Here is a 166560-nt window from a genome sequence, read left to right as displayed (position 1 = left end):
CTTCTTCCATCACCATGCTCATCTCGGGTCACTCCTTCAAGGTTAACACCTGAGCAGGTTTTTACTGGGTCAATACAGCAGCATGAATGGTCAATACCTAAAAGGCATCTTGGCAATTGCCATACTTATAGTTGGGCTGGGGTTGGCAGGCTGTGAGAAATATGCGCTTGACCGCCAGATGGAAGAACTATGTAAGAACGATGGTGGCGTCAAAGTGTATGAGACGGTGACGCTGTCCCCAGAAATGTTCGACCGTTGGGGCGACCCGTTTCCCGGATGGCGAGAGCGGAAACCAGAAGATCGCTTGGGGCCAGACTATCTCTATGTAATGGAGATAGTTGATATCAAACATGGCGATGCCTTCAAAGGAGAAGGTGAATTGCGTCGTTTCTCAACGCGCATTTATCGCCGCTTTGATAGCAAATTGATGGGCGAAGCAATTTCCTATGGGAGATCAGGTGGTGACTTCATCGTCATTGATCACCCAACTAGCAAGCGTTGCCCAATTTACAAAACTGATGACGAGTGGGTAATTAAGTCCGTATTCCTTAAAAGAGGAGAATAGCCATGCCAAGTATCGCTGATTATCTGAAATATGCTGAAACGGCTTTTGCAGCATATGCCGAAAATTTGAAACTTGGAACGGATGTAAATGTAGATGCGTACATAGTCGCTAAAATGTCTTCAGTCCAAGCAAAGCGCTTTGATGCAGCTTGGAAGGTCCTCGCCCAGAAAGATTAATTGAGTGGCTTTTCAGTCGTATTGCTGCAGCCACTCGATTCACTCGCGTCCTATTCGAATTTTTCTTTAGTTCCCCGTATTCAAAATTTGGAGGTGGCGTAAATGGGCGGATTGCTGGTGCTGGCATTGATCGGTGGCTACATCTGGGGAGTCACCAAAATCTTCATCTGTATCGACACATATTGGGGGAAGACGCTCATCGTCGTTGCCGCCATCCTGATCCCGAGCGCCGACGCCATCTACGGCCGGATCAAGCTCACACAGATGTGCGAGGCGGAGGGTGGGCTACATATCTATCGCGTTGTCGAGGGAGTGGAGGGGTTTGATGATCCGAGCGGTCCTCCATACGAGGAATGGATTACGAAATATGGGTATCGAGTTGTAGAGGGAACCGAGTTAGGGGGGGAACCCTCCCGCTTGGTTCGTCAACCTGATGGCAGAGTTATCCGAGAAATGGGAATAACGCCGATGACCAAATATATCTACGAAATGGACAAGGGTGATTCACAAGATATCTATATCCGCAGTGGATCGCATATCCGCGTTAGACGCACCGGAGAGGTGCTTAGCCGCGACGTCAACATCAACTATGCCGGTGGTTGGTTCGAACGCTTCGTCAATGGACTCTATGCAGCGCGAGGAACGGCGGGTACGTGCGGACCGATAGTTTCAATACACGAATTGATTTTCAAGACACTCAAGCCTATCAAGCAGGAGCAAGCAAAATGATTTTCGATTTGACTAAAGCAACGAACTATTCGTGGATGCTTCAGGCTTCCTATTTGGATTTGACGTCTGTGATTCTTGATAGCGCTGTAAGTTTGCGTACTTACTTGAAGGCGAGAACGATCAACGAGGGAAATATCTTTGCAGATCAGCAAGCCATAGCCTTTACCGACCCCGCCACTGGCTACAGCTTCATCAATCAACTCGCCAATACCTCAAACGGCACCTCCGCAACGGTTTTCAAGAGCAATAAGGACGGCAGCGACACCATTGCTATACGCGGAACAGAGCTGCCACATTGCGGATAGACATGAAAAAGCCCCTGTCGCGCTCATGCGGCAGGGGCTTTTGTTTGCCGGGTGCGGGGCGTCCCGCCTGAATCAGCCGCAGCTGTTGGGGCGGATGGTGCCGAGGTTCAGCGTCACGCCTTTTTTCATCTTGCCGATGACGTGCATTTCGCAGGCCTGGCAGTCGAACTTGAGGACCAGTTTCTCGTTCCCGTTGATCAGCGTCATCGGGTCCGGCTTGATGTATTTCACTTCCTTCGGGCACAGGTTGAAGCTGTAGCGCAGGCAATGGCGCGTGATCATCAGCGAGACCATGCCTTTCTCGTTGCCGGCTTCGTAGGCTTCCTCGATCAGCTTGACGCCGTGCTTCTCGTAGAAGGCGCGGGCCTTCGCATTGAAGACGTTGCCAAGATAGGTGAGTTCGTCCTGCGGGTAGGGCACCGGATTGGCAGCGGGTTGGTCACGCTGCGGGCGCGGGTGGTTGGCCAGGCGGGCGGCGATCAGGCGCTCGGTGGCCTCGCGGCGCAGCGCATTGATGGCGCCGACCGGCAGGAACCACGGCTGTTCAAGCGCAAGCTCGACGCCGGTACAGGTGAAGATCGTGTTGCCGAATTTGCCCAGGTTTTCTTTCAGTTTGCCGAGCGCAGCTTCCGGGTTTTGCGCGAGGTCGCGCCCGATTTTGTCGTCCTTGGGCAGGTCGACCGTCGCCGAGACCTGATCTTCATCGGTCAGGGTGAGCTGGAAGGCAGTTTCGGTTTCCGCAAGGCGGGCCTGCAGCGCAACGCGGCGGTCGGCGGAGTCTTTTTCCAGTGCACGTTCAAAGGCCTGGTCGCGGTTACGGAAGAGGCTGGCCCCTTCGCTCAGATCGGCCGGCATTTCCGCCGGGAACAGCTTCTGACCCCGGGCGCAGTGCTCGACCGTGTTGATGCGCATGCCCTGAACGTCGCCGTGTGCGTCATGGAAGCAGACGCCGTCGCCGTTATGGAAATCCTGATCGGTGTGCACGATGAGCCAGCCATCGCCAATCTCCGTGACTTCGCCGATCAGTTCGCCAACAAAAGCGGGGGAGTCGAAGGCGCCGATATCATCCTGACGGCCGCCGGCAAAATAGTCGGTGTAGCCGCGATTGAAAGTCTTGTCCGGCTGCGGCGTGAAGGTGAAGGTCGAGCGGCCGCTGGAGGCGCGGGCGTACTGCGGATGGGCATCAATGATCTCGTCGAGCAGCGTGCGGTAATGCGCGGTGATGTTCTTGACGTAGGAGAGGTCCTTGAGGCGACCTTCGATCTTGAAGGAATTGACGCCAGCCTCGATCAGCGCGAGCAGGTTGTCGGACTGGTTGTTGTCCTTCATCGACAGCAGGTGCTGGTTTTCGGTGATCACCTTGCCTTTGTCGTCGACCAGCGTGTAGGGCAGGCGGCAGGCTTGCGAACATTCGCCGCGATTGGCGCTGCGCCCGGTGTGGGCGTGGCTGATGTAGCACTGGCCGGAATAGGCGACGCAGAGCGCGCCATGCACGAAATATTCGAGCGACAGCGTGGTGTCCGCAGCGACCTTCCGGATTTCCTCGATGCTCATCTCGCGCGCCAGTACCAGCTGCGAGAAACCGGCGTCTTCAAGGAACTTGGCCTTGGCCGGGTTGCGGATGTCGGTCTGGGTCGATGCGTGCAACTGGATCGGCGGCAGGTCCATTTCCAGCAGGCCCATGTCCTGGATGATCAGGGCATCGGTACCGGCATTGTAGAGGTCCCAGCACAGCTGACGGCCGGCTTCGAGCTCCGCGTCGTGGAGGATGGTATTGACCGCGACGAAGACCTTGGCACGGTAGTGATGCGCAAAGTCGCACAGGCGGGCGATGTCGGCCAATTCGTTGCCGGCGCCGTAGCGGGCGCCGAAAGAGGGCCCGCCGATATAGACGGCATCGGCGCCGTGCTTGATGGCTTCAATGCCGAAATCGGCATTCTTGGCCGGTGCGAGGAGTTCGATAGGGTGTTGGGGGCGGGTCATGCTGTCCAATGAGGGGGTGCGGCGAGTGCTGGTCTGTCTTAGTAAATGAAACGCGGCGTAAGTTCGTCGAGATTGAACTCACGCAGGATGGCTTCGGCGCGTTCACGGGCGTTCTTGCGCGGCTTGCCGCCATTCGGGCGCTTGGAGGCGATGATCAGTTCGTTTTTCATCGAGTGCTCCCAGCCGACGAGTTCGGTCACGGTCACTTCGTAACCATGCGATTCCAGCAGCAGGCAGCGCAGCACGTTGGTCAGGTGGCTGCCCAGTTCGCGCGTATGGATCGGGTGGCGCCAGAGTTCGGAGAGCGGGGTTTTCGAGAGCGAGTCGTTCTTGCGGGCCCGCATGGCGGCGGCCACCTCGGCCTGGCAGCAGGGTACGAGCACAACGTGGCGGGCGTTGCGGGCCAAAGCAAAGCGGATGGCGTCATCGGTCGCGGTGTTGCAGGCGTGCAGCGCGGTGACCACGTCGACTGTGGCCGGCAGTTCGGTCGAGGTGAAGGAATCCTCCACCGTGCAGGCGAGAAAACGCATGCGCGGAAAGTTCAGGCGTGCTGCGAGTTCGCGTGACTTCTCGACGAGTTCCGTGCGGGTTTCGATGCCGACGATTTCGCCGGCGTCGAGTGCCTTGAAATACAGGTCGTACAGGATGAAGCCGAGGTAAGACTTGCCGGCACCGTGGTCGACCAGGGTCTGTGCGCCATCGAGCAAGGGCTCGATGAACTGGTACAGGTGATAGACCTGTTTCAACTTGCGGCGGGTGTCCTGATTCAGTTTGCCATCGCGCGTCAGGATATGTAATTCCTTCAGCAAATCAATGGACTGGCCGGGACGGATCTCCGGAATGTCGGCGGGGGTGTTCTGCTTTTTCATGGGGCGCCATTATCGCATTGTCGGGGGGCGGACGGGGTGACGCGCTGTGCCTGAAACAGGGTGAAAAATTTTTATCACTTTCGTGTCAACCGAGCGAAATGCCCCGCGTTATTCGGCTCATGGTGATCAACACCGCACATCAAACGGAGAGATAGAAATGGGTAGTCTGAGCAACGAATCCTTCGAGCACTTCCTGGATTCCCTGAAAAAGGCTGGCATTACGATTTCCAACGAGGTAGAACTGCGTGAGCGCCTCGCCGAAGCACAGCGTTGGCGTTATGCCTTCCAGACGCTGGCTGCCAACGGCAAGACGATCGGCATCTGCTTCGAGGATCACTCCAACGGTTCGAACGAAGCCGACATCCAGCGCGCTTTCAACGAATTCCACGTGTCCGACAAGGCTCGCGCTGTGTTCGCAGCGAATCTGAAGCACTAAGTCACCGTACGCATATCTCGCCAGCCCCCAGCGGGCTGGCCGCAAGGGCACCCAGCGCGGTGCCCTTTGTTTTGGCGGGGGGCGGCACGCTTGTACCGCAGGGATGCCCGTTGTCCATTTTGTGCCTTCCTGACGGTCGACCATCGGAAATACCTAAAAACCGGATTCGTGCGCTGACTGCACCATGAAAAACGCCTCAGTCGGTCAAGCCGCTGAGGCGTTTTGTCTTGGCGCACCGCGATGCGCCGCCGGCCAATGATCAGGCGTTCGGCAGCGGGTCGGCGTTGCCCAGGGCGGTGGTGTTCATGCCGCCATCGACGTAGGTGATTTCGCCGGTGATGCCGCTGGCCAGGTCGGACAGCATGAAGGCGGCGGCATTGCCGACTTCTTCAATGGTCACGTTGCGACGCAGCGGGGCATTGTGCGAGTTGTAGGCGAGCAGCTTGCCGAAGTTGCCGATACCGGAAGCAGCCAAGGTCTTGATCGGGCCGGCCGAAATGGCGTTGGCACGAATCCCTTCAGGGCCGAGGCAGAAAGCCAGGTAACGCGTGGCAGCTTCCAGGCTGGCCTTGGCCAGGCCCATGGTGTTGTAGTTCGGCATGGTGCGTTCTGCGCCCAGGTAAGACAGAGCGAGCAGGGCGGCCTTGCGGCCTTGCATCATCGGACGGGCACCTTTGGCCAGTGCAGCGTAGCTGTAGGAGGAGACATCGTGCGCGATGCGGAAGGCTTCGCGGGAAATGCCTTCGAGGAAGTCACCTTCGATGGCTTCGGTCGGTGCGTAGGCGATGGAATGGACCAGACCGTCCAGACCGTCCCAGCGCTTGCCGAGTTCAACGAAGAGGGCGTCGATTTGTTCGTCGCTGCTGACGTCGACCGGGATGGTGATGTCGCTGCCGAATTCGGCAGCAAACTTCTTGATACGGTCTTCGAAGCGCTCGTTCTGGTAGGTGAAGGCGAGTTGGGCACCTTCGCGATGGCAGGCCTTGGCGATACCGTAGGCGATGGAATGCTTGGACAGCAGACCGGTAATCAGAATCTTCTTGTCGGCGAGAAAGCCCATTTCGATGTTCTCCCTGTGGGGTTAAGCCCCGGGATTATAAACCGATAAACGGCAGTTGGCCGCCAACTGCCGTTCATCAGAGGGTTACATGTTCGGATAAGTCGGTCCTTCGCTCCCTTGCGGGACAACCCAGTTGATGTTCTGGGTCGGGTCCTTGATGTCGCAGGTCTTGCAATGCACGCAGTTCTGGGCATTGATCTGGAGGCGCGGATTGCCTTCTTCCTGACCGAGGATTTCATACACACCGGCCGGACAGAAACGCTGCTCCGGCGCATCGTAGCGTGCCAGGTTGACCGATATGGGGACGCTGGCATCCTTGAGTTGCAGGTGGCAGGGCTGATCTTCCTCGTGATTGGTCGAGGACAGGAACACCGAGGAGAGGCGGTCGAAAGTAAGGACGCCGTCCGGCTTGGGGTAGTCGATCTTCGGGCACTCGCTGGCCGGCTTCAGCTTGGCGTGGTCGGGCGTCGTGTTGTGCAGCGTCCATGGGGCCTTGCCGCCGAAAACGATCTGATCGATGCCGAACATGATCGAGCCGAGTTTCAGGCCTTTGTTCATCCAGGGTTTGAAGTTGCGTGCCTGATGGAGTTCTTCGTAGAGCCAGCTGTTCTTGAAGGCTTCCGGATAGGCATCCAGCCGGTCGCGCTGACGCTCGGTGCTCAGCGCGGCGAAACAGGCCTCTGCGGCGAGTGCCCCGGTCTTGATGGCGCAGTGCGACCCCTTGATGCGGGCCGCATTGAGGAAACCGGCATCGTCGCCGATCAGTGCACCGCCCGGGAAGACGAGTTCTGGCAGCGATTGCAGGCCGCCGGCCGTGAGGGCGCGGGCGCCGTAGGCGATGCGCTTGCCGCCTTCGAGGAACTTGCGGATTTCCGGATGCGTCTTGTAGCGCTGGAATTCTTCAAAAGGAGAGAGGTGCGGGTTGCTGTAGCCGAGGCCGACCACGAAACCGACTGCTACCTGATTATTTTCCAGGTGGTAGAGGAAGCCGCCCCCGTAGGTATCGGATTGCATCGGCCAGCCGCCGCTGTGCACGACCAGACCAAGCTGATGCTTCTCGGGCTGGATTTCCCAGAGTTCCTTGATGCCGATGCCGTAGGTTTGCGGGTCGGCGTTGCGGTTCAGGTCGAACTGCTCGATCAGTTGTTTGCCGAGATGGCCGCGGCAGCCTTCGGCAAAGAAGGTGTATTTGCCATGCAGTTCCATGCCCAGCTGAAAGTTCGGGCCTTCCGAACCATCGTGCAAACGGCCCATGTCACCGGTGGCCACGCCCTTGACGGCGCCGTTCTCGTCAAACAGCACTTCGGCACCGGCAAAGCCGGGGTAGATTTCGACACCGAGGGCTTCGGCCTGCTCACCCAGCCAGCGGCAGACGTTGCCTAGCGAGATCACATAATTGCCTTCGTTGTGAAAGCATTTGGGCAACAAGGCGTTCGGCACCTTGGTGGCACCGGTTTCGGACAAAATGAAGAAGCGGTCTTCGGAGACCGGCGCCAGAAGGGGAGCACCATCGGCTTGCCAGTTTGGGAGCAGCTCGGTCAGGGCGCGCGGGTCCATCACGGCGCCGGAAAGAATATGGGCCCCGATTTCGGCCCCTTTTTCGATCAGGCAAACGGAAAGGTCGCTGTTCTGTTCCTGTGCAAGCTGTTTGAGTCGGATCGCAGATGCCAGCCCGGCCGGGCCGCCACCGACGATCACTACATCAAATTCCATCGCTTCGCGTTCCATGATGTCTCCTTGTTGTCGCATTGTTGTCAATTTATGTTCACAATACGGTACAGTATGGAAAAACATAGATCAAGCATTTGTTTGAAAAGGAGAGCAGGCTCGTGGAACACCGCAAGAAACTGATTCATGTGACAAAAATGCCCATTCGCTGGGGCGACATGGATGCCTATGGTCACGTCAATAACACGGTGTATTTCCGCTTTATGGAACAGGCCCGGGTCGAGTGGCTGGAGGATTTGAAGGTGGAAGTGCGTCCTGGCGGTGACGGCCCGGTGATCATCAATGCCAGCTGCACTTTCCTGATCCCGATGAATTATCCGGGGCAGGTCGAAGTCCGGACATTTGTCGGGGCGGTGGGGCGGTCCAGTTGCCAGACCTATGTCGAGATGCGGATCGAGGGGGATGATCGGCTCTATGCTGAAGGGGCGGCCAAGGTTGTGTGGATGGATACCTTGACGGGCAAGTCCGTGCCGTTGCCGGAGCATGTGCGGGCGGTGCTCGAAGCGGAGTAAACTGCCTGTCCATCAATTTGGAATGGATGAGGCATGGGTAAGCGCAAAATCTGGGACAAGCTTCTTTCGGCAGACCGCATCGGTGCGGGCAAGGCACCGGGTACGCCGGAGCGGACTGCTTTTCAGCAGGACTACGACCGGATTGTCTTTACCTCGGCGTTTCGGCGCCTGAAAGACAAAACCCAGGTTTTTCCGCTTTCCAAAAGTGATTACGTCCGTACCCGCCTGACCCACAGCCTGGAGGCGAGTTGCGTCGGCCGTTCGCTCGGTGCGGTGGTCGGGCGCGAAATCATTGCCCGGCATGGCCTCAAGGAGGTCGAGTCGGGCGATTTTGGCGCCATCGTGGCCGCAGCCTGCCTGGCGCACGATATCGGTAATCCGCCCTTCGGTCATGCCGGCGAAGATGCTATCCGCGAATGGTTTCGTACGTCCGGTTTGCTCGAACGTCACGACTTTACCCCGGCACAGCGGGCGGATTTCGAACGTTATGAAGGCAATGCGCAGGGCTTCCGGATTGTCAGTCGCCTGCAAAGCCCGGCCAATCCGGGCGGTTTGCAACTGACCAATGCGGTGCTGGCCACCTTCACAAAATATCCCCGCCCCTCGTATTTGCCAGAGACGCTTGAGGGTAAAAGCAGCAAGAAATTCGGCTTCTTTCAGCAGGATGCCGAGAATTTTGCCCAGGTCGCACGGTCGACCGGCCTGATCGAGCGAATTCCCGGCACGGCCTGGCGACGTCATCCGCTGGCCTTTCTGGTGGAGGTGGCAGACGATACCTGCTACCTGATCGTCGACCTGGAAGACGCGGCACGCTTGGGCTTTGTTCCTTACAAAGACGCCGAATGCCTGCTCGCGGATCTGGCCGGGAGCAGCGTCAATGGGCAGCGCCTGGACCGCCTGCATGATCCCAAGGAGCGCCTGGAGTATCTGCGGGCCAAGGCCATCGGGCGCTTGCTGGAAAGTGCGGCCGCGGTGTTCCTGGAGAACGAAGAGGCCATTCTGTCCGGCGATTTCGATGACGAACTGCTCGAGCAGTCCCCGATTGCCGTGCCTTTGCAAGCAGTCTTGAAACTGGCCAAGGACACGATTTATACCGCGCGTCCCGCACTCGAGATTGAAACGGCCGGTTTCGAGGTGCTGGGCGCCTTGCTGGGCTTGTTTACCCAGGCGGTTGAGGCGCGGGCAGGGCACGGGCGTTTTACGACACGTGAGCGCATGTTGCTCAAGCTGTTGCCGACTCAGTTTCTCGACCATGATGGCGAGCCTTCCGCCGATCCTTATATCCGTTTGCTGCAAATCGCCGACTTTGTCGCGGGGATGACGGATTCCTATGCTGTCGATATGTATCGCAAGTTGAAAGGTTTCGATTTGCCGGCCTGACAGAAGGCTGGGCTGATCTCTCGAAAGGGACACTGCGGTGTCCCTTTCTGCTTTTCAGGGGGGGGCTGTTCGATCTGGTCAGAACTTGTCAGAAGTCGTCAGAGACATTGACCGTAGTTCGTCCTAGCATGAATGCATGGTGAAGTGTGCATGCATTGTGCCGGGCAAAAGCAAGCCGGCGTGAATTGATGCATGCAATTTGAAGCGGTCTCGGTAACCCTACCGGGATCACAGTAGCAGGAGAGAAGAGCATGTCCGCCAATCTGCAAATTCTGGTTGATAGCATCGAAGACGGGCTGATGATTGTCGGTAAGGACGGGATCGTCAAATTGACCAACCGCATGGCCACGGCGCAATTGAAGGCCCTGGTCGGCAAGCCGCTTGCCTCCGATGAAATCCGTGTTCAGCTGGCCGCCCTGATCCGTGGCTATGCCCGACCGCCGGTTAATTTCACCATTCAGGCCGGGCCTGACCATGATGAAATTCTCCAGATCAAGATTTCAGAATCGCCTGTGGGCGGGGGTTATCTGGTCAATATCCGCAATCTGGGTGAGGTGCAGCGTTACCAAACCGTGATTTCGAATCTGGCGACCCTGTTGCAGGCAGAGCTGGGCGACAGCCTGAAGACATTTGGCCTGAGTGCACACGACTGCATGCGCGGCGCCGTGGCGGATGCCGAAGGGCGCCAGGTGGCCCGGGACAAAATTGAAAACATGCTGCGCGAAGGCGAGAAGCTGGTTGGCCAGATGGCCCAGATGGCCGCGTTTGCCGAATCGTTTGCCAACAAGCCAGTGGTGGCGAGTGACCGGATCGAGTTGTTGCCACTGCTGAAAAAGCTGCTGGGTCGAGCCCAGCGTTTGCTGGATGGCCGCAAGCTCAAGCTGCATCTGAATATTCCGGGCAATGTCGAACTGCCGGTGGTCTATGGCAGCCAGGACTGGCTCGTGGAGGCGCTGTACGGCTATGTCGAGTATCTGGTCATGCATTGCAATGTGAAATCCGATCTGGAAATCGTGGTGCGGCCGCACGGCAATTTCGTCAGCATGCAAATACAGAACCATGGCAAGGGGCTCTCCAAGGCAACGGAGTCGCGCAGCGCCATGCCGTTTGGTCAATCCACCCATAACCGTGAAGGTGCGCCACATCAGGCACCGCGTACGTTGGGTCTGGGCATGGCCTTGTGTAAAAAAATCGTTGAACTGCACCGGGGTGGTGTCCGGCTGGACGAAGAGGACAGCGTCGTGACATCGCTCTTCATCGAACTGCCCGCCGGTGCGCCCCCCGAAGACGTCAATCCGGATCTCGGGGCCGAGCAGGCCAAGCGTTATGCCGAAGATTTGACCCGCCTGATGCTGCGTCAGCGTCAAGCGGCCAGCAACTGAGAAGGGAGTCATCCATCATGAGCAAACGTAGCGTTATTTTGATCATTGAAGATCAAGCCGATATCCGTTCCCTGATCCGCATGACCCTGGAAATGGGTAACAACGAAATCCACGAAGCGGAAAATGGTGACAGTGGCTGGCACATGGTGCGTGCCCTGCGCCCTGATCTGGTCCTGCTCGATGTCATGATGCCGGGGACGCTGGATGGGTATCAGGTCTGCCAGAAAATCCGCAACGAACCCTCGATCAAGGAAACACCTGTCATCATGCTGACCGCGCGCGGCCAGCAGTCTGACTTCGAAATGGGACGACAAGCGGGCGCAAGCGCCTACCTGACCAAACCTTTCAGTCCGCTGGAGCTGATCGATACGGTCGACAGCCATTTGGCACAAAAATCATGAGACGCCGTTTTTTGCGTGCCGCATGCGCAACCGTCTGTCTCTTCGCCAGCGGTTGGTTGCAGGCCGACCCTGCGGCATCGCCGGTCTATCTCGGACTGGATCTGGAAATTGCCGATCTGACGAGTACCTCGGACGATGCCATCCGTCTGGGCGCCAGCATTGCACTGGAAGAAATCAATCTTGCCGGCGGTGTGCTGCCCGGGCGTCCCTTGTCTCTGGTGGTGCTCGACAATCGCTCCATGCCCGCGCGTGGGGCCGACAATCTGCGCAAATTTGCTGCCCAGCCCGGTCTGGTCGCGATGATGACCGGCAAGTTCAGTCCGGTTGCCTTGGAGCAGGTCAAGCTGTTGCCCTCGCTTGAGATGATCATGCTGGATCCCTGGGCTGCGGCAGATGGCATTGTTGATAACGGGCAGAAGCCAAACTGGGCATTCCGGCTTTCCTTGTCGGACACGCTCGCAGTGAAGGCAATGTTGCTGCAAGTGAAAAAGCGCGGCTTCAAGCGTTTTGGCATGTTGCTGCCCAATATTGCCTGGGGGCGAAGCAATCATGATGCCGTCGAGAAAGCGTTGAACGGTCGTCAGGATGTCCAGTTGGTGGGGACTGAGTGGTACAACTGGGGGACGATCGCTGGCGAAAATCTGCTGGCCCGTTACAACGCCTTGCGTACCGCCGGGGCAGAGGCGATTTTTCTGGTTGCCAACGAGCGTGAGGGCGAACAGATGGTCAAAATCATCGCCGGCCTGCCCGAGGCTGAACGCCTGCCGATTTTGAGTCACTGGGGCATCACCGGGGGCGATTTTTATCGGATGGCCGGAGAGGCGCTGAAGAAGGTCGATTTCTCGGTGGTGCAGACCTACTCCTTCGGCGAGGCCCGCAATCCACCTGCCAAGCGTCTTGCCCAGCGAGCGATGGATCATTTCAAGGTGAAGACACCGGAGCAGATTCCCTCTGCGGTCGGTGTGGCGCATGCCTATGATCTGGTGCATCTGTTGGCGATGGCCATTCGTCAGGCAGGAACCGATGATCGGCGTGCTGTTCGGGCCGCACTGGAAAATCTTGCCCCGTTTGATGGGGTGATGAAGCGCTACGCCCCGCCGTTCACGGCGGAGCGCCACGAAGCGTTGGGCGAGCGGGATCTGTATTTTGCCCGCTTCCGCGAGGATGGCGCCTTGGTCAGGGTAGGGCGGTAATCACAAGGAGAGGCATCATGACAGCGCTTTGGCATGATCTGAAAGCACGCCTGCAAGTCTGGTATGAAACCAGTATGGCGAACCGCGTGGCCCTGCGCAGCCAGGGCGTGGCTGCCGGTGCCTTGCTGGTGGCAACGGTGATTTTCTATCCGCTGACGGCCCGTTACATCACCGAAACGGCTGAATTGCGCGTCCGTCTGGCCACCACCCTCCTGGCCGAGCGCCTTGAATCCGAGCTGGAGCGAGCCTTGGGCGAGATGGACCGACTGTCTCATTTGTCCCTGGTCGGAAATGCGCTGGCCGATGCTTCGGGTAATCAAGGGCACCTACGTCCATTCCTGGCCGAATATGGTCGCAATGTGCCGGAAATGAGCGTTCCTGCCCTGGTCGATGCCAATGGGACGGTACTGGCAGGCGATCTGAATGCGGAGGAGTTGGCGGAGTTCAGGAGTGTCCGCCCCCTGGATGAAATGCCGCATCTGCATTTTATTCCCGCGATCAGTGAAGCCCGCCTCTACATGCATTTCCCCGTACGGTATGTGGCGACGGGAACGGTCGAAGGCGTGCTGGTGACCCATCTGGATTTGGACATGTTGCTGAAGCGCCTGGTCGCGGAGGCAGCATTGCCGGGGAAACTGCCGTTGAATATCAGCCTTCGGGATGGTAGCGGCATGTTGAAGCTGCGCCAGGCCAGTTTCAGTGGCCCGAGTGCCAGCCCGGTCGTCTTGGACTTGAACGGCCCGTTTGCCAAACGGTATCACCTGAGTATCCAGGTTGAAGCGACGACAGATCCGGAGGTGGCGTATCGCCCCTTGATTCTGGTGACGGTCGTCTTGCTGGTGGTGATCGTGGTGCTCTTGTGGGTTGTCATGTTGATTGCCCGCCGTTTTTCAGCGCGCGATGTAGAGCCGTTGCGGGAAATGGGCAGCCGCGCCATGGAAATCGCCAGTGCCGGCCCCGGAGGACTGCGCGAACTCGAAGTCGTCCGCAGCGACGAAGTCGGCTGGATGGGGACGGCCTTCAATGAGATGGTCTATTCCTTACGCTGTGTCTATGACCGCCAGGAGGAGGTCGTGGCAAAGCGCACGCGTGAATTGGATGCGGCGCGCGAGCATCTTCGTTCCGTCCTCGACGGGGTGGATGATGTGGTCTATGCGCTCAGCCGGGATGGGGGCGCGGTGGATTACATCAGTGCTTCGGCGGCACGCGTTTTCGGATACGCCCCAAAGGCTTTTCTGCAGGACCCCGCGCTGTTTTCCCGAATCATCCTGGAGGAGGATCGGGCGCTCTTCACGCAGGGCTTGTCGGCACTGGAAGGGGGGCATCTGCAGGAGGTGCGTTATCGGATTCGTCATGCCGACGGCAGTATCCGTCTGGTCATCAACCGAATGAATCTGATCCTCGACAATGAGGGATTGATGAACCGGATCGGCGGTCTCGTGCGCGATATTACCGATGCGGTCGAAGCAGAAAACCAGTTGCATCTGCAGGAGCGGGCGCTGGCCTCGAGTTCGTGCGGGGTGGTCATTTCGGACATGAAGCAGCCGGGGCAGCCCGTCATCTACGTCAATGAGTCGTTTGAACGGATTACCGGCTACTCGTCGGCCGAAGTGCTTGGGCACAACTGCAACCTTCTGCAGCACGAGGGCGATGATCTGGCTGCGCTCGGAGAAATCCGCAATGCCATTCGGGCCGGCCGCTCGTGCAAGGTCGTCTTGAAAAACTGGCGCAAGGATGGCCAGCCTTTCTGGAATGAACTCTCCTTGTCGCCCCTTTTCAATGACGCAGGTGAGATTACCCACTATATCGGCATTCAGAATGACATCACGGCCAGCATGGCAGCCACGCAGGCGCTGGTGGAAAGCGAGCATCGGCTGGCGTTGACCGTCGAAGCCTTGCACGAAGGAATCTGGGACTGGAATGTGGTGACCAATACCCTTGTGACCAGCCCGAGCTGGGCGCGGGTGCTGGGTTTGGACCCGGATCAGGTGAAAGGATCGCATACCCTCGATACCTTCCTGGCACGACTCTCTCCGATGTGGCGCGAGCGTTTGATGGATGCGCTGGCACAACATTTTGCTTCCGGTAACGAAGATTTCTATTTCGAGCACCAGTGTGAGTTGCCGGACGGGCGTCAGATCTGGGCTGCCAATCATGGTCGTGTGGTCGAGATGACGCCGGAAGGCAAGCCGCTGCGGATGGTCGGGAGCATTGTCGATATCTCTGATCGCATCCAGTCGACCGAGCGCATCATCCGTTTGATGTCACAGCTCGACGTGATCCTCACCCTGAGCCCGGACGGCATCATTTATTTCGATGAGCAAGGGAAGATTTCCTTCGTCAATCGCGCATTTGAACGGATGACGGGGATTCAGGCAGGCGAAGCAACTGGCCTGGGTCGATTGGAGCTCGATGCCCTGCTGCGTGGGCGAGCCGACCCTGCTCAGACTTTCCCGGACTGTTTTGCCAAGGAGGTCTGCGGGTGCAGCGATGATAAATCGGCAGGCAGTTGCCTGATGTACATGCAGAAGCCCAGGCACAGCGTGCTGCAGGTCAGCGTGCATGAGCCGACCTCCGGGAACAGCATCGTGGTGTACCTGCGCGATGTCACCCGTGAAACCGAGGTCGACCGCATGAAGAGCGAATTCCTCTCCACCGCCGCCCACGAACTGCGTACGCCGATGACCAGCATCATGGGCTATGTCGAGTTGATGCGCATGCGCGAATTCGATCGTGAGAGCTCGCTCAAGATTTTTGACACCATTCACCGTCAGGCCCGGCGCCTGACCGACCTGATCAATGAATTGCTCGATCTCGCCCGGATCGAGGCGCGCGGCGGCAAGGTCTTCAACATGCAGGATGTCCAGCCTGGATTGGTTCTGCAAGAAGCCATCGGTGCCATGAAGGCCATGAACGGCGAGTCAGGGGCAGCACGCATGCAGGTTCAGATCGACGATAACCTGCCCTCGATCGAGGGCGATCCGGCCAAATTGCAGCAGGCTTTCCTGAACATCATCTCCAATGCCTACAAATACTCGCCGGATGGCGGCGCGATAGAAATTCAGGCGGTGCAGTCAGCGAATGGTGAGCGCTTGGGGGTCGATGTCTCGGTCCGCGATCACGGGATCGGCATGACGCCTGCGGACCTGTCGCGTGTCTTTGAACGATTTTTCCGGGCGGATGGCTCCGGCAATATCCCGGGGACCGGCCTCGGCATGTCCCTGGTCAAGGAAATCGTGACGGCCCATCACGGTGAAATCCAGGTGGATAGCGAGTTGGGTGAGGGGACGGTTGTCCGTATCTGGCTGCCGACCAAGGTGGTGGCAGTGGCCTCGGAAGAGATGGTTGAAAACCCGTCACTGACAGCCTCTCATCTTGGTGAACTCACCTTGTGGCTGGATGAGGGCGCCGCGCAGACAGCGAATACCGAAGGAGTGGCATCATGAACGAACGTCTTGAGCACCTGTTCCCGGAGATCGATTTCGAACTTGATCTCGATGAGCGCACCTTGCCCAGTATTGACCACTTAGCGCCTGCCCAGAGCGATCAGGCTGCCCGTATCCGCGAATTGACCGCCGAGCGCACGGCAGCTTATGGCCAGATGCAGCGCATGATGGCCGACATCAATCGCCTGCGGGAAAGCGAACAACGATTGACGGCGTCGCGGCAGGGCATGATGACCGACATGCTGTACCGGATGGCCTTGTTGTCCGAGTACCGCAAGGGGGGCAGCACGGAAAGCGTGGTGCGGATTGGGACGCTGGCGGCACTGCTGGCACATGCCATCGGCCAGCCCGATGCCTTTTGTGATGTACTGCAGTTGGCTGCACCGCTGCATGACATCGGTGAAATCTGTTTGCCGGATGCCTTGCTGGGCGTGGATGAATTCGATGCGTCCCTGCATCATGAAATGCAAATTCATTGTCTGCTGGGGGCGCGCTTGCTTGCTTCGGCGAATGATCCTGTCCTGGCGACAGCCTCGGTGATTGCCGAATCGCATCACGAACGCTTCGATGGGAGCGGTTACCCGCGTGCGCTGCGCGGTGAGGATATTCCGCTGGCGGCGAGAATTGTGGCCTGCGTGGATGTGTTCGATGCGCTGACCTGTGATCGTCCGCAACGTGCCAAGATTCCCGCCCCTGCCGCGATTGATCAGGTGCTGGCCATGCAAGGCTGCTTTGATCCGGACATTCTGTCGGCATTGGGTCGCATGCGGGACAAGATCATGCTGGTGCGCTGGCCCCTTGATTCAGCGAATGTAACCGATGAATTGCGTCATGCGATCGAACAGCAATTGCGCCCGGATTTCTGGCGGCGTTTTGTGGATTGATCTCTCCATCCGGATGAAATCGTCAATTTTCACAAAAGTATTATTTGTGTAGATTCTGTCAAATATTGACAATGCTGCCGACTCGGGTATTAATCTCGGGTTTATGCACAATGAAACAATAAAAACGCACGCGCTCCTGCTGGTTGCCATCGCGGACGAGTCGCTAAGGCTGCAATTGCTGGAAGGACTGCCGAACCATGGCTGGCGGGTATTGACTGCCGCCTCTTCGGCGGAAGTGCCGGCCTTGTTGCTGCAGCATCATCCCGCTGCGCTGATGGTGGATCCCGGGATTGAATTGCCGGAGATGATTCTCGAGTCTTTCCGGATTCCTTGCGTGGCCTTGTTGCCTCAGCAGGAGGAGGCCGCAGCCGTGGGGCTGATGCGTGACCGGCTGATCACCATGTGTTTCACGCCGCCGTTCAATCTGGATTGGTTGGCGGCATCCTTGAGTGCGCTGGTGCGTTTGTGTCGTGGCGAAAACTCCCGGGAGGGGCGCTGGTTTTATCCCCGCACGGACGAGGCGCCCGATGCCTGGATCCTGTTTGCCGGAACATGGACGTTGCAGGCGCCGGGCGGAGAGTCGATCCGTCTGAGCCAGACGGAAACCACCTTCATTGCCGCGTTGGCTCACAAACCGGGGCAGGCGGTTTCGCGGCGTGAGATGGTGGAAGCCCTGGGGCACGATATGGAGTATTTCGATCTGCGCCGCCTCGATACCCTGGTCAGCCGGTTGCGGGTCAAGGTCAATAATGTTTCTTCGATCACATTGCCGGTACGCAGCATTCATGCCGTTGGCTATGCCTTTGTTGCGCCGATTCATCTCGAGGATTGAGCGTTCATGGTGATCGAAGGAGCAGGAGCTTTTTGATGTCGATTTCACGCATGCGTCGCCGGCTCATTCAGGCCTTGCCACTGTCTGCGGGCTTGGCTTTTTTACCGGCCTGCGGCACACCGCCGCTCCGCCTGGGGGTTCATCCCTGGATCGGGTATGAATCTTTTTTCCTGGCACGCAGCATGGGGGCCTTATCCAGCCAGATTCAGCTGACGGAAACCCGCAGCGCGAGCGAATCAATTGCGGCAATACAAAGTGGCGCAGTGGATGCGGCATGCCTGACCCTGGACGAAGTACTCCATGTTCGAGGGAGCGGTACGCCGCTCTCCATCATCGCCGTGCTCGATATGTCGGCCGGTGCCGACGTCGTGATGGCCAGGTCGACGATCACGGCATGGTCGGATATCGCTGGCAAGCGCATTGCACTTGAGGCGTCGGCGGTGGGCGAGTTAATGCTGGTCAAGCTGCTGGAGGTCGCGAATGTGGCACGTAGCGAGGTCACACTCGTCGATCTGCCTCCGGAAAAACTGCAGGATGCCTGGGCAGCACAGGAGATCGATCTGGCGATCACCTATGAGCCAACGGCCAGCCGTCTGGCGACCTTGGGGGCGGAACGCTTGTTCGACAGTCGACGTCTTCCGGAAACCATTTTTGATGTCCTGGCAGTGCGCACCGATCAGCGGGATCGTTTGCATCCGACCCTGCGGGCGCTCTTGCGGGCGCATTTCGCCGGGATTGGACATCTGCGGGTCAATCGTCCGGATGCCTTGCATCGGATTGCATCCCGTCAGCAGATTTCGCTGGAAAGCGCACAAAAAGCGCTGGGAGGGGTTGTCATCCCTGATCTGGAACGCAACCGTATTCTGCTGCAACCCGGAAGTAGTCTGCAGCGTGCAGCCGCCGCACTCAGTGAATTGATGTCGGGGCGTGCCATGCTGGCCCGTCCCGATGCCCTGGAGGACCTGCTGGACGGGCGCTATTTGCCAGAGCAGGGGGGGGCATGATCTGGCAGCGGCTGTCTGTTCAATGCTTCCTAGCCTGTCTCATGGGGTGTTTTTTATTACCGGCGCATGCCATGGAAACACTCAATCTGGCGGTGTTTGCCTACCGCGAAAAGCCCTTGCTGGCACAACGCTTTCAGCCTTTGGCCACGTATCTGGGTGATAGTTTGCCGGGGGTGCAGGTCAATCTGCTGGTTCTGGATCAGGGCGAAATTGAAACGGCATTGTCCAATAACGGGATCGACCTGTTATTGACCAATCCCGGTCATTACCTTGTTGTCCGCAGCCGTAACAGCATGGCCGGGGTGCTGGCGACACTGACCTCGATGCGCAATGGAGTGGCTACGGCGAGCCTGGGCGGGGTGATTGTGGTGCGCAATGACAATCCGACTGTGCACTCGCTCGCGCATCTGGGCGGGAAACGGATTGCGGCCCCGGGTTTCGGGTTTTTCGGTGGCTATCAGGCGGTCCTTCATGAGTTGCTGGCTGCGGGTTTAGCTCAGCCCGAACCCGGCGATCTTCGCTTCGTGGGGGGGCACGAGGCCGCCATCGCCAGTGTTCTGGCAGGAGATGCCGATGCTGCCTTTATCCGGACCGGCATCCTTGAGGACATGCAGGCGCAGGGGCGTCTGGCTCCGGAGGCCTTGAAGGTGATCAATCGGCAGGCGCTACCGAGCTTCCCCTATGCGGTGTCGACCCGTCTTTACCCGGAATGGCCGCTGATTGTCATGCCGCATCTGGACAGTGTCATGACGCGCCGAATTGCCTCCGCCATTTTTGCGTTGGAGCCGACGCATCCGGCCAGTCGGGCGGCGGGCATTGCCGGATTTTTACCGCCTGCGGATTACCTGCCGGTTGAAAATCTCGCGCGCGCCTTGCGCTTGCCGCCATTCGATCAGCCGGTGCCGTTTTCGTGGCATGACGCCTGGACCCGTTACTGGCCCTATCTGATTTTCTTCCTGAGCGGCTTTGTCGTGATCCTGCTGGTTTCGCTGCGTCTGGCGGCCAGTAATCGGAAGCTGTCGCTCGCCAAAGTCGCGCTCGAGCAGAGTACGCAGGCCCTGGCGGTGGAACGTCTGCATTTGAGTACCCTGGTCCGGACCTTGCCCGATCTGGTTTGGCTGAAAGATCCCGAAGGCGTCTATCTCGACTGCAATCCGCGCTTTGAAGCCTTCTTTGGCAAATCGCGCGAGGAGATCGTTGGCAAGACGGATTACGACTTTGTAGACGCGGCCTTGGCGGATGCTTTTCGTGCCCATGATCTGGCCGCGATTGAAGCCGGGACTCCCCGCGTCAACGAGGAATGGGTGACCTTTGCCAGCGATGGGCATCGCGAGTTGCTCGAAACGACCAAGACGCCGATGTATGGCCCGGAGGGGGGACTGATCGGCGTACTCGGCATTTCGCACGACATTACCGAGCGCAAGCGTTTGCAGGCGGACCTTGAAGAGTATGGAAGGACGCTGGCGCAGCGTGTCGAGGAACGCAGCCAGGCGCTGCTGGGTATGGAGCAGCGTGCTTCGTTGATCCTCCAGACCAGCGCAGCCGGTTTGTACGGGGTCAATCTCTCGGGTGAGATCATCTTCATCAATCCGGCGGCGTGCCAGATGCTGGGGGTGAGCGTTGAGGACGCCATCGGTCAGAATGCCCATCATCTCTTCCATCACCATTACCCGGATGGGCGGCCGTATCCGGCTGAAGACTGCACGAGCCTGCAGTTTGTCCGCGAGGGGCGGCAGATTTTCCTTGAAGAAGAAACCTACTGGCGCCGGGATGGGACGCCCTTGCCGGTGATGCTCTGGATTCACCCCATGCACCAGAGCGGGGAGAACGTGGGAGCGGTGGTCAGCTTCGTCGATATCAGTGCGCAGCGTCAGGCGCAGCAGGCCAAGGATCGGGCGCTGGCGGCGGCGGAGCATCTCGCCCGCATGCGCAGCGAGTTTGTGGCCAACATGAGTCACGAAATCCGCACGCCCTTGAATGGCATCCTGGGGTTTGCCGATCTCGGCCTGCGCTATCTCGATCAGCCGGACAAGATCAGGAACGCCTTGACCAAGGTGTCGATGGCCGGCAAGCATTTGCTGGGGGTCATCAATGACATCCTCGATTTTTCCAAGATCGAGGCGGGCAAAATGCATATCGAACAGGCACCGATCCACCTCCCGGGGGTGCTGGATGAAGCGGTGGATACGGTTCAGGAACTGGCGCGCAAAAAGGGCTTGTCCTTGCGCCTGGAGCGTTCCCCGAATTTGCCGGTCCGCTGCTTGGGGGATGATCTGCGCTTGCGTCAGGTTTTGCTCAACCTGTTGTCGAACGCGGTCAAATTCACGGAAAACGGTTTTGTCAGCCTGCGTGCCTGGTGTGAAGACGAGGTCCTCCATCTGGAGGTTGAGGACAGCGGGATTGGCATGAGCGCGGCACAGTGCGCCCTGATTTTTGATCCTTTCGTGCAGGTCGATACCTCCTCGACCCGACGTTACGGCGGCACCGGTCTGGGGCTGTCGATCACCCGTCGCCTGGTCGAATTGATGGGCGGCCAGATTCAGGTGCGCAGTACGCCGGAACAAGGCACCTGTTTCATGGTGTCGCTGCCTTATCTGCCCTTGCCGGAACATGCCGTGGCCTCGTCGGCGAGCCAGGATGCCTTGTTCCCCTTATCCGGTTATGCCGTGCTCATTGCCGAGGACAATCCGGTCAATCGGGAACTCCTGCTCGAAAATCTGCACTTGGCCGGTGCCCGGGTAACGGCTGTGGAGAACGGTCGGGCGGCCTGCGATGCGGTGGCGGAAGAGGGCGGCGCGGCCTTCGATGTGGTCCTGATGGATTTGCAGATGCCTGTCATGGGCGGCTATGAGGCCACCGAACGCATTCTGGCCATGGCGCCGGATCTGCCGATCATCGGCCAGACGGCGCATGCTTATGGCGAAGAGCGGGATCGCTGCTTTGCCGTCGGGATGGTGGCGCATATTGCCAAGCCCATCGATCTGGGCGAGTTGATGCGCCTGATTCAGGTGCATGGCGGTGCACGTCATGCGGCCCGCCATGCGGCCGGGGTTAGGCCTTCAGCGCAGTGAAAAAACGGTCGCGGGCGGCTTCGAGTGCTGCCTGCTCGCTCTCCGGCACCAGGCGGCTGCAGGTCCGGTAAAACGTGTCGAAGGCGGCACGTACGCCGGCTTCGGTGAGGCGGCCCCGGGCTGCGGTTTTGGGGGCGGCATCTGCGGTCTCGATGGGTCTGAGAACAGCATAGCGGGGAATGATCTGCTGCCCGCCTTCTTCCGAAGAGGCAGTCAGCGGGCCGGTCTTCACGAAGACCTTGCCTTCGTATTCAAAGCGGGCGCCCAGGGGCAGGTGTTGCAGTTTCATGATCGGTACTCTGACGGTCGACGCCGGATATTAGCCGATTTTGCCGCTTGCTTCCGCTTGCCAAAAATCGATAACTGTACAAAAATACAGTCATTGGTTTTTGCGTGGAGCCCCTCATGAAACTGACCCCGCGACAGCAGGAAATCCTCGATTTCATCCGCAATACGGTTGAAGTCCTTGGCGCGCCGCCCACCCGGGCCGAAATCGCCACGGCCTTCGGCTTTGCCTCGCCCAATGCGGCGGAGGATCATCTCAAGGCCCTCGCCAAAAAAGGGGCCATCAATCTGGAACCGGGCTCGGCCCGGGGTATCCGTCTGGTCGAACAACTGGGTTTGCCCCTCATCGGTAGCGTGGCGGCCGGTTCGCCCATTCTGGCTGTCGAGAACGTGCAGGGACGCTATGCCCTGGATGCCGGACTGTTCAATCCCCGTGCCGACTTTCTGCTCAAGGTGCGCGGCCTTTCCATGATCGATGCCGGGATTTTCGATGGCGACCTGCTTGCCATACACAAGACCACGCAAGCGCGTGACGGGCAGATCGTCGTTGCCCGGCTGGATGAAGAGGTCACGGTCAAGCGCCTGCAACGCATGAACGGCCTGATCAAGCTGATCGCCGAAAACCCGGATTACGAGCCCATCATCGTCAATCCGGCCCAGGTCGATTTCGCCATCGAAGGGGTGGCCGTCGGCCTGATTCGCGGAGCGGTCAGCACCTTCTCATGAGCGCCATGCCGCAGACAGTCGCGCTGGCCGATGTGCTGGCCCGGGGCGATGTCTGGCGCGGCGATGCGCTGGCCCGCCTGCCGGTGGACGCATTGGCCACCGGCTATCCGGAACTCGATGCCGAATTGCCCGGAGGCGGCTGGCCGCAGGGGCAATTGACCGAGTGTCTGAGCGACCAGGCGGGCATCGGCGAACTTTCCCTGATCATGCCGACGCTGGCGCGGCTGTCTGCCGGAGATGGCTGGCTCGCCCTGGTGGCACCGCCTTATGTGCCGCATGCTCCCGCCTGGCTGGCCGCCGGGGTGGCGTTGCAGCGTTTGGTCATCCTTTATCCCGGCCGCGAACTGGCCTGGTGTGTCGAGCAGTTGCTGGCGAGCGGCGGTTTTTCGGCCGTGCTGGTGTGGCCCGAGCAGCATCGGGCGAATGCACCGCTGAGTCGGCAGGCGCCCTATTTTTTACAAACCGCGTTCGACGGCGTGGGGAGTTGCCTGCCAGAGGGCGCGATGCCGGTGAATGCACCGATGCCGGCTCGGGATGGGGGTCTGTCCGCTGCCCTGGCTGGGCGTGCGAGCAAGTTGGCCGGCCAGCGGCATACGCGAGGCAGCACCGCCGCGCTGGACGCACGCACCTTGCGGCGGTGGCAGGTAGCGGCTGAACAGCACCCGGTTTTTGCCTGTGTGTGGCGGTCGACCGCCGCCGCCCGTGAGACCTCGCCGGCGGCCTTGCGCGTTTCCCTGCAGCCGGCCGCGCAGGGCCTCTCGGTGCATATCCTGAAGCGGCGCGGCATGCCGGCAGCCCGACCGCTGACCCTGGCCTTGCCGCATGCCCCGCGTCCTCATCATGCTCTGGCTCGCCCTGTATTTTCCCCAACTGCCACGCGAAGCCCTGGCCTCAGTATCGTCGCCTAGTGCGGTGACTGCCCGGGGACGGGTTGTCGTGGCCGATCCGGCGGCGCAGACGGCAGGGATTGAAGCGGGCTTGTCGCTGGCTGCGGCGCTCGGCCGCGTGCCGAGTCTTGCCTTGCTGGCGCGCGACCCTTTGCGGGAGGAGGCCGCACGCGTCGACCGGGCCATCTGGGCCGGGCGCTTTACCCCGCATGTCAGCCTTGATGCCGGCGGCTTGCGACTGGAGGTGGGCGGCTGCCTGCGCCTGTTTGGCGGGCGGGATGCCTTGCTTTCGGCGCTGCAAGCCAGCCTGCTTGAACAAGGCTGGGAGACGCATTGGGCGCTGGCACCAACGCCGCTGGGGGCAGCCTGGCTGGCCCGTAGCGCTGAGTCGGGGGGCAGCGGCGTGATCTGTGATCGTCCGGATGCGATGTATGCAGCCCTGGATGCCTTGCCCTGGCGTGTCGCAGATTGGCCTGCCGCCGTGACGGACCAACTCGATGCGTTCGGTTTGCCGACGCTGGGGGCGTTGCGCAGCGTGCCGAGCGCCGGCCTGCGCCAGCGGCTGGGGGAAGCCGTGGTGAATGCGCTCTGGCGGGCGTATGGCGAGTTGCCTGATCCGCAGGCGCCGTTTACCTTTCCCGAACACTTCGAGGCCCGCTTGGAACTGCCCGGCCGGGTCGAGCAGGCGAGCGCCTTGCTGTTTGCCGCCCAGCGTCTGCTGGCGCGTCTGAGCGGCTGGCTGACGGTGCGGCAGCAACGCGCCCGCCAATTGAACCTGACCCTGCTGTACAGCGATCACACGGCCAGCGACCTCCCCTTGCTCTTGAGCGAAGCCTCCGCCGATGAAGCCCGCTGGCGACGGGTCTTGCAGGCACGTCTGGAACGCCTGGAACTCGCTGCCCCGGTAGAAAGATTGCAGCTTTCGGTGACGACCTGCGAATCGGCGCAGCACGAAGCACGCTCGCTTTTTTCCGGCAGCGCCAGCGGCGAGGGGGCGGCGGCCTGTCTGGAGCGCCTGCAGGCCCGCTTGGGCGAGGGCGCGGTGCACGTGCTCGATGCGGTGGCGGATTACCGGCCCGAATGCGCCAGTCGCCTCACCCCCTTGCAGGCGGTCAGGCCGGAAAACAGCCCATCCGGACGGTCGACCGTCGGGGCGCGGCCATTTTGGCTTCTGCCGGCCCCTTTGCCCTTGGATGAGCGCAAGGGGGCACCGTACTGGCAGGGGCCTTTGCAGCGATTGAGCCGTGCCGAACGTCTGGAGAGCGGCTGGTGGGATGAGGGCGAGGCCGGGGCGGTGGGCGACTTGCGGCGCGACTATTGCGTGGCCCGCAGCACGACGGGGGCGCTGCTGTGGATTTTTCGCGATGCGGACGGCTGGTTCCTGCATGGCTTTTTTGCCTGAGAGGGGCTGCCATGTCGTTACCGGCCTACGCCGAACTGCATTGCCTGTCCAATTTCAGCTTCCTGCGCGGGGCCTCGCACCCGGACGAACTGGTCGAGCGGGCGGCCGCGCTGGGATATGCCGCCCTCGCGCTGACCGATGAAGCCTCGCTGGCCGGGGTGGTGCGTGCCCATCTGGCGGCCCGGCAGCATGGGCTGAAACTGATCGTCGGGAGCGAGATGACCACGGTCGACGGCCTGAAACTGGTGTTTTTGGCGTGCAACCGGGAAGGGTACGGCAATCTGTCGGCGTTGATCTCCTTGGCGCGGCGGCGTTCGGACAAGGGGCGCTATTGCCTGCAACGCCATGACCTGGGCGGCGCTTCACCGAGCGGCGCGCTGCCGGATTGCCTGGTTCTCTGGGTTGCCTCTCCGGATGCCACGGAGGCCGATGCCCGCTGGCTGGCCGAGCGTTTTTCCGGACGCCTCTGGCTGGCGGCCGAGTGCCATGCCGGCCCGGACGATGCGGCCTATCTCGCGCATCTGGCGGGGCTGGGTGCGGCATGCGGGCTGCCGCTGGTGGCCTGTGGCGATGTGCATATGCACGAACGGTCACGGCGTCCGGTGCAGGATGTGCTGACCGCGCTGCGCCTCAAAACCACCGTCTTTGCGGCAGGCGGTGCCCTGTTTCCAAATGGCGAGCGGCATTTGCGCACGCGCCTGCGTCTTTCCCGCCTCTATCCGCCCGCCTGGCTCGCGGAAAGTGTGCGCATCGCCGAACGCTGTCAGTTTTCGCTCGACAGCCTGCGCTACGAATACCCGGAAGAAATCGTCCCGCCCGGGGAAACGCCGGCCAGCTGGCTGCGGGTGGAGACCGAGCGCGGCCTGGGGCAACGTTATCCGGGCGGCGTGCCGGCGCCGGTGCGCGCGCGCATCGAGCATGAGCTGACCCTGATCGGTCAACTGGGGTACGAGGCCTATTTCCTGACGGTCTACGACATTGTCTGTTTTGCCCGCGCTCAAGGCATTCTTTGCCAGGGGCGGGGGTCGGCGGCCAACTCCACGGTTTGCTTTGCGCTCGGTATCACCGAGGTCGATCCGGCCCGTTCCGCTCTGCTGTTCGAGCGCTTCATCTCGAAAGAGCGGGGCGAACCGCCCGATATCGATGTCGATTTCGAACACGAGCGGCGCGAAGAGGTCATCCAGTACATCTATGGCAAATATGGGCGCGAGCGGGCGGCGCTGGCGGCTGCTTTGATCACCTACCGGACCAAGGGTGCCCTGCGCGATGTCGGGCGTGCGCTGGGTTTCGAGCGGGTGCAGATCGATGCCTTGACGGCGTCCCTGGCCTGGTGGGACCAGCGAGCCCAGTTGCCGGTCCGTTTTGCCGAGATGGGGCTCGACCCGGAGAGTCCGCGTGTGGCCAAGTGGCTGGCGCTGGCCGAGGCGCTGCGCGGCTTTCCGCGTCATTTGACCCAGCATGTCGGCGGCTTCGTCATCTCGCGCGGGCCGCTGGCCCGTCTGGTGCCGGTCGAAAATGCCGCCATGCCGGCGCGCACGGTGATCCAGTGGGACAAGGATGACCTCGACGCCATGGGCCTGATGAAGGTCGATGTACTCGCCCTCGGCATGTTGTCCGCACTGCGCCGGATGCTGGCACTGATTGGGCAGGCCGACGGTCAACCACGTTTTTTGCATCAAATTCCGGAAGGCGATGCCGCGACGTACGCCATGCTCTGCCGGGCTGACAGCATGGGGGTTTTTCAGGTCGAGTCGCGGGCCCAGATGGCCATGCTGCCGCGCCTGCGCCCACGCAACTACTACGATCTCGTGGTTGAAGTGGCCCTGGTTCGGCCCGGCCCGATCCAGGGTGACATGGTGCATCCCTATCTCAAGCGCCGGCGCGATCCGGCCTTGATCGAGCGCATTTCGCCGGCGGTCGACGCGGTGCTGGCGCGCACCCTGGGCGTGCCCATCTTCCAGGAGCAGGTCATGCAACTGGCTATTGTCGCGGCGGGCTTCACGCCGGGCGAGGCGGATGATCTGCGGCGGGCCATGGCCGCCTGGCGGCGCAAGGGCAATCTGGAACGCCATGAGGATAAATTGCGTCAGGGGATGGCCGAGCGAGGGCTGCCACCGGCGTTTGCCGAACGTATCGTGGCCCAGATCCGGGGGTTTGGCGAATACGGCTTTCCCGAGTCGCATGCGGCCAGTTTCGCTTTGCTGGTCTATGCCTCGGCCTGGATCAAATGCCATCACCCGGCGGCATTTTTGTGCGGCTTGCTCAACAGCCAGCCGATGGGCTTTTACGCGCCCTCGATGCTGATTCAGGATGCACGCCGTCATGGGGTGCGGGTGTTGCCGGTGGATGTGACGGCCAGTGCATGGGAGAGCACCCTGGACGCAGAAGGCTGCGTGCGGCTGGGCATGCGTGAAATCAAGGGGCTCTCGCCGACGGTCGCGCAACGGATTGTGACCGCACGGATGTGCGCTCCCTTTGATTCCGTGGCCGATCTGGCGACCCGGGCCGATCTGGCGCGGCGCGATTTGACCGTGCTGGCGGCGGCGGATGCGCTCAAGGCGCTGGCCGGTCATCGCCATCAGGCTGCCTGGCAAAGCAGTGTGGCGGTGGTGCATCAGGGTGACTTGTTTGCCGGAAGTCTGCCGCCGGAAGCCGTCACGGCCTTGCCTTCGCCCAGTCTGGGGGAAAATCTGGTGGCCGATTACCGCCAGCTGGGCCACAGCTTGCGGGTGCACCCACTCTCCTTGCTGCGCGCGCGTTTGAGCGCGCGCCGTTTTCTCTCTGCGGGCGAACTGGCTCAATTGGGCGATTGCGCCCTGGTGCGCGTGGCCGGGATCGTGGTCGGGCGTCAGCGTCCGGGGACGGCCAGCGGGGTGGTCTTCGTGACACTCGAAGATGAAAGCGGCTGGACCAATGTCGTGGTTCAGGCCGGGCTCGTCGAGCGTCAACGCAAGGAACTGCTGTCGGCGCGCCTGCTCGGGGTGTATGGTCAGTTGCAACGGGCCGACTCGGTGCTGCATCTGGTGGCCAAGCGCTTTATCGATCTGAGTCCCTGGTTGGGTGATCTGGCGACGCGCAGCCGCGATTTTCACTGAGTTCCGGCTTTAATCGTCGGCTTCGTTCAGCGGGTAAGGGTCGGCGACATACGCCGGTCCTTTCATGACCATCACGATGAACGACCCGATCCCGACGGTCAACATCACCGTCCAGTGCAAAATCACCAGCCCGATTACATAAATATCGATCAGCCCGCTCTGTGCGGGGTCAATCAGCAGCAGGTCCAGCCCGACCAGGACCCGGCTCAACAGGGCGGGGGCACTCAGCAGCAGGCTGCCGATCACGGTCAGGCGCGGTAGCGCGCGCAGCAGGCGGCGTTCGATGCCGGCGGGCGAGCGCTGAAAGCCGGGCAGGCGATTGAAAAAACCGGCCATGATCAGCGATACCCCAGCCAGAAACCGACCCCCAGCGCGAGGCAGGCGACCGTCGTCAGCCGCAGACGCAGCGGCAGATACCAATCCGGCAAGTCGGCAATATGGACCAGGCGTCTGTCCTGAACAAGATGCAGGACGAAGCCGATGATCAGCAGCAGGCAGGCCGCGGTGGGGATGAGCATCAGGCTCGGCCAGGCGATCAGGGCGGGCAGCGTGCTCCAGATGTACAGCGCGGTGCGTCGCGAAGGCGGCAACTCGGGTAGGGTCATGGCAAAGGCCCAGTGCAGGGCGCCGACGAAGGTCAGAATCACGGCACCGTAAGCGCGCAGCGCATCAAGCCACCAGAGCGCATGATGCGGGTCGAGCCAGGCGACGGCGGGCAGCATCAGGAAAGGCAGTAGACCGCCGTAGCCAAGCCAGGCGGTGCTTTTGGGATATGGGGCGGCGAGTGGCGTCATCATGGTCGGCTTGCGTGGTTTGATCAGATGTTGTGGACAAGATTTCTAATCCGGCCTGTTTTTCCTTAATATTAGGTTTTTGATGTTATTTGTCCAGGACAAAAATGAATAATTTAAAAACGGTTTGCGTCATCGGTGCCGGTCTGTCCGGCCTGGCCTGCGCGCGTGCCTTGCAGGCGGCAGGCTGGCAGGTGACGGTGCTTGATAAAAGCCGGGGGCCGGCCGGGCGCATGAGTACGCGGCGCGGCGATGACTGGCAGTGTGATCACGGGGCGCGCTATTTCACGGCGAGCGATCCGCGCTTTATGGCTGAAGTCAGCGCGTGGCAACGTGCCGGCGTGGCCGCATCCTGGACGCCCCGCCTGGCAGTGATCGGTGGAGAGCAGAGCGAATCGTCCGGGGCGCAGCCCGTGCGCTATGTCGGCGTTCCCCGCATGACTGCCCCCGCCCGTTACCTGGCGGATGCCTTGTCCTTGCAGTTACAGCAAACGGTGCATGCGCTCGAACCCTCGCCGGCTGGATGGTACGTGCATACCCTGGAGTCTGGTGCGCTGGCCCAGCCGTTTCGCGCCGTGGTGCTGGCCGTGCCGGCACCCCAGGCACAGCCGCTGCTCGCCGATGTGGCACCTGAGCTGGCCGGGTTGGCGGCGAAAGCACGCATGACGGGGACGTGGACCCTGATGGTGCGTTATGCGACGCCACTGGCGCTTCCCTTTGATGCCGCCTTCGTCAATCGCGGCGCCTTGCGCTGGGTGGCTCGCGAAACCAGCAAGCCGGGGCGCCCATCGTGCGAAACCTGGCTGCTACAGGCGTCGACCGTCTGGAGCGAGGCGCATATCGAGGCCGAACCCGAGCGGGTGGCCGAGGCCTTGCTGGCGGCCTTTCGTGATCTGGGGGCACCTGCGCCGGCAGCATGGACCGCGCATCGCTGGCGTTATGCCGATACGGCGACGCCGCTTGCTTGCGCTTACCAGTGGTCTGCCGGGCAGGGCATCGGCCTGTGTGGCGATTGGCTGGCGGACGGGCGTGTCGAAGGCGCCTGGTTGAGCGGTGTCCGCCTGGCTGAAGCGATGGGTTCGCCTTGAACCCGTCTTGAACCCGCCTTGTACCCCGTGTGATGCAGGGACTGTGCAGCCTCTGCATCAGGGCATGCTGTCTGCCTTGATGCGGGCAAAGCCATGCCAGATGGCGTGCTTGCACAGCGTCACCACGCCCAATGGCATGCGATGCGCACCTGCGCTAAAGCGCGGAGACGGTAAAAATCGAAAGCAACAAAACAGGAGAATGGTGCGTCCTGACGGAATCGAACCGCCGACCTCCACGATGTCAACGTGGCGCTCTAACCAGCTGAGCTAAGGACGCAGGCTTTATGCTTGCAGGGACTGTTGCAGTCCGGCCATCCCGACAAGGGGGGGATGGAGCGGGAGACGAGTCTCGAACTCGCGACCTCAACCTTGGCAAGGTTGCGCTCTACCAACTGAGCTACTCCCGCATTTCGATGCCAAATTTTTGGTGCCCAGGAGAGGACTCGAACCTCCACGCCGTTAAGCGCTAGTACCTGAAACTAGTGCGTCTACCAATTCCGCCACCTGGGCAGGCGTCGAAAGAGCGCGCATTATAGGGAGGGGTTCCGGGGATGGCAAGTATTTTTCAAAAATTTTTTGCTATTGCCAGGAATGCTCTGGCTTTCCGGCGGTCCACGGCGATGTCGGGTGAAAAATAGCTGACAAATTTACTCGATTATTTTAGAATTACCCCTTTGGTTTTTGTGGAGATCAGGCTTCATGTTCCGGCACCTGCGTGAGGATATTCGGGCGGTTTTCGACCGCGACCCGGCTGCTCGCTCGTTCTGGGAAGTGCTGACCTGTTATCCCGGTATCCACGCCCTGATCTTTCATCGCATTGCGCATTGGTTGTGGGGGCATCGCCTGCGCTGGCTGGCCCGCTTTACGGCCCATCTGTCGCGCATGCTGACCGGCATCGAAATTCACCCGGGTGCGACCATCGGTCGTCGCTTCTTCATCGATCACGGCATGGGTGTCGTGATCGGCGAGACAGCCGAGATCGGGGACGATGTCACCCTGTATCACGGCGTCACGCTGGGTGGGACCTCCTGGAATAAAGGGAAACGCCATCCGACCCTGGAAGATGGTGTGGTGGTCGGTGCGGGCGCCAAGGTGCTGGGGCCGATCACGATCAGTGCGGGCGCTAAGGTCGGTTCCAATGCGGTGGTGACCAAGGCGGTGCCGCCGGGGGCGACAGCGGTGGGTAATCCGGCGCGCATCATTGATCGCGAGAGCCGTGAGCGCGAGGCGCAGGCCGAGAAGATGGGGTTTTCCGCCTATGCCGTGGCGCGCGATCAGGATGATCCGCTGGCCAAGGCCATCCATGGTCTGCTTGATCATGCGGCGGAAACCGATCGGCGTCTGGCCAGCCTGCTGCGCGAACTGGCGGAGCAGGGCGTGAAATGCGATCAAGAGGTGCAGGCGGCGGATCGGTTTGATCCGCAATACCTGAGTAAAATAGTTGACTAATTTTGTCTGGCTTCTGTATAGTTGACAGAAATAGTACGGTATTTTCTGGAGAGCGAAGATGCGTTTGACGACCAAAGGGCGTTTTGCAGTGACGGCGATGATGGACCTGGCCTTGCGCGGGCAGGATGGTCCGGTGTCGCTGGCCAGCATCAGCGAGCGTCAGAAGATTTCCCTCTCGTACCTCGAGCAGCTGTTCGGCAAATTGCGTCGTTACAAGCTGGTCGATAGCGTGCGTGGGCCGGGGGGCGGTTATTGCATTGCCCGCCCGCTCAATCAGCTGACCATTGCAGAGATCATTCGCGCCGTGGATGAGCAGCTTGATGCGACCCAGTGCGGTGGCCGTGAAAACTGCCACGACGAGCATCGCTGCATGACGCACGACCTCTGGAGCACCTTGAACCGCAAGATGTACGAATACCTCTCGTCGGTCACCATGGCGGAGTTGGTCGAGCGCGAGTTGGCCAAGCAGGGTGGTCGTGAAGCGGTGCTGGAGGATCTGCGTCTGGCAGGGCCGCACCCGAAGCCGCGCGAAAAGGCAGCGGCCACGGTCTGATCATCATGTTTCGCCCCGTCTACCTCGATCACAACGCGACGACCCCGCTCGATCCGGCGGTGCTGTCGGCCATGCTGCCCTGGCTGGAAAGCCAGTTCGGCAATGCCTCCAGTCGTCACGAATATGGCCGGCAAGCGCGTCAGGCCATTGATGAGGCGCGTCAGCGGGTGGCGGCGGCGGTCAATGCGCATGCAACCGAAGTGGTGTTCACCAGCGGTGGCAGCGAAGCCAATAATCTGTTTCTCAAAGGTGCGGCTGCGACCATGAAGCCCTCGGCTTTGGCGGTCAGTGCGGTCGAGCATCCCTGTATTCTGAAACCGGCTGCTCAATTGGCGCGTCAAGGCTGGACCTGTCACATGCTGGCGGTCGACGCGGCTGGGCGGGTCGAATCCGCCGGCTTTGCCGAAGTCATGCAGGCGCGCCCGCGTCTGGTCTCGGTCATGGCCGCCAATAACGAAACCGGTGTCCTGCAGGATATTGTGTCCCTGGCGCCGCTTGCCAAGGCTGCCGGTGCCTGGTTCCACAGCGATGCGGTGCAGATGCTGGGCAAGCACGCCATCGATTTCCGTGCGCTCAATGCGGCGGGTCTGAATGCGTTGACCGTGTCGGCCCATAAGGCCTGCGGCCCGAAGGGCGTCGCCGCCCTGATTCTGGATAAACGTGTTGAACTGCAGCCCCTGATTGCCGGTGGCGGTCATGAGCGCGGCTTGCGCTCCGGGACTGAAAATGTGGCCGCCATCGTGGGTTTTGGCGTCGCAGCGGAACTTGCGGCCCGACGCGCTGCCGAATTGCCGCAACGCCTGCGTCAGTTGCAAATGCAATTGGAAACCGGGTTGGCTGCGCTGGGTGCAACGATTTTTGCGCAGCAGGCGCCGCGTTTGCCGAATACCGCGTATTTCGCCTTTCCCGATATCGATGGCGAAACCCTGGTCGGCAAGCTCGATCGCGACGGCTTTGCGGTGGCGAGCGGTGCGGCCTGTTCCAGCGCCAACCCGGAGCCCTCTCATGTGCTGCGTGCCATGGGGGTGGCGCCTGAAATTGCCCGCGGTGCGGTGCGCGTCAGCCTGGGTGCGACGACCACGGCCGACGAGATTGAACGATTCATCCATACCCTGCAGCAGACGGTCGGTCGACTGCAGGGGCTGACAGCCTTGTTAAACTAGCCTGTTTGGACATAGACCGACCTAGCGAGAAGCGAGAACATAACGATGAAAACCCCCATCTATCTGGATTACTCGGCAACCACCCCGGTCGACCCGCGCGTCGCCGAGAAAATGATTCCGTATCTGGTCGAGAAGTTCGGCAATCCGGCTTCGCGTTCCCATGCGTTCGGCTGGGAAGCGGACGAGGCGGTCGAAGCGGCGCGCGCCGAGGTGGCGGCCCTGGTCAATGCCGATCCGAAGGAAATCGTCTGGACCTCCGGGGCAACTGAGTCGAACAATCTCGCCATCAAGGGCGCCGCTAATTTTTACGCCGGTACCAAGGGCAAGCACGTGATCACGGTCAAGACCGAGCACAAGGCTGTGCTGGATACCGTGCGCGAACTTGAGCGCCAGGGTTTTGAAGCTACGTATCTCGATGTCCAGGAAAACGGTCTGGTCGATCTCGATGTCTTCAAGGCGGCGATTCGTCCGGATACCGTGCTGGCTTCCGTGATGTTTGTGAACAACGAAGTCGGCGTGGTTCAGCCGATCGAACAGATGGGCGAAATCTGCCGCGAGAAGGGCGTGATTTTCCACGTCGATGCTGCCCAGGCGACCGGTAAGGTCGAGATTGACCTCGCCAAGCTGAAGGTTGATCTGATGAGCTTCTCCGCGCACAAGACCTACGGCCCGAAAGGAATCGGTGCCCTGTACGTCCGCCGCAAGCCGCGTATTCGCCTGGAAGCCCAGATGCACGGTGGTGGCCACGAGCGCGGTTTCCGCTCCGGCACCCTGGCGACCCACCAGATCGTCGGCATGGGTGAAGCTTTCCGTCTGGCGCGTGAAGAGATGGCCGAGGAAAATGCCCGCGTCCGCCGTCTGCGTGACAAGCTCCTGAACGGCCTGAAGGAAATCGAGTGCACCTACGTCAATGGCGATCTCGAGCAGCGCGTGCCGCACAACCTGAACATGAGCTTTGCCTACATCGAAGGTGAGTCCATGATCATGGCCATCAAGGACCTCGCTGTGTCCTCCGGTTCGGCCTGTACCTCGGCCAGCCTGGAGCCGTCCTATGTGTTGCGCGCCCTGGGGCGTGATGACGAACTGGCGCACAGTTCCATTCGTTTCTCCATCGGTCGCTTCACGACGGATGAGGAAATTGACTATGCAATCAACCTCTTGAAGTCGAAAGTTGGCAAGTTGCGCGAACTTTCGCCGCTGTGGGAAATGGTTCAGGACGGTGTCGACCTGAGCACGGTGCAGTGGGCTGCGCACTGATCGAACGCCACGACGAAAACCCCCTGAGATAACGGAGAAATAACATGAGCTATAGCGTCAAAGTCATTGATCACTATGAGAATCCGCGTAACGTTGGTTCTTTCGGCAAGGAAGACGACGGGGTCGGTACCGGCATGGTCGGCGCACCGGCTTGCGGCGACGTCATGAAGCTGCAGATCAAGGTAAACAAGGCCGGTGTGATCGAGGATGCCAAGTTCAAGACCTACGGTTGCGGCTCGGCCATCGCCTCGTCCTCGCTGGTGACCGAATGGGTCAAGGGCAAGACGGTTGAGCAGGCCCTCGAGATCAAAAACACCGAAATCGCTGAAGAATTGGCCCTGCCGCCGGTTAAAATCCACTGTTCGATTCTGGCCGAGGATGCCATCAAGGCAGCCGTGGCCGATTACAAGAAGAAGCACGGAGAGTAAGCATGGCCATCACCTTGAGCGAAAAGGCGGCAACGCACGTCACCAATTTCCTGGCCAAGCGCGGCAAGGGTATCGGTCTGCGTCTCGGGGTGCGTACCAGCGGCTGCTCGGGCATGGCTTACAAGCTTGAGTTCGTTGATACGGTCAGCGAGGAAGACCAGGTTTTCGAGAGCAATGGCGTCAAGGTGTTTGTTGATGCGAAAAGCCTGCCTTACCTGGATGGGATGGAACTCGATTACACCCGCGAAGGCCTGAACGAAGGGTTCAAGTTCAACAACCCGAACGTCAAGGACCAGTGCGGCTGCGGCGAGTCCTTCAACGTCTGAGTGCCGGTGTGACGGGGCGCGGTTTGCCCCGTCTGGCGGATGCTGCGTGTTTTCCCGGTGGTTAATCTCTTGCCGGTGCGGTGTGCGGGGCTGGCCTGGCCCCGCTTTCGTTTTGAATGGATGGCTTGCTGATGCGCCACTGTCGTGAGGCCCCAGGTGGATCTGACTGCTGATTTTTTTACGCTCTTTGCCTTGCCGAAGGCGTTCCGTATCGACCTTGCCACGCTGGATGCGCGCTACCGCGACATTCAGGCGCAGGTGCACCCGGACCGTTTTGCCCATGCCGGCGAAGCGGAGCGGCGTGTCTCCATGCAGTGGGCGACACGCGCCAATGAGGCGTATCAGACTCTGAAGCGACCGCTGGCGCGGGCCCAATACCTGCTGACCCTGGCTGGGCACGATGTCCAGGCGGAAAGCAATACGGCGATGCCGGCCGATTTCCTGATGGAACAGATGGAATGGCGTGAGGCAGTGATGGAGGCGCGCGATGGCGGCGACCATCACGAACTGGAGCATCTCTACCATCGGCTGGAAGATGATCTGCGCACGCGCTACGCCGAACTGGGCGAGCTGCTCGATGATCGGCAGGATGCGGTGCAGGCCACGGATCGCGTGCGCCGTCTGATGTTCCTGGAAAAACTATTGCGTGAAATCGACGATGCCATCGCATCGTTGGAAGACTGAAAGAGACGACTCATGGCCCTGTTCCAGATCGCCGAGCCCGGCGAATCCGCAGCCCCGCACGAACACAAGCTGGCGGTTGGCATTGACCTCGGTACCACCAACTCCCTCGTCGCCACCGTGCGCAGCGGCATGTCGGTCTGCCTGAATGATGAGCAGGGCCGTCCTTTGCTGCCTTCCATCGTGCGCTATCACCCGGATGGGACCATCGAGACCGGCTACAACGCCCAGAAGCATCAGGCGGTCGACCCCAAAAACACCATCGTTTCCGTCAAGCGTTTCATGGGCCGGGGCCTGAAGGACATCGCCCATCTGGAATCCATGCCTTACGACTTCGTCGAAGCACCGGGCATGGTCAAGCTGAAGACGGTGGCCGGGGTTAAAAGCCCGGTCGAAGTCTCCGCCGACATCCTGAAAAGTCTCAAGCTGCGCGCTGAGGCCGCGCTGGGCGGTGAACTGGTCGGTGCCGTGATCACCGTGCCGGCCTATTTTGACGACGCCCAACGTCAGGCGACCAAGGACGCAGCCCGTCTGGCCGGCCTGAATGTCCTGCGCCTCCTGAACGAACCGACGGCCGCGGCCATCGCCTATGGCCTCGATAACGCGGCCGAGGGCGTGTATGCCGTCTACGACCTGGGTGGTGGGACCTTCGATATTTCCATCCTGAAGCTGACCAAGGGCGTGTTCGAGGTCATGGCGACGGGTGGCGACTCTGCGCTGGGGGGCGATGATTTCGATCACCGCATCTTCTGCTGGGTCATCGAACAGGCCCGCCTGCAGCCCTTGTCGCCGGAAGATGCGCGTCTGCTCATGATGCGCTGCCGCGAAGCCAAGGAATTCCTGACCCTGAATCCGGAAGCGCCGATCACGGCCCGCCTCAATTCCGGCGAAATGGTCGATGTGAAGCTCGATGTCGCCACCTTTGCCGAGATCACCCAGACCCTGATTTCCAAGACCCTGCAGCCGGTCAAGAAGGCGCTGCGCGATGCCGGTTTGCGCGTCGATGACGTCAAGGGCGTGGTTATGGTCGGCGGTGCCACCCGCATGCCGCAGGTACAGAAAGCGGTGGGCGATTTCTTCCGCCAGGAACCGCTGACCAACCTTGATCCGGACAAGGTGGTCGCGCTGGGTGCCGCCACCCAGGCCAACCTGCTGGCCGGCAACAAGACCGGCAAGGATGACTGGCTGCTCCTCGACGTGATTCCGCTTTCCCTGGGCCTGGAAACCATGGGTGGTCTGGTCGAAAAGGTGATTCCGCGTAACTCGACCATTCCGACGGCGCGTGCGCAGGAATTCACGACCTACAAGGACGGTCAGACCGCGATGGCCATTCACGTAGTGCAAGGCGAGCGCGAGATGGTGGCGGACTGCCGTTCGCTGGCCCGCTTCGAATTGCGCGGCATCCCGCCGATGGTGGCGGGTGCCCCCCGTATCCGCGTGACCTTCCAGGTCGATGCCGATGGTCTCTTGTCGGTCACGGCCCGCGAGCAGACCACGGGCGTGGAGTCGAGCATCACGGTGAAGCCGTCCTACGGCCTTTCCGATGACGAAATCGCCGACATGCTCAAGACCTCCCTGGCGCATGCCAAGGATGATGCGATGGCGCGCGCCTTGCGCGAAGCGCAGGTCGAGGCGGAGCGCATGATCGAAGCCACCGAGGCAGCGCTGGCCGAAGACCCGCATCTGCTCTCCGAAGCGGAAATCGCAAAAATTCGCGCCACCATTGCCAAGCTGCAAGACACCATCACCGGCGACAATCGCCGCCTGATCAATATCGCGATGGACGATCTGGGTTACGAGACCCAGGAGTTCGCCCATCGCCGCATGGACCAGAGCATCAAGCGTGCACTGGCCGGCCGCAAGGTCGATGAACTGCCGACGGGAGAAGAAAAATGACCCAGATGATCGTATTGCCGCATGTTGAACTCTGCCCGGACGGTGCCGTGATCGAGGCGGAAGAGGGCAAGTCCATCTGCGAAAACCTGATTGCCAACGATATCGAGTTGGAGCATGCCTGCGAGATGTCCTGCGCCTGCACCACCTGTCACGTCATCGTGCGCGAAGGCATTGCCTCGCTCGAGGACGCTGAGGAACTGGAAGAGGACATGCTGGACAAGGCCTGGGGCCTGGAACCGAATTCCCGCCTGGCCTGTCAGGCCATCGTACGGTCGACCCCGCTGGTGGTCGAAATTCCGAAATACAGCATCAACATGGCGAAGGAAGGGCATCGCAAATGAAATGGACCGATATCAACGACATCGCCATTGAACTGACCGACACCCATCCGGATGTCGATCCGCTCAAGATCAATTTTGTCGATCTGCGTGACTGGGTCATGGCCTTGCCGGGCTTTGACGATGACCCCAAGCGCTGCGGCGAAAAGATCCTTGAGGCCATCCAGCAGGCCTGGATCGACGAAGTCGCCTGATCGGCCGTTGGCCTCTATCGTGCGGGCCCCGGGGGCCGCAACCGCACCTTGCACGTCCGGCTGCGCCGGATTCGCTGCCGGGGGTAGCGGTGCTTGATCTGCCACAGCGGCTGGCGCCAATTTTCTTGAGCTCGCCCCCAAGGTGCCGTCTCGCCGCTCGATCCGGCGTCGCTGGTCGCGAACCCGATTAGACGCATTGCCGGGAAGGATGTTTTCCTGGGGAGCTTGCCCGGACCTCCCGTCTGCTCCCGGATGGTGTGCATTTCGGGCTTTCTTTCGCTTTGATTGAAATGCGCGCAACCTGAGTATTTGGGCGGCGTGGCGAGCCTGCCTGTTGCCATGAGTTGGTATTTCAGCAGCGAATTTGCGTATTCGAATCTGCTTGTTTTTGCTCTGTTGTCACATTTGTGTATCAGTGTGTAATAGATGATGCAATTAAATGAGAGTGGTTCTCAACATGTGACATGATCTGCGCTTTGTTCCTGCAAGGAAAAAGCGATGCCCAAAACCTTCTCGGTGCGCGGTGGTTTGATCGGTCTGGTGGCCGTTGCCCTGTGTGCGCTGGTCTTGATCGGCTCTGTTGGCCTGAATGCCGTGCGCAGTCTGCAGACGCTGCTGAGTGAAGTGAATCAGGTGGTGGTGCCCTCTATTCGCAGTCTGGGTGTGATTGTCGAGGGGCAGACGGCGATTCGCTCTGCGAACCGCTACATGGCCGCCATGCTGGACCAGGAGGTCGAACTCAAGGACATTCAGACTGTGTATGAGCGCAAGCAGGCAATCTGGGCGCGGATCGATGCTGCCTGGAAAGTGTATGAGCCTTTGCCTCGTTCTGCCGAGGAGGAGGTGGCCTGGAAAGCCTTCATGGCCGAGTGGGCGGCTTGGCGCGGGGTCGAGAAAAATCTCTCCGACTTCATCGCGCGTGCAGCAGAAGGCAAGCAGGCGCTGCGAGGCGAAGGTGTGCGGCGCGACTATTTGCAGATGCTGAACAACACGAGCAAGGCCTTTGTCGAGGCGGAGCGCACCTTAAATCAACTGATCGAAATCAACGCGGGTATTGCCCGCGAGACTCAGCGTCAGTCGGCAGAAAAAGGGGCCGCTGCAGAAGTCAGGGTGCTGACTTTCAGTGCCCTGGCCATGCTGATTCTGGTGGTGTTGGGGAGCCTCATTGTTCGGCGTATTCTGGGGACGCTGGGGGCAGAGCCTGCTGTGGCGAAACAGATGGTGGAGCAGATTGCCAAGGGGGATCTCAGGGCCCGCGTCAGCCTTCGGGAAGATGATCGCGACAGCCTGATGGCGTATCAGCACCAGATGCAGCAAGGTTTGCGCACCCTGGTTGGCGAGATGGTCGATGGGGTGTCGCGTGCGGAGAGTGCCGCACATCAATTGGCCAGTGCAGCAGAGCAGGTGGCCATCGCTTCTGAAACTTCGTCCGAATCGGCCTCTTCGATGGCCGCGTCGGTGGAGGAAATGGCCGTCAGTATCCAGTTGGTTGCCGATCACACGGAAGATGCCCTGCGTACGGCCCGTGATGCCGGCCGGATGTCTACGGAAGGCGGCAATATCATTGAATCGGCCATTGGTGAAATCAACGCGATCGCGACGGCGGTTCAGTCGACCGCCAGCGACATTCATTCCCTGAGCGAGAGTTCGGCCCGGATTTCGAGCATTGTTCAGGTGATCCGCGAGGTGGCGGAGCAGACCAATCTGCTGGCGCTGAATGCGGCGATTGAAGCAGCGCGCGCCGGTGAAAGCGGGCGGGGATTTGCCGTGGTAGCAGATGAAGTCCGCAAACTCGCCGAACGGACCTCAGGGGCGACGGCCGAAATCGCGCAGATGATCGATCGCATTCAGGCCGATACCCATTCTTCCGTGACCACGACGGAAAAGGCCATTGCGCAGGTGGATCGTGGCGTTGCGCTGGCCAGCCAGGCCGGGCAGGCCATTCAGCAGATCCGCCAGAGCGTCGATCAGGTGGTGAATGTGGTGGCCGACATCGAGCTGGCGATTGCCGAGCAGCGTAGTGCGAGCCAGCAGATTGCCCAGCGTGTCGAACAGGTGGCGCAGGTTTCTGAAGAAAACGGCGTCGCGGCGCGTCAGACGGCGGATACGGCGCGCGAGATGAGTGCCCTGGCCAGTCAGTTGCAAGCGACTGCGGGCAGTTTCACGCTTTGATTTTGTGTTGGGACAAGCAGGCAGGCCGGTTGCGGCCTGGACTGCTTGCGGATGGGCCGGGGATGGTTCACCCGGCGCGACGAACCGTGTTCAGGTTCTGGAGAAGTGCGGGCGCTGCATTTGCCTCAAGCCCGCTTCGGAGAGGCCGGCGATTTCGCCGGTCACTTGGTTGATGCTGTCGCCCAGTAGCCACCAGGCATTCCCGTAAGGGAGGACAGTGATGTCCAGTTTGCTGCAGAGTTGTTGTGCTGCGTTTCTTTTTTGTTCCAGATTCATTCAGTCTTTCAGTCGTGCCCGACCGACTTAGCGTCGGACGCGCGGGGCGGCAGTACGACCTTCAATTTGACGGAAGGTGATACGGCCTTTGGAGAGGTCGTACGGAGAAAGCTCCAGCGTGACCTTGTCACCCGCGATGATGCGGATGTGGTGCTTGCGCATTTTGCCGGCGGTGTACGCGACCAGCGAGTGCCCGTTATCCAGCGATACGAGGAAACGGGAGTCCGGGAGGACTTCCATGACGACGCCTTGCATTTCCAGCAATTCTTCTTTAGCCATGATGGGCTCCAGTCAGTCAGGGAGGAGGAAGGGGCAAGCCCTTCCTGGAAGCCCCCGGCGCCAGGCTCGGGGGCTGGGTAGCCAGGGTGATTAGGCGACCTGGATGTTGCTAGCTTGCTTGCCCTTCGGGCCGGTCGTCACGTCGAAGGAAACGCGCTGACCTTCAGCCAGGGTGCGGAAACCCTTGGACTGAATTGCCGAGAAGTGGGCGAAGAGGTCTTCACCGCCGCCGTCCGGGGTGATGAAGCCGAAACCCTTGGAATCATTGAACCATTTGACGATGCCAGTAGCCATGTCTTGAAACTCCGTAAAAAAATATCTGTAACGGGGCGGAGCCCCAGAGTGGGGCGAAATCAAGACGGCGAGGTACGAATGGGGGATTGGAACCTGAGAACTACGGGCACTAAACCGACTAAACAACGACACTACTTAAATTCGCTGCGGTGCACAATACAGGGTGCGGCGAACAATAGCAAACATTAATTCAATATTTCTATGTAAAACCCTGTTTTTTCGTTAATTTTGCAACATGAGGGGCGCCTCAAAGGTTCATGGATTACAGCGTTCGCAGTTGGCTGGATCGGCGAGCGGCAACAGTGGGCGGTCGCGTAGTGCTTCATGGTGGCAGCAGGGGCAGCGCCAGCGTTCAGCGCGGGCTTCTGACGTAGCGCTCCCGCAGGCACGGCACGGCTTGCCCTTGACCGTGCCGCTGATCCAGAAATCGACAGCACCGCAGGCGGGGCAGATTGATTGCAGTCGCGCGATCAGATTTTCCGCCGCCTTCACGATGATCTGCTGGCGGCTGGGGTTGCAGTGAGCGCGCAGGTCGCTTTCGACAAATACCTGTTGCTGACGGCTTTGGGCCAAGGCCGCCGCAAAAGCAGCGCGCAGTGTGGCCAGCGAATCGATGCCTTTGACGACGGCAGGATGCTCGGCGTGATCCGGGCGCAGAGCCAGGTGATGACTGGGAAATTCGGCCTGGGCGGCAAATCGTTGCAGGCTGGGCCAATCGCGCACGACCTGCTGGAAGCAGGTGGCCGGCCCCTGGGCCATGCCGATGATTTCTTGTCCGGTTTTTGCATCGAGCAGCAGCACCATTTCGATGTTCCAGGGCAGGATGCCGCTCCAGGGATCCTGCACAAAGGCCCCTTCGCTGGCCAGGGCGAACGCGCTGCCTGATCGTTCGATACCCAGGGCTGCTTTTTGTCTTGCGGCCTCGCGCTGACTTCCCCTGCGCGAGATTTCCCGGGTAAACGTACCCAGCGCATCGGTATCGACGCTATCAATATGCAGAAGATGGCAGCCCAACGCCGGTTCGAGCAGCGGCGCCAAGAGTTTCTCCTTGCCGTGCCGGGTGACCAGCGCCAGGTTGCTGTTTGTCAGGCGTGCCAAGAGCGGGCTGCTGCTTGCTGTCATGTCTTGATCGTTGCTCATCTCGGGGCGAGGAGGTTAAGCAGGTTGATGCGTGTCTGATTCATAGGCGATGCATTTGGGCTGCGTTTATTCGGAGTGATTTTCTAGGTGTTATTACTTTTGCGATATTTTATTTTTTCTGGATTGGCCTAAAATCCATAGATAAGGAGGCGTCGTTCATGCCGGGGTTGCTGCGAGTAAGACCTGTTTTCATCCCGCTGGTTCTCTTGTGGATGCTGGCTTTGCTGATGCTTGCGCATCAGTTGATGCGTGCAGAACTGATCCATCGTGAACACGAGTTCATCGCTCAGGCCCAAGGCTTGGCGGAGCGTATCGAGCAGCGTTTGAGCACGAATGATGTGGTGATTACGGCGTTTTCTGCATTTTTGCGCGCGGTTGATCAGAGTGACGGATTCCTGGCTGACTCTTTTGCTGCGCCGGTTGTCGGGGCTTACCCCCACATTTACATGCTGGAAGTGGCGCGACGGGTAGCACCGCTTGAAGAACCCACGCTTGCGCGCCAGATGCAGGCACTGCTTCAGTCAGACTTCTCTTTCAAGCGTTTTTCGGACATCGCGCCCACGCAAGGCGGGCAAGTTGACGGGCTGGAGGGGGCGTCTTGGCCGATCCTGTTTCTCTTTCCGCGTAGCAGCCAGACTGAGCCGATCTATGGCGTGCGGCTCGAGTCTGTGAAATATCTTGCCGGCACGATGCAGACTGCGCTGGCAAAACAGGATGCCATCGCATCGCCGGTGTTTGAATTGTATGAAGGTGGCAGTGCTTACATTCTGTTGCGATCGGTTGAACGGCGGGCTGCCCTGGCGCCGACAGGGAAGCTGAATCTGTTTGGCGATCAGATGCTCGCCTTGATGGTGGTTAAAGTCGATCGCCTGTTCGAGGGCGCTACCGGACTGACGGGGATCGGGATCGAAGCCCGTTTGGCGGCTTCCGGCGTGGTGTCTGGGCCTGTCTGGCAACAGGCAGAAGCGGCGGCATCGTCTCTGGACAGGCTGACGCTCCCCCGGTTTTCCTATGTTTTTTCAAGCAAAAGCACATCTCAACCGCTCTCCATTCAGTTTTCACAACAGGTTGTCTGGAGCGATCTGATGACTGCCAATACGCTTTCCATGGCCCTGTTGCTCGTGCTCTCCCTTTTCATGGTGCCGATGCTCGCTTATCGCCACCTGCATGCCTTGAATCGTGCAGAACTGGATCACCAGCGCGCGGCTTATCTGGCGACCCATGATGTCCTGACCCATTTGCCGAATCGCCAGCTGGTTTCCGATCGTTATGAGCAGTTGGCGTTGCGTGCGGCACGCAGCGGTCAGCGCTTTGCCTTGCTGTTGATCGATCTGGATCATTTCAAGGAAATCAATGATCGGTTCGGCCACACGGTGGGGGATCAGGTGCTGCTTGAGGTGGCGCACCGCATGGTGGCAACGTTGCGGGCGAGTGATACGGTCGGGCGTATGGGTGGGGATGAATTCATTGCCTTGATCGATCATCTGGCCTCCCCTGACGATGTTCAGAAGGTGGCAGAAAAGGTGCTGGAGGCCGTTGCCGTGCCGATTGATACTGAAGCCGGCCCCCTTTCTGTTTCATGCAGTATCGGGATCGCCTTTTATCCTGAGGATGGGGTTTCAATGAACATCCTTTGCAAATCGGCTGATTTGGCGATGTATTCGGTCAAGCATGCCGGGCGCAATGGTGTTGCCGTTGCGGCGGGATCGGCCATGACGCAGCCCGTCTGAGGGGGCGTGGAGAATCAGGGGGCTTGAATTTCGGCTGCGGCCCTCCATATCAGCCTTGAACCTCATAAGGAAACGTTGATGTCTGCTGATACCCCTTCGCTCCATCTGGTCTGCCCGCATTGTCATGCGGTGAATCGTCTGCCGTCGGCACGTCTGCCGGAGGGGCCTGCGTGCGGTCAATGCCATCAGGCCTTGCTCACCGGGAAACCGCTCGATCTGACGGTCGACATCGCTGAAAAGCATATTTCCAGAAACGAACTGCCGGTGGTGGTTGATTTCTGGGCGCCCTGGTGTGGACCATGTCGCATGATGACGCCGGCCTTTGCGCAGGCGGCGGCGGAGATGCCGGGCATCCGCTTTGCCAAGATCAACACCCAGGTTGAAACGACGCTTGGGCAGCGCTTTGGCATTCGTAGCATCCCAACCCTGATTCTGTTTGTGGGTGGGCGGGAAATTCAGCGTCAGGCGGGCGCGATGGACGCCGTGAGCATTCAGCGCTGGATTGCGCAGGGGCTGAGTCAGGCAGGCCTCTGACGGGTCCTCTGTGCGCTGCTGAGTGGGCGCCGCAGAAAATAAAACGGCCTGCGCGCAGGCAGGCCGTTCTGGTGTTGGCCGGGTGTTGGCCGGGTATTGGCCAGGTGCGGGCTCAGTCGAACAGATTGAGCAGGGCGTCGAGGCCGCCGAAATTGATGGCGACATCGGCCTTGGCACGGGTTGCCGGCTTGGCGCGGAAAGCCACGGAGAGACCCGCTTCGGCCATCATCAGCAAGTCATTGGCGCCATCGCCGCAGGCGATCACCTGATCCTTCGTGAGCCCCAGCTCGTCGCGCAGGCGCAGGAGGTGATGGGCCTTGGCACTGGCATCGACAATGTCACCGACGACGCGGCCACTTAATTTTCCGCCAACGATTTCCAGTTCGTTCGAGGTGGCGAAGTCGAGCCCCAGTTCGATGCGCAGGCGCTCGGTGAAGTAGGTGAAGCCGCCAGACAGGATCGCGGTGCGCAGGCCGGCATTCTTGCAGGCTTCGAGCAGTTCGCGGGCGCCGTCGGAAAGCAGCAGGCGTTCGCCGAAAACCCGCGCCAGGACGCGGGCATCCAGCCCGGCCATCAGTGCCAGGCGACGGCGCAGGCTTTCGCGGTAGTCGATCTCGCCGCGCATGGCGGCTTCCGTGACTTCCGAAACCTCGGCCTTCTTGCCGGCGAAGTCGGCCAGTTCGTCGATGCACTCGATGGTGATCAGCGTCGAGTCCATGTCGAAGCAGATCAGGCCGAAGTCGGCCAGCTTCTTGCCGGCCGGCACGAAGGCCCAGTCCAGCTTTTCGGCTTCGATCAGCGGGATCAGTTCGTCGAAAGCCGGGGTGCGGCTGGCATTGAGCAGGCGGACCACTTGCGGCGGACGCGGCTCGACGGTCGACGCCCCGGTGGCGGCCAAAATGCGGTCAAGCAGGAAGGTCGGCAGGGCGCCGCCCTGGATGATGAGGTTCATCGCCATCTCAGCCCAGACGCTCCGGCAGCACGTCGCGCAGCATCACGGCGGCGTCGCGGATCATCTGTTCGGTGGTGTCCCAGCCGACGCAGCCGTCGGTCACCGAGCAGCCGTACTTGAGCTGGCTGAGGTCGGCCGGGATCGACTGGTTGCCGGCTTCGATGTTCGATTCGACCATGACGCCGAGGATGGACTTGTTGCCGGCACGGATCTGATTGACCACATCGGCCAGGACCAGCGGTTGCAGTTCCGGCTTTTTCGAGCTGTTGGCGTGCGAGCAGTCGACCACCAGATTGGCCGGCAGCTTGGCCTTGGCCAGGGCCTGTTCGGCCACGGCGACCGACACGGTGTCGTAGTTCGGCTTGCCGTCGCCGCCGCGCAGCACGACGTGGCCGTAGGGGTTGCCGGTAGTGCGCACGATGGCCACACGGCCGTCGTTGTTGAGGCCGAGGAAGGAGTGCGGGCGGGAGGCCGAGAGGATGGCGTTGGTGGCCACGGTCAGGTCGCCGCTGGTGGCGTTCTTGAAGCCGACCGGGGTGGACAGGCCGGAGGACATTTCGCGGTGCGTCTGCGATTCGGTCGTGCGGGCGCCGATGGCCGTCCAGGCGATGAGGTCGCCGTAGTACTGCGGGCCGTAGGGGTCGAGCGCCTCGGTACCGGCGCAGAGGCCGATTTCATTGACGGCGAGCAGGAATTCGCGGGCTTTTTCCATGCCGACATTGACCTGGAAGGAGTCGTCCATGAACGGGTCGTTGATGTAGCCCTTCCAGCCCACGGTGGTGCGCGGCTTCTCGAAATAGACGCGCATGACGATGTGCAGCGTGTCGGAGACTTCGTCCGCCAGCGCCTTCAGGCGGCGGGCGTAGTCCAGGCCGGCCACCGGGTCATGGATCGAGCAGGGGCCGACCACGACGAAGAGGCGGTGATCCTTGCGGTCCAGAATGTCGCGCAGGATGGCGCGGCCCTGACCGACGGATTGGGCAGCAGCGTCGCTGATCGGCAGCTTGGCGTGGATCTCGGCCGGCGTCGGCATGGCGTCGAAGGCGGAGACGTTTACGTTTTCGAGAAGTTGGGTCGTCATTTGGTCAGCTCGCGAATCATGTCCTTGATGGCCACGACCTTGTCATTGAGGCTTGGGCAGTGGCGCAAGAGCGAAATTTTATCCTGTCCGGCCAGCTTATAGCTGCGATTCTTCTGGATCAAATTGATGATCTTGATCGGTTCGATAGGCGGATTCTGAGTGAAAGCCGGGCTGAACTGGATGGTGATCTGGTCGGCGCTGGCGTCCAGCTTCTGGATCAGCAGCGGTTTGACCAGAAGGCGCAGGCGGTGCGTCGCCATCAGCGACTGGCCTTGCAGCGGCAGTTCACCAAAGCGGTCGACCAGCTCTTCCTGCATGGCATCGAGGTCTTCTGCCGTGTCGCAGTTGGCCAGGCGCTTGTAGAGCGTGAGGCGCTCATGCACATCCGGACAGTAGGCGTCGGGCAGCAGCGCCGGGGTACGCAGGTTGATTTCGGTGCTGATGCCGAGCGGCTGGGTGAGGTCGATGCTTTCGGCCGACTTGCCTTGCTTGAGATGCGCCACGGCGCGGTTGAGCATGTCGGTGAAGACATTGAAGCCGACTTCCTGCATTTCGCCCGACTGGTTATCGCCCAGCACCTCGCCGGCGCCGCGGATTTCCAGGTCGTGCATGGCGAGGAAGAAACCGGAGCCGAGTTCCTCGGACATCTGGATGGCTTCCAGGCGCTGCTTGGCCTGCTTGGTCATCGCCTTTTCATCCTGCACCAGCAGGTAGGCATAAGCCTGGTGATGCGAACGCCCGACGCGGCCGCGCAACTGGTGCAGCTGGGCGAGGCCGAATTTTTCCGAGCGGTTGATCAGGATGGTGTTGGCGTGCGGGTTGTCGATCCCGGTTTCGATGATGGTCGTACACAGCAAGAGGTTGGCGCGCTGGCTGGTGAAGTCGCGCATCACGCGCTCCAGCTCGCGCTCGTTCATCTGGCCGTGGCCGATCACGATGCGCGCTTCCGGCACCAGCTTTTCCAGCTTCTCGCGCATGTTTTCGATGGTGTCGACCTCGTTGTGCAGGAAGTACACCTGGCCGCCACGCTTCAGTTCGCGCAGCACGGCTTCGCGGATGATGCCGTCGGAAAACTTGGAGACGAAGGTCTTGATGGCCAGACGCTTCTGCGGCGCGGTGGCGATCACCGAAAAATCGCGCAGGCCTTCCATGCTCATCGCCAGGGTGCGCGGGATGGGCGTTGCGGTCAGCGTCAGCACATCGACTTCAGCGCGCAGCGATTTCAGTGTTTCCTTCTGGCGCACGCCGAATCGGTGTTCCTCATCGATGATGACGAGGCCCAGACGGTCGAATTTGACGTCCTTGCCGATCAGCTTGTGCGTGCCGATGATGATGTCGATCTTGCCCTCGGAGAGCTCCTTCAAGGCCTGGGCCGATTCCTTGGCGGTCTTGAAGCGGGAAATCTCGGCGACCTTGACAGGCCAGTCGGCAAAGCGGTCGGCGAAGGTCTGGTAATGCTGCTCGCAGAGGAGCGTCGTCGGGCAGAGTACGGCCACCTGCTTGCCGCCGGCGACGGCGCAGAAGGCGGCGCGCAGCGCGACTTCGGTCTTGCCGAAGCCGACGTCGCCGCAGACCAGGCGGTCCATCGGCTTGCCGGACTTCATGTCCTCGATCACGGCGGCGATGGCGGCGGCCTGGTCGGCGGTTTCTTCAAAGCCGAAACCGTCGGCAAAGGCCTCGTAGTCGTTTTCTTCAAAGGCGAAGGCATGGCCCTGGCGCGCGGCGCGGGCGGCGTAGAGCGCGAGCAGCTCGGCGGCGGTGTCGCGCGCCTGCTCGGCGGCCTTGCGCTTGGCTTTTTCCCACTGCCCGGAACCGAGCGTGTGCAGCGGCGCGGCATCCGGCTCGGCGCCGGAATAGCGCGAGATCACGTGCAGCTGGGCGACCGGGACGAAAAGCTTGGCCGCATTGGCGTAGTGCAGTTCGAGGAATTCCTGCTCGCCGTTGCCGAGATCCATGCGGATCAGGCCCTGATAGCGGCCGATGCCGTGACTTTCATGCACCACCGGATCGCCGACCTTGAGTTCGGTGAGGTCTTTCAGCCAGTTGTCGAAGCTCGCCTTGCGCGCCGCTTCGCGGCGGGTGCGGCGCGGGCTGCCGGCGTAGAGCTCGCTTTCGGTGACAAAGGCCAGACCGTTGGCCATGAAACCGGTATGCAGCGGGGCAACGCCGAGCGCGAGCTGGGCATCGCCCGCCAGAAAACCGGCGTAGTCGGCGCTGGCTGATGGTTTCAGACCGTGCTCGGTGAGCATGGCGGCGAGGGTTTCGCGGCGGCCGGCCGATTCGGCCAAGAGCAGGACGCGGCCCGGCTGGGTGGCGAGCCAGGTTTTCAGTTTGCCGAGCGGATCGTCGGCGCGGCGATCCACGGCGAGATCGGGCAACCCGACGGTCAACGCGCCGTCAAAGGCTTTTTTGCTCTCCAGGGCGAGTCGACCGTAGGTCTTGGCGGCGGCAAAGAAGGCTTCATCGCTCAGGAACAGCAGATCGGGCGGCAGCAGCGGGCGCGCCTTGTCGCCTTGCAGCAGGTCATAGCGCGAACGCGTGTCTTTCCAGAAGGCCGCCATGGCGCTGGAGGCATCGCCCTGGGTGACGAACAGGGCGTCACTCGGCAGGTAGTCGAAGAGCGTGGCCATCTCTTCAAAGAAGAGCGGCAGGTAATACTCGATCCCGGCGCTGGCGATGCCTTGGGAGACATCCTTGTAGACGCCGGACTTGGCCGGATCGCCTTCGAAGGCTTCGCGGAATTTCTGGCGGAAGCGCGTGCGGCCGCGCTCGTCCATCGGATATTCGTGCGCCGGCAGCAGGCGGACTTCCGGGACCGGATAGATCGTGCGCTGCGTATCGACGTCGAAAGTCTTGATGCTCTCGATCTCGTCATCGAAGAGATCGAGACGGTACGGCACGGTCGAGCCCATCGGAAAGAGGTCGATCAGGCCGCCACGAATCGAGTATTCACCCGGCGACACCACCTGCGTCACATGCGCGTAACCGGCCAGGGTGACCTGGGCGCGGAATTTTTCGGCATCGATGGTTTCGCCCTTCTTGAAGGCGAAGGTGTAGCCCGCCATGAATTCGGGCGGGGCCAGACGGTAGACCGCCGTCGAAGCCGGGACGAGCAGGATGTCCAGTTCGCCCTGCATGGCGGCCCAGAGGGTGGCCAGGCGCTCGGAAACCAGGTCCTGGTGCGGCGAGAACGTGTCGTAGGGCAGCGTTTCCCAATCCGGCAGCAGGCGTACGCGCACGTTGGGCGCAAACCAGGGAATCTCGTCGAGCAGGCGCTGGGCATCGGCCGCATTTTCCGTCACGACGGCGAGCAGGCGGCCTGGATGGGCGGCAGCCAGTTCGGCCAGCGCGAGCGCATCCGAAGCACCGGCAAGCGGCGGCAGGTCGAGTCGTTGCCCCGGTTTGGGCAGGGCGGGCAAGGCAAGCAGGGAGCGGGACACGTTGAGTCAGACGGGCAGCGCAGCGGACTGCGGGGTGCGCATTATACCGGCTGGGCCTGGCCGTCTGGTGCGGCGCTGCATCGGTGCGTGCCGCGAGCGCGTCAGCGTGGCCTCACGCACAGCGGGCAAGCACGCCGTCAGCGTGGCGCGCGTTTGAGGACGACCAGCGCAATGCCGCCCAGGATGGCGATCGAGGCGAGCACAAGACGCAAGCTGAGGGCTTCGCCGAGGAAGAGGACACCGCCGATGGCCGTGATGACGGGAACACTGAGCTGGAGGGTGGCCGCCTGCGTTGCGGCAAGGGCGGGCAGCGCGGCGTACCAGAGGGCGTAGCCGATGCCGGAGGCCAGGGCGCCCGAGGCTACGGCGAGCAGGATGCCGCGGGTGTCGGGCATGCCCGGTAGCGGGGCAAGGAGCAGCAGGAGCAACACCCAGGGCAGCGTGCGGACGAAATTCCCGGCGGTGGCCTGGGTCGGGTCGCCCTGACCGCGACCGCGCAGCGAATACATGCCCCAGGCGATGCCGGCCAGGACCATGAGCGCGGCTGCACCCGGCGGCGGTGCCGCCACGCCCGGCAACAACAGGCCGGCCAGGCCGCCGATGGCGAGCAGGAAACCCAGCAACTGCGCCTTTTGAAAACGTTCGCCCGACCAGAGGCCAACGCTGATCATCGTCGTCTGTACCGCACCAAACAGCAGCAGAGCACCGGTGGCTGCGGACAGTTCCAGGTACGCGAAGGAAAAAGCGGCGGCATAGGCGAACAGTGCAGCCGCCGAGGACCAGCTGCCGCGCACGGGCTGCAGGCGACGTTGCGGCCAGGCCACGATCAGGGTGAGCACCAGGGCGCCGCTGGCCAGCCGGATGGCCGTGAAGCTGGCGGCATCGATGCCGGTGCCGCGCAGGGCCAGCCTGCAGAGCAGCGAATTGGCGGCAAAGGCCAACATGGCCAGGGCGACCAGCAGGAGGGTGCGGCGCATGGCCGGGGCAGTCCTTGTGTCCATCATCGTGTTGTCAGGCGGGCGGTGGCAAACGGAGAAGGGCAAACGGGGAAGGGCTAACGGTGAACGGGCAGCGGCAGGGCCGCCGGCGGCTGGCCGGATCATCGGGGGTGCAGACCCGGCGCGTCAATCCCCGGCGTTGGCGTCGGGCGCCGTGATCGTGTGCAGGATCTGGTCGTGCCGCATTTTCAGGGCCTGCTGCTGGGCATCGTCCAGAGTTTCCAGCGTGAGCCGCCGGGCGAAGACGTCATCGGGAGAGAGTTCGTCCAGGGTTTCCTGGGCGACGCTGTCGATCCGTGCCGCGCTGGCGCGCGTACGCCGCAGACGCAGGACCTCGACCGGCCAGCCTTCGCAGACCGCCTGCACCCGGGCCGGCAGGTCGGCCAGGTAATCGTCTTCGACCAGGGTGATTTCCAGCCAGGCAGGGGTGTCGCGCGAGCCTTCCGCTGCGGCTTTGCCGATGGCGGCGGGCAGGTCGGCCAGGTTGCTGCGCAGGGCGATCAATGGCTGGAAGCGCGGCACCGGCAGCGCCGTCACGGCCTGCAAGCCGCCGGGATCGAGATCGATCAGCAGCATTTCCTTGCTTTGCGCTGCTTCATCGAAACTGAGCGGAATCGGCGAGCCGCTGTAGCGGATATGCTCATGGCCGCCGACGCGCTGGGGACGGTGGATGTGGCCGAGGGCGATGTAGTCGGCCGGCGGGAAATCGGCGGTCGGAAAGGCATCGAGACTGCCGACGTAAATTTCGCGGACCGAATCGCTGGTACTGGCGCCGACCGTGGTCAGATGGCCGGTCAGGATGCGGGGCAAGGGCTGGCCGAGCTCGCTGATTTTGGCCTCGCAGGCGGCGTTGACCGCCGCGTAGTGCTCCCGCAAGGCATCGCGCAGGCTGCGCTGCTTGTCCTCGGCGCTTTGGCCGGCTTCGCTGCTGATCAGATCACGCGGCCGCAGGTAGGGCACGGCACCGATCACGGCGCCCAGCGTGCCGTCGCGGCGGGGCAAAACATGAACATGCGCGGCCGGTTCGGCCGCACCCGGCACGACCAGCGTGCCGAGACGGGCCAGCAGATTTTTGCTTTCTCCGAGTACCGCCACCGAGTCGTGGTTGCCGCCGAGCAGGATCAGCCGCACCTTGGCGTCGTGCAGGCGCTCGACCAGCTGGTTGTACAACTCGCGGGCGTAAGAAGGCGGCGTGCCCGTGTCGAAAATGTCACCTGCGATGAGCACGGCATCGACGGCCTGGGAGGCCACGGTATCGAGCAGCCAGTCGATCAGGGCCTGATGCTCGGCCTGGCGTGTCTTGCCCATGAAATGCTGACCGAGATGCCAGTCGGAGGTGTGAAGGAGGCGCATGGTGGGAGACGGGATTTTGCGTGAATGCGGCGTAGGGTAAGGCCGCGATTCTAGCCGGTCTGCTGGCGGACTGTGTGGGGACGCCGACGATGCAAAGGGGCGCTGAAGCCGCCTCGACAAGCAGCGCGGGCGGTCGCTGCCGGCACTATTCAGCGCAAGGCGTCGGTCTTGCGGATCAGCTCCAGCACGGAGCTCACATCCATCTTCTGAAAGATCGCGGCCCGGTGCGTCTTGACCGTATTCACAGTGATACCGAGCTCCTCCGCGATTTCACGGTTCTTGCGACCGCCGACGACAAGCCAGAAAACAGCCCGTTGCGCCGGTGAGAGCTGCTCAAAGCGTCCCCGGATTTCCAGGCGAGCCTTGTCGGCAGCGCTCTTGCCTTGGCGGGCGCGCGGTGCGGTGGGGCGGTTCGGGAAAACATGGCGGTCGAGCATGGCAACCAGTTCGTTGTCGAAATTCACCGCCGGTGAAACGGCTTGCTGGGTCATGCTCACCAGGCGGTTGTCGAACAGCCAGGTGTGGTCGCCCAGCCAGCTGCGGATCATTACCCAGACTTCCTGGCTGGCTTCGAGCGGCATGGCTGTACGGACCGTCCCTTCGAGTTTGCGCAATTGCCGCGCCACGCCCTGATGCGCCGCCTTGTGTGCCTTGATGTGGGCCTGGCAGGTCGGCGTGTCGGGCAGCAGCTCCATCATCCGTTCCTCGTAGGTGGCATGCCCGACCAGAAAGGCGCCCAGTTCTCCGACGGTCTCCTGCAAGGTTTGACGGCAGGTGTTTTGCCGCGCCTGAGGGCAGGTTTGGCAGACAGCTTGCGGCGAGACTGCGTGTTCCGGACAAAAACGGGTCAGCTCGGCCACCAGCGTGTCGAGGATCTCATGCTGGTGATCGATTTCTGCGTGCCCGGTGGAAGTGATGCCCATACCTGTCCGAAAGAGGGTTTTTGCCAATTATCTGAATTTTATGCATCTACAGGGTGAAAAGTATCACCCCGTCGGGTGATGACGCGCGGATTTGTCAAAATTAGACTGAGTTCAACGCGTCGGCATGATGTCTCCAGTTCGGAAACCTGGCCGGCAACGTCTAGAGTTGAACCGGAGGCCCGTACCATGTCAGCGCCCCTTGAAATCCAGCATCATGATTTGCTCGATGCCCTGAACAAGAAGACCAGCGTCTCGGACAAGATCGCCTTTCTGCATCGTGTCGTCCGCCAGCATTGCGCGTTCATCCACCGGATTGGCGTGGCAGTCTACGACCAGCGGACCGACACCCTGAAGACCTTTGCCCACAGCACCGAGGGCGAAAATCCCCTGGGCAACTACCAGTGCAAGCTGCGCGAAGCGCGGGCCTTGTATCAGATCTTCCTGGATGGCCAGCCGCGCGTCGTCAATGACATTGCCGCCATGCCGAGCGCCCGCGAGCACACGCGCCGTCTGCAGGCTTTCGGCTTTCGCGCCAGCTACACCATCCCGACCTATCTCGATGACAGCCTGACCGGGTTTGTGTTCTTCAACTCCCGTTTTCCGGATGTGTTCGACGAGTCTTCCTTGCCGTATTTCGACATGATCGCTCGCCTGATTTCCCTGCTGGTGAGCGTGGAACTGCAGCAGGTGCGCACCTTGTACGGGGCGCTCAAGATGGCGACCAGTTTTTCCGGCCACAAGGATCCGGAAACCGGCGAGCATCTCGACCGGATGGCGCATTTCTCGCGCCTGATCGCCAATGAGGTCGCGCCGCACTACGGTCTGAGCGATGAGTTCGTTGAATCGATCTACTGGTTTGCGCCGATGCACGATGTGGGCAAGATTGCCATTCCCGATCACATCATCCGCAAGCCTGCCAAGCTGAGTACGGATGAGTTCGAGGTCATGAAGACCCACGCCACCCGGGGGCGGGAGATCATCAACAGCATGCTGGGTAACTTCAATCTGGATCGTTCGGGCATGGCCCGGATGATCGGCAACATTGCCGAATATCACCATGAAAACATGGATGGGAGCGGTTATCCCTGCGGGCTCCGGGGTGACGACATCCCCATCGAAGCCCGGATCGTTGCGGTGGCCGATGTTTTCGATGCGCTCACGTCGACGCGTTGTTACAAACCGGCCTGGTCGAACGAGGAGGCATTCGAGGCCTTGCGCGGCATGGCTGCCTGGAAGCTGGACCGGCTCTGCGTCGATGCCTTGTGCCGCCATGCCGGGAAGGTGCAGGAAATCCAGGATCTCTTCCAGGACAGTCATGAGCCGCCTGAACGCGATGCCTTCGTCCTGCGTCGCGGGTGCGGGGCCGCCGCGCCGTCGGCCTCGGTGCTGGACAGCGTCCGCTGATTTTTCGCTGCCGGGATGAAACCAATGGCATGCGGGCCGGTCTGTCCTTGCAGGAGCGGCTGGCGCCGTCGATGTAAAAGATGTAACCGGGGCTCAACCCAAAGGCGCCATGGCCGTTAAGGAAGCATGGGCCAAGCCCGGCCCGGTGCGAAGAGAAGGAGTGATGCCATGTCCTATGAGCTCGGTCCCCACAGCCTGAAGGCCTTCGAGTCCACTGCCGTGGTTGCGGCAGCCTATCTGGACGCCTGCGATGCCGGCATTACCCATATTCATCTGGATCCCGACCATTACCGGGATTGCGCCACCTTGCTCAGCCGGATGTTTGCCCTCTTCGATCCGGCGCACCACTTTCCCACACTGCTGGAGCACTCCCCGGCGGCCCGTGAAATTGCCGAGGGCATCGTGATGGGCGGTCGGCTGGATACCAGTTGCCTGATCTATTACCCGCAACTGGCGGCCTTGCTCGGGCGTGTTGCGACGCGCAACTACCCGGTCTGAGCCTGCATGTGCGCTACCGTGATCGGACTGCAGGGCGCATGCAGTCCGACGGTCGACACTGCCAGCAGGCCATTTTTCGTCAATCGAGCTTGCGCAGCGCCAGGGCGTTGATGCAGTAGCGCAGGCCGCTTGGTGCAGGGCCATCCGGGAAAACATGGCCGAGGTGCGCATCGCACACATTGCAGGTCGTTTCGACCCGCGTCATGCCATGGCTGTGGTCGGCGTGATAGGCCACCACGTCGGGCGTCAGGGCTTGCGTAAAGCTGGGCCAGCCGCTGCCGCTGTCGAACTTGGTGTCGGCATCGAAAAGGGGGGTGCCGCAGCAGGCGCAGGCATAGCGGCCCGGCTCGAATCGGCTGCACATCGACGAACTGAAGGCGCGCTCCGTACCTTTCTGGCGGGTCACGTGGAAGGCCTCCGGTGAGAGCAGGGCTTGCCATGCGGCCTCGCTGCGTTCATCCCGCCGGGGTGGCGCTGCGTTGCCATCGCGGGCCAGACGCAGGACCCCGCCCCAGGTGAGCAGGCCGGCGGCGGCTTGGCCCGGATCATTGGCTGCTGCCTCCTGAAGAAAGGCAATCAGGCGGTCGGCATCGATCGAAAAATGGTTGAAAGCGACTACGCCATTCGGGTCGATGACGATGAACCAGGGCGTGCCACCGCAGGCGTAGCGCTGCATCAGGGTCGAAAAGCGGCCATCCGGCCCGGCATCGTGGGCAAAGGGGATGGCCAGGCCATAGCGGGCCTGGTTGGCGAAGCCGCGTTCACGCGTGTTGTCGGCGTGTTCCTCGAAAACGGTTTGAATGGCGGCCAGGCTGACGAAGTCGCTGCCCTCAAAGGCCTCGGCCAGCCGTTGCAGGGTCGGAAAACCGCGTTGGTGACAGCCGGGGCAGTTGTCCTGGAAGCAGAACAGGATCTTGTAGCGGCCGGGCATGACATCCAGCCCGTAGTAGTCGAGCGGCTGGCCATGGGCGTCGCGCCAGTCGGTGACGCCGAGTTCGGGGGCCAGTTGTTCAAGGATGCCGCGGGGGGCTTGGCGCATGGGAAGACTCCGGTTCAGGTGCCGCAGAAGGTTCGGTAAGCCGCCGTGACCTCGGCGGGCGCCGGTTCGGCATAGCGCGCCAGGGCCGGGTCGAGGGTGAAGGGGGCGCGCAGGGCCGCCACCAGACGCTCGGTCGGCGCCAGGTCAAAGCGCTCGGTGGCAGCTTCCAGGGCGGCTTCGACTTGGTGATTGCGGGCGATCAGCCAGGGATTGGCGCGGCGCATCGCATCCAGCAGGGCGGGATCGCGCTGGCCTTCCCAGGCGGTACGCCAGGCGGCCGCTTCGGCATCGTTGGCTGCAAACACCCGGCTGAAAGCATGCGGGTTGCCGGCGGCGGTTTCGGTCAATGCGTGAAAGGCGAGCGTGAGGTCGCATTGATGGCGGTGCAACAAATCCAGGAAATCGTCGATCAGCCGACGGTCGACCGTCGCCGAGGCCGTATTTTCAGGGAGCCCCAGTTTCTGGCGCATGACGCGCAACCAGGCAGCATCGAGTTCGGCCGGGAAGGCCACGATGCGGGCGGTGGCGCGCTCGACGGCCTGCTTTTGATCGGGATCGATCAAGGGCAGCAGGGTTTCGGCAAAGCGGGCCAGGTTCCATTGCGCAATGTCGGCCTGATTGCCGTACGCGTAACGGCCATGGGTGTCGATCGAACTGAAGACGGTAGCCGGGTCGTAGGCCTCCATGAAGGCACAGGGGCCGTAATCGATGGTTTCGCCGGAGAGCGTCATGTTGTCGGTATTCATCACGCCGTGAATGAAGCCGACGCCCAGCCAGCGGGCAACAAGCTCAGCCTGGCGCCGGCAGACTGCGTCGAGCAGGCCGGCATAGCGGTCATCCTGGTCGATCAGCGCCGGATCGTGGCGGGCAATCGCGTAGTCGGCCAGTTTCTTGACCCAGTCCGGTCCGCGATGGGCGGCAAAGAATTCGAAGGTGCCGACGCGCAGGTGGCTGGCGGCCACACGGGTCAGCACCGCGCCGGGCAAGGCCCGTTCGCGCCGCACCATGTCGCCGGTGGCGACCACGGCCAGGACGCGTGTCGTCGGGATGCCCAGCGCGTGCATGGCCTCGCCGATGATGTATTCGCGCAAGGCCGGACCCAGTGCACATTTGCCATCACCGTTGCGCGAGAAGGGCGTGCGGCCCGAACCTTTGAACGCCAGGTCGCGCCGCTGGCCGGCCCGGTCGATGACCTCGCCCAGCAACACGGCCCGGCCATCGCCCAGCCGCGGTGAAAACCCGCCGAACTGATGCCCGGCATAGGCCTGGGCGAAGGGCTCGGCACCCGGCGGGACGACTTGCCCTGAAAACACGGCCAGCCCTTCATCGCCGGCCAGGCGTTCCTCATCCAGGCCGAGTGCGTGGGCCAGGGAGCGATTCAGTGCCGCGAAGCGCGGCTTGCTTGCCGCCTCGGGCTGCCAGCGCGCGCCGTAATCGGGCAGGTCGCGGACGTAGGTGTTGTCGAAGGCAAACAAGGGGGCGGGGGAAGATGATCGTGGCAGCATGCAGGCGTCGACCGTGCGTGAGCGAAGAAGGTTCCGGTTCCGCGGATTCGGCGGGGTGGTGCGGGTATGATGCCTGATTCATTCAGACGGTCATTGATAGGACAAGGAGCATTGCATGAAAGAGAACAGCCTGCATTCACAGCCGGGCATCCCGATGCTGTTGCTGGCCGCGGCCATGATCGGGGCGGCGGGTTATCTGTTTTTCGTTGCGCCCGCCTTGCTGGTGGTCACCCCAAAATTGGTGTGGCTCGCCCTATTGATGCTCTTGGGAGGGTTTGCGCTGTTGCCGGGGTTGTACATGGTTGAGCCTAACCAGTCCGCCGTGCTGAGTCTTTTCGGGCGTTATGTCGGTACGACGCGTGAAGACGGCTTGCGCTGGAATAATCCGTTTTTGCAGAAGCACAAGCTCAGTTTGCGGATTCGCAATTTTGAAAGCGGCAAGCTCAAGGTCAATGATCTGGAAGGCAGCCCCATCGAAATTGCCGCGGTGATCGTGTGGCAGGTGGCCGATTCGGCGGAGGCGGTTTACAACGTCGACGATTACGAGAGCTTTGTGCACATTCAATCTGAGTCCGCCTTGCGGGCCATGGCGACCAGTTATCCCTATGATGCGGTTGAAACGGGGGAAGTGGCCTTGCGCAGCCATCCGCAGGAAATCTCTCAGCACCTCCAGGAACAGCTTGCCGAGCGCCTGGCCAAGGCCGGGGTGCGTGTGATTGAAGCGCGTATCAGCCATCTGGCCTATGCCCCGGAAATCGCGCAGGCCATGTTGCAGCGCCAGCAGGCCAATGCCGTGATTGCGGCCCGTTCGCGGATCGTCAGCGGTGCGGTGGGCATGGTCGAAATGGCCTTGGCCGAACTGGAGAAAAACGGCTGTGCCCAATTTGACGAGGCACGCAAGGCGCAGTTGGTCAGCAACCTGCTGGTGGTGCTGTGCAGCGAGCGCGGCTCGCAGCCGATCGTCAATGCCGGGAGTCTGTAATCCCGTCTGCCGCTGTGAGTTTCAGCCCTTGGCCAGGGCCAGGCAGGCGGCGCCGATCAGCATGCAGGCTGTGCCGAGCAGTCGGCTGAGGCTCAGGCGTTCGGCGAGGACGCGGGCGCCCGCATAAACGCCGATCAGCATCGACAGCTCGCGCAGCGGGGCGACATAGCTCAGCGGGGCGCGGGTCAGGGCGATCAGGATCAGGGTGTAGGCCAGGGGGGAGAGGAGGCCGACCAGCACGATGGCACGCCACTTGGCCTGCCATTCCGCGATCAGCAGATCGTGCCGGCGCAGGGCTTGCGGCAGCAGCATCAGATTGCGGACGAGCAGGCTGAGGCCGTAGTAGAGCACGGGGGCGAGACCGAGCACCTTGATTGCCCAGCCATCGAGCACGGTGTAGGCGGCGATGCTGAGGCCGGTCAGAGAGCCCCAGAAAATCCCGGCCTGCAGGGTGGTCGACCGTCGGGCTTCGGCTAGACCGGCAATGAGCAGGATGCCGGCAAGGATGGCGGCAATGCCGATCAGACCCAGGGTGGTCGGTAATTCCCCGAGCAGCAGCACGGCCCCGAAAACCGCAAAAAGCGGCCCGGTGCCCCGGGCCAGCGGATAGACCAGCGAAAAATCGGCGGCCCGATAGCCTTTTTGCAATATCAGGGAATACACCGCATGGATCAGCGCACTGCCCACAATGGCAGCCCACGCCAGGCTGCTGAGCGGTGCGCTCAGGTGTGACCAGGCATGCAGGGCGAATGGCAGCATCAACAGGCTGCTGACCAGCCCATAGAGCGTGACGAAGTACAGGCCGCCACCGACGCGCTTGGAAATCAGGTTCCAGCTGGCGTGGCAGAGCGCGCCTGTCAAAACCAGGGCGAGGGCAATCAGGTCCATGCTGATCCCGTGGCCGCGCTCAGTGCCGGTAGTGCTCGGGCACGATGCCGTGGCGGGTGAGCTTGTCGTAGAGGGTCTTGCGCGGCGTATGCAGGGCTTCGGCCGTGGCGACGACGTTGCCGCCGGTGCGCTGGAGCGCGGCGATGATCAGGGCGCGCTCGGCGGCATCGACCTGCTCGGCCAGCGAGTCGCCCGTTGGGTCAGGCCCGCTCGCGCCGGGCAGGCCGTCCGGCAGGCCGAGTGCCCAGCGGTCGGCGACGTTTTTCAGTTCACGCACGTTGCCGGGCCAGGGGTATTGCTGCCAGCGCGCCAGATCGGTCGGTGTCCAGTCAGCGACCGGGCGCTGGTAGCGCTGCGCTGCATCGGCCAGAAAATGCGCCATGAGCAGTGGAATGTCGGCGCTGCGCGCCCGCAGGGGCGGCAGGTCGAGGCTGACCACGTTGAGCCGGTAATAGAGGTCGGCCCGGAACTGGCCTGCATCGGCGGCCGCTTTCAGGTCGGCCTTGCTGGCTGCCACCAGGCGCAGGTCCACCGGCACGCCGGCATTGCTGCCCAGGCGCTCTACGCTGCGTTCCTGCAGGACGCGCAAGAGCTTGACCTGCAGGTTGAGCGGCATGCTTTCGATTTCGTCGAGGAAGAGCGTGCCGCCGCTGGCGTGTTCGATGCGCCCGATGCGGCGCTTGCCCGCGCCGGTAAAGGCGCCGGCTTCATGCCCGAAGAGCTCGCTTTCGAACACGCTCTCCGGCAGCGCACCGCAGTTGATGGCGACAAAGGCGCCGCGCCGTCCGCTTGCTTCGTGGATGGCACGGGCGATGACTTCCTTGCCGGCACCGGTTTCGCCATTGATCAGCAGATCGACGCCGGTTGGCGCCAGGCTGCCGACCAGCTGGCGGATGTGCTGCATGGCCGGGGTCTGACCGATGATGCGCTGGATGCCTGACTCACCCAGCTGCGCCTTGAGACGCCGGTTTTCGATGAGCAGGGCGCGTTTTTCCAGCGCGCTGCGGACGGCGGCGATCAGGCGTTCCGAGGGGAAGGGCTTTTCGATGAAGTCGTGCGCGCCTTCGCGCATGGCTTCGACGGCCATCGCGACATCGCCGTGGCCGGTCATCAGCAGGACGGGCAGTTCGCGGTCGAGCAGGCGCAGTTCGCGCAGCAGGCTCATGCCGTCACGCCCGGGCAGGCGGACATCGGTCACGACCAGGGCCGGACGCTGTTCGTGCATGGCCTTGAGCAGGGTCTCGGCACTGGCAAAGCCACGCACCGGGATGTCGGCAATCGAGAGCGCCTGCTCGCAGCCCTTGCGGACCGCCGCATCGTCCTCGACGAGAAAAACGATTGCCTCAGGCATGGACTGTCGCCTTGGCGTAGCTGGCACGGTCGAGGTCGGCGGTTTCTACGCTGAACTGGATTTCCATGCCCGGGGGGCGGTTGACCGTCGGGATCAGCGCGGCGAGCACCTGTTCGGCCAGCGCCTGACGGACTTCGGGCGGGCGGCCGCTGAGCAGGGCGATGCGCACATGGAGGAAGGCGCGGGGCGTTTCGGCGACGCCGACGCGCCACTGATTGAGACAGAAGGCGCGGCTCTTGATGTCGTTTTCGCCAAACAGGCCGCTGTCGAGGGCCGCCTGATTGATCGTGCGCAGCGCCGCGGCGCAGTCAAAGGCCGGGAGGTTGTCGGTGTATTCAAGTGTCAGGTGCGGCATGGGGATCTCCGGCCACGGGCAGGGTGAGCACGAATTCGGCGCCGCCTCCGGGCGCATTGCGTGCGCTCAGGGTGCCGCCGTAGCTTTCGGCAATGGTACGGGAAATGGCCAGGCCCAGGCCCAGCCCTTCGCCCGCCGGCTTGGTCGTGAAAAAGGGTTCGAACAGATGCGCGTGCGCGTCGTCGCTCAGGCCGGCGCCGTGATCGAGCACGCCGATCTGGCGCTGGCCATCCCGGGTCTGACAGGTGATGACGAGGCGCGGTTCGGGCTGGCCGGCCATGGCATCGAGGCCATTGCGCAGCAGGTTGATCAGGATCTGCTCGACGCGCCCGGCTTCGGCCAGCACGCAACAGCCTGGATCGGGCGGCGGGGTGTCAATGGTGGCGCCGATTTCGCGGCGGCGCGCTTCGACGATGAGGAGCGCGTGTTCGATGGCACTGTCTATGCTCACCGCCTGCGGCGTGGCGGCTTCCTTGCGGGCAAAACTTTTGAGCTGGCGCACGATGCGGCCGGTACGGGCGACCAGATCGGAAATCATCGCCAGGTTTTCGGCTGCTTCCGGCAGTCGACCGCGGTCGAGCAGGGCGCGGGCATTGTCGGCGAAGGTTTGCAGGGCGGCGAGCGGCTGATTCAGCTCGTGGCTGATGCCGGCGGACATCTGGCCGAGGGTGGCCAGCTTGCCGGCCTGGACGGCGGCATCGCGCGTGGCGCGCAGGATGCTCTCCGTTTTTTCGAGTTCGGCAATCTGGGCGGTCAGGTCGGCGGTGCGGGCGGCAATGCGTTCTTCCAGACTGGCATGGACGCGGCGGAGTTCCTCGCGGCGGCGGCGGCGATGGCGCAGGTGGGCGATCAGGCCGAGGGCAAAGGCGAGCAGCAGCGCCAGGGCAGCGGCCTGGGTGGTCGCGGTCGTGCGGGCTTCGTCGGGATTACCCAGTTGCACCAGTTGCCAGCCTTGCAGGCCGACCGGGCGGGCATGCACGAGGCGTTCGCGTGCCGCCTCACCGGGCAAGGCCAGGCGCTGTGGGCCGGGTTGAGCGGTGGCGATCGGCCGGTCGGCAATCAGGGGAATGGCTTGGGCGCCGTATTGGCGCGTATCGCCCAGACGTGCTGCCACCGTCTCGCCCAAGGGCGCGAGGCTGCGGTAGCGCAGGGCGCGGGCCGAGGCGAGGAAGGCGATGCCGTCGCCATCGACCAGCATGAGCGGCTCGCTGCTGTTGGCCAGGGCTTGCTCCAGGGCATCGAGTTGCTGTTTGACGACGATGACGCCGAGCAACTGCTGCTGACGGCGCAAGGGGGCGGCGAGGAAGTAGCCCGGCTCGCCGGTGGTGACGCCGACACCGTAGAAGCGGCCCAGGCCCTTGCTGACGGCATCGCGGAAATAGGGGCGGAAGTTGTAGTCGTGACCGACAAAGCTGTGCGGCTGCCGCCAGTTGCTGGCGGCCACCGTCAGCCCCTCGGCATTGATCAGGAAGGCCGCCGACAGATGGGCGCCTTGCTGGACTGCCTCGAGATAGGCGTTGGCAGCGGCCTGCCGGGTGGCATCCTGCGGGGCATCGAGCAGGGCGGTCAGGCTGGGGTCAAGGGCGAGCAGGCCGGGCAGGGTTTCGTGCCGGGCCAGCGCGGCTTCCAGCGAGAGGGCGAGCGCGTCGAGGCGGTGCTGTGCTTCGCGCCGGGCATGGTCGAGGTGGTGGGCGAACAGGCTTTGAAAGGCCAGCCAGCCGACGAGCAGGCAAAGCGCCAACGCCGCCCCGGCCAGAAAGGCGGGGCGGCGCAGGGGAGAAAAATCGGGGAGAAAGCGGTTCACCCCGACATCCTACCGATTTTGGCCATTTTTCTCAGTCGACCGCCGCCAGCTTCATTTCGGCATCGGCATGGCGCTGCTGCTCTTCCATGACCAGACGGCCCAGTTCGCGCTTCAGGTCATTGAAGGCAGGCGAGGCCGGATCGCGCGGACGCGGCATGTCGACGACCTGATCGCGCTTGACCGTACCCGGCCGGTAGGTCATGACCACGATGCGGTCGGCCAGGTAGATCGACTCCTCGATCGAGTGGGTGACGAAGAGGATGGTCTTGCCCAGCTTTTCCCAGATGCGCAGCAGCTCGTCCTGCAGATTGCGGCGGGTGAGCGCGTCGAGCGCGCCGAAGGGCTCGTCCATCAGCATGATCGGCGAATCGAGCGCGAGCACGCGGGCAATCGCCACACGCTGGCGCATGCCGCCGGAGAGGTCCTTCGGGTAGCGATCGCAGAAGTCCTTCAGGTGCAGGAGGTCGAGCAGTTGATTGACCGTAAGGTCGATCTCCGCCTTTTCCTTCTTCTGCACTTCGAGGCCGAAGGCGATGTTCTGGGCCACCGTCATCCACGGAAAGAGCGCGTATTCCTGGAAAACCATGCCGCGATCCGGACCGGGCGAACGGATGGTCTTCTGGTCGATAATGATCTGCCCGTCGGAGGGCGGCTGGAAACCGGCCACGGCGTTGAGCAGCGTCGATTTGCCGCAGCCCGAGGGGCCGAGCAGGCAGACGAATTCGCCGGGCTGGATGGTGAGGTTGATGTCTTTCAGGGCCACGACATCGCCGCCGGGCGTCTTGAAGACCTTCTGCACGTTGTTGATCAGGATGGGGCTGCTCATGATTAGTGCTCCAGGCCGCGGTGCCAGCGCAGCAGATGGTTGTTGAGGCGGCTGACAGCCGTATCGATGGCCAGGCCGAGGAGACCGATGGTGATCATGCCGGCGATGATCTTGTCTGACCACATGAACTCGCGGGCTTCGAGGATGCGGAAGCCGAGCCCGTCATTGACCGCTATCATCTCGGAGACGATCACCACGATGAAGGCGGTGCCGATGCCGATGCGCACGCCGGCCAGGATGTAAGGCGTGGCGGCGGGCAGGATGACGCGGGTGAACATCGTCCATTGGCCGACCCCGAGGTTGCGCGCGGCACGCAGGTAGATGCCGTCGACCTGGCGCACGCCCGCGATGGTGTTCATCAGCACCGGGAAAAAGGCGCCGATGGCGATCAGGAAGAAGGACGGCGGATTGCCCAGACCAAACCACAGGATGGCGAGCGGGATGTAGGCGATGGGCGGGATCGGACGCAGGATCTGCACGAGCGGGTTGAACAGCGCGTAGATGCGCGTGTTGGCACCCATCAGCAGGCCCAGCGGCAGGGCCAGACCGGCACCGATGACAAAGCCGGCAATGACGCGATAGAGGCTTGAGTACGCGTCATGCAGCAGTTCGCCGGAGAGCAGCCAGGCCAGATAGGACTGACCGGCTTCCTGTTCCTGGGCCGGCAACAGATAGGCCCACCACTTGGCGGCGACCGCCGAGGGGGCCGGCATCACGACGGCCGAGAAGAGGCCGGCGCGGGAGCAGGCTTCCCAGAGGATGAGCACGAGGACCGGCACCAGGGCGCCGTGGGCGAAATCTTTGAGTTTCTGCATCATGACCTCACTTCACCTTCAGGTCGGCCTTGGCCTTCTGCAGCAGATCGAGCTTGACCCACTCGGATGCCTTGGGCGGCTTCTGCATGCGGCCGACGCCGTACTTGTTCATGAATTCGGTGGTGATGTCGATGTGCTCGGGCGACACGTCGTAGGTGTAGTCGGCGTTGTCCATCGCATCCTTGAAGTCCTGCGGGGTGATCTGGCCCTTGAACATCTGTTCGCGCACATACTTCTCGGCCAGCGCCGTGTCCTTGTTGAAGAGGGCAGTGGTTTCGACAAAGCACTTCATCAGGCGCTGGGCGACGTCCTTCTTCTCGGTGTACATCTTTTCCGTCATGACCAGCAGCCGCACCGGCTCACCCATCTTGGTGTTGTACGGTTTCATGATCTCGACGCCGAATTTCTTGTTGATTGCCTGCGACGACTGCGGCTCGGACTGGCACATGGCGTCGATCTGCTTGGCGGCCAGGGCCTGATTGAGGTCAGCAAAAGCGAGGAAGACAATCTGCACATCCTTGCCCGGCTTGTCGGACCAGGTCAGCCCGGCTTTTTCCAGCTCGGCGTAGAGCAGCAGTTCATGCGCGCCGCCACGGGTCACGCCGACCTTCTTGCCCTTCAGACCCTGAATGTCCTTGATCCCGGTTTCGGCACCGGCCACCAGGCGCGCACCGCCCTTGGCAAAACCGGCCACGGTGACAATCGGCACGCCATTGGCGCGACCGGCAATGGCGCCGTCCGAAGCCAGCGCGGCGATGTCGATCTCGCCCGCGACGATGGCCGGCATGATGTCCGGCCCCTTCGGGAACATGCGCTCCTCAACCTTCAGGTTGTACTTGCCGCAGGCTTCCTTCATGTAGGACACGGCGCCGTAATGGGCAAACTTCAGATTGCCCAGACGCACCACATCCGGCGTCTGCGCCACGGCGACTTGCGTCAGCGAGCAGGCTGCCAGCACGGCACCGGCAATCAGGGCCGGGCGAAAAGAAAAACGGGATTGCATGATGGACTCCTCCAGTGGGTTGTTGTCTTCCCCATAGTGCAGGAGCCGTGCCAGGCAGAGGATTTTGGTCTAGTGATCTGAATTCATGGTGTTTTTACGCGTTGACCGTCGGGATGTAATGCAGCGGCGTGTGCGGTGATCCGGAATCAAAGGGCAGGGTGTGTGCGGGAAATCGCACAGTTTTTTTCCGGGTTGCGCCGAGTGCGCCGGAACGGCAAAGTCTTTGTCATAGTCAGGTTTCATGTTGGTTCCCGCATGGCATAATCTGGGTTTTGCCTTGCCAGCAGATGCGGCATGCGCATCGACTCAAGCGATCCCTGCGATGAAAAAACTCATTCTGCTTGCCCTGCTGGTCTATCTCGGTTGGCAATACAAGCATCCCCAGATTGACGAAACCCGTTTGGCGACCAATGCAGCCATGACCCAGTCTGATCAAAAGGCGACACCGCCCGTCGGACTGCTCGCGACGGCTGCAGATTCGTCTCCAGCGCGACCGGTCGGACAACTCACCCAGACCAGCCAAACCTTCCGCTGCGACGGCCGCACCCACTGCTCACAGATGACCTCCTGCGCAGAAGCCACCTATTTCCTGAAAAACTGCCCCAACACCCAGATGGATGGCGATGGGGATGGCGTGCCGTGCGAGCGGCAGTGGTGTGGGGGGCGGTAAAGCTGATCAGGCTTCGGCATGAAACGGAGCATATGACTGAAGAGTCCCGGTATTTCGCAGTCTTTGCGGGATTGTTGGAATAGGCTATCCGACGGTCGGCATCCCGGAAAGCCTATGTTTTAAGGATGTAAATCGAATGAATTGGATATGTTTTGTGGCCCTTGGGGCATTTTTGATGGTGCCGGCTGGCCATGCCAGCGCAGAGGTTCGTCCGGAGTGGGTGGATCAATGCTTGATGAGTGTGACCTCCACCCCAAATTTGCGGCCCCAGGATGAAGCTCATCGTAAGGTGCGATGCTACGAAAATACGCGAGGTCTGGCAGATTGGTGTGAGCAGAGCGTAACAGCTACGTCGCGGCTGGATTCAGACGCTGAGCGCCATTATCGTGGGCAGTGTCGGCGTGTTTCACCGAGTTGAGATGAATATGAGCCAGCAAGATGGTGTGTTGGTAAATTGGGATGATGCCCGTGGCTTTGGGTTTATTGAGCCGGACTTGGGCGGGCCGCAGGTGTTTGTGCATGCCAAGGCGTTTGTCGCTATGGCCGGTCGTAAGCAGGCAGCAGGGCGCCCCGAGGTGGGGATGCGTTTACGTTTTACGGTGGAAACAACGGATGCCGGCAAAAAACGGGCGCAGCAGGTGGCGGTTCTGAAAGCGGTGCGCCAGCGCTCGAAAGCGGGGGATACCGGTTCGGCCCAATGGGGGACGGCCAGCTACTTTGCCTTGTTCGGCTTTGTCCTGGTTTATCTGCTTGTCGGTGCCCTGTGGCAGGTGCCGCACTGGGTGGCAGGCTGGTACGCGGGCTGGAGTCTGCTCTGTTTTGTGGCTTATGCCTGGGACAAGGCGGCGGCGCGGGCGGATCGGCGTCGGACGCCGGAGGATACCTTGCATGGGCTGGCCTTGATGGGGGGCTGGCCAGGGGCGCTGGTGGCGCAACAAGTGCTGCGGCACAAGTCGGCCAAGACGTCATTTCGCCGGATGTTCTGGCTGACGGTGCTGCTCAATGTGGCCGCCTTTGTGGGCCTCAATTGGCCTGCGGCGCGGGCCTATCTGCCGGTTTGAACTCGCTTGCCTGCAGCGGCCTCTGCTCAGCCATCGGTTTCCAGCCTATCATCGCTGTTTTCGCCATGAAGGTTGCCTGATGTCGCCAAGCTACTGGATCCTCCGCCATGAACACCGCCTGCTGACGCTGGCGGATGCTGCCGTGTTTCCGATGCTGGATGTGTCGCCGTGTCCGGAGGCTGGGGAGGGGGTGCTGGTCGGGGAATGGCAGGGCACGCCTTGCCGGGCGCTGGATCTGGCGGCGTTGCCGGATTACGGTTCGCCCTTGCTGGGTTTGCCCCTCTCCCTGACGCCGCTGCGCGAGTTGTACAGCCTCGGTGGCGAGGCGGCTTTTGCGCTGGCCGGGCGGGCGGTGCAGTTGCTGGATTGGCAGAAGCAGCACCGCTTTTGTGGCCAGTGTGGGACGTCGACCGTCGGCCTGCCCGGCGAGTCGGCCATGCAGTGCCCGGCGTGCGGTCTTGTGGCGTATCCGCGCATTTCGCCGGCCATCATGGTGCTGGTGCGGGATGGTGAGCGTTTGTTGCTGGCGCGCAGCCCGCGCTTCAAGCCGGGGGTCTATAGCGCGCTGGCCGGTTTTGTCGAGGCGGGCGAGTCGCTTGAGCAGTGCGCCGCCCGCGAGGTACGCGAGGAGGTGGGGATTGAGATTGCCAACCTGCGCTATTTCAGCAGCCAGTCCTGGCCGTTCCCGAATTCGCTGATGGTTGCCTTCTTTGCCGATTACGCTGGCGGTGAATTACAGCTTGATCCGGTTGAAATCGAAGATGCGCGCTGGTGCACGGTCGATGACCTGCCCCTGCTGCCGGACCGCCTGAGCATCTCGCGCCGCTTGATTGAGGCAGCGCTGGCCGACCTGCGCGGCTGACGGCTGTTTGAGTTGGCTTCCCGCAGAAAAAGCGGGAACAAGCAGGAACAGCCTCATTCACTCAGCCAGGCATGAATCGTCTGATAGAGCGTCTCCGGCAGGAAGGGCTTGGCAATGTGGGCGTTCATGCCGGCAGCCATGGCTGCCTGGCGATCTTCGTCGAAGGCATTGGCGGTCACGGCGATGATCGGGGTACTTCGGTTGAGCGAGTCCTGACGGATGGCACGCGTGGCATCGTAGCCATTGAGGCCGGGCATCTGGATGTCCATCAGGATCAGGTCGTAAGCAGATTGGCGCGCTGCGATGACCGCAGCGGCACCGTCCGCAGCGTGCTCAACGTTCAGGCCGGTATCGCCCAGGAGCGTGAGGACAATGTCGGCGGTGAGTGGGTCGTCTTCGACCATGAGCAGGCGCTTGTCGGCGTGCAGGCGATGGAGCGCGCGTTCGGCTTCATCGTGTAGTTTGCCGCCTAGATTCGATGCCGACGGGGCGGTATTTTTGCTCAGCGGCAGGCTGAACCAGAAACAGGCGCCGTGGCCTTCCGTGCTGTTGACGCCAATTTCTCCGCCCATCAGTTCGACCAGGCGTTTGCAAATGGCCAGCCCCAGGCCGGTGCCGCCAAATCGACGGGTCGTCGAGTTGTCCCCTTGTTCAAAGGGGCTGAATAGTCTGTGCTGGATTTCGTGGGGAATCCCGATGCCGGTGTCACGGACCTCAAAGCGGATACGGGCATGCTGTGCATCTTCCGTTTCAGCACGCACCAGCAGGGTCACGCGGCCCTGATGGGTAAATTTGATGGCATTGCCCACCAGATTGAGGAGGATCTGATTCAGGCGCAGGGCATCGCCCAGGAGTGGCAGGTCGGCCAGGCCGGGCGGGAGGTCGATGGCAAAAATCAGCCCCTTGTCACGGGCCAGTCCGACCTGCAGGTGCGCCATGTTTTCCAGGAGGGGGCCCAGTTGGAGCGGGTGCGACTCGAAGGCCATGCATTCGGCTTCGATTTTTGAGATGTCGAGAATGTCGTTCAGGATGGTCAGCAGGTGCTTTGCCGCGCTGGTTGCTTTGTCCAGCTGGCTGCGTCCATTCGGGTCTGCCATGCGCCTTTGGGCAAGACCGATCATGCCCAGCACGCCATTCATCGGGGTGCGCAATTCGTGGCTCATGTTGGCCAGGAAGGCACTCTTGGCCCGGTTGGCGGCCTCGGCGGCATCCTTGGCCTGTTGCAGTTCCTGGGTGCGTGCTTCGACCAGCGATTCCAGGTGCTGCTGATAACGTTCCAGTTCCTGCTGTGCCTGCTTCCGCGCATTGATGTCGGCAATGACGCCGATCAGCTGGAACTCCCCGGTGCTTTCATCCCGGAGCTGAATGCCGTTCAGATGTCCCCAGAACAGGCTGCCGTCCGGTCGCCAGTAATGACGGTCGACATCAACGCTGCCGATTTCACTGCGCATCAGTTGCAGCATTTTTGCCCGCCCGCTGTCGCGTTCCTCCGGTGCGATCAGGGAAACGTACTCGCTCCCGATCAGTTCGTCCTGAGGGCGGCCGAAGAGTTCGCTCATGTAGCGGTTGGCATGGGTAATACGCCCATCGGCATCGACCATGAAGATGCAGACATGTGCCGTATCGAGCAGCGCCCGCATGCGCTGTTCGCTGCGTTGCAGGGAACGGGTGCGTTCGCTGACGGTGTGCTCCAGTTGATTGCTTTGCTCGGCCAGTTGCGCCAGGGCAAGCCGCCGTTCGCGCATGCTGCGCAGCAGCCAGAAGATGAGCAGGCTTTGCAGGACGATCAGGGCCACCGCAGAGAGAATGCCTTCCTTGTATTTGTGCCAGACCGAATCCGGCTCGCCAACGATTTTTGCGTTGGGGGGCAAGCTGCTTTTCGCGATGCCAAAGCGGGTCAGGTCGGCATAGCTGAACATCGGGGTGGTGGGTGAAATCATCTGGAGCGGGATGTCATCCGCCGGCGTGCCGTCGAGAATGCGTTTAACCATGTCCGCCGCCGCATGCCCCTGGTCATAGCCATTCAGGACATGGCCGCCGACGATCCCGGTGCCGATGTAAAAATCCCAGAAGCTGTAGGCCGGTACGTGACCCGCCGTGGCAATCAGCCGACCGTTTTCCAGCGGTGTGAGCATGCGTCCATTGGCCTGCTCTCGGACCTGGCCCGCAATGAAGAGCAAGCTGTCCGGCGGCAAGGTCTCCAGATCGCGCTTCAGCGCTGCCAGCGTCACATCCTTGAAGACCTTGACCTGAAAACGTTCGCGCAAACCGGGCAGGACGTTGTCTTCAAAGGTTTCGCCGATTCGCTGATTGGTGCTGTCATTGCTGGAAAGCAGGAAGGCCAGGGTGCGGGTTTTGGGGTGCATGCCGAGGGCCATGTCGATGGTCCCCGTGAAGTTGGCGACCTCGTTGACGCCGGTAATCTGCCGCAATTGCTGCCGGAATTCCGGGCGATAGTTGTTGTAACCGCAGAAGACGATGGGGATGCCCGGAAACAGGCGATCCCGCTCCTGAACAATGAAGTCGTAAGCGGCGTTGTCTGAAACGACCACGACCTTGGGCGGATAGTTGGCGTATTTACTGCTCAGCAAATTCCGCAGCAAGGGCTGTTGCCGGGGTAGCGGGAAGCGCTTGGTATCGAGGTATTCAATGGAGAGCTCGACCCGTTTGCCGCTGCGATCCAGTTCTTCCTTGAGCCCGCGTTCGAGTTCGTCACTCCAAGCATAGCCGGGGTGGTACGAATTGATCAGGAGGACATGCACCTCGGGCAGTTCGGCGCTGTGTGCCGTAATCGGGATGCATAAAATCAGGCTGGCGAGATAAATACAAATAAATCGCAGGCTGTGCAGCGCTTGTATGTATTTGGTATTTTTCGTGAAATGCTTCATTGCCGCTCACACGCACAGGTTCCCTGATGAAACAGAGAATAGGGGTGTCGGGCCAAAAATGCACGCGATCCGGGGTACTTCTGGTGGACTATTGACAGTAAAACCGCTGCATTGCACGAGAGGCGTGCGTGTCGGGACTGCGGGGCGATGTGCCGCTCCAACTCAGGTTTGTTTGTCTGCCGCCTTCCATTTTTTCCAGTTCTGGCGGAATTTGCTGAGGGCGCTACCGCTCAGGTAGCTGCTTTGCAGATTGATTTTGGCGATGGCCGGATTGATGACCAGTTCGTCCCCCTGCCCAAAGACAGCGAGAACGGCAGACTTGGGCACGCGGGCGTGCAGCACCCCGGGGATGTCGTCCAGCTTTCGCGTGTTCTGAGCGGCAAACTGCTTGGCTTTGTTCGGGTCGGTGGTCCAGCACAGGCCGTTTTCGTGGTGCTTCATCGCGGCGGTGATGCCACGGAACAGCGGTATCTCGTCCGGCAGGCCGGCCAGGTGAGCGGCCCAGTCTTCCTTGCTGGCGCTGACGCGATACAGGCTTTCCGCATCGGCGGCTTCAAACATGCGGACAATCAGGCTGGTGCTCAGCGGAATATGGTCCAGCATGGCGCGTTCGCCGCATTCCCAGGCGGTGGCAAGGACTGCTCCCCAGGATTCGGCGGAGAATGTGCCGGCCTGAACGGCTTCCCAGCAATGCATGGCGAACTGGAAGACGGCGGTCGGTTCCTGGGTGCAGAAAATCTCGTCGATCTGGTTGGCGATGGCGCCGGCAACCAGCGGGTTTTCATTGGGCAGGGCCGCCAGCGAGGCGGTCACGAATTCATGCAGGTTGCCGTAGCGATCGGTATGCGCTTGCAGGTAGTCGAGCCAGGTAGCGGCGTCGATCTGCTCCTTGTCGGTGGTGACGCGGCCATCGTGTTCGATAACAAGGTACTGGTAGGTGTAACGCATGGACGATCCTGGCGCGGCGCGCGGAAAAGGCAGAACGAAGGGGGGGCGCCATTATAGCCAGCCCATCGCTCTCGCCCGGCTCGGATTGCGCGGCAGTGCGCCGGTAGTCCGCAGCGGCGCACCTTGCAAAACGGCGAGCCTACCCGTGCCGGGTGGGCTCGCCGTTGCCGGAGACCGGCGGGCTTACAGCCGGAAACGTTCGGTGGCGGCTTTGAGCGATTGGGCCGTGTTTTGCAGGGATTGCGCTGCCGATGCCGTGATCTGCATGCTGTGTCCCGTGTGTTCGACCTGGTTGGCAATGCGCTCCACTTGCTGGGCGAGCGCCGTGCTCGCCTCGCTCTGTTCACGGGTGGAGGCGGCCACGTCGCGCACGAGGTCTTCGGCGGCACGGGAACCCTCGGCGATGCGATGCAGCAGTTCGGTGGTCTGGCTGGCGGTGGCGCGGGCCTGTTCGGCCTCCGGTAAGGCGGCATCCATGACTTTGGCGGTGGTCTCCGTTTCGTTCTGGATACGATCGACCACGTTGGAAATCTCGACAGTGGCTTTTTCCGTTCGCTCGGCCAGGACACGCACTTCGTCGGCCACGACGGCAAAGCCGCGCCCCTGCTCACCGGCACGGGCGGCTTCGATGGCGGCATTCAGGGCCAGCAGGTTGGTCTGGCCGGCAATATCCTTGATCACCGAGGCCATGCGCGCGACTTCCTGCGTATTGCTGGCGAGCAAGCGGACCTTTTCTGCTGCGTTGGCGACGGTACCGGCCATGGTCGAGATGTTGGCGGCGACGGTCTCGACGCTTTGCTCACCCTGATGGGCGAGTTCTGCCGCCGTGCTGGCGTGGCGCTGAGTGTCTTCTGCATTGCCCGAGACATGATTGATCGAGACGGTGAGTTCCTCCATGGCTGCCGCCATGGCTTGGGTGGATTCGGTTTCCACATCGGCCGCTTCGGCCACCTCGCTTGACGTGCTGGCAATCTGGCGAGCCGACTCGGCCACCTGATTGGCCCCTTGGGTGATTTCACCCATCATCATGCGCAGGGACTGCACCAGATTGTCCAGTTCGCCGAGCAGGCTGTCGCGGCGGGCTGCACCCAGGGTGGCGGTCAGATCGCCTGCCGCTACGCGTGCCATGGTGGCTTGCGCCAGCGCCGGCTCCCCGCCGATCTGCTGCAGGATCGCCCGCGCCATCGACCAGGCAACGCCGCCGACGACGAGCAGGATCAGGGCGATCACGATGGCGGCATTGCGCAGTTGCTCATAAAACAGGGCATCGAGATCGTCGATGTAGAGGCCGGTGCCGATGACCCAGTCCCAGGCCGCGAAATGCTGCAGGTAATGCAGTTTCGGGATCTGGACGTCGCTGCCGGGGCGCGGGGTCTGTGTTTCGACGTACGCCGTTTTATCGAGCGCGACGCCGATCATGTTGCGAACCGTGTAAGCCCCCGATTTGTCCTTGCGATCCCAGTGCGATTTCCCGACATATTCAGGGCGGATCGGGTGCATGACCCCGATGCCCTTGCTGTCGTAGATATAAAAATATTCCGCGCCTTGATAGCGCATGCTGCGCAGCACATCCTTGGCGATTTTTTGGGCTTCATCCTGGCTCAGTTCGCCCCGCCCGGCCCGAGCATGAAGGTCCGTAACGGTACTCAAGGCAATCTCGACGGCGGCTTGCAGCGTGGCCTTGCGGTCTGCAAGCAGCTGGGTCCGCAAGTGAAGGATTTCGAAGGCCCCGAGGGCCACCAGGCCGATCAGGGCAACGAGCACCGAGAGGGTCAGCCGCCCCTTCAGGCTGCGGAAATGAAATGCGCCCATGTTTGTCTCTCCATCTTGTTTGAGGCCGTCTGTGGTGGCCTGTGGTGCCCTTGTTATGCGGGGATGCCCCTGAGGTGTGCGTGGCCCACCCATGCAGGCTAGTGCTTTCGCCTGCCGATGTCTACGGATTGAGGGTTTGTGCCGGGTTTCAGGTGGCTTTCCTGGCTGTTCGCGGCTTTTTGTCGGCGTGTTTGCTGCCGGGGGCTTTGCTTGGGTCCGCCTGCTCCAGCCAGATCAGGGTGTCGATGTAGGACATGAAGCCTTGCAGGTAATCCGGCGCGATGTCGCGCATGATCTGCAGGCTGCGCAGGACCAGATGCTGCGAGTTCATCGGGCCGGCATTCTCCGGGGCCTGGGCCAGGGTTTGCGTCAGTTGCTGCTCCGTACTCAGGCGTGACCAGGCATCGCGGAAATACGCGACGGCTTTCAGTTCGGGCGCAGCCTCGCCGATGCGTGGTGTGGATTTGGCGGGTTTTTCGGCGTCGACCGTCGGCAAGCTGGGGCTCGATGCCGGTGCGGCCGCCAGGTTGGGGCCGAGTGGTGTTTCACCCTGCTCACGCAGATAGGCGAGCAGGGTGCTCAGCGGGGAACTGCCGGTCGCGGCACAGGGAACGGGCTTGGCGGGGCTTGTGGCCAGATCTGCAGCAAAACGGGCGATGTCCGCCGTCAGCTTTTGCTGCAGCGGGGCGCGGATGGCAGCCGGTTGTGCCGAGATGCGTCGAGCCAGGGCGCTCAGGTAGGCAAGGCGTACCGGATCATGTTCGGCCGCTCCCAGCGCGTGCAGCGCATCCAGTTCGGGTGTGGGCGCCGCAATGGGGGTGGGTGTCCCCGTGGCCATCGGAGCGTGCTCGGTGGGCAAGGTCGCCGATGGCGTGGGCTGCCTTTCAGCCATTGCCTTCCTTGGCCGCCTGGCTCGATTTCGGCACGGGGGCCATCTCGACGCGGCGGTTGCGGGCACGGCCTTCGGCATCGCTGTTGGCGGCCACCGGCTGTTGCGCACCGAAGGCAGCGGCAAAAATGGCATCAGCCGGCACGCCTTCTTCGATCAGGGTGCGGGTGACGGTCAACGCCCGCTGGGCCGACAATTCCCAGTTGTCGGCAAACTGGCGGTTGCTGCCGCGTACCGGCATGTCGTCGGTGAAACCGCTGACCATCAGCATCTGTCCGGTGGCGCCGAGGTAGGCGGCGATGGGTGGAGCCAAGCCTTTCAGCACTTGCCGGCCTTCGGCTTGCAGATGATCGGAATTGAGGGCAAAGAGCACATTGCCGCTGATCCCGATCTTGCCGTTGTTGAGGGTGACGCGCCCGGAGGCCAGCGGGCCGGCCAGGGCTTTTTCCAGGGCCTGGCGGCGCTGTTCTTCCTGCTGGCGTTTGGCGATTTCGGCTTCCAGGCTGCTGACCAGCTCCAGCTGCACGCCAAGGACACCCACCAGAATGAGGACGAAGGCCCCGAGCAGGCCGGACATCAGGTCGCCAAAGACAGCCCAGATGGGCGTGCCGTGTTCGCCGCCGGCGTCGTGCTCTTCCATGCTCACGCCTCGTTGACCGTGCCGGCCACACGTTGCAGGTCATCGACCATCTTCTTCTGCGAGAGGATGGAGAGGTCGATGATCTCGCGGGCCTGAGCGACGTAGTAGGCGAGTTGTTCATCGCTGCGCGTGAGCGACTTGGCGAGCGCGCCTTCGATGCGCTGCAGGGCGCCCATCATCTTCTCGCTGGATTCGGCAAACAGATTCACGGCCGTGCCGAAGGCCTCGCCCAGGCTGGCCACTTCCAGCGCCCCGCCCGCCACGCCGGCGCTGACCTCGATCAGCTTGCCGGTTTCGCCCTCCACCTTGCTGGCGAAGTTGTCCCCGATGCGCGCCAGCAGATCGGCCGAGGAGGCGACCAGCGCGTCGATGGCGCCGCGTTGTTCGGTCGAGGCGTGGTTGATCGCATCGAGCAGGGTGCTCAGCGTCGCCATGATGCGGCTGCGTTCTTCGAGCAGGCTGTTGTCGCGCGCCATGCTGGCCGAGAGTTCCTGGCGCAGCTGGCCGATCACCTCGGCGGCGGCCTTGGGGGCTTCGGCGGCGGTCTGCATCAGGCGGGTGACTTCGGCAATGGTGGTCTCGGCCTGCTGCTGGGTGGCGGCCACCAGATCGCGCGCCGTATTGCTCAGGGTTTCCGTGAGTGCCTGCTGTTGGGCGAGGGCGGCGTCGCCGTGGCCTTGCCATTGCGTTTCCAGCTTGCCGGCCATGGCCGTGAGGGCAGCGGTGAACTGGTCCTGGCGGGCCTGTTCGCCGCTTGCCCAGTCGCGCTGCCAGTCCGCTTGCGTGGCGCGCAGGTCGGCGAGCAGGGCGGCGGTGCGTTGGGCGAAGGTGTCGGCCAGCGCGGTCTGGGTCTGGTCGAGTGCCTGGGTCAGGCGCTCACTGGCTTGCTCGTGCTTGCTCAGGGCGGCTTGCCAGGTCTCGGCCACGGTGTTCACGGCCACGTCGAAACGCTGGGCAATGCCGTCGAGCTGGCTGGCCACCTGGCCGGCGATGGCGCGCTGTTGCGCGTCGCCCTGCTCGGTCTGGCGGGCATGCTGGAGGGCGAGTTCGGCCTTGAGTGCCGCGTGCGCTTCGGCCACCGAATCGAGCAGTGCCTGGGAACGGCTGCCGAAGGTGTCGGCAAAGCCGTTCAGCGTGCTGTTGAGTGCGGCGTTGAGGGCGCTGCCTTCTGCCTGATGCGTGGCGAGCGCCTGCTGCCAGGTCTCGGCCACCGCGCTCACCGCCCGATCGAGGCGCCGGGTGATGGTGTCGATCTGCGCCGTCACGGTGCCGGCAAGGTGCGCTTGCTGGGTTTCAGCGGTACGGGTGACGGCGACATGGGTGTCGGCGACGGTCGACAGCAGGATTTGCGTCTTTTCGTCGAAGCTGCCGGCAATCCGGCTGACCGAGCTGTCGAGACGGGTGCTCAGGTCGTCAAAGCGGGCAGCCAGTGTGTCGACCAAGGTCTGTTGCTGCTGCCGGGTGGTGGTGGTCAAGGCCTGCTGGCGCTCGACAGCCTCGCTGTGCAGATGGGCCTGGCGGGTTTCGATGGCGTCGAGCAAGGTGTTCGAACGCTGCGTGAAGGTCTCGGCGTAGCGGTCGAGGGTGTCGGCCAGCAGGGCGCGCTGGGCTTCGCTGGCCTGCTCGTGCCGATGCAGGGCGTCCGTCCAGTGGCTGCTGACTGCGCTGACCGTTTGCGTGAACTGCCCGGTCAGGCCTTCCAGTTGTCCTTGCAGGCTGCCGGAAAGCGTTTCGTTCAGCTTGCGGCTCTCGTCGGCGATCTGCTGCATCGTCGCCGTGACGACCGGCTGAATGGTGTTGGCCGCGACGCTGGCACTGTCTTTCAGCGTGGTTTTCAGGGATTGGTCGACCGATTGGGCAAGCTGGGTGTACAGCGTGCTCGTCTCGCTGTGGAAGCGTGCCTGACCGGCCAGCAACTGTTCGCTCAACTGGCGCTGCTGCGCCGCCATCTGCTGCATCATCGTATCCAGCTTGCCGACGAGGTCCGGCAGCGACTGGGCCTGCGCTTGCAGGGCCTTGAAGGTTTCCTGGCGCTGGTGGGTGAGCGAGAAATCACGCAATACGCCGGCAATCCGGCTGTCGAGCTGTTGGCCGACTTTCAGGCGGTCACGCCGGCACAGGGCGGAAATCAGGCCGAGCATGGCCGAGGTGGCGACCCCGGCGACCGAGGTGCCGAAGGCGACGCCGAGGCCTTTGACCGGCGCGGCCAGGGCGGCGCGGATGGTCTGCAGGTCGGTGGTGCTTTCCAGCGCCAGCACGGCGCCATTCAGCGTGACGACCATGCCGAGAAAGGTGCCGAGCATGCCCAGCAGCACGAGCAGGCCGACCAGATAGGGCGTGATGTGCGGGCCGGGCAGCGCCACGCGTTCGCCCTCGATGCGCTGGCGCACGGTGTTGCGCAGCGCACCCGGAACCTGCTGCAACCACTCGCCCAGATGGCCGAGATCATCCGGAATGTTGGCCAGCGCAGCGGCAAGGCTTTCGGTATTGCGCTGGAAACGGCGCATTTCGAGGGCCCCGACGAGGTAGACCGTTGTGATGACCAGCGTGACGGCGAGGGCCAGCAGGCTGCCGTCGAGATAGCCCAGCGCTACCCAGAGGCAGGCAATGAGACCGAGGACAAAGGCGAAGAGGGCGTAGTTACGGTTCATGGGGCGGGTCTTCCGGCGTGTCGGCAGTCTTTCCCAAGGCGGCGATGAGGCCGGCCACGGGTTTCAGGCGAAGATCGAGTTCGGCCAGCAGGACGGCCTGGGTGTCCTGACAAAAGGCGGCCAGCCAGCTGTCGGGGTCGGTCCAGCGGGCGGGATCGTCCGCTTCGCCCGGCGGTAGCTGGGCGCGATGGGCGGCGAGCCGTTCGGAAAAGCGTTTGGCCAGCAGCATCGGGATCAGGGAGAGCAGATGGCGCTCCCGGCTGAACAGGGCTTTTTCGAATGCGGCATCGAGTTCGGCCAGTTGCCGGTGCGCGGGGGCAAGGCTGCTCAGTGCCTTGCGCGCATGGGTACGCAGGGCACTGATCGCGCTGCTCATGTCGCGCTGGTGGGCGAGATAAAAGCGATGGTAGGGCGAAAAATCGGCAGCGCTTTCGGCAGTGGCCTCGGGCAGTGGCGTGGGAAAACGCAGCTTGGCTGGTTCGCTGGTGAACACCCCGTCGTTGGCGATCGATTGGGCGAGTTGCCGGCGGGTGCGTGTCAGTTGTTCCTGCAGGGCATGGGCGCGCGGGTGCGTCGGCGCAGGCGCGGCGTTTCCGGTGCCGGTATTGAGCACCGAAAAGAGGGCGAGTGCGTCCGTGAAGTCCAGCCATTGCCCCAGGCGCTCGCCGAAGTCGTAGTGCAAAGCGTTGGCGTGGGGGACGGTTTCGGAGAGGATCCGAACCAGGCCGGCACGATTGAATGTGGCGCGTTGCAAGGCACCAGCCATGTTCAATACCCGTGTCGTCAATCGGAAAAGGCCGCAAGGCTACTACAACTTGCCGTATCGGTCAGCGGGTATGACGTCAGGCTGTCCGGCGCATGGCGGGAAAACGCATCTTGCCGGTAGCGGCTTCTCCGCCGGTGAGGGTGTGTCGCCTTGCCTGGGGGTTCGGGCGTTGGATTTGACGCGACGATGCGTCGAAAGGGCGAGGAAAAGCGTGTGCGCGGGCGGCGGGGGGCGCGTGCCTCGGTTATAATTCCGCCTTTCGCGAAACCCCTGATTTTTCCTCATGGCCGACATCCTTTGCCTCAAGGGCGACACCGCTCTTTCCGCTTTCCGTCTGCAACGCCTGCAAGCCCGCCTGACTGCGGCTGTCTCCGATATCGAGTCGGTGAGCGCCGATTACTGGCATGTCGTGGCGCAGAAGCGTCCGCTGACTGCCGACGAGCGCGCCAAGCTGGCGCAACTCCTTGAAGAGCAGCCGGCCACCGAGGACAAGGGCCAGCTCTTCCTGGTCTCGCCGCGCATCGGCACGATTTCCCCGTGGTCCTCGAAGGCCACCGACATCGCCTTCAACTGCGATCTGGAACCGGCCCTCGAGCGTATCGAGCGTGTCGTGGCCTACCACGTGGTGCTCAAGGGCGGCCGCGTGCTGACTGCCGACGAGCAGAAAATCGTTGTCGGCCTGCTGCATGACCGCATGACCGAATCGGTGCTGGCCGGTTTTGCCGAAGCCGGCGAACTGTTCCGTCATTTCGAGCCGAAGCCGCTGGCGACGGTCGACGTGCTGGGCGGTGGCAAATCCGCGCTGGTCGAGGCCAACGGCGCCCTGGGTCTGGCCCTCTCCGATGACGAAATCGACTACCTGCTCGACATCTTCACCAAGGCCAAGCGCAACCCGACCGACGTCGAACTGATGATGTTCGCGCAGGCCAACTCCGAGCACTGCCGCCACAAGATTTTCAACGCCTCCTGGGTGATCGACGGCGAGCAGAAGGACAAGACCCTGTTCGGCATGATCCGCGAAACCCACGCCGCCCACCCGCAGGGCACGGTGATGGCCTATGCCGATAACGCCTCGATCATCGAGGGCGCGACGATCAACCGTTTCTACCCGGATGCGGATCGTGGCTATTCCTACAAGGAAGAGCTGACCCACATCCTGACCAAGGTCGAGACGCACAATCACCCGACCGCCATTTCGCCCTTCCCGGGCGCGTCGACCGGCAGCGGCGGTGAAATCCGCGACGAAGGCGCGACCGGCAAAGGCTCCAAGCCCAAGGCCGGCCTGTGCGGCTTCTCGGTCTCCAACCTGAACATCCCGGATGCGCCGCAACCGTGGGAAAAAGCCTACGGCCGCCCGTCGCGCATCGCCTCCGCCCTCGACATCATGATCGAAGGCCCGATCGGCGCCGCCGCCTTCAACAACGAATTCGGCCGTCCGAACCTGACCGGCTATTTCCGCACCTACGAGCAGGATGTCGCCGGTGTGGTCCGTGGCTACCACAAGCCGATCATGATCGCCGGTGGTCTGGGCTCGATCCAGGCCGAGCAGTCCTTCAAGGAAGAAACCTTCCCGGTCGGCACGCTGTTCGTGCAGCTGGGTGGCCCGGGCATGTTGATTGGTCTGGGCGGCGGTGCCGCCTCGTCGATGACGGCTGGCGTCAATGCCGAAGACCTCGATTTCGCCTCGGTGCAACGCGGCAACCCGGAAATCCAGCGCCGCGCGCAGGAAGTCATCGACCGTTGCTGGCAGATGGGCAAGGACAACCCGATTCTCTCCGTGCATGACGTCGGCGCCGGTGGCGTCTCCAACGCCCTGCCGGAACTCGCCCACTCGGGCGGCGTCGGCGCCAAATTCGATCTGCGCAAGGTGCCGATTCTCGAGCCGGGCATGTCGCCGGCTGAAATCTGGTCGAACGAATCGCAGGAACGTTACGTGCTGGCCATCCCGCCGGCCCGCATCGCCGAGTTCCAGGCCATGTGCGAGCGCGAGCGCTGCCCGTTTGCCGTGGTCGGTGAAGCCACCGGCGACGGCCACCTGACCGTCACCGACGCGCATTTCGGCGTCAACCCGGTCGATATGGAAATGGAAGCGCTGCTCGGCAAGCCGCCGCGCATGACCCGCGACGTGACCAGCCAGCCGTCCAGCTTCGTGGCCTTCGACGCCGTCTCGCTGGAGCTGAAGGACGCCGCCTACCGCCTGATGAAGCTGCCGGCGATTGCCGACAAGACCTTCCTGATCTCCATCGGCGACCGCTCGGTCGGCGGCATGACGGCGCGCGACCAGATGGTCGGCCCGTGGCAGGTGCCGGTGGCCGATGTGGCGGTGACCACGATGGGTTACCAGGGCTACCTCGGCGAAGCCTTCGCGATGGGCGAGCGCACCCCGGTTGCGGTGCTTGACGCGCCGGCTTCGGGGCGCATGGCGATTGCCGAATCGCTGACCAACCTGGCTGCTGCCGATGTCGGCGACCTCTCCAAGGTCAAGCTCTCCGCTAACTGGATGGCCCCGTGCGGCGTGCCGGGCGAAGATGCCCGCCTGTACGCCACCGTTGAAGGCATTTCGCAGCTGTGCAAGCAGGTCGGCGTCTCGATTCCGGTCGGCAAGGATTCGCTCTCCATGCGCACCGCCTGGGATGAGAACGGCGAGAAGAAGCAGGTGGTTTCGCCGCTCTCGCTGATCATCACCGCCTTCTCCGCCGTCGACGACGTGCGCAAGACGCTGACCCCGGTGTTGAACCGTGACTGCGGCGACAGCGACCTGATCCTGATCGACCTCGGCCAGAAGCGCCTCGGCGGCTCCTGTCTGGCGCAGGTGTACAACGCCACCGGCAGCGATGCGCCGGATGTCGATGAACCGCAGCAACTCAAGGCGCTGTTCAACACCGTCCAGAACCTCAACCGTGCCGGCCTGATCCAGGCTTACCACGACCGTTCCGACGGCGGTCTGCTTGCCGCTGCCGCCGAAATGGCCTTTGCCAGCCGCTGTGGCGTGACCCTGGACCTCGATGGCATCTGCTTCGACGCCCAGGCGCTGGATGTCGATGGCGCTGAAAAGCGCCCGGACCTGATGGCTGGCCGCGATTTCGAACATGTCGTGCGCGCCCTGTTCAACGAAGAGGTCGGTGCGCTGATCCAGGTCAAGCGCGACGACCGTGCCACCGTCACCCAGCAACTGCGTGAGGCCGGTCTGCCGTACCACTTCGTCGGCTATCCGAACATGAGCGACGAAATCCGCGTCGTGCGTAACGCCAAGAAGCTGCTGCGCGAAAAGCGCGTCGATCTGCAGCGTGCCTGGTCCGAGACCAGCTACCAGATGCAGACCCTGCGCGATAACCCGAGCTGCGCCCAGCAGGAATTCGACCGCATTCTGGATACCAGCGATCCGGGCCTGTCGCCGAAGGTGACCTTCGATCCGCAGGACGATTTCACCCAGGTCTATCTGCAGCTCGGCGCCAAGCCGCGCATGGCCATCCTGCGTGAGCAGGGCGTCAACAGCCATTACGAAATGGCCGCTGCGTTCGATCGCGCCGGCTTCGCGACGGTCGACGTGCATATGAGCGACATTTTGGCCGGCCGCGTCAGCCTCAAGGACTTCAAGGGCCTGGTTGCCTGCGGCGGCTTCTCCTACGGCGACGTGCTCGGCGCCGGCCAGGGCTGGGCCAAGACCATCCTGATGCACGAAGGCTGTCGCGACGAGTTCGCTGCCTTCTTCAACCGCCAGGACACCTTTGCGCTGGGCGTGTGTAATGGCTGCCAGATGATGAGCGCCCTCAAGTCGATCATCCCTGGTGCCGAACACTGGCCGGCCTTCCGCCGCAACAAGGTCGAGCAGTTCGAAGCCCGCTTCGTGATGACCGAAGTGACCGACTCCCCGTCGCTCTTCTTCAACGGCATGGAAGGCTCGCTGATCCCCATCGTCGTCTCGCACGGCGAAGGCCGAGCCGTGTTCGACAATGCCGACGACGAAGCCAAGGTGCTGCGTGCGCTGCGCTATGTCGACAACAAGGGCGAGGCCACCGAGGTCTATCCGTACAACCCGAATGGTTCGAAGGGCGGCCTGACCGCCGTGACGACCGACGATGGTCGCTTCACGATCATGATGCCGCATCCGGAACGCGTTTTCCGTAGCGTGCAGATGTCGTGGCATCCGGAAAACTGGGGTGAAGATAGCCCGTGGATGCGCATGTTCCGCAACGCCCGTCGCTGGGTGGGCTAAGCCGCAGCAGGCAAGCGACAATCGAAAACGGCGCCTCAGGCGCCGTTTTTTTATGCCTGCGCGCATGGGGCCATGCCGCATTGCCCTCCTGACGCGGATGGTGCTTTTAATCAGAGGCGCTTGCTGGGATGATGCACTGTGCTTATTTGAGAGGAATACGGATCATGGCCCTGCGTCCTTTGCTTCTGGCCGGTATGGTGTGCAGCAGCCTCCTGCTCGGAACGATGTCTGCCCCGGCGGCTGCCACGACATCCGGAGCATTTCCGGATGCGCAAGCCAGCGACCCGGCACGCTTGGGCTGGATGGTGGGGGCCCCCCCTCCGGCAGATCGGCAGATTCGTTTTGAAGACGGGAGTTATTTTCGTTTTCCGCAATGGCGCTGGAGCGTTGCGAATTTCCGCCAGCTGATGCCGACGGTGAACGTATCGCGCGGGCTGACGCCAGCGGTGCCGCTCAAAGCCCGTCAGCGCAACGATATCGATGTGCTGACTTTCGTGCCGCTCGGCCGCGAGCAGCCCATGACCTGGGCGCAGTCGCTCCAGGAAAACTACACCGACGGGATTGTCATCCTGCATCGCGGCGAACTAGTGTATGAGCGCTATTTCGGTGTGTTGAAGCCGGAAGGGCAGCATGGTGCCATGTCGGTGACCAAGACTTTCGTCGGCACGCTGGCAGCACTCTTGGTGGCGGAAGGGACGCTGGACCCGGGACGCAAGGTTGCCGACTATGTGCCGGAGCTGGCTCAATCGGCATTTGGCAGTGCCACGGTCAGGCAGCTGATGGACATGACCACTGCAATCCGTTTTAGCGAAGATTATGCCGATCCGAAAGCCGAGGTCTGGGCGCATGCGGCGGCTGGCAACCCGCTGCCCAAGCCGGCCGATTATCAGGGGCCGCGGACTTACTATGAGTTTCTCGCAACGGTGCAACAGGCGGGGCAGCATGGCGAGGCTTTCCACTATCGCACGGCCAACTCCGATGCCCTGGGTTGGGTGCTGGCGCGGGTCAGTGGCCGTTCGGTGGCGCAATTGCTGTCCGAGCGGATCTGGCAGAAATTGGGGGCCGAGCAGGATGCGTATATGTCGGTCGACTCAATCGGAACCCCTTTTGCGGGCGGCGGACTCAATCTGGGCTTGCGCGATCTGGCCCGTTTTGGCGAGATGCTCCGGAATCAGGGGCGCTATAACGGTCAGCAAATCCTGCCGGAAAGCGTGGTGGCCGATATTCGCCGGGGCGGCAGCACGGCGGATTTCGCGCAAGCCGGTTACACGCAGCTTTCCGGCTGGAGTTATCGCAATATGTGGTGGGTGACCCATAATCCGCACGGCGCTTTCATGGCGCGCGGTGTGCACGGTCAGGCGCTGTACGTCGATCCGGTCGCCGAGATGGTCATTGCCCGCTTTGCTAGTCATCCCGTTGCGGGGAATACCGCCATCGATCCCACTTCCTTGCCAGCTTACGAGGCCGTTGCAAAACACCTGATGAGGCGCAATTAAGGGCGCAGAGCGGGCGGCCGGTTGGTGGCGTACAGGGTTAGCCCTGCGGGCGAATACCGATGCAGAGCATCGCGGCATTGTGAAATTCGGGCATACCAATCCCCGGCAAGGGGGCAATCTCGCCGAGGGAGAGGGCGCCAAGCAAGGTTTGTCCGCTGTGTTCGGCCAGGGTCGATAGTTCCTGCTCGGTGTGTGCGCCCATGTGCATGCGGCGCCCTGCGCAATAGAACAGCAGGTTGAGTGAGTCCGGCTGGGCGTGCTGCCGCAGGCGCTGGCCCAGGCCGGCTGCGGCGGCGTGCTGCGTGGGGTCGGGGGCCTGGATCAGGCGCAACAGGGAGTTGGGTGGGATTTCGCCGACACAGACAATGTTGCCCGCATCGTCAAAGCCGACCGGAATGCGAACCAGCACATCGCTGGCCATGATCACCCCGAAGGGATAATGCACGGCATAGTCGTAGAAGTTCTCCGGTGTCAGCTGGACGCCGAAGTCCGCCAAGATAACCTCGCGATACACCGTCATGGCCGGGCGGCCATCAATGCTGAGGATGCGGTTGCCATCCGTAGATACTGCACGCATCAGGGTTTTTGCGACCGGATAGCCGTGAGCGAGATCGACCTGTGTTTGTTCGAAGCGCAGGCCGAGTACGCCACGTTCGATGCATTGGGTTTCATCGAAAAGGCAGGGCATGGGCGAGAAGGTTTCGCTCCCGGCATTGGCCCCGACATAGTGCACGTAGCCGTGCTGACGTTTGTAGAGCGCCGCCATGGTTGAACTGATTTTTGGCAGCATGGCATCAAAAATCAGCAGCAAGCTCTGTTCGGCGCCCTCGGCAGGGCGATGTGCCGCTGCGTGATGCGCGATCGTCTCCGCCGCCAGCACCGGATCGTCAGGGAGCGGTGTCACGAAGGCAGGCGGCATTGGGTCCAGCCGGATGGCGATCAGTCGGTCGGCGATCAGGGCGTGCGCGTGAATCAGCACCGGGAACATCGCCCCCACGAGCCGGATGTCGTGGGCCCGGCAAGCCGATTGCAAAGGCGCAATCAGGGCGCGGGCCTGTTCCGGTACCAGCACCAGCAGGCCGGCCGAGGGCGATGCTTCCCATCGCTCAAAAAAGGCATGGAGCGCGTCTGGACTGGCGTCGATCAGGGTGATCCGGGGGCGCATGGTCTGTGTGATGAAGGGCGTGATCAGAAGGAGGGCTCGGCGTGCGCGGGTGTGCGTCCCCGCGTGTATTGCCTCAGTGCCGACCGTACTGTTGCTTGATCTCGTCAATCAGGCCCAGCGAGGCGTCTTCCACCATGTCGAGGACGAGGTCGAAACCGTGGCCCAGGCCGTAGTACGGGTCCGGTACTTCCTTGTCATCAAAGTTGCGCGCGTAGTCCATGAACAGCCTGATGCGCTTGCGCTGCTCGGGATCGGCCATGCGCATCAGGTTGTCGAGATTGCTTTTGTCCATGGCCAGGATCAGGTCGAAGTAATCGAGATCCTGGCGTGCCACTTTGCGGGCGCGCAGTTGTGACAGGTCGTAGCCGCGCGCGGCCGCCGCACGCTGGGTGCGCGAATCGGGGGCTTCACCGACGTGATAGCCATGCGTGCCGGCAGAGTCCACTTCGACCTTGTCACCAAGGCCGTGCTGGCGGATGAACTGTCTCAACACACCTTCTGCTGTCGGGGATCGACAGATGTTGCCCATGCATACCAAGAGAATTCTCATCATTGGTCTTGTTTTACCTTGCGGGAAAGGGAGGGTTGGCCCTGCAATCCGGCCCGCTTGTGCGGGCTCTTTGATCTCTCTCAAGGGGGATAATGCCCTGAAATTCCAATGCAGAACAAGTACTGCATTTTGTATTATGCGAAAAGTAACATATTTGACATCTTTTGTCTGCAAGGGCGAGGCAAAACAGCGGTATCATGGCGCTTGTTTGAACTGGAAGGCTGCCATGAATCCCACTCCCCTGACTGAAACCGAACTTGATCGTCTTGAAGAACTCCTCGAAGCCGAGGTTTTTGGCGAAGAAGCCATGCGTCTCGACGAAATCCAGGCCATGCTCTGCGCCGTGGTCAGTGGGCCGGTCCCGGTTGAGCCGGCGGTCTGGCTGAGCGAAGCGCTGGGTGAGGGGGCAAAATCCGATGATCCGGCGGTGGCCGAGACCGTCGAATTGCTCATGCGACTGAATAACGATGTGGCGCGCTCCCTGATGGAGAACGACACGGTCGAGATCCTGCTCTATCCGGTCGAGGAGAATTCCGAGGAATACGATTACGAGGCCTGGGCGGATGCCTATGTCTATGGCGCCGGTTTGGCCGGTGACTGGTACGAGTTGGCCGGCAAGCATGCCGAAGACCTGACCGAGCTGATCGAGCCGATGTTCTTCCTGAACGGCATGCTCAAGGAAGATGCCGAAGAATCCGGCGAGCGCTGGTTCCTGCCGGCCGAAGAAGCCCGCATCATCGGCGATATCCAGGAAAACCTGCCGGTCATCGTGCAGACCCTGTACAACTTCTGGCGCAACAAGCGCGCCGGCGGCACCGTGCAGCGCGAGGAGCCGAAGGTGGGCCGCAACGATCCCTGCCCGTGCGGCAGCGGCAAGAAATTCAAGCAGTGCTGCGGCAGCCCTGAAAAGCTGAACTGAGCCCCTGCGCTGAGCCTCATTTCCGGGATGGCGTGGCTGTCCCGGAGGCAAGATGCAATTTGGCCCGTTTCCGACGGTCGACCGTCTGAACGGGCCAAATTACATTCAGGGTGGGCTGGGTGAGTGTGCGCCAGCGCGGCCCGGCGCCGTACCGGCGTTCAGCGTGCGGGCGTGACCGCCGGGGCGGCGGCGGCCCAAGGCTGGATCGGCACGGTGGAAATGGCGTTGGCGGGTGCGCCATCGATCAGCTTGCGGCTGATCGCCAGATAGACCAGCACATTGCGCCGCTTATCGACAAAGCGGTGAATCTTGGTTTCCTTGAAAAGCAGGGAGGTGTCTTCGCTGAACACCACTTCTTCCTGCGGCAGCTTTTCCGGCAGTGTGATCGGCCCGATCTGGCGGCAGGCCAGCGAGAATTGCGAGGGGTCTTCGGCCAGGCCGAAACTGCCTTTGACGCCCCCGGTGCGGGCCTGGCTGACGTGGCAGGTGACGCCCGGGATCTTGGGGTCGTCGTAGGCCGAAATGCAGACCCGGTGATTGGCGCCGATCAGCTTCCAGGCCGTGGTCACGCAACCGACTTCCTCGGCTTGGGCCGGGCCGGCCAGGCCGACGGTCAACGCGGCGAGCAGGCCCAAAATGCGCTGTGTGCCGGTTGCGTGGGGAAGGGCGTGTGACGTGGTCTGCATGGCGGTGCTCCGGTCAGGTCTTGCGGGGCTTGCGGTTATAGGCGGGCTGCAATTGGCGCAACAGGGCGTTTTCGCGAAATTGCGCTTCGGTGTTGTCGGGAATCTCGTGCCATTCGATGCGGCGCACGGCCCGGGCCAGCTTGGCCTTGCGCTCGCTGCTCGGGCGTGAAACGAAATGGGCCAGGATGTGCTGGCGCAGGTCGCGGCAACGGCCCACGAAGAGCGGTTGTTCCTCCCGGCCGAGATGCTCGCCGAAAAAGAGGTAGATGCCGGCCACTTCGGGCAGTTGATCGACGATGCCGGGATCGAGTTCCGGCGGCAGGCTCGGCGTCACCTGCTGGGCATCGAGCGCACCGAGAATGCTGTCCTGATCGAGCGAGGCGTGAATCTTGTCCCAGAACTGATGGATCAGCTGGGCGTCGGCCAGGGCGCGGTGGCGGGCTTCGGCATTCAGGCCGTGGCGCTCGATCAGGCTGTCCAGATTGTGCCGCGTGTAGTCAGGGTAGAGGTGCCGGGAAAGCTTCACCGTACACACCACCGGCGCCCGGAAATCGAGCCCGAGACGCTTGAACTCCGCCTTCAGGAAACGGTAGTCGAACTGCGCGTTGTGCGCGATGAACAAGCGTCCGCTCAGGCGGGCCAGGGCCTCGGCGGCCACGGCAGAAAACGGCGGGGCAGTCGCCACCATGGCATTGCTGATGCCGGTGAGCTGCTCGATGAAGGGGGGGATGGGCTGGCCCGGATTGACCAGTTGTTGCCACTCGCGGACGCTGCCGTCCGGATCGACTTCAACAATTCCGATTTCGGTGATCCGATCTTCGCCGGCGGTGGCGCCGGTGGTTTCCAGGTCGACAAAGGCTAGGGGTCGCATGGGCGCTATTGTCGCATGGGCCGGCGCTGGCTGTTGCGCGGCAGGCCGATTTTGCGCCGGCATCGGGGCGGCGACGGGCCTGCCGCCCGTCGTTCAACCTGCGTCGCCGACGGTCGACTTCGCTTTCAGGGCTTTTTTCGGATAGATGTCGAAGCGGCTGGATTTGCCCTCCAGCGCATAGGCCGGCGCCGGGCCGTCGATGATCGGCGCTTTGCGCGGGCGCTTGACGACCACGCGGTGCGTCGCCAGATCGAGTGCCGCGGCGAGCAGGGCCGGGGCATCGTTGTCATCGCCGACCAGCGGTCGGAAGACGCGCATTTCCTTTTTTACCAGTGCGCTTTTGTCGCGATGCGGGAACATCGGATCGACGTAGATGACCTGCGGTGCCTCGCCGGACCAGGCGCGCATCTGCGTGATCGCATCGCCGGGCAGAAAGCGCATCAGGCTGACAATGGGCGCGACATCCGGGTCCTGCGCCGCCCGTGCCAGACCATCGGCGAGCAGGGCGCCGATCAGCGGCTGGCGCTCGGTCATCCAGACCGGGCAGCCCAGGCAGGCAAAGACAAAACTGTCCCGGCCCAGGCCGGCCGTCGCATCGAGCAAGCTCGGCCGGACGCCGGGCTGGACGCCGATCGCCTTGGCAATCATCTGCCCGCTGCCGCCGCCTTGCTGCCGACGATGGGCCAGCGCGCCCTCGACAAAATCGACCCGCACCGGCCCACCGGCCCCCTTGGCCAGATCCTGCAACTGCAGGCCGTCGACCGTCAGCTGCAAGGCAAACTCGGCCTCGCCCTCGGTGGGAAGCGAGAGGGCGTGGGCCAGTTCGGCCAGACGCGGGGCCGCCTGACCGGTCAGGTCTTCCAGGCGGATACGAAGCGGGGTGTCGGTGGGGCTTGAGGTCATGCCAGGGTCGATGCAAAGGGTGCGTTCAGATCGGGTGAGGCCTTATAGCCGGAATGGAGAATTTTGCCAAACAGACGCCTTACAGCGGCGCATCCTCGCCCTGCCACTCGGCCAGAAAGCGGTCGACGAAGGCGTGCATGAACTGGTGGCGTGCTTCGGCCAGACGGCGGCCGGTGGCGGTGTTCATCCGGTCTTTGAGGAGGAAGAGTTTTTCGTGGAAGTGATTGAGGCTGGTGCCACGGGCAGCTTTGTAGGCCTCGGCGCTGGCGTGCAGGACGGGGCTGTCCTCGGGGTCGTAGAGGGGACGTCCGGCATGGCCGCCATAAGCGAAGCAGCGGGCGATGCCGATGGCGCCCAGGGCATCGAGGCGGTCGGCATCCTGCACGCAGGCACCGGCCAGGCTTGCCATGGGCGTGGCGACGCCAGCCCCTTTGAAGGAAATGCTGGCCACGATGTCGACCACGCTGTCGATCAGGGCCGGCGCTGCCCCGGCCTGTTCGAGCAGGGTGCGTGCGGTACGGGGGCCGATGCTGTCGTCACCGGCATGGAATTTCCAGTCGGCAATGTCGTGCAGCAGGGCGCCGAGTTCGGCGACTTCTAGCGGCGCACCTTCGGCTTCGGCGATCCGGCGGGCGAGGCGCCAGACGCGCTCGATGTGGAACCAGTCGTGGCCGGAGCCTTCGCCCATGAAGCGCTGGCGGACATGCGCGGCAATATGGGCAACGAGGGGCGTGGTCGGGATCGGGGATATGGGCTTGAGGGGCATGGGGTTTGACGGCGTTTCCGGCGGTCGACCGTCAGGGAGCGCCGGAAATGGCGTGCGGGATGAAAAACGGAATCGGGAACCGGGGCTGCGTAGCGGTGACCGCCGTGTCGCGATGCCGGTGCGGGGCTTAGAAGTCGGCATTGGCCATGCGTTCCGCGAGAAAGTCGAGCAGGCTGCGGTGGGCGGCGGGCTGGTAGCGGCGCGAGGTGTACAGGGCGTGGAAGCCCAGCGTGGGTACCGACCATTCGGGGAGGACGGGAACCAGTTCGCCGCGGGCCAGGGCATGAGTGGCAAGGTAGCGGGGTTGCATGCTGATGCCCATGCCGGCCAGGGTTGCGTCGAGCAGGCAACTGACCTCATTCCCGCTCAGGTTGCCGCCGACCTGCACGGGCAGCGTCTGGTTGCCGCGCGACAAGCGCCATTCGCTGCGCGAGATGTAGGTGTAGGTCAGGCAATTGTGCCGGCTCAGGTCTTCGGGCCGCGTTGGCATGCCGTGTCGGGCCAGATAGTCCGGGCTGGCGCAGAGCAGGGAGTGGCAGGTGCCGAGCTGGCGGGCAATCAGGGTCGGGTCGAGTACGTTGGTGATGCGCAGGGCGATATCGATGCGCTCTTCGACCAGATTGACGCCCCGGTCGGAAAACTGGAGATCGACCTGAACCTTGGGATAGCGCGCGAGAAAGTCGACCATCGCCGGCATCAGGAAAACCCGCCCGATGGAGGGCGCGCAGGTGATGCGCACCGGCCCGCTCGGTTCGGCATGGCGGGCATCGGCGATGGCTTCCAGTTCGTCGACTTCGGCGAGCACGTGCTGGCAGCGCAGCAGGCAGGCCTGGCCGGCATCGGTCAGGCTCAGGCGGCGGGTGGTCCGGTGCAGCAGGCGTTCGCCGAGCCAGGCTTCGAGTTCGGCGAGATAGCGCGTGACCATGGCGCGCGACATGTCTAGGCGGTCTGCCGCTGCTGTCTGGCTGCCGGCCTGAACGACCTCGACGAAGACGCGCATGGCGGTGAGTCGATCCATGATTTGCTCGATCTGTGCAACAAATATGGACGTAATACCCGGTTTTTTGCACTCAGGCAAGCCAGCATACTGCGCTGCATCGCAAACCTGACATCCCGAACCGGAGGATCACCATGAATATCGCTTTGATTGGCAGCACCGGCCAGATTGGCCGTGAAATCACCCAACAGTTGCTCGCGCATCCGCATGCCGTGACCGCGCTGCTGCGCCCGGGGCGTGTCTTGCCGGGCGAACTGGCCGCAGCCCTCCCGCTGGCGGTCAACCTGCAGGATGAGGCCGAACTCGCCCGCGCACTGACCGGGCACGATGTTCTGGTCAGCGCTTATGCGCCGCCGCCGGATCAAGCCGATGCCCTGCCGTTGATGACGGCCCGCCTGGTCCGCGCCGCCCGTCAGGCGGGTGTCCGTCGCGTCATGGTGGTCGGCGGCGCCGGCAGCCTCTATCTGGCCCCGGGGCAGCAACTGGTGGACTCCCCCATGTTCCCGGCTGCCTACAAGGCCATTGCCCTGGCGCATCGCGAGGCCCTGGCCGTACTCCAGGCTGCCGATGATCTGGACTGGACCTTCTTTGCGCCGGCCGCCCTGATCGAGCCGGGCGCGCGGCGGGGCGGCTATCGGGTTGGCCGCGATCGTTTGATTGCCGATGCGGACGGCCAGAGCCGAATCAGCTACGGCGACTATGCCGAGGCCTTTGCCCGCGAAGTGACGCAAGGCGAACATCTCCGCGCCGTGGTCACGGCGGCCTATGCATGAGCGGGGTGAGCATGCGTTTGCATTACATTTTTGATCCGTATTGCGGCTGGTGCTACGCCATCTCGCCCTTGATCGCTGCGGCACGCGCCGCCGGGCTCGAGGTCGTGCTCCATGGCGGCGGGATGTTGTCCGGGCAGGCTCGGCTCGCCGTCAGCCCGGCATTGCGGGATTACGTACTGAGTCACGATGAGCGCATTGCCAGCCTGACCGGCTTGCCCTTTAGCGAGGCGTACCGGGATGGCTTGCTCAAGGATCAGTCGGTGATCTTTGATTCGACCCCGCCCATTGCCGCAATCCTCGCAGTCGAGGCCATGCAAGGCGATCCGGTCGCCTACCTGGGGGTACTGCAGCGGGCGCATTATGTCCGGGGAGCGTCGATAAGCGCGTTGTCGACGCTGACGGACCTGGCCGTGCGTGCCGGGCTGGCACCGGCAGCGTTCGAACGGGCGCACGCGGAAGCCATGCTCGGCCCGGTCGCGCAGCATGTGGCCGAAAGCCGGGCGTACCTGCAGGCCGTCGGTGGTCAGGGCTTTCCATGCCTTGTGCTGAGCCAGGGCGATACCGCGCAACGCTTCGATCCCATGCCATGGCTGGGTAATCCGGATGGCTTTGTCGCAGCGCTTGTCGAGCTTGCACCGGAGGCTGCCCCAACCAGCACCGTGTGTGATCTGAGTGGCGCCTGTCCCTGAGGGCGCTCAGTTCAGGGGCCGCATGCCTTGACAGCACAACGGCGGCGCGTCAAAGTGGAATCCTTCCTGTTTGGCCTCCTGACAAGGCTTCCGCATGACGCCCACTTCCTCGCAACGCGATGGTCATGCCCGATTTCTCTTCCTGGGTGATCGGGCCGGGCGGCTGTTTCCGGCGGATTGCCTGCCACCCGATGCCAGCTGCTGCGAGATGGATTCGTTCTCCGCACTTGTGGCTGAGGCCGCGCGTGCGCGGCCAGACCTGATCCTGCTTGCCGATGGCCAGGATACCCTTGAATGGGTAACGGGCATCCGCCGTCTGACCTCGCTGTCGGGCGTGCCCGTCTTGGTGCTGGCGGAGTCCGAGTGTGATCATCAGGCCGCTTATCTGGACGCCGGCGCGGATGATGTCTGTACGGCATCGGGCGGCCTGGCCTTGCTCGCTGCCCGCCTGAACCGCCACCTGATGCGTCGGCAGCAGCAGGTCGCAGCCCAGGGAAGTGCCGACTCGCCCGACCTCTCGGCCATGGCCCGCATTCTCGATCACTTGCCCTTGCCGGTGCTGGTGGTCGATACCACCGGCCGTTGCACTTATTTCAACGCAGCCAGTGAGCAGGTCTTTGGCATTCGGGCAGCGGACTATATCGGCCGCACCGATCTCTGGCGCATGTTCTACAAAGAGCCGACCGATCTCCTGGCGCAGCAGATTGCCAAAGGGCAATTCTCGCGTGATGCGTCGATTTATCGTGACGAACTGAGCATGCTGGCGGGGCAGGAGGTCTATGTCCTGGAGCATTATTTCCCGATCATCGGTCGTCACCTTTCGGTGACAGCCTCCCCCCTGCGTGATGAGCAGGGGCGGTTGATCGGCGCGATCGAAACGGTCTCGGATGTGACCGGTCTCAAGCAGCGTGAAGACGAGGCCTTGTCGCTTCAGCGCAAAGCGCAGGCAGCCACCGAGACCAAGAGCCGGTTTCTGGCCAACATGAGCCATGAGATCCGGACACCGATGAATGCCATCATCGGGATGGTCGAACTCTGTCAGCGGACCCGCCTCAACGAGCGCCAGCGGCATTACCTCTCCAAAATTCGTCTGGCGTCGGAGTCCTTGCTGCACATCATCAACGAGATCCTCGATTTTTCGAAAATCGAAGCCGGACGGCTTGAACTGGAAGAAGCGCCCTTTGTACTCGAGAGCGTCTTCGAGCAATTGTCGGCTGTCGTGGCCTTGCGTGCAGAGCAGCAGGGGATCGAGCTCAATTACGACATTCAGGACGACAGCCGGGTGTTGGGGGGCGATGCAATGCGCCTCGGGCAGGTGCTGACCAATCTGCTCTCGAACGCGATCAAGTTTTCAGCCGGCGGGCGTGTCCTCGTCAAAGTCCAGGATGGCGAAGTCACGCCGGAGTTGGTGGAACTGCATTTCTCCGTCCAGGATAACGGCATCGGGATCGCGCCCGAGGAACAGGATCGTCTCTTCCAGCCTTTCTCCCAGGCCGATGCGTCGACAACCCGCAAATATGGCGGGACGGGTTTGGGGTTGGCCATTTCCAGCTTCCTGGTCCAGCGCATGGGCGGAAAAATCTGGGTTGAAAGCGAACTGGGCAAGGGCAGTACCTTTCACTTTACCGCCCGTTTCCGCCATATCCGCAAGGATCGCCGTTCAGGCATCGCGGCACTGGCGGCCAAATTGGCAATCCATGCCGAGCAGCCGGTGTTGGTGGTCGATGATAGCCTGACCGCGCGGGAAATCCTGTCACGTATCCTGGGGCATCTGGGCTTGCAAACGCTGACAGCGGCGACCGGTGAAGAAGCGCTGGAAATGGTCGCGCGGCACAAAGGCCCCCCATTTTTGGCGGCCTTCATCGACTGGAAGATGCCGGGCATGTCCGGCCTGGAACTGATCGACCGCTTGCGCGATGCGCTTGCCCGGGATGGCGGCAAGGTGCCGCCGATGATTCTGGTGTCCGCCTACAGCCACCACGAAGAGTTGCGCGATCTGGTGGGACGGATCGACAGCCTGCTCGGCAAGCCGATTTCGGCGCGTCAGCTCTATGTCGAACTGGCCAATTGCCTTGGCTTGTCCGATCCGGTCGACCTGCGCCGCGACCGCCGGGGTGGCGGCAATCAGAATTGGGCGCCGTTCCGTCATCTGGATGTGCTGGTGGTGGAAGATATCGAGGTCAATCGCGAGGTGATCGGCGAATTGCTGATGTCGGTCGGCATCAATCCGCGCTTTGCCGAAGACGGCGTTCAGGCCATCGATGCCGTGACCCGCAAGCGTCCGGATGTGGTCTTGATGGATTGTCAGATGCCGGTCATGGATGGCTACGAAGCCACCCGTCGCCTGCGCAGCACCCCGGATGGCGAATGCCTGCCGATCATCGCACTGACGGCGAATGCGTCTTTTGAAGACAAGGCCCGCTGTCATTTTGTCGGCATGAACGGACATATCGCCAAGCCGGTTCGGCTGGATGATGTGTACAGCCAGTTCCTGGTTCATTTCCCGCCGCAGGGCAATCCCGTGCCGGCCGATGCGGCGGAGGCCGGACGCCCGCCGCCGCTGACGGCGGAAACGCTGGATTTGCCGGGGGTTGAAGTGGCACTTGGCCTGTCGCAGACGGGCGGAAAATTACCGCTTTACCTGCGGGTCCTGAAAAAATACCGCGAAACGCAGGTGCGCAACTTTGAGCAGGAATTCCGCGATGCGGTCGCCAAAGCCGAGCGCATGACCCAGATCCGGCTCGCCCATTCCCTGAAAGGGGTGTCGCTGATGCTCGGCGTCATGGAAACCGGTGAGGCGGCTGCGGCGCTGGAGCGTGCCTTGCGGGACGATCATGCAGACCTTGCGGAGCGCATTTTCACCCGTCTGATTGCGGAACTGGGTCGGGTCGGCCAAGGCCTGCTCCAGCTCGACCTGCACGTCCCCGACGAGTAACGCGGCCTGGGCCGGCGCTCAGCCGGCGCTCAGACGGTACTTAGCCGGTGCGGATCGTGAGGCGCGAGTGGCCGATGCCACCGCCTTTATCAACGCAGATCTGGACCGGAATGCGTTCCTTCAGGCTCTCCACATGGCTGATCACGCCAATGGTCTTGCCGCTGGCGTTGAGCGTATCGAGCGCTGTGAGCGCGATTTCCAGCGTCTCGCCATCGAGTGTGCCGAAGCCTTCGTCGAGGAAGAGCGAGTCGATCGAGGTCTTGTGACTGACCAGATCGGAGAGGGCGAGGGCCAGCGCGAGGCTGACGAGAAAGCTCTCGCCGCCGGAGAGGGTCCGGGTATCGCGGCTGACGTCGCCCTGCCAGGTATCGACAATTTCCAGTTCCAGTTCGCCCACCGCCTTGCGGCGCAGGGTATAGCGGGCATGGAGCCGCAGCAGGTGGCGGTTGGCGAGGCGCAGCAGGTGATCGAGGGTGAGGCCCTGGGCGAACTTCCGGTATTTGTCGCCGCGCGCGGAGCCGATCAGCCCATCGAGGCGCTGCCAGAGATCGCTGTCGGCGGTTTTTTCTGAAATCTCCGCAAACAGGGCCTGGCGGCTGGTTCGCAGGCTATCGTCCTGCAACAATTCGGCACGCAGCCGCCCCAGGGATTCGGCCAGTTGCTGGCGGGCGGCGTCGAGTGCGTGCAGATGAGCCTGGAGTTCGTTCAGCGGGGCGATCTCGGCCGACGGGCTGCCATCCGGCGTGGCCGGCGGGTGATCGAGGCACTGTTGTCGCTTGGCTTCGGCAGCGGCCAGCAGTGCGCTCGCCTGCTGTACGGCCTGCTCAAGGGTGCGCTGGCGTTGCTCAAGGGCCTGCTGTGCCTCGGGCGAGAGCTGTGCGGCGGCATGGGCTGCCGCATCCGCAAAGGGGCTGGCAGCCAGGGCCTGCTGCCAGGCCGTGTCGGCCATGTTGGCAGCGTGCGCCTGCGCTGCCAGCTGACGGGCCAGCTCTTCCTGGCGCCCATGGCTGGCAGCCAAGGCTTGCCGGGCGGCGGTATAGGCGGTGCTCAGTTGGTCGAGCCGGGTCCGCGCCGCAGTGATCGCATCCGGGCCGTCCGGGAGACAGATCGGGTCGCCGGCGGTCAACTCGGTTTCAGGGGCCAATTCGCTCGGTGCGGGGTCGGTGACCGCTGCTTCGCGTGTGCTTTGCCAGTGGCGGGCGAGGGCGGCGTCTTCCTTGCACTGATGCGTCTGTTCGATCAGGGTTGCCCCCAGCGCCTGACGGCGTTGTTGGCAGGCTTGCCAGTCCTGCCAGCGCGCGTGCTGCTCGGCCAGCCAGGTTTCGCACCATTCGGCGCTCCATGCGTTGGCTTCGGGAACATCCTGGCCGGCTGCGCGGAGGTTGTCTGCGAGTGCGTTTTCCTGAGCGTGCAGCGCCGTGAGCGTCGCGGCCTGGGCTTGCGTGAATTCGGTCTGGCGGGAGAGCAGGGCCTGGCCATCCCGTTCCAGCAGGGCGAGCCCGTTTTGTGCCGTTTGCCAGGCCTGGGTGGCTTGGCTGGCCTGTTGCCGGGCCTGGGTCAGGGCCTGCTCCGCCGCATCGATGGCTTGCAGGGCGGTGGCTTGTCGGGCTGCCGCCGCCGCTGCATCGCGCACGGCATGGGCCAGCATTTCCGGTGCCTGCCAGACGTCGACCGTCGGCTCGGCATCACCGAGTGCAGTCAGGCGCGCGGTCCAGAGCGTCTGCCAGGCCGCAATCTGCCGGTCCATCTGGGCACGTTGTTCCTGCCAGCTTTTCTGTTCGGCTTCCTGGGCGGCCAGGCTCGCCTTGGCCTGGCTGCCGGCCTCATGAATCTGGGCCAGGGCGTCTTCGGCGGCCTTGAGAGCGAGCCGGCTCTGGTCGATATCGAGCGCGGCATAATCGGCCACGGCCGGGTGCGACGACGACCCGCAGAGCGGGCACGGGGTGTCCGGCTGGAGTTCGCGGCGCAGGGCATCGAGGCCCTTGATGCGCTGTTCCTGTTCGAGCAGTTTTTTCTTGTCGGCGACGCTGTCCGATTGCTGTTTATAGCGTTGGCGCAAGGCGGCGAGGGCGGTCTGGCCATTGGCCATCGCCAGTTGCCCGCGCTCGATCCGCGTTGCCAGCGCTTGTGCTTGCTCAGCCAGGGCTTGCCGCTGCGTGGCGAGTTCTGCGAGGGCCTGCCAATGGGCCAGAGCCTGCTGTGCGGCCTGGGTGCCCTCGCGCCAAAGCGTCAGCGGGCGTCCGTCCAGGCGGGCGTGCTGGGCCTGCTCGAGCGTGGCCAGCGTGGCATCCGCCGCGATTTTGGCCTGTTGGGTACGGTCGACCGTCGCCGTTTGCTCGATCCGGTTTTTTTCCAGTGCGCTCAGTTGGCTGCCGATTTGGGCCAGGGTGTGCTGCTGGCTGGCGAGCTGGGTCCGGAGGGTGCGGATTTCGGTGAAATCACGTGTCCAGGCAACCAGCGCTTCGCCCAGGCGTGCGGTTTGGGGCGCGGCGGCAAACTGGGTGTCCAGTTCGTGGCAGGCGGCCTGGATGCGGGACAGGGTCCGCTGGCTGGCGGTGTCGAGCGCGGCCGCCAGTTGAGCCGCCTGCAGGCCCTGTTGCTGCGCTGCTTGCTGCCATTGCCGGTGTGTGGCGGCCTGGGCCGCAGCTTGTTCGCGCGTGGTTTGTAACGCGGCCTGGGCTGCCCGGTGCCGTTCAAGGATGGCTTGCAGTGCACGTGCCGGTTCGGCCAGAGCGAGGCGGGCGAGTTCGGGTGCGGCTTCCGCCTGCGCTTGCCGGGCCGCGTGCAGGCGCTCTCGGGCCTCGGCGGCGGCCTGTTCTGCCTGCGCCAGGTCGAGACGCCATTGGTGTTGCTGGGTCAGGGCTTGGGCTGCCTGCTGTTGCTGCTGTTGTTGGGCCGACAGGGCCTGAATCTCGTTGTTGAGATGGGTCCGGGCGTCCTCGCTGAGCAGTTGCATGCCATCGGCGCGGGCGGTCAGCTGGGCAAGCTGTTCGCGCGCTGCCCGGGCCTGTTCGAAAACGCCTTTGGAAATCTCGCCGTAGATGTCGCTGCCGGTGAGCTCTTCCAGCAGTTCGGCCCGATCATTGGCATTGGCATTGAGAAAGGCGGCAAAGCCGCCCTGGGCGAGCAGGATGGATTTCGTGAAGCGGGGAAAGTCGAGGCCGGTGATGCGGGCGATGTGGTCTAGCTTGTCCTTGGCCTGGCTGGCGAGAATCTCGCCATCGCCACGGGCCAGTTCGACCTTGGGGGCCTGCAGGGCGCCGTCTGTCTTGTCCCGTGCCCGGCGCTGGCTCCAGAAGGCGACGTAGGCGGTGCCTTTGACCTCGAAGGTGACCTCGGCCAGACAGTCCGCCGTGTGCCGGGTCATGATGTCGTTGTCGCTGGCCGAAATACGGTCGAGACGCGGCGTCTGATGGTAGAGCGCGAGACAGATGGCATCGAGCAAGGTCGATTTGCCGGCCCCGGTCGGCCCGGTGATCGCGAACAACCCGTTATCGGCAAAGGGCGGCTGGCTGAAATCGATCAGCCATTCGCCTTTCAGCGAATTGAGGTTTTTCAGGCGCAGGCGAAGGATTTTCATGGTCCGGGCAGGGAGGGTGACAGCCGGCGGATTTTAGACTGCTTTTGCAGCGCGGGGCAGCGCGTTGTCTCGCCGTTTGTCCGTCGTGAGCCCGCCCTGAGCAATGTGATTCACATCAACGCCATGGCCGGGGTGGAAACGTTAGGCTCGCTTCCCGGAAGGCACGCGCGTCCGCGGTGGGCGCTGCCTGAACGGGTGGAGACAAGAATGCGTATACGTGACCGGTTGCTGTGGTTGATCCTGATTCCCTTGGTGTGCATGCTGGGGTTCGCTTTTTCATCGGCGGCTTCGCGCTGGCAATAGGTCAGGGAAATGACGGCCCTGCAGTCGCTCTCGCATGTATCGGTGGCGATTGGCCGCCTGGTGCATGAGATGCAGAAGGAACGCGGCATGAGTGCCGGGTTCATTGGCAGCAAGGGGGCGCGCTTCCAGGCTGAACTGCACGCCCAGCGTCAGGTGGTGGATGGTGCCCAGCAAGCACTCGAGGCGCAGTTGCTCGATTTTGATGCGGCCGCTTACGGTGATGAATTGGTCGCCCAGATCGGGTCGTTCCGAAATGGCATGGCGCAGCTGGATGGCAAGCGGCAGGCGGTGAGTGCATTGCAGATTTCCGGCGGCGATGCTGTGGCTTATTACACCGGGACGATTTCAGGCTTGCTGCGGGTTGTGGCGACCTCATCGGTGCTCTCGCGGGATGCCGAGGTAACCCGTCTGGCCACGGCTTATGGCGCCTTCCTGCAAGCCAAGGAGTTTGCCGGGATCGAGCGGGCCACGATGGCCAACATCATCGGGGCCGATCGCTTCAGCTCTGAGAGCCTGCGCCGCCTGCTCACGGTGATGGCGACGCAGGATGCCTGGTTCTCCGCTTTTTCCAGCTATGCCAGCCCGCAACAGCTGAGCCTGCTCAATACGGCCCAAGCGACACCGGTGTTTGCCGAGGTCAAGGCCCTGCGGGAATCGGCGCTCGCCCAGGTGCAGTCCGTTTCGCTCGGGATGGATGCCTTGCACTGGTTTGCCAAGGCCACCCAGCGCATCGATCAACTGAAGGATATCGAGGAGCAGCTGGCGGGTGAACTGCTGGCCGTGGCCACGGCGCACCAGGTGGCGGCCCAACGCTGGTTGCTGGTGATCGCGGGCACCATGGTGCTCGCCGTGTCGCTGACCGTGTGGGTCGCGCATCGTCTGATCATCGGCATCCTGGCCCAGTTGGGCGGCGAACCGGCCGCCGCCGTTGCGCTGGCGCAGGCCATTGCCGAGGGCAAACTCGATAATGCGGTGGATTTACGGCCGGGCGATGAAGGGAGCCTGTTTGCCAACATGAAGCGCATGCAGCAGGACCTGCGGCAACGCATCGAAACCGAGCGTGCCGTTGCCTCGGCCAATCAGCGTATCCGGGTGGCGCTCGACAATGTGAGTACCGGGGTCATGATCGCGGATGCCGAGCGCAAGATCATTTACGTGAATAAATCCGTGCATCGCCTGCTCAAGGGGGCTGAGGCGGGCATTCGCAGGCAATTGCCGGATTTCGATGCGGATGCCTTGCTCGGCCAGAATATTGACCGTTTCCACCGCGTGCCGGCGCATCAGGCAGACCTGCTGGCAGGGTTGCAGGCGCCCCATACGGCACATCTGCAGGTCGGAGATTGCGCCTTGAGCGTGACAGCCAACCCGGTGCTCAGCGAAACCGGCGAGCGTCTCGGGACAATCGCCGAGTGGGTGGACCGGACGGCTGAAGTGCGGGTCGAAGCGGAGGTCGGCGAGATCGTCAGTGCAGCCGCAGAGGGCGATCTCGCCAAACGGATTGATCTGGCCGGGAAGCAGGGGTTCTTTGCCATGCTGGGTGAGCGGACCAACCGCCTGCTCGACACCACGCAGGAGGCGCTGGACGCCACGCTGGACATCCTCGACCGGCTGGCCCAGGGCGATCTGACGCAAACCATCGAGCGGGATTATGCCGGGGTCTTCGGTGCCTTGAAGTCCGATGCGAACCAGACGGTGCTGAATCTGCGCGAGGTCGTCGGGCAGATCAAGCAGGCGTCGGCGGCCATTCATACGGCCGCGCAGGAAATCGCCGCCGGCAACCAGGATCTGTCGACCCGGACAGAGGCGCAGGCGGCGAGCCTGGAACAAACGGCCAGTTCGATGACCCAACTGAGCGAAACCGTACGTCAGAACGCTGAGACGGCCCAGGAAGCAGCCCGTCTGGCCACGCACTCGAATAGCGTCGCCAGTGAAGGCGGGGCGTTGGTGGGCGCGGTGATCCAGCGGATGGGCGCGATTGAGCAGAGTTCGCGCAAGATCGGTGACATCATCGGCGTGATTGACGGCATCGCCTTCCAGACCAATATCCTGGCGCTGAATGCCGCAGTGGAAGCGGCACGGGCGGGCGAACAGGGGCGCGGCTTCGCGGTGGTGGCGACCGAGGTTCGTAATCTTGCGCAGCGCAGTGCGGTGGCTGCACGCGAAATCAAGGGCTTGATCGAGGCGTCCGTGGCGGAGGTGGCCGAAGGCAATCGATTGGTGAGCCAGGCCGGGAATACCATGGAAAACATTGTCACCAGCGTCAGCCAGGTTGCCGGCATGCTGGCAGAGATCAGCCTCGCCAGCCAGCAGCAGCGTACGGGCATTGAGCAGGTAACGGTTGCGGTGAGCCGCATGGATGAAGTGACGCAGCAAAATGCAGCACTGGTCGAAGAAGCGGCTGCCGCAGCGGAAAGTCTGGAGGAACAGTCGCTTGAGTTGATGCAGGCGGTCGACAGCTTCCGGCTGCCGAATACGGCGGTGTTGGCGGCGCGCTTACCAGCGAGCTTGCCGACCCGCCCATTGCCGGCGCCGGTACCACGTTTAAAGTAAAAGACCGCGTCATCCATGGCCCCGCGTGTCGTGAGCGGGGCCATTTTTTTGCCTTTACGGCATCCAGAATTTCGATTTTTCGGTCGCGGACAGGCTGGCATCCTGCGGGTCGCTAACCTTGAAATCAATCCGGTTCGGCCCTTGCGGCAGGCTGCCGGGCTCGGCGCGGACGCTCAAGGTCAGGGCGCCGTATTCGCCTGCCGGGATGGTCAGGGCTGTTTCGCCGGCGAGTTGCAGGCCTTGATCCTGAAGCAGACTCACCTGCAGGCGACGCGGGGCGTGGCCGGCGTTCAGGATGCGCAGGCGGAAGGTGTTTTCGATCTGGCCGTCGTCGGCTTCGCGGGCGAGCGCCGTGCGGTCATCCTTCTGGATTTCGACGCGCAGGACCGGGCGCGTGGCGAGCGACCAGGCAGTGCCGATGGCGAGCGCGCCGAGGAGCAGGGCGTAGATCAGCACGCGCGGCCGGATGGCCCGGCGGATGACCGTGTCCAGGGTATAGCGCTGGGCAATGGCGTTTTCCGTCGAATAGCGGATCAGGCCGCGCGGGTAGTTGAGTTTGTCCATCACCTGATCGCAGGCATCGATACAGGCGGCACAGCCGATACACTCGTTCTGCAGGCCTTCGCGGATGTCGATGCCGGTCGGGCAGACCTGCACGCAGATGCCGCAATCGACGCAGTCGCCGAGGCCGGCGGCCTTGGGATCGGTGCCTTTGGGGCGGGCACCGCGCGGATCGCCGCGCTGCGTGTCGTAGGCGATGATCAGCGTGTCCGGATCGAGCATCACGAACTGGAAGCGGGCGTAGGGACAGATCTGGCGGCACATCTGCTCGCGCAGGAAACCGGCATTGCCGTAGGTCATGCCGCCGTAGAACAGGACCCAGAAGACGGACCAGGCGCCGGCCGAAAAAGCGAGCAATTCGCCCAGCAACTCACGGATGGGCACAAAGTAACCGACGAAGGTGATCCCGGTCCACAGCGCAAAGAGCGACCACGCCAGGTGCTTGGCGCCTTTGATGGCCAGTTTGCGGGCATGCCAGGGCTGCGCATCGAGCTTGATGCGCTGGGCGCGGTCGCCTTCGATCTTCTTTTCCATCCACAGGAAAATCTCCGTGTAGACGGTTTGCGGGCAGCTGTAGCCGCACCACAGGCGCCCGGCAACGGCGGTGAATAAAAACAGGGCGAGGGCGCCGATGATCATCAGCATGACCAGATAGATCGTGTCCTGCGGCCAGAGCACGAGGTCAAACAGATAGAACTTGCGGGCATCCAGATCAAAGAGCACGGCCTGGCGGCCCTCCCAGGGAATCCAGCAGATGCCGTAGAAGACGATCTGGGTCAGCCAGACGAAAAACCAGCGCCAGCGTGTGAACGGGCCGTCGACCGAACGGGGATAGACCTTGGCCTCGGGGTCGCCGGCGGGTTTGATGTCGATGATTTTGCGCGGGGGTTTGGCTGAAGACATGAGGCGATCCGTGAGGCAGTCCCGCTGCGGCGGGGCGGCAAAGGCGGGTGATTAAACCGGAATTTGAAATTCCAGTTTATGCTAAAGCCTCGGCTTTCTATAATCAACATTTCGAATGCCACTTTTGATGCCCTTTATCGCATGCACCTGAGCCGCTTTTCCGATTACAGCCTGCGCGTCTTGCTGTACCTAGGCGCGCACGACGGTCGACTGGTCAATATTGGCGAAATTGCCGAGCGGCACGCCGTCTCGGAGAGCCATTTGATGAAAGTCGCCCTGCATCTGGGGCACGGCGGTTATGTCCAGACCGTCCGCGGCAAGGGCGGTGGCATGCGTCTGGCCAAGCCGCCGGCCGAGATTGGCCTGGGGGCGGTGCTGCGTCACACCGAGCGCGACTTTGCGCTGGTCGAGTGCATGGGGGCGGATGCCAGCTGCCGGATTACCGGCGGCTGTGCCTTGCGCGGCGTCTTTGGCGAAGCGCTGGCGGCGATGTGGGCGGTGCTGGACCGGCATACCCTGGCCGATCTCCTGCGTGATCCGCAGGCGGTGGTGCCGGTCATCCGGCTGCAAACGGCATGAGCGGCGAACCGCATCTGCGCGCGCTGGCGGGCTATCCGCCTGCGATCATCGATCAGGTCCGTCAGGCAATCGCAGCCGACCGGATGGGGGCTTGGCTGCGTGGCAAGTATCCGCGTTTGCACGACATCCGCACCGACAAGGCCTTGTTCAACTATGTCGATGCGCTGCGTGCGCGCTATCTGCGCAATGCCCCGCCGCTGGCGCGCGTTTGCTACGACGGGAAGTTGCAGCAGGTGCAGCAGGCATTGGGTACGCATGCCCGGATTGCCCGGGTTCAGGGCGGACGGCTGTCGACGCGCCGGGAAATCCGCATTGCCAGCCTGTTCCGCAGTGCGCCCGAGCCGTTTCTCGAAATGATCGTGGTGCACGAACTCGCGCATCTCAAGGAAGCCGATCACGACAAGGCGTTCTACCAGCTTTGCAATCACATGCTGGCCGATTACCACCAGCTGGAGTTCGAAGTGCGTGCCTGGTTATGCCATCAGGCGGCAGGTGGCGCGCCGGTCTGGGATGCAGCCGTCACGGCGGCTTAGCCGTCACATTGTTCTTACCGTTCAGAACGAGATGTAGCGGCCGCGTTTGTGGTTCATCGTGATGGTGAGGTTGAGCGCAAGCACGCCGATCAGCGAGGCAGCTACGCGCTCGGGCGGGACAGCGAAAAAAGCACCGAGCAGCACAGCGGCATCAATGGCGAGCAAGACCTTGCCCGCCGGCCAGCCGAGTTTGTCCTGAAGATAGAGCGCCAGGACGTTGAAGCCGCCCAGGCTGGCGCGGTGACGAAACAGGATCAGAAAGCCCACGCCCATCGTAAATCCGCCCAGAATGGCCGCGACCAGCGGGTGCAGGACATCGAAATGCAGAACCTGCGGCGCGCCTTCCGTCATCACCGCCAGCAGGCCGATTGCCACGAAGGTCTTGAGCGTGAAAGCGCCCCCCATGCGGCGCAGGGCCAGCCAGAAGAAAGGCAGGTTGGCGAGCACGAAGAGCAGGCCGAACGGACGCTGGGTCAGATAGTGCAGGAGGAAGGTCAGGCCGGCCGTGCCGCCGGTGAGCAGGCCGGCGGTCTTGAACATGACGACGCCGGAGGCGACCAGCAGGGTGCCGATGAAGAGGGCTTGCGCATCTTCGAGCAGGGTGTGGGGGTTGGCGGGCGGGACAGCGGTCATGAGCAGGCGGCCTGAGCAGCAATGAAAAAGGCCGCGATGGTAGCAGCGCGGCCTCGATTTACGGTCTGTTTTGCGGTCGACCGCAGGAAAACCCTTACATCCCGAGCGATTTCAGCAATTCGTCGTGATCGTTGCTGTCGGCGACGGTCGACGCGGCCGGGGCCGGGTTTTTGCCGGCAACCACCTGGGCGAGCAGTTCGTCCGGGTCCGGCGCATCGCTGGCCTCGAACTCGTTCATCTTGATGAACTCGGTGCGATCCATCGCCAGCTCGAGATAGAAGATGTTGTTGCGCCCCGTGAAGAAGGTGACGCGGCGGGCTTCCGGCTGGTCCAGATTGGCATCCACGCTGAGCATGACCTGCTTGTTCAGGGCCACCATCTTGGGCTGGTTCTGGGTGATGTGGGTTTGCAGATCACGGGCGATCTTGCCGGTGAAGTCGCCGACAATCTGGTTCATCAGTTCGCCCATCACATTACCGACTTCATCGGAGGTGTGGCTGGTGGCCAGTTCTTCCTTGGCCATGCCCATGCTGAGCAGGTAGCGCTCGTAGAGCTCCATCGCGGCGGCAGCGGAAAAGTTGATCACGACCAGACCGGAAAAACCGCCGTCGAACAGCACAAAACAGCCGATATCCGGCTTCAGACCGGTTTTGGTGATGCGCTGGACCATCCCGGAATAGCGCACTTCGCTCTGCGTACCGACGGAAAGGACGTGGGTGACCGCGTTGCACAGGGTGCGCAGGATGTCTTCGGTGCCGAAGGTGACGGGCGTGTTCTTGTCAGTCATGGTGTCTCGCTCTTGTTATGCGTGATGAAGGTATGGCGTCACTCTAGCGCATGCCCTGGCTCCGCGCACCTTTAGCGTGCGTTGCTGGCCCAGACACGACGGCAGGTGGCAATCTCCTGATCGGTCATCACGCCTTTGATCTGGCATTGCGCTTCACGCGTTGCCGCCTCGGCCAGACGGGTCTGGCGGGCGTTTTCCTGCGCCTGGGCGCGATCTTCGGCCGCTTTGCGCTGGCGTGCTTCTTCAGCGAGCCGGGCGTGCTCGGCGGCCTGCTCGCGGCGCCGGGCTTCATCAGCCTGCTGGGCATCGCGCATCGCCAGCTTGGCGTCGGCCTGTGCCTTGGCCTTGGCTTCATCCTGAGCCGGGGCTGGCGCATTGCCGGCGGGCGAAGCCGCCGCCTGGCCGCCAGTACCGGACGAGTCACGCTCACCATCGCGATGCGTGCGTACGGTCTGATGCAGGTTCAAGCCACCGCTTGAGGTATGGCTGTCGTGGCTGGTGTGGCTGCTGCTGTGGTGACCCCCGCCTTTACCGCGTGCCTCCGCAGGCGGGTTCAGACAGAGGAGCAGGGTGGCGAGGGCCAGGAAAACAGGACGGGACATGTGAGGCTCAACAGAAAAATACCGTCGGAATGTAACCGCCTCGCGTGCCCGCGTCCAGCGCTGCAGTCGTTTTCAGGCCTTGATCATGGCTTGCAGCGCCCACAGGACGGCCATGCCGATCAGGAAGGGAAGCCAGGGATTACGCCAGCGCGCGGCGACCCAGACGGCGGCGAAGCCGGCGGCCAGCTTGGGATTGAGTGGCGTGACGCTGCCGCTCACCACCAGCAGATCCGGTATGACGATGGCGGCGAGCGCGGCAGCCGGGGCATAGCGCAGGGCACGTTGCAGGCGTGACGGCAAGGCCACCTTGTTGCCGAGCACGATGAAACTGGCGCGCGGCAGCGTGGTGGCCAGGCCCAGCAGCAGGAAAATCAGCCAGAGGGAGAGGTCGTTCATGCTTTCTCCTGGGCGTCTTGCCAGTTTTCTGCTGCAAAGCCGGCGGCAATGCCGAGGCAGATCGCCGTCACCACGCCCAGGCGCAGCGGCATGCCGCGCAGCAGCGTGGCACTGGTGCCGCCGACCAGGGCGGCGACCAACATGGGGCGGGATTTCGCCATCGGGACCAGCAAGACGATCAACGCGATGGTGGCCATGAATTCCAGCGACCAGGTTTTCGGGATGACGCCGGCAGCAAAAATGCCGGCCAGGGCAAAGCTCTGCCAGAGCAGCCAGGACCAGAGCCCCGGTGCGACAAAATAGCCGAAGCGCCAGCGGGCATCGTCCACCTGCATCATCTTGTCGTAGCACACGGCAAAGGTGCCATCCGTGAGCAGGTGGCCGCACAGCCAGCGGGCGGAGCGGTTCATGCCACGAAAGCCCGGTGCAATCCCTGCGCTGAAGATGACGAAGCGCAAGTTGAGGGCCAGTGCAGTGGCCACGATCAGCCACAGGGGCGCATGGTCGGCAATCAGCGGCAGGGTACCCAGTTGCGCCGTGCCGGCGAAGACGATGATGTTCATGCCCATCGCTTCCAGCGGCGTGAAGCCGGCGCTGATCATGGCCATGCCGACGACGAGCGCCCACGGGATGAGCCCGACGGAGGCCGGCATGAACGCGGTGAGACCGGCGCGGGCGCCGGCCAGGAAGCCCGTGGGCGAAGAAACAGGTGACATCGATGGAAAACAGGGTTGGGTGACGGTCGACCGTCGGACCATGCCAAAAATCAAAGGGTCATGAAAGACGGGTTTTCCCAGGGAAGGTTCCCGTCTTCTTGGCGGCGACGTGGCGCATCGGGCAAATCGGCTCAGTCCGCCTGGGCGACGCGCAGGGCCGTAAAGATCGCGAGCGCCTGAAAGACGGCAATCCCGACGAGAACCTGGCTGAACTGTCCGGCATCCATCCAGTGCCCGAAAATCAGCGGGGCCGTGGCCAGCCCGAGATCGAGACCGGAATAAACAAAACCGTAAATCCGCCCGAATGCCGCCTTGCCGAAGCGGGCCGTGGCCGCCTTGCGCACGAGCAGGTCGCGCGAGGGGCCGGCCAGGCCGGTGCAGAAGCCGATACCGGCCATCAGCGGCAGGATCAGCGGCGGCGGCGTGACCCCGGCGGCCAGCAGCATGGCCAGCGCGGCGGCCAGCCCGAGCGCCCCGGCGATCAGGCGGTCATGCGCCTGTTTCTGAGCCAGAAAACCACCGAGGATGATGCCGGCTGCACTGCCCAGCAGGTAGATGGTCAGGGCCAGCGCGCCCAGCGTGAGCGACAGGCCATACAGCGCTTGCAGCACGGGGCTGGCAAAGTTCTGGATGGCCCCGAAAGCAGCCGTGATCAGGAAGAAGAACAGGAAACACAACCAGACGGCGCGCACCGACAGAAAGGCAAACGTCGACGTGGGCGAACCGTCGGCAATACTGTCCTGCCGGACGTCGGAGTCGTGCAGCGCATGCCGGTGCCAGTAGAGCAGGCCCAAAGCCAGGCAGGCCACCGCACTGGCCCCCAGCCCGGCGATACGCCAATCAAAGGCGGTGGCCAATCCGGTCATGAAGAGGGGCGCCAGCGCCCAGCCGATATTCCCGGACAGACCATGGACGGAGAAAGCATGCCCCAGGCGTGCCTGGCTCACCTTGCGGTTGAGGACCGTGAAGTCGGCCGGGTGAAAAATGCTGTTGCCCAGGCCAGCCAAGGCGGCCACCAGCAGGAGACTGGCCAGTCCACTGGCGACATAAAGCGCGATGCCGGCGAGAACGAAGCAGGCGATACCGCCGGCCAGCACCCGGGTCGGACCAAAACGATCGACGAGAAAGCCGGCCATGGCCTGTCCGATTCCGGAGACCACGAAGAACAGGGTCATGGTGACCCCGATGCCCGTGAAATTCAGGCCAAATTCCGGCATCAGCCAGGGAAAGAGGGGCGGCAGAAGCAGGTGGAAAAAATGGGAAACCCCGTGCACGAAGCCGATCAGGCTGATCGTTTCCAGGTCATTTTTGCGTGCGGAATGCGGATGAGGCAGGCTGTCAGTCGTCATCGTTCAACATCGTGTACGGTCATTGGAGGGGCAGTTTAGAGGCGGTTCGGGCTTGCGGTATTTCAATAATCAGTCAAAAATTATCGAGATGCTGACACACCTCGATTTCGATCCGGTCCCCCGCCGGGCCCCGACGCCTGATGAGCCGATTACGGTCAATTTGCGCCGTCCGCCGCCGGATGTGTGCGTGCCCTGGCATCGCCATGACTGGGCTCAGCTGGCCTATCCCCTGCGCGGCACGATTCAGGTGGCGGCAGCCGGCATGAGCTGGCTGGCGCCCGCCTTGCGGGCGGTCTGGATTCCTCCGGGGATCGAACACGAGGTGCGGATGCTGGGCGCGGTCGAATTGCGCACGGTCTATGTGGCACGCGAAGCCGCGCCGCTGCCGCTCGACGCGTGCACCGTCATCGAAGTCTCCGATCTGATGTCGGCGCTGATCGAAGCGCTGAGTCAGGCAGCGCAAGGGACAGCGACGGAAGGCGCTCGCCGGCAGCTGATGATGCAGTTGCTGCTCGGCGAAATGGCGCGCGCCCCCGCCTTGTCCCTCGGCTTGCCGCTACCGGCAGATCGCCGCCTGCAACAGGTGTGCACCGCCCTGATGGCCGATCCGGCCTGCGCCTGGACCTTGGCCGAATGGGCCGCGCAGAGCGCGGCCAGCGAGCGGACCCTGGCGCGCCTGTTCAAAGAGGAACTGGGTATGGGCTTTGGCGCCTGGCGCCAGCGTTTGCGCCTGGCCCACGCGCTCGAACGGATTGGTCGCGGACAGCCGCTGGGCAAGGTTGCGGCCGATCTCGGCTATGCCAGCCAGGCTGCCTTTTCCGCCATGTTCAAGCGGACGTTCGGCTTGCCGCCGGGACGTTTCCTGCAGGCGCGGCGCCATGTCGATCCGGGGCAAGTGGTAGAATAATCGCCGTTTGCCATGTTCCACCATGGCCCGAATGACTGATTACCAAGGAAAACATCCCATGCAGGTCGCAAAAAACAGTGTTATCACCATCGATTACCACGTCACGGACACCGACGGCGAAGTGGTCGATGAGGGCCGCGAGCCCATCGTCTATCTGCATGGCGGTTACGACGACATCTTCCCGAAAATTGAAGAAGCCCTGCAAGGCAAGGCCGTGGGCGAATCCGTCCAGGTCAAGCTGCAGCCGGACGAAGCCTTCGGTGACTACGATGCCAGCCTCGTCCAGATCGAGCCGCGCAAGGATTTCCCGAAAGAACTCCAGGTCGGCATGCAGTTCGAAGGCGGCCCGGAAGACGGTGGTGAAGACGATTTCGTGATCTACCGCGTGACCGACATCGCCGACGACAAGGTCGTGCTCGATGGCAACCACCCGCTGGCCGGCATGGCCCTGATCTTCACCTGCACCGTGACGGCCGTCCGCGCCGCCAGCGCAGAGGAAGTCGAGCACGGTCATGTGCATCATCCGGATGACGAGGATGCCTGCCACTGAGCAGCCTGACCCGGATAAAAAAACGCCCGCCTGATGCGGGCGTTTTATTTTTGGGTTACGGGCTCGCGGGCGATTCGATACGACCCGTTGCGCTCACGACCTGATTGCGCCCCCGGGCCTTGGCCTGATAGAGCGCATGATCGGCCTGTCCCAGCAGGGCTTCCTGGGAGAGCGGCAGGGCGTCCATGACGGCGACGCCGAGGCTGACAGTGAGGTGTCCGGTGGGCATTCCGTCGTGCGGGATGCCCAGTGCGGCAATGCTGGTGCGGAGTTGCTCCGCCAACTTGACGGCCCCCCGCAAGGGCGTATCGGCCGCGACGATCACGAATTCCTCGCCGCCGTAGCGTGCGACCAGATCGCCGGGGCGGCGCGCCATCCCGGCAAGATGCGCGGCAATCCGGCGCAGGATGGCATCCCCGGCCGGATGCCCGTAGCGGTCGTTGTACTGCTTGAAATGATCGACATCCAGCAGGATCAGCGCCAGTGGCTGACGGGTGCGTTGATGGCGGGACCATTCCGCGGCAAAGAATTCGTCAAACCGGCGGCGGTTAGCGATGCCGGTCAGCGGGTCGGTGGCCGACAAATGGGCATAGCGGGCGCGGGCCTGCTCCAGCGCATGCTGCATCCGGCTCATCAGCAAAATCGGGAAGGCCACGTTCAGGGTCATGAAGACGACAATCAAGGTGATGAATGCGGTGGGCTGAAGCCATTGGTTGGCGACCAGAAAGTCCGGCGAGAGGGTGCTGCCGGGCGTTAGCAGGGCGCGGATCAGCATCATGCTGGCCGCCAGCATCAGAATGGTGCCGGTGGCCCGTGCCGGCAGGAGCGCCATGCCGGGCTGCCGGGGGCCTTCGATCAGGTAGAGCCAGCCGTGGTGCAGGAACAGGACGGCCAGGACGCTGGAGACAATGACGATGCGCGCGGCCAGATTGGGCGCGCCGTAGGTAAACGGGATGAATCCGGCCAGGACGATCAGCCCCAGGGCCAGATCGAGGCGTCGCAGCGGCGGCTGGTTCAGGAATTCCCGGGAGCCGAGATAGACGCGAGACAGACCCCAGACAATCAGGAAATTGGCGAGCAGGATGCTGACCGCATCCGGCAACTGCCCCCTGAGGGCAACCAGAAGACAGCCCAGCGCCGCGACATGCGCCCCCTGCGCCCATTTGCGCGTACAGGCATGGTCTGTGCCGATCCGCTTCAGTGCCGCCATGCTGAGGGCAAAAACGCTGCCGGCCAGTACTGAAACCAGAATTAGGGTGCGGATATCAATCAGGGGCATGGGCGGTGACCAAGGTCTCTTTGGGTTTGATCTTACGCCTGTGGCACCGCGGGGTGTGTGAAGAATCCTGAAGCCCTGCCGGGGAAAATGCGTCAGCGCAGCAAGCGGCCGTCCTTGTTCAGGATGGTGATGTCGACGTGGTTCATGCCGAGGTGGTTGGTCGTAGAGAAACCTACATAGTGGCCGCCGATGTCGTAGTCGCGCATCTGCTCCAGACTGTCGCGCAGCTTTTGGCGGCTCGGGTTGGGGCCGGCACGGCGCAGGCCTTCGCCGAGGATCTTGGCACCCAGATAGCCTTCCACCAGCGTGTGATTCAGCGTGACGCCCTTGGGTTTGAATTTCTCGAAAGCCTCCTGGATTTCCCGGATCATGGGCGTGGCCCGGCTCGCCGGGTCCGGTACCACTTGCGTGATGGCCAGGCCTTTGGCGGCGCTGGCGCCGATCCGCTCGACCACCTGCGGCCCATCCGTGACCGAAAGGGCGACGTATTGCGCCAGATTGCCGAGTTCACGGCTGCGCTTGAGAAACGCGGCACTGGCAGCCGTATTGGCAATCAGGATGACGGCCTGGGGCGAGGCCGCCGCAATGGCTTTGGCGGCAGCCTCTACCTCCGTGCTGTTCTTTTCGTAACTGGCGCGTGCCACCAACTGCCCCCCAGCCTGCCGGATGGCGAGCTCTGCACTGGCTGCACCATCCAGACCAAAGGGATCGTTCTGATAGAGCAGCGCAAAACGCTTGTAGCCGATGGTTTCGTATTGCTGGACGATCTTCTCGATTTCCTGGGCGTAGCTGGCCCGGGTCAGAAAAAGCCAGGGATTGTTGGCGGCCACAATGCTGTTGGCGCCGGTGCGGGCAGTGATCAGGGGAATGGCGTGACCTTCGAGCAGCTTGTCCTTCAGGATGGCCTCGACATTGCCTGTGCCGACGTAGCCAAAGAGCGCAATCGGTTGGGCTTCCGCCAGCAGGGCACGGGTTTGGCTGAGGGTGTCGGCGGCCTTGTAGCCATCATCCCGGCTGACCAGCGCCAGGCGTTTGCCTTGAATACCGCCCTTGGCGTTGATCTGATCGATGTACAGCTGGGCGCCGGCCCTCAGGTGTAGTCCGGTGGGCGCGAGCGGACCGGTGAACGGGGCGACCTGAGCGATCACGATGTCGGCGGCCAGGCACAAGGGGGCTGCCACGGCGAGCAGGGCGGCCAGAATGAGTTGAGACATCAGGGGCTTCCTGGGGAAATGAATTTCAGGAGGCGTAATTTAGTGCCGGCTGCGGCCGGCGGATATTGTGGAAATCCGCGATGGCCGCCCCGGGCTAGTGTGCCTTGCCCGGCCAGGAATAGGCCTCGAAGCGGAAGAGGCGCGGCTGCTCGGTGTCGATAAAGCCTTTGGTCCAGCCCATCAGGGGGTAGCCATGGGTTTCGACCCGCGTGAAGTTGGCGAGCGTTTTCCCCTGGGTATCGCGCAGGGGCTGATCGATGCGGCTGGTATGGGTGTCGCCATGCACGGCAACAACCTGCCCCGGGAAGGCCAGGGTTTCATCGCGCAACAGACTCAGGAAGTCGCGATAGCTGCGGTGGCCGAGGCCTTGGGAAAAGTGCCGGAAACCCGGATTGGCCTGAAAGAGCAGCACCACGCCGGCGAGTTTCTCGCGCTTGGCCAGGGCAAAACTGTCCTTGAGCCAGGCCTGGACGACGGGCATGCGCTGACGCCATTCCTCGCGCGGGGTCTCGGTCAGGCCCCAGTTGTTGTTGCCGCCGGGCAGGTTGAGCGTCACGAAGAGCACCGGGCCGAGGCGGAAACGGGCATGTTCCGGATAGCTCCCGGCTTGCCGCGCCTGCGTCAGCGTCTTCTGGCCAAGCGACTGCGGAGACGACCAGAACAGTGCCCGCAGGGCATTCAGCCGTTCCAGCGGGTCGTAGGCGCCGTTGTTCACGCGGTCGCAATCCGCCCACTCGTTGTCACCGGGGATAAACACGAAGGGGATGCGGCTAGCGTTGAAGAGCTGGTAACGGTCGGCGAACAGGGCGTCGTCGCAGCGGTCGCGGCCATGCTTGATGTCGCCGATATGGGCGACGAATTCGGCATGGCTGTCGGCAATGGCGTCCAGCATTTTGGGCAGTTCGGCGCGTTCGTGATCGGAGTACGGCGTATCGCCGATCAGGGCAAAGCGCCAGATTTCCGCCTGGGCGAGGCCGACGGTCAACGCGGCCAGCAGGGCAAAAACCAGCCGTCGGCCGTGACGCAGCACGGCGCTCACTTGAGCAAGCCTTTCAGTGCGTAAAGGGCATCGAGCGCTTCACGCGGGGTCAGGCTGTCCGGATCGATGGCGGCCAGGTGTTCGATGGCCGGATGCGGTTCCGGCTCGAGGTATTCGGGCTCCGGGGCCGACTGAGCGAACAAATCCGGCTGCAGCGGGTCGACCGCCGCCCGCTGCTCGAACTCGCGCAACTGCTTGCGGGCTGCGCGGACGACGCTGCTCGGGATGCCGGCCAGCGCCGCCACCTGAATCCCGTAACTCTGGTTGGCCGGGCCTTCTTCAACCGCGTGCATGAAGACGATGCGGTCATTGTGTTCGACGGCACCCAGATGCACGTTGGCCAGTTCCGGATACTCGTGGGAGAGCCGGGTCAGTTCGAAATAGTGGGTGGCGAACAGGGTCAGGCTGCGGTTCTTGTCGATCAGGTGGCGCAGGATGGCCGAGGCCAGTGACATGCCATCGAAGGTCGAGGTGCCGCGCCCGATTTCGTCCATCAGGACCAGGCTGTTGGCGGTGGCGTGGTGCAGGATGGCGGCGGCTTCGGTCATCTCGACCATGAAGGTCGAACGCCCGGAGGCCAGGTCGTCGGAGGCACCGATGCGCGTGAAAATGCGGTCGAGCGGGCCGAGCACGCAACGGTCGGCCGGCACGTAGCTGCCGATGTGCGCGAGCAGCGCAATCAGCGCCACCTGACGCATGTAGGTCGATTTACCGCCCATGTTCGGGCCGGTGATCAGGAGCAGGCGGCGCGCGTCGCCGAGCAGGCAGTCGTTGGCGATGAAGGTTTCGGCGCTTTGCGCCAGTTCGTTCTCGACCACCGGATGGCGGCCGCCCTCGACGGTCAACTGCGTTTCGGCGGCAAATTCCGGCTTGCACCAGTTGCGCTTCAGGGCCGATTCGGCAAAGCCGGCCAGCAGATCGAGCAGGGCAATGGCGCGGGCGATGCTTTGCAGCGCCGGGACAACCGGCAACAGGGCATCGAGGATCTGCTCGTAGAGCAGCTTCTCGCGGGCCAGCGAGCGCTCCTGGGCAGACAGCGCCTTATCCTCGAAGGCCTTCAGTTCCGGCGTGATGTAACGTTCGGCATTCTTCAGCGTCTGGCGGCGGCGGTAATCGTCCGGAATCTTGTCGACGTGGGCGTGCGTGACCTCGATATAGAAGCCATGCACCTTGTTGTATTCGACCTTCAGGCTGTTGATGCCGGTGCGCTCGCGTTCGCGCACTTCCATATCGACCAGGAAGGCGCCGCAGTTGTCGTTGAGGGCGCGCAGTTCGTCGAGTTCGGCATCGAAGCCGGGGGCAATGACGCCGCCGTCGCGGACCTGGGCGCCGGGTTCGGCGGCAATGGCGCGGACCAGCAGGTCGAGCGTGCCGGCCGGCGCATCGAGATCGGCATGGGCCTGATCGAGCAACTGGGCGCTCGTGCCGGCGATCGGCCCGCGCAGTGCGGGCAGGCGGGCGAGCGATTCGCGCAGGCTGGCCAGGTCGCGCGGGCGGGCATTGCGCAGGGCAATGCGGCCGGCAATGCGCTCGACGTCGGCCATGCCGCGCAGGGCTTTTCTTACCTCGCCGGCGAGTTGACCGTAGTCGGCGAGCAGCGCTTCGACAGCCACATGGCGGGCGGCCGGCAGCGCGCGGTCGCGCAGCGGATGGTGCAGGGTGTGGCGCAAGAGGCGCGAGCCCATGCTCGTTACGCAATGATCTAGCAGCGAAAACAGCGTCGGCGAGGGCTGGCCGCGCAGGGTTTCAGTCAGTTCCAGATTGCGGCGCGTGGCCAGATCGAGGCCGAGGTAGGCGCCTTCGATCTCGACGGTCAACCCGCGCAAATGTGGCAATTTGCCGGCCTGGGTGGCCTGGGCGTACTGGAGCAGCGCCCCGGCGGCCGCGATGGCCGGTTTCAGGCCCTCGGCGCCAAAGCCGGCGAGCGAGGCAACTTCAAACTGGTCGCAGAGCAGGCGGCGGGCCGAATCGACATCGAAATACCAGTCCGGCTGGCGCGTGGCGGCGGCATTGCCGGTGAAATTGGGCGTCCAGCTTTCCGGGTAAAGGATTTCCGCCGGGCGGATGCGTTCCAGCGTGGCCGGAATCTGCTCGGCGGCCACCTCGATCAGGATGAATTCGCCGCTCGCCAGGTTCAGGCGGGCAATCCCCGCCGTGTTGCGCAGCGTGGTCACGGCGAGCAGCCAGATGTCCTGCTTGTCGTCGATCAGCGAGGCATCGGTCAGCGTGCCCGGCGTCATGATCCGCGCCACGGCGCGTTCGACCGGCCCCTTGCTGGTGGCCGGGTCCCCGATCTGCTCGCAGATCACCGCTGATTCGCCCAGCTTGACCAGGCGGGCGAGGTAGGGCTCCAGCGAATGGAAGGGCACGCCGGCCATCTTGATCGGCGTGCCGTTGGTCTGGCCGCGCGTGGTCAGGGTGATGTCGAGCAGGCGGGCCGCTTTTTCGGCATCCTCGAAAAACAGCTCGTAGAAGTCGCCCATGCGGTAGAAGAGCAGGGTGTTGGGATGGTTCTTTTTCAGCTTGAGGTACTGAACCATCATGGGCGTATGGCCCGCAAATTCCGGATCGACGTCGACGGCGCTTTTCTTTTTACTCATTGAATTCAGGTGTTTAGTTGTGTTGCGGCAGCAAAACGGGCCGTGGCTCAGGGGCGGCTGGCGGATGGGGGCCGGCGGCAGACGGCGCGTTGCTGCAATCACGAAGCCGCCATTGTTCCACAGCACCGCCTTTTTCTCAGCAGGCAGCGCGGTGTTTTCCCGTTCGTCGCCTGCTTGACGCTGGAATGACGCAGGCCGGACAGCCGGCGTGAGCGCATTTTCCCGGTGATTGCCAAAGGTGCATTGCGCGGCGCACTTCTCTATAATCCGCGCCCTTTCCCCGCAGGAACCCGACCGGCGGCGCCTTGCTGCGTCGCCTGTGCAGCAGCATGGCCAGACAGACGCGCAAAAAGCAGGAACAACTCTCTTTCCCCGAACTCGCCTTCCTGGCACCGATCACGACGGTCGACGCAGAAAAGACCGGCAATTTGCCGGAGGCCGCAGCGTCGTCCGGGGTATCAGCAGGTGACGCAGCCAGTGACGCAGCCGGGCGCAGCCCGCGCCGTGCAAGCCGGCCGCGTATGGTGGTCGTGCGCGAGGGCGGTGATCTGCCGGTTGATCCACCCGCGCCGGATACGTCCCTGCGTGCGCCCGACGGGGCTGTATCCGTGCTCCCGGTGGCCGATCAGCCCGTCTCGTCGATGCCGGTCCTGGCTGAACCGGTCGGTGTGCAGCCGGCCGAGTTGTCGGCGTCGAACGATCCTGCTGCCACACTCCCTGATTTGGCCGCCCTGCCGAGTATTCCGGCCGGGCTGTCCGACATTGTCGGACACGTTTCCCTGCACCTGGGGGAAACCCCGAAGGGGGCGCCGGTATCGGTCCCGCACGCTGACCGCGCAGAGACAATGCCGCAACCGGCGAGCGCGCCGATCTCGGTGGCGGGCGTCGCGCCAGCGGCAAACAGCATGGATCGCATCGCCCCCACCGCGCCTGCGGTGCCGTCGCCGATGCCGGCCGCCTCAGTCAGTCGACCGGCCTGGCTGCGTGGCAGCGCCCAGGCGGCGAGCTTGCTGGCAGCGGTGGTGACGGTGGGGGTGTTGAGCATTGGCCTGATGCAGTTCATCGATACCCAGCGCGTGCAGCGCGAACTGGCTGCCGCCCAGCAGGCCGCCCTGACCGATACCCGCAACGGGCAACTGCTGGACATCCAGACCCGCGCCGTCGATCTCCTGTTGCGATACAACGAACTGACCCAGCAAACGGCGCTCCTGTCGCCGCGTACCGCCCGCAAGGAGCGCCTGCAACGCGAGCTGCTGGCGCTCGGCCTGCTCGACACGTTGTACACGCAGACGCGGGGCATGCCGACCTGGGAAGCCACCCTCAGCATCGCCCTGGAAAGACATCAGCGCTTCGTCCGCGAGCAGCGCCTGAATTGCAGCGACTACACCCCGGGCTTCCTGGCCCTGCTGGAAAAGGTGCTTGGTCTCAAAGCCGCACAATGGTGCCGGGACTGAGGGCGCGTCGGGCCGGATAAGATCAGACCTCAAACGCAGTCGGGCTGGACTGCATGTGAGGTCAGGTCGGATACATCCGGCGGGAACTGTCAGGCGGCCAGGGCGCTATTCAGAATGCGGCTGGCGTCTTCGATCAATTGCGCTAGATGCTCGGCACCCAGCAGGCTTTCGGCATAGAGCTTGTAGACCGGCTCGGTGCCGGAGGGGCGGGCGGCGAACCAGCCGTTGGCGGTGACCACCTTGAGACCGCCGATGGCGGCACCATTGCCCGGCGCGTGGGTGAGCGCGGCGAGCACCGGTTCGCCGGCGAGCAATTGGCCGGTGCTGACGCGGTCGGCCGTCAGGTGCTTGAAGGCGGCGCGCTGGGCATCGCTCATCGGGCTGTCGATACGGCGGTAGTGGGCGGTGCCGAACTGCGCGGTGAGATCGGCGTAGTACTGGCCCGGATTCTTGCCGGTGACCGCCGTGATTTCCGCCGCCAGCAGGCCGAGCGCAATGCCGTCCTTGTCGGTTGTCCAGGCGCGGCCATCCCGCTGCAACAGGCTCGCGCCGGCGCTTTCCTCACCGCCAAAACAGAGCTCGCCGTGCAGTAGACCGTCGGCAAACCATTTGAAGCCGACCGGCACTTCATACACCGGACGCGCCAGCGCCGCAGCCACGCGGTCGATCAGCGAACTGGAGACCAGGGTCTTGCCGATCTTCAATTGGGCCGACCACTGCGGGCGGTGCGTCAGCAGGTAGTGAATGGCGACGCAGAGGAAATGATTGGGGTTCAGGAGACCGTGCGTCGGCGTCACGATGCCGTGGCGATCCACGTCGGCATCGTTGCCCCAGGCCACATCGAAGCCATCCTTGAGCGCAACCAGCTTGGCCATGGCGGGCGGGCTGGAGCAGTCCATGCGGATCTTGCCGTCGTGATCGAGGGTCATGAAGGCGAATTGCGGGTCGACCGCCGGATTGACCACGCTCAGATCGAGCCCGTAGGTCTCGGCAATGCGCGACCAGTAGGCCACGGCGGCCCCGCCCAGCGGATCGACGCCGAGCTTCAGGCCGGCGCGGGCAATGGCCGCCATGTCGATGACTTCGGCGAGGTCGGCGATGTAATCGGTGGCGAAATCAACGCGCCGGATGCAGGCGTGGGCGCGGGCGGCGGCTGCGTCCAGACGGGCGATGCCGGCGGGGTCGGCCAGCAGGACGTTGGCGCGATCTTCGATCCACTTGGTGACATCGGTGTCGGCCGGGCCGCCGCCGGGCGGGTTGTACTTGATCCCGCCATCCGCCGGCGGGTTGTGCGAGGGCGTGAGCAGCAGGCCATCGGCCAGCGTGTCCGGATGTTGCCGGTTGTGGCGGATGAGGGCGCGCGAGAGCACGGGCGTCGGCGTGTAGCCGTCGTCGGCCTGAATCCAGGTGGACACCTCGTTGGCAGCCAGCACTTCGAGTGCGGTTTGCTCAGCCGGTGCGGACAGCGCATGCGTATCCTTGCCGAGCAGGAGCGGGCCGGTGTAACCCTGTGCCCGACGGTAATCGATCACGGCCTGGACGACGGCGGCAATGTGCGCGTCGTTGAAACTGTGCTTGAAGGCCGTGCCACGGTGGCCGCTGGTGCCAAAGCTGATGCGCTGGGCAGGCTGGCTCGGGTCCGGCTGCACGCGGTAAGCGGCGAGCAGGGCGGCGATGTCGGTGAGGTCTTCGGGGCGGGCCGGCTGGCCGGCGTGAGCGTGGGACATGATGGGTTCCGCAGCAAAATTCGGGCGGGCGGCATTATCGCCGATATTCCGCTGTAATGGGTGCGGCATGGCATCAGCGCGTCAATGCGACGCGCTCATGTGGCGATGTCGGCGCTTCCCCTGACCCTTTCTCTCAGTGTGCGCTGCTCAGCCGATCCGGCATTCCACAAGGTGCGCGCCGCCGGCCCGGGTGCGGTTCTGCAGGGCTGCGGCCAGGCTGTCCGGGGTGTCGGCCCGAGCATAGTCGAGGCCGAAGGCGGCGGCGGCATGGGCAAAGTCGATGGTTTGCGGGGTGCGCCAGCCACGTTCGAATTCCGGCAGGGCCGCTTGCGGCAGAAAATCGAAAATGCCGCCGCCGCCGTTGTTGACCGTCAGGATCACCAGGTTTTGCGTCGCGGCGAGCGCCAGGCTGCCCAGATCATGCTGCGTCGTCAGATCGCCGAGCAAGGCCACGGCCTGACCATGGACGGCGGCCAGGCCGGCGGCCGTGGCGATATTGCCATCGATGCCGCTGGCACCGCGATTGCCATAGACGCGGCAGGGCTGTGCGGATCGCGCACCGTGCAGGTCGAGCTGGCGGATGGCCAGCGAGTTGCCGACAAACAGGGCGCAGTCAGCCGGGAGCGCCTCAAGCAGCACCGGGATGAGCCAGGCGGCGCCGAGCGGTGGGGCTTCGGCCTCCGCCGCCAGCACGTCGGCCAGCCAGTCGGCCGGGCCGGGCGGCAGAGACTGCTCGAGCATGGCCTGAGCCAGCGCCCGGCAGGTCAGGACCAGATCGCTGCGCAGCAGGTGGTTCAGGCGATGGGCCGGATCTGACCAGCGCGCCTGCGGTTCGATCAGGATCTGTTCCGGCACCTGCGCGACCCATTGCTGCAGGGCGCGCGTCACCGGCCAGGCGCCGAGGCGCAGCACCCATTCAGGGCGACGTGCCAGCGTGCCGCTCCAGTGGGCGTAGCGCGTGCAGGCGTGGGGCAGGAGCGTCGGGCCAAAACGCAGACCGGACAGCGGTTCGATCAGGAGCGGGCAAGCCAGGGTATCGGCCAGCGCGCCGAGTGCCGCGTCCAGGCCGGGTGTGGGCGGCAGTTCGCCGACCACGATGGCGCCCGGGCGGCCAGCGATCTGGCGGGCCAACTGGGCGATGACGGTGGGCTCCGGGGCGGGCGGCAGCGGGCGGGCAATGCGGATCTCCGGCATTTTGGCCTCGGGCAGGGCGTCGACCGTCGGGATCAGCGGTTCGTGGAAAGGCTGATTCACATGCACCGGCCCCGGCAGCGGGCCGCAAGCCTGTTCGACCAGGCGCGCCGCCAGCCGGTGCAGGTAGGCCGTCTCAAAACCCGCCGAGGGTGCGCCCAGGGCATGGGCCGCCCGCACGTGGTCGCCAAAGAGCTTGATCTGATCGATGGTCTGGTTGGCGCCCACGCCGTAGAGCTCGGGCGGCCGGTCGGCCGAGATCAGGATCAGCGGATGCCCGCCCTGGCTGGCTTCGATGACGGCGGGCAGCCAGTTGGCCGGCGCTGTACCGGAGGTGGCCAGCACGATGACCGGGCGCTGGCTGGCCTTGGCGATGCCGAGTGCGAAAAACGCCGCGCTCCGCTCGTCGACCGCCACGCGGGTCGTCAGCCCCGTCTGCCGCAGCAGTGCCAACGCCAGCGGCGTCGAGCGCGACCCGGGCGAGAGCACGGCATGGCGGCAGCCGGCGGCAAGCAGCCCGGCGGTCAACGCCTGCGACCAGGCAAAATTCAGTGTTCCGGTATCCATGGCGAGCGGCAGAGAGTCATCGTTGGCGCCGTTCAGCGGGAGGCCGGCGCATCGGGCAAAGCACGATGATCGGTGTTATTTGCAGTCGCTGCAAGGATTTGGCGCCGGCTGTGTTATGATCCGCCCCGTTCTGCATCCGACCGGATGCGCACCAACGCGGAGTGGTAGTTCAGTTGGTTAGAATACCGGCCTGTCACGCCGGGGGTCGCGGGTTCGAGCCCCGTCCACTCCGCCAATCTATAAAGAAGCCTGATTTCTCAATCGAATCAATCGGTTAAGAAGTCAGGCTTTTTTGTTTTACCACACGGCTTTACCACACGTTTGTCTGATGGTCTTACCCCCAAGAGAAGTTGTTTCTGGAGAATGCTGATAGAGTAGATGGCTTCATAAAAACTACCTTAATCGGCTGTGGTGTATGTTCCAGAACAACCTTCTCAAATGCTTTTTACGCCTCGTACTTTGTGTTCCGGCCATTGCTATTGCCGCAACGATTTCTGTTGTTGAGCGAGGAGATTACAAATATCCGATTATTTCCTTAGTCGGTGACATCACTAATGCTGACGGGGATCGGTTTTCTTCAATCGCAAGCCGTTATACAAATGCGCTTGTTGAAATGAACAGCCCCGGTGGAAGCTTACTGTCTGGCATCCAAATTGGCACGGTTATTAGGCTAAGAGCCTTTCATACACTAGTGCGCAACGGAAGCACATGTGCATCTGCTTGCGCATACGCATGGCTGGCCGGCACCGAGCGATTTGCCGAACCCGGGTCCAAAATTGGCTTTCATGCAGCTTATGTGCTGAACCAGGGTATTGCCAAAGAGACCGGCTCTGGGAATGCACTTCTTGGTTCGTACCTTTCACGTATTGCGCTGTCTGATTACGCTATCGTTTATTTCACATCTGCTGCACCTCAGGACATGAATTGGCTGACCGGTCAAACGGCGGTCCAACTTGGACTAAATGTACAAGACTACTCTTTGGCAAGAAAAACACCTGCGGTGTTGCCCACCCAGAGCAGCCCACCTGTCTATCCCAAACCCACTGCCGTTCCGGTTGGTGGTAGCTTAGAACAAGCAAGCATTCAATTTGTTAAGAAGTATTTTTCATACTGGTCGGCTGACAACCAGCTGGCCCTTCAGTTTCTTGAAGACACGTTCGATGAAAAAGTGGATTTTTATGGAACTCAGAAGGCAAAGCGCGAAATCGTCAAGGAAAAGATATCCATCATAAAAAGGTGGCCTGCTCGTGCCTACATTGAGCGACCTGATTCAATCAAAGTCACATGCAGCCAGGCTGAGAGAAAATGCAGCGTAACGGGCTTAATTGATTGGGAAGCAAAGAGCGAAGCACGTAATGCAGTCGCATCTGGAGTCTCGGAATATGCTTTTGTTCTTGATTACTCACGGGGCGCACCAAAGGTTATTTCCGAAACAGGAGCTGTTGTTGAGCGCAAAAAAATATAGGCGCTAACGCCCCCAGCAGCTATGTCTATCTGAAACTGTGGGGGCGTGACTGGTTCTACGCTTGGGCAGGCGAGATGGCTTAACGTTCAACGCCAGCAGCCACAACGGGCCATCCTTCGGGGTGGCCTTTCTTCTTCCATAGGGGCGGGATTACCTCGGCTGCACTGACGATGGAGCGAACGTAGGCAGGCGGGTGCGCGTGAAGGTGAATCGAAGGGGGGCACGGGGGGAGTCGCGCCTGTTGCAGTTCAAGGACACCCCTCGCAATTTTGCAATGGAAATAAAGGGTGATTACCTACATCCCAAGACGCGCTTCACTGCGTCATCAAGCTCTTCCCCGGTTGGCAGATTGGGGCCGGAAATAAAGCGTTGTGCAAACTCATCCAAGGACACCCGAAGTTGCCGATTAAGCACCAACGTCCTCTGCTGTCCGTGACCCGTTGCTGCAGATAAGTCGTAAGTATGGATGGTCAGCACATTGGGACCAGTGTCCTCAATAGTTGGAATGTCAGCGCCAATTATTTCTTCAAACTTCCGATATACAACCTCTGGAAGTACGAAATACAGTCCAGCCTTAACCATCTCTGAGCTTGAATATACAACGCCCTTGCGGATAATTTGGGGAATGAGTCGCTTATGAACATTTGCCCAATTCATTCCATGCTCAGATGCAGGAATGGTCCTGGTTGTTGGAGTGAGGTTCTTATATGCGTATCGGCGAATGGGAAAAGCTGCTCGGCGATTGACGGCGGTTCGTGCGGCGCCTTGCCCCGGGGTCATCTCCGGGGCGTTTTGATATTGGGGCGCCCGGCTGTTTGTCTCAGGCACGGCTGACGGCCTGATCGGCCACGATCCGGCCATCCACCAGTTCGATGATGCGGTCACAACGGGCCGCTAGGCGCGGATCGTGGGTGACGATCAGGAAGGTCGTCCGCTGGCGCTGGTTGAAGTCGCGCAGGAGATCGAAGACCCGGTCTGCGGATTGGGTGTCGAGGTTCCCGGTGGGCTCGTCGGCCAGCACCAGCGGGGGATCGGTGATCAGGGCGCGGGCAATGGCAACCCGTTGCTGCTGGCCGCCGGAAAGGCGGTTTGCGAGATGGTGCCGGCGATCGCCGAGGCCGACTTGTTCGAGCAGGCGGCCGGCCCGTTCGAACATCTCGGCATCTGGCCTGCCCCGCGCCACGAGCAGCGGCATGGCGACATTCTCCTGGGCGGAGAACGCCGGAATCAGGTGGTGATGCTGGAATACGAAGCCAATGCGCTCGCCGCGCAGGCGGGTCAGGCCGGTGTCGTCGAGGCCGACCGTGGCCTGGCCGTCGATATCGAGCTGGCCGCCAGTCGGCCGGTCGAGCAGACCGATCAGGTTGAGCAGGGTACTTTTGCCGGAGCCGGAGGGGCCGATCAGGGCGGCAAACTCGCCGGCCCGGAGCGTCAGGTCGAGACCGTGCAGGACCTCGCTTTCCATCTCGCCGCTGCCGTAAGACTTGCGGATACCGACGAGGCTGAGGACGTTGGCGATCGGATCAGCCACGGATGGCCACCACTGGATCGAGTTTTGCTGCACGCCGTGCCGGCAGGAGCGCGGCGAGGATGCCGACCAGGCTGGCGCCGCCTGCGGCCAGCGCAACCAGGCCCGGTTCGAGGCCGATCACGAACATCGGCGTGCCATCCGGATTGCGCGCCATGAGTTGCCAGAGCATGAGAAAGCCGGCAGCAAGCAGCGAACCGAGCAGGGAGCCGAAAAAGCCGACGATGGCGCCCTGGAGCAGGAAGATGCGCCGCATCTGCGCCTGGGTCGCCCCCATCGCACGCAGGATGCCGATTTCCTTGCTGCGCTGGATGACCGATACCACCAGCACGCTCGCGATGCCAAAAGCGACCGAGAGCGCAATGAAAAAACGGATCACGTTGCTCGAAACACGCTGCGAACTGAGGGCCGTGACGAACTGCGCGTTCGTCTTGATCCAGGAATCCGCCGTCAGCCCCGTTTCGGCAGCAATGCGCTGAGCCAGTTTTTCGGCGAGATCGAGGTCGTGCAGGGCCAGGTCGATGCTCGACACCCCGCCCACCAGATCGAGCAGGCTCTGCGCCGTGCGCAGGCCGACATAGACGTTGCGCGCATTGACGCCCTTGTTGCCGAGGTCAAAGAGGCCGGTGATGGTCAGGGTTTCATCCCGTCCGTCGGCCGTGGCCAGGCGCAATTTGTCGCCGACTTCGGCACCCAGGTCCTTGGCCAGGTCGATGCCGATCACGGCCTCGCCGGCGCCCACGCGCAGCTGGCCGCTGGTCAGGCGTTCATCGAGCGCGATGACCTGCGTGTAACGCTCGGGTTCGATGCCGACGACGCTGATCGCCTTGCGTGCATCGCCCCGGATGGCAAAGGCGGGGCCGCTGGCACTCGGCGAAATGGCGGCAATCTCGGGCCAGCCGGCCAGACGCTCACGCAGGGCCTGCCACTGGTCTATGGCGCGCAGGCGCTGCGCCTGTTTTTGCAGGCGCAGGGCAGTCTGGCCGGTGGGCTGCTGCGGTCGGGCGATTTCTTCCGGCGGCAACAGGGTGAGGTGCGGTTGCGACGAGAGGGTGCGCTTGATCAGGTTGCCCTGCAGGCCGGAGAGCAGGGCCGACATGAAGACGATCACGGCCACGCCGACACCGACGCCCACGATGATGAGCAGCGACTGCATGCGCCCTTCGCGCAGGAAGCGGATCGCGGCGATCCATTCAAAGGGGAGCCAGGGATGCATTTTGGCCGTTTATTTCCGGTCGACCGTCGAGATGCGTCGGCCCTCGGCAATCGCCGTCCCGGCGAGCAAGGCGGTATCGCCTGCGGCCAGACCCTCGAGGACTTCGCAGCGCCCGGCGCCACGCAGGCCCGGCTTGATCGGCTGACGTACGGTCTTGCCGTCACGCGCCAGCATCACCCACGGGCTGCCGGCCGGGTCACGGATGCTGTCGCAGGGCAGGCTCAGGGCATCCTTGCGCTGGGCGGTTTCGATGTCGATGGAGACCGTCATCTCATGTTTCAGATAGGCCGGGGGCGCGGGCACGGTCAGGCGAATTTCCACCGAGCCGCGCTGCGCGTCGATGGCGGGGGCGATGAAACTGAGTTCGGCCGGAAAACGGGCCTGCGGATAGGCGTCTGACGAGACCTGGGCTGTTTGTCCCAGGGCGAGCAGTCCCAGATTTTTTTCGTCGATTTGTGCGGTGAGCTCGGTCTGACCGTCCGGTGCCAGGGTAAGCAGAACCTTGCCGGGCTGGGCGGTGTCGCCGGCCTCGGCACTACGGGTCAGAACGCGCCCGGCCACCGGCGCGCGCAGCGTGGCGTAGGCTAGGCGCGCTTCGGCAACGCCGAGTGCGGCGCGGGCCTGCTCGAGGCTGCTGCGGGCGACCTGCACCTCGCTGCCCGCCGGCTGATTGTTCGCCAATTGCACGCGGGCGGCTTGCAACTGGCTGGCCGCCACGTCGCGGTTGCGCTGGGCGTCATCCAGTTGCGCCGGACTGTAAAAGCCTTTGGCCACCAGTTCGCTCACCCGCTTGAATTGGCGCTCGGTCTGCTGGGCGGTGGCCTCGGCCTGGCGCAGGCTCTGTTCGGCCAGCGGCAGGCCGGTCGTGCTGATCTGCTGCAGGCGGCTTTCGGCCTGGCGCAGGCTGGCGCGGGCCTGGGCGACGCTGGCCTGCCACTCGGCGGCATCGAATTCGATCAGCGCCTGACCCGGGGTGACCAGATCGCCCTCCCGGACGCGGATCGCCTTGATCGTCGCCGTGATCTGGCTGGCGACATCGACACGCAACGGGGTCCGGACCCGGCCGCTGGCCACCACCGCCTGACGCAAGGGACCCTGTTCGACCGTGACGACCTCCACGCGCTCGCCGCGCAGACCGAAATAGGCGGCCCCGCCTGCTGCGCAGGCAAGCAGGATCAGCGCCAAACGGCGTCGGGAAGCGGGGCGGGGTGTCGGGGTCATGGCATGGACAGGAAACGGTACGGAGTCTGACCGTCAAGTTTAGGGGAAAGCGCATCCATTTCGGGAACGAAGGCGCGGATGACTGCACATTTCGGGCAGCTGGGCATGGGCCGGATGAGGGCGGGTCGCGCACCGAACGCCAGCGCGCCTGGCGTTTCGGGGCGGCTCGGCGGCGGCGTGCGTTGAGGCCAATCGCCTGCGGCGTGCCGTTCAGGCGCTGGGGTGTGGGCCGGCCTCCGGCTTGGCTGCGGCGCGCCAGGCCGCCAGTGCGGCCAGTGCCGAGGAGAGGTCGTGCATGATCCGGACCCCGCTCAGATCAGACAGCCGGCGCACGCCTGCGCCGCCGGCCCAGAGTTCGACCGTGGCAGGCAGTACGCTGCGCAGGTGGGTCAGCAGGCCGCTGATCTGGCGCTGCGGGAAAGCCACGGAAAACGAGAGCGCCACGATGTCGGCCTGGTGTGCCTCGGCAGCGCGGGCGATATCGAGAATGGGCATCTGCGTGCCGAGCGGGATGCAGTCTGCCCCCTCCAGCGAGAGCACGGCTTCGACCATGAGCAAGCCGAGGATGTGCTGCTCCTCCGGCACGCTGGTCAGCACCACCCGGGGCGGCTGGGCGGTGCGCGGCAAGGCGGCAATGGCCTGTCGCAGCTGGCGCTTGGTCAGCTCGGTAAACAGATGCTCTTCGAAGACTTCGATGTGGCCGGCTTCCCAGGCCTCCCCGATCAGAGTGGCCAGCGGCGCCACGGTGTCCTGGACAAAAGCGAACAATCCCTGGCGGGCCAGGCGTTGCTGCAAGGCCTGCTGGTAACCGGCGACATCATGCTGGCGAATGTGTGCGACGAACTCCTCGAAGTGGCCATCCGGCAGGGCTTGTGCCGTGTGCACCGCCTGAGGCGGGCGTTTGGGGGCCAGGGCGAGCAGGTCGTCGTCGGCCAGGGCGAGCAGCTTGCCGGGCCGGTGACCCGCATCCATCAGCCGTTTGACCAGGCGCAGGCGCTCGACTTGCGGGGCCGGGTAGAGGCGTTCGCCGTGTTCGTCGCGATCCGGTGTCGGGAAGCCGTAGCGGCGTTCCCACATGCGGAGAACGTCCTTCGAGAGGCCAGTGTCGCGTTCGACGGCGGCAATCGTGAAAGCCGGGGTATTCATAATTTGTCCTGAACAAACAATCGACAAACCGTTGACAAAGAAGAGCTTGATGCCTATCTTACGAACAAAGCGTTAATTTGTCCAGGACAAACGGAGGGTTTTATGAGCTTTGTTCATTTTCGTCAGTGGTGCCTCGGTCTGGCGGGCTGCCTTTCCCTGGGCGTCCTGCCGGCGGATGCCGCACCGGCTTGCCCGCCCTTGCTGCAACACAGTTTTCCCGGCTTGCAGGATGGGAAGCCCCAGTCCCTCTGCCAGTACGCCGGCAAGGTCGTCCTGGTTGTGAATACCGCCAGCTATTGCGGCTTTACGTCGCAGTACGACGGCCTGGAGAAACTCTATGCCCGCCTGAAGGATCGGGGGCTGGTCGTGCTGGGCTTTCCGTCCAACGATTTCGGCGAGCAGGAGCCGGGCAGCGACAAGGAGATTGCCGATTTTTGCCGCCTGACCTACGGCGTGGAATTTCCGATGGTTGCCAAGAGCACGGTCAAGGGCCGCAACGCCAATCCCTTCTATCGCCAGTTGATCGAGCGCACCGGCAGCACGCCGAAGTGGAATTTTCACAAATACCTGATCAGCCGGGATGGCAACGAAGTCGTGGCCTATACGAGCTTCACCAAGCCGGACGACAAGGATCTCCTGAAGAAAATCGATGAATTCCTGGCTCGCCCCTGAGCCTTTTTGCTGACCGACCCCACGAGGATACCGATCATGAACGCACCGGAAACCATTTTTCTGCCCGACGTGCAGTCGACCGCCGACACGCGCAGCCTGGCCATTCAGAAGGTCGGCGTGAAGGGCTTGCGCTACCCGCTGCAATTGCAGACCGCGACGGGCGAGACCCTGAGCACGGTGGCCAACCTGACGATGGCCGTCGGCTTGCCGCCGGAAGTCAAGGGCACCCATATGTCCCGTTTTGTCGAACTGCTCGAAGCGCCGCGCGGCGTCCTGACGCAGGACGGCCTGTTCCGCATGCTCGATGAAATGCTGCTGCGTCTGGATGCACAGAGCGGGCGGATCGAAATGACCTTCCCGTATTTCATCCGCAAGGCCGCGCCGGTGTCCGGCGTGGAAAGCCTGCTCGACTACGACGTGACCTATGTCATCGACAAGCAGGAGGGCCAGTACACAACGCTGACCCTGCGTGTGACGGCGGCGGTGACCAGCCTCTGTCCGTGTTCGAAGAAGATTTCCGATTACGGCGCCCACAACCAGCGTTCGCACATCACACTGGAGGCCCGCTTGCGCGAGCTGATGCCGGTTGAGGACCTGGTGCGCATTGCCGAAGAGGAAGCCTCCTGCGAGGTATTTGGCCTGCTCAAGCGTCCGGACGAAAAATGGGTGACGGAACGCGCCTACGACAACCCGAAGTTCGTCGAAGACCTGGTGCGCGATATCGCCCTGCGCATGATGCAGGACGGCCGCATTGCCGAATGGAAGGTGGCTTCGGAAAACTTCGAGTCCATTCATAACCACTCCGCGTACGCCGAACTCTACGGCGTGAACGCCTGATCGGAGGGCGAGGCCATGGCACGCACGCAACGCATTGCCGTCATCGGCGCCGGCATTTCGGGACTGGCCAGTGCCTGGCTGCTCGGTCAGCAGCACGCCGTCACCCTGTTTGAGGCCGCGCCCACGCTGGGCGGGCATACGAACACGGTCGACGTCACGCTGGAGGGCAAAACCCATCCGGTCGATACCGGTTTTCTGGTCTTCAACGACCGCACCTATCCCAACCTGATCGCGCTCTTTGCGCTGCTCGGCGTGGAGAGTGTCGAGACCGAGATGTCCTTCGCCGTCAGCCTGGAAAACCCGGATCTCGAATGGGCGGGCAGTTCGCTCGCGACGATTTTCGGGCAGAAGCGCAATCTGCTGCGTCGCCGTTTCTGGGCCATGCTCTCGGACATCCTGCGTTTCAACCGGGAAAGCACGGCCTGGCTCGCCACCCATCCCGGCGAGGCGCGCAGCCTGGGTGATTTTCTGAAGGCCGGGCGCTATTCGACCAGCTTTGCCGACTGGTATCTGCTGCCCATGGCGGCGGCCATCTGGTCCTGCCCGACCGGCCAGATGCGCGACATGCCGCTCGCCACCTTTATCCGCTTCTGTCAGAACCACGGCTTGCTGCAGGTCTTCGACCGGCCGATCTGGCGCACCGTGAAAGGCGGCGGGCGGGAGTATGTGCGGCGCATTGCCGCCCAGCTCGAGGACATCCGCCTGGCCTGTCCGGTGGCCTCGGTCACGCGCCGCGAAGGCAAGCTGGATGTGGCGCATGCCCAGGGTGTCGAGCGCTTCGATCAGGTCGTGCTCGCCTGTCACAGCGATCAGGCCCTGGCCATTCTGGGCGATACCGCCTCAAGCGGGCAGCGCGATGTGCTGTCGGCCATCCGCTACCAGCCCAACCGCGCCGTACTGCATACCGATCCGGCCTTGCTGCCGCGTAACCGCCGGCTCTGGTCGGCCTGGAACTATTTTGCCGGCGCCGGCCGGCCGGGCGATCAGGCGGTCGGCGTCTCCTACCTGATCAATACCTTGCAGCCGCTGCCCTTTGAAACGCCCGTCGTGGTCACGCTCAATCCGGCGCGCGAACCGGACCCGGCCGCCATCCTGGCCGAATTCGACTACGCCCACCCCATCTTCGACGGCCCGGCCATTGCCGCGCAAACCCGTCTGCCGCTGGTACAGGGCGAGGGCGGGGTCTGGCTGGCCGGGGCCTGGGGCAGCTACGGTTTTCACGAGGACGGCCTCAAATCGGCCCTGCGCGTGGCCAACGCGATGGACATCAAGGCACCGTGGCAGGGCGCAGAGCGTGCGGCCGACCTCACGGTGGCGGCCTGAGCGGCGAGATCATGTCTCATCCCCCGCGCCTCTTCCTCGGCCATGTCATGCACCGGCGCCTGCGGCCGCGCGTGAATGCCTTTGTCTATCCGGTGTTCTACGTCGAGCTGCCGCTGCGCCAGCTGGCAGCGGCAAATTGCGGCATTTTTTCGGTCGACCGCCGGAATGTGCTCAGTTTCCGTCAGGCCGACCACGGCCCGCGCGACGGCTCGCCGCTGCTGCCCTGGATCGAGGCGCTACTGGCCGGACAGGGCCTGAAAGCCGAGGGCGAGATCGTGTTGCAGACCTTTCCGCGCCTGTTCGGCTATGTCTTCAATCCGGTCAGCTTCTGGTATTGCCACGCCGCCGACGGCGCGCTGATTGCCATCCTGGCCGAAGTGAACAACACCTTCGGCGGTACCCACAGCTATCTCCTGCATGACGGCGGCGCGCCCCTGGCGGACGGCTGCAAGTTCCAGGCAGACAAATTGTTTCATGTCTCGCCCTTCAACGAGGTCGAAGGCGGCTATCGCTTCCGCTTTCAGCGCAACCGGCACGTGCCGCTGGCCCGCATCGACTACGACGATGCCGAGGGGGAAGTCCTGCTCACCTCGATTTCCGGCAAGCCCCAGGCGTGGACCGCCGGGAACCTCGCGCGCGCCGTTCTGCGCATGCCCCTGATGACGCTCGGTGTCATCGCCCGTATTCATTGGCAGGCCTTGAAGCTCTGGCTGAAAGGCGTGCCCTTCGTCGGTGCCGTCTCCAAACGGCAGCCGGCCCCGTATTCGGAGTCCGCATCATGAACCACACCTTGCTGCTGCGCGGGAACGAACCCCTGGCCCGCGATACCCGTACCGTTTTCGAACTGCTGGAGGGCCTGCGCGGCGGCCTGCTCGAAGTGCGCCTGCCGGATGGCGGCATCGCGCTCTTTGGCGATGGCGAATCGCCCCAGATCTGGCAGGTGCATGATGAAACCGTGTTTGGCCGCATTCTGGCGCGGGGCGACATCGGGCTGGCCGAAACCTACCTCGACGGCCTTTGGGACAGCCCCGATCTGACGGCCTTGCTGGCGCTCCTGGCCAGCAACCGGGCGGCGCTCAAGAAGGGCATCTACGGCTCCTGGCGCGGCCTGATCGCGGCCCGCGTGCGGCACTGGCTGAACCGCAACAGCCGCAGCGGCAGCCGCCGCAACATCATGGCCCACTACGACCTGGGCAACGATTTTTACGCACGCTGGCTCGATCCCTCGATGAGCTATTCCTCGGCGCTCTACCGCGAGGCCGACGACGGCAGCCTGGAAACCGCACAGTGGGCGAAATACCGGCGCATCCTGCAGCGTCTGCATGCGCGGCCCGGCCAGCAGGTGCTGGAAATCGGCTGCGGCTGGGGCGGGTTTGCCGAGATGGCCCACGCCGAAGGCCTGCGGGTGACCGGCCTCACCCTGTCGCCCGCCCAGCTGGCCTGGGCGCAGGCCCGCGTACCGGATGCCGATCTGCGGCTGCAAGACTACCGCGATCTGCAGGGACTGTTTGACCACGTGGTCTCCATCGAGATGTTTGAAGCTGTCGGCGAGCGTTACTGGCCCGGCTACTTCCGCAGCGTCGCCAAGGCGCTGAAACCGGGCGGCAAGGCGGTGATCCAGAGCATCACCATCGATGAAGGCCTGTTCGGTCAGTACCGCAAGGGCACCGATTTCATTCAGCAGTTCATCTTCCCGGGCGGCATGCTGCCGTCGCGTACGGCTTTCCGGCAAGCAGCCTGGAAGCAGGGCCTGAGCGTCCAGAACGAATACGCCTTTGGTCTCGATTACGCGCAGACCCTGGCCGAATGGCGCAAGGCTTTCGAGGCCAACTGGGCCGAAATTGCGCCACTCGGCTTCGACGAGACCTTCCGTCGCCTGTGGCGCCTCTACCTGTGCTACTGCGAAGCCGGTTTCCGCGTGGGGAACATCGATGTCGTCCAGTTTGAACTGGCACATCGCTAGGCGCTGCGTCGGGCTGATCGCGCCCGGTCTGCAGGCGCCCGAAGCGCCGGCCGCCGTCATACCATCGACCACCCGGCGCAAGCTCCTGGTGGCCTTGGCGGCCGCGCCCTCTGCGGCCTGGGCGGTGAGTGATCCGCTGGCCGGTCTGCAACGCTGGGGGCAGGGCGAGTATCGCCGTTTCGGCTTTCTCATCTACGATGCCGCGCTCTGGGCAGCGGCGGATCCGACGCAATGGCCGCTCGCCTTGCGCCTGACCTACCGGCGCAGCATCGCGGGAAGTGTGATTGCCGAGGCCAGCGTGCGCGAGATGCGCGCCCTCGGTGCGCCGGAGACGGCCTTGCCGCGCTGGGGCAACTGGATGCAGCTGATCTTTCCCGATGTGCGCCCGGGCGACCAGATTCTGGGGGTTTTCCGCGAGAGCGGGGTGCGTTTCCTGTTCAACGGGCGGGAGATCGGGGTGCTCGATGATGCCGAGTTTGCCCGCTACTTTGCCGGCATCTGGCTTGATCCGCGCACCAGTGCGCCGGATCTGCGGGCCGCGCTGCTGCGGCGCAAGGAGGGCGGAGCATGAAGCCGGCGGAGGCAGCCCTTGGCCAGGCCCGCGTGGCGGCCACGCCGACCCCGGCGCTGGCTTACGGCCTGCTCGGCCTGCCGCTGGCTTTCGGCGCCATGCCCATTTATGTTCATGTGCCGCGCTATTACGCCGAGGTGGCCGGGATGGAACTGGCCGTGCTGGGCGCCATCCTGCTCGCCACGCGCCTGATCGACGCCGGGATCGATCCCTGGCTCGGTCAGCTGGCCGACCGCATGCCACGCCCGCGCCTGCTGGCCTTCGCCCTGCTGCCGTTTGTCTTCGGCTTTGTTGCCTTGCTCCATCCGCCGGCGGGCGTGGATAGCCTGTGCTGGCTGCTGGGCTCGCTGCTCCTGACCTGTACCGGGTATTCCGCCGCGACCATCGCCTATCAGGCCTGGGGCGCGGACCTCGGCGCGGATGCCGGCGAGCGCACCCGACTCACGGCCTGGCGCGAAGGCTGCACGCTGGCCGGGGTGATCCTGGCGGCGGCCTTGCCCGGCCTGCTGGCTCCGACGCCGACGGCAGGCGTCCGCCTGCTTGCCTGGGTGTTGCCGGTCTTGCTGCTGGTGGCGATCGTCGGCGCATTTTCGCGTCTGGGGAGCGGTCGACCGTCGGCCAGCCTGAGTCCGCAGGGCGGGCGGGTGCGCGATGCGCTGGCCGATCCGGCCTTTCGGCGCCTTTTGTTGATCTTTCTCGCGAATGGCATCGCAGCGGCCATCCCGGCCACGCTCTTCCTCTTTTATGTCGAGGATGTGCTGCATGCCGCTTCGGCAGCGCCCGGTCTGCTCGTGCTGTATTTCGCCTGCGCGGCCCTCTCGCTGCCGCTCTGGCTGCGCGTGGTGGCCCGTCATGGGCGTGTCGTGGCCTGGTTTGGCGCCATGCTGCTGGCACTGGCCGCTTTTGCTGCAGCGCTCCTGCTCGGGCCCGGCGATGTCCTCGCCTTTGGCGCGGTGTGCGCCCTGACCGGCATTGCCCTCGGTGCCGATCTCAGCCTGCCTGCGGCCATCGCGGCCGATCTGGGCGAGCGGCGCGGCCAGGCCGGGGCCTGCTTTGGCCTGTGGAATTTCGTCGCCAAGCTCAACCTCGCGCTGGCGGCCGGCCTGGCCTTGCCGCTGCTCGGCTTGCTCGGCTACACGCCGGGTCAGGCCGGTGTGCCGACGGCCTTGATCATCACCTACGCCGGTCTGCCGCTCGTATTCAAAACCCTCGCCGCCGTGCTGCTTTGGCGCTGGCAGGCTTATCTGGAGATTCGGCCATGAAACGCATGTTGACCGCCGCTTGCCTGTGTCTCGGCCTGGCTGGCTGCGCCAGCCCGGGTGTCGAGATGTACCGGACAGCGCAGCCCGTGCTCGACCTCAAAACCTACCTCAATGGCACGCTCGACGCCTGGGGCATGTTCCAGGACCGCAAGGGCGTCGTGCAAAAACGCTTCACGGTGGTCATCGATGCGCGCTGGGAGGGCGATGTCGGCACCCTGGACGAACGTTTTTCGTGGTCGGACGGCACAACCTCCCGCCGGGTCTGGACGCTGACGCGGCAGGCCGACGGCAGCTATCGCGGCCGGGCCGACGACGTGATCGGCGAAGCGGTGGGCGAGGTGGGCGGCAATGCCCTGCGTTGGCGCTATGTACTGGCGCTGCCGGTGGATGGCCGGGTCTGGCATGTCGACTTCGATGACTGGATGTTCCTGATCGACGACAAGGTGATGCTCAACCGCTCCCTGATGTCCAAATGGGGCTTTCATCTCGGTGAAGTGACGCTCTCCTTCACGCGCCGCGACGGCGCTGTCCGTCCCTGAGGCGAAGGCAGTCCGTCATGGCCCTGAATCCCCGCCTGCGTGACTGGTCCGGCCGCCGTGTCTGGCTGGTCGGTGCCTCCAGCGGCATTGGCGCAGCCCTGGCGCACGCGCTGGCCGGGCAGGGCGCCCGTCTGGCCTTGAGCGCCCGCCGCGCCGATAAGCTGGCCGGGCTCGGCATCATGGATGCCCTGTGCCTGCCCGTGGATGTGACCGATGCCGGTGCGCTCCAGCAGGCCCGCAACCACCTGATGGCTGCCTGGGGCGGCATCGATGTCGTGATCTATCTGGCCGGGGATTACGTGCCCATGCGCCGCGAGAACTTCGATCCGGCCGTGGCGGCGCGCATCCTGGCGGTCAACTATCAGGGCGCGGTCAATCTCTTCGCCGCCGTGCGCGACGACCTGCCACCCGGTGGCGGCATCGTTTTCGTGGCCAGCGTCGCGGGCTATCGCGGCCTGCCGCAGTCCTTGTGCTACGGGCCGGGCAAGGCGGCGCTGATCCATTTTGCCGAATGTCTGCATTTTGATTACGCGCCGCGCGGGATCGGCGTCTGGGTGGTCAATCCCGGTTTTGTCGAAACACCGCTCACGGCGCAGAACCGCTTTGCCATGCCGGCCCTGATTTCGGCGACAGCGGCCGCCAAGGCGACGGTCGACGGCCTGGCCAGCGGCGATTTCGACATCCATTACCCCAAACGCTTCACTCGCCTCATGAAATGCCTGGCCCACCTGCCGTACCGCCTGTACTTTCCGTTGATTCGCCGCCTGACCGGAGGATGACATGCCCGACCTCGACCGCCTGATCGCCTTTTACCAGAGCCTGACACCGGACAGCGTCGGGCGCTTTGCCGAGTTTTACAGCGACGACGCCTACTTCAAGGACCCCTTCAACGAAGTGCGCGGTCTGGGCGCCATCCAGCGCATTTTCAGCCACATGTTCACGCAAGTGGGCGAGCCGCGTTTCGTGGTCAGCGAACACATCGCCGATGCCAAAGGCGCCATGCTGGTCTGGGAGTTTTACTACCGTGTCCGCCTCTGGGGACGCGGCGAAACCCAGGTCATGCGCGGTGTTTCCCATCTGCGCTTCGATGCGGCGGGCAAGGTCTGCTTCCACCGCGACTACTGGGACACGGCGGAAGAGTTGTACATGAAAGTGCCCGCCCTCGGCTCCCTGATGCGCGGCCTGCGCCGGGCCTTGTCGGCCTGATCGGCGGCGGGGTGGCCTGAATTTGGCCGGCTTCCGACGGTCGTCCATCGGCCAGGCCGCGATTCCGCCCCGATGCCGGGCGCAGTCACCCTTCGAGGCAGCACGGCGCTGCCTTGAATGTCTGCTTTAACCCACTTTTCAATCGGACACCGATGTTGAAGAATCTGATCGCTGCCAGTCTCCTTACCCTTGCTTGCCTGTCGCCGCTGCGGGCCGATCCACCGGCGCTGAACACCATCGAGCGCCTTGATGCGGCGCGTTACATGGGGACCTGGTACCAGATCGCCCACTACCCGAATCGCTTTCAGGCCAAATGCGTCGGCGAAACCAGCGCCACCTACAGCCTCACACCCAGTGGTACGGTCAGCGTGCTCAATCGCTGCCGTCTGGCCGATGGCCGCATGAATGAAGCCCTCGGCGAAGCCCGCCAACTCGACGGCCCCGACTCCCCACGCCTACAAGTCCGCTTTGCCCCCGCCTGGCTCGGCTTCTTGCCCTTCGTCTGGGGTAATTACTGGATCATTGACCTCGACCCGGCATACGACCTCGTCGCCATCAGCGAACCGCAGCGCGACTATCTCTGGATCCTCGCCCGTCGGCCGGAAGTCGATCCAGCGAGGCTGGCCGCGCTCAAACAGCGCCTGGCCGGGATGGGGTTTGAGGTGGGGCGGCTGGAGTAGCTATCCGAGCGGTGCAAGAAGTACAAATCGATAACCTCAAGTAGAGCGGATCAACGTTGTCAGTGAGGGAATTCTTAATTCATTGATAATTATGGCTTTGTTTTGATGGGGGGTGAAAATTTCTGGATGTTGATTCGCAAACAGAGTGGGCTAGACACTATTGGCTAGTCACAAATGACTGTAATGAACCATTATGACTGAAGAGTATAATTATTATCTAATTTGATAAAAATCAATTTTCATTATCAGGTATTCGGTCTTATGCTGAAAAATTTCAAAATTGGAACACGCTTGTCGCTGCTATTGAGCAGTCTTATTTTGTTAATGGCGGCGATGTTTTTTGTCGGTCAGTCCGGCATGGCAAATATCAATGCAAAAGCGAATTCCATGAACAATGACCGTTGGCCCAAAGTCCTTTTGCTTCAGGAGGGGCTCGCCAGCGTAAATGGTATTGCGGTTGCGGCACGTGATTTGATGCTTGCTGAGAACAGTGAGATTGTGCAACGGCACAAGCAAAGAATCCTTGATGAACGAGCCAAGATTGGTCTTGTGTTGGGTAAATTGAAGCCCAGCCTGACTGATCCGCGCGGTATAGAACTCTTCGGAAAAATTCTTGAAGCGCGTGAGGCTTACATTGCCGGTCAAAATAAATTGATCGCATTGGCAGAGAGCGGTCGAATGCACGAAGGACGGGGCTATCTCGATGAATTTTTGATGATCGGCCGCGAATACAGAAACCGACTCAATGCCCTGATCGCCTTTCAGGGAGAGTTGATGGCCGAGGCAGGGGAAGCAGCGAATGTCGAATATGCTAATGCTCGTAACCATATGATCATCTCGGCCTTGCTTGCACTGCTCATCGCCATTGGTATTGGTATTTGGATTACACGGAGCATTACACGTCCGCTTGGCGAGGCTGTTCTTATCGCGGGTGAGTTGGAGCGAGGCAATCTGAGTGTTCGCATCGAGCACCAAGGTCAGGATGAAACAGGTCAGCTTTTGCTTTCAATGCGCAGCATGGTTAGCAAGTTGGCAGAGGTTATCGGGGAGGTAAAACAGACTGCTGATTACGTTTCTGGCTCCGCGAGTCAGTTGAATTGCAGCGCTCAAGAACTTCTCGCTTCGACAGATCGACAGGCAACCTCAACTGCTGCTTCAGCTGCGGCTGTTGAGCAGCTGACGGTCAGTATTGATCACGTGGCGACTGGTGCTCGGGAAGCGAATATCAAAGTTGTTGAGACAGGAGAAATAGCAAGTGCTAGTGGTGTGGATGTAGATGCAGCTACGCTGCAAATTCAGACAGTTGCCCAGTCTGTGGACGCCACCTCGCGAGAGATGGATCAGCTCTCTGACTCGATACGCCAAATTGGCCATGTTGCAACTGTTATTCGCGAGATTGCTGAACAAACCAACTTGCTTGCACTGAATGCAGCAATCGAGGCCGCACGCGCAGGGGAGCAAGGCCGTGGCTTTGCGGTCGTTGCCGATGAGGTCCGTAAATTGGCAGAACGGACAACAGGTTCTGTCCAAGAAATTAACAGTATGATCGGTAACATCGAACAAGGGACGCAATCAGCTGTAGCAGCAATGCGCCAGAGTAGTGATGTCGTTGCTGCAGTGGTCAGCCTGTCCGGCAAGTCGAGTTCCTCAATTCGCGACACTTGCGTTGCGACTACCCAAATCGTTCAGTCGATCAATGACATTGCATCGGCACTTGATGAACAGCGACTCGCTTCAACGGAACTGGCGACAAATGTCGAAGCTATTGCACAAATGTCAGAGCAAAACATGATATCCGTTACCGGTGTGACAGACGCTTCTCAAGGATTGGCGAATGCCTCTGAGAAACTGCGGGCTTCTGTTAGCTTCTTCCGTATCGGCTAACCTCACTTTCTTGGAGGGGAAACTTCCCCTCTAAGCGTGAGTACTGCCGAAGCAATCAGAGAAGTCCCTCTTCAGAAGATCAACACCCACCCCCCGCCTGCCTTACAATCCTCCTTTTCCCGCGCAGCACCGGCTGCGCTGACCCTTCAGGCAAGGAGCATCCATGGCGGACCGGCGCCTCCAGGTTTTTCACGCGGTGGCGAAACACCTCAGTTTTACGCGGGCGGCGGATGCCTTGTTCATGACCCAGCCGGCGGTGACCTTTCAGGTCAAGCAGCTGGAGGAGCAGTACGGCACGCGCCTGTTCGAGCGGCGGCACGGCAGCATTGCGCTGACGCCGGCGGGCGAGGTGGCCTTGCAGTACGCCGAGCGCATCCTGGCCTTGTCCGACGAGATGGATACGCGCATCGGCGAGATGACCGGCGAGATGCGCGGGCCCTTGCTGGTGGGCGCAAGCACGACGATTGCCGAGTTCATGCTGCCGCGGGTGCTGGGTGAATTTAACGCGCTGTATCCGCAGGTGCGGGCGCGCCTGATCGTGGCCAATTCCGAGAGTATCGAGTCGCGCGTGTCGGAACTGACGCTCGATGTCGGCTTGATCGAGGCGCCGTCCAAGCTGGCCGGGCTGGAAAGCCAGGTCTGTTGCGAGGATGAGCTGCAAGCGGTGTGTGCGCCGGATTATCCGCTGGCCGGGATGAAGTCGGTCAAGCCGCGCCAGCTGGCCGACTATGAATACATCTCGCGGGAGCCGGGCTCCGGTACGCGGGAGATCACCGATGCCTATTTCCGTGCCAACAAGGTGCCGGTCGAACAGCTCAAGATGCAGATGGAGCTGGGTAGCCCGGAGGCTTTGAAGGGCGTGGTGGCGACCGGTCTGGGCTTTGCCATCGTGTCGCGCGCCGTGGTTGCCAAGGAAACCCGATTGGGTGAGCTGGTGGCCGTGCCCTTGCAGCCGCCGCTGACGCGCAACCTGTATCTCATTCACCCCAAGGATCGCTTTCAGTCCCGCCTGACGGCGACCTTTATCGAATTCGCCCGCCACAAGCTGCGAGAACTCGCCGTATGAAAGTCTCCCGTCCGATCCGCGCCCGCATTGCGCCGGCTGCGCTCCGTCACAATTACCGTCTGGCCAAGCAGAAAGCACCGCAGGCCCGTGCCTGGGCCGTTATCAAGGCCGATGCCTACGGCCACGGCCAGTGGCGCGCCGTTGAAGCACTGCGCGACGAAGCCGATGGTTTTGCGCTGCTGGAAACCGAAAATGCGGTTGCCTTGCGTGAAGCCGGGGTCACCCAGCCCATCCTGCTGCTCGAAGGCATCTTCTCGACGCGCGATGCGCGGGCGCTGGTCGAGCATCGGATCAGCTCGGCGGTCCACTGCCTGGAACAGCTGGAAATGATCGTCAGCACCGTCGGCAAGACGGCTGCGCTGTCGCTCTGCGTCAAACTCAATACCGGCATGAACCGTCTGGGCTTCACGCCGGCCAATCTGCCCGCCGCACGTGCCTTGCTGGCCGAGATGCCGAATGCGGACATCACCTTGATGACGCACTTTGCCGAAGCCGATGGCGAACGGGGCATTGATTGGCAGTTGGCGCGTTTTGAGGCGATGACCGCCGGCTGGCAGGCGCCGTGTACCCTGGCCAATTCCGCCGCCATCCTGCGCCACCCGGTGGCGCACGCAGACTGGGTGCGGCCCGGCATCATGCTCTACGGCGCCAGCCCGTTTGCCGACGCTTCCGCTGAAGCGCTCGGCCTTAAGCCCGCCATGACACTGGAGAGCGCCCTGATCGGCGTGCAGACCCTGCAGCCGGGCGACCGCGTGGGCTATGGCGGCACCTTCACGGCAAGCCGTCCGATGCGTATTGGCATCATTGCCTGCGGTTACGCCGACGGTTATCCGCGCCACGCTCCGAGCGGCACGCCGCTTGCGGTGATGGGCAAGCGCACGCAGACGGTGGGGCGTGTTTCCATGGACATGATGGCCTGCGACATCACCGACATCCCGGAAGCCGGCCTCGGCGCGCCGGTCACGCTGTGGGGTGAGGGCATTGCCGGTACGGTGCCGGCCGATGAGGTGGCGACGGCCGCCGGCACGATTTCCTATGAACTTTTCTGCGCGCTGGCCCGCCGCGTGCCGCTGACGGTCGACGCCTGATTTATGGCCAAATCCAAAACCCATTACAGCTGCACCGAGTGCGGCGCAACCAGTCCCAAGTGGCAGGGCCAGTGCCCCGGCTGCGGCGCCTGGAATACCCTGGTCGAAACCCTGGCGGACAAACCCGCCAGCGGCCATCGCTTTGAAGCGCTGGCCCCCGGGGCGCGTCTGCAGAATCTGTCCGAGATCGAAGCCCGCGAGGCAGACCGCATTCCCACCGGCATCGGCGAATTCGACCGGGCGCTCGGTGGCGGCCTGGTGGCGGGCGGGGTGGTCCTGATCGGCGGTGATCCCGGTATCGGCAAGAGCACCTTGCTGCTGCAGGCGCTCGCCAGCCTGTCGCGTGATCAGAAGGTGCTCTATGTGACCGGCGAAGAGTCGGGCGAGCAGGTGGCCTTGCGGGCCCGTCGCCTGAATCTGGATACGACCCGCCTGCAGTTGATGGCGGAGATCAACCTGGAGCGCATTCTCGGCACCTTGCAGGTTGAAAAGCCGCAGGTGGCGGTGATCGACTCGATCCAAACCCTGTGGTCGGAGCAACTCTCCAGCGCGCCGGGGTCGGTGGCGCAAGTGCGCGAGTGCTCGGCCCAGCTGACCCGGCTGGCCAAAGCCAACGGCATCACGGTGATCCTGGTCGGCCACGTGACCAAGGATGGCGCCCTGGCCGGGCCGCGCGTGCTCGAACATATCGTCGATACCGTGCTCTATTTCGAGGGCGACACGCATTCCAGCTTCCGCCTGATCCGCGCCTTCAAGAACCGCTTTGGCGCAGTCAACGAGCTTGGCGTCTTTGCCATGACCGAAGGCGGTTTGAAGGGCGTGAGCAATCCGTCCGCCCTGTTTTTGTCGCAGCACGGGCAGGATGTGCCGGGTTCCTGTGTGATGGTCACGCAGGAAGGCACGCGCCCCTTGCTCGTTGAAGTGCAGGCGCTGGTCGATACCGCCCACGGCAATCCGCGCCGCCTGACGGTGGGGCTGGATGCCCAGCGGCTGGCCATGTTGCTGGCGGTGTTGCACCGGCATGCCGGGATTGTCTGCTTTGATCAGGATGTGTTCGTGAACGCCGTCGGCGGGGTCAAAATTACCGAACCTGCGGCTGACTTGGCTGTGATTTTGTCAATCACATCTTCATTGAAAAACAAGGCATTGCCAGCGAAACTTGTTGTTTTTGGTGAGGTTGGTCTGGCCGGTGAAATCCGTCCTGCGCCGCGTGGGCAGGAGCGTTTGAAAGAGGCCGCCAAACTCGGCTTCACCCGCGCCCTGATTCCGGAAGCCAACATGCCCAAGCAGCCGATTCCCGGCATGGAGATCATTGCCGTGCGCCGCGTTGAAGAAGCCGTGACGCGCATCCGGGAACTCAGCTGACGAACTTTGTGGCCGGGGCCGGTCAAATGCTGACCCTGGCCCTTTGTTTTCAGGAGTGCGAGCCTGCATGAGCCGTTACGGCCCCGATTTTGCCTTTGCCCTGCGTTGGGGGCGCCGCGAATGGCGCTCGGGCGAGTTGCGCCTGCTCTTTGCCGCGCTGGTGGTGGCGGTGGCCGCCGTGACCGCCGTGGCCTTCCTTGGCGACCGCGTGCGGCTCGCCCTGGTGCAGGAAGCGCAACGCCTGATCGGTGGCGATCTGGTGATCAGTTCGGACACGCCCTGGCCGGAAACGGTGATTGCCGAAGCGCGGCAACGCGGCCTGCAGACCGTGCCGGTGCAGACCTTTCCGAGCATGGTGCAGGCCGCAGAGGGCGTGCAGCTGGCCGACATCAAGGCCGTCGGGACCGGTTATCCCTTGCGCGGTCAACTCGGCATCCGCGATGAAAATGGCCATACGCGCAGCGTCGACCGTAGCCCGGCCCCGGGTGAAGTCTGGCCGGATGAGCGGCTGGCGGCCGCGTTGGGCGTGCAGGTGGGCGCATCGGTGCAGGTCGGGCGGCGCACGTTGCGCGTGGGGGCCATCCTGACGCAGGAGCCGGATCGCAGTTTCAACCTCTTTGCGCTGGCGCCGCGCCTGCTCATGCATGTGGACGATCTGGCCGACAGCGGCCTGAACGGTTTTGGTGCCCGCGTGCGCCATCGCTGGCTGATCGCCGGGGCGGAGGCCGATGCTTTCAAACGCTGGCTCGAACCGCGCCTGTCCCGCGGTCAACGCCTGGAAGATCTCGAAAATGCCCGCCCGGAAATCCGCAGCGCACTGGATCGGGCGCAGCGCTTTCTCGGTCTGGCCAGCGTGCTCACCGTGATTCTGGCCGCCGTGGCCACCGCCCTGACCACGCGCCGTTACCTGCAACGCCACCTCGATGCCTGCGCCATCCTGCGCTGCCTGGGCTGCACCCAGGCCGATGTGCTGCGTCTGCATGCCTGGTTGTTCGTGTTCATTGCGCTGGCGGCTGCCGTGCTCGGCAGCCTGGCCGGCGCGCTGGCCCAAACCGTCCTGGCCGACGGCTTGAGCCGCATGGCCGGCTTCAGCCTGCCCGCACCTGGCTGGACACCCATGCTGTGGGGCGGCGCAGTCGCCGCGGTCTTGCTCTTCGGCTTTGCCTTTCCGCCCCTGCTGCAACTGGCCCGCGTGCCGACCTTGCGCGTCCTGCGCCGCGAGCTGGGCGCCCCGGCGCCCGGTTTGCTCGGGGCCTACGGGCTGGGCTATGCCGCGCTCGCTGCGCTGGTTGTGCTGCTGGCCGGTGATCTGCGTCTGGGCGCGCTGGCGGCGGCGGGCTTTACCGGCGCCTTGCTGGTTTTTTGGGGCGTTGCACGAGGCGCGGTGGCGGGACTGGTGCGTCTTCGCGGCGGCGGCTTTGGCTGGCGTCAGGGGCTGGCCAGCCTTGGCCGGCATCAAGCCTCGGCGGTGTTGCAGGTGGTGGCGCTGGCCATCGGCCTGATGGCTTTGCTGCTGCTCGCCGTGACCCGCGGTCAACTGCTGGACACCTGGCAAAACGCCTTGCCGCCGGATGCGCCCAACCGCTTTGCCATCAACATCCAGCCCGATCAGCGTCAGGCAGTACAGGACTGGCTGGCCGGGCAGGGGATCGCTGCCGAGCTCTCTCCGATGGTGCGGGCGCGTTTGCTGGCCATCGACGGTCGACCGGTCAGTGCGGCCAGTTTTCCGGAGGACGAACGGGCGCAGCGGCTGATCGAGCGCGAATTCAATCTCTCCTGGCGCGCCGAACTGCCTGCCGGCAACCGGGTCAGCGCCGGGCAATGGTTTGGCAGAACCGCCTCGGCGGAGGCTTCGGTCGAAGCCGGCTTGGCCAAGACGCTGGGCATTGCCTTGGGCGACGAATTGCAATTTACGGTGGCCGGCGTTGAAAAACGTCTGCGTGTGACCAGCCTGCGCGAACTGGAGTGGGGCTCGATGCTGGTCAATTTCTTCGTGATCGCTTCGCCCGGGGCGCTCGACGACGCGCCGGCCAGCTACATCACGAGTTTTCATCTGCCGGCCGCCCGGATTTCGGCCTCAACGGCCTTGGTGCGCGCCTTCCCGAACCTGACGCTGATCGATGTGGCGGCCTTGGTGGATCAGTTTCAGGCGGTCATGGGGCAGGTCGCCCAGGCCGTGCAGTTCGTGTTCCTCTTTACGCTGGCAGCGGGCGGGCTGGTGCTGTACACCGCCTTGCTCGGCGCCTTTGACGAACGCCGCCATGAGATTGCACTGCTGCGCGCACTCGGGGCGCGCCACCGCCAGTTGCGCCAGGCCTTGCTGGTCGAGTTGGCGGCGAGCGGGGCGCTGGCCGGGCTGATCGCTGGCCTGGGCGCCAGCCTGACCGGGCATCTGATCGCCCGCAAGGTGTTCGAACTGGATCTGCCGCTGGCGCCGGGCGTGCTGCTCGGCGCGCTGGTGGCCGGGGCGCTCTTGTCCACGCTGATCGGCTGGCTGGCCTTGGGGCGCCTCCTGGAAACGCCGCCTTTGCAGGTTTTGCGGCAGGGCGGCTGAACTTGTTGTATCGCGGATAGTCAAAGGCCCGTTCACCCCGGCGGCGCACACGCGGCAGCCGTTTGCCTCAGGTAAAATACGCCATGGATTCAATTCAGCAAGTCGCCCGACCGCTTTTCGGGTACCGCAAGTTCTGGGCTCACCGTTTCGGTCCCGCGCCCTTCCTCCCGATGTCCCGTGCAGAAATGGACCAGCTTGGCTGGGATTCCTGCGACATCATCCTGATTACCGGCGACGCCTACATCGACCACCCCAGCTTCGGCATGGCCCTGATTGGCCGGCTGCTCGAAGCACAGGGCTTCCGGGTCGGCATCATCAGCCAGCCGGAATGGAATTCGGCGGATGCCTTCCGCCGCCTGGGCAAGCCCAACCTGTTTTACGGCGTGACCGCGGGCAACATGGACTCCATGGTCAACCGCTACACCTCCGACCGCAAGATCCGCTCCGACGACGCCTACACGCCCAATGGCGAACCGAACAAGCGTCCGGACCGTGCCGTGACCGTGTACGCCCAGCGTTGCCGCGAGGCCTTCCCCGGGACGCCGGTGATCATCGGCTCGATTGAGGCCAGCCTGCGCCGCATCGCGCATTACGACTACTGGTCCGACAAGGTGCGGCGTTCCGTGCTGCCGGACTCGAAGGCCGACCTGCTGGTCTTCGGCAATGCCGAGCGCGCCATCGTCGAGATTGCCCATCGCCTGGCCAAGGGCGAAAAGGTGTCGGAGATCCGCGATCTGCGCGGCACGGCCTTCATGGTGCCGTCCGGCTGGTTGCCGAGCGAGGACTGGTCGGTCATGGATTCGAGCGAAGTCGACACGCCGGGACCGCTGATGCAGCACAAGGACCCGTACGCGATGGAAGAGAGCCCGGCGAAATCGGACTGCGCCAGCGCGTCGACCGCCGGCAAGCCGACGGAGCAGACCATCCGCCTGATGCCGCGCGCCGAGCGCCTGGCGGCGCGCCGCAACCTGCGCGCTCATACCGTCGTCCGCCTGCCGTCCTACGAACAGGTGCAGGATGATCCGGTGCTCTACGCCCACGCTTCGCGCACCTTCCACCTCGAATCCAATCCGGGCAATGCGCGCGCCCTGGTGCAGGCCCATGGCGAACGTGACGTCTGGCTGAATCCGCCGCCGTTCCCGCTGTCGACCGAAGAGCTCGACGGCGTCTACGAGTCGCCCTATGCCCGCCGGCCGCATCCGAGCTACGGCGACGCCAAGATCCCGGCCTGGGAAATGATCCGGTTCTCGGTCAACATCATGCGCGGCTGTTTTGGCGGCTGTACGTTCTGTTCGATCACCGAGCACGAAGGGCGCATCATGCAGAGCCGCTCGGAGGATTCGGTCATCCGCGAAATTGAGGAAATGCGGGACAAGACGCCGGGGTTTACCGGCGTGGTCTCCGACCTCGGCGGCCCGACGGCCAACATGTATCACCTGAAGTGCAAGGACGAGAAGATCGAATCGGCCTGCCGCCGCCTGTCCTGTGTCTATCCGGACATCTGCGAGAACATGGACACGGATCATTCCCGGCTCATCTCGCTGTACCGTCGGGCGCGCGCCGTGAAGGGCGTCAAGCGCATCACCATCGGCTCCGGCCTGCGCTACGACCTCGCCGTGCGCTCGCCGGAATACATCAAGGAACTGGTTCAGCATCACGTCGGCGGCTACCTGAAAATCGCGCCGGAGCACACCGAACAGGGTGTGCTCTCCAAGATGATGAAGCCGGGCATCGGCACCTATGACCGCTTCAAGCAGCTCTTTGACCGCTTCTCCCGCGAGGCCGGCAAGGAGCAGTACCTGATCCCGTACTTCATCGCTGCACACCCGGGCACCGAAGATGTGGACATGCTGAACCTGGCGCTCTGGCTGAAGAAGAACAACTTCCGCCTCGATCAGGTCCAGACCTTCCTGCCGACGCCGATGGCGCTGGCGACGACCATGTACCACACGGAAAAGAACCCGCTCAAGAAACTGCAGCGCGAAGGCGGGGAAGTCGTCGGTTCAGTCCGCAACGGTATCCAGCGCAAGCTGCACAAGGCCTTCCTGCGTTATCACGATCCGGAAAACTGGCCGCTCCTGCGCGATGCCCTGAAAAAAATGGGCCGTGCCGACCTGATCGGCAACGGCAAGAAACAACTGGTCCCGGCCTGGCAGCCGGCCGGCACCGGCGCCAAGGCCGCCGCCATGGTCGCCCGCGATGCACGCGAGACGGCGAAATCCGCCCCGGCCCGGCCGTCGACCGGCGGAAAACCGGGGACGGGTCATGCCCGCCCGGGCGATCGCCGCAGCGCCAGCCCGCAACGTCCGGGCAGCCGCCCGACGGGCACCGAGCGTCGTCCTGCCGGCAGTTTCGGCAAGCCGTCCGGTCTGCAGAACAAAAAGCGCAAGCCCTGATTCACGGAGAACACCATGGAAGAACAACAGAACACCGTCACCACCTACGAAAAAATCGGCGGCGAAGCGACCGTCGCCCGCCTGTGCGACCGTTTTTATGAACTGATGGACGTCACCCCCCAGTTCAAGGAACTGCGCGAGATGCACCCGGCTGATCTCAAGAGCTCGCGCGACAAGCTCTACATGTTCCTCTCCGGCTGGTTCGGCGGCCCGGACCTGTTCGTCGAGCAGTTCGGCCACCCGCGCCTGCGCGCCCGCCACATGCCCTTCGCCATCGGCGTCCAGGAGCGCGACCAGTGGGTCGCCTGCATGGTGCTGGCCATGGAGGATGTCGGCATTGAAGAGAACATCCGCAAGATCCTGATCGGCAACTTCTTCAACACCGCCGATTTCATGCGTAACCGCGAGGGGTGAGTCTCCATCTGCGACTGCTTGGAACAGCAGTACGCATCCGGAAAAGGGGCCGCAAATCAGGCCCTTTTTCTTTGTCCGCCCCTGCGGCAGCTGCCCTTCATTGCGCTGTTGCCCACGCGCGAACCCATGATGCGCTCACGGTAATGCAGCGCTGTCTGGCGTGCCCGCCAAGCGTTGGGGTGCGGCTGTAATTAATGTAAATTATTCAATACAAACGATAATGTATTGAAATTAAAATAATTGATTGTTTTCGTGTCTCCCGACTCGCTGCGTGCGCCAGCGATGGCGTCGCCAATGATCCCGATTTGGAAGCCTGCGCGGTAAGTGCATGAAACACAAATTTATTTATTGCCTTCGGTCCGGAATGATGCTGCGCCGCAGCACCGGATGGTAGAATCACGCCTTTGATTTTTTTGACCAATTACGAAACCCATGTCCGTTCGCCCCATCCGCAACATCGCCATCATCGCTCACGTTGACCACGGCAAGACCACGCTGGTTGACCAACTGCTCCGCCAGTCCGGTACCTTTGCCGCCCACCAGCAGGTGGTCGACTGCGTCATGGACTCCAACGACCTGGAAAAAGAACGTGGCATCACGATTCTGTCCAAGAACACCGCCGTGGAGTACGAAGGCATTCACATCAACATCGTCGACACCCCGGGCCACGCGGACTTCGGTGGTGAAGTCGAGCGCGTGCTGGGCATGGTGGATGGCGTGGTGCTGCTGGTCGATGCCGCTGAAGGCCCGATGCCGCAAACCCGTTTCGTGACGAAGAAGGCACTGGCCCAGGGCCTGCGCCCGATCGTGCTGGTCAACAAGGTTGACCGTGACGGCGCCGATCCGGACAACGCCGTGAACCTGACCTTCGACCTGTTCGACAAGCTGGGTGCCACCGACGAACAGCTGGATTTCCCGATCGTTTACGCGTCCGGCCTGAACGGCTGGGCCGCCATGGAACTCGACCAGCCGCGCGAAAACATGAAGCCGCTGTTCGACACCATCCTGCGCCACGTGCCGGCCCCGGATGCCGATGTCGATGCGCCGCTACAGCTGCAGATCACTGCGCTGGATTACTCCTCCTACGTCGGCCGTATCGGCGTGGGCAAGATCATCCGCGGCCGCGTCAAGACCGGTCAGAACGTGATGGTCATGTTCGGTACCGATGAAGAGGCTGCCGAGCACGATCGCAACCCGATCAAGGCCAAGATTGGTCAGGTGTTCGGCTACAAGGGCCTGAACAAGGTTGAAATGGCCGAAGGTCTGGCCGGCGACATCGTTCAGATCACCGGTATCGAAGACCTCGTGCTGGGCTGCACCGTGACCGATCCGGATCAGCCGGAAGCGCTGCCGCTGCTCAAGATCGACGAGCCGACCCTGTCCATGCAGTTCATGGTCAATACCAGCCCGCTGGCCGGTACCGAAGGCAAGTTCGTGACCAGCCGTCAGATCCGTGATCGTCTGCACAAAGAACTGCTGACCAACATGGCCCTGCGCGTGCATGACACCCCGAACGGCGACGTGTTCGACGTGGCCGGCCGTGGCGAACTGCACCTCGGCATCCTGCTCGAAAACATGCGCCGTGAAGGCTACGAGCTGGCCGTCGGTCGTCCGCGCGTCGTCAAGAAGGTGATCAACGGCGTCGAGTGCGAACCGTACGAAATGCTGACGGTCGACGTTGAAGAAGATACCCAGGGTGGCGTCATGGAAAGCCTCGGCCTGCGTAAGGGCGAGCTGCAGGACATGGTGCCGGATGGTCGCGGTCGCGTCCGTATCGAATACCGCATTCCGGCCCGTGGCCTGATCGGTTTCCAGGGCGAGTTCATGAACCTGACCCGCGGTAACGGCCTGATGAGCCACGTGTTCGACGAATACGCCCCGGTCAAGGAAGGCTCTGTTGCCGAGCGTCGTAATGGCGTGCTGATCTCCCAGGACAACGGCGAAGCCGTGGCCTACGCGCTGTGGAAGCTGCAGGATCGCGGCCGCATGTTCGTCAGCCCGGGCGAAAAGCTGTACGAGGGCATGATCATCGGTATTCACAGCCGTGAAAACGATCTCGTTGTGAACCCGATCAAGGGCAAGCAGCTGACCAACGTGCGTGCTTCCGGTACCGATGAAGCCGTCCGCCTGGTGCCGCCGGTCCAGCTCAGCCTCGAGTCCGCCGTCGAATTCATCGCCGACGACGAACTGGTCGAACTGACGCCGAAGTCCATCCGTCTGCGCAAGCGTCACCTGACCGAAAACGAGCGTAAGCGCGCCCTGCGCGAAAACGCCTGATCAGGTATCCGGCATGATCTGCCCCGCTTGTGTTGAATGGGCGCGGCAACATAAAAAGGCGATCCGATGGATCGCCTTTTTTGTTGTCCTGGCCGCAGGGCTGACGCTCCTGGGGCGTTTCAGTGAACCGGTGAATGCACCGGGGTTTTGCCTGGTTTATCCCTGAGCCTGACGGTCGACCAGAAATTGATGGGCAAAATCATCGGCGGGTAGCGGTTTGCTCACCAGATAGCCCTGAATGAGGTCGCATTGGCGTGCGGCAAGCAGGGTGCGCTGCGTTTCCGTTTCAACGCCTTCGGCCACTACCTCGAGACCCAGCCCGTGCGCCATGGTGATGATGGCGCCAACCATGGTCAGATTGGCATTGCGCCCGGTTTCATCGGTCATGTCGCGGATGAAGGCGCGATCGATCTTGAGGGTGGAGACGGGAAGGCGCTGCAAGTAAGCCAGGGAGGAATAGCCTGTGCCGAAATCATCCAGCGCAATGGCAATCCCGGCGTTGCGCAATTGCTGCAACTCGCCCAGCGCCCCGGCTTCGGCATGCAGCAGGACAGACTCGGTCACCTCGACCTTCAGGCATTCCGGCGGCAAGGCATGTAATGTCAGTGCATCGAGAATGTGTTGTGCCAGACCGGCTCGCCAGAACTGGCGCGGCGACAGATTGATGGCCACCGGCGGGGCGTTGTGACCGGCCTGGCGCCAAGTCGCGATCTGGCGGCATGCGGCCTCGATCACCCATTCGCCAATGGGCAGGATGAGCCCGGATTCCTCAGCGACCGGAATGAAATGATCGGGGGGAATCTGCTGTGTGCCGTCATGCCAGCGGATCAGCGCCTCCATGCCCAACAGGCGTCCGTCGCGCGTATCGGTTTGCGGCTGGTAATACAGGGAGAGCTGGTTCTCGGCGAGTGCGCGACGCAGGCCGGCTTCCACCTGGTGTCGGCGATTGACCCGGATGTCCATGCTGCTGTGATGAAGACGGATGGCGTTGCCGCCCGCTGCCTTGGCTTCATACATGGCGGTATCGGCGTGCTGGAGCAATGTGCCGCCATCCTGCGCATCATCCGGATAAATGCTGATGCCGATGCTGACCGAGGTGAATAACTCACCGCGTTCCCCGCTGAAGGGGTGACCGATCCCTTCGCGCACGGCACTGGCTACCGAAAGGGCCAGTTCCGGCCCGGCATTCGAGTCGATCAGGACGATGAATTCGTCCCCGCCCTGGCGATACAGGCGAGCGCCTGTCGGTAACAGCGATTTGAGGCGCTGGGTGACCAGTTGGAGGAGTTGGTCGCCGGCGCGGTGGCCCAGTGAGTCATTGATGTTCTTGAAACGGTCCAGGTCGAGGAACATCACTGCGATTCGTGTCTGGCGCTGGTGGGCGCGCTCCAGCGCAAAGCCCATGTCCTGGGCGAGCAACAGACGGTTGGGCAGGCCGGTCAAATTGTCGTGCTGGGCCAGGAATTCCATCTCTTCCTGATAGTGGCGTTTGGCCGTCACATCGGTCACGGAACCAACCATCTGGTAGGCGACGCCCTTGTGGTTGCGAACGGCCAGCCCGCGTGACGCGATCCAGCGATAGCGGCCATCGCTTGCCAGGACGCGGTACTCGCAATAGAAGTGGGGGGTTTCGCCTTTGAGGTGTGTGGAGACGGCGTGATTGTAGGTGTCTCGGTCGTCCGGGTGCACAATCCGCAGCCAGGCGTGGGTGTCCTTCAGGAAATCATCGTGATAACCCAGGATTTCCAGCAGCCGATGGCCCACCTTCAACTCTTTGGTGACGGGATTCCACTCCCAGAAGCCGTCATGCGCAGCCAGCATGGCCATCTGGTAGGCCCGCTTGATTGAGCGAAAATGATGCAACTCGATGAAGGCCAGTGTGCTCAGGGCTGCGAGCGAGAGCCAGAGCAGACTCCAACTCAGGGTGATGGGGTTCAGCATAGTGGCCAGCAGGCTGATCGCCAGCAAGGCCAGGGCTGCCAACATCCATCGCGGTCGGTGTAGCGAGGTGGATGGCAGCGGCGTCATCATGGCGGGTGTCAGCCGCCTGTCATGGACATGAAGCGGACGACCTGAGGTGCATCCATTTGCTGCGTGAAATCATGCCCGTAGGGCTTGATGCCCATGCTATCGATGATGCGCTGGCGTAGTGCAGCATCATCTGCACCGCTGCGCAGTACCTCAAGGAGATTCACGGCATCGTTCTGGCCGAGGCAGGGATACAGTTCGCCCTTGGCGGTGATCCGCACCCGGTTGCAGGTGTCGCAGAAGTTGTGGCTATGCGGGGAAATGAAGCCGATTCGGCTATCGCTGCCCGGGATGCGCCAGTAGCGGGCAGGGCCGCCAGAGGATTCGGTGGATGGAATCAGGTCGAAGTGTTCTGCCAAGCGCTCCCGGGTTTCTTCCGAAGAGATGTAGGTCGTGCTGCGCCCGTGAATTTCGCCGAGCGGCATTTCTTCGATGAAGGAAATATCGAGGCCGTGATCGACGGCGTAGCGCACCAGCGTAACGAACTCATCGTCGTTTACGCCCTTCATCATGACGGTATTCAGCTTGGTTCGGGTAAAACCGGCGTTTGTCGCCGCATCGATCCCGCGCAATACCTTGTTCAGATCACCGATCCGCGTAATCTGGCGAAAACGTTCGGAGTCCAGGGTGTCGAGGCTGACATTGAGGCGTTTGACGCCCGCGGCCTTGAGCGGGGCGGCAAACCGCTCCAGTTGCGAGCCGTTGGTGGTGAGCACCAGATTGTCCAGACCGGGCAGGGCGCCCAGGCGCTCGATCAGCCACATGACATTCTTGCGGACCAGGGGCTCGCCGCCGGTCAGGCGCAGCTTGGTGGTGCCGAGACTGACAAATGCCTTGGCGACACGCAGGCACTCCTCGAAATTCATCACTTCATGCCGGGGCAGGAAGGTCATTTCTTCCGCCATGCAATAGGTACAGCGGAAATCGCAGCGATCGGTGATCGAGAGGCGGACGTAGGTAATGCGGCGGCCGTATTTGTCGACCAGCGCGCCCGCCTCATGGCGAACCTCAGGGCTGACCTGCGGTTTGAAATCGTTCATGCCCGCCGGTGTGTTTTCCGGCATCAGTGTTTCATTGTGCATGGTTGCGGTGCGCGTGGGAGCAGATCAGAATAGGGTATCGATCATCGAATGATATTGATTATCGTCACCCTATCCCCAACACACAAGTGGAGAAATCAAAAATGAAAAAGCGCATTTCTTTCGGCCTGCTTGTTGCCATGCTGGCGCTTGCAGGATGCCGCGGTGGCTTCGTCGGTAGCGCGCCGGAGCGCGCAGAGTCACAGCTCAAACCGACGGCCGGCAATACTGCAAACGGTACGGTGAGTTTTACGCAGGCCGGGAAGAAAATCCGTGTGGTTGCGGAAGTGTCCGGCCTGACGCCGGGTGCTCATGGCTTCCATATCCACGAGAAAGGGGATTGCTCCGCGCCGGATGGCACGAGTGCGGGCGGCCATTACAACCCGCATGGCCAGCATCACGGCCATCCCGATACCGCGCAGCATCACGCCGGCGACATGCCGCAATTGATTGCTGACAGCACGGGCCTCGCGCGCCTGACGGCCTATCTGGATGGGTTGGAAATGAGTGCTCTGAAGGGCTTGAGCATCATCGTGCATGCCGCGCCGGATGATTTCAAAACGCAGCCGACCGGCAACTCCGGGGCACGCCAGGCCTGTGGCGTGATTACGCTGCGTTGATGTGAGGCAGCTGAACCAGAAATGCAAAAGGCCCGCAAAAGCGGGCCTTTTTCTGTTCTTTGGCTCCCCGACCTGGGCTCGAACCAGGGACCTACGGATTAACAGTCCGGCGCTCTACCGACTGAGCTATCGGGGAACAGAGGCGCGCAGTATAGTTAGGCACAGAAATTCAGTCAAGCGCCTTTTTACAATTTATAATAGCGCCCCATGGACTTCCAAAAACAGATTTACGCCAAGACACCCAGCGGGGACGAAGCGGTTCGTCAAAGCTCGCATGTGGTCGACCGTAATTTGCGCATGGTGCTGGTGCAGGTGGATGGCAAGCTTTCCGTGGGCGAACTGGGCGACAAGATCGGCAACCGCTCATTGGTCGAGCAGGCCATTCGCGCGCTGGAGCGCGGTGGCTTCATCGCACCGGTGAGCATTGCCAGCGAGGTCTGGGAAGCCACGCGCCGAATCCGGGAGAGCCAGTTTCCGCCATCCGTGATGTCACGTTTTCCGAATCCAGGTCCGGCGTCCATTCTGGGCAATCCCGGACATCGGTCCTTATCGTCGGCGAGCGCTTTTTCCACATTCGGCAAACCCATATTGCCGACCCTGGAGGGGGAGCAGTCCGGCGGGGCAGGCAAGGAACGCCCGAAGGCCCCGTCTGCACCGATCAATGAGCCGCCCGTTGCTGCAAAGCGCGCCTTTCCCTGGGGCAAGGTGATCGCCGGCGGTGTCCTGGGCTTGCCTGTATTGGCCGGTTTGGCTGTGGTTTTTTATCCGTACGACAGCCTTCGTCCTGGCATGGAGCAGGCTGTCAGCAATGCCTTGCAGCAACCGGTGCGTTTCCGCAAAGTCGAACTGCAGATTCTGCCGAAACCGGTCTTGGTTGTGCATGACATGACGCTCGGTCAAGACACCCAACCGCTGGTCGGGCAGTTGCGGATTCCCTCGCCCTGGTCCCTGCTGGGATCGAACAATCGTCGGATTGAAAAGCTGGAAGCCAGCCAGATCCGGTTTCCCGTGGATCGCTTGCTCAGCCTGCCGTTGCTGCGGGGGATGCCGCTTGCCGGGAACGCTTTCCGTATCGATCAGGTGGTGCTGCGTGACCTGCGCATCGATGCGGCCGGGATGTCGCCCGGTGAATTGGGGGGGGAATTCGCGTTGACCGCCGGACGCCTGGAGGCGCTGACCTTGTACACCGCTGACCGTGTCCTGACGGCGAATCTCGCACCCAGCGGCAACGGCTTCACGGTGCAGTTCGAGGGTTATGGCTGGCGGCCGGCAGAGACGATTCCCCGTCTGGACAGCATTCGCGCACGCGGAACATTGCAGGCCGGGCAACTCAGTCTGAGTGAAGTCGATCTGCGCATGCTCGGTGGTGGCGTCAAGGGCGCCTGGCAACTGGATTGGTCGAATGGCGTGCAAATGCGGGCTGATGCGGGGTTGAGCATGCTTGACCCGCGTCAGATTGCTGCGGCTTTCGCACCGGGATTGCGGATGGATGGTCCGCTGTCCGGCGTACTTCGCCTGTCAGGGCAAGGTCGCTCTGCGGACAGCATGTTGTCTCAGCTGGAGGCCTCCCTGGATGTGGATGTGCAGAATGGCGTCCTGCACGGAGTCGATCTTGGCGAGGCGGCACGGCGGAGCGGGAGTGCGCCGGTGCGGGGTGGTGCGACCAAGTTTGAGCGTTTGCGCACGCAGGTGACGGTGCAGCCCAACCTGGTCAGCTTCCGCAATATTCAGGTGGCGTCCGGTATTTTCAACGCTTCGGGTCAGGCCTCCGCCAATCGTGGCAGCGGCGCCATCGACGGGCAGTTCAACGTGACCATCCATTCGACGTTGTCATCGCTCCGTGCCAATGTGGCGGTCTCCGGTCGCCTGCCGGATCTGACGGCCAGCGGAAGCAAATAAGCGCGTTGACGCGCACCGACCGGCCCGGCACCGTCCGACGGTCGACGTAAAAAAAGCGGGGAAATCCCCGCTTTTTTCATGCTGGCGTGCAGCAGATTACTTGGTCACGGCGGCGATGGCCTTGGCGACGTAATCGATGTTCTTGCTGTTCAGCGCAGCCAGGCAGATGCGGCCGGTGGACACGGCGTAGATGCCGAACTCGTCCTTCATGCGTTCCACCTGAGCGGCGGTCAGGCCGGTGTAGGAGAACATGCCGCGCTGTTGCACGACGAAGGAGAAGTCCTGGGCGCAGCCGGTGGCCTTGATGGCGTCGACCAGACCGGTACGCATGGCGCGGATGCGGTCACGCATGCCGGCCAGTTCGGCTTCCCACTGGGCGCGCAGTTCGGTCGAGGCGAGCACGCCGGAGACCAGGGCGGCACCGTGGATCGGCGGATTGGAGTAGTTGGTGCGGATGACGCGCTTGACTTGCGACATGACGCGGGCCGACTCGTCCTTGGAGGCAGTGACCACCGACAGGGCGCCAACGCGCTCGCCGTACAGCGAGAAGTTCTTGGAGAACGAGCTGGAGGCGAAGAACTGCAGGCCGGAGGCGGAGAAGGCGCGGATGGCAACGGCGTCGGCATCGATACCGTCGGCAAAGCCCTGGTAAGCCATGTCGAGGAAGGGGACCAGGCCGCGTTCCTTGCAGATGCCAACGACTTCAGCCCACTGTGCGTCGGTCATGTCGGCGCCGGTCGGGTTGTGGCAGCAGGCGTGCAGCAGCACGACGGAGCCCGGGGCCATCTTGTTCAGGTCGGCAACCATGCCGGCGAAGTTCACGCCACGGGTGGCGGCATCGTAGTAAGCGTAGTCTTCAACGATGAAACCGGCGGCTTCGAACAGAGCGCGGTGGTTTTCCCAGGACGGGTTGGAGATGTAAACCTTGGCATCCGGGTTCAGGCGCTTCAGGTAGTCAGCACCGATTTTCAGGGCGCCGGTGCCGCCGATGGCCTGGGCGGTGATCACGCGGCCGGCGGCCAGCAGGTCGGAGCCCTGACCGAACAGCAGGTTCTGAACGGCGCCGGTGTAGGCGGCCGGGCCTTCGATCGGCTGGTAGCCGCGCGGCGGGGCGGCCTTCAGACGGGTCTCTTCGGCGGCCTTGACGGCGGCCAGCAGCGGAATCTTGCCGTTGTCGTCAAAGTAGACGCCAACGCCGAGGTTGACCTTGGTGTCGCGCGTGTCGGCGTTGAAGGCTTCATTCAGGCCGAGGATCGGATCGCGCGGGGCCATTTCCACCGCTGCAAAGATCGAAGAGGACATAGGAACTCCGTGGAATAATAGGGACAAACTGACAATAACGCGCGACAGGAGTGTTGCGCTGACAAAACCGCAAAATTCTAGCATGAGTGAAACCACCGCACCCCAGGTTGTGACGTATCCGGACAGCCCATTTCGTCTGCATCAGCCGTTTCCACCCGCCGGCGATCAGCCTGAGGCGATTCGCCTGCTGACGGAAGGCCTGGAGGATGGCCTCGCCTTTCAGACCCTGCTCGGGGTCACGGGCTCGGGCAAGACCTACACGATGGCGAATGTGATCGCGCAGAGCGGTCGACCGGCGCTGGTGCTGGCGCACAACAAGACGCTGGCCGCCCAGCTGTATTCCGAGTTCAAGGAGTTCTTCCCGGAGAATGCGGTCGAGTATTTTGTCTCGTACTACGACTACTACCAGCCGGAAGCCTACGTACCGTCGCGCGACCTGTTCATCGAGAAGGACAGCGCGATCAACGACCACATCGAGCAGATGCGGCTCTCGGCCACCAAGAGCCTGATTGAACGGCGCGATGTCGTGATCGTGGCCTCGGTCTCCTGCATTTACGGTATCGGCGACCGCGACGAGTATCACAACATGATCCTCACCATGCGCGTCGGCGACCGCATGGACCAGCGCGACATCATCAAGCGCCTGACCGCCATGCAGTACGAGCGCAACGAACTCGATTTCCATCGAGGCACTTTCCGCGTGCGCGGCGATGTGATCGACATTTTTCCGGCCGAACACGCCGAACACGCCATCCGCATCTCGCTCTTCGACGACGAGGTCGAGGCGCTGCAATTCTTTGACCCGTTGACCGGCCAGATGCTGCACAAGGCGCTCCGTTTCACGGTCTTTCCGGCCTCGCACTACGTGACGCCGCGCGCCACGGTGCTACGCGCCATCGAGGCGATCAAGGAAGAACTGCGCCTGCGCGTCGATCATTTTTCTAAAAACAACAAGCTGGTTGAGGCGCAGCGCATCGAGCAGCGCACCAAGTTCGACCTTGAGTTGCTTGATCAGATCGGCTTCTGCAAGGGCATCGAAAACTACTCCCGCCATCTCTCAGGCCGTCAGGCCGGCGAACCGCCGCCGACGCTGATCGACTACCTGCCTCAGGATGCGATCATGTTCATCGATGAGTCGCACGTCACCATCGGTCAGGTCGGCGGCATGTACAAGGGCGATCGCTCGCGCAAGGAAAACCTCGTCGATTACGGTTTCCGGCTGCCTTCGGCCCTCGACAACCGGCCTTTGCAGTTCGAGGAATTCGAAGATTTGCTGCGTCAGACCATCTTCGTCACCGCGACACCGGCCGATTACGAGAAGAAGCGGGCCGGGCAGGTGGTCGAGCAGGTGGTACGGCCGACCGGTCTGGTCGATCCCATCATCATCGTGCGTCCGGCGTCGACCCAGGTCGACGATCTCCTGAGTGAAATCAACCTGCGCATTGCCGTCCAGGAGCGGGTCTTGGTGACGACGCTGACCAAGCGCATGGCCGAGGATCTGACCGACTTCCTGGCCGATAACGGCATCAAGGTGCGCTACCTGCACAGCGACATCGATACGGTGGAGCGTGTCGAGATCATCCGTGATCTGCGCCTGGGCGAGTTCGATGTGCTGGTCGGTATCAACCTGTTGCGGGAAGGCCTGGATATCCCGGAGGTCTCGCTCGTCGCCATTCTCGATGCGGACAAGGAAGGCTTCCTGCGTTCCGAACGCTCATTGATCCAGACCATCGGGCGGGCGGCGCGGCATCTGAACGGCACCGCCATCCTGTACGCCGACAAGGTCACGGATTCGATGCACCGGGCCATTGCCGAAACCGAGCGTCGCCGGGAAAAGCAGCTGGCTTTCAATGCCGAGCACGGGATTGTTCCGCGCGGCGTGACCAAGAAGATCAAGGACATCATCGACGGCGTCTACGATGCCGAAAGCGCCCAGAAGGAACGCAAGGCAGCCGAGCAGGCAGCGCGCTACGAGGTCATGGACGAAAAGGCGCTGGCCAAGGAAATCAAGCGCCTGGAAAAAGCCATGCTCGACCATGCGAAGAATCTCGAATTCGAGCAGGCGGCGGCGGCGCGCGACGAACTCTTCAAGCTGCGCGAGCGGGCCTTCGGGGCATCGGTGCATGACGCCGATTGAAAAAGGGGCCTTTCCGACGGTCGACCGTCGGCGGATGCTAAAATCCGCGCCCTTTCTCCCTGGCCCTGCGTAATTCCTGATGCTGACCGATGTTCTGATCATTGGCGCCGGTGCTGCCGGCATGATGTGCGCGGCCCAGGCGGGCTTTCGCGGCCGGCGCGTGCTGCTGATCGACCACGGCGAGAAGCTCGGCGAGCGCATCCGGATTTCGGGCGGCGGGCGCTGCAATTTCACCAACCGCACGGTCAGCCCGGACAACTACCTGTCGCAAAACCCGCATTTCTGCCGGTCTGCGCTCGCCCGTTTCTCGCAATACGATTTCATCGAGATGATCGAGCGGCGTGGCATCCCGTATCACGAGCGCGAGCACGGCCAGTTGTTCTGCGATGAGTCCGCCGAAGACATCATCGACATGCTGCGCGATGCCTGTGACGATGCCGGGGTGCAGCGTCGTATGGGCTGCGCGGTGCATAGCGTCACTGCATTGGCCACGGATGATGCAGCGGCCCCGCGTTTTGCCGTAGCGACCGATCTCGGCACCATTCGCTGTCAGTCGCTGGTGGTGGCCACCGGAGGCCTGGCCATTCCCAAGATCGGTGCCACGCCATTTGGTTACAAGCTGGCCGAGCAGTTCGGCTTGCCGGTGATCGCCCCGCAGCCCGCCTTGGTCCCGCTGGCCCTGGCGCCGGAAGTTCTGACCCCGCTGAAAGACATGGCAGGCGCCACGCTGGATGCCCGGGCGCAGTTCGATGAGGCCGCCTTCCGGGAAAACGTGCTGATCACCCATCGCGGCCTCTCCGGACCGGCCATCCTGCAGATTTCAAGTTACTGGCAGATGCAGGCCTACGCCCGGGGCGGACAGGAAAAGCGGCGTCCGGTATCCATCGATCTGATGCCGGGTGTCGACGCGGCGGCCTGGTTGTGCGAACACCGGCAGGGCCGCATCCATTTGCCCAATCTGCTGGCCGAACGCCTGCCGCGGCGCTTTGCGCATGAGTGGTGTGCCTTGCTGGGCAGCGAACGTTTTGTGTCGCGCCCGATCGGCGAGCTGTCGAACAAGGAGTTGCAGGTTGTTGCCGAGCGCCTGAACGGCTGGACGCTGATGCCGGCCGGGACGCTGGGTTTTGCCAAGGCAGAAGTGACCCTCGGCGGCGTGTCGACCGACGCGCTGTCCTCGAAAACCATGGCCGCCAAGGAGGTGCCGGGCCTGTACTTCATCGGCGAAGTCGTCGATGTGACCGGCTGGCTGGGGGGCTACAATTTCCAGTGGGCCTGGTCGTCCGGCTGGGTGGCCGGGCAATTCGCCTGAGTACTTAATCCAGATAGCGTTCGCGCACCGCGAGAATATCCGGCACGATTTCAAGAAACAGCGCCACCAGAATGGGGTCGAAGTGCGTCCGCGCATTGCTGCGGATATGCTCCAGCGCAGCCTCGATTGACCAGGCGGCCTTGTAAGGACGGGCGCTGGTCAGGGCGTCAAAGACATCGGCAATCGCCACGATCCGCGCCTCCAGCGGAATGGCTTCTCCCGCCAAGCCTTGCGGATAGCCGCTGCCATCCCATTTTTCGTGATGGGTGAGGGCAATCAGGGCAGCCAGACGCATGATGTCAGAGCTGTCATCCCCGATGATTTCCGCCCCGATCTGGGCATGGGTCTTCATGGGGTCGTCTCAGAAAACGGAAAATAAAGCACGCTAAGGCGTAACTACCCTCGGCTACACCGCGTCGGCACCACGCGGCTCTTTCTCCCCTTGCAGCGAAGCAATCAGCGGGCAAGAAACGTTCCCTTGCCGCGCATGGCAGGCGAACACAAGTTCGGATAGCACGGTTTCCATGCGCGCCAGGTCGGTCATTTTTTCGCGCACGTCCTGAAGCTTGTGCTCGGCCAGGCTGCTGGCTTCCTCGCAGTGGGTGCCGTCATCCAGCCTCAGCAGCTCTGCGATCTCGTCGAGGCTGAATCCGAGCCGCTGGGCTGATTTCACGAAGCGCACCCGCGTCACATCCGCCTCGCCATAGCGGCGGATGCTGCCATAGGGCTTGTCCGGCTCCGGCAACAAGCCCTTGCGCTGATAGAACCGGATTGTTTCCACGTTGACCCCGGCCGCCTTGGCGAAAACGCCAATAGTCAGATTCTCCAAATTTTTTTCCATATCGCTTGACTCCGTACATTGGTACGGAAGTAAGCTTAAGCTATCCAATCCAGATTTGAAAGGACAAGCGTATGTCTGAACCTCAAAACGGGCGCGGGGCGCTCTTCACTGGCGGGCTAGCCGCCATCCTCGCCTCGGCTTGCTGCCTGGGGCCGCTGGTTCTGATCGCCCTGGGGTTCAGCGGCGCTTGGATCGGCAACTTGACGGTGTTGGAACCTTATCGCCCGATCTTCATCGGCGCGGCGTTGGTGGCGCTGTTTTTCGCCTGGCGGCGCATCTACCGACCGGCGCAAGCCTGCAAACCAGGGGATGTGTGTGCGATTCCCCAAGTGCGCGCTACTTACAAGCTCATTTTCTGGGTCGTGGCCGCGCTGGTTCTGGTCGCGCTCGGATTTCCCTACGTCATGCCATTTTTCTATTAATCACAGGAGTTCATCATGAAAAAACTGTTTGCCTCTCTCGCCATCGCTGCCGTTGTTGCCCCCGTGTGGGCCGCCACCCAGACCGTCACGCTGTCCGTACCGGGCATGACCTGCTCCGCTTGTCCGATCACCGTCAAGAAGGCGATTTCCAAGGTCGAAGGCGTCAGCAAAGTTAACGTGACCTTCGAGACACGCGAAGCGGTTGTCACCTTCGATGATGCCAAGACCAGCGTGCAGAAGCTGACCAAGGCCACCGAAGACGCAGGCTATCCGTCCAGCGTCAAGAAGTGAGGCACTGAAAACGGCAGCGCAGCACATCTGACGCCCTTGTCTGCTACCACAAACGAAAAAGGATCTGTCGCATGACCCATCTAAAAATCACCGGCATGACCTGCGACTCGTGCGCGGCGCACGTCAAGGAAGCGCTGGAAAAAGTACCCGGCGTCCAATCTGCCATAGTGTCCTATGCCAAGGGCGCGGCCCAGCTCGCCCTTGATCCAGGCACAGCGCCGGACGCACTGACCGCCGCCGTGGCTGGCCTGGGCTACAAAGCGATGCTCGCCGATGCCCCGCCGACCGACAACCGCACTGGGCTGTTCGACAAGGTGCGCGGCTGGATGGGTGCCGCCGACAAGGGCAGCGGCGGCGAGCGCCCGTTGCAAGTCGCCGTGATCGGCAGCGGTGGAGCCGCGATGGCGGCAGCACTGAAGGCCGTCGAGCAAGGCGCGCAGGTCACGCTGATTGAGCGCGGCACCATCGGCGGCACCTGCGTCAACGTCGGTTGTGTGCCGTCCAAGATCATGATCCGCGCCGCCCACATCGCCCATCTGCGCCGGGAAAGCCCATTCGACGGCGGCATGCCACCCACACCGCCGACGATCTTGCGCGAGCGGCTGCTGGCCCAGCAGCAGGCCCGTGTCGAAGAACTCCGTCATGCCAAGTACGAAGGCATCCTGGACGGCAATTCAGCCATCACCGTTCTGCACGGTGAAGCGCGTTTCAAGGACGACCAGAGCCTTATCGTTAGTTTGAACGAGGGTGGTGAGCGCGTCGTGATGTTCGACCGCTGCCTGGTCGCCACGGGTGCCAGTCCGGCCATGCCGCCGATTCCGGGCCTGAAAGAGTCACCCTACTGGACTTCGACCGAGGCCTTGGTCAGCGACACCATTCCCGAACGCCTGGCCGTCATCGGCTCGTCGGTGGTGGCGCTGGAACTGGCGCAAGCCTTCGCCCGGCTGGGTAGCCAGGTCACGATCCTTGCGCGCAGCACGCTGTTCTTCCGCGAAGACCCTGCCATCGGCGAGGCCGTCACAGCCGCCTTCCGTGCCGAAGGAATCAAGGTACTGGAACATACGCAAGCCAGCCAAGTCGCCCATGTGGACGGCGAATTCGTGCTGACCACTGGACAGGGCGAAGTGCGCGCCGACAAGCTGCTGGTCGCCACCGGCCGGACACCGAACACGCGCAGCCTGGCATTGGAAGCGGCGGGGGTAGCCGTCAATGCGCAGGGGGCCATCGTCATCGACAAGGGCATGCGCACCAGTAGCCCGAACATCTACGCGGCCGGCGACTGCACCGACCAGCCGCAGTTCGTCTATGTGGCGGCAGCGGCCGGCACTCGTGCGGCCATTAACATGACCGGCGGCGACGCCGCCATCAATCTGACCGCGATGCCGGCCGTGGTGTTCACCGACCCGCAAGTGGCGACCGTGGGCTACAGCGAGGCGGAAGCGCACCACGATGGCATCGAAACCGACAGCCGCACGCTGACGCTCGACAACGTGCCGCGTGCGCTCGCCAACTTCGATACCCGCGGCTTCATCAAGCTGGTCATCGAGGAAGGCAGCGGACGGCTGATTGGCGTACAGGTGGTGGCCCCGGAAGCGGGCGAACTGATCCAGACGGCTGTTCTCGCCATTCGCAACCGCATGACGGTGCAGGAACTAGCCGACCAGTTGTTCCCCTACCTAACGATGGTCGAGGGCTTGAAGCTCGCGGCGCAGACCTTCAGCAAGGACGTGAAGCAACTGTCCTGCTGCGCCGGATAAGGAAAAGGAGGTGTTCGATGAACGCCTACACAGTGTCCCGACTGGCCCTTGAGGCCGGGGTGAGCGTGCATATCGTGCGCGACTACCTGCTGCGCGGATTGCTGCGGCCAGTCGCCTGCACCACGGGCGGCTACGGCTTGTTCGATGACGCCGCCTTGCAGCGGCTGTGCTTTGTGCGGGCCGCTTTTGAGGCGGGCATCGGCCTGGACGCATTGGCGCGGTTGTGCCGGGCGCTGGATGCGGCGGACTGCGATGAAACAGCCGCACAGCTTGCCGTGCTGAGTCAGTTCGTCGAACGCCGACGCGAAGCGTTGGCCGATCTGGAAGTGCAGTTGGCCGCGATGCCGACCGCGCCGGCCCAGCAAGCGGAGAGTCTGCCATGAACAGCCCCGAGCGCTTGCCGACCGAGACACACAAGCCGTTCACCGGCTACCTGTGGGGTGCGCTGGCGGTGCTCACCTGTCCCTGTCATTTGCCGATTCTCGCCATTGTGCTGGCCGGCACGACGGCCGGCGCGTTCATCGGCGAGCACTGGGGTATTGCAGCCCTCACGCTGACCGGCTTGTTTGTCCTGTCTGTGACGCGGCTGCTGCGGGCCTTCAGAGGTCGATCATGAGCGCTTCCCAGCCAATTGAATGGACAGTGGCGCAACTGGCGCAGGCGGTCGAGCGCGGGCAGCTTGAGCTGCACTACCAGCCGATTGTCGATTTGCGCAGTGAGCAGATTGTCGGCGCGGAAGCCCTGTTGCGCTGGCGTCATCCGACGCTCGGACTGTTGCCGCCGGGCCAGTTCCTGCCCGTGATCGAATCGTCCGGCCTGATGCCGGAAATCGGCGCATGGGTGCTGGGCGCAGCCTGCCGTCAAATGCGCGACTGGCGGGTGCTGGCATGGCAACCGTTCCGGCTGGCCGTCAATGTTGCGGCGAGCCAAGTGGGGCCAGATTTCGACAAGTGGGTAAAGGGCGTGCTGGCCGATGCCGGGTTGCCCGCCGCGTATCTTGAAATTGAGCTGACCGAATCGGTTGCGTTCGGTGATCCGGCGATCTTCCCCGCCCTGGAAGCTTTGCGACAGATCGGTGTGCGCTTCGCCGCCGACGACTTCGGCACCGGCTATTCCTGCCTGCAACACCTGAAATGCTGCCCCATCAGCACGCTCAAGATCGACCAATCGTTTGTCGCCGGACTCGCCAACGACCACCGCGACCAGACCATCGTGCGCACCGTGATTCAGCTTGCGCATGGGCTTGGCATGGAAGTAGTGGCCGAAGGCGTGGAAACATCGGCGAGTCTTGATTTGTTGCGACAAGCGGACTGCGACACAGGACAAGGCTTCCTGTTCGCCAAGCCGATGCCGGCGGCGGCATTCGCCGTCTTCGTCAGTCAATGGAGGGGTGCCACCATGAATGCAAATGATCCGACTGCCACCAGTTGCTGCGTGTGCTGCAAGGAAATCCCGCTCGATGCCGCCTTCACCCCGGAAGGCGCGGAATACGTCGAGCACTTCTGCGGGCTGGAGTGCTATCAGCGCTTCCAGGCGCGCGCCAAGACCGGGAGCGAAACCGATGCCGATCCGAACGCCTGCGACTCATCACTGTCAGACTGAGGCATACCCTATCCTGATGTCAGGAGAAGCCACCCAGCAACTGTCATTTTCAGAAGACGACTGCACCAGTTGATTGGGCGTAATGGCTGTTGTGCAGCCAGCTCCTGACAGTTCAATATCAGAAGTGATCTGCACCAATCTCGACTATGCTCAATACTCGTGTGCACCAAAGCGAGGTGAGCATGGCGACGGAGGCTCTGTTGCAAAGATTGGCGGCAGTCAGAGGTAGGCTGTCGCTCTGCGCCGATCAGGCGGCTGCTGCGAAATGGT

The 166560-nt window shown here is 62.8% G+C and carries 145 protein-coding genes and 5 tRNA genes; 82 read left to right on the top strand and 68 right to left on the bottom strand.

Annotation, left to right across the window (positions count from 1 at the left end; genetic code table 11):
• Positions 1 to 82: 82 nt before the first annotated feature.
• The 4 genes from AACO21_RS11195 to AACO21_RS11180 all read left to right on the top strand — a co-directional run bounded on the left by AACO21_RS11195 (position 83) and on the right by AACO21_RS11180 (position 1775).
• Positions 83 to 565 carry a hypothetical protein gene (locus AACO21_RS11195; RefSeq protein ID WP_346192597.1) on the top strand — a complete coding sequence of 161 codons (483 nt, stop codon included), beginning with the start codon at positions 83 to 85 and terminating at the stop codon, positions 563 to 565.
• Between the two features lie 2 nt (positions 566 to 567).
• Positions 568 to 741, top strand: coding sequence for a hypothetical protein (locus AACO21_RS11190; RefSeq protein ID WP_346192596.1), 174 nt, complete (start codon positions 568 to 570; stop codon positions 739 to 741).
• A 102-nt stretch (positions 742 to 843) separates the two neighbouring features.
• The gene (locus tag AACO21_RS11185; protein ID WP_346192595.1) at positions 844 to 1470 is read left to right on the top strand and encodes a hypothetical protein; all 627 of its coding nucleotides are present in this window, start codon (positions 844 to 846) and stop codon (positions 1468 to 1470) included.
• Positions 1467 to 1775 carry a hypothetical protein gene (locus tag AACO21_RS11180; RefSeq protein WP_346192594.1) on the top strand — a complete coding sequence of 103 codons (309 nt, stop codon included), beginning with the start codon at positions 1467 to 1469 and terminating at the stop codon, positions 1773 to 1775. The genes AACO21_RS11185 and AACO21_RS11180 overlap by 4 nt, the downstream gene beginning before the upstream one ends.
• Before the next feature lie 72 nt (positions 1776 to 1847).
• On the opposite strand, the gene AACO21_RS11175 is transcribed toward AACO21_RS11180, so the two are convergent.
• Together AACO21_RS11175 and AACO21_RS11170 are read right to left on the bottom strand one after the other, a co-directional pair.
• Complete coding sequence (locus tag AACO21_RS11175; protein WP_346192593.1) at positions 1848 to 3758, bottom strand: U32 family peptidase; 1911 nt, start codon at positions 3756 to 3758, stop codon at positions 1848 to 1850.
• 38 nt (positions 3759 to 3796) lie between these two features.
• Entirely contained in the window at positions 3797 to 4627 is an 831-nt protein-coding gene (locus tag AACO21_RS11170; RefSeq protein WP_346192592.1) for an SAM-dependent methyltransferase, read from the bottom strand.
• Positions 4628 to 4784: 157 nt separating this feature from the next.
• Here AACO21_RS11170 and AACO21_RS11165 point away from each other — a divergent pair, with 157 nt between their 5' ends.
• Positions 4785 to 5063, top strand: a complete 279-nt coding sequence (locus tag AACO21_RS11165; RefSeq protein ID WP_346192591.1) for a hypothetical protein — start codon at positions 4785 to 4787, stop codon at positions 5061 to 5063.
• Positions 5064 to 5322: 259 nt separating this feature from the next.
• On the opposite strand, the gene fabI is transcribed toward AACO21_RS11165, so the two are convergent.
• Together fabI and AACO21_RS11155 are read right to left on the bottom strand one after the other, a co-directional pair.
• On the bottom strand, positions 5323 to 6123 hold the full coding sequence (gene fabI, locus AACO21_RS11160; protein ID WP_346192590.1) for an enoyl-ACP reductase FabI: 801 nt from the start codon (positions 6121 to 6123) through the stop codon (positions 5323 to 5325).
• A gap of 84 nt (positions 6124 to 6207) precedes the next feature.
• On the bottom strand, positions 6208 to 7851 hold the full coding sequence (locus AACO21_RS11155) for an electron transfer flavoprotein-ubiquinone oxidoreductase (RefSeq protein WP_346192589.1): 1644 nt from the start codon (positions 7849 to 7851) through the stop codon (positions 6208 to 6210).
• A gap of 101 nt (positions 7852 to 7952) precedes the next feature.
• Here AACO21_RS11155 and AACO21_RS11150 point away from each other — a divergent pair, with 101 nt between their 5' ends.
• From AACO21_RS11150 to AACO21_RS11105, 10 genes are all read left to right on the top strand, one after another.
• The gene (locus tag AACO21_RS11150) at positions 7953 to 8363 is read left to right on the top strand and encodes a thioesterase family protein (RefSeq protein ID WP_346192588.1); all 411 of its coding nucleotides are present in this window, start codon (positions 7953 to 7955) and stop codon (positions 8361 to 8363) included.
• 33 nt (positions 8364 to 8396) lie between these two features.
• The gene (gene dgt, locus AACO21_RS11145; RefSeq protein WP_346192587.1) at positions 8397 to 9743 is read left to right on the top strand and encodes a dGTP triphosphohydrolase; all 1347 of its coding nucleotides are present in this window, start codon (positions 8397 to 8399) and stop codon (positions 9741 to 9743) included.
• A 251-nt stretch (positions 9744 to 9994) separates the two neighbouring features.
• Positions 9995 to 11125 (top strand): ATP-binding protein, encoded by a 1131-nt coding sequence (locus tag AACO21_RS11140; protein WP_346192586.1) that lies wholly within the window; start codon positions 9995 to 9997, stop codon positions 11123 to 11125.
• A gap of 17 nt (positions 11126 to 11142) precedes the next feature.
• Positions 11143 to 11526, top strand: coding sequence for a response regulator (locus tag AACO21_RS11135; protein WP_346192585.1), 384 nt, complete (start codon positions 11143 to 11145; stop codon positions 11524 to 11526).
• Positions 11523 to 12719: an ABC transporter substrate-binding protein gene (locus tag AACO21_RS11130; protein WP_346192584.1), complete on the top strand. Its 1197-nt coding sequence runs from the start codon at positions 11523 to 11525 to the stop codon at positions 12717 to 12719. Before AACO21_RS11135 ends, AACO21_RS11130 begins: the two co-directional genes overlap by 4 nt.
• Before the next feature lie 17 nt (positions 12720 to 12736).
• Complete coding sequence (locus AACO21_RS11125; protein ID WP_346192583.1) at positions 12737 to 16165, top strand: PAS domain S-box protein; 3429 nt, start codon at positions 12737 to 12739, stop codon at positions 16163 to 16165.
• Positions 16162 to 17049: an HD domain-containing phosphohydrolase gene (locus tag AACO21_RS11120; protein WP_346192582.1), complete on the top strand. Its 888-nt coding sequence runs from the start codon at positions 16162 to 16164 to the stop codon at positions 17047 to 17049. The genes AACO21_RS11125 and AACO21_RS11120 overlap by 4 nt, the downstream gene beginning before the upstream one ends.
• A gap of 103 nt (positions 17050 to 17152) precedes the next feature.
• Positions 17153 to 17881 (top strand): winged helix-turn-helix domain-containing protein, encoded by a 729-nt coding sequence (locus AACO21_RS11115; RefSeq protein WP_346192581.1) that lies wholly within the window; start codon positions 17153 to 17155, stop codon positions 17879 to 17881.
• Between the two features lie 35 nt (positions 17882 to 17916).
• Entirely contained in the window at positions 17917 to 18885 is a 969-nt protein-coding gene (locus AACO21_RS11110) for an ABC transporter substrate-binding protein (protein ID WP_346192580.1), read from the top strand.
• A gap of 71 nt (positions 18886 to 18956) precedes the next feature.
• Positions 18957 to 21956 carry a PhnD/SsuA/transferrin family substrate-binding protein gene (locus tag AACO21_RS11105; RefSeq protein ID WP_346192579.1) on the top strand — a complete coding sequence of 1000 codons (3000 nt, stop codon included), beginning with the start codon at positions 18957 to 18959 and terminating at the stop codon, positions 21954 to 21956.
• Here AACO21_RS11105 and AACO21_RS11100 read toward each other — a convergent pair.
• Positions 21937 to 22245 carry a hypothetical protein gene (locus AACO21_RS11100; protein WP_346192578.1) on the bottom strand — a complete coding sequence of 103 codons (309 nt, stop codon included), beginning with the start codon at positions 22243 to 22245 and terminating at the stop codon, positions 21937 to 21939. The genes AACO21_RS11105 and AACO21_RS11100 overlap by 20 nt on opposite strands.
• 116 nt (positions 22246 to 22361) lie before the next feature.
• Between AACO21_RS11100 and lexA the strand changes: the two genes are divergently transcribed.
• Genes lexA through AACO21_RS11080 form a run of 4 tightly spaced genes read left to right on the top strand, consistent with a single transcriptional unit; the run spans position 22362 to position 28351 of the window.
• The gene (lexA, locus tag AACO21_RS11095; RefSeq protein ID WP_346192577.1) at positions 22362 to 22967 is read left to right on the top strand and encodes a transcriptional repressor LexA; all 606 of its coding nucleotides are present in this window, start codon (positions 22362 to 22364) and stop codon (positions 22965 to 22967) included.
• Positions 22964 to 23875: an SOS cell division inhibitor gene (locus tag AACO21_RS11090; RefSeq protein WP_346192576.1), complete on the top strand. Its 912-nt coding sequence runs from the start codon at positions 22964 to 22966 to the stop codon at positions 23873 to 23875. Before lexA ends, AACO21_RS11090 begins: the two co-directional genes overlap by 4 nt.
• Complete coding sequence (locus AACO21_RS11085; protein WP_346192575.1) at positions 23790 to 25256, top strand: DNA polymerase Y family protein; 1467 nt, start codon at positions 23790 to 23792, stop codon at positions 25254 to 25256. The genes AACO21_RS11090 and AACO21_RS11085 overlap by 86 nt, the downstream gene beginning before the upstream one ends.
• 11 nt (positions 25257 to 25267) lie before the next feature.
• The gene (locus AACO21_RS11080) at positions 25268 to 28351 is read left to right on the top strand and encodes an error-prone DNA polymerase (protein WP_346192574.1); all 3084 of its coding nucleotides are present in this window, start codon (positions 25268 to 25270) and stop codon (positions 28349 to 28351) included.
• A gap of 9 nt (positions 28352 to 28360) precedes the next feature.
• On the opposite strand, the gene AACO21_RS11075 is transcribed toward AACO21_RS11080, so the two are convergent.
• Positions 28361 to 28687 (bottom strand): hypothetical protein, encoded by a 327-nt coding sequence (locus AACO21_RS11075; RefSeq protein WP_346192573.1) that lies wholly within the window; start codon positions 28685 to 28687, stop codon positions 28361 to 28363.
• A gap of 2 nt (positions 28688 to 28689) precedes the next feature.
• Positions 28690 to 29148, bottom strand: a complete 459-nt coding sequence (locus AACO21_RS11070) for a DUF3429 domain-containing protein (RefSeq protein WP_346192572.1) — start codon at positions 29146 to 29148, stop codon at positions 28690 to 28692.
• Positions 29149 to 29249: 101 nt separating this feature from the next.
• Here AACO21_RS11070 and AACO21_RS11065 point away from each other — a divergent pair, with 101 nt between their 5' ends.
• Positions 29250 to 30230, top strand: coding sequence for an FAD-dependent oxidoreductase (locus AACO21_RS11065; protein ID WP_346192571.1), 981 nt, complete (start codon positions 29250 to 29252; stop codon positions 30228 to 30230).
• A gap of 200 nt (positions 30231 to 30430) precedes the next feature.
• On the opposite strand, the gene AACO21_RS11060 is transcribed toward AACO21_RS11065, so the two are convergent.
• The 3 genes from AACO21_RS11060 to AACO21_RS11050 form a co-directional block, all read right to left on the bottom strand.
• Positions 30431 to 30507: transfer RNA gene (locus AACO21_RS11060), tRNA-Val, on the bottom strand.
• Positions 30508 to 30561: 54 nt separating this feature from the next.
• Positions 30562 to 30637, bottom strand: a tRNA-Gly gene (locus AACO21_RS11055).
• Positions 30638 to 30655: 18 nt separating this feature from the next.
• Positions 30656 to 30740 (bottom strand) — tRNA-Leu (locus AACO21_RS11050).
• 189 nt (positions 30741 to 30929) lie between these two features.
• Here AACO21_RS11050 and cysE point away from each other — a divergent pair.
• The 11 genes from cysE to AACO21_RS10995 all read left to right on the top strand — a co-directional run bounded on the left by cysE (position 30930) and on the right by AACO21_RS10995 (position 40687).
• Complete coding sequence (gene cysE / locus AACO21_RS11045) at positions 30930 to 31679, top strand: serine O-acetyltransferase (protein ID WP_346192570.1); 750 nt, start codon at positions 30930 to 30932, stop codon at positions 31677 to 31679.
• Positions 31680 to 31737: 58 nt separating this feature from the next.
• Complete coding sequence (gene iscR, locus AACO21_RS11040; RefSeq protein ID WP_346192569.1) at positions 31738 to 32232, top strand: Fe-S cluster assembly transcriptional regulator IscR; 495 nt, start codon at positions 31738 to 31740, stop codon at positions 32230 to 32232.
• 5 nt (positions 32233 to 32237) lie between these two features.
• Positions 32238 to 33395, top strand: a complete 1158-nt coding sequence (locus AACO21_RS11035; protein ID WP_346192568.1) for a cysteine desulfurase family protein — start codon at positions 32238 to 32240, stop codon at positions 33393 to 33395.
• Positions 33396 to 33440: 45 nt separating this feature from the next.
• Positions 33441 to 34652 (top strand): IscS subfamily cysteine desulfurase, encoded by a 1212-nt coding sequence (locus tag AACO21_RS11030; RefSeq protein ID WP_346192567.1) that lies wholly within the window; start codon positions 33441 to 33443, stop codon positions 34650 to 34652.
• A 44-nt stretch (positions 34653 to 34696) separates the two neighbouring features.
• Positions 34697 to 35080, top strand: a complete 384-nt coding sequence (gene iscU / locus AACO21_RS11025; RefSeq protein ID WP_346192566.1) for a Fe-S cluster assembly scaffold IscU — start codon at positions 34697 to 34699, stop codon at positions 35078 to 35080.
• Positions 35081 to 35082: 2 nt separating this feature from the next.
• Positions 35083 to 35406: an iron-sulfur cluster assembly protein IscA gene (gene iscA / locus AACO21_RS11020; protein ID WP_346192565.1), complete on the top strand. Its 324-nt coding sequence runs from the start codon at positions 35083 to 35085 to the stop codon at positions 35404 to 35406.
• A gap of 156 nt (positions 35407 to 35562) precedes the next feature.
• Positions 35563 to 36090, top strand: coding sequence for a Fe-S protein assembly co-chaperone HscB (hscB, locus tag AACO21_RS11015; RefSeq protein ID WP_346192564.1), 528 nt, complete (start codon positions 35563 to 35565; stop codon positions 36088 to 36090).
• Between the two features lie 12 nt (positions 36091 to 36102).
• Positions 36103 to 37983 (top strand): Fe-S protein assembly chaperone HscA, encoded by a 1881-nt coding sequence (gene hscA, locus AACO21_RS11010; RefSeq protein WP_346192563.1) that lies wholly within the window; start codon positions 36103 to 36105, stop codon positions 37981 to 37983.
• Entirely contained in the window at positions 37980 to 38324 is a 345-nt protein-coding gene (fdx, locus tag AACO21_RS11005; RefSeq protein WP_346192562.1) for an ISC system 2Fe-2S type ferredoxin, read from the top strand. The genes hscA and fdx overlap by 4 nt, the downstream gene beginning before the upstream one ends.
• Positions 38321 to 38515, top strand: a complete 195-nt coding sequence (gene iscX / locus AACO21_RS11000; protein ID WP_346192561.1) for a Fe-S cluster assembly protein IscX — start codon at positions 38321 to 38323, stop codon at positions 38513 to 38515. The genes fdx and iscX overlap by 4 nt, the downstream gene beginning before the upstream one ends.
• 498 nt (positions 38516 to 39013) lie before the next feature.
• Positions 39014 to 40687: a methyl-accepting chemotaxis protein gene (locus AACO21_RS10995; RefSeq protein WP_346192560.1), complete on the top strand. Its 1674-nt coding sequence runs from the start codon at positions 39014 to 39016 to the stop codon at positions 40685 to 40687.
• A gap of 90 nt (positions 40688 to 40777) precedes the next feature.
• Here AACO21_RS10995 and AACO21_RS10990 read toward each other — a convergent pair whose 3' ends face one another.
• The 4 genes from AACO21_RS10990 to AACO21_RS10975 all read right to left on the bottom strand — a co-directional run bounded on the left by AACO21_RS10990 (position 40778) and on the right by AACO21_RS10975 (position 42658).
• Positions 40778 to 40963 (bottom strand): hypothetical protein, encoded by a 186-nt coding sequence (locus tag AACO21_RS10990; protein WP_346192559.1) that lies wholly within the window; start codon positions 40961 to 40963, stop codon positions 40778 to 40780.
• A gap of 27 nt (positions 40964 to 40990) precedes the next feature.
• A complete protein-coding gene (gene infA, locus AACO21_RS10985; RefSeq protein ID WP_346192558.1) occupies positions 40991 to 41242 on the bottom strand; it encodes a translation initiation factor IF-1 in 252 nt (83 codons plus the stop codon).
• Between the two features lie 90 nt (positions 41243 to 41332).
• Positions 41333 to 41536 carry a cold-shock protein gene (locus tag AACO21_RS10980; RefSeq protein ID WP_234086575.1) on the bottom strand — a complete coding sequence of 68 codons (204 nt, stop codon included), beginning with the start codon at positions 41534 to 41536 and terminating at the stop codon, positions 41333 to 41335.
• Between the two features lie 255 nt (positions 41537 to 41791).
• Positions 41792 to 42658: a DUF6671 family protein gene (locus AACO21_RS10975; RefSeq protein WP_346192557.1), complete on the bottom strand. Its 867-nt coding sequence runs from the start codon at positions 42656 to 42658 to the stop codon at positions 41792 to 41794.
• Positions 42659 to 42834: 176 nt separating this feature from the next.
• On the opposite strand from AACO21_RS10975, the gene AACO21_RS10970 reads away from it, so the two are divergent.
• Together AACO21_RS10970 and trxC are read left to right on the top strand one after the other, a co-directional pair.
• Positions 42835 to 44406 (top strand): sensor domain-containing diguanylate cyclase, encoded by a 1572-nt coding sequence (locus AACO21_RS10970; RefSeq protein WP_346192556.1) that lies wholly within the window; start codon positions 42835 to 42837, stop codon positions 44404 to 44406.
• Between the two features lie 78 nt (positions 44407 to 44484).
• Positions 44485 to 44940 (top strand): thioredoxin TrxC, encoded by a 456-nt coding sequence (gene trxC, locus AACO21_RS10965; protein WP_346192555.1) that lies wholly within the window; start codon positions 44485 to 44487, stop codon positions 44938 to 44940.
• A gap of 112 nt (positions 44941 to 45052) precedes the next feature.
• On the opposite strand, the gene serB is transcribed toward trxC, so the two are convergent.
• The 6 genes from serB to AACO21_RS10935 form a co-directional block, all read right to left on the bottom strand.
• Complete coding sequence (serB, locus tag AACO21_RS10960; RefSeq protein WP_346192554.1) at positions 45053 to 45892, bottom strand: phosphoserine phosphatase SerB; 840 nt, start codon at positions 45890 to 45892, stop codon at positions 45053 to 45055.
• 7 nt (positions 45893 to 45899) lie between these two features.
• A complete protein-coding gene (locus AACO21_RS10955) occupies positions 45900 to 46973 on the bottom strand; it encodes a 3-deoxy-7-phosphoheptulonate synthase (protein ID WP_346192553.1) in 1074 nt (357 codons plus the stop codon).
• Positions 46970 to 50413 carry a transcription-repair coupling factor gene (mfd, locus tag AACO21_RS10950; RefSeq protein WP_346192552.1) on the bottom strand — a complete coding sequence of 1148 codons (3444 nt, stop codon included), beginning with the start codon at positions 50411 to 50413 and terminating at the stop codon, positions 46970 to 46972. Before mfd ends, AACO21_RS10955 begins: the two co-directional genes overlap by 4 nt.
• A 137-nt stretch (positions 50414 to 50550) precedes the next feature.
• Entirely contained in the window at positions 50551 to 51390 is an 840-nt protein-coding gene (locus AACO21_RS10945; protein ID WP_346192551.1) for an EamA family transporter, read from the bottom strand.
• Between the two features lie 147 nt (positions 51391 to 51537).
• Positions 51538 to 52764: an exonuclease subunit SbcD gene (gene sbcD, locus AACO21_RS10940; RefSeq protein ID WP_346192550.1), complete on the bottom strand. Its 1227-nt coding sequence runs from the start codon at positions 52762 to 52764 to the stop codon at positions 51538 to 51540.
• A gap of 149 nt (positions 52765 to 52913) precedes the next feature.
• Positions 52914 to 53687, bottom strand: coding sequence for a LuxR C-terminal-related transcriptional regulator (locus tag AACO21_RS10935; RefSeq protein ID WP_346192549.1), 774 nt, complete (start codon positions 53685 to 53687; stop codon positions 52914 to 52916).
• Positions 53688 to 53873: 186 nt separating this feature from the next.
• Here AACO21_RS10935 and AACO21_RS10930 point away from each other — a divergent pair, with 186 nt between their 5' ends.
• A complete protein-coding gene (locus AACO21_RS10930; RefSeq protein WP_346192548.1) occupies positions 53874 to 55091 on the top strand; it encodes an HD domain-containing phosphohydrolase in 1218 nt (405 codons plus the stop codon).
• 168 nt (positions 55092 to 55259) lie between these two features.
• Positions 55260 to 55589 (top strand): hypothetical protein, encoded by a 330-nt coding sequence (locus tag AACO21_RS10925; RefSeq protein WP_346192547.1) that lies wholly within the window; start codon positions 55260 to 55262, stop codon positions 55587 to 55589.
• A gap of 79 nt (positions 55590 to 55668) precedes the next feature.
• On the opposite strand, the gene msrB is transcribed toward AACO21_RS10925, so the two are convergent.
• A complete protein-coding gene (gene msrB / locus AACO21_RS10920) occupies positions 55669 to 56085 on the bottom strand; it encodes a peptide-methionine (R)-S-oxide reductase MsrB (RefSeq protein ID WP_346192600.1) in 417 nt (138 codons plus the stop codon).
• 557 nt (positions 56086 to 56642) lie between these two features.
• Positions 56643 to 58133 (bottom strand): protein adenylyltransferase SelO, encoded by a 1491-nt coding sequence (locus AACO21_RS10915; protein WP_346192546.1) that lies wholly within the window; start codon positions 58131 to 58133, stop codon positions 56643 to 56645.
• Positions 58134 to 58248: 115 nt separating this feature from the next.
• On the opposite strand from AACO21_RS10915, the gene AACO21_RS10910 reads away from it, so the two are divergent.
• Complete coding sequence (locus AACO21_RS10910) at positions 58249 to 59115, top strand: SPFH domain-containing protein (protein ID WP_346192545.1); 867 nt, start codon at positions 58249 to 58251, stop codon at positions 59113 to 59115.
• Positions 59116 to 59136: 21 nt separating this feature from the next.
• Here AACO21_RS10910 and AACO21_RS10905 read toward each other — a convergent pair whose 3' ends face one another.
• Genes AACO21_RS10905 through AACO21_RS10875 form a run of 7 tightly spaced genes read right to left on the bottom strand, consistent with a single transcriptional unit; the run spans position 59137 to position 66157 of the window.
• Positions 59137 to 60003 carry a DMT family transporter gene (locus AACO21_RS10905; protein WP_346192544.1) on the bottom strand — a complete coding sequence of 289 codons (867 nt, stop codon included), beginning with the start codon at positions 60001 to 60003 and terminating at the stop codon, positions 59137 to 59139.
• Positions 60004 to 60022: 19 nt separating this feature from the next.
• Positions 60023 to 61354: a sigma-54 dependent transcriptional regulator gene (locus AACO21_RS10900; RefSeq protein ID WP_346192543.1), complete on the bottom strand. Its 1332-nt coding sequence runs from the start codon at positions 61352 to 61354 to the stop codon at positions 60023 to 60025.
• Entirely contained in the window at positions 61347 to 61709 is a 363-nt protein-coding gene (locus AACO21_RS10895) for a 5-carboxymethyl-2-hydroxymuconate Delta-isomerase (protein WP_346192542.1), read from the bottom strand. Before AACO21_RS10895 ends, AACO21_RS10900 begins: the two co-directional genes overlap by 8 nt.
• Positions 61690 to 63513, bottom strand: coding sequence for an ATP-binding protein (locus AACO21_RS10890; protein WP_346192541.1), 1824 nt, complete (start codon positions 63511 to 63513; stop codon positions 61690 to 61692). Before AACO21_RS10890 ends, AACO21_RS10895 begins: the two co-directional genes overlap by 20 nt.
• A gap of 31 nt (positions 63514 to 63544) precedes the next feature.
• Positions 63545 to 64339: an ABC transporter ATP-binding protein gene (locus AACO21_RS10885; RefSeq protein ID WP_346192540.1), complete on the bottom strand. Its 795-nt coding sequence runs from the start codon at positions 64337 to 64339 to the stop codon at positions 63545 to 63547.
• Between the two features lie 2 nt (positions 64340 to 64341).
• On the bottom strand, positions 64342 to 65157 hold the full coding sequence (locus tag AACO21_RS10880) for an ABC transporter permease (protein WP_346192539.1): 816 nt from the start codon (positions 65155 to 65157) through the stop codon (positions 64342 to 64344).
• 4 nt (positions 65158 to 65161) lie between these two features.
• Complete coding sequence (locus AACO21_RS10875; RefSeq protein WP_346192538.1) at positions 65162 to 66157, bottom strand: ABC transporter substrate-binding protein; 996 nt, start codon at positions 66155 to 66157, stop codon at positions 65162 to 65164.
• 322 nt (positions 66158 to 66479) lie between these two features.
• Between AACO21_RS10875 and AACO21_RS10870 the strand changes: the two genes are divergently transcribed.
• The 3 genes from AACO21_RS10870 to nudC all read left to right on the top strand — a co-directional run bounded on the left by AACO21_RS10870 (position 66480) and on the right by nudC (position 68750).
• On the top strand, positions 66480 to 66827 hold the full coding sequence (locus AACO21_RS10870) for an excalibur calcium-binding domain-containing protein (RefSeq protein ID WP_346192537.1): 348 nt from the start codon (positions 66480 to 66482) through the stop codon (positions 66825 to 66827).
• A 425-nt stretch (positions 66828 to 67252) separates the two neighbouring features.
• On the top strand, positions 67253 to 67888 hold the full coding sequence (locus AACO21_RS10865; RefSeq protein WP_346192536.1) for a DUF1294 domain-containing protein: 636 nt from the start codon (positions 67253 to 67255) through the stop codon (positions 67886 to 67888).
• Between the two features lie 79 nt (positions 67889 to 67967).
• Positions 67968 to 68750, top strand: coding sequence for an NAD(+) diphosphatase (gene nudC, locus AACO21_RS10860; protein WP_346192535.1), 783 nt, complete (start codon positions 67968 to 67970; stop codon positions 68748 to 68750).
• Positions 68751 to 68803: 53 nt separating this feature from the next.
• On the opposite strand, the gene AACO21_RS10855 is transcribed toward nudC, so the two are convergent.
• The 7 genes from AACO21_RS10855 to AACO21_RS10825 all read right to left on the bottom strand — a co-directional run bounded on the left by AACO21_RS10855 (position 68804) and on the right by AACO21_RS10825 (position 79344).
• Positions 68804 to 71638 carry an ATP-binding protein gene (locus AACO21_RS10855; protein ID WP_346192534.1) on the bottom strand — a complete coding sequence of 945 codons (2835 nt, stop codon included), beginning with the start codon at positions 71636 to 71638 and terminating at the stop codon, positions 68804 to 68806.
• Between the two features lie 162 nt (positions 71639 to 71800).
• Positions 71801 to 72586 carry a hypothetical protein gene (locus AACO21_RS10850; RefSeq protein ID WP_346192533.1) on the bottom strand — a complete coding sequence of 262 codons (786 nt, stop codon included), beginning with the start codon at positions 72584 to 72586 and terminating at the stop codon, positions 71801 to 71803.
• A 183-nt stretch (positions 72587 to 72769) separates the two neighbouring features.
• On the bottom strand, positions 72770 to 74398 hold the full coding sequence (locus AACO21_RS10845) for a methyl-accepting chemotaxis protein (protein ID WP_346192532.1): 1629 nt from the start codon (positions 74396 to 74398) through the stop codon (positions 72770 to 72772).
• A 148-nt stretch (positions 74399 to 74546) separates the two neighbouring features.
• Positions 74547 to 75290, bottom strand: a complete 744-nt coding sequence (locus tag AACO21_RS10840; protein ID WP_346192531.1) for a DUF2894 domain-containing protein — start codon at positions 75288 to 75290, stop codon at positions 74547 to 74549.
• A complete protein-coding gene (locus AACO21_RS10835; RefSeq protein ID WP_346192530.1) occupies positions 75283 to 75927 on the bottom strand; it encodes an OmpA family protein in 645 nt (214 codons plus the stop codon). The genes AACO21_RS10840 and AACO21_RS10835 overlap by 8 nt, the downstream gene beginning before the upstream one ends.
• A 2-nt stretch (positions 75928 to 75929) precedes the next feature.
• Positions 75930 to 78578 (bottom strand): DUF802 domain-containing protein, encoded by a 2649-nt coding sequence (locus AACO21_RS10830; RefSeq protein ID WP_346192529.1) that lies wholly within the window; start codon positions 78576 to 78578, stop codon positions 75930 to 75932.
• Complete coding sequence (locus AACO21_RS10825; protein WP_346192528.1) at positions 78568 to 79344, bottom strand: DUF3348 domain-containing protein; 777 nt, start codon at positions 79342 to 79344, stop codon at positions 78568 to 78570. Before AACO21_RS10825 ends, AACO21_RS10830 begins: the two co-directional genes overlap by 11 nt.
• A gap of 283 nt (positions 79345 to 79627) precedes the next feature.
• Between AACO21_RS10825 and purL the strand changes: the two genes are divergently transcribed.
• Entirely contained in the window at positions 79628 to 83560 is a 3933-nt protein-coding gene (gene purL / locus AACO21_RS10820) for a phosphoribosylformylglycinamidine synthase (protein WP_346192527.1), read from the top strand.
• Positions 83561 to 83724: 164 nt separating this feature from the next.
• Positions 83725 to 85056: a serine hydrolase gene (locus tag AACO21_RS10815; RefSeq protein WP_346192526.1), complete on the top strand. Its 1332-nt coding sequence runs from the start codon at positions 83725 to 83727 to the stop codon at positions 85054 to 85056.
• 37 nt (positions 85057 to 85093) lie between these two features.
• On the opposite strand, the gene AACO21_RS10810 is transcribed toward AACO21_RS10815, so the two are convergent.
• Together AACO21_RS10810 and AACO21_RS10805 are read right to left on the bottom strand one after the other, a co-directional pair.
• Positions 85094 to 86221, bottom strand: a complete 1128-nt coding sequence (locus AACO21_RS10810) for an FIST C-terminal domain-containing protein (protein WP_346192525.1) — start codon at positions 86219 to 86221, stop codon at positions 85094 to 85096.
• A gap of 73 nt (positions 86222 to 86294) precedes the next feature.
• Positions 86295 to 86774 carry a low molecular weight protein-tyrosine-phosphatase gene (locus AACO21_RS10805; RefSeq protein WP_346192524.1) on the bottom strand — a complete coding sequence of 160 codons (480 nt, stop codon included), beginning with the start codon at positions 86772 to 86774 and terminating at the stop codon, positions 86295 to 86297.
• A 223-nt stretch (positions 86775 to 86997) separates the two neighbouring features.
• Between AACO21_RS10805 and AACO21_RS10800 the strand changes: the two genes are divergently transcribed.
• Entirely contained in the window at positions 86998 to 87690 is a 693-nt protein-coding gene (locus AACO21_RS10800) for a UPF0149 family protein (protein WP_346192523.1), read from the top strand.
• 158 nt (positions 87691 to 87848) lie between these two features.
• On the opposite strand, the gene AACO21_RS10795 is transcribed toward AACO21_RS10800, so the two are convergent.
• The 5 genes from AACO21_RS10795 to AACO21_RS10775 form a co-directional block, all read right to left on the bottom strand.
• Positions 87849 to 88376 carry a CreA family protein gene (locus AACO21_RS10795; RefSeq protein WP_346192522.1) on the bottom strand — a complete coding sequence of 176 codons (528 nt, stop codon included), beginning with the start codon at positions 88374 to 88376 and terminating at the stop codon, positions 87849 to 87851.
• Between the two features lie 13 nt (positions 88377 to 88389).
• Entirely contained in the window at positions 88390 to 89247 is an 858-nt protein-coding gene (locus tag AACO21_RS10790) for an exonuclease domain-containing protein (protein ID WP_346192521.1), read from the bottom strand.
• 93 nt (positions 89248 to 89340) lie between these two features.
• Positions 89341 to 90150, bottom strand: a complete 810-nt coding sequence (locus AACO21_RS10785) for a class I SAM-dependent methyltransferase (protein WP_346192520.1) — start codon at positions 90148 to 90150, stop codon at positions 89341 to 89343.
• Between the two features lie 79 nt (positions 90151 to 90229).
• Positions 90230 to 90916: an HD domain-containing protein gene (locus tag AACO21_RS10780; RefSeq protein WP_346192519.1), complete on the bottom strand. Its 687-nt coding sequence runs from the start codon at positions 90914 to 90916 to the stop codon at positions 90230 to 90232.
• A gap of 127 nt (positions 90917 to 91043) precedes the next feature.
• On the bottom strand, positions 91044 to 91934 hold the full coding sequence (locus tag AACO21_RS10775; RefSeq protein WP_346192518.1) for a LysR family transcriptional regulator: 891 nt from the start codon (positions 91932 to 91934) through the stop codon (positions 91044 to 91046).
• A 113-nt stretch (positions 91935 to 92047) separates the two neighbouring features.
• On the opposite strand from AACO21_RS10775, the gene AACO21_RS10770 reads away from it, so the two are divergent.
• From AACO21_RS10770 to AACO21_RS10760, 3 genes are all read left to right on the top strand, one after another.
• Complete coding sequence (locus tag AACO21_RS10770; RefSeq protein WP_346192517.1) at positions 92048 to 92686, top strand: NAD(P)H-binding protein; 639 nt, start codon at positions 92048 to 92050, stop codon at positions 92684 to 92686.
• Positions 92687 to 92697: 11 nt separating this feature from the next.
• Positions 92698 to 93375 (top strand): DsbA family protein, encoded by a 678-nt coding sequence (locus AACO21_RS10765; RefSeq protein ID WP_346192516.1) that lies wholly within the window; start codon positions 92698 to 92700, stop codon positions 93373 to 93375.
• Positions 93376 to 93469: 94 nt separating this feature from the next.
• On the top strand, positions 93470 to 96310 hold the full coding sequence (locus AACO21_RS10760) for a response regulator (RefSeq protein WP_346192515.1): 2841 nt from the start codon (positions 93470 to 93472) through the stop codon (positions 96308 to 96310).
• Positions 96311 to 96350: 40 nt separating this feature from the next.
• On the opposite strand, the gene AACO21_RS10755 is transcribed toward AACO21_RS10760, so the two are convergent.
• Entirely contained in the window at positions 96351 to 99890 is a 3540-nt protein-coding gene (locus AACO21_RS10755) for an AAA family ATPase (protein ID WP_346192514.1), read from the bottom strand.
• Between the two features lie 312 nt (positions 99891 to 100202).
• On the opposite strand from AACO21_RS10755, the gene AACO21_RS10750 reads away from it, so the two are divergent.
• The gene (locus AACO21_RS10750; protein WP_346192513.1) at positions 100203 to 102743 is read left to right on the top strand and encodes a nitrate- and nitrite sensing domain-containing protein; all 2541 of its coding nucleotides are present in this window, start codon (positions 100203 to 100205) and stop codon (positions 102741 to 102743) included.
• 54 nt (positions 102744 to 102797) lie between these two features.
• On the opposite strand, the gene ccoG is transcribed toward AACO21_RS10750, so the two are convergent.
• Positions 102798 to 104207, bottom strand: coding sequence for a cytochrome c oxidase accessory protein CcoG (gene ccoG, locus AACO21_RS10745; RefSeq protein WP_346192512.1), 1410 nt, complete (start codon positions 104205 to 104207; stop codon positions 102798 to 102800).
• Positions 104208 to 104348: 141 nt separating this feature from the next.
• On the opposite strand from ccoG, the gene AACO21_RS10740 reads away from it, so the two are divergent.
• Complete coding sequence (locus AACO21_RS10740; protein ID WP_346192511.1) at positions 104349 to 104786, top strand: Rrf2 family transcriptional regulator; 438 nt, start codon at positions 104349 to 104351, stop codon at positions 104784 to 104786.
• Positions 104783 to 105319, top strand: a complete 537-nt coding sequence (locus AACO21_RS10735) for a YgjP-like metallopeptidase domain-containing protein (protein WP_346192510.1) — start codon at positions 104783 to 104785, stop codon at positions 105317 to 105319. Before AACO21_RS10740 ends, AACO21_RS10735 begins: the two co-directional genes overlap by 4 nt.
• Positions 105320 to 105340: 21 nt before the next feature.
• Here AACO21_RS10735 and AACO21_RS10730 read toward each other — a convergent pair whose 3' ends face one another.
• From AACO21_RS10730 to AACO21_RS10705, 6 genes are all read right to left on the bottom strand, one after another.
• Entirely contained in the window at positions 105341 to 105952 is a 612-nt protein-coding gene (locus tag AACO21_RS10730) for a YitT family protein (RefSeq protein WP_346192509.1), read from the bottom strand.
• Positions 105953 to 106046: 94 nt separating this feature from the next.
• The gene (locus tag AACO21_RS10725; protein WP_346192508.1) at positions 106047 to 106739 is read right to left on the bottom strand and encodes a DUF3334 family protein; all 693 of its coding nucleotides are present in this window, start codon (positions 106737 to 106739) and stop codon (positions 106047 to 106049) included.
• Positions 106740 to 106810: 71 nt separating this feature from the next.
• Complete coding sequence (locus AACO21_RS10720; RefSeq protein WP_346192507.1) at positions 106811 to 107341, bottom strand: hypothetical protein; 531 nt, start codon at positions 107339 to 107341, stop codon at positions 106811 to 106813.
• 72 nt (positions 107342 to 107413) lie between these two features.
• Entirely contained in the window at positions 107414 to 107737 is a 324-nt protein-coding gene (locus AACO21_RS10715; RefSeq protein WP_346192506.1) for an AzlD domain-containing protein, read from the bottom strand.
• The gene (locus AACO21_RS10710; protein WP_346192599.1) at positions 107734 to 108453 is read right to left on the bottom strand and encodes an AzlC family ABC transporter permease; all 720 of its coding nucleotides are present in this window, start codon (positions 108451 to 108453) and stop codon (positions 107734 to 107736) included. Before AACO21_RS10710 ends, AACO21_RS10715 begins: the two co-directional genes overlap by 4 nt.
• Before the next feature lie 131 nt (positions 108454 to 108584).
• Positions 108585 to 109802: an MFS transporter gene (locus AACO21_RS10705; RefSeq protein WP_346192505.1), complete on the bottom strand. Its 1218-nt coding sequence runs from the start codon at positions 109800 to 109802 to the stop codon at positions 108585 to 108587.
• An 88-nt stretch (positions 109803 to 109890) separates the two neighbouring features.
• On the opposite strand from AACO21_RS10705, the gene AACO21_RS10700 reads away from it, so the two are divergent.
• Both AACO21_RS10700 and AACO21_RS10695 read left to right on the top strand, forming a co-directional pair.
• On the top strand, positions 109891 to 110709 hold the full coding sequence (locus AACO21_RS10700; protein WP_346192504.1) for a helix-turn-helix transcriptional regulator: 819 nt from the start codon (positions 109891 to 109893) through the stop codon (positions 110707 to 110709).
• 58 nt (positions 110710 to 110767) lie between these two features.
• Entirely contained in the window at positions 110768 to 111259 is a 492-nt protein-coding gene (locus tag AACO21_RS10695) for a peptidylprolyl isomerase (RefSeq protein ID WP_346192503.1), read from the top strand.
• A gap of 55 nt (positions 111260 to 111314) precedes the next feature.
• Here the strand turns inward: AACO21_RS10695 and AACO21_RS10690 are convergent, their stop codons facing one another.
• The 4 genes from AACO21_RS10690 to mutS all read right to left on the bottom strand — a co-directional run bounded on the left by AACO21_RS10690 (position 111315) and on the right by mutS (position 117391).
• Entirely contained in the window at positions 111315 to 112538 is a 1224-nt protein-coding gene (locus AACO21_RS10690; protein WP_346192502.1) for a GGDEF domain-containing protein, read from the bottom strand.
• A gap of 92 nt (positions 112539 to 112630) precedes the next feature.
• Positions 112631 to 113752, bottom strand: coding sequence for an ABC transporter substrate-binding protein (locus tag AACO21_RS10685; protein ID WP_346192501.1), 1122 nt, complete (start codon positions 113750 to 113752; stop codon positions 112631 to 112633).
• A gap of 94 nt (positions 113753 to 113846) precedes the next feature.
• Positions 113847 to 114791 (bottom strand): metallophosphoesterase, encoded by a 945-nt coding sequence (locus AACO21_RS10680; protein ID WP_346192500.1) that lies wholly within the window; start codon positions 114789 to 114791, stop codon positions 113847 to 113849.
• On the bottom strand, positions 114788 to 117391 hold the full coding sequence (gene mutS, locus AACO21_RS10675; protein WP_346192499.1) for a DNA mismatch repair protein MutS: 2604 nt from the start codon (positions 117389 to 117391) through the stop codon (positions 114788 to 114790). The genes AACO21_RS10680 and mutS overlap by 4 nt, the downstream gene beginning before the upstream one ends.
• 329 nt (positions 117392 to 117720) lie before the next feature.
• On the opposite strand from mutS, the gene AACO21_RS10670 reads away from it, so the two are divergent.
• Positions 117721 to 118845: a hypothetical protein gene (locus AACO21_RS10670; protein WP_346192498.1), complete on the top strand. Its 1125-nt coding sequence runs from the start codon at positions 117721 to 117723 to the stop codon at positions 118843 to 118845.
• Between the two features lie 89 nt (positions 118846 to 118934).
• On the opposite strand, the gene pgm is transcribed toward AACO21_RS10670, so the two are convergent.
• Together pgm and menD are read right to left on the bottom strand one after the other, a co-directional pair.
• Positions 118935 to 120572 (bottom strand): phosphoglucomutase (alpha-D-glucose-1,6-bisphosphate-dependent), encoded by a 1638-nt coding sequence (pgm, locus tag AACO21_RS10665; RefSeq protein WP_346192497.1) that lies wholly within the window; start codon positions 120570 to 120572, stop codon positions 118935 to 118937.
• Positions 120573 to 120719: 147 nt separating this feature from the next.
• Positions 120720 to 122330 (bottom strand): 2-succinyl-5-enolpyruvyl-6-hydroxy-3-cyclohexene-1-carboxylic-acid synthase, encoded by a 1611-nt coding sequence (gene menD, locus AACO21_RS10660; protein WP_346192496.1) that lies wholly within the window; start codon positions 122328 to 122330, stop codon positions 120720 to 120722.
• A 158-nt stretch (positions 122331 to 122488) separates the two neighbouring features.
• Here menD and AACO21_RS10655 point away from each other — a divergent pair.
• A tRNA-Asp gene (locus AACO21_RS10655) sits at positions 122489 to 122565 on the top strand.
• A 180-nt stretch (positions 122566 to 122745) separates the two neighbouring features.
• Positions 122746 to 123795, top strand: a complete 1050-nt coding sequence (locus AACO21_RS10650) for a hypothetical protein (RefSeq protein WP_346192495.1) — start codon at positions 122746 to 122748, stop codon at positions 123793 to 123795.
• 291 nt (positions 123796 to 124086) lie between these two features.
• On the opposite strand, the gene AACO21_RS10645 is transcribed toward AACO21_RS10650, so the two are convergent.
• The 5 genes from AACO21_RS10645 to AACO21_RS10625 all read right to left on the bottom strand — a co-directional run bounded on the left by AACO21_RS10645 (position 124087) and on the right by AACO21_RS10625 (position 128906).
• A complete protein-coding gene (locus AACO21_RS10645; RefSeq protein WP_346192494.1) occupies positions 124087 to 124452 on the bottom strand; it encodes a hypothetical protein in 366 nt (121 codons plus the stop codon).
• A gap of 163 nt (positions 124453 to 124615) precedes the next feature.
• The gene (locus tag AACO21_RS10640; RefSeq protein WP_346192493.1) at positions 124616 to 125326 is read right to left on the bottom strand and encodes an ABC transporter ATP-binding protein; all 711 of its coding nucleotides are present in this window, start codon (positions 125324 to 125326) and stop codon (positions 124616 to 124618) included.
• Complete coding sequence (locus AACO21_RS10635; protein WP_346192492.1) at positions 125319 to 126539, bottom strand: FtsX-like permease family protein; 1221 nt, start codon at positions 126537 to 126539, stop codon at positions 125319 to 125321. Before AACO21_RS10635 ends, AACO21_RS10640 begins: the two co-directional genes overlap by 8 nt.
• 9 nt (positions 126540 to 126548) lie before the next feature.
• A complete protein-coding gene (locus tag AACO21_RS10630; RefSeq protein WP_346192491.1) occupies positions 126549 to 127760 on the bottom strand; it encodes an efflux RND transporter periplasmic adaptor subunit in 1212 nt (403 codons plus the stop codon).
• Positions 127761 to 127970: 210 nt separating this feature from the next.
• Positions 127971 to 128906 carry a MerR family transcriptional regulator gene (locus AACO21_RS10625; RefSeq protein WP_346192490.1) on the bottom strand — a complete coding sequence of 312 codons (936 nt, stop codon included), beginning with the start codon at positions 128904 to 128906 and terminating at the stop codon, positions 127971 to 127973.
• 102 nt (positions 128907 to 129008) lie between these two features.
• Here AACO21_RS10625 and AACO21_RS10620 point away from each other — a divergent pair, with 102 nt between their 5' ends.
• The 19 genes from AACO21_RS10620 to typA all read left to right on the top strand — a co-directional run bounded on the left by AACO21_RS10620 (position 129009) and on the right by typA (position 151003).
• Positions 129009 to 129578 carry a glutathione peroxidase gene (locus tag AACO21_RS10620; RefSeq protein ID WP_346192489.1) on the top strand — a complete coding sequence of 190 codons (570 nt, stop codon included), beginning with the start codon at positions 129009 to 129011 and terminating at the stop codon, positions 129576 to 129578.
• A 36-nt stretch (positions 129579 to 129614) separates the two neighbouring features.
• Entirely contained in the window at positions 129615 to 130415 is an 801-nt protein-coding gene (gene folE2 / locus AACO21_RS10615; protein ID WP_346192488.1) for a GTP cyclohydrolase FolE2, read from the top strand.
• Positions 130416 to 130430: 15 nt separating this feature from the next.
• Complete coding sequence (locus tag AACO21_RS10610) at positions 130431 to 131738, top strand: FAD-dependent oxidoreductase (protein ID WP_346192487.1); 1308 nt, start codon at positions 130431 to 130433, stop codon at positions 131736 to 131738.
• An 11-nt stretch (positions 131739 to 131749) separates the two neighbouring features.
• Positions 131750 to 132520 carry a DUF1365 domain-containing protein gene (locus tag AACO21_RS10605; protein ID WP_346192486.1) on the top strand — a complete coding sequence of 257 codons (771 nt, stop codon included), beginning with the start codon at positions 131750 to 131752 and terminating at the stop codon, positions 132518 to 132520.
• The gene (locus AACO21_RS10600; RefSeq protein WP_346192485.1) at positions 132517 to 133701 is read left to right on the top strand and encodes a cyclopropane-fatty-acyl-phospholipid synthase family protein; all 1185 of its coding nucleotides are present in this window, start codon (positions 132517 to 132519) and stop codon (positions 133699 to 133701) included. Before AACO21_RS10605 ends, AACO21_RS10600 begins: the two co-directional genes overlap by 4 nt.
• A complete protein-coding gene (locus AACO21_RS10595) occupies positions 133670 to 134272 on the top strand; it encodes a hypothetical protein (RefSeq protein ID WP_346192484.1) in 603 nt (200 codons plus the stop codon). The genes AACO21_RS10600 and AACO21_RS10595 overlap by 32 nt, the downstream gene beginning before the upstream one ends.
• Positions 134269 to 135534 (top strand): MFS transporter, encoded by a 1266-nt coding sequence (locus AACO21_RS10590; RefSeq protein ID WP_346192483.1) that lies wholly within the window; start codon positions 134269 to 134271, stop codon positions 135532 to 135534. Before AACO21_RS10595 ends, AACO21_RS10590 begins: the two co-directional genes overlap by 4 nt.
• Positions 135535 to 135539: 5 nt before the next feature.
• Positions 135540 to 136073, top strand: a complete 534-nt coding sequence (locus tag AACO21_RS10585; RefSeq protein ID WP_346192598.1) for a DUF3833 domain-containing protein — start codon at positions 135540 to 135542, stop codon at positions 136071 to 136073.
• 17 nt (positions 136074 to 136090) lie between these two features.
• Entirely contained in the window at positions 136091 to 136852 is a 762-nt protein-coding gene (locus AACO21_RS10580; RefSeq protein ID WP_346192482.1) for an SDR family NAD(P)-dependent oxidoreductase, read from the top strand.
• A 1-nt stretch (position 136853) separates the two neighbouring features.
• The gene (locus tag AACO21_RS10575) at positions 136854 to 137279 is read left to right on the top strand and encodes a nuclear transport factor 2 family protein (protein WP_346192481.1); all 426 of its coding nucleotides are present in this window, start codon (positions 136854 to 136856) and stop codon (positions 137277 to 137279) included.
• 152 nt (positions 137280 to 137431) lie between these two features.
• On the top strand, positions 137432 to 137959 hold the full coding sequence (locus AACO21_RS10570; protein WP_346192480.1) for a lipocalin family protein: 528 nt from the start codon (positions 137432 to 137434) through the stop codon (positions 137957 to 137959).
• A gap of 261 nt (positions 137960 to 138220) precedes the next feature.
• On the top strand, positions 138221 to 139843 hold the full coding sequence (locus AACO21_RS10565) for a methyl-accepting chemotaxis protein (RefSeq protein WP_346192479.1): 1623 nt from the start codon (positions 138221 to 138223) through the stop codon (positions 139841 to 139843).
• 163 nt (positions 139844 to 140006) lie between these two features.
• Positions 140007 to 140909 carry a LysR family transcriptional regulator gene (locus tag AACO21_RS10560; protein ID WP_346192478.1) on the top strand — a complete coding sequence of 301 codons (903 nt, stop codon included), beginning with the start codon at positions 140007 to 140009 and terminating at the stop codon, positions 140907 to 140909.
• On the top strand, positions 140906 to 141997 hold the full coding sequence (gene alr, locus AACO21_RS10555) for an alanine racemase (RefSeq protein WP_346192477.1): 1092 nt from the start codon (positions 140906 to 140908) through the stop codon (positions 141995 to 141997). Before AACO21_RS10560 ends, alr begins: the two co-directional genes overlap by 4 nt.
• 3 nt (positions 141998 to 142000) lie before the next feature.
• Positions 142001 to 143362: a DNA repair protein RadA gene (gene radA / locus AACO21_RS10550; RefSeq protein WP_346192476.1), complete on the top strand. Its 1362-nt coding sequence runs from the start codon at positions 142001 to 142003 to the stop codon at positions 143360 to 143362.
• Between the two features lie 67 nt (positions 143363 to 143429).
• Complete coding sequence (locus AACO21_RS10545) at positions 143430 to 145916, top strand: FtsX-like permease family protein (RefSeq protein ID WP_346192475.1); 2487 nt, start codon at positions 143430 to 143432, stop codon at positions 145914 to 145916.
• 83 nt (positions 145917 to 145999) lie between these two features.
• Positions 146000 to 148312: a YgiQ family radical SAM protein gene (locus tag AACO21_RS10540; RefSeq protein ID WP_346192474.1), complete on the top strand. Its 2313-nt coding sequence runs from the start codon at positions 146000 to 146002 to the stop codon at positions 148310 to 148312.
• Between the two features lie 15 nt (positions 148313 to 148327).
• Positions 148328 to 148726, top strand: coding sequence for a group II truncated hemoglobin (locus AACO21_RS10535; protein ID WP_346192473.1), 399 nt, complete (start codon positions 148328 to 148330; stop codon positions 148724 to 148726).
• Positions 148727 to 149158: 432 nt separating this feature from the next.
• Positions 149159 to 151003, top strand: coding sequence for a translational GTPase TypA (typA, locus tag AACO21_RS10530; RefSeq protein WP_346192472.1), 1845 nt, complete (start codon positions 149159 to 149161; stop codon positions 151001 to 151003).
• A gap of 156 nt (positions 151004 to 151159) precedes the next feature.
• Here typA and AACO21_RS10525 read toward each other — a convergent pair whose 3' ends face one another.
• Complete coding sequence (locus tag AACO21_RS10525) at positions 151160 to 153034, bottom strand: EAL domain-containing protein (protein WP_346192471.1); 1875 nt, start codon at positions 153032 to 153034, stop codon at positions 151160 to 151162.
• A gap of 8 nt (positions 153035 to 153042) precedes the next feature.
• Positions 153043 to 154113 (bottom strand): GTP 3',8-cyclase MoaA, encoded by a 1071-nt coding sequence (moaA, locus tag AACO21_RS10520; protein ID WP_346192470.1) that lies wholly within the window; start codon positions 154111 to 154113, stop codon positions 153043 to 153045.
• A gap of 101 nt (positions 154114 to 154214) precedes the next feature.
• On the opposite strand from moaA, the gene AACO21_RS10515 reads away from it, so the two are divergent.
• On the top strand, positions 154215 to 154730 hold the full coding sequence (locus AACO21_RS10515; RefSeq protein WP_346192469.1) for a superoxide dismutase family protein: 516 nt from the start codon (positions 154215 to 154217) through the stop codon (positions 154728 to 154730).
• A 60-nt stretch (positions 154731 to 154790) separates the two neighbouring features.
• Here AACO21_RS10515 and AACO21_RS10510 read toward each other — a convergent pair.
• Positions 154791 to 154866 (bottom strand) — tRNA-Asn (locus AACO21_RS10510).
• 71 nt (positions 154867 to 154937) lie between these two features.
• Between AACO21_RS10510 and AACO21_RS10505 the strand changes: the two genes are divergently transcribed.
• The gene (locus AACO21_RS10505) at positions 154938 to 156629 is read left to right on the top strand and encodes an AsmA-like C-terminal region-containing protein (protein ID WP_346192468.1); all 1692 of its coding nucleotides are present in this window, start codon (positions 154938 to 154940) and stop codon (positions 156627 to 156629) included.
• A gap of 96 nt (positions 156630 to 156725) precedes the next feature.
• Here AACO21_RS10505 and AACO21_RS10500 read toward each other — a convergent pair whose 3' ends face one another.
• Positions 156726 to 157931: an amino acid aminotransferase gene (locus tag AACO21_RS10500; protein ID WP_346192467.1), complete on the bottom strand. Its 1206-nt coding sequence runs from the start codon at positions 157929 to 157931 to the stop codon at positions 156726 to 156728.
• A gap of 82 nt (positions 157932 to 158013) precedes the next feature.
• Between AACO21_RS10500 and uvrB the strand changes: the two genes are divergently transcribed.
• Entirely contained in the window at positions 158014 to 160068 is a 2055-nt protein-coding gene (gene uvrB, locus AACO21_RS10495) for an excinuclease ABC subunit UvrB (RefSeq protein ID WP_346192466.1), read from the top strand.
• Between the two features lie 79 nt (positions 160069 to 160147).
• On the top strand, positions 160148 to 161377 hold the full coding sequence (locus AACO21_RS10490; RefSeq protein WP_346192465.1) for an NAD(P)/FAD-dependent oxidoreductase: 1230 nt from the start codon (positions 160148 to 160150) through the stop codon (positions 161375 to 161377).
• 4 nt (positions 161378 to 161381) lie between these two features.
• On the opposite strand, the gene AACO21_RS10485 is transcribed toward AACO21_RS10490, so the two are convergent.
• A complete protein-coding gene (locus tag AACO21_RS10485; RefSeq protein WP_346192464.1) occupies positions 161382 to 161729 on the bottom strand; it encodes an HD domain-containing phosphohydrolase in 348 nt (115 codons plus the stop codon).
• Between the two features lie 54 nt (positions 161730 to 161783).
• Complete coding sequence (locus AACO21_RS10480; RefSeq protein WP_000414383.1) at positions 161784 to 162218, bottom strand: mercury resistance transcriptional regulator MerR; 435 nt, start codon at positions 162216 to 162218, stop codon at positions 161784 to 161786.
• A 71-nt stretch (positions 162219 to 162289) separates the two neighbouring features.
• Here AACO21_RS10480 and AACO21_RS10475 point away from each other — a divergent pair, with 71 nt between their 5' ends.
• The 6 genes from AACO21_RS10475 (at position 162290) to AACO21_RS10450 (ending at position 166290) form a co-directional block, all read left to right on the top strand.
• On the top strand, positions 162290 to 162640 hold the full coding sequence (locus tag AACO21_RS10475) for a mercuric transport protein MerT (RefSeq protein WP_001294666.1): 351 nt from the start codon (positions 162290 to 162292) through the stop codon (positions 162638 to 162640).
• Positions 162641 to 162655: 15 nt separating this feature from the next.
• Positions 162656 to 162931: a mercury resistance system periplasmic binding protein MerP gene (gene merP / locus AACO21_RS10470; RefSeq protein ID WP_000732290.1), complete on the top strand. Its 276-nt coding sequence runs from the start codon at positions 162656 to 162658 to the stop codon at positions 162929 to 162931.
• Between the two features lie 71 nt (positions 162932 to 163002).
• Positions 163003 to 164688 (top strand): mercury(II) reductase, encoded by a 1686-nt coding sequence (merA, locus tag AACO21_RS10465; RefSeq protein ID WP_003090700.1) that lies wholly within the window; start codon positions 163003 to 163005, stop codon positions 164686 to 164688.
• Between the two features lie 17 nt (positions 164689 to 164705).
• Positions 164706 to 165071, top strand: a complete 366-nt coding sequence (gene merD / locus AACO21_RS10460) for a mercury resistance co-regulator MerD (RefSeq protein WP_003090698.1) — start codon at positions 164706 to 164708, stop codon at positions 165069 to 165071.
• A complete protein-coding gene (gene merE / locus AACO21_RS10455) occupies positions 165068 to 165304 on the top strand; it encodes a broad-spectrum mercury transporter MerE (protein WP_003090697.1) in 237 nt (78 codons plus the stop codon). Before merD ends, merE begins: the two co-directional genes overlap by 4 nt.
• Positions 165301 to 166290 (top strand): DUF3330 domain-containing protein, encoded by a 990-nt coding sequence (locus AACO21_RS10450; protein WP_010792470.1) that lies wholly within the window; start codon positions 165301 to 165303, stop codon positions 166288 to 166290. The genes merE and AACO21_RS10450 overlap by 4 nt, the downstream gene beginning before the upstream one ends.
• Positions 166291 to 166560: the final 270 nt, after the last annotated feature.

Source organism: Dechloromonas sp. ZS-1 (assembly GCF_039649255.1).
In the GTDB taxonomy this organism is placed as follows: Bacteria; Pseudomonadota; Gammaproteobacteria; order Burkholderiales; family Rhodocyclaceae; genus Azonexus.
This window is presented reverse-complemented; position numbering and strand designations above follow the sequence as displayed.

Bases quoted from the DNA above. Each gene is read 5' to 3' on its own strand.
- AACO21_RS11195 (WP_346192597.1), top strand. From the start codon at position 83: ATGAATGGTCAATACCTAAAAGGCATCTTGGCAATTGCCATACTTATA.
- AACO21_RS11190 (WP_346192596.1), top strand. From the start codon at position 568: ATGCCAAGTATCGCTGATTATCTGAAATATGCTGAAACGGCTTTTGCA.
- AACO21_RS11185 (WP_346192595.1), top strand. From the start codon at position 844: ATGGGCGGATTGCTGGTGCTGGCATTGATCGGTGGCTACATCTGGGGA.
- AACO21_RS11180 (WP_346192594.1), top strand. From the start codon at position 1,467: ATGATTTTCGATTTGACTAAAGCAACGAACTATTCGTGGATGCTTCAG.
- AACO21_RS11175 (WP_346192593.1), bottom strand. From the start codon at position 3,758: ATGACCCGCCCCCAACACCCTATCGAACTCCTCGCACCGGCCAAGAAT.
- AACO21_RS11170 (WP_346192592.1), bottom strand. From the start codon at position 4,627: ATGAAAAAGCAGAACACCCCCGCCGACATTCCGGAGATCCGTCCCGGC.
- AACO21_RS11165 (WP_346192591.1), top strand. From the start codon at position 4,785: ATGGGTAGTCTGAGCAACGAATCCTTCGAGCACTTCCTGGATTCCCTG.
- fabI (WP_346192590.1), bottom strand. From the start codon at position 6,123: ATGGGCTTTCTCGCCGACAAGAAGATTCTGATTACCGGTCTGCTGTCC.
- AACO21_RS11155 (WP_346192589.1), bottom strand. From the start codon at position 7,851: ATGGAACGCGAAGCGATGGAATTTGATGTAGTGATCGTCGGTGGCGGC.
- dgt (WP_346192587.1), top strand. From the start codon at position 8,397: ATGGGTAAGCGCAAAATCTGGGACAAGCTTCTTTCGGCAGACCGCATC.
- AACO21_RS11140 (WP_346192586.1), top strand. From the start codon at position 9,995: ATGTCCGCCAATCTGCAAATTCTGGTTGATAGCATCGAAGACGGGCTG.
- AACO21_RS11135 (WP_346192585.1), top strand. From the start codon at position 11,143: ATGAGCAAACGTAGCGTTATTTTGATCATTGAAGATCAAGCCGATATC.
- AACO21_RS11130 (WP_346192584.1), top strand. From the start codon at position 11,523: ATGAGACGCCGTTTTTTGCGTGCCGCATGCGCAACCGTCTGTCTCTTC.
- AACO21_RS11125 (WP_346192583.1), top strand. From the start codon at position 12,737: ATGACAGCGCTTTGGCATGATCTGAAAGCACGCCTGCAAGTCTGGTAT.
- AACO21_RS11120 (WP_346192582.1), top strand. From the start codon at position 16,162: ATGAACGAACGTCTTGAGCACCTGTTCCCGGAGATCGATTTCGAACTT.
- AACO21_RS11115 (WP_346192581.1), top strand. From the start codon at position 17,153: ATGCACAATGAAACAATAAAAACGCACGCGCTCCTGCTGGTTGCCATC.
- AACO21_RS11110 (WP_346192580.1), top strand. From the start codon at position 17,917: ATGTCGATTTCACGCATGCGTCGCCGGCTCATTCAGGCCTTGCCACTG.
- AACO21_RS11105 (WP_346192579.1), top strand. From the start codon at position 18,957: ATGGAAACACTCAATCTGGCGGTGTTTGCCTACCGCGAAAAGCCCTTG.
- AACO21_RS11100 (WP_346192578.1), bottom strand. From the start codon at position 22,245: ATGAAACTGCAACACCTGCCCCTGGGCGCCCGCTTTGAATACGAAGGC.
- lexA (WP_346192577.1), top strand. From the start codon at position 22,362: ATGAAACTGACCCCGCGACAGCAGGAAATCCTCGATTTCATCCGCAAT.
- AACO21_RS11090 (WP_346192576.1), top strand. From the start codon at position 22,964: ATGAGCGCCATGCCGCAGACAGTCGCGCTGGCCGATGTGCTGGCCCGG.
- AACO21_RS11085 (WP_346192575.1), top strand. From the start codon at position 23,790: ATGCCCCGCGTCCTCATCATGCTCTGGCTCGCCCTGTATTTTCCCCAA.
- AACO21_RS11080 (WP_346192574.1), top strand. From the start codon at position 25,268: ATGTCGTTACCGGCCTACGCCGAACTGCATTGCCTGTCCAATTTCAGC.
- AACO21_RS11075 (WP_346192573.1), bottom strand. From the start codon at position 28,687: ATGGCCGGTTTTTTCAATCGCCTGCCCGGCTTTCAGCGCTCGCCCGCC.
- AACO21_RS11070 (WP_346192572.1), bottom strand. From the start codon at position 29,148: ATGATGACGCCACTCGCCGCCCCATATCCCAAAAGCACCGCCTGGCTT.
- AACO21_RS11065 (WP_346192571.1), top strand. From the start codon at position 29,250: ATGAATAATTTAAAAACGGTTTGCGTCATCGGTGCCGGTCTGTCCGGC.
- cysE (WP_346192570.1), top strand. From the start codon at position 30,930: ATGTTCCGGCACCTGCGTGAGGATATTCGGGCGGTTTTCGACCGCGAC.
- iscR (WP_346192569.1), top strand. From the start codon at position 31,738: ATGCGTTTGACGACCAAAGGGCGTTTTGCAGTGACGGCGATGATGGAC.
- AACO21_RS11035 (WP_346192568.1), top strand. From the start codon at position 32,238: ATGTTTCGCCCCGTCTACCTCGATCACAACGCGACGACCCCGCTCGAT.
- AACO21_RS11030 (WP_346192567.1), top strand. From the start codon at position 33,441: ATGAAAACCCCCATCTATCTGGATTACTCGGCAACCACCCCGGTCGAC.
- iscU (WP_346192566.1), top strand. From the start codon at position 34,697: ATGAGCTATAGCGTCAAAGTCATTGATCACTATGAGAATCCGCGTAAC.
- iscA (WP_346192565.1), top strand. From the start codon at position 35,083: ATGGCCATCACCTTGAGCGAAAAGGCGGCAACGCACGTCACCAATTTC.
- hscA (WP_346192563.1), top strand. From the start codon at position 36,103: ATGGCCCTGTTCCAGATCGCCGAGCCCGGCGAATCCGCAGCCCCGCAC.
- fdx (WP_346192562.1), top strand. From the start codon at position 37,980: ATGACCCAGATGATCGTATTGCCGCATGTTGAACTCTGCCCGGACGGT.
- iscX (WP_346192561.1), top strand. From the start codon at position 38,321: ATGAAATGGACCGATATCAACGACATCGCCATTGAACTGACCGACACC.
- AACO21_RS10995 (WP_346192560.1), top strand. From the start codon at position 39,014: ATGCCCAAAACCTTCTCGGTGCGCGGTGGTTTGATCGGTCTGGTGGCC.
- AACO21_RS10990 (WP_346192559.1), bottom strand. From the start codon at position 40,963: ATGAATCTGGAACAAAAAAGAAACGCAGCACAACAACTCTGCAGCAAA.
- infA (WP_346192558.1), bottom strand. From the start codon at position 41,242: ATGGCTAAAGAAGAATTGCTGGAAATGCAAGGCGTCGTCATGGAAGTC.
- AACO21_RS10980 (WP_234086575.1), bottom strand. From the start codon at position 41,536: ATGGCTACTGGCATCGTCAAATGGTTCAATGATTCCAAGGGTTTCGGC.
- AACO21_RS10975 (WP_346192557.1), bottom strand. From the start codon at position 42,658: ATGACAGCAAGCAGCAGCCCGCTCTTGGCACGCCTGACAAACAGCAAC.
- AACO21_RS10970 (WP_346192556.1), top strand. From the start codon at position 42,835: ATGCCGGGGTTGCTGCGAGTAAGACCTGTTTTCATCCCGCTGGTTCTC.
- trxC (WP_346192555.1), top strand. From the start codon at position 44,485: ATGTCTGCTGATACCCCTTCGCTCCATCTGGTCTGCCCGCATTGTCAT.
- serB (WP_346192554.1), bottom strand. From the start codon at position 45,892: ATGAACCTCATCATCCAGGGCGGCGCCCTGCCGACCTTCCTGCTTGAC.
- AACO21_RS10955 (WP_346192553.1), bottom strand. From the start codon at position 46,973: ATGACGACCCAACTTCTCGAAAACGTAAACGTCTCCGCCTTCGACGCC.
- AACO21_RS10945 (WP_346192551.1), bottom strand. From the start codon at position 51,390: ATGCGCCGCACCCTCCTGCTGGTCGCCCTGGCCATGTTGGCCTTTGCC.
- sbcD (WP_346192550.1), bottom strand. From the start codon at position 52,764: ATGCGCCTCCTTCACACCTCCGACTGGCATCTCGGTCAGCATTTCATG.
- AACO21_RS10935 (WP_346192549.1), bottom strand. From the start codon at position 53,687: ATGGGCATCACTTCCACCGGGCACGCAGAAATCGATCACCAGCATGAG.
- AACO21_RS10930 (WP_346192548.1), top strand. From the start codon at position 53,874: ATGTCAGCGCCCCTTGAAATCCAGCATCATGATTTGCTCGATGCCCTG.
- AACO21_RS10925 (WP_346192547.1), top strand. From the start codon at position 55,260: ATGTCCTATGAGCTCGGTCCCCACAGCCTGAAGGCCTTCGAGTCCACT.
- AACO21_RS10915 (WP_346192546.1), bottom strand. From the start codon at position 58,133: ATGCTGCCACGATCATCTTCCCCCGCCCCCTTGTTTGCCTTCGACAAC.
- AACO21_RS10910 (WP_346192545.1), top strand. From the start codon at position 58,249: ATGAAAGAGAACAGCCTGCATTCACAGCCGGGCATCCCGATGCTGTTG.
- AACO21_RS10905 (WP_346192544.1), bottom strand. From the start codon at position 60,003: ATGGACCTGATTGCCCTCGCCCTGGTTTTGACAGGCGCGCTCTGCCAC.
- AACO21_RS10900 (WP_346192543.1), bottom strand. From the start codon at position 61,354: ATGCCTGAGGCAATCGTTTTTCTCGTCGAGGACGATGCGGCGGTCCGC.
- AACO21_RS10895 (WP_346192542.1), bottom strand. From the start codon at position 61,709: ATGCCGCACCTGACACTTGAATACACCGACAACCTCCCGGCCTTTGAC.
- AACO21_RS10885 (WP_346192540.1), bottom strand. From the start codon at position 64,339: ATGAGCAGCCCCATCCTGATCAACAACGTGCAGAAGGTCTTCAAGACG.
- AACO21_RS10880 (WP_346192539.1), bottom strand. From the start codon at position 65,157: ATGATGCAGAAACTCAAAGATTTCGCCCACGGCGCCCTGGTGCCGGTC.
- AACO21_RS10875 (WP_346192538.1), bottom strand. From the start codon at position 66,157: ATGCAATCCCGTTTTTCTTTTCGCCCGGCCCTGATTGCCGGTGCCGTG.
- AACO21_RS10870 (WP_346192537.1), top strand. From the start codon at position 66,480: ATGAAAAAACTCATTCTGCTTGCCCTGCTGGTCTATCTCGGTTGGCAA.
- AACO21_RS10865 (WP_346192536.1), top strand. From the start codon at position 67,253: ATGAGCCAGCAAGATGGTGTGTTGGTAAATTGGGATGATGCCCGTGGC.
- nudC (WP_346192535.1), top strand. From the start codon at position 67,968: ATGTCGCCAAGCTACTGGATCCTCCGCCATGAACACCGCCTGCTGACG.
- AACO21_RS10855 (WP_346192534.1), bottom strand. From the start codon at position 71,638: ATGAAGCATTTCACGAAAAATACCAAATACATACAAGCGCTGCACAGC.
- AACO21_RS10850 (WP_346192533.1), bottom strand. From the start codon at position 72,586: ATGCGTTACACCTACCAGTACCTTGTTATCGAACACGATGGCCGCGTC.
- AACO21_RS10845 (WP_346192532.1), bottom strand. From the start codon at position 74,398: ATGGGCGCATTTCATTTCCGCAGCCTGAAGGGGCGGCTGACCCTCTCG.
- AACO21_RS10840 (WP_346192531.1), bottom strand. From the start codon at position 75,290: ATGGCTGAAAGGCAGCCCACGCCATCGGCGACCTTGCCCACCGAGCAC.
- AACO21_RS10835 (WP_346192530.1), bottom strand. From the start codon at position 75,927: ATGGAAGAGCACGACGCCGGCGGCGAACACGGCACGCCCATCTGGGCT.
- AACO21_RS10830 (WP_346192529.1), bottom strand. From the start codon at position 78,578: ATGAACCGTAACTACGCCCTCTTCGCCTTTGTCCTCGGTCTCATTGCC.
- AACO21_RS10825 (WP_346192528.1), bottom strand. From the start codon at position 79,344: ATGGCTGGTGCCTTGCAACGCGCCACATTCAATCGTGCCGGCCTGGTT.
- purL (WP_346192527.1), top strand. From the start codon at position 79,628: ATGGCCGACATCCTTTGCCTCAAGGGCGACACCGCTCTTTCCGCTTTC.
- AACO21_RS10815 (WP_346192526.1), top strand. From the start codon at position 83,725: ATGGCCCTGCGTCCTTTGCTTCTGGCCGGTATGGTGTGCAGCAGCCTC.
- AACO21_RS10810 (WP_346192525.1), bottom strand. From the start codon at position 86,221: ATGCGCCCCCGGATCACCCTGATCGACGCCAGTCCAGACGCGCTCCAT.
- AACO21_RS10805 (WP_346192524.1), bottom strand. From the start codon at position 86,774: ATGATGAGAATTCTCTTGGTATGCATGGGCAACATCTGTCGATCCCCG.
- AACO21_RS10800 (WP_346192523.1), top strand. From the start codon at position 86,998: ATGAATCCCACTCCCCTGACTGAAACCGAACTTGATCGTCTTGAAGAA.
- AACO21_RS10795 (WP_346192522.1), bottom strand. From the start codon at position 88,376: ATGCAGACCACGTCACACGCCCTTCCCCACGCAACCGGCACACAGCGC.
- AACO21_RS10790 (WP_346192521.1), bottom strand. From the start codon at position 89,247: ATGCGACCCCTAGCCTTTGTCGACCTGGAAACCACCGGCGCCACCGCC.
- AACO21_RS10785 (WP_346192520.1), bottom strand. From the start codon at position 90,150: ATGACCTCAAGCCCCACCGACACCCCGCTTCGTATCCGCCTGGAAGAC.
- AACO21_RS10780 (WP_346192519.1), bottom strand. From the start codon at position 90,916: ATGCCCCTCAAGCCCATATCCCCGATCCCGACCACGCCCCTCGTTGCC.
- AACO21_RS10775 (WP_346192518.1), bottom strand. From the start codon at position 91,934: ATGGATCGACTCACCGCCATGCGCGTCTTCGTCGAGGTCGTTCAGGCC.
- AACO21_RS10770 (WP_346192517.1), top strand. From the start codon at position 92,048: ATGAATATCGCTTTGATTGGCAGCACCGGCCAGATTGGCCGTGAAATC.
- AACO21_RS10765 (WP_346192516.1), top strand. From the start codon at position 92,698: ATGCGTTTGCATTACATTTTTGATCCGTATTGCGGCTGGTGCTACGCC.
- AACO21_RS10760 (WP_346192515.1), top strand. From the start codon at position 93,470: ATGACGCCCACTTCCTCGCAACGCGATGGTCATGCCCGATTTCTCTTC.
- AACO21_RS10755 (WP_346192514.1), bottom strand. From the start codon at position 99,890: ATGAAAATCCTTCGCCTGCGCCTGAAAAACCTCAATTCGCTGAAAGGC.
- AACO21_RS10750 (WP_346192513.1), top strand. From the start codon at position 100,203: ATGACGGCCCTGCAGTCGCTCTCGCATGTATCGGTGGCGATTGGCCGC.
- ccoG (WP_346192512.1), bottom strand. From the start codon at position 104,207: ATGTCTTCAGCCAAACCCCCGCGCAAAATCATCGACATCAAACCCGCC.
- AACO21_RS10740 (WP_346192511.1), top strand. From the start codon at position 104,349: ATGCACCTGAGCCGCTTTTCCGATTACAGCCTGCGCGTCTTGCTGTAC.
- AACO21_RS10735 (WP_346192510.1), top strand. From the start codon at position 104,783: ATGAGCGGCGAACCGCATCTGCGCGCGCTGGCGGGCTATCCGCCTGCG.
- AACO21_RS10730 (WP_346192509.1), bottom strand. From the start codon at position 105,952: ATGACCGCTGTCCCGCCCGCCAACCCCCACACCCTGCTCGAAGATGCG.
- AACO21_RS10725 (WP_346192508.1), bottom strand. From the start codon at position 106,739: ATGACTGACAAGAACACGCCCGTCACCTTCGGCACCGAAGACATCCTG.
- AACO21_RS10720 (WP_346192507.1), bottom strand. From the start codon at position 107,341: ATGTCCCGTCCTGTTTTCCTGGCCCTCGCCACCCTGCTCCTCTGTCTG.
- AACO21_RS10715 (WP_346192506.1), bottom strand. From the start codon at position 107,737: ATGAACGACCTCTCCCTCTGGCTGATTTTCCTGCTGCTGGGCCTGGCC.
- AACO21_RS10710 (WP_346192599.1), bottom strand. From the start codon at position 108,453: ATGTCACCTGTTTCTTCGCCCACGGGCTTCCTGGCCGGCGCCCGCGCC.
- AACO21_RS10705 (WP_346192505.1), bottom strand. From the start codon at position 109,802: ATGACGACTGACAGCCTGCCTCATCCGCATTCCGCACGCAAAAATGAC.
- AACO21_RS10700 (WP_346192504.1), top strand. From the start codon at position 109,891: ATGCTGACACACCTCGATTTCGATCCGGTCCCCCGCCGGGCCCCGACG.
- AACO21_RS10695 (WP_346192503.1), top strand. From the start codon at position 110,768: ATGCAGGTCGCAAAAAACAGTGTTATCACCATCGATTACCACGTCACG.
- AACO21_RS10690 (WP_346192502.1), bottom strand. From the start codon at position 112,538: ATGCCCCTGATTGATATCCGCACCCTAATTCTGGTTTCAGTACTGGCC.
- AACO21_RS10685 (WP_346192501.1), bottom strand. From the start codon at position 113,752: ATGTCTCAACTCATTCTGGCCGCCCTGCTCGCCGTGGCAGCCCCCTTG.
- mutS (WP_346192499.1), bottom strand. From the start codon at position 117,391: ATGAGTAAAAAGAAAAGCGCCGTCGACGTCGATCCGGAATTTGCGGGC.
- AACO21_RS10670 (WP_346192498.1), top strand. From the start codon at position 117,721: ATGGCCAGACAGACGCGCAAAAAGCAGGAACAACTCTCTTTCCCCGAA.
- pgm (WP_346192497.1), bottom strand. From the start codon at position 120,572: ATGTCCCACGCTCACGCCGGCCAGCCGGCCCGCCCCGAAGACCTCACC.
- menD (WP_346192496.1), bottom strand. From the start codon at position 122,330: ATGGATACCGGAACACTGAATTTTGCCTGGTCGCAGGCGTTGACCGCC.
- AACO21_RS10650 (WP_346192495.1), top strand. From the start codon at position 122,746: ATGTTCCAGAACAACCTTCTCAAATGCTTTTTACGCCTCGTACTTTGT.
- AACO21_RS10645 (WP_346192494.1), bottom strand. From the start codon at position 124,452: ATGAATTGGGCAAATGTTCATAAGCGACTCATTCCCCAAATTATCCGC.
- AACO21_RS10635 (WP_346192492.1), bottom strand. From the start codon at position 126,539: ATGCATCCCTGGCTCCCCTTTGAATGGATCGCCGCGATCCGCTTCCTG.
- AACO21_RS10630 (WP_346192491.1), bottom strand. From the start codon at position 127,760: ATGACCCCGACACCCCGCCCCGCTTCCCGACGCCGTTTGGCGCTGATC.
- AACO21_RS10625 (WP_346192490.1), bottom strand. From the start codon at position 128,906: ATGAATACCCCGGCTTTCACGATTGCCGCCGTCGAACGCGACACTGGC.
- AACO21_RS10620 (WP_346192489.1), top strand. From the start codon at position 129,009: ATGAGCTTTGTTCATTTTCGTCAGTGGTGCCTCGGTCTGGCGGGCTGC.
- folE2 (WP_346192488.1), top strand. From the start codon at position 129,615: ATGAACGCACCGGAAACCATTTTTCTGCCCGACGTGCAGTCGACCGCC.
- AACO21_RS10610 (WP_346192487.1), top strand. From the start codon at position 130,431: ATGGCACGCACGCAACGCATTGCCGTCATCGGCGCCGGCATTTCGGGA.
- AACO21_RS10605 (WP_346192486.1), top strand. From the start codon at position 131,750: ATGTCTCATCCCCCGCGCCTCTTCCTCGGCCATGTCATGCACCGGCGC.
- AACO21_RS10600 (WP_346192485.1), top strand. From the start codon at position 132,517: ATGAACCACACCTTGCTGCTGCGCGGGAACGAACCCCTGGCCCGCGAT.
- AACO21_RS10595 (WP_346192484.1), top strand. From the start codon at position 133,670: ATGTCGTCCAGTTTGAACTGGCACATCGCTAGGCGCTGCGTCGGGCTG.
- AACO21_RS10590 (WP_346192483.1), top strand. From the start codon at position 134,269: ATGAAGCCGGCGGAGGCAGCCCTTGGCCAGGCCCGCGTGGCGGCCACG.
- AACO21_RS10585 (WP_346192598.1), top strand. From the start codon at position 135,540: ATGTTGACCGCCGCTTGCCTGTGTCTCGGCCTGGCTGGCTGCGCCAGC.
- AACO21_RS10580 (WP_346192482.1), top strand. From the start codon at position 136,091: ATGGCCCTGAATCCCCGCCTGCGTGACTGGTCCGGCCGCCGTGTCTGG.
- AACO21_RS10575 (WP_346192481.1), top strand. From the start codon at position 136,854: ATGCCCGACCTCGACCGCCTGATCGCCTTTTACCAGAGCCTGACACCG.
- AACO21_RS10570 (WP_346192480.1), top strand. From the start codon at position 137,432: ATGTTGAAGAATCTGATCGCTGCCAGTCTCCTTACCCTTGCTTGCCTG.
- AACO21_RS10565 (WP_346192479.1), top strand. From the start codon at position 138,221: ATGCTGAAAAATTTCAAAATTGGAACACGCTTGTCGCTGCTATTGAGC.
- AACO21_RS10560 (WP_346192478.1), top strand. From the start codon at position 140,007: ATGGCGGACCGGCGCCTCCAGGTTTTTCACGCGGTGGCGAAACACCTC.
- alr (WP_346192477.1), top strand. From the start codon at position 140,906: ATGAAAGTCTCCCGTCCGATCCGCGCCCGCATTGCGCCGGCTGCGCTC.
- radA (WP_346192476.1), top strand. From the start codon at position 142,001: ATGGCCAAATCCAAAACCCATTACAGCTGCACCGAGTGCGGCGCAACC.
- AACO21_RS10545 (WP_346192475.1), top strand. From the start codon at position 143,430: ATGAGCCGTTACGGCCCCGATTTTGCCTTTGCCCTGCGTTGGGGGCGC.
- AACO21_RS10540 (WP_346192474.1), top strand. From the start codon at position 146,000: ATGGATTCAATTCAGCAAGTCGCCCGACCGCTTTTCGGGTACCGCAAG.
- AACO21_RS10535 (WP_346192473.1), top strand. From the start codon at position 148,328: ATGGAAGAACAACAGAACACCGTCACCACCTACGAAAAAATCGGCGGC.
- typA (WP_346192472.1), top strand. From the start codon at position 149,159: ATGTCCGTTCGCCCCATCCGCAACATCGCCATCATCGCTCACGTTGAC.
- AACO21_RS10525 (WP_346192471.1), bottom strand. From the start codon at position 153,034: ATGATGACGCCGCTGCCATCCACCTCGCTACACCGACCGCGATGGATG.
- moaA (WP_346192470.1), bottom strand. From the start codon at position 154,113: ATGCACAATGAAACACTGATGCCGGAAAACACACCGGCGGGCATGAAC.
- AACO21_RS10515 (WP_346192469.1), top strand. From the start codon at position 154,215: ATGAAAAAGCGCATTTCTTTCGGCCTGCTTGTTGCCATGCTGGCGCTT.
- AACO21_RS10505 (WP_346192468.1), top strand. From the start codon at position 154,938: ATGGACTTCCAAAAACAGATTTACGCCAAGACACCCAGCGGGGACGAA.
- AACO21_RS10500 (WP_346192467.1), bottom strand. From the start codon at position 157,931: ATGTCCTCTTCGATCTTTGCAGCGGTGGAAATGGCCCCGCGCGATCCG.
- uvrB (WP_346192466.1), top strand. From the start codon at position 158,014: ATGAGTGAAACCACCGCACCCCAGGTTGTGACGTATCCGGACAGCCCA.
- AACO21_RS10490 (WP_346192465.1), top strand. From the start codon at position 160,148: ATGCTGACCGATGTTCTGATCATTGGCGCCGGTGCTGCCGGCATGATG.
- AACO21_RS10485 (WP_346192464.1), bottom strand. From the start codon at position 161,729: ATGAAGACCCATGCCCAGATCGGGGCGGAAATCATCGGGGATGACAGC.
- AACO21_RS10480 (WP_000414383.1), bottom strand. From the start codon at position 162,218: ATGGAAAAAAATTTGGAGAATCTGACTATTGGCGTTTTCGCCAAGGCG.
- AACO21_RS10475 (WP_001294666.1), top strand. From the start codon at position 162,290: ATGTCTGAACCTCAAAACGGGCGCGGGGCGCTCTTCACTGGCGGGCTA.
- merP (WP_000732290.1), top strand. From the start codon at position 162,656: ATGAAAAAACTGTTTGCCTCTCTCGCCATCGCTGCCGTTGTTGCCCCC.
- merA (WP_003090700.1), top strand. From the start codon at position 163,003: ATGACCCATCTAAAAATCACCGGCATGACCTGCGACTCGTGCGCGGCG.
- merD (WP_003090698.1), top strand. From the start codon at position 164,706: ATGAACGCCTACACAGTGTCCCGACTGGCCCTTGAGGCCGGGGTGAGC.
- merE (WP_003090697.1), top strand. From the start codon at position 165,068: ATGAACAGCCCCGAGCGCTTGCCGACCGAGACACACAAGCCGTTCACC.
- AACO21_RS10450 (WP_010792470.1), top strand. From the start codon at position 165,301: ATGAGCGCTTCCCAGCCAATTGAATGGACAGTGGCGCAACTGGCGCAG.